At 46.0% G+C, this 209,768-nt stretch carries 138 protein-coding genes, 2 tRNA genes, 15 pseudogenes and 1 riboswitch; of the genes and pseudogenes, 100 read left to right on the forward strand and 55 right to left on the reverse strand.

All coding sequences use genetic code 11. The annotated features are described in order from the left end of the window. The first annotated feature begins 40 nt into the window (after window positions 1–40). The 4 genes from JSQ80_RS25480 to JSQ80_RS25495 all read left to right on the forward strand — a co-directional run bounded on the left by JSQ80_RS25480 (window position 41) and on the right by JSQ80_RS25495 (window position 4,402). Window positions 41–715: a hypothetical protein gene (locus tag JSQ80_RS25480; RefSeq protein ID WP_206097292.1), complete on the forward strand. Its 675-nt coding sequence runs from the start codon at window positions 41–43 to the stop codon at window positions 713–715. A gap of 424 nt (window positions 716–1,139) precedes the next feature. After that, window positions 1,140–2,315 carry a DUF1963 domain-containing protein gene (locus JSQ80_RS25485; RefSeq protein WP_336245822.1) on the forward strand — a complete coding sequence of 392 codons (1,176 nt, stop codon included), beginning with the start codon at window positions 1,140–1,142 and terminating at the stop codon, window positions 2,313–2,315. Window positions 2,316–2,664: 349 nt separating this feature from the next. Further along, on the forward strand, window positions 2,665–3,057 hold the full coding sequence (locus tag JSQ80_RS25490; protein ID WP_206097294.1) for a type 2 periplasmic-binding domain-containing protein: 393 nt from the start codon (window positions 2,665–2,667) through the stop codon (window positions 3,055–3,057). Window positions 3,058–3,313: 256 nt separating this feature from the next. Beyond that, on the forward strand, window positions 3,314–4,402 hold the full coding sequence (locus JSQ80_RS25495) for a hypothetical protein (RefSeq protein ID WP_206097296.1): 1,089 nt from the start codon (window positions 3,314–3,316) through the stop codon (window positions 4,400–4,402). Between the two features lie 129 nt (window positions 4,403–4,531). Here the strand turns inward: JSQ80_RS25495 and JSQ80_RS25500 are convergent. From JSQ80_RS25500 to tnpB, 4 genes and pseudogenes are all read right to left on the reverse strand, one after another. Further along, window positions 4,532–4,613 (reverse strand) — tRNA-Leu (locus JSQ80_RS25500). 8 nt (window positions 4,614–4,621) lie between these two features. Further along, window positions 4,622–4,697, reverse strand: a tRNA-His gene (locus JSQ80_RS25505). 83 nt (window positions 4,698–4,780) lie between these two features. Beyond that, a pseudogene (gene tnpC, locus JSQ80_RS25510) lies at window positions 4,781–6,260 on the reverse strand (IS66 family transposase). Window positions 6,261–6,288: 28 nt separating this feature from the next. Further along, complete coding sequence (tnpB, locus tag JSQ80_RS30110) at window positions 6,289–6,447, reverse strand: IS66 family insertion sequence element accessory protein TnpB (protein ID WP_206097751.1); 159 nt, start codon at window positions 6,445–6,447, stop codon at window positions 6,289–6,291. A gap of 57 nt (window positions 6,448–6,504) precedes the next feature. Between tnpB and JSQ80_RS25520 the strand changes: the two genes are divergently transcribed. Next, window positions 6,505–7,578 (forward strand): DUF6138 family protein, encoded by a 1,074-nt coding sequence (locus JSQ80_RS25520; protein ID WP_240463811.1) that lies wholly within the window; start codon window positions 6,505–6,507, stop codon window positions 7,576–7,578. A gap of 592 nt (window positions 7,579–8,170) precedes the next feature. On the opposite strand, the gene JSQ80_RS25525 is transcribed toward JSQ80_RS25520, so the two are convergent. The 3 genes from JSQ80_RS25525 to JSQ80_RS25535 form a co-directional block, all read right to left on the reverse strand. Beyond that, the gene (locus JSQ80_RS25525; protein WP_206097297.1) at window positions 8,171–9,553 is read right to left on the reverse strand and encodes an SMI1/KNR4 family protein; all 1,383 of its coding nucleotides are present in this window, start codon (window positions 9,551–9,553) and stop codon (window positions 8,171–8,173) included. Window positions 9,554–9,674: 121 nt separating this feature from the next. Continuing rightward, window positions 9,675–9,995 (reverse strand): hypothetical protein, encoded by a 321-nt coding sequence (locus tag JSQ80_RS25530; protein WP_206097298.1) that lies wholly within the window; start codon window positions 9,993–9,995, stop codon window positions 9,675–9,677. Between the two features lie 305 nt (window positions 9,996–10,300). Next, window positions 10,301–10,855 (reverse strand): SMI1/KNR4 family protein, encoded by a 555-nt coding sequence (locus JSQ80_RS25535; RefSeq protein WP_206097299.1) that lies wholly within the window; start codon window positions 10,853–10,855, stop codon window positions 10,301–10,303. A 230-nt stretch (window positions 10,856–11,085) separates the two neighbouring features. Here JSQ80_RS25535 and JSQ80_RS25540 point away from each other — a divergent pair, with 230 nt between their 5' ends. The 13 genes and pseudogenes from JSQ80_RS25540 to JSQ80_RS25595 form a co-directional block, all read left to right on the forward strand. After that, window positions 11,086–11,715: an RraA family protein gene (locus tag JSQ80_RS25540; RefSeq protein WP_206097300.1), complete on the forward strand. Its 630-nt coding sequence runs from the start codon at window positions 11,086–11,088 to the stop codon at window positions 11,713–11,715. Window positions 11,716–12,003: 288 nt separating this feature from the next. After that, window positions 12,004–12,567: an RNA polymerase sigma factor gene (locus tag JSQ80_RS25545; RefSeq protein ID WP_206097752.1), complete on the forward strand. Its 564-nt coding sequence runs from the start codon at window positions 12,004–12,006 to the stop codon at window positions 12,565–12,567. Then, window positions 12,533–13,825, forward strand: coding sequence for a DUF4179 domain-containing protein (locus tag JSQ80_RS25550; RefSeq protein ID WP_206097301.1), 1,293 nt, complete (start codon window positions 12,533–12,535; stop codon window positions 13,823–13,825). The genes JSQ80_RS25545 and JSQ80_RS25550 overlap by 35 nt, the downstream gene beginning before the upstream one ends. A gap of 50 nt (window positions 13,826–13,875) precedes the next feature. Further along, window positions 13,876–13,992, forward strand: a pseudogene (locus tag JSQ80_RS25555) (class A beta-lactamase); the annotation flags it as partial. 384 nt (window positions 13,993–14,376) lie between these two features. Further along, window positions 14,377–14,562 (forward strand): annotated as a pseudogene (locus tag JSQ80_RS25560) (DHHW family protein); the annotation flags it as partial. Between the two features lie 607 nt (window positions 14,563–15,169). Beyond that, a complete protein-coding gene (locus JSQ80_RS25565; RefSeq protein WP_206097303.1) occupies window positions 15,170–16,279 on the forward strand; it encodes a saccharopine dehydrogenase NADP-binding domain-containing protein in 1,110 nt (369 codons plus the stop codon). Further along, window positions 16,276–17,703 (forward strand): MFS transporter, encoded by a 1,428-nt coding sequence (locus JSQ80_RS25570; RefSeq protein ID WP_206097304.1) that lies wholly within the window; start codon window positions 16,276–16,278, stop codon window positions 17,701–17,703. The genes JSQ80_RS25565 and JSQ80_RS25570 overlap by 4 nt, the downstream gene beginning before the upstream one ends. A gap of 464 nt (window positions 17,704–18,167) precedes the next feature. Next, window positions 18,168–18,287: pseudogene (locus JSQ80_RS30115) on the forward strand (IS66 family insertion sequence element accessory protein TnpA); the annotation flags it as partial. 31 nt (window positions 18,288–18,318) lie between these two features. After that, window positions 18,319–18,615 carry an IS66 family transposase gene (locus JSQ80_RS29315; RefSeq protein WP_240463813.1) on the forward strand — a complete coding sequence of 99 codons (297 nt, stop codon included), beginning with the start codon at window positions 18,319–18,321 and terminating at the stop codon, window positions 18,613–18,615. A gap of 70 nt (window positions 18,616–18,685) precedes the next feature. After that, a complete protein-coding gene (locus JSQ80_RS25580; RefSeq protein ID WP_206097305.1) occupies window positions 18,686–19,111 on the forward strand; it encodes a DUF2935 domain-containing protein in 426 nt (141 codons plus the stop codon). A 538-nt stretch (window positions 19,112–19,649) separates the two neighbouring features. Next, window positions 19,650–20,579: a class A beta-lactamase gene (bla, locus tag JSQ80_RS25585; protein WP_206097753.1), complete on the forward strand. Its 930-nt coding sequence runs from the start codon at window positions 19,650–19,652 to the stop codon at window positions 20,577–20,579. A 216-nt stretch (window positions 20,580–20,795) separates the two neighbouring features. Next, window positions 20,796–21,842, forward strand: coding sequence for a carboxylesterase family protein (locus JSQ80_RS25590; protein ID WP_206097306.1), 1,047 nt, complete (start codon window positions 20,796–20,798; stop codon window positions 21,840–21,842). Window positions 21,843–22,056: 214 nt separating this feature from the next. Beyond that, window positions 22,057–22,596 (forward strand): annotated as a pseudogene (locus JSQ80_RS25595) (ArsR/SmtB family transcription factor); the annotation flags it as partial. A gap of 294 nt (window positions 22,597–22,890) precedes the next feature. Here JSQ80_RS25595 and JSQ80_RS25600 read toward each other — a convergent pair. Beyond that, the gene (locus JSQ80_RS25600) at window positions 22,891–23,469 is read right to left on the reverse strand and encodes a cupin domain-containing protein (protein WP_206097754.1); all 579 of its coding nucleotides are present in this window, start codon (window positions 23,467–23,469) and stop codon (window positions 22,891–22,893) included. Between the two features lie 362 nt (window positions 23,470–23,831). Here JSQ80_RS25600 and JSQ80_RS25605 point away from each other — a divergent pair, with 362 nt between their 5' ends. The 13 genes and pseudogenes from JSQ80_RS25605 (at window position 23,832) to JSQ80_RS25665 (ending at window position 38,435) form a co-directional block, all read left to right on the forward strand. Continuing rightward, complete coding sequence (locus JSQ80_RS25605; protein ID WP_206097308.1) at window positions 23,832–24,845, forward strand: thiamine pyrophosphate-dependent dehydrogenase E1 component subunit alpha; 1,014 nt, start codon at window positions 23,832–23,834, stop codon at window positions 24,843–24,845. Window positions 24,846–24,857: 12 nt separating this feature from the next. After that, window positions 24,858–25,841 carry an alpha-ketoacid dehydrogenase subunit beta gene (locus JSQ80_RS25610; protein ID WP_206097309.1) on the forward strand — a complete coding sequence of 328 codons (984 nt, stop codon included), beginning with the start codon at window positions 24,858–24,860 and terminating at the stop codon, window positions 25,839–25,841. 18 nt (window positions 25,842–25,859) lie between these two features. After that, entirely contained in the window at window positions 25,860–27,011 is a 1,152-nt protein-coding gene (locus tag JSQ80_RS25615; RefSeq protein WP_206097310.1) for a dihydrolipoamide acetyltransferase family protein, read from the forward strand. A gap of 20 nt (window positions 27,012–27,031) precedes the next feature. Then, entirely contained in the window at window positions 27,032–28,171 is a 1,140-nt protein-coding gene (locus tag JSQ80_RS25620) for an acyl-CoA dehydrogenase (protein ID WP_206097311.1), read from the forward strand. Window positions 28,172–28,185: 14 nt separating this feature from the next. Beyond that, entirely contained in the window at window positions 28,186–29,532 is a 1,347-nt protein-coding gene (locus JSQ80_RS25625; protein ID WP_206097312.1) for an acetyl-CoA carboxylase biotin carboxylase subunit, read from the forward strand. 58 nt (window positions 29,533–29,590) lie between these two features. Next, window positions 29,591–29,803 carry an acetyl-CoA carboxylase biotin carboxyl carrier protein subunit gene (locus tag JSQ80_RS25630; protein ID WP_206097313.1) on the forward strand — a complete coding sequence of 71 codons (213 nt, stop codon included), beginning with the start codon at window positions 29,591–29,593 and terminating at the stop codon, window positions 29,801–29,803. Window positions 29,804–29,825: 22 nt separating this feature from the next. Further along, the gene (locus tag JSQ80_RS25635; RefSeq protein ID WP_206097314.1) at window positions 29,826–30,728 is read left to right on the forward strand and encodes a hydroxymethylglutaryl-CoA lyase; all 903 of its coding nucleotides are present in this window, start codon (window positions 29,826–29,828) and stop codon (window positions 30,726–30,728) included. Window positions 30,729–30,765: 37 nt separating this feature from the next. Then, entirely contained in the window at window positions 30,766–31,548 is a 783-nt protein-coding gene (locus JSQ80_RS25640) for an enoyl-CoA hydratase (protein ID WP_206097315.1), read from the forward strand. A gap of 31 nt (window positions 31,549–31,579) precedes the next feature. Continuing rightward, window positions 31,580–33,118 carry an acyl-CoA carboxylase subunit beta gene (locus JSQ80_RS25645; protein ID WP_206097316.1) on the forward strand — a complete coding sequence of 513 codons (1,539 nt, stop codon included), beginning with the start codon at window positions 31,580–31,582 and terminating at the stop codon, window positions 33,116–33,118. 145 nt (window positions 33,119–33,263) lie between these two features. Then, window positions 33,264–34,148, forward strand: a complete 885-nt coding sequence (locus JSQ80_RS25650; RefSeq protein ID WP_206097317.1) for a LysR family transcriptional regulator — start codon at window positions 33,264–33,266, stop codon at window positions 34,146–34,148. A gap of 571 nt (window positions 34,149–34,719) precedes the next feature. Continuing rightward, entirely contained in the window at window positions 34,720–36,222 is a 1,503-nt protein-coding gene (locus JSQ80_RS25655; RefSeq protein WP_206097318.1) for a thiol-activated cytolysin family protein, read from the forward strand. 1,095 nt (window positions 36,223–37,317) lie between these two features. Further along, a pseudogene (locus JSQ80_RS25660) lies at window positions 37,318–37,847 on the forward strand (ATP-binding cassette domain-containing protein); the annotation flags it as partial. A gap of 61 nt (window positions 37,848–37,908) precedes the next feature. After that, window positions 37,909–38,435: pseudogene (locus tag JSQ80_RS25665) on the forward strand (YdeI/OmpD-associated family protein). A 316-nt stretch (window positions 38,436–38,751) separates the two neighbouring features. Here the strand turns inward: JSQ80_RS25665 and JSQ80_RS29320 are convergent. After that, entirely contained in the window at window positions 38,752–43,011 is a 4,260-nt protein-coding gene (locus JSQ80_RS29320; RefSeq protein ID WP_240463814.1) for a hypothetical protein, read from the reverse strand. A gap of 638 nt (window positions 43,012–43,649) precedes the next feature. On the opposite strand from JSQ80_RS29320, the gene JSQ80_RS25680 reads away from it, so the two are divergent. Both JSQ80_RS25680 and JSQ80_RS25685 read left to right on the forward strand, forming a co-directional pair. Beyond that, window positions 43,650–43,883, forward strand: coding sequence for a hypothetical protein (locus JSQ80_RS25680; RefSeq protein WP_206097319.1), 234 nt, complete (start codon window positions 43,650–43,652; stop codon window positions 43,881–43,883). Window positions 43,884–43,915: 32 nt separating this feature from the next. Beyond that, entirely contained in the window at window positions 43,916–44,128 is a 213-nt protein-coding gene (locus JSQ80_RS25685; protein ID WP_206097320.1) for a glycosyltransferase family 2 protein, read from the forward strand. A gap of 170 nt (window positions 44,129–44,298) precedes the next feature. Here JSQ80_RS25685 and JSQ80_RS25690 read toward each other — a convergent pair whose 3' ends face one another. From JSQ80_RS25690 to JSQ80_RS25705, 4 genes are all read right to left on the reverse strand, one after another. Further along, window positions 44,299–45,039 carry a class I SAM-dependent methyltransferase gene (locus tag JSQ80_RS25690; RefSeq protein ID WP_206097321.1) on the reverse strand — a complete coding sequence of 247 codons (741 nt, stop codon included), beginning with the start codon at window positions 45,037–45,039 and terminating at the stop codon, window positions 44,299–44,301. A 27-nt stretch (window positions 45,040–45,066) separates the two neighbouring features. Then, window positions 45,067–45,699: an acetyltransferase gene (locus tag JSQ80_RS25695; RefSeq protein ID WP_206097322.1), complete on the reverse strand. Its 633-nt coding sequence runs from the start codon at window positions 45,697–45,699 to the stop codon at window positions 45,067–45,069. Next, window positions 45,696–46,835 carry a DegT/DnrJ/EryC1/StrS family aminotransferase gene (locus tag JSQ80_RS25700; RefSeq protein ID WP_206097323.1) on the reverse strand — a complete coding sequence of 380 codons (1,140 nt, stop codon included), beginning with the start codon at window positions 46,833–46,835 and terminating at the stop codon, window positions 45,696–45,698. The genes JSQ80_RS25695 and JSQ80_RS25700 overlap by 4 nt, the downstream gene beginning before the upstream one ends. 112 nt (window positions 46,836–46,947) lie before the next feature. Next, window positions 46,948–47,814, reverse strand: a complete 867-nt coding sequence (locus JSQ80_RS25705) for a glycosyltransferase family 2 protein (RefSeq protein WP_206097324.1) — start codon at window positions 47,812–47,814, stop codon at window positions 46,948–46,950. Window positions 47,815–48,033: 219 nt separating this feature from the next. On the opposite strand from JSQ80_RS25705, the gene JSQ80_RS25710 reads away from it, so the two are divergent. The 4 genes from JSQ80_RS25710 to ppsA all read left to right on the forward strand — a co-directional run bounded on the left by JSQ80_RS25710 (window position 48,034) and on the right by ppsA (window position 55,700). Continuing rightward, the gene (locus JSQ80_RS25710) at window positions 48,034–49,563 is read left to right on the forward strand and encodes a glycosyltransferase (RefSeq protein WP_206097325.1); all 1,530 of its coding nucleotides are present in this window, start codon (window positions 48,034–48,036) and stop codon (window positions 49,561–49,563) included. Window positions 49,564–50,316: 753 nt separating this feature from the next. Then, complete coding sequence (locus JSQ80_RS25715) at window positions 50,317–51,801, forward strand: Lsa family ABC-F type ribosomal protection protein (protein ID WP_206097326.1); 1,485 nt, start codon at window positions 50,317–50,319, stop codon at window positions 51,799–51,801. 251 nt (window positions 51,802–52,052) lie between these two features. Next, window positions 52,053–53,099, forward strand: coding sequence for a Cfr family 23S rRNA (adenine(2503)-C(8))-methyltransferase (locus JSQ80_RS25720; protein ID WP_206097327.1), 1,047 nt, complete (start codon window positions 52,053–52,055; stop codon window positions 53,097–53,099). Window positions 53,100–53,111: 12 nt separating this feature from the next. Further along, the gene (ppsA, locus tag JSQ80_RS25725; RefSeq protein ID WP_206097328.1) at window positions 53,112–55,700 is read left to right on the forward strand and encodes a phosphoenolpyruvate synthase; all 2,589 of its coding nucleotides are present in this window, start codon (window positions 53,112–53,114) and stop codon (window positions 55,698–55,700) included. 54 nt (window positions 55,701–55,754) lie between these two features. Here the strand turns inward: ppsA and JSQ80_RS25730 are convergent, their stop codons facing one another. Then, a complete protein-coding gene (locus JSQ80_RS25730) occupies window positions 55,755–58,001 on the reverse strand; it encodes a M56 family metallopeptidase (RefSeq protein WP_206097329.1) in 2,247 nt (748 codons plus the stop codon). A 49-nt stretch (window positions 58,002–58,050) separates the two neighbouring features. Next, window positions 58,051–58,434, reverse strand: a complete 384-nt coding sequence (locus JSQ80_RS25735; protein ID WP_206097330.1) for a BlaI/MecI/CopY family transcriptional regulator — start codon at window positions 58,432–58,434, stop codon at window positions 58,051–58,053. A gap of 850 nt (window positions 58,435–59,284) precedes the next feature. Here JSQ80_RS25735 and JSQ80_RS25740 point away from each other — a divergent pair. The 6 genes from JSQ80_RS25740 to JSQ80_RS30120 all read left to right on the forward strand — a co-directional run bounded on the left by JSQ80_RS25740 (window position 59,285) and on the right by JSQ80_RS30120 (window position 64,048). Beyond that, complete coding sequence (locus tag JSQ80_RS25740; RefSeq protein WP_206097331.1) at window positions 59,285–60,061, forward strand: NUDIX domain-containing protein; 777 nt, start codon at window positions 59,285–59,287, stop codon at window positions 60,059–60,061. 64 nt (window positions 60,062–60,125) lie between these two features. Continuing rightward, window positions 60,126–60,776 (forward strand): cysteine hydrolase family protein, encoded by a 651-nt coding sequence (locus JSQ80_RS25745; RefSeq protein WP_240463815.1) that lies wholly within the window; start codon window positions 60,126–60,128, stop codon window positions 60,774–60,776. Then, a complete protein-coding gene (locus JSQ80_RS25750; protein WP_206097332.1) occupies window positions 60,769–62,256 on the forward strand; it encodes a nicotinate phosphoribosyltransferase in 1,488 nt (495 codons plus the stop codon). Before JSQ80_RS25745 ends, JSQ80_RS25750 begins: the two co-directional genes overlap by 8 nt. Before the next feature lie 16 nt (window positions 62,257–62,272). After that, window positions 62,273–62,887 carry a nicotinate (nicotinamide) nucleotide adenylyltransferase gene (nadD, locus tag JSQ80_RS25755; RefSeq protein ID WP_206097333.1) on the forward strand — a complete coding sequence of 205 codons (615 nt, stop codon included), beginning with the start codon at window positions 62,273–62,275 and terminating at the stop codon, window positions 62,885–62,887. Between the two features lie 18 nt (window positions 62,888–62,905). After that, window positions 62,906–63,724 carry an ammonia-dependent NAD(+) synthetase gene (nadE, locus tag JSQ80_RS25760; protein WP_206097334.1) on the forward strand — a complete coding sequence of 273 codons (819 nt, stop codon included), beginning with the start codon at window positions 62,906–62,908 and terminating at the stop codon, window positions 63,722–63,724. Between the two features lie 174 nt (window positions 63,725–63,898). Then, entirely contained in the window at window positions 63,899–64,048 is a 150-nt protein-coding gene (locus JSQ80_RS30120; protein WP_206097335.1) for a DUF4177 domain-containing protein, read from the forward strand. A gap of 80 nt (window positions 64,049–64,128) precedes the next feature. On the opposite strand, the gene JSQ80_RS25770 is transcribed toward JSQ80_RS30120, so the two are convergent. After that, a complete protein-coding gene (locus JSQ80_RS25770) occupies window positions 64,129–65,139 on the reverse strand; it encodes an aldo/keto reductase (protein ID WP_206097336.1) in 1,011 nt (336 codons plus the stop codon). A 285-nt stretch (window positions 65,140–65,424) separates the two neighbouring features. Between JSQ80_RS25770 and JSQ80_RS25775 the strand changes: the two genes are divergently transcribed. Next, window positions 65,425–66,390, forward strand: a complete 966-nt coding sequence (locus JSQ80_RS25775) for a bile acid:sodium symporter (protein ID WP_206097337.1) — start codon at window positions 65,425–65,427, stop codon at window positions 66,388–66,390. Between the two features lie 318 nt (window positions 66,391–66,708). Further along, entirely contained in the window at window positions 66,709–67,170 is a 462-nt protein-coding gene (locus JSQ80_RS25780; protein ID WP_206097338.1) for a hypothetical protein, read from the forward strand. 256 nt (window positions 67,171–67,426) lie between these two features. On the opposite strand, the gene JSQ80_RS25785 is transcribed toward JSQ80_RS25780, so the two are convergent. Further along, the gene (locus JSQ80_RS25785; RefSeq protein WP_206097339.1) at window positions 67,427–67,708 is read right to left on the reverse strand and encodes a hypothetical protein; all 282 of its coding nucleotides are present in this window, start codon (window positions 67,706–67,708) and stop codon (window positions 67,427–67,429) included. 171 nt (window positions 67,709–67,879) lie between these two features. Here JSQ80_RS25785 and JSQ80_RS25790 point away from each other — a divergent pair, with 171 nt between their 5' ends. From JSQ80_RS25790 to JSQ80_RS25865, 16 genes and pseudogenes are all read left to right on the forward strand, one after another. After that, complete coding sequence (locus tag JSQ80_RS25790) at window positions 67,880–68,557, forward strand: response regulator transcription factor (RefSeq protein WP_206097340.1); 678 nt, start codon at window positions 67,880–67,882, stop codon at window positions 68,555–68,557. Beyond that, window positions 68,554–70,356, forward strand: a complete 1,803-nt coding sequence (locus JSQ80_RS25795) for a sensor histidine kinase (RefSeq protein WP_206097341.1) — start codon at window positions 68,554–68,556, stop codon at window positions 70,354–70,356. Before JSQ80_RS25790 ends, JSQ80_RS25795 begins: the two co-directional genes overlap by 4 nt. Window positions 70,357–70,551: 195 nt before the next feature. Then, on the forward strand, window positions 70,552–71,253 hold the full coding sequence (locus JSQ80_RS25800) for a GDSL-type esterase/lipase family protein (protein ID WP_206097342.1): 702 nt from the start codon (window positions 70,552–70,554) through the stop codon (window positions 71,251–71,253). Window positions 71,254–71,283: 30 nt separating this feature from the next. Next, window positions 71,284–72,690 (forward strand): MBOAT family O-acyltransferase, encoded by a 1,407-nt coding sequence (locus JSQ80_RS25805; RefSeq protein WP_206097343.1) that lies wholly within the window; start codon window positions 71,284–71,286, stop codon window positions 72,688–72,690. A gap of 37 nt (window positions 72,691–72,727) precedes the next feature. After that, window positions 72,728–73,876 carry a DHHW family protein gene (locus JSQ80_RS25810; RefSeq protein ID WP_206097344.1) on the forward strand — a complete coding sequence of 383 codons (1,149 nt, stop codon included), beginning with the start codon at window positions 72,728–72,730 and terminating at the stop codon, window positions 73,874–73,876. A 21-nt stretch (window positions 73,877–73,897) separates the two neighbouring features. Then, window positions 73,898–74,392, forward strand: coding sequence for a DUF4358 domain-containing protein (locus tag JSQ80_RS25815; protein WP_206097345.1), 495 nt, complete (start codon window positions 73,898–73,900; stop codon window positions 74,390–74,392). Window positions 74,393–75,277: 885 nt separating this feature from the next. Then, window positions 75,278–77,245: an ABC transporter substrate-binding protein gene (locus JSQ80_RS25820; protein WP_206097346.1), complete on the forward strand. Its 1,968-nt coding sequence runs from the start codon at window positions 75,278–75,280 to the stop codon at window positions 77,243–77,245. Between the two features lie 108 nt (window positions 77,246–77,353). Next, the gene (locus JSQ80_RS25825; protein ID WP_206097347.1) at window positions 77,354–78,367 is read left to right on the forward strand and encodes a FecCD family ABC transporter permease; all 1,014 of its coding nucleotides are present in this window, start codon (window positions 77,354–77,356) and stop codon (window positions 78,365–78,367) included. Then, a complete protein-coding gene (locus JSQ80_RS25830) occupies window positions 78,360–79,358 on the forward strand; it encodes a FecCD family ABC transporter permease (RefSeq protein ID WP_206097348.1) in 999 nt (332 codons plus the stop codon). Before JSQ80_RS25825 ends, JSQ80_RS25830 begins: the two co-directional genes overlap by 8 nt. Window positions 79,359–79,399: 41 nt before the next feature. After that, a pseudogene (locus tag JSQ80_RS25835) lies at window positions 79,400–80,304 on the forward strand (NAD(P)/FAD-dependent oxidoreductase). Window positions 80,305–80,752: 448 nt separating this feature from the next. Next, window positions 80,753–81,709: an ABC transporter substrate-binding protein gene (locus JSQ80_RS25840; protein WP_206097349.1), complete on the forward strand. Its 957-nt coding sequence runs from the start codon at window positions 80,753–80,755 to the stop codon at window positions 81,707–81,709. A gap of 153 nt (window positions 81,710–81,862) precedes the next feature. Next, complete coding sequence (locus tag JSQ80_RS25845) at window positions 81,863–83,530, forward strand: helix-turn-helix domain-containing protein (protein WP_206097350.1); 1,668 nt, start codon at window positions 81,863–81,865, stop codon at window positions 83,528–83,530. Between the two features lie 235 nt (window positions 83,531–83,765). Continuing rightward, window positions 83,766–84,827: an NAD(P)/FAD-dependent oxidoreductase gene (locus JSQ80_RS25850; RefSeq protein WP_206097351.1), complete on the forward strand. Its 1,062-nt coding sequence runs from the start codon at window positions 83,766–83,768 to the stop codon at window positions 84,825–84,827. 15 nt (window positions 84,828–84,842) lie between these two features. After that, a riboswitch (cyclic di-GMP riboswitch) is annotated at window positions 84,843–84,928 on the forward strand. Between the two features lie 510 nt (window positions 84,929–85,438). After that, complete coding sequence (locus JSQ80_RS25855) at window positions 85,439–85,897, forward strand: cupin domain-containing protein (protein WP_206097352.1); 459 nt, start codon at window positions 85,439–85,441, stop codon at window positions 85,895–85,897. Window positions 85,898–85,933: 36 nt separating this feature from the next. Beyond that, window positions 85,934–86,071, forward strand: coding sequence for a hypothetical protein (locus JSQ80_RS25860; RefSeq protein ID WP_206097353.1), 138 nt, complete (start codon window positions 85,934–85,936; stop codon window positions 86,069–86,071). A gap of 387 nt (window positions 86,072–86,458) precedes the next feature. Further along, a complete protein-coding gene (locus JSQ80_RS25865) occupies window positions 86,459–87,496 on the forward strand; it encodes a recombinase family protein (protein ID WP_240463816.1) in 1,038 nt (345 codons plus the stop codon). A gap of 121 nt (window positions 87,497–87,617) precedes the next feature. Here JSQ80_RS25865 and JSQ80_RS25870 read toward each other — a convergent pair whose 3' ends face one another. Then, the gene (locus JSQ80_RS25870) at window positions 87,618–88,430 is read right to left on the reverse strand and encodes a class I SAM-dependent methyltransferase (RefSeq protein WP_206097354.1); all 813 of its coding nucleotides are present in this window, start codon (window positions 88,428–88,430) and stop codon (window positions 87,618–87,620) included. 317 nt (window positions 88,431–88,747) lie between these two features. Between JSQ80_RS25870 and JSQ80_RS25875 the strand changes: the two genes are divergently transcribed. From JSQ80_RS25875 to JSQ80_RS25920, 11 genes and pseudogenes are all read left to right on the forward strand, one after another. Beyond that, on the forward strand, window positions 88,748–89,749 hold the full coding sequence (locus tag JSQ80_RS25875; protein WP_206097355.1) for a hypothetical protein: 1,002 nt from the start codon (window positions 88,748–88,750) through the stop codon (window positions 89,747–89,749). Between the two features lie 440 nt (window positions 89,750–90,189). Next, complete coding sequence (locus JSQ80_RS25880) at window positions 90,190–90,609, forward strand: hypothetical protein (protein WP_206097356.1); 420 nt, start codon at window positions 90,190–90,192, stop codon at window positions 90,607–90,609. A gap of 742 nt (window positions 90,610–91,351) precedes the next feature. Further along, on the forward strand, window positions 91,352–91,615 hold the full coding sequence (locus JSQ80_RS29870; protein ID WP_336245824.1) for a helix-turn-helix domain-containing protein: 264 nt from the start codon (window positions 91,352–91,354) through the stop codon (window positions 91,613–91,615). An 18-nt stretch (window positions 91,616–91,633) separates the two neighbouring features. Next, on the forward strand, window positions 91,634–91,978 hold the full coding sequence (locus tag JSQ80_RS25890; protein WP_206097357.1) for an IS3 family transposase: 345 nt from the start codon (window positions 91,634–91,636) through the stop codon (window positions 91,976–91,978). A 55-nt stretch (window positions 91,979–92,033) separates the two neighbouring features. Next, window positions 92,034–92,168: pseudogene (locus JSQ80_RS30125) on the forward strand (IS3 family transposase); the annotation flags it as partial. A gap of 116 nt (window positions 92,169–92,284) precedes the next feature. After that, a complete protein-coding gene (locus JSQ80_RS30130; protein ID WP_418888911.1) occupies window positions 92,285–92,467 on the forward strand; it encodes an IS3 family transposase in 183 nt (60 codons plus the stop codon). A gap of 795 nt (window positions 92,468–93,262) precedes the next feature. Beyond that, window positions 93,263–93,364 (forward strand): annotated as a pseudogene (locus tag JSQ80_RS29325) (CsoR family transcriptional regulator); the annotation flags it as partial. Window positions 93,365–93,449: 85 nt separating this feature from the next. Next, on the forward strand, window positions 93,450–94,862 hold the full coding sequence (locus JSQ80_RS25905) for an NAD(P)-binding domain-containing protein (RefSeq protein ID WP_206097359.1): 1,413 nt from the start codon (window positions 93,450–93,452) through the stop codon (window positions 94,860–94,862). A gap of 34 nt (window positions 94,863–94,896) precedes the next feature. After that, window positions 94,897–95,826 (forward strand): DMT family transporter, encoded by a 930-nt coding sequence (locus tag JSQ80_RS25910; protein WP_206097360.1) that lies wholly within the window; start codon window positions 94,897–94,899, stop codon window positions 95,824–95,826. 93 nt (window positions 95,827–95,919) lie between these two features. Further along, window positions 95,920–96,414, forward strand: a complete 495-nt coding sequence (locus JSQ80_RS25915) for a hypothetical protein (protein WP_206097361.1) — start codon at window positions 95,920–95,922, stop codon at window positions 96,412–96,414. A 112-nt stretch (window positions 96,415–96,526) separates the two neighbouring features. Further along, window positions 96,527–97,745 (forward strand): annotated as a pseudogene (locus JSQ80_RS25920) (IS256 family transposase). A 233-nt stretch (window positions 97,746–97,978) separates the two neighbouring features. On the opposite strand, the gene JSQ80_RS25925 reads toward JSQ80_RS25920, so the two are convergent. From JSQ80_RS25925 to JSQ80_RS29880, 5 genes are all read right to left on the reverse strand, one after another. After that, a complete protein-coding gene (locus tag JSQ80_RS25925) occupies window positions 97,979–98,950 on the reverse strand; it encodes a hypothetical protein (RefSeq protein WP_206097362.1) in 972 nt (323 codons plus the stop codon). A gap of 247 nt (window positions 98,951–99,197) precedes the next feature. Beyond that, on the reverse strand, window positions 99,198–100,298 hold the full coding sequence (locus tag JSQ80_RS25930) for a hypothetical protein (RefSeq protein WP_206097363.1): 1,101 nt from the start codon (window positions 100,296–100,298) through the stop codon (window positions 99,198–99,200). A 117-nt stretch (window positions 100,299–100,415) separates the two neighbouring features. Then, on the reverse strand, window positions 100,416–101,597 hold the full coding sequence (locus tag JSQ80_RS25935) for an extracellular solute-binding protein (protein ID WP_206097364.1): 1,182 nt from the start codon (window positions 101,595–101,597) through the stop codon (window positions 100,416–100,418). Window positions 101,598–101,670: 73 nt separating this feature from the next. Further along, the gene (locus JSQ80_RS29875; RefSeq protein ID WP_336245825.1) at window positions 101,671–102,063 is read right to left on the reverse strand and encodes a hypothetical protein; all 393 of its coding nucleotides are present in this window, start codon (window positions 102,061–102,063) and stop codon (window positions 101,671–101,673) included. An 87-nt stretch (window positions 102,064–102,150) separates the two neighbouring features. After that, the gene (locus tag JSQ80_RS29880; protein ID WP_336245826.1) at window positions 102,151–102,618 is read right to left on the reverse strand and encodes a hypothetical protein; all 468 of its coding nucleotides are present in this window, start codon (window positions 102,616–102,618) and stop codon (window positions 102,151–102,153) included. A 298-nt stretch (window positions 102,619–102,916) separates the two neighbouring features. Here JSQ80_RS29880 and JSQ80_RS25945 point away from each other — a divergent pair. From JSQ80_RS25945 to JSQ80_RS25955, 3 genes and pseudogenes are all read left to right on the forward strand, one after another. After that, window positions 102,917–104,383, forward strand: a pseudogene (locus JSQ80_RS25945) (IS1182 family transposase); the annotation flags it as partial. Between the two features lie 501 nt (window positions 104,384–104,884). Then, window positions 104,885–105,361 carry a hypothetical protein gene (locus tag JSQ80_RS25950; protein ID WP_240463817.1) on the forward strand — a complete coding sequence of 159 codons (477 nt, stop codon included), beginning with the start codon at window positions 104,885–104,887 and terminating at the stop codon, window positions 105,359–105,361. Between the two features lie 257 nt (window positions 105,362–105,618). After that, window positions 105,619–106,839 (forward strand): IS256 family transposase, encoded by a 1,221-nt coding sequence (locus tag JSQ80_RS25955; protein WP_206097366.1) that lies wholly within the window; start codon window positions 105,619–105,621, stop codon window positions 106,837–106,839. Window positions 106,840–106,967: 128 nt separating this feature from the next. Here JSQ80_RS25955 and polYB read toward each other — a convergent pair. Beyond that, window positions 106,968–107,093: pseudogene (gene polYB / locus JSQ80_RS30135) on the reverse strand (DNA polymerase IV); the annotation flags it as partial. A 399-nt stretch (window positions 107,094–107,492) separates the two neighbouring features. Beyond that, window positions 107,493–108,368 (reverse strand): MFS transporter, encoded by an 876-nt coding sequence (locus tag JSQ80_RS25960; RefSeq protein ID WP_206097367.1) that lies wholly within the window; start codon window positions 108,366–108,368, stop codon window positions 107,493–107,495. A 231-nt stretch (window positions 108,369–108,599) separates the two neighbouring features. Here JSQ80_RS25960 and JSQ80_RS25965 point away from each other — a divergent pair, with 231 nt between their 5' ends. Then, the gene (locus JSQ80_RS25965) at window positions 108,600–109,406 is read left to right on the forward strand and encodes an ABC transporter substrate-binding protein (RefSeq protein ID WP_206097368.1); all 807 of its coding nucleotides are present in this window, start codon (window positions 108,600–108,602) and stop codon (window positions 109,404–109,406) included. Between the two features lie 78 nt (window positions 109,407–109,484). Here JSQ80_RS25965 and JSQ80_RS25970 read toward each other — a convergent pair. Next, window positions 109,485–110,707 (reverse strand): annotated as a pseudogene (locus JSQ80_RS25970) (APC family permease). Between the two features lie 764 nt (window positions 110,708–111,471). On the opposite strand from JSQ80_RS25970, the gene JSQ80_RS25980 reads away from it, so the two are divergent. From JSQ80_RS25980 to JSQ80_RS26050, 15 genes are all read left to right on the forward strand, one after another. Then, a complete protein-coding gene (locus tag JSQ80_RS25980) occupies window positions 111,472–112,404 on the forward strand; it encodes an ABC transporter ATP-binding protein (RefSeq protein WP_240463818.1) in 933 nt (310 codons plus the stop codon). Window positions 112,405–112,424: 20 nt separating this feature from the next. Further along, window positions 112,425–113,573 carry an ABC transporter permease gene (locus JSQ80_RS25985; RefSeq protein WP_206097371.1) on the forward strand — a complete coding sequence of 383 codons (1,149 nt, stop codon included), beginning with the start codon at window positions 112,425–112,427 and terminating at the stop codon, window positions 113,571–113,573. Continuing rightward, complete coding sequence (locus JSQ80_RS25990; RefSeq protein WP_206097372.1) at window positions 113,570–114,700, forward strand: ABC transporter permease; 1,131 nt, start codon at window positions 113,570–113,572, stop codon at window positions 114,698–114,700. The genes JSQ80_RS25985 and JSQ80_RS25990 overlap by 4 nt, the downstream gene beginning before the upstream one ends. A 108-nt stretch (window positions 114,701–114,808) precedes the next feature. Beyond that, window positions 114,809–115,876 carry an ACP S-malonyltransferase gene (locus JSQ80_RS25995; RefSeq protein WP_206097373.1) on the forward strand — a complete coding sequence of 356 codons (1,068 nt, stop codon included), beginning with the start codon at window positions 114,809–114,811 and terminating at the stop codon, window positions 115,874–115,876. A 16-nt stretch (window positions 115,877–115,892) separates the two neighbouring features. Continuing rightward, window positions 115,893–117,785: a type I polyketide synthase gene (locus tag JSQ80_RS26000; RefSeq protein ID WP_206097374.1), complete on the forward strand. Its 1,893-nt coding sequence runs from the start codon at window positions 115,893–115,895 to the stop codon at window positions 117,783–117,785. Between the two features lie 31 nt (window positions 117,786–117,816). Continuing rightward, window positions 117,817–119,067 carry an ACP S-malonyltransferase gene (gene fabD, locus JSQ80_RS26005; protein ID WP_206097375.1) on the forward strand — a complete coding sequence of 417 codons (1,251 nt, stop codon included), beginning with the start codon at window positions 117,817–117,819 and terminating at the stop codon, window positions 119,065–119,067. A 14-nt stretch (window positions 119,068–119,081) separates the two neighbouring features. After that, window positions 119,082–123,752 (forward strand): SDR family NAD(P)-dependent oxidoreductase, encoded by a 4,671-nt coding sequence (locus JSQ80_RS26010; RefSeq protein ID WP_206097376.1) that lies wholly within the window; start codon window positions 119,082–119,084, stop codon window positions 123,750–123,752. Window positions 123,753–123,769: 17 nt separating this feature from the next. Continuing rightward, the gene (locus JSQ80_RS26015) at window positions 123,770–128,659 is read left to right on the forward strand and encodes an SDR family NAD(P)-dependent oxidoreductase (RefSeq protein ID WP_206097377.1); all 4,890 of its coding nucleotides are present in this window, start codon (window positions 123,770–123,772) and stop codon (window positions 128,657–128,659) included. A gap of 48 nt (window positions 128,660–128,707) precedes the next feature. Next, on the forward strand, window positions 128,708–129,442 hold the full coding sequence (locus JSQ80_RS26020) for a thioesterase II family protein (protein ID WP_206097378.1): 735 nt from the start codon (window positions 128,708–128,710) through the stop codon (window positions 129,440–129,442). 61 nt (window positions 129,443–129,503) lie between these two features. Then, window positions 129,504–129,728 carry a hypothetical protein gene (locus JSQ80_RS26025; RefSeq protein ID WP_206097379.1) on the forward strand — a complete coding sequence of 75 codons (225 nt, stop codon included), beginning with the start codon at window positions 129,504–129,506 and terminating at the stop codon, window positions 129,726–129,728. Window positions 129,729–129,748: 20 nt separating this feature from the next. Next, the gene (locus tag JSQ80_RS26030) at window positions 129,749–145,834 is read left to right on the forward strand and encodes a non-ribosomal peptide synthetase (protein ID WP_206097380.1); all 16,086 of its coding nucleotides are present in this window, start codon (window positions 129,749–129,751) and stop codon (window positions 145,832–145,834) included. A gap of 26 nt (window positions 145,835–145,860) precedes the next feature. Next, complete coding sequence (locus tag JSQ80_RS26035; protein WP_206097381.1) at window positions 145,861–158,562, forward strand: non-ribosomal peptide synthetase; 12,702 nt, start codon at window positions 145,861–145,863, stop codon at window positions 158,560–158,562. A gap of 102 nt (window positions 158,563–158,664) precedes the next feature. Further along, window positions 158,665–159,963: an MFS transporter gene (locus tag JSQ80_RS26040; protein ID WP_206097382.1), complete on the forward strand. Its 1,299-nt coding sequence runs from the start codon at window positions 158,665–158,667 to the stop codon at window positions 159,961–159,963. 191 nt (window positions 159,964–160,154) lie between these two features. Then, window positions 160,155–160,931, forward strand: coding sequence for an antiterminator LoaP (gene loaP, locus JSQ80_RS26045; protein WP_206097383.1), 777 nt, complete (start codon window positions 160,155–160,157; stop codon window positions 160,929–160,931). A gap of 2 nt (window positions 160,932–160,933) precedes the next feature. Beyond that, window positions 160,934–161,494, forward strand: a complete 561-nt coding sequence (locus JSQ80_RS26050; protein WP_206097384.1) for a 4'-phosphopantetheinyl transferase family protein — start codon at window positions 160,934–160,936, stop codon at window positions 161,492–161,494. An 843-nt stretch (window positions 161,495–162,337) separates the two neighbouring features. Here the strand turns inward: JSQ80_RS26050 and JSQ80_RS26055 are convergent. Next, entirely contained in the window at window positions 162,338–164,053 is a 1,716-nt protein-coding gene (locus JSQ80_RS26055) for a methyl-accepting chemotaxis protein (protein ID WP_206097385.1), read from the reverse strand. A 306-nt stretch (window positions 164,054–164,359) separates the two neighbouring features. Here JSQ80_RS26055 and JSQ80_RS26060 point away from each other — a divergent pair, with 306 nt between their 5' ends. From JSQ80_RS26060 to JSQ80_RS26070, 3 genes are all read left to right on the forward strand, one after another. Next, complete coding sequence (locus tag JSQ80_RS26060; RefSeq protein ID WP_206097386.1) at window positions 164,360–164,824, forward strand: hypothetical protein; 465 nt, start codon at window positions 164,360–164,362, stop codon at window positions 164,822–164,824. Between the two features lie 51 nt (window positions 164,825–164,875). Continuing rightward, window positions 164,876–165,292, forward strand: coding sequence for a hypothetical protein (locus tag JSQ80_RS26065; RefSeq protein WP_206097387.1), 417 nt, complete (start codon window positions 164,876–164,878; stop codon window positions 165,290–165,292). Between the two features lie 122 nt (window positions 165,293–165,414). Next, entirely contained in the window at window positions 165,415–166,989 is a 1,575-nt protein-coding gene (locus JSQ80_RS26070) for a gluzincin family metallopeptidase (protein ID WP_206097388.1), read from the forward strand. Between the two features lie 66 nt (window positions 166,990–167,055). On the opposite strand, the gene JSQ80_RS26075 is transcribed toward JSQ80_RS26070, so the two are convergent. From JSQ80_RS26075 to JSQ80_RS26085, 3 genes are all read right to left on the reverse strand, one after another. Beyond that, a complete protein-coding gene (locus JSQ80_RS26075) occupies window positions 167,056–169,614 on the reverse strand; it encodes a DUF4179 domain-containing protein (protein ID WP_240463819.1) in 2,559 nt (852 codons plus the stop codon). Then, window positions 169,611–170,138, reverse strand: a complete 528-nt coding sequence (locus JSQ80_RS26080; RefSeq protein ID WP_206097389.1) for an RNA polymerase sigma factor — start codon at window positions 170,136–170,138, stop codon at window positions 169,611–169,613. Before JSQ80_RS26080 ends, JSQ80_RS26075 begins: the two co-directional genes overlap by 4 nt. A gap of 90 nt (window positions 170,139–170,228) precedes the next feature. After that, window positions 170,229–170,711, reverse strand: a complete 483-nt coding sequence (locus tag JSQ80_RS26085) for a hypothetical protein (RefSeq protein ID WP_206097390.1) — start codon at window positions 170,709–170,711, stop codon at window positions 170,229–170,231. Between the two features lie 533 nt (window positions 170,712–171,244). Between JSQ80_RS26085 and JSQ80_RS26090 the strand changes: the two genes are divergently transcribed. Then, window positions 171,245–172,111 carry a YitT family protein gene (locus JSQ80_RS26090; RefSeq protein WP_206097391.1) on the forward strand — a complete coding sequence of 289 codons (867 nt, stop codon included), beginning with the start codon at window positions 171,245–171,247 and terminating at the stop codon, window positions 172,109–172,111. A gap of 46 nt (window positions 172,112–172,157) precedes the next feature. Here JSQ80_RS26090 and JSQ80_RS26095 read toward each other — a convergent pair whose 3' ends face one another. The 4 genes from JSQ80_RS26095 to JSQ80_RS26110 all read right to left on the reverse strand — a co-directional run bounded on the left by JSQ80_RS26095 (window position 172,158) and on the right by JSQ80_RS26110 (window position 177,296). Further along, on the reverse strand, window positions 172,158–173,399 hold the full coding sequence (locus JSQ80_RS26095) for an MFS transporter (RefSeq protein WP_206097392.1): 1,242 nt from the start codon (window positions 173,397–173,399) through the stop codon (window positions 172,158–172,160). Window positions 173,400–173,703: 304 nt separating this feature from the next. Continuing rightward, window positions 173,704–175,332, reverse strand: coding sequence for a DUF4179 domain-containing protein (locus JSQ80_RS26100; RefSeq protein WP_206097393.1), 1,629 nt, complete (start codon window positions 175,330–175,332; stop codon window positions 173,704–173,706). Further along, window positions 175,329–175,874 carry a sigma-70 family RNA polymerase sigma factor gene (locus JSQ80_RS26105; protein ID WP_206097394.1) on the reverse strand — a complete coding sequence of 182 codons (546 nt, stop codon included), beginning with the start codon at window positions 175,872–175,874 and terminating at the stop codon, window positions 175,329–175,331. The genes JSQ80_RS26100 and JSQ80_RS26105 overlap by 4 nt, the downstream gene beginning before the upstream one ends. A 219-nt stretch (window positions 175,875–176,093) precedes the next feature. Beyond that, on the reverse strand, window positions 176,094–177,296 hold the full coding sequence (locus tag JSQ80_RS26110) for an outer membrane protein assembly factor BamB family protein (RefSeq protein ID WP_206097395.1): 1,203 nt from the start codon (window positions 177,294–177,296) through the stop codon (window positions 176,094–176,096). 228 nt (window positions 177,297–177,524) lie between these two features. On the opposite strand from JSQ80_RS26110, the gene JSQ80_RS26115 reads away from it, so the two are divergent. After that, on the forward strand, window positions 177,525–178,343 hold the full coding sequence (locus JSQ80_RS26115; RefSeq protein WP_206097758.1) for an undecaprenyl-diphosphate phosphatase: 819 nt from the start codon (window positions 177,525–177,527) through the stop codon (window positions 178,341–178,343). A 53-nt stretch (window positions 178,344–178,396) separates the two neighbouring features. Here JSQ80_RS26115 and JSQ80_RS26120 read toward each other — a convergent pair whose 3' ends face one another. The 12 genes from JSQ80_RS26120 to JSQ80_RS26175 form a co-directional block, all read right to left on the reverse strand. Beyond that, window positions 178,397–179,092, reverse strand: a complete 696-nt coding sequence (locus tag JSQ80_RS26120; protein ID WP_206097396.1) for a VOC family protein — start codon at window positions 179,090–179,092, stop codon at window positions 178,397–178,399. A gap of 256 nt (window positions 179,093–179,348) precedes the next feature. Then, complete coding sequence (locus JSQ80_RS26125; protein WP_206097397.1) at window positions 179,349–179,975, reverse strand: FMN-dependent NADH-azoreductase; 627 nt, start codon at window positions 179,973–179,975, stop codon at window positions 179,349–179,351. A 196-nt stretch (window positions 179,976–180,171) separates the two neighbouring features. Further along, window positions 180,172–180,819 carry a response regulator gene (locus JSQ80_RS26130; RefSeq protein ID WP_206097398.1) on the reverse strand — a complete coding sequence of 216 codons (648 nt, stop codon included), beginning with the start codon at window positions 180,817–180,819 and terminating at the stop codon, window positions 180,172–180,174. Continuing rightward, window positions 180,794–182,353 carry a GAF domain-containing sensor histidine kinase gene (locus JSQ80_RS26135; RefSeq protein WP_206097399.1) on the reverse strand — a complete coding sequence of 520 codons (1,560 nt, stop codon included), beginning with the start codon at window positions 182,351–182,353 and terminating at the stop codon, window positions 180,794–180,796. Before JSQ80_RS26135 ends, JSQ80_RS26130 begins: the two co-directional genes overlap by 26 nt. A 110-nt stretch (window positions 182,354–182,463) precedes the next feature. After that, window positions 182,464–182,739: a barstar family protein gene (locus tag JSQ80_RS26140; protein ID WP_206097400.1), complete on the reverse strand. Its 276-nt coding sequence runs from the start codon at window positions 182,737–182,739 to the stop codon at window positions 182,464–182,466. A gap of 29 nt (window positions 182,740–182,768) precedes the next feature. After that, window positions 182,769–183,191: a ribonuclease domain-containing protein gene (locus JSQ80_RS26145; RefSeq protein ID WP_411829145.1), complete on the reverse strand. Its 423-nt coding sequence runs from the start codon at window positions 183,189–183,191 to the stop codon at window positions 182,769–182,771. A 125-nt stretch (window positions 183,192–183,316) separates the two neighbouring features. Then, window positions 183,317–185,080 carry an ABC transporter substrate-binding protein gene (locus tag JSQ80_RS26150; RefSeq protein WP_206097401.1) on the reverse strand — a complete coding sequence of 588 codons (1,764 nt, stop codon included), beginning with the start codon at window positions 185,078–185,080 and terminating at the stop codon, window positions 183,317–183,319. Between the two features lie 599 nt (window positions 185,081–185,679). Then, window positions 185,680–186,633: a magnesium/cobalt transporter CorA gene (gene corA, locus JSQ80_RS26155; protein ID WP_206097760.1), complete on the reverse strand. Its 954-nt coding sequence runs from the start codon at window positions 186,631–186,633 to the stop codon at window positions 185,680–185,682. A 102-nt stretch (window positions 186,634–186,735) separates the two neighbouring features. Continuing rightward, on the reverse strand, window positions 186,736–187,116 hold the full coding sequence (locus tag JSQ80_RS26160; RefSeq protein WP_206097402.1) for a YmaF family protein: 381 nt from the start codon (window positions 187,114–187,116) through the stop codon (window positions 186,736–186,738). Window positions 187,117–187,177: 61 nt separating this feature from the next. Beyond that, complete coding sequence (locus tag JSQ80_RS26165) at window positions 187,178–188,767, reverse strand: alkaline phosphatase family protein (protein WP_206097403.1); 1,590 nt, start codon at window positions 188,765–188,767, stop codon at window positions 187,178–187,180. 15 nt (window positions 188,768–188,782) lie between these two features. Beyond that, window positions 188,783–189,790: a stage V sporulation protein AD gene (spoVAD, locus tag JSQ80_RS26170; protein WP_206097404.1), complete on the reverse strand. Its 1,008-nt coding sequence runs from the start codon at window positions 189,788–189,790 to the stop codon at window positions 188,783–188,785. A gap of 60 nt (window positions 189,791–189,850) precedes the next feature. Next, the gene (locus JSQ80_RS26175) at window positions 189,851–190,714 is read right to left on the reverse strand and encodes a DUF421 domain-containing protein (RefSeq protein WP_206097405.1); all 864 of its coding nucleotides are present in this window, start codon (window positions 190,712–190,714) and stop codon (window positions 189,851–189,853) included. A gap of 159 nt (window positions 190,715–190,873) precedes the next feature. Between JSQ80_RS26175 and JSQ80_RS26180 the strand changes: the two genes are divergently transcribed. Further along, window positions 190,874–191,080, forward strand: coding sequence for a DUF1657 domain-containing protein (locus JSQ80_RS26180; RefSeq protein WP_206097406.1), 207 nt, complete (start codon window positions 190,874–190,876; stop codon window positions 191,078–191,080). Between the two features lie 233 nt (window positions 191,081–191,313). Beyond that, window positions 191,314–191,415, forward strand: coding sequence for a dihydroorotate dehydrogenase (locus tag JSQ80_RS26185; RefSeq protein WP_206097407.1), 102 nt, complete (start codon window positions 191,314–191,316; stop codon window positions 191,413–191,415). 76 nt (window positions 191,416–191,491) lie between these two features. Here the strand turns inward: JSQ80_RS26185 and JSQ80_RS26190 are convergent, their stop codons facing one another. The 8 genes and pseudogenes from JSQ80_RS26190 to JSQ80_RS26220 form a co-directional block, all read right to left on the reverse strand. Then, window positions 191,492–192,298, reverse strand: coding sequence for a M15 family metallopeptidase (locus JSQ80_RS26190; RefSeq protein ID WP_206097408.1), 807 nt, complete (start codon window positions 192,296–192,298; stop codon window positions 191,492–191,494). A 266-nt stretch (window positions 192,299–192,564) separates the two neighbouring features. Then, entirely contained in the window at window positions 192,565–193,173 is a 609-nt protein-coding gene (locus JSQ80_RS26195; protein WP_206097409.1) for a 50S ribosomal protein L25, read from the reverse strand. A gap of 221 nt (window positions 193,174–193,394) precedes the next feature. After that, complete coding sequence (locus JSQ80_RS26200; protein ID WP_206097410.1) at window positions 193,395–193,712, reverse strand: Ig-like domain-containing protein; 318 nt, start codon at window positions 193,710–193,712, stop codon at window positions 193,395–193,397. Beyond that, window positions 193,615–194,994 carry a family 10 glycosylhydrolase gene (locus JSQ80_RS26205; protein WP_336245827.1) on the reverse strand — a complete coding sequence of 460 codons (1,380 nt, stop codon included), beginning with the start codon at window positions 194,992–194,994 and terminating at the stop codon, window positions 193,615–193,617. Before JSQ80_RS26205 ends, JSQ80_RS26200 begins: the two co-directional genes overlap by 98 nt. Before the next feature lie 215 nt (window positions 194,995–195,209). Then, on the reverse strand, window positions 195,210–195,464 hold the full coding sequence (locus tag JSQ80_RS29330; RefSeq protein WP_240463820.1) for a hypothetical protein: 255 nt from the start codon (window positions 195,462–195,464) through the stop codon (window positions 195,210–195,212). Between the two features lie 636 nt (window positions 195,465–196,100). Then, window positions 196,101–196,328 (reverse strand): hypothetical protein, encoded by a 228-nt coding sequence (locus JSQ80_RS26210; RefSeq protein ID WP_206097411.1) that lies wholly within the window; start codon window positions 196,326–196,328, stop codon window positions 196,101–196,103. Then, a complete protein-coding gene (locus JSQ80_RS26215; RefSeq protein WP_206097412.1) occupies window positions 196,322–196,657 on the reverse strand; it encodes a YbjQ family protein in 336 nt (111 codons plus the stop codon). The genes JSQ80_RS26210 and JSQ80_RS26215 overlap by 7 nt, the downstream gene beginning before the upstream one ends. Window positions 196,658–196,779: 122 nt before the next feature. Further along, window positions 196,780–198,250 (reverse strand): annotated as a pseudogene (locus tag JSQ80_RS26220) (aminotransferase-like domain-containing protein). 159 nt (window positions 198,251–198,409) lie between these two features. On the opposite strand from JSQ80_RS26220, the gene JSQ80_RS26225 reads away from it, so the two are divergent. Together JSQ80_RS26225 and JSQ80_RS26230 are read left to right on the forward strand one after the other, a co-directional pair. Further along, the gene (locus JSQ80_RS26225; RefSeq protein ID WP_206097413.1) at window positions 198,410–199,027 is read left to right on the forward strand and encodes a LysE/ArgO family amino acid transporter; all 618 of its coding nucleotides are present in this window, start codon (window positions 198,410–198,412) and stop codon (window positions 199,025–199,027) included. Window positions 199,028–199,356: 329 nt separating this feature from the next. Next, window positions 199,357–201,645, forward strand: coding sequence for a peptidase G2 autoproteolytic cleavage domain-containing protein (locus JSQ80_RS26230; protein WP_206097414.1), 2,289 nt, complete (start codon window positions 199,357–199,359; stop codon window positions 201,643–201,645). A 337-nt stretch (window positions 201,646–201,982) separates the two neighbouring features. On the opposite strand, the gene JSQ80_RS26235 is transcribed toward JSQ80_RS26230, so the two are convergent. Beyond that, window positions 201,983–209,768, reverse strand: a 7,786-nt coding sequence (locus JSQ80_RS26235) for a non-ribosomal peptide synthetase (RefSeq protein ID WP_206097415.1), incomplete at its 5' end; no start/stop codon positions are given.

Consider the following 209,768-nt stretch of genomic DNA (forward strand, 5'->3'; position numbering starts at 1 on the left):
ACACATAAAACAACTCCAATGCGACAAGGAGAGGGTACATATGGATAAGCAGTCGTACGCAAGATATTTACTCCATCTTATGGATGAAGAAGTAGAGTCCAATGAAGAAGTCATTGAAGAAGATGCGCTATATGGATATTTTCAAATGTATATGCCTAGCGGAGAAGGGGTGGAGGCTACCTTTGAGCCGCTTAAAGATGGAGACGCCTATTTGCAGCGGGTTAAACGGATCTATGAAATGCTGGATCCAGAGGATTTTGGCGGAGAAACGGTGCCAGGCTATTTCAACGGCAAAGCTGATGAAGTGCCTCAAGATGTGCTGAAAGGGCATGGCGAACAGCTTATTAAAGGGCTGAAGGAATTGCTGGACGAGTTTGCTGAATGGGATGGTGCAACGGAAGCGGCGGCATACCTGTCCGGAATCGAAGAAGTTCAACTCCTTCCGCATGGGAAGATAGACACCATCCGGCAATCATACGATCCCGATGTTTATGAGGCGCTGTTCGAAGTTGTGAGTGAGCACAAGGATTACGATGAACCGATTGAGATGCTGGATGAGGCCTATTACTCGATCGCCTGCGATTATTGGATCTCTTATTATTTGCAGTGGCACCGCTACGGATTTAAGGGCGACCCGCTTGCACCGTATTTCGAGCTGTATAGGCTCGGGTATTCGGCGATCTTCTCAGAGCGTAAGCTGTATATCGGCTCCTGACTAATAGAGTTGAAAGAGGCGAGGTTACTTTAATAACAGCGAATGAGATCTTATCTATCATCCGTACTGACAGCTTCTTTGAAAATGTCTTCCATAAAGAAGTGGACTGGGACGAAGAATTAGAAGCTAGGGACTCAGCTGCATTTGACACGGCATGGAATTCTAGCTACGAAACTTTAAATGATATAGACTCCTCTGAAAGTAAGTTGATCAGAGATATTAGGGAATTTGCATTCAAGCAAACGTTTCGGATAACGCAAAATCCAGAGCTGGCGGGTTATACGTCTGACGACTTTGGTCTCATTTCCAAGGCGTTCGAAAGCAAGCTTGATCATGAATTTATCAATAACCTATGGGAGTCCTATCTTAAAGGGAAATTTCCAAAATGAATCTATAAAACGTACAACATATAGGGGGAATAGCTGTGACGGAACGTATTCCATGCAAGACGGAAGGCTGCAGCGCGACGATCCTGCCGACCACGGCGGCCAAAACAGGCGGGACCTGCATGCCCTGCCATCAGGAGCAGGAACGGCAAAAACGGCAAGCGTATATTGAGCAGCACCGCAGAACGGTGAATTTGTACGAAGGCTTGACGGATCCGGTGGACATTCTGAAGGTCATGCATGCACCAAGGAAGTATGACCCGCTGATTCAGTATGTTCCTTACCCGTTAAGCAGAGAGCAGGTATACGTCTCCTTAACGGCTGAAGAGGCGGGAAGAATGCTGAAGTATGCGTTGGAGCTGCTCGCTGCGGGCGATGAGAGCGAAGCCGACCATATCTTATTGTCGCTAGTGTGTTACTGGAACGACAATATCGCAGAAGCCCTGCCTGAGCTTATAGAACGCGGCATGTACCATTCCTCCATCCTATTCAAGGATGCGTCACCCGACATTCGGGACCGCCTGCTGCAGCAGGTGGAATGGGACGATGATAACCGCAATCATCTCCTGCTGATATTGAGCTGGATTGGTGATTCTGTGGTTGTGGGCCAGTTTCGGGAATGGCGGTTGCATCCACCGAAGTGGGCGGGACAGTTGTTCGTAGGCCCTGAAGTATATGCCCTAGAGGGGGGCTGGGAGCTTACATCGAACGGGGAAAAACGTAAATTGATCCATGACTTAAGCTATGCGATTAGGCCAACAGGTGAACAGCAAAATGGTGCAGTAGAAGCGTCCGCTGCCCATTTCCTGAAAACGAACGACTCCAATTGCCCATGGTGCGAGGGGAAGCTGACTGTCCTGATGGAAGCGGACACTTCTCATCCATCCTTGGCGTATCTTAATCTGCCGATGGAACGCCTGCAAGTGCTGACCTGCGAGCGCTGCGGAAGCTACAGCACGATATACATGGAACTTGACCATCAAGGCGTGCCTGCCTGGAGCCAATTTAACCATAAACCCGATTATTTGCCTAGTTCGGATTACGAGGACATCAGTGTCGAGACCGTGCCCAGATTGACGCTGTCATCCAAGCCGCACTCTCCGTATTATGCTGCAGAGTGGGCCTTGACTCAGCAGGATTCACAGATCGGGGGTCACCCAAGCTGGGTGCAGGATGCCGATTATCCGCTTTGTCCTTGCTGTGCATCATTATGACGGATTTGACTTGCTATGCACAGGTGGGATTGGATTGACGCTTACTCAGCATGAGAGTGGAAGGGAAACTTTATGTCTTTTATTTTTGTTCGATTCAGGCGTTTGTTCAGTTGAGTATGATTGAGTAAAGCACCAACAGTCGCTAGACCAGCGTGTGAAGTTAGAATAAGTTCCTTAGAACGAATAAATTGGATTTTCATATTCGCACCTCAAAGGTGAAGTTTATATTTAGATACATTCCCATACTTTTCTGCACCATTTGAGCGTTATCCTTCTTATATCTATTGTTTTCAAAGAACTACTTTCACGGATTCAGGCTCTATATACATCAGCTCAGGAGACATTATCAGTGAAGTCTGATGATAATCCGTTCTCGGATCATAAGGAGCTCGATTGGAAGGTTCTCGACTACATGATTAGCTCTGAGATGGCCAAGATGAATGCACAGAGCTTCGTTTCTGTCGCGTCACTCCCTATCCGTAATGCAGATATCAACAAGGTTGGGGAATGGGGTGCGGAGCCGTTTAAGATGTTAAAGCCAGCAATGAATGCGGGTTGGTCGTTTAGTACTGTGTACAGAGCAAAGTTGTCAGAGAATATGAAAGAGGAAAGCAGCAATGCAATGATCAATGCGGTGAAGGAGATCGTGAGGGACAAGAAGTCAGTGGAGGAAGTACTCGCTTCCATGCAAAAGGAATTGCAGGAGAAATTAAATGCAGAGCGGGGGAAGAAAATTAAGTAAATATTCATAATTATAATGAAATAAAAAGAGTTATCGAATTGCATGGTGCAATTCGATAACTCTTTTTGTGTCCGGACAGAGAAGGGCGATGTAACAACCAATATCAGTTCCCATCTGGCATTACTGCATGGGTTGTTCGCATTTTGATTCTGATTTTATTCTTAAATCTTATTCATTGAGTGTTAAGTTGAGTATTAGGTATTCAATGGTAGTATAAAAAGAGGGTTCAAATATAAAACAATTAGGAGGATTTATCATGAATTTGAAAAAAGCAATCGTCGCAACACTGGTCGTATCCAGCATGCTGACTACATTGGCAGGCCCGATTCCTGCGGGGGCCCAGGCGGCGCATGAACAGAAACAATCGGATCGCTGGACGATTCAAGTCGATCCGAAGTTTACTGGAAAGCTGAACCAAGCGGTAAAATTATTTGCCGGAAAAGATGTTGAATTGCAGAAGGTGGGCAAGCTTGACTTTAATAATAAGGATTTGGCTCGTCTGGCAGAAGTTCGATCGGTAGATGGAAAATATTTTGTACAATTTTTCTATGATATTGGAATGATCTTGGTGGTAGGCGGCCAAACCGCCACGATCGACCAAATCAGCAAGCAGGATCAAGAAGAAGTCTTAAAGTGGTTGAAAGTAATAGATGCGAAGTATGCAAAGTATGCAAAGAAGACGTACGCCTTTGAACAAGAAGTTGGGGTGAGTAGCTTATTCTCTCGTAATGAAAAAATAAGTAAGGAGAAAAGGTACGAATTGAAAGGAAAAGATTTCTCCACTTCCTCAATCGATTTTGATGATGATGGTCATATGATAATTCATTATCTCCGTATTGATTTTGATAAGAAAGAGCTTGATCCGAAATTGCTGCCAACAGTTATAGATGCTGCTAAGACGGCGTTTCAACATAAATTTGAAATGACAAGTGCTCAGCTTGTAGTTGATGTATTCCCAATAACGGGTCAGGGGAAAAATAAAGCAGATGCAGCGTGGGTATTTCATGACGGCAAAGTTACGGTTTATGCAGATCCCAATACAGGAAAAATAAAAGGCATGTACAATGAGCTTGGAATAAGAGTACGAGATAATAAGGGGATTTCAGAAAAAGAGGCGAAAGAAGCGGTTGCCCCGTTAGCGAAGACATTATTTAATATCGACATGAATGGACATAGCGTGAAATGGGATGGACACGCAAAGGATTATTATTTCACCAGCAAAAATGGCACGAATGTGAGAGCAGCGCTGGATGCTAATAAAAAGGTTGTATACATACGCGCCGGGAAAGCTGCTGCTCCTACGTTCAAAGGTTATGTAGCAGATATGGAAGTTGAAGCCCAATAAACTTCTACCAATTCCCCCTTTAACGGGAAGATAGATTTGGGAACAAAGAAAATGACAGCTCAAGTCCAATCAGATAAAAAAGAGTTATCGAATCGCTTAACGCAATTTTGATAACTCTTTTTAGTCGTATACCGATGACCGGATCCGAACCGGCAAGCCTCTCGGCACCGCATTTTGAGTGCGGCGTGTCTGCCAATTCCACCACATCGGCAAATGATATGGGGCGAACGATGGGAATCGAACCCACGAATGTCGGAGCCACAATCCGATGCGTTAACCACTTCGCCACGACCGCCATATTGATTGCTCAACAGAATCGTGAACGTCAAATAGGCCCACCTAGCGATCAGATTAGGGCCAGTGTATGATCAATGTAGATTAGTTCATGCGGCAGAAGTCCGGCAACTGCGGCGACCACGGCATAAAAGACTCTAACGCCTGTGGCTCTTGCAGATTGGCAAGCTGCGGCAACTGCTCGAACAAGTGCGTGAGATACCGAAACGGATGCAGCCCATTTTCCTTGGCCGTCTCAATCACACTGTAGATCGCTGCGCTGGCCTTGGCTCCGCGCGGAGTATGGGCAAAGAGCCAGTTTTTGCGTCCGATCACAAACGGCTTGATTGAACGTTCCCCCCGATTGTTGTCCAGCTCTAGCCGACCGTCCTTCATAAACGCCGTCAGCTTGTCCCACTGGTTCAGGCTGTAGCCAATCGCTTGACCCAGCAAGTTCTTGGGCATCGTCCGGGATTTCTGCTGGCGCAGCCAGGCATAGTAGGCATCCAGCACCGCGGCTTTGTTCCTCGCGTGCGGCGAGCCGCTCCTCGGTCGTCGCTTCTTTGAGTTCCCGTTCGATGGCAAACAGTTGGTTGCACCAGGCAAGGCCTTGCGCCGCGCATGCGCCCAGCAGCCCGCCAGTGTCACCTCTTTGCCTTGAACCCCGCCAAAAAGTCCCGCGGATGCTCCCCGCCTCTCGTGCGCTGGTAGTCGTACAACACCACGGAGGGTGCACCTCGCCCCGTGCGGTATAGCCACATGTACGAATCCGACTGCGCCGCTTTTCCCGGTTCCTTTAACACCTGCAGCGTGGTCTCGTCCGCATGCAGCACATCCTGCTTCAGCAGATGGCGCTTCATTTCCACCACAACGGGCAGCAGCCAGCGCTCCGCACCGTAGATCATCCAGTTCGCCATCGTTTGCCGGGACAAGGGATAACCTAAACGGGTCCATTCCTGTTCCTGTCGGTAGAGCGGCTAGCTGCTCACGTATTTTTGGCACATCACATGCGCCATCGCCGATGGCGAGGCCAGGCTGCCCGGATAGACGGGCCGAGGCATTGGAGCCGTTACAATCGGCGTATGTAGTTCATGGCGCTCACAGTGCCGGCAGGCATACACCTGCCGCACATGCTGCACCACCTTGACCTGAGGCGGCACCACCGCTATCTCGCGACGGGTCTGCGTGGTCATCTCGTGCAGCGATCCACCGCAGCAGGCGCAGATTTGCTCGCCTTCGGCAAGGGTATACGTCACCGTTTCCAGCGGCAGTTTGGAGAGATCTGCTTCACCTTTGCCACTCGATTTGCGGCGCTCGTAAGTAATCTGTTCCTTCTCCGGGCTCTGCGTTAGGCACTGCCAGCACTTCAGCCTCATTAAACAGATTCAGTTCCAATTGATCCGGATGCGTCTTCTCGCTGGAAGCCCCGAAGCGTTTCTGCTGTGCAAGCCGGAACTGTTCCTCGTACCATTTGAGTTTGGCCGACAGTTCGGTATTTAAGTTGTTCCAGCTTGGCATTTTGCTGCTGGAGTTGTTCCAGGGTGAGGGATTCCGATTCTTTTTTCATGAAAGAGAGATTCGTCAGGAGGGCCGAAAAATCCTGCTGCCCATGTTTAGATCGCCACTTCCGGCGAGACCTGAGCATGCGCCTGGCGCTGGGTGAGCGACAGGCCGTCGAGCAGCCAGCGCAGCTCACGCTGCGTCAGACATATTGGAGCCGTGCCGCCATCGGGCCACTGAAACGAGCCGCGCTCGAGCAGGTGGGATTGGATTGACGCTTACGGTCAATCCTGATCTAATGAAGCAGAAATGTAGAAGAGATCGATCCTTTGATCCGTCGCCTCTCCGATAAGCTGAATACGAACCAAGAGCGCAAAACCTATTGGATCGGTCGATATACTTCGGCCTTCAAACGTTGGGCGCAGGATCGATTTTTACCGCAGCATTTTAACCAAACCGGTTATTATGGAAACGAATGGGTGTTGAAGGAGGAAGCGATTCATTCTTCCGCAGATGCTGGAGAAATGGATTTCTTCCTTTATGCAGCCGTACAGATTGGCTTCACCGAGCCGGATACTCGGTTGAAGTACCTGGAACTTGCGGTGCAATTGGGTTCAAAGCGAGCAGCGGATTATTTGAAAATAGGCAGCGGAAAATTTGCGAGTACCTATCGGGGAGAGAGAGTAGAGGCCCGCAACAATGATGTGACGCAGACGATCGACATCCGGATTCTTTCTGAAGAGGAGGCGGCTTATGGAGAAGCGCTCGATTATATCATCGATCTGTTGCGTCAAGGCTTCCCCAAAGGCTACAATTTAAAGCTGAAAAGCAGTCAAAAGCATGTGCTTCCGTTTAAAAAGCTGGCGAAGTCCAAGCTGCATCGTTTTTTTGCCAATGCACTCAGCTATCCGGCGTTGTACCCAAAGGTTGCAGAATATGCGGATACGGCAATGGAGGAGTTCGAGTGGTACAGCGATGTGGAGCCGAGCGAGAAATCGGCTATGCCGGGCACTTATGCCGTACTAGGACTCGGCTTATACAGCGAGGATTATTTTCCCTTGGTATGCCGTTATATGGGCCTGGTGGATACAGAGCACCAAATGGTGCAGGACGGATATCCGCAGGCATTTATCGAGGCGCATGGCGTAAAAGCAGAGCATATGCCGGTGATCGTATCCATTTTGCTGGCAGGCATTGACGAAGGGACAAAGGTAAAAAATCTGACCATCGACCGCCCTGAGCTTGCCGAGGCGCTTATCGAGGCGTTGAAAGACAAAGAGAGTTATCAATGTGAGATGGTAGTGTGCCGAGCCTTTGGAAGCTTGAAGAAGCTGGAGGGAGCGGCACGAAAAGCAGATTCGCCGCTAAAAGAAAGACTGGAGCAACTGCTGGCGCTCTGTTAAGCTTTTGAAAATACCAAAGTTGGACTGATAATATTATCGCTTTTGTGCAAATAAAATTCTGTTCTGATTTATAAAGGCTTAAACATAAAGGGGGTAAACAAATTGGATAAGACTAATGTCTGCGACATATGGTTCGATTTTGCTATGGCCTTTGTGGAGAAAAATATGCCTGCATCGAACATTTGTCAGAAGACAACCGCCTTACACAGCTCTGGGATATTCCAATGTTTCTTACTGAGGAAGAGATAGAAAGGCTGGATAAGCTGGATGAGAAATTTTGGGAAGACCAGGATCATATCGCGGAAATTGCACATCGGTACTACGTGGAGCAGTTGGGAATACACACTCCGTAAAAGAGTGACGTGGTGACAAGATCGACTGCGTAGTAACCATACAATGCATCGAAATGGCGGGATACATGAGAACGCAGCTTTGAGATTTCCCAGTATCCCTCAACCGGATTAACCGAGAATAGAAGAGAAGATTTAGAATGCCGCTGTAAAGCGGCTTTTCCATTGCTAAAAAGAAGAAGAGCCCGCGTCCGTCGAACGTGGGCTCTTGTTATTGCTTGCATGATGCCTAGTCGGCCTTTTTAGGCTTCTCGCAGCTGCTGAACCAATTCCTCAGCGGACTGATCCGTAAACCGAAGGCGCCCATTATCCTGTACGATCCGTCCTTCCTGTATGCGGCGGTCCAGCCATTCGGTTATCCATCCCGGGGCGTAGCCGCCTTGACCGAATTCTCCGCCGAAGGCGATCATTTTATCATAAATAGCCAAGTATTGTTCACGACTTGTATCCGGGTAAGACTTTGTATATAGCCAAAACTGCACATCATACATCAGATATGACAATTCATCCGCATGAAAGGAAAAATGGCCCTTCTCTTCGACAATCCGTGTACAGATTCGGCGGATTTTCTGCTCTATCTGTTCCACTTCGATTATTCTAGCGCAAAGCTCCTCCAGCAAAAGAGAAAATTTGCCGTGGGCTACCTTGTTCAGATCGGCTTCCTTGTCTTCCTCGGAGGTATCATATTCCTCCTCGCTCACTAAGCCGCTAATAAATGCTTCGAAATTTTCGGCAAGGAACGTAATTTCATAATCGTCCTCCTGATCGACGTGAATCACTTCGGGTTCACCGTCTCTTCCGCATGCTCGGTAGTCTAACATTACGACATCATGGCCTGCTGAAGGACAATCGCAGATCACGACGCCAATGTCAGGGTATCCCCAATCCTCAATCATGAACTTACTGCCGAGATCCCCGCAGAGCGAATAGCTTTTGTCACGGCCGATACCCAGAATTCCCGTAATAGCTATATGATCCTCAGCCCAAGAAGTGACGTCCTCTGTTGGAAAGCAGGTGTTCTTCGGAATTCCGCCATTGCGATGCTTCATCAGTGCGATATAAGAGGAGGGGAGCTTGTATCCCAGTTCTTCCTCGATCGAGGCGATCAGTTCATCCGTAGGCGGCTCAGATTGATAGGACTTTCTCGCATACTCGCTGTCGTCCCAAAAATCAACTAGCGAAAAGTTCGAAAAAGGAACCTCCGCTGCCGATCCGCGAGACTCCAAGGCTGCTTTCCTTTTGGCAGCGATCCGACGCTCTTGTCTTTGCTGCTTTTCCGCTTTTTGTAAGCTCCATCTTAACAATAATTCAGTATTCTGTTCACCGGTTTCTAATGTATCAGAGGTGCTTAATGCTTGAGCCGCATCCTCATATCTTTTTAAATGATATAGAGCAAAACCTACCCGATAATGCCACAGTGGATCACGTTGGCCCGCTTCAGCAATTTTTTCAAATTGGTTGAGTGCTTCTTCATAAAGCCCCAAGTTGTTATAGGCTCTAGCCAGTCGACTGACCGCATCATAGTCCCGTTCCTCCTCGGGAATGGCTAACAGCGAGTCCACGATTCGCTGATGCTCGTCTTCTTCATGCCATTGGTTCAATTGTTCGATAAGCGCTTGATTCATTGCATCCTCCAATATTCTATTTTTTATAAAATTAACTTCGTCTTACATCGACGTCAGCCACGCGACGCTGCCGCCTGCGCTCGTCAATATGGCCCCGGCCGCAACTATCCATTTATGCTTCTTATCTAATCCCAGCTCCCCAAAGCACCAGATTCTTAGCTTGAGTCATGTAGGCATCGGTTGAATTTGGACGAGAGAAAGCCAATGTTCCTCCGGTTCGTACGTTCCCATATGTAATCACCATATACATAATCAAAGTTAGCAATGTAAAAAAGACCGTAAGTGTAAATTTGATCGTGTCGAGCGTAAACCATTTTTTCAAGGACTTGGATTGAGGCAATCCGACCAGGAAAAAGACAAAGCCTACAAAAACGGCGCCACCCACAAACACGCATTGGATGGCATTTACGGTGGCTCCCGCCATCAAAAGCAAAAATATCATTACTTCCTCCAAGAGTTTGGATTAATAGATTTCGACCCATCTAACGATTAGAGTTCACTACGGATAACGATATCGGTGTATCGACATCAATTCGAAGAGGCTTATACCCCGACACAGTATATAAAGCATGGTATCTTCTACCTTTATAAATAGTAACATCAATAAATGGCTGTGTACATTTATAGGAGAACGATCAGGTGGGAATGAATCATACTGGATTAAGCTAAATTCGAAGAATTCCACGACCTTTCCATATGTTACAATTAACACCAAATCGGATGGTCATACTGCATTCCTTGCCTTCTTTACCCGTAAAGTAAATCTTCCGCCGAGATTGTTCCCGTACATAGCTCTATGAACGTTGCAGCAACTTGTGCGCTGTCCTCATAACCTAGATTTCCCGAGTGAGACACGAGAATGGGATATTCATCTTCTTCCGAGCTACTGCGCATATCCCAAGCATAATGATGACCGCAGCCATCCATAGCAAAGGGTACCGCCCCCGGCATATATTCGGGAAATTCATAGGCCAGCAGCATGGCTCTTAACTCATCAGCGCTGAAAAATTGAAAATACCGATCACCATTTCCGAATTCACCGCCATTGGAATAACGAAGTAAATCAAGATAAGCTGCGGGGAGACGCTTGTTCGGAATGGACCATTTTGCCGGATCAAACGGCTGGTATAGCCTATGTAAAGGATTTGTTTCAGGGAAGGGGTTGCGCTGCCTTCCCCGTATTTCCGCAATTTCCTCCTCGGATAAAGGTTTGTTCCAATGATTCACAACCTGTTCCAACTCTCGTTCCCTTACTCCGGAATGCTTTCGATAGCACACTTCGAATACGGATTCCCAGTTCATCCCGTCATACCTCCTTTTGTCATCTACCGAATGATTACGTATTAGTATAAGATTAATGTAATTCATGCCTTTTGTGCAAATATAGCCAGTTCTGATCTGGGCAGGTTTCAACATAAAGTGTCATGGTGGACAAAATCGAAGCTTAGGAGCATTCAACATTGAAACAGTAGATGATTTTATTTACAATATATGTATAAGGCTTTCATCATTCATATATAGGGGTGTTATGTATGACAAAAGTGGAAGTAAGTTTTAAACATTTACCAACCACAGCGATTTCAGATGCAACGGGAGGACATACGAATTTACGCAGTGATATTAAGCCGCTGGCAGATCATTTTAAAATTGCCGGACGTGCGGTAACGGTGCGTTTGCCAGATGGAGAAAATCGTGCGGTACTAGAAGCGATTCGAGCTGCTAATGAAGGCGATATTTTAGTCATTGATGCGAAGGGGAATACAAATCGTGCGGTTGCAGGAGACTTTATTCTTTCGTTAGCAAAAGGTATAGGTGTACAAGGCTTGGTCGTGGATGGCGTCATTCGCGATATTGCGGGTATTAGAGAGCTGGATTTCCCCGTGTTTTCTCTTGGAACAACCGTAGCAGCCGGCAATAAAAACGGTGGCGGGAAAGTAAATGTACCTATTGCCATTGGCGGCGTTACTGTTCATCCGGGTGATTATGTTATCGGAGATGTGGATGGTGTAGTTGTCGTACCACAGGAGGATGCAGAACGTATTGCGGCGGCGGCTGAGACGAAACTTGCAAAGGATGAACGGCGAGTACAAGAAGCACATGCAAATGGGAAAGAATCCATTATCGCTTATTTAGATAAAGTGTTAACAAGGTCTGAATTATAAGGAAGTGATTTCACCCGACTCCAATGACTAAGATTCCGACTCAAAATGAAATTCTTTTATACTTCATGCATCTAAAGCCGCATTTCATGCGGTTTTTTTGTTTTTGTCATCCAATCTATCGTTGCTTAGATAGGTGGCTTTGTGAACAAAGGAAGGAATTCCATTATGAAAATCGAGGCAGGCAGAGTTAGAATAGATGACACAGTTATGAATCGAATGAAAATTTTTTTGTACAAAATGAACTTTTATAACCTCTGCGATCTCTTATCTATGAAAAGGGGAGTGAACATGAGAGTAAGCCATCTTGTCAAACAAGCCAAAAAAGGCAACAAGGAAGCACTATTACAACTAATCATGGCCGATAAGGACGCTTATTATCGTCTTGCCTATACATATATGGGCAATGAGCATGATGCGATGGATGCAATGGAAGACATGATTGTTGCACTTTATGAAAAGATTGATCAATTGCAAAACGGCGAAGCATTCTACAGCTGGAGCAAAACCATTCTCGTCAATCGGTGCAAAACATTGCTTCGCAAAAAGGAGCGGTTTCTTCCGCTGGAAGACGAGCGAGCACCATCACTTGCTGCATTAACCGACGATAATCCATATCGCGATACAGAGTCCAAGATGCACATGCAGGTGCTGCTATCTCATCTGAATGCACAACAGCGGGAAGCGATCGAGCTTCGTTATGTTCATGATCTTTCGTATCAGACGATAGCGGACATGACCGGCGCGCCGCTTGGAACCATCAAATCAAGAATCTCGCAAGGCATACAAAAAATGAAAGTCATGATCGGAGGTGATCGTTATGACAACGATCGAGGAGAAGTTACAGGTGCATAAAGAAACCTTGAATAAGTTACAGGCTCCGTCAGACCTTGAGGGCAGACTTCGAGATGCACTTCACAATGTTCCCGCTAAAAAAAGAAACCGGAATAAAGCCCGGGCATGGGTTGCGTCAGCTGCCGCAGCGCTCATTCTCATGGTTGGAATATATGAGTATCCGGCCTTAGCTTATTACGGAAGCAAGTTGTTTAATAGCGTCAGCTTGAACTCTCTCAGCTTTGCTGAAGTGATGAAGCATGGAGTCGGACAAAGGGTAAACAAAAGCACAACGCTTAAGGACGGCACTGTCCTTACCATTAATGGCGTGATTGCGGACGATAATGTTTTTCGCATGTATTACACGATTGATCGACCTTCGGGCACCGAGTATACTAACCATGATTTTGTACGTTATAGCTTTGATCGAGTGCAAGGGTTCTTGACCGATTCCGCTGCACTAGGAGGAGGCGGCGGTCCCGGCAAAAACAAGAGCCAGTTCGTGGGAGACACTGAATTCGAGCCAGTTAGTCCATTTTCTCGAACATTAACCCTTACATTCAATGAGTGGCTCGATAATGGGGAGAAGATATCTTATCCACTCTCCTTCGAGTTTGAAGCGAACAAAGCGATGAAGAGTATCATTAAAGAGGATCTTTCCGAATCAATTGCTGTCGATAAAGGCACGATTCATTATGACTACATTACGGCTTCGCCAACTTCAACCATCGTGAAGGGGCATTATGAATTAGAGGAATACCCTAGATTTTCAGGCGAAACCAAGCTTTATGTGAATGGAACAGAAGTTGGATTGACTAGAGCAGGGGGACGTAATCCAGACTTTCAACTGAAATTTGATCCGTTCCCTACAGACAATATTCAATCCATTGAGCTTGAACTCGTAAATTTTGAAGGATATCACAACATACAAGAACCCATCTCGCTTGCGTCACCATCCGATCGATCCATTAAAGTGGGTGATGAAAAGCTATGGATTCGAAGCGTTACCAAAACTGCTACAGGCTATGATATCGTCATTGCCAGAAAACAGTTTACTTTCTTGGAAACGGACAATTTATCCATACAAGCTGGCGGTAACGTAATCCCTGTATCATCGATTTCCAAAGAACGACAGTGGGATTTGAAGAATGGCAACATTATGTGGGAGCAGACGTATTCGTTTAACACAACAGACAAGCCGGAATTCCTACTCGTGGATGGATACCAATATATTAAAACCTACAATAAGAAAATATCGATTCACGTAGATAAAAAATAAAATCATGCGTTTGTGATAGCAGCTCATAGGGAGTTCGCTCAACTTGAACAGCTCGACTAGGCCTCTATGCGATCGATACGGGTGCAAACCAGACAGTAGCTTATCGTACTGATGAAAGGTTTGCCTATGCATCGACCTACAAAGCTCTGGCTGCAGGAGCTATGCTGCCTATAATAATGAACTGATTGTACATGCTGCTCAGGTTACCATGAATGCTCTCAAGTGATCATACCTTAGTTTTCTCATTCCCTTCTCCAGGTTATCTAGAGGATAAGTCAACAACGTGGCGCTGCAAACCGTTTAATCCTATACCCATTCTGATTCGTTATATCTGAGCAGTTCTTGCCAACATCAAGAACTACTCTTTTTTTATTTCGAATTCACCTCATCTGCACTTTATCTGCATCTTTCTGCATTAAACTATCCCATGTTATGAAAGGTATGGGCATCGAACACATCATTTGACAGAAGTGATTCACAGGAGAGGAAGATTATCATGATGAAAACATGGAAGACCATGCAGGACAATGACGCCCGGACAGCATTGAACCGTCGATTATGTCGAGGAGCGGGAAACCTCTCATTCTATGTATGCGATGAACAATCTGAAGAAAAAGGACAAGTACGCCACATTTTTCAACGGCAATCACTCCCTCATCAAGATTCATACAGCCCATCAAGAAGGGAAGAAGCTGCTTGTGGTCATGGATTCCTATGCGAACAGCTTCATTCCTTTTAACGAACGATAAAAGAATAACGGAGAAGGGGAAACAGTATCTATGAAAAGTAGTGATCAAATCGTTAATGTCAGACGGTGGGTAGTATTGCTCACGCTCGTCTTTGCCATAAGAATAAGCCGAAGAAGCTGTACGGCATTTGGCACCGAACAAGTTGAGGACACCAAAACATTGTAGATCGAATGAAAGCCTTTCAGCGACCCGTCAAAAATAATGTGGTTATATGTACATTCAGAGGGTGTCATAATTGAGTTCAAGCAGGAAACGAAACTTAATTGCAGATGCTCGCTCAGCTCCCATCGGCGGGCAACTTCAGTCCCTGGCTTGAGAAATCGGTTTTGCGGACAGATAAAGCGATGCTGCCAATTCCTTGGTCGGCACGCCTTCCGATCTCTGCTCTGGCAGTCCGGAGTCATGCCAAGGTCAACAGGCGAATGGTTGTCGCAGAGATACACCTTAACAAATTCATTAATGCAACTAATATTTAATGATATAAATCAAATAAATCATGCTGCAATCCCTGAAATATGGGATGGTAAAATTAACTCGATCCTGTATAATTGAGAATGTTTCTTAATTACTAAATTTTACAGGATATGGTGAAGAGATGCATACAAAAGAGGATATTGTTGTCATCGGGGGCTACGGCTATGTAGGGAGGACCATTTGCGCGAGACTGGCAGAGCGTTACCCTGGCAAGGTGTATGCAGCCGGACGAAGCCGCGAACGGGCAGAACGATTCTGCCATTCCACCGGAGGAAAACTCAGGCCGCTGGAGATCGATATCCGGAAGCCGATACCTTCTGCCATGCTTAACAGCGTGAAGCTCGTTATCATGTGTCTGGATCAGACCGATACGGGCTTTGTCCGCGAGTGCTTCCGCGCTGGCACGCACTATATCGATGTGTCGGCGAACGGCTCCTTTCTCCGCCAAGTGGAGCAATGCCGGGAGGAGGCGGCGGCTCACGGGGCGACCGCGTTGTTGAGCGTGGGGTTGGCTCCCGGCCTGACCAATCTTCTGGCGCTGGAGGCACATCGGCTGTTGGGCGAGACGGATCAGATTGATTTCGTGATAATGCTTGGGCTCGGTGATGCCCATGGGGAGGCGGCTATCGAATGGACGGCAGACAATGTGGGCGCCCGCTTCGACATCACGCAGAACGGGAGGCAAGTGGAGGCGCTGAGCTTCACGGACGGCAAAACGTTCGATTTCGGCGCTGACATCGGCAACCACCTGGCCTACCGCTTCCTGTTCTCCGACCAGCAGACCCTTTCGCGAACATTGGACGTTCCTTCCGTCGCGACGCGCTTGTGCCTTGATTCCCCGCTGGTCACCGGACTGCTGGCCGGAGCCCGAAGGACGGGGGCCGTCCGGCTGCTCCAAGCGGGCTGGCTGCTCAAGCGGATATTCCGCAGCCTCGGGGCGCTTCACTTCGGCGGGGACCAGTTCGCTGTCAAGGCGGAAGCTAGGGGAAGAAGCAAAGAGGGGAAGCCTGCCTTGGCGGAATGCTTCCTCCAGGGCAGGGATCACTCCGCCGTGACGGCACAAGTCGCGGCTGCGGCCGCCGCGATGTTGATTGATTCGTCCAGTCCGGCCGGAGTCTATCATCTTGAGCAGTTGACCGATGTGGCAACCATGCTGAAGGAACTGGGGCCGGACATCATGTTCGATACCCAGCAATCCACTCTTCCGCTGGAGGGGAGGGAAGTTTGTTGAGCGCTTCCGCACACGACAAGACCGGAACAGCTGACAACCAACGGGCATGGATGATGACGGCTATTTGCCTCAGCGCTTTCTTGTCTCACTTTACCGCCGGAGTGGTGAACGTTTCACTTCCCCGGTTCATCACCGTGTTCCAGTCGGATATCGGGACAGTGCAATGGATGACGACGGGGTATCTGCTCGCCATTACGTCGCTTCTTCCCTTGATGGGCAAGTTAGGCGATCGCTGGGGGCATCGCCGCATCCATAACTGTGGTATTGCCCTGTTCACGATTAGCTCTGTCCTGGTCGCGCTCTCGCCGAATCTCACTGTCCTCCTCTTGATGCGGATTGTGCAAGCGGCAAGCGCGGCGATGTTCCAGGCGACGAATATGGCGATCATCACGTTTCATATGCCGAGCGCGCACAGAGGGCGGGCTCTCGGGTTCGTGAGCACCGCCGTTGCCCTCGGCGGCATGGCGGGACCGGTTGCCGGCAGCTTTACCGCGGCCTGGCTGAGCTGGCAGTGGGCGTTCCTGATTCATGTGCCCGTGGCGGTTGTGGCAACCGGGCTGGCGGTGCGCTTTATCCCTGCTGATCAGAAGGAGGAGACGAGGAAAGCCTCATTGGACGTGGTCGGAGCCATCCTGTTCATGGGCAGCATCGGCACAGGAATCTACGCCATTGTGAACGGAGGCGCCTTAGGGTGGGGCTCCCCGAGTATGTTTCTACTGTACGTTGTCTTGCTAATCGTCTGGCCGTTGAGCTGGCTGTGGCAGTCCCGGCAGGAGGAGCCTTTTCTGCCGCTCGCGGCATTCCGTATTACGGCCGTGGCCTGCGGCCTGATGATCAGCTGCGCATCGTTCCTGATGGCCAATATCGCTTTGGTTCTCATGCCGTTCTATATCTCCGAGACCACTGCGGTATCCGCGGCGGATACAGGCTATGTCATGCTGGCGTATCCGCTCCTCTTGGCCGTGATCGGTCCCGTCGCGGGGCATTTATCGGATCATATAGGCTCACGGCGCTTGATGTGTCTTGGGCTGTGCGCCATGGCAGGCGGGTTCATGCTGTTCTCCGGGGCATTCGGCGGGCTGCCGCTGTGGGCAATCATTTGCACGCTGGCGTTGATCGGTTCGGGGATGGGTTTGATAGCCTCGCCGAATAACAGCTTTATTATGAGCTATGCTGTGAAGGAAGACGCAGGCTCGATCGGGAGCATGATTGCATTGACGCGTAACGTGGGCTTGGTGCTCGGCGCCGCGCTGGGATTAGGGCTTATGGACGACGGCGATCCCGCCAAGCCGTTGGAGGCGTATCTGCACATCTTTGGTTTCGGCGCCTGGATCGGCGCTGCCAGCCTGCTTCCGCTCGGATACAGCTGGTACGCAGGGAGAAGGATGATGAAGCGACCACGTGGCATCAGTACAGATAAATGACGGCAGGCCCCTGTCCTGCGCCGATTTGAAGAACGCTATCATTCTGTGGGAGCAGACGTATTCGTTTAACACCACGGACAAACCGGAATTCCTACTGCTGGACGGATTCGAATATATTAAAACCTACAATAAGAAAATATCGATTCCTGTAGATATCAAAAAATAAAACCATGCGCTTGTGAGAGCAGCTCATCGCCTTATGTCACACAACACAAAAAAGAGCGGTTCTCAGGCTCAGGATGAACTGTAACACCCGGAAGATAGACACTTCTGAAAAAAGAGTGGCTGTTCTCCGGGTTTTTGTGTTGTAAGCGTCAAACTCACCCCACCTTCAATAACCCCTGGCGTCCGTGAGAAAATGAAGGCAACCACATCAACAGGAGGTTGCCTTCATGAATACCAGGGAACAACTGCGACTTGATTGGGTTGCACGAATCGCCGACTTCAGAGCTAGCGGTCTTACTATGTCAGCTTGGTGCAAAACGAATCAGTGCACGATAGACCAATTGAAATATTGGCTGTATAAAGCAAAAGGCAAGTCGGCATCATCCGCGTCTACATCCCCTGCACGTTGGGTCCCCCTTACCGTGGACGACCAATCAACGGATTTACATCATGCGTCGTCTCTGGTTGTTCGCGTTGGAACTTCATGCAGGCTTGGACCCGAAATTGCTTCGCGAAGCTGTGCAGGCCTTGGAACGCTACCGCCAACGCAAGACAAAACGCAAACTACGGCCCAGCAAGGGCTTCAGTTCTGCAACCAGCAATAGAACGGGATCTGAAGGACGTATCGCCCGGATAGAGCACAGCCGCCCCATTTTGGACGCTTATTTGGCATGGCTGCGTCAGCAGCGATCCCGCATAGCACCAAAGAGCCAGCTTGGAGAAACCATCACCTGCAGCCTGCTGTAATCCAAGTCATAACCCTCGCCTTTTCCCCATATTGTGAGAAGAGAGCATTCTAAAATAGGGGGGGATGGGTATGCAATTTTATTATGGTCAGCAAATGCCACTGCGGGTTTTGGATGAAGCGGAATTTTGGAAAATGCAAGAGAGCGAGCACACTGTTGTCATTCGAGAGGCTCTTAAAAATTTGGAGGACCAATATGTGGAGGCGCTAAAACTATGGGAACAAGCCCTGACGGGAACTCATCAAAAAATCGTGAGTTACGTAGAATCGGTGATTCGCAGTCAATATGTCCCTGCCCAGCTTCATCAACAGGTGATCCACCTTGTGACATACTGCCTAGATGAAAGCATGAAATTTATTGAACTATGCCGTCAGATTAAAACTCATAGTTCAGCTGCTAAGAATAATCCGATAGCCCAAACTATACTCGATCATATCATTAGGGAATCAGAATACTTTATCGGCATTGCGCGAGTCATTCTATACGGCAACCCTTAGGGTTAAAGACTACTGACTCAAAAGGTAAGCGGGGGAGCTTTTGCCTCCGTTTTAATGTGTACCCATTGTCAGAAATCAAAAACTGAACAGTTACCTACTTAAGTAAGACAATTCAGTTTTTTACATAAAATCTATTAAACCATACCTGTAGTCGAAGCATCCCGTTTGAGCAGATGCCGCAGCTTCCCGATTTATCGGTCACGAGGTGCTCGGTAAATTGGCCCCTTGGTCGCCATCTTTACCAATCTACTGTTACATAAGATGCCCTCGTCCCCACAAGGTGAGGGCAATTTGGCATCCCTCGCTTTTACATACTCTTCATATGTAATACGCTTATGATCTCATAGCCCCTGTTTTAGTAATGATAACTAACCTTAGAAGAAGGGAGGGGTTAGAGCTATGTTCTGTTGATAGGTGGATTTCGTTTTGTCGGTTAACAAGAATATTGAGACAATCCATGCCGCATTTAGCGGTAAACTTATTACCGGATATATGTCTCCAATTTAACTTTTATTTTAAGTATGAAAATAGAAAAGGAATGATCATTTTGAAAAATATCAGGATACTAAAAATAGGGATGTGTGTCGGGATACTCAGTTTAAGTCTTGCAAATGTAAACCTCTTTAAAGGTGAATCATTCCAGGTAGAAGCGAAAGAAAAAACAGAGCAACTCAAACATACAAATCATGCAGCTCATAGAAAGTTCGCTCAACTTGAGAAAAAGTTTGATGCTCGACTGGGCGTCTATGCGATCGATACCGGTACAAACCAGACCGTAACTTATCGACCTAATGAAAGGTTTGCTTATGCATCTACCTACAAAGCTCTGGCTGCAGGAGCTATGCTACAGAAAAACTCAATTGATCAACTTGACGAAGTTATCACTTATACAAAAGATGATCTAGTTGAATATTCACCTATTACAGAAAAACATGTAGCTACCGGGATGACACTTGGAGAAATTGCAGAGGCTGCTGTTCGTTACAGTGATAATACTGCAGGGAACCTTTTATTTAAAGAGCTAGATGGACCTAAAGGATTTGAAAAAGCGCTCAGACAAATTGGTGATCGGGTTACTAAGGCAGATCGTTTTGAAACAGAGTTAAATGAAGCGATTCCTGGTGACATTCGTGATACAAGTACAGCCAAAGCACTTGCTACCGATCTTAAGGCTTTCACAATCGGAAATGCACTCCCAGTTGATAAACGTAAAATTCTTACGGATTGGATGCGTGGAAATGCTACAGGAGACAAGCTCATCCGCGCTGGAGTACCAACAGACTGGGAAGTCGGTGATAAATCAGGAGCCGGCAGCTACGGAACACGAAATGATATAGCTATCGTTTGGCCACCAAATAGAGCACCCACTATCATCGTAATTCTGTCCAGCCGAGATAAGAAAGATGCTACCTATAATAATGAACTGATTGCAGAGGCTGCTAAGGTTACCATGAATGCTCTCAAGTGATAATACCTTAGTTTTCTCATTCCCTTATTCAATGTGATCTAGAGGATAAAATGAAAATCCGATCCTTTTTAGTATGAAAAGGAGGAGTAAAAACTAAATATAGAACAAAAGTGCCTGTATCTGTGGGCTCTTTTGTGTAAGTGAAATGAAACATTCATTCATGATTTGATTTGTCATTTCATGAACGGGATAACGACAAGGTAGGAGGAAATTGTAATGGAATATAATCGTCCGATTGTCATCTGTGAACAAGGCAAGTTAGTTGGAACTCAGGAAAAACAGGCCTTGGCATTTTATAATGTCCCTTATGGAGCCGATAAAGGAAGATTTATGCCAGTTGGAGAACCCGTTACCTGGAGCGGAACAAGGGAGGCGACAACACCAGGACCTGTATTCCCTCAATTGCCAAGCCGACTTTCGACAGTTCTTGGGACGAAGAAAGAAGAACTGAATCAAAAGGAAGATGCCTTCAGTTTAAATATATGGACAAAAGACACGAATAAAAAACGACCTGTTCTGTTCTGGATCCATGGGGGAGGGTGGTTGACAGGCGGGGGTTCCTTGCCATGGTATAACGGAAGCGACCTGGTTACCAACGAAGACGGAGACGTGGTCGTAGTTACAGTCAACTACCGATTAGGAGCTTTAGGAAATCTATTTTTGCCAGGCATATCTGAGGGGAACCTTGCATTAAAGGATTTGATTGCTGCCTTGCATTGGGTAAAGAAAAACATTGAAGCTTTCGGCGGGGATCCTGACCTAATCACGGTAGCCGGGCAATCAGCCGGTGCATGGTATTCTGTCGCATTAATGGCTTGTGAAGAAGTACAATGCATGTTTAACCGTACAGCATTATTCAGTTTTCCTGCCTGTACGAAAGCTCTAAATGAAAGTGCTTCACTGGAATTATCTAATTTACTATTAGAAAGATTAGGAATTGATGAACGTAATAAGGAAAAGATTTTGGATGTGCCTATTGAACAAATACTATCTTCGCAGACAGAAGTTACAAGGGAATTAGCTTGCCATTGTATTGATTTGCCGTTTGTATTCGGAAATTTCGAAAAGTGGGATAATGCCCCAATGCTTGAGGATATTCATTTGGAAGAAGCGCAAAATTTATCAGACCAAGTTCAAGGTTATTTCCTCAGATTTATAAAGAATGGTTCACCTAATCATGAGAATAGTTTAGATTGGCTCGTATTTGAAAGAAATCACAGAAATGTTCTTCTCTTTGATAAGAAGATAGAGCTAAAATCATGAATTTGAGTTTAAAAGGAGGGAAATGATATCTCTCCTTTTTTTGTTTTTGCAATGACCCACGTAAAGATCTAGGTGCAGATCCCAATGAGGATGAAGCGCTACTCAAGATCGAAGAATTCTATAACTCGATTGCTTCAAGAAAATATTGACAACAGATGTAAGTCGGTTTAATACCTATTCAATAAATCAATTGAATTGTAGAGGTGTTTAAGACGTGAATTTTGAACGTAAATGGAAAGATCAACTTTACCAAGAGTTTGCTCGTATTGGTAAGTGTCTTTCAAGCCCCAAGCGACTGGAACTCATTGACTTACTGACCCAAGGTCCTAAATCCGTTGAGCAACTTTCTAAAATTACAGGTATGAGTGTTGCTAATGTATCACAGCATTTGCAAACACTTTATGATTCGAGATTGGTTCGATTCACCAAGAAGGGGAATTATGTCATTTATGAAATTGCACAATTATCCATCGCTGAATTTATGGTTTCGCTGCATCGGCTAAGTGAGAAGCAATTATTTGAAATTCAACAATTAAAGGCTGAAGTCTTACAGCATCATGACAGCTTGGAACCTATCTCTTTGGAGCAACTTGTTGTCCGAATGAATAGAGGAGATGTTTTGTTACTGGATGTAAGGCCAGCGGAAGAGTATGAACTTGCTCATATTCCTGGTGCAATATCAATTCCGATTGAGGAACTCGAGCAGCATATATCATCCTTACCAACGGATAAAGGAATTGTTGCTTATTGTCGCGACCTGTTATGAGGTGAAAAGTGCAGGTCGGGTTTCAATGACCCCGCTAAAGCAACGGGAACCGAAGAAGAGATTATGACCGAGTTCCGACAAGTTCGTGATGACATTAAGGCTCGCCTTGAACGGTTTCTGAAGGACGCAAAGTCTGATGTAACTGTGGACGATTAACTCGACGAGCCGAATAATAAGTTTCGTTGAGCAGACTGCTCGTAATCAGGCAGTGGCAGATTAGGTACTCGAAAGACCTAGACTGCCACTGCTCTAATTTTGCTATCGTTGCCGTAACAAGTGTCTTTACTCAGAAGCCATCGCAATTGCTTTCGTCTCATGAACTGTCCCGTATGGATGCTCAGGTGGCGCATAGATCACGTAAATCTTCAGTGGTTTGTTACCTGTATTTATAAGATTATGCCACTTCCCCGCAGGTATCATAATCGCATAGTCCTCATAAGCATTTACTTGAAAATCCAATCTATCTTTAGAATCACCCATCTGAACAAGTCCTTGGCCTTCTTCAATTCGGATAAATTGATCAGTGTTCGGATGAACTTCCAAACCGACGTCATCCCCAACATTGATGCTCATTACGGTCACTTGCAAATGTTTTCCCGTCCATAATGCGGTTCGGAACGTATTGTTTTCCTCCGTAACCTCCTCAATATCGACTACATAAGGTTGAGATCCGTAATCCCTTAATCTACCCTCATTCAAAGAACTAAATCGTGGAGCATGATTATTTTCAACAGGATAAGCAGGTAGAAATCCATTTTGAACAAATGGATAATATTCTTGATCATTTCTTGACATTGAGTGATAAACCGGGGGATTCACACCAGTGTAATATGGATATAAATACATGGGATATGCGTGCATTGGAATTGAGCAGTATGTTTTAGGTATATAATGCACCTATGTCATTCCCTTCATAGTTTTATAACAGCATCATATGCCTATGGATCAAAAATGTTCTTTCGAATTACATGTATGCTTCCTATTACTTAATATAATTGCGGAATACTTTAGGCACGCAGATGGAGCGTATCTCCCGGACGACCACGCCTCAAGTTGGTACAAGGGCGATAAGCCAACAAACAAATAAACAAATAAACAAATAAACTGGCTATATTTTTTTTGCATCGTTTCTATGCGCAATATATATTTCATGATTGGAATGACGGTATGTAAAATAAAGGGAGCCGCAGTATGCAGCGGCACAATTGTCGGAGGGATACGATATGAATAAAACCGGAAATGGTCAAGTCAAGAACCGGCACCAAGCACTAGGTTTATCGGATCAGCAGGTTCTTGAAATGTATCAGCATATGGTTTTGGCGCGAAAAGTAGATGAACGGATGTGGATTCTAAATCGTGCGGGAAAGATCCCTTTTCTCGTTTCTTGCCAAGGTCATGAAGCAGCGCAGGTAGGAGCGGCTTATGCGTTGGATCGAACGAAAGATTTTATGTGTCCGTATTATCGGGACATGGGTATGGCCATTGTTTTCGGGATGACGGCAAAGGAATTGATGCTTTCCGCTTTTGCCAGGGCGGGAGATCCAAACAGTGGCGGACGCCAAATGCCAGGGCATTACGGGAGTAAAAGACTGAATATTCTTTCGGGGTCCAGTGTCGTATCGAGTCAGGTGCCGCATGCTGTTGGAATCGCTTTATCTGGAAGAATGCAGGAGGAAAAGCTTGTCGTGTTAACGGCCTTCGGGGACGGGGGCAGCAATCAAGGGGAGTTTCACGAAGCGGCGAACTTTGCGGGGGTGCACAAGCTTCCTGTCATTTTCTTCTGCGAGAATAACAAGTATGCCATTTCTGTCCCGTTTTCAAAGCAGGCGGCTTGTGAAAGTATCGCGGATCGAGCAAAAGGTTATGGGTTTCCTGGCATCAGTGTGAATGGCAATGATCCCTTAGAAGTATATAAGGTCACGAAAGAGGCGGCCGATCGAGCAAGAAGAGGAGAAGGGCCAACGCTTATCGAGGCGGTCGTCTATCGTTTAGTCCCTCATTCAAGCGACGACGATGATCGAACCTACCGTTCCCGTGAAGAAGTGGAAGAAGCCAGGAAGAAGGATCCGCTAGTATCCTTCAGCAATTATCTTAAAGATTTGGGGATATTAGATGAACCGAAAGAGAAGGAAATCCATGACCGGATGCTCATGGACGTCGATGAGGCCACGGAATATGCGGAGAATGCCCCGGATTCGGCTCCGCAAGATGCCCTTAAGCACGTGTATGCAGAATAGGGGGAGTGAGAAATGGCCGTAATTTCTTATATTGATGCAGTGACCCAAGCTCTTCGGGAGGAAATGCAGCGAGATAAAAGGGTATTTGTACTAGGAGAAGACGTCGGGGTGCGCGGGGGTGTGTTTCGGGTTACACAGGGATTCTATGAGGAGTTTGGGGAACAACGGGTTATAGATACGCCACTATCCGAAGCGGCCATTGCAGGTGTATCAGTTGGGGCAGCCGCTTATGGATTTAGGCCTGTAGCAGAAATTCAGTTTGCCGAGTATATCATGCCTGCCGTAAACCAAATTGTGAATGAAGCAGCCAAAATGAGGTACCGCTCGAACGGAGATTGGAACTGTCCCTTGGTCATTCGTGCTCCTTATGGAGGAGGAGTTCGGGGCGCCCTCTATCATTCGCAATGCGTCGAAGCCATGTTTTGCAACATACCCGGTTTAAAAGTGGTCACGCCTTCCACTCCTTATGATGCCAAAGGACTGCTAAAAGCAGCCATCCGCGATGAAGATCCAGTTCTTTTCTTTGAACATAAGCGATGTTACCGATCGATTAAAGGAGAGGTGCCGGACTCGGATTACATTGTTTCCATCGGGAAGTCAGATATTAAGCGGGAAGGAGAAGACTTCACGGTTATTTCTTACGGACTTAGCTTGCATTTTGCGTTGGAAGCGGCAGAAAAACTGTCCCAAGAAGGATACAGCGCTCACATTCTGGATTTGCGTACCCTCTATCCTATGGATAAGGAATCTATTGTAGAGGCTGCTCGTAAAACCGGTAAAGTGCTAATTATTCATGAAGACAACAAAGAGGGAGGCGTTGGGGCTGAAGTGGCAGCTGTGCTCGCAGAGGAATGCCTGTTTGAATTGGATGCTCCGATCAAACGCCTATGTGGTCCGGACGTTCCCGCTATGCCTTATAGTTCGCCAATGGAGAAATTCTTCATGCTCAATCCGGATAAAGTATATCAGGCCATGAAAGAATTGGCGCAATTATGATCCGTTCGGGAGGAGAATATGGCTGAGAAAATCGTAATGCCCCAGTTAGGAGAAAGTGTAACGGAAGGAACCATCTCCAAGTGGCTCGTCAATATCGGGGATAAAGTCAAAAAGTATGATCCCGTATGCGAAGTGATTACAGATAAAGTAACTGCGGAGGTTCCTTCTGCTTTTAGCGGCACGATAGCCGAAATTGTCGTTGAAGAAGGCGAAACGGTAGCGGTAGGAGCTTTGCTCTGCCGTATTGAGGCGGAAGATCAAGCGCTCGCGCCGGTTGAATCCAAAACGTCAGCCGCCGCCCCATATCAGGAAGCCGATGCTGCGACAACGCAAGCAGCCATGAACCAACGCTATTCGCCGGCCGTGCTTAAGCTGGCGCAAGAAAACAACCTGGATCTTTCCCGTATCGAAGGCTCAGGCGTTGGCGGACGCGTCACCAAAAAAGACATCTTGAAGATTTTGCAAGGAAACGACGAGACGATCCCGGTTACCGCCATCCGCAAAACGATTGCCACACGAATGCTAAAAAGCAAGCAGGAGATCCCCCACGCCTGGCTTATGGTTGAATGCGATGTCACCGAACTGGTACGTTATCGCGACCGGATAAAAGAGGAGTTTAAGGAAAAAGAAGGAATCCATTTAACTTATTTGCCGTTCTTTATCAAGTCGGTTGCAGAAGCCTTGAAGGAATTCCCGATCTTAAATTCGCAGTGGGGAGATGATCGCATTATCGTCAAGAAAGCGGTTCATATCTCGATTGCTGTTGCCACCGATCAAGCGTTATTCGTTCCTGTCATTAAGGACGCCGACCAACAAAGCATTTCAGGTCTTGCCAAAGCAGTGGATGAATTGGTCACGAAGACGAGGGAGGGCAGGTTAACGGCAGAGGATACCACTGGCGGAACTTTTACCGTTAATAACACAGGCACTTTCGGTTCCGTTCTGTCAGCCCCAATCATCAATCATCCGCAAGCGGCCATTTTGAGTGTTGAAGCCATCGTAAAACGTCCGATCGTCATCGATAACATGATTACTGTCCGCGATATGATGAACATCTGTCTTTCCCTGGATCACCGGGTGTTGGACGGTCTGATATGCGGCCGCTTCTTGAAGAGAGTCAAGCAAAAGATTGAAGGTTACGGCACGGATACCGGCACCGGACTCGATTAAAGGAAAGGGGCGATGAAATCATGCATTTTGATTTAACCGAGGAACAAGCGTTGATAAAGAAGACGATGCGTGATTTTGCGGAAGGCGAGGTTGCTCCGGGCGCAGATGAACGGGATCGCACAAAGGAATTTCCGGAGGCTGTTTTCGATAAATTAACGAAGCTGGGAGTCATGGGTCTGCCTTTTCCCGAAAAGTACGGCGGCGGGGGAGCAGATACCATAAGCTTTGCTATTGCTGTAGAAGAATTAAGTCGGGTATGCGCATCCACAGGCATTACCTATTCTGCCCATATTTCGTTAGGCGGGGCCCCCATCCATTTATTTGGAACGCACGAGCAAAAGGAAAAATACTTAACCCCCCTTTGCACAGGAGAATACTTGGGGGCATTTGGACTGACGGAACCGAATGCGGGTTCCGATGCGGGCGGAACCCGAACGACAGCGAAGCTGCATAAGGATCAGTGGATCATTTCCGGTTCCAAATGCTTTATTACCAATGCAAGCTATGCCAAAAGCCTGGCGCTCACGGCCGTAACGGATCGCTCCAAAGGGACGGATGGAATCAGCGCGTTTATCGTGCCTACCGATGCGCCAGGATTTACGGTCATTAACAATTATGAAAAGATGGGTCTTCATGCATCGAATACAACGGAGTTGGTGTTGGAAAATGTAACCGTTCCCAGAGAAAATCTCCTGGGGAAAGAAGGACATGGATACAAGCAATTTTTAGCTACGCTTGACGGAGGGAGAATCGGGATCGGGGCAATGGCGGTCGGGATCGCGCAAGGGGCTTACGAAAAATCGCTCCAATATGCCAAAGTAAGAAAACAATTTGGCCACAGCTTATCTTCCTTTCAAGCCATCCAGTTTAAACTGGCCGACATGGCCATGAATATTGAACTCGCCCGCAACATGGTGTATAAAGCGGCATGGCTTAAAGATCAAGGAAGACGATTTAAGAAGGAAGCGGCGATGGCCAAATTATTTGCTTCGGAAATCTGTATGAAGGCTTGCGATCAGGCCGTTCAGATCCATGGCGGGTATGGTTATATGAAGGAATACCAGGTGGAGCGGTTCTTCCGGGACGCCAAGCTGTTAGAGATCGGGGAAGGAACTTCGGAAGTGCAACGAATGGTAATTGCACGCCAGATCGGTTGTTAAAGGGGATTGGTGCTATGTTCAAAAAGATTCTAATCGCCAACCGGGGCGAAATTGCGGCTCGAGTGATCCGTACTTGCAAATCGCTGGGCATTGCCACCGTCAGCATATACTCGAAAGTGGATAAGGAAGCCCCTCATGTCAAAATGGCGGATGAGGCCTACGAGGTCGGAAATCCCAGAGTAACAGATAGCTATTTAAAAATCGAGAAAGTTTTAGAAATCGCCCGTCTTGCAAAAGCGGATGCTATTCACCCCGGATACGGCCTTCTCTCGGAAAATGCCGAATTTGCCCGCCGCTGTGAGGAGGCCGGTATCGTATTCATCGGTCCATCTGCGGATGTCATCTCCCGCATGGGCAGTAAAATTGAATCCCGAAACATCATGGAACAGGCAGGTGTGCCTGTAGTCCCCGGCATTTCCTATCCGTTAGCGGATGCTGAAGAAGCAGCACAGGTAGCCAGTCGTATCGGCTATCCGGTTATGCTGAAAGCTTCGGCCGGCGGCGGGGGGATCGGCATGCAGATCGTTTATAACGAATCGGAAATGAAGCAAGCATTTGAAGGGAACCAGAAACGTGCCTCTAATTTCTTCGGAGATGGGGCCATGTATATAGAGAAGGTCGTAGAAAATCCCCGGCACATCGAAATTCAGATTTTGGCCGATTCCCATGGGAATACAGTCCACTTAGGGGAACGGGAATGTTCCATTCAACGCCGTCATCAAAAAGTAGTGGAGGAAGCCCCTTCTTCCTATTTGGATGAACTCACGAGAAGCAAAATGGGAGAAGCGGCGGTAAGGGCGGCTCAATCCATCGGATACCGCAATGCAGGAACCATCGAGTTTTTAGTGGACGGGAAGAAAAATTTCTATTTTCTTGAAATGAATACTCGTCTGCAGGTGGAGCATACGATTACAGAAGAGATTACCGGCTTGGACTTGGTGGCAGAGCAATTGCGAATTGCGGCCGGACATTCCTTGAATTTTGGTCAATCCGATGTGAAACGCGACGGTCATGCGATTGAAGTGCGGATTTATGCGGAAGATCCGAAGACGTTCTTTCCATCTCCGGGAGTGATTACGAAGTTTGCTATACCTGAAGGAGACGGAATCCGCCATGAGTTGGCTGTACATGATGGTTCCATGGTCACTCCTTTCTATGATCCGATGATTGCTAAGCTCATAGTCAAAGGGAAGGATCGCGACGAGGCGATTGGCCGGATTCAAGAGGCGCTGGCCCAATACCAAGTTCAGGGAATCAAAACAAACATCCCGATGCTACAAGAAGTAATCGCGCATCCCGCCTTCCGTTCAGGCGATACGACAACGGGTTTCGTTGCTAAGTATTTACTAGAGAAGACATGACATTATGGAGCCTCGGCGAGTTTCCGGAAGGCTTTTCGTAGAAAAGGAGGTTATTCAGATGAGCAAAATAGTGGCGGTTATGGCGGGGAATGTGTATAAAATTCTTGTCAAGCCTGGGGATCAAGTCGAAGCAGGACAAAATGTGGCCGTGTTGGAATCGATGAAAATGGAGATCACGATTTCGGTTGGTTCCGGCGGGACGGTAAAAGAAGTAATCGTGAGCGAAGGCGACTTTGTTGATGAAGGAGATCCATTGATCGAGCTGGATTAAACGTATGCTGGGGGTTGGGGAGATGAACTGGCCGGCGAGTGTGACGATCAAAGAGGTTGGTCCGAGGGATGGATTACAGAATGAGAAGGTCTTTGTTTCAACAGAGGATAAAATAGCTTGGATCAACCAATTGTCCGGCACCGGAATCAAATCCATTGAAATCACTTCGTTTGTGAATCCCAAGTGGATCCCGGCGCTGGCAGATGCCGCTGAAGTTGCGAAAGGAATTGAACGGATGCCTGGCATCGTTTATTCAGCTCTCGTTCCGAATCGTCAAGGTCTGGAGCGAGCGCTGGAAGTCGATGTGGATGAAGCAGCCGTCTTTATGTCGGCCAGCGAAACCCATAATCAAAGGAATATAAACAAGTCTATTCGCGTTACCTTTCCCATTCTAAGAGAAGTGGCGCAAGAAGCGCTTTCAGCAGGAAAGTCAGTCCGCGGTTATGTGTCAACCGCCTTCGGTTGTCCCTACGAAGGTCCTGTTTCCATCGACGAGGTGATCCGGGTATCGGACACGTTGTTCGAAATGGGGATTGGCGAGTTATCTCTCGGGGATACGATTGGCATTGCCAATCCGAAGCAGGTGCAAGGTGTATTGGATATTCTTTTAAAGCGTTTTGATGCCAAAAAACTGGCCCTGCACTTTCACGATACGCGCGGAACGGCTCTGGCTAATATTCTGGTGTCCATGGACATGGGGATCACGACATTCGATGCCTCCGTCGGCGGTTTAGGCGGATGCCCGTATGCACCTGGGGCCTCGGGCAATGTGGCTTCGGAAGATTTGCTTTACATGCTGGATGCGATGGGGATTCAAACGGGGGTAAATCAGGAAAAGCTGCTCTCCGCAGCCCGTTTTATACAGGAAAAGATAGGAAGAGATTTACCAAGCCGTAATCTTCAGGCCGGCAGCTCGAACGGATAGGCAGGCTCATCATTCGGTTCAGGGAAGGAGGGGGATCATGGAAAAAGCCGTATTGGTCTCCAACATTGGAAATGGAATTGTGCTCATGACTTTAAACCGGCCGGAAGCCGCCAATGCGCTATCGATAAAGATGCTCGAACAATTGCGGGATGCGGCTGCGACATGTAAATTTGACCGGTCTGTTCGCTGTATCGTGGTCACAGGGGCTGGAGAGAAAGCCTTTTGCGCAGGTGCCGATTTAAAAGAGCGCGCAGGAATGGACATGAACCGGGTGCGCAGGACGGTTTCTTTGATTCGCGAGAGCATCAATGATGTAGAAGCCTTGCCCCAGCCGGTCATTGCCGCCGTGAACGGAGCCGCTTTGGGCGGGGGAACGGAATTGGCGTTGGCATGTGACATTCGGATCGCTTCCGAAACGGCAACATTCGCCCTTACGGAGACTTCGCTTGGGATTATTCCTGGCGCAGGCGGAACGCAGCGGTTGCCGAGGCTGATCGGGAAGGGGCGCGCCAAAGAGCTCATTTTCACGGCAAGAAAAATCGATGCCAAAGAGGCAAGGGACATGGGGGTGGTACAGTATGTGACACCGCCTGAATCCCTTCTCGATAAAGCACTAGAAATAGCGGGCCAAATTGTTCGAAATGCTCCTATCGCCGTGGCGCAGGCCAAGTTCGCAATCGATAAGGGATGTGATGCGGATCTGAGCACCGGGCTTGCGATTGAGCAACATGCCTATGAAGTAACGATTCCGACAAAGGATCGCTCGGAAGGACTGCAGGCGTTCAAAGATAAGCGTCCCCCCATATTTAAGGGCGAGTAACAAGCATTTTGGAGATAAGGAGGAATAGGGGATGTCCATGGAAATAAATCCGGAGGTGCTGCAGGAACGTAGTTCACGGATCCTCCAAGGGGGGGCGCGGGCTTATCATCAAAAGAATGCGGAGCGAGGAAAACGTTTTGTTCGCGACCGTTTGAAGCTATTGTTTGATCCGGGTTTCGAGCTGGAGGATGCGTTATTTGCCAACTGTGTGGCAGAAGACCTTCCGGCGGATGGCGTGGTTACGGCGATTGGAAAGATTAACGGGAGAACCGTGTGTGTGATGGCCAATGATTCCACCGTAAAAGCCGGTTCTTGGGGAGCGCGTACGGTAGAGAAGATCATTCGAATACAAGAGACGGCCGACAAAATGAGAGTGCCGTTGATTTACCTCGTGGATTCAGCAGGTGCTCGCATTACGGACCAGGTCGAGATGTTCCCCGGCAGGCGCGGGGCTGGCCGTATTTTTTACAATCAGGTCAAATTGTCGGGTAAAATTCCTCAAATCTGTCTGCTCTTTGGTCCTTCGGCTGCAGGCGGAGCATACATTCCGGCATTTTGCGATATCGTGATTATGGTGGATGGAAATGCATCCATGTATCTCGGTTCCCCGAGGATGGCGGAGATGGTTATCGGAGAAAAGGTTACGTTAGAAGAAATGGGTGGCGCGCGCATGCATTGCTCGGTATCCGGATGCGGTGATGTGCTGGCCAACAACGAAGAAGAAGCCATTTCGACGGCACGACGATATCTCTCCTATTTTCCCGCCAATTTCTCCGAAAAACCGCCGGTCGTGGAAGCGGCGGCACCACAATGCTTTGAGAAATCATTAGAAGAGCTCATCCCGTCCAATCAGAATGCCCCGTTTAATATGTATGGCCTGATTGACCGGATTATTGACGAGGGGTCATTCTTTGAGATTAAGAAGCTGTTTGCCGGCGAACTGATTACGGGATTGGCCCGAATGAACGGAAAACCGGTTGGGATCATTGCCAATCAGCCGCGGGTGAAAGGAGGCGTGCTGTTTCAAGATTCGGCGGATAAGGCAGCCAGATTTATTACCCTTTGCGACGCGTTTCATATCCCGCTTCTGTTTCTCGCCGACGTTCCCGGTTTTATGATCGGCACCAAGGTGGAGCGGGCAGGAATTATCCGCCATGGCGCGAAAATGATTTCTGCCATGTCCGAAGCGAGCGTGCCTAAAGTCTCGGTGATCGTCCGTAAAGCATACGGAGCAGGCCTCTATGCGATGGCTGGTCCTGCGTTTGAACCGGATTGCTGTCTCGCATTGCCCACGGCTCAAATTGCGGTGATGGGACCGGAAGCTGCGGTCAACGCCGTCTATGCCAATAAAATTGCGGGGCTGCCTGAAAACGAGCGGGCCTCTTTTATCGAACAAAAGCGGGAGAAATATAAGCAGGATATTGATATTTACCGGCTAGCCTCCGAAATGATTATTGACGGGATTATTCCGGCCGATTCGTTGCGTGACGAGTTAGTGAATCGATTCGAGGCTTATTCATCAAAGGTTGTCGTCTTCTCTGAGCGGAAGCACCCGGTATATCCGGTTTAATTCGCTGGCATTCCGAACAGCACCAAGCGTTTAGCGGCGCGCCGGTGCTGTTTTTTGCGTGAACGGCATATCATAATCTTGAGCGAGAGGATGTATGGTTTGGATACCGCTTTGCCTATAGGGGAAGGAGGCAGATCCGGATCAGATGGATATTAGACAGCTTCATTATTTTACAGAAGTAGCCAAGCATAAAAATTTTACAAAAGCTTCGCAGGTCCTGTTTGTTTCTCAGCCATCCATAAGCAAGATGATCAAAAGCCTCGAAGACGAATTGGGAGTTACTTTGCTTGACCGTTCCGAGAGGGAGATTGTGCTCACGGATACAGGAAAGCTGGTTAACGAGAAGGCTTTAAAAATTTTGCAGCTGCTAGAGGAGTTATCTTCTTCTGTTAATGAGCTGGTTCAAGTGCAAAGAGGAAAGGTGAAGATGGGAATCATGCCTACAATCGGCGCATTGCTATTCCCGAAAATAATTGCCGGCTTCAAGAAGAGATATCCCAGGATTGAGATTCACATGGTAGAATACAGCGCGAAACAGGTAGAGACTCAGATGGAGCAAGGAAATATCGATTTTGGGGTCACGGTGTTGCCGGTGAACACTCGGCTGTATGGAACGGTTTCATTGTTATCTGAAGAGCTGGTTGTCATTGTAAGCAGTCACCACTGGCTTGCCGGAAGAAAATCCGCCAGTTTAGATGAATTAAAGAATGAGCCGTTTATTCTGTTCACCAAGGAATTCGCCCTTCATGACGTAGTGTGGCAAGCATGCTTGCGGGCCGGGTTCGAACCCGAGGTAGCTCATATGACCTCCCTGTGGGATTTCTGCTGCGAGATGGTGGCGTCTCAATTAGGAATTTCATTGATCCCCAGATCGATGGCGAACCGTTTGCATCATCTTGCCGTTCATGCCGTTTCGATTTCCCATCCGGAGATTGCTTGGGAGTTGGCGCTTATTTATCCCCGGGATAAATACCTTTCTTATGCATCCCGGGAGTTGATTGCCTATATTCAGGCCAATCCGCCGAATTAATCGGGATTATGAACAGCGGCTGGTTCATCATGAATGAGAATCGTTGGAATCCCTTGGAATCCCTTGGAATCATTGGAATCCTTGGCATATGGAACTGGTGGGCACCGGGATGGCTGAAGAGCGATGGATTTCGAAATGATGGAAATATACACGCTCTCCTAATGCGATGCATAGGAGAGTTTTTTATTTGCAGCGACGGGAGGATTCGCATTGCTTTCAGCATCGGTGGGGAAGAGGCCGGCTCGCCAATTGGACATTATGATTTCTTGGGGAAGGTATCCCGAATTACGTCCGGCTCGGATGGATTACCACGTAAATTTCCATATGTCATATTTAAAAATGGAAATACGAAATCCATTCAGTCCCAGTATTTTTGGAAATATCGTGTTTTATATACGATTTCAGAATTATTCAGCAAGCCCAAGAATAGGCGTTTATTACGCAAGATGCTTGAATTAGACTCATTATAACTTGTGTTATAAAAGTTACGGAGCTTTGTAATTTTTCTATAGATATCATAATTTTATGCCAAAATACCGATACAGTTTTTACATCAAAGGAGGAGATCTCTATGAAGAATCCACAACATGGTAAAGGAATAAAAGTGCTCGTAAGTCTATTAATTGGTTTACATGTGTTTACTTATTCGAGTATTTCATTCGCTGCAACAAACGAACCCAATGATATTGATAGCGGGATCGCAGGCCTAAATTATAATCGTAATGAAGTTTTGGCCGTAAAAGGTGATCAAATCAGTAGTTTTGTTCCCAAAGAAGGCATCCAGTCCAATGATAAATTTATCGTGGTTGAACGGGATAAAAAATCACTCACAACCTCACCCGTAGATATTTCAATTATTGATTCGATCACGAATCGTACTTATCCAGGCGCAATACAGCTTGCAAACCAGGATTTTGCGGATAATCAGCCTAGTCTGGTTATGGCCGCGAGAAAACCATTAGATATTAGCATTGATCTGCCTGGGTTGAAGAATGAAAATACAATTTCCGTCCAAAATCCAACTTATGGCAGTGTTTCTAGTGCCGTTGATCAACTCGTGTCGACTTGGATTGAGAAGTATTCCGGCACGCATACACTGCCTGCGAGATTACAGTACGCAGAATCCATGGTTTACAGCCAAAATCAAATTGCCAGTGCACTGAATGTGAATTCTAAAGTGCTTAACGGTACGCTCGGAATCGACTTTAACGCGGTCGCAAGCGGCGAGAAAAAAGTGATGGTTGCCGCTTATAAGCAAATCTTTTATACCGTAAGCGCAGCGCTTCCTAACAATCCATCGGACTTGTTTGATGACAGTGTGACGTTTGCTGAATTAGTCCGTAAAGGGGTAAGTAATGAGTCTCCGCCACTGATGGTATCTAACGTAGCTTATGGCAGAACCATTTACGTGAAATTGGAGACGACCTCAAAGAGCAGCGATGTACAAACGGCATTTAAATTATTGCTCAATAATCCTAGCATACAAGCTAGCGGACAGTATAAAGATATTTATGAAAACAGTTCGTTTACTGCTGTTGTATTAGGCGGCGATGCACAAACACATAACCAGGTCGTCTCAAAAGACTTCGATGTCATTCAAAATGTAATCAAGGACAATGCACAATATAGCAGCAAGAATCCAGCTTACCCTATTTCATATACCAGTGTCTTCTTGAAAGACAATTCCATAGCTGCGGTTCACAACAATACAGACTATATCGAGACGAAAACGACAGAATATACGAAAGGTAAAATAACGCTTGATCATAGTGGTGCATATGTAGCTCAGTTTGAAGTGTCTTGGGACGAGTATACATTTGATGAAAATGGACAAGAAATCATTACTCATAAAACTTGGGAAGGTAATTGGCAAGATAAAACAGCGCATTTCTCGACAGAGATTCCACTTCCGCCTAATGCCAAGAACATCAAAATTTTTGCAAGAGAATGTACAGGTCTTGCCTGGGAATGGTGGAGAACAATTATAAATGAACCTAACGTCCCGTTAACCAGCAATATAAAAGTTTCGATTTGGGGAACAACGTTAAACCCGTCAGCAGACATTAGTCACTAGTCATTTCTGAAAGGGGCTGTCCCAAAAGCAACTACCTGTGAGATAACCGTTAGATTTGAAAAAAGGTCGAGTTAGGGGCTACATTTGCTCCCGAACTCGACCTTTTTGCTTCATCGTTGCCCACTTGAGCAAATTGTGGGTGGTACTTCCATCTTACTAAAGAACGGTTTCTTATGGAATTTTCTATTGGGAAAAGGTTGAGGAAAAAAATATTAAGTATTTTGTCCGGCAATGTGTAGGATTCCCGTGGGAAAATCACTTGGCATTAGCGCTGATAAGAAAACTGGATCTCTTATGTTGATATTCAAAAGGGAATTCTTAGGAGGACCGAATGGCTTCAAGAGCTTTACGAAGAGTACCGAGAAAAAGTTGGTACTATGTCAAAGGTTGTAGGGAGAATATGTACCATTGACTCCGTATGTCCGACTAAAATGGCTTGTGCCGGATGTGGAGCAAAAGTGCCTCGGCCGGATCCGTATCTCCTCAAATAAATGAATTGAAGTGGCTTCAAACATCATATGACAATAAAAAGAAACGATCATTCGGAAAACTATTGATGCTCTCATAAAAGAGGGTAAACCTGAACGGTTTCAGACAAATCTAAAGAAATAGACCCAGAAGGATTGGGAATTCATCAAAATACGATTCGAAAAAATAAAGAAATTCATGATTATTTTAATAGTAACAGTACATCCAAGGTGAAAGCATTAAACCAAAATCATATCATAACAGAAAGAATGAAGAAGATTTGAATTAGTAAAGGGAAAATCCGCAGAAGAATCGCGGATTTTCCCTTTTGTACAGTGATAGAAATGTAGTCCTCATGATTTGTGGTCTCTAATAAAAGTGAATCATTGAGGTGTCTTCATTATCGAATAAAACGATCCAATGCTTTTTTTTTAGTCAAAGGAGCTCCTCCCAGTACACAACAAATATCAAATATCATATTGAAATATGCTCCCCCCAGGGAGATTGATACGACACCAAATGGTGACCTATAATCAAAGCGTCACTAAATGGTGTCCAATTAGGAGTTAGTCATTTGGAAAGTTTGGAACCTGAATAAGTTTCACTTATGGGGGACGCTAACGGGCAAAGGCCTATGCATCAGCCAGCAAAGTGAAACCAGGTCTGTTCAGCTTTAATTCCAAAGGTGCCTGCGAGAACTGCCAAGGCCTTGGCGTCGTTTATACCGACTTGGCATTTTTGGAGAGCGTCAAAACACCTTGCGAAGTTTGCGGCGGCAAACGTTTCAAGAAGAGGTGCTGGCCTACAAACTGGGCGATAAATCGATCGCCGATGTGCGGTGATGACCGTTGAACAAGCTCTCTCTTTCTTTGACATCAAAGAAGTTGTGCGCAAGCTGCAGGCCATGAGTGACGTGGGTCTGGATTATCTTATACTCGGCCAGCCGCTCAGCACACTGTCGGGCGGTGAGTGCCAACGCATCAAGCTGGCCAGCGAATTGCATAAAAAGGGAAGTATTTACGTCATGGACGAGCCCACGACCGGACTGCACATGTCGGATATCGCCCATCTGCTGGCTATCATGAATCGTCTTGTAGATGCCGGAAAATACAGTCATTGTGATCGAACATAACCTGGATGTCATCAGAAACGCCGAGTAGGAAGCACGATCAATCTTGACTGTCAGCTGATCGAAAAAATGAAGAGGGGTGTTCCTTGATGACAAAGAGTAGAATGAATCCTAAGGTTGATGAATATTTACGTAAAGCCAAAAAGTGGAGGGAAGAATATGAGAAGTTGAGAAATATCGTACTTGAATGTGAGCTGGATTTAAAGACTATTGTGCGCTTTTGTTTCACAAAGATGCCTTGTTAAAGGATCCCCATGGGATTCTAATCCAACAAACGGAGAATGTACAGGCGGCGCGCCAGATTCGGTTCACCAATCTTCAAGAAATCGTTGAAATGGAAACCATCTTGAAAGCCTATATTTATGAAGCCATTGAAGTTGAAAAAGCCGGTTTGGAAGTGAATTTTAAGAAGACGACAGAATTAAACATTCCGGAAGAATTTCAAAATAAACTCGATGAAATCCCTGCCTTGAAAACGGCTTTTGAAGCCTTGACGCCCGGACGGCAAAGAGCATACATTCTTTATTTTTCTGAACCCAAACAATCCAAAACTCGAGAGTCAAGAGTTGAAAAATGTATGCAGCAAATTCTCAATGGAAAGGGATTAAGGGATTAAATGATTAGTATATTCGATGAGAAAATAGATTAATCAAACATAACATTGAGGGCGGATGCCATATGTTGATCAATTTGTGTCCAGACTAACAATGTAAATGATAAGCTCTAGGGACTTAAAACACATCGACAACTTGAGGCGATGTGTTTCTTTTGTTATCGCGGCAATTGAAGATCAGGAAAGTACAACATGGTTGAAGTAATTCGCAATTCATTTTTTTACAATCATGCAAAGGCAAATTCTCTTTTCCGAAACGCTTGGTGATGAAGGTATAGGATTGAATACGATGTATCCCTCGCTTTTTTACAGTTTCCAGCTATAGGTAAAAAAAGCTGCCGAGAGAAGCCCTCGGCAGCCAGTTTATATTGGCGGAACTTATCTGTTGTAAATAAAGATCATTACGGCCCGGGTACGTCAGTTTCGCCTTAAAGCAGCCCTTATGGTCCTTGAGGTCCTTGAGGCCCTTGAGTACCTTGAGGTCCTTGCTGACCTTGAGGCCCTTGTGGTCCTTCAGGTCCTTGCTGACCTTGAGGCCCTTGAGGTCCTTGCTGACCTTGAGTACCTTGAGCTCCTTGGTCGCCTTGAGGTCCTTGGTCACCCTGAGGTCCCTGGTCACCTTGAGGTCCTTGAGCGCCAGTTGCCCCTTGAGGCCCTTGGTCACCCTGAGGTCCTTGAGCGCCAGTCGCCCCTTGAGGTCCCTGATCGCCTTGAGGTCCTTGGTCACCCTGAGGTCCTTGAGCGCCAGTTGCCCCTTGAGCTCCTTGGTCGCCTTGAGGTCCTTGGTCACCCTGAGGCCCTTGAGCGCCAGTTGCCCCTTGAGCTCCTTGGTCGCCTTGAGGTCCTTGGTCACCCTGAGGCCCTTGAGCGCCAGTCGCCCCTTGAGCTCCTTGGTCGCCTTGAGGCCCTTGGTCACCCTGAGGTCCTTGAGCGCCAGTCGCCCCTTGAGCTCCCTGATCGCCTTGAGGTCCTTGGTCACCCTGAGGCCCTTGAGCGCCAGTTGCCCCTTGAGCTCCTTGGTCGCCTTGAGGTCCTTGGTCACCCTGAGGCCCTTGAGCGCCAGTCGCCCCTTGAGGTCCCTGATCGCCTTGAGGTCCTTGGTCACCCTGAGGTCCTTGAGCGCCAGTTGCCCCTTGAGCTCCTTGGTCGCCTTGAGCTCCTTGGTCACCCTGAGGTCCTTGAGCGCCAGTCGCCCCTTGAGCTCCCTGATCGCCTTGAGGTCCTTGGTCACCTTGAGGCCCTTGAGCGCCAGTCGCCCCTTGAGCTCCTTGGTCGCCTTGAGGTCCTTGGTCACCCTGAGGCCCTTGAGCGCCAGTCGCCCCTTGAGCTCCTTGGTCGCCTTGAGGCCCTTGGTCACCCTGAGGCCCTTGAGCTCCTTGGTCGCCTTGAGGCCCTTGGTCACCCTGAGGCCCTTGAGCGCCAGTTGCCCCTTGAGCTCCTTGGTCGCCTTGTGGCCCTTGGTCACCCTGAGGTCCTTGAGCGCCAGTTGCCCCTTGAGCTCCCTGATCGCCTTGAGGTCCTTGGTCACCCTGAGGCCCTTGAGCTCCTTGGTCGCCTTGTGGCCCTTGGTCACCCTGAGGTCCTTGAGCGCCAGTTGCCCCTTGAGCTCCTTGGTCGCCTTGTGGCCCTTGGTCACCCTGAGGTCCTTGAGCGCCAGTCGCCCCTTGAGCTCCTTGGTCGCCTTGTGGCCCTTGGTCACCCTGAGGCCCTTGAGCTCCTTGGTCGCCTTGAGGTCCTTGGTCACCCTGAGGCCCTTGAGCGCCAGTCGCCCCTTGAGCTCCTTGGTCGCCTTGAGGTCCTTGGTCACCCTGAGGCCCTTGAGCGCCAGTCGCCCCTTGAGCTCCTTGGTCGCCTTGTGGCCCTTGGTCGCCTTGTGGCCCTTGAGCGCCAGTCGCCCCTTGAGCTCCTTGGTCGCCTTGTGGCCCTTGGTCGCCCTGAGGCCCTTGAGCGCCAGTCGCCCCTTGAGCTCCTTGGTCGCCTTGTGGCCCTTGAGCGCCAGTCGCCCCTTGAGCTCCTTGGTCGCCTTGTGGCCCTTGGTCACCCTGAGGCCCTTGAGCGCCAGTTGCCCCTTGAGCTCCTTGGTCGCCTTGAGGTCCTTGGTCACCCTGAGGTCCTTGAGCGCCAGTCGCCCCTTGAGCTCCCTGATCGCCTTGAGGTCCTTGGTCACCTTGAGGCCCTTGAGCGCCAGTCGCCCCTTGAGCTCCTTGGTCGCCTTGAGGTCCTTGGTCACCCTGAGGCCCTTGAGCGCCAGTCGCCCCTTGAGCTCCTTGGTCGCCTTGTGGCCCTTGGTCACCCTGAGGCCCTTGAGCTCCTTGATCGCCTTGAGGCCCTTGGTCACCCTGAGGCCCTTGAGCGCCAGTTGCCCCTTGAGCTCCTTGGTCGCCTTGTGGCCCTTGGTCACCCTGAGGTCCTTGAGCGCCAGTTGCCCCTTGAGCTCCTTGGTCGCCTTGTGGCCCTTGGTCACCCTGAGGTCCTTGAGCGCCAGTCGCCCCTTGAGCTCCTTGGTCGCCTTGAGGTCCTTGATCACCCTGAGGTCCTTGGTCGCCTTGAGATCCCTGGTTACCTTGAGGTCCTTGATCACCTTGAGGTCCTTGGTCGCCTTGAGGTCCTTGATCACCCTGAGGTCCTTGGTCGCCTTGAGATCCCTGGTTACCTTGAGGTCCTTGATCACCTTGAGGTCCTTGGTCGCCTTGTGGCCCTTGGTCGCCTTGTGGCCCTTGGTCACCCTGAGGCCCTTGTTCGCCCTGAGGTCCTTGGTCGCCTTGAGGCCCTTGGTCACCCTGAGGCCCTTGAGCGCCAGTTGCCCCTTGAGCTCCTTGGTCGCCTTGTGGCCCTTGGTCACCCTGAGGTCCTTGAGCGCCAGTTGCCCCTTGAGCTCCTTGGTCGCCTTGTGGCCCTTGGTCACCCTGAGGTCCTTGAGCGCCAGTCGCCCCTTGAGCTCCTTGGTCGCCTTGAGGTCCTTGATCACCCTGAGGTCCTTGGTCGCCTTGAGATCCCTGGTTACCTTGAGGTCCTTGATCACCTTGAGGTCCTTGGTCGCCTTGTGGCCCTTGGTCGCCTTGTGGCCCTTGGTCACCCTGAGGCCCTTGTTCGCCCTGAGGTCCTTGGTCGCCTTGAGGTCCTTGATCACCTTGAGGTCCTTGGTCGCCTTGTGGCCCTTGGTCGCCTTGTGGCCCTTGGTCACCCTGAGGCCCTTGTTCGCCCTGAGGTCCTTGGTCGCCTTGAGGTCCTTGATCGCCTTGAGGTCCCTGGTCACCTTGAGGTCCTTGATCACCCTGAGGTCCTTGGTCGCCTTGAGATCCCTGGTCACCTTGAGGTCCTTGATCACCTTGAGGTCCTTGGTCGCCTTGTGGCCCTTGTTCGCCTTGTGGCCCTTGGTCACCCTGAGGCCCTTGTTCGCCCTGAGGTCCTTGTTCGCCTTGAGGTCCTTGGTCGCCTTGAGGTCCTTGGTCACCTTGAGGTCCTTGATCGCCTTGTGGCCCTTGGTCGCCTTGAGGTCCTTGATCACCTTGAGGTCCTTGGTCGCCTTGTGGCCCTTGTTCGCCCTGAGGTCCTTGAGGTCCTTGGTCGCCTTGAGGTCCTTGGTCACCTTGAGGTCCTTGGTCACCTTGAGGTCCTTGATCGCCTTGAGGCCCTTGTTCGCCCTGAGGTCCTTGATCACCTTGAGGTCCTTGGTCACCTTGAGGTCCCTGAGGTCCTTGGTCGCCTTGTGGCCCTTGTTCGCCCTGAGGTCCTTGAGGTCCTTGGTCGCCTTGTGGCCCTTGTTCGCCCTGAGGTCCTTGAGGTCCTTGGTCGCCTTGTGGCCCTTGTTCGCCCTGAGGTCCTTGAGGTCCTTGGTCGCCTTGTGGCCCTTGTTCGCCCTGAGGTCCTTGAGGTCCTTGGTCGCCTTGTGGCCCTTGTTCGCCCTGAGGTCCTTGAGGTCCTTGGTCGCCTTGTGGCCCTTGTTCGCCCTGAGGTCCTTGAGGTCCTTGGTCGCCTTGAACGCCTTGAGTACCTTGAGGTCCTTGAGCACCTTGAGGTCCTTGAGTGCCTTGAGGTCCTTGAGGTCCTTGAGTGCCTTGAGGCCCTTGAACGCCTTGAACGCCCCGAGGTCCTTGAGTGCCTTGAGGTCCTTGGAAGCCTTGAACGCCGCGCTGTCCTTGAGGTCCTTGAGGTCCTTGAGCGCCTTGAGCGCCCCGAGGTCCTTGAGTGCCTTGAGGTCCTTGGAAGCCTTGAACGCCGCGCTGTCCTTGAGGTCCTTGAGGTCCTTGAGCGCCTTGAGCGCCCCGAGGTCCTTGAGTGCCTTGAGGTCCTTGGAAGCCTTGAACGCCGCGCTGTCCTTGAGGTCCTTGAGGTCCTTGAGCGCCTTGAGCGCCCCGAGGTCCTTGAGTGCCTTGAGGTCCTTGAGCGCCCCGAGGTCCTTGAGTGCCTTGAGGTCCTTGGAAGCCTTGAACGCCGCGCTGTCCTTGAGGTCCTTGAGGTCCTTGGAAGCCCTGAACGCCCTGTCCTTGAGGCCCTTGAGGTCCTTGAGGTCCTTGAGCGCCTTGAGGTCCTTGAGCGCCTTGAGGTCCTTGAGGTCCTGTCGGCCCAACTGCTCCATCTGTCCGTGCAGCCTCCAAATGAGTATAAATGGGATCGGCTACTACTCCAAGCACTCCGGCGTTGGGTACAAGAAGTACCCTCATACTGTCACCCGGAGCGAAATTCATTTGAGCGGTAAAGTTTACTGTGAAACCCACACCAGGTGGATTCGTATTTTGGATGAATATCTTTCCTGAATTGTTGGGTCCTTCCAATATAAGTGCAATGAATTCCACTAGAGGGTCCGCCAGAAGCAAAAGGCTGACGCTTATCGTATACACGCCACCCTCGCTCGCGACGAAGGTAGAAGCCGCTGGGTTGTACTCGCCGTTCAAATCATACTCAACGGTTTGAAAGAATACATTGAACGGTCCTGGTTGTGTAATAATTTGATCTGCGCTCGCACGAGCTCTAAATGCGGATTCGGTCAACTGGATGTCACCTCCGTATACTGATGTAGCTCCACTCCCAAAAAACTTAAGATAGTGAAGCCTTTAATATAGTATGTGGTAATGCGCAGCGAGCCTCGGCCTTTGAAGAGGTGAAATCGTATATTTGTGAAATGGCCGTAAAAGCTTCATTTGCCGGGTAACTTGTTTTTAACGAGAAAAGTATGCCGGCACGAAGGGAGCAGCTTTGGGGAAGCGCTCGGTCACAATGTCTGCAAAAGCATCTGCACCAAAGAAGCCCGGGGAGGAAATCGTGCTGTTCCTCGACGGAGACATGGTCATTTCGACGGGGGAGCTGATTCCGTTCATCCAGTCAGTTGAGCAAGGGGTGGACGTTGCCTTGAACCGACATTCCGGAGTAACAAACCGCAAGGATGTGGCGGGAAGCGACTCGCTATTCCCGACACCATTCGTACCGAGCTTGTTGGATTTTACTTTCTGATTAAGCGCGAGCTGATAGAGTCGATCTGGTCTATGGACGAACCGTTTACGCCAGGCCATTTTGAGGATGACAATTACTGCTACTGGGCCAGATTGGCCGGATTTCAGTTAAAAATCGGGGGAGACACGTTCGCATACCATACGGCAGCGCCAGCTTTGGCAAGGAAAGCGAGGAACAGGGGAAGATGCCGATCCGCCGATATCATTCACGCGCATCAGGGGCATCCGCACGGCGATATGGTTTAACGGCGATTCCCCCGATCAAGGCTTCGATGCCGGCTACGGGAAGAGGCTGTTGTCACCATCACTTGGCTTCCCGTAAGCAACCAAGACTTCGCCCGTTCACCCGCAAAAAAAGCCGTCTCCCAAGCGGAAGCCGGCTCTTTGCTTTTAATCGCAATTGGGTGACAGTCGATTCATGGTGCAGGAACAGTCTGCTTGGTCCCGATATACAGCGTATCTTTCTCGGACAAACCGTACAGGTTTGCTTCCTCGATACCGTATTTTTCCGCCAAATTAAATAAAACGACATGAAACCCGGCCGCTTCCAATCGGCCAACGAATCCTTTCCGATTATAAATGCGTACATGATCGTCTTGGCCGAAGTGTTCTTTTCTTGCCTGCGGCGAGGTCACCGCCGGGTCCTCTAAAATCTCCTCGAAGTTTAAAGCGATCGGCACTTGCAGAATGCTCCAGCCGTTCGGTTTCAATACGCGGCAGATTTCTCCCATCGCTTTGTGATCTTCGGTAACATGTTCCAGTACATGGCTGCAAATAACAGCATCGAATGTTTCGTCAGCGTAAGGCATAGCCGTTAAGTCCACCCGTTCCATTTCCGAATCCTGAGGCATTAAATCGCCGCATATATAGGAAATGTTCGGATATCCTTTTAACCATTCTCTTAAATTTTTCTCGGGTGCAATGTGCAGTAATTTTTGCGGCCTTACGAGCAAATCCGTTTCCCTTTCAATATAGAATTTATACAACCTTTCCCTGTCGAAAGAGGAGCACACGGGACACATGGCGGTCAGCTTGTTCCACATTTCATATTGGCACTTGGGAAAATCGTAAATATCCGGCCACGGGCGAAAACGTACAATCGTATTATTGCAATAAGGACAATAGTAAGGACCTTGGTGTTTGAGATGGTCAACCAAATGCTTTTTCTCCTTTCCTATTTCTTATCAAAGCCGTTTTTTGATGACGGCTGGAACCCCCGCAGCCATAGTAAAGTCAGGGATATCGCCTTTGACAAAGGCTCCGCCACCAATCATAGACCAGCAGCCGATGCGGCATTTCTCCCGAACCGAGGAGCCGATGCCGATGTAGGCTCCTTCGCCTACGGCCACATTGCCCGCCAGATTCACACCCGGGGCGATAGTGACATAATCGTCAATGACCGTATCATGACTGATGTTGGCGCTTCGATTGATGATCACATGGCATCCGATCCGGATATTATCGGTAAGGATGGCCCCTTCGCAGATCATGCTGCCTTGCCCCACGATATTTCTCCTCGACAAACGGACACGGGGATGGATCAGCGGGTCTGCGATGCGGAATCCCGACCGGATGGTATCGTAAGCGAACCGCTTCTTTAATGCCGGGGCTCCGACCCCGGCACAAACAATCTCGATCTCATGCCGCAGCGCTTCGATATCGTCAAGCGTTCCCAATACGGGAACTCCATTTACCAGTTGGCCCTTCATTTCAGGCCGTTCGTCCAGGAACCCCAGCACCTGCACTCCCATCTCTTCGCAAAGCCAGTTGACCTCGCGGGCGTGTCCGCCCGATCCCCAGATGATGATCTTTCTCATGTGGCATTCCCCTCGGTAATGCTTCCAAGCACCTTCACAATTCGCCCAACGGTGGCCTCATCCATTTCCTCCCAGAGCGGCAGACTGATAATACGGTCCGCAATCCGTTCCGTCACGTGGAGATCGGAATGGGGGTAGCTTTGAAACTGCTTCTGCTGATGGCATGCCGGGGAGAAGTAAGTCCGGGCTTCAATCGAATGGGAGGCTAACCGCCGGATGACTTCCCGGTTATCGGAAGGGTCCGGGCTCAGCATAGAGAAAAATTGCAGGGGCACCCGGCCTTGCATCTTTTGGACAGACCATCCCCGCTGCATTAAATCCTGCTGCTGCAGTTCACGGCGATAATAGCCAATGATCGTTTTTCTTCTCTCCTGTACTGCCTGGAACCCTTCAAGAGTGGCCAAGGCGATAGCGGCGGTATATTCCGATATTTTGCTGTTTAAGCCTAACATTACGGATTCCCTGGAGCTGGAGAAGCCGAAGTTGCCGGCCCGGCGGATTCGCTGAATGAGATCCTGGTCCGCGCTATACACCAGCCCGCCTTCTCCGACGCCAAACGTTTTGGTCGCGTGAAAGCTGAACACCACGGCTCCACCGAAGCCTTTGCCGAATTGTGTGGCATCCTCCGCAACGGTGGTTCCAAAGCTGGCAGCCGCATCGATGACGACCGGAATTCCTTCCTGCAGCAGTTTATCGTATATGGATAATTCGATAGCCGAACCGAAAGTGGCGTAAGGAACGACGACCGCGATCTGCTCGCCCAGCCGCTCGACCGTTTCCTCCAATTGCGCTCTGTTCATTTGCCAATCGTCCGGTTCAATATCCAGGAAATATGGTTCAAGTCCGCACCACTCGGCGGCAAGAGGGGTCGCTGCAAAAGTAAAGCTAGGCATCACCGCATATTTGCCCCGGGGCCGCTTGCTTTGCGAAATCGCCAGCATCAGCCCGAGAGTAGCGTTATGCACCGTCACGGCTGCGCCGATGCCGCCGAACATTTGGGCAATCACGCGCGTTTCAAACAGATGATTTAAGGGTCCGTAATTGGAGTAAATCCGGCTTGCTTCTATTTTTTCAAAATTAGAAAGCAACCGCTCCTTTTTGACTAAATTCGGTCGCAAGAACGGAATTTCATACATGAGGCAACCCCTTCTCACTGGAATCTATTTCGATTCAATGTGTACACCTTAGAGTATGAACCCCATGAACGGGGGGAACGGCGAATACCTGGCTCTCCGATTTTCGCGGGCCTCATTCTATCGTATTCAAGATCGTATCGATCCGCTGAATGTCTGCTGCAAATTGCGGATATCCCTGCACGCGTATGCGGTAAGCAAGAAGGGCGGTTTTGTACAACTCCTCCGTTTCCAGAAACCCCTCCTCTCTGGAGGCGATTGTTATATCGAGCCATTCGCTGAACGCTTTAAAGCCAAGCACGCTGTTGTTTTGGCTGGCATGTAATCGAAAATAGCTGAGCGCTTCCGGAATATAAACCGCTTTTCCTTTGGACAAGAGAGATAACCAGGCAGCCATATCGTTGATCAGCGAGTATTGCTTCCTGCGGTATACTCCGAACGGTTCGGTAAGGTCTGCTTTTTTAAACAATACGGTCGTCGGTTCGCCGATCACATTTAAGCAACGGGTTAATGCGATGTTCCCCAGCGTTTTTCCATCCATCACTCTTGTCTCTTCGTAGAGTCTGACCGTTGCGGCGATAGGCGCAAGAAAGCTCCCCGATTCATTAATGGTTTGCCGGTAGGACGTGACTAGCGTGATGTTTTCGAATTCGTTAAAAAAGTAAAGCATTTTGGAGATCTTTTCTTTATGAAATACGTCGTCATCCATCAAGTAATTGATATATTCCCCCGAGGCCAGGTCGAAGCATTTGTGCCAGTTTTCAAGAAAAAGGTTTTTCTCGTTTTTATGGTATTTAATCTGGGGATAAGACGGCAGATAAGCTGCTTCCAGCATTTGTTGCACTTCGTTATTGGAGCTGTCGTCGCAAATGACGATTTCGATATTCGGGTAGGTTTGTTCAAGTACGCTGTCGATGGCGATTTTTAACGTATGGGGCCGGTTATAAGCGGGAATCACGACACTAACTAACGGATGTTCCAAGATAACTCCACCTTTCATAAAAATGAGTTGTGTCCCTCATTGTACGATAGGATTGTTACCTCTCAGACTATGCGGTCTCAAGCGAATTGTGCGTTCATATAAGGCTTTTGGGTGGACAAATAGGAGAGCAGCGGAATACACTGCTTATGTGAAAGAAAAGAATGGATCGACACTTGGGCTCCAGCTTGTGTTCGACATTTGAGAAAGGGGAATCAACTCTTGTCATCGGACTTCATTCCTTTATTGACGGTTCATCTGTTTTTGACAGACAAGATTTCGAAGGATAAATTGAAAGAACCGATCTTGGGGTTGGAAGAAAACCACATCACCGTGAAAATGTATGGGCCTGATGATCCATTAGTCGATGCCGGCCCCCGGAAGCCTCGTGTCTATGTGTCCATAGGAGATGAATGGAAATCTTTTACAACTCTAAATTCGCTGCCTATTCAGGAAAAAAAACGTTGGTTGCACTTCCATTCGCCGGATGAACTCGAATCGTATAAATTGTTTTATTGCTGGATCAGAGCGACGGATCCTCTCCCTGAAAACAAAGCCGTTCCTCCTACCCGTTTTTCTTCCGATACGCCTCTGATATCCGTGTTCACGGCCAGCTACAGGTCAAAAGAAAGAATTCAACGTCCTTATCGATCGCTATTAAATCAAACTTACCCGAACTGGGAATGGGTCATTGTGGACGATTCCGGAGATAACGAGGAGACTTACAAGAATGACTTGCTTCCTCTGAAAGACCCTCGCGTGCGCAGATATCGCCCGGATTCCCGCAATGGCTATATTGGGGCGCTCAAAAGGTATGCCGCAGGCCTTTGTACAGGGGAAATCTTAGTAGAGGTGGATCATGACGACGACCTGATGCCCGATTGCCTGGAGAAGATCGTTCGAACATTTCAGCAAAATCCCGAATGCGGCTTTGTTTACGGGGATTGCACCGAGGTGTACGCAGAGAACCTTCATGCGCATTGGTACGGCTGGGATTGCGGTTTTGGATACAGCGTATTTTATCGGGTGTGGCTGCGTGAAATGAACCGCTGGCAAAATGCGCACAAACATACGACGATCAACGGCAATACCGTACGCCACTTGGTAGGGCTGCCGAATCATCCCCGCGCATGGTCTCGGGATTGTTATCATCTGGTCGGGGGTCATCGCGATGAGTTGCTGGTGGCCGACGATTACGACATGCTGATTCGGACGTTTCTTTGTTCCAAGTTCGCGGCCATTCCCGATTTACTCTATATCCAATATCGGAACGAAAGAGGAAACAACACCACTTTTCTAAGAAATAAGCAGATTCAGATCTTGGTCAGAGAACTGGAACGGGTTTACCACGATAGAATTCATTCGAGGCTGACCGAGCTGGAGCTGCCGGAGCATCTGCCGTACAACCGTATATGGGAGACCTCCGTACACGATCCCGCCCGCAAAACGGCTCATGTCATTCATGAAGACACTTCCCGAGTTTCGATATTGTTCCCGATTCCTTACTCTCATCCGGAAACGGAGCATACTCAATTAAGAAAGACCTTCCAAAGGGGGATGGAGTCGGGCTTTAAGAACACCGAGGTTATCGTTGTGGGCCGTATCCCCAAAGAAGTGGAGTTTTTCGCTTCCCAAGCGCCTGCAGGGGCGATCCGCTGGTGGCCGATGGAGGAGAACGATTCATTGGAGACTTGTATGCAGTATGCGAAGTATTGTGCATCCTGTAAAGAGAAAGTGGTTGTTATGCCTTAAAAGGCCGGGCAGCATAAAGCGGAAAGGGGAGGGGCGGTTAACGCCAGACAGAAGGGATCGAGCGAGCTGAAGGCATAAAGTTTGGCCGACCGAGATAGGAGATCGACGACAAGTTTTGAAATGCGTATCATGCCAGCGGAACCTCGCTACGGTACCTAGGAAGTACACCCCTTAGAATGGACACTGGATAAAACCCCTGGTTAATCCGATGATTTCTAAGGGGGTGCATTTTTATGCGAGAAAAGGACAGAAGTATCCACATGTAGGTGGAGGCTATTGAAATATGAAATGATTACATAGGTTTTGAGCTGAACAAACAGGCAAGTTAGTTCAATAAGAACCCGACGCAACTGCAGGATTTCCTTAGGATGCATAGGATCGCTAGGGGACTATGCAGTGAGGAGTTCGGCTCGAACTATGGTTTTTGTTGTTACCATAATCGAACTGAAGCAGATGAAGGTTGCCATTGCTTATTGCAATGAAATATCTGGTATGTTAATATTGCGCTAACACTTACGATTGGAGTTGAAGAGGATAATGTAGAATTTCTTGCTTACGTTTAAAGAATAAAACAAGTTCTATTTGTTCTGTTTTGTTCTTTATTGGCAAGAAAGTTACCTTATTCTTTTCACTCAAAGAATATATCCTTATCTGACTCTGCGTAGGGTTAGATTTGTTTTATTTTTTTGAGCTGTAAGAAAGGTCAACTTTCTTGCAGCTCTTTTTTATTTGTGAACCAAGGAGGTTTCTGGAATGTCATTGATCAAGGTAACGAACCTGACTTTTGCCTATGACGGCAGCTACGACAATATTTTTGAGCATGTAAGTTTACAAATCGATACCAACTGGAAATTGGGCTTTACGGGGAGAAACGGCAGGGGAAAGACTACGTTTCTCAACCTGCTGCTCGGCAAGTATGAATACAGCGGAACGATTTCCTCTAACGTCAGCTTCGAGTATTTCCCGTTCCACGTCGAACACAAGGAAAAATATACATTTGATGTGGTAGCCGACATCTATCCGGACTATGAGCACTGGCAGCTCATGCGCGAGTTTTCGCTGCTGAAGTTGTCAGAGGATGTGTTGTACCGACCGTTCGATTCGTTGTCCAACGGAGAACAGACGAAGGTAATGCTCGCAGTCCTGTTCCTGAAGGAGAACAGCTTTTTGCTTATCGACGAGCCGACGAATCATCTCGATCTGCATGCTCGAAAGCTGGTAAGTGATTATTTGAACGGCAAGAGCGGGTTTATATTGGTGTCACATGATCGGGCGTTTCTCGACAATTGTGTGGATCACATTATTTCGATCAATAAGACCAATATCGAAATCCAAAACGGAACTTTTTCAGACTGGTGGGAGAATAAACAAAGACAGGATAATTTCGAACTGGCCGAGAACGAGAAGCTGAGGAAGGACATTAAGAGGCTGTCTGATGCGGCCAAGCGAACGAGCAACTGGTCGCACGAAGTAGAAAAAACGAAAAACGGCACCCGCAACTCCGGCTCCAAGGTCGACAAAGGATACATCGGCCACAAGGCCGCCAAAATGATGAAGCGCTCCAAATCGATTGAGCAAAGACAGCACTCCGCAATCGAGGAAAGATCGCAGCTTCTGAGAAACGTCGACAGCTCGGAAAGCCTGAAAATATCGCAGATGACTTATCATAAACACCAATTGGTAGAGCTTGACCGCGTTTCGATTCATTATGGTGAAAAGAACGTGTGCGGCGACATCAGCTTTACTATCGAGCAAGGGGATCGCATCGTGCTCTCCGGTCCAAACGGCTCTGGCAAATCTAGTTTACTCAAACTGATTTGCGGCGAGGAGATTCCTTATTCCGGCGCGTTTCGAAAAGGGAGTCAGTTGAAAATTTCCTACGTTTCACAAGATACCTCGCAGTTGCAGGGCAATTTGTCGGAATTCGCCAGATCCTGTGAGATTGACGAAAGCTTGTTCAAAGCGATTTTGAGAAAACTCGATTTTTCGCGCTTGCAATTCGAAAAGGACATCGCTTCTTATAGCGGCGGTCAGAAGAAGAAGGTTCTGATAGCGAAAAGCCTCTGCGAACGCGCTCATTTGCATGTTTGGGACGAACCGCTTAATTTTATCGACGTCATTTCCAGGATGCAAATCGAAGAACTGCTGCTGGAGCATTCACCAACTATCCTTTTTGTGGAGCACGACAGCGAGTTTTGCAAACATATCGCAACTAAAATTGTGGAACTGAACGTTTAACACACACTAGGAGGATGAAAACGATGATTATTGAGGTTGAGGTTGTAGATGATTTTGTGAACCGGTTCCTATCGATTGACCCGGTTCACAAAAAAATGAATCTGTTGCCGGAGGTATACCAATCTATCGACAGATGCACGTAGCGATTATGTCGCAAACGTATCGTGTTTTTTCCTGCGTAGTTGGTTAATGCATGCAAGCGCTGGATGACGGTTGCTTTTTTGCATCTTCTCCGGCGGTAAGGAGAGCACATGAAACCAACCTCGAAATATGAAACGATTGGGCAGATCTTGTCCGACTTCAAGCAGCCTGCTTACCGGTATGGGCAAATTATAGATGCTATTTTCAAACAAAAAATCGCTGAATACGAACGGCTCACCATAGTTCCTACATTTTTGCGAGAAGAGTTGGCCCGGACGCTTGGTCCGTACGTCTCCAGCGTTATTCCGCTAAAGGAACTCGCATCGCAGCAGGTCAGCAAGGTGCTGTTTGCCATCGGTGGTGGCGAACGTGTGGAGGCCGTAAGACTTTCCTATAAACGGGGATGGAAATCGTATTGTATTTCCACGCAGTGCGGCTGCAGGTTCGGATGCCGCTTTTGCGCCACGGGTACCATCGGCCTGAAACGAAATCTGACCGCCGACGAAATTACCGACCAATTGCTTCACTTTCACTTGAACGGCCACACCTTGGACAGCGTGTCCTTCATGGGCATGGGGGAGGCGCTCGCCAACCCGCACCTTTTCGATGCGCTGGCGATTTTGACCAACCCGAATCTCTTCGGTTTAGGACATCGAAGAATTACGATTTCCACCATTGGCTTGTTGCCAGGAATCGATAGGTTGACGCGGGAGTTTCCACAGGTCAATCTAACCTTCTCGATGCATTCGCCGTTCGACGAGCAACGGAACGAACTGATGCCGATCAATAAGCGGTTTCCGCTCCGCGACGTACTGAATACATTGGATCGTCATATCCGACATACGGGAAGAAAGGTGTATATCGCGTATATTCTTCTTCGAGGGTTCAACGACTCGGCGGAGCATGCGAAAGCGGTTGCTGCACTGTTGAGGGGAAGGGGAGCTTGGGAACATCTCTATCACGTGAACCTCATTCCCTACAATTCAACAGAAGTGACGCCTCAGAGCTACTTGCCATCTGACCCCGATAGGATCAAAAATTTCGTTCGGATATTGAAAAAATATGGTGTGAACGTTACGGTCCGAACTCAATTCGGATCGGACATTAATGCGGCCTGTGGTCAGTTATACCGAGCTGATTCTAAAATGAATGGATAGGGGAGATATGGAATGAATACTTTCGTTCTCGATTTTCAGGAAATGAAAAATACACAGCTATTGCTCGTTGGCGGAAAAGGGTTGAATGTAGGGGAATTATCAAAAATGGAAGGAATCCAAGTACCAGAAGGCTTTTGTGTGACAACAGTGGGATATAAAAAAGCAATCGAGCAAAACGAAACGTATCATGCTTTACTCAATCGACTGACGACGCTACATGTAGAAGATCGAGATCAAATTGGTGAAATCAGCAGGAAGATTCGAGAAATCATTTTGGAAGCAGAAATTCCTTCTGATGTTGTGGAAGCAGTAACTCAATATCTCTCCCAGTTTGGCGAGGAACATGCTTATGCCGTGCGTTCTAGTGCGACTGCTGAAGATTTGCCATATGCCTCGTTTGCTGGCCAACAAGACACTTATTTAAATATTATCGGCAAAGAAGCCATCCTGCAGCATATCAGCAAATGTTGGGCGTCTCTATTTACGGATCGTGCAGTCATTTACCGCATGCAAAATGGATTCGACCACAGTCACGTTTATTTAGCCGTTATTGTTCAAAGGATGGTGTTCCCACAAGCTTCGGGAATTTTATTTACCGCTGATCCGATTACTTCCAACCGAAAGGTAATATCGATCGATGCCAGTTTTGGACTTGGAGAAGCGCTGGTCTCTGGTCTGGTCTCTGCCGATTGTTATCAAGTACAGGAAGGGAAAATCGTCGATAAGAGGATCGCGACCAAAAAATTGGCGGTGTATGGACGAAAAGAAGGCGGAACAGAAACACAACAAATTGCTCCTGAGCAGCAAAAGACTCAAACCCTGACTGAGCAACAAATTTTGCAACTAGCACGCATCGGAAGGCATATCGAAGCCTATTTTGGTTGCCCGCAAGATATCGAATGGTGTCTGGTTGATGATACCTTTTACATTGTCCAGAGTCGGCCAATCACGACGTTATATCCGATTCCGGAAGCGAATGATCAGGAAAATCGCGTTTATGTATCTGTCGGTCACCAACAAATGATGACCGATCCTATGAAACCGCTGGGATTGTCTTTTTTCCAGTTAACAACTACAGCACCCATGAGTAAAGCTGGTGGCAGGTTGTTTGTTGATGTGCCACCTATGCTCGCTAGCAGAGACCATGTATTACATTACTTGGGAAAATCCGATCCGCTTATCAAAGATGCACTGATGACCGTTCTAGAGCGGGATTATATAAAGATGCTGCCAGAAGATAACACAGCGCCAAATCCGTATAAAAGCAACGCAGATAAAATGCGTGAAATTGAAAACAATCCGTCAATCGTTCCTGATTCGATTAAGCGCAATCAAGAATCGCTCGAAGCGTTAAAACAAAATATCCGAACGAAATCAGGATCGGATTTGTTGGATTTTATTTGCGAAGATCTCCAGCAATTAAAGAAGATTGTATTTGATGCGCAAATTATAGATGTAATTCTGGTTGCAATGGATGCTGCAGCATGGATCAATGACAACATGAACGAGTGGTTAGTTGAAAAGCACGCAGCAGATACACTTTCTCAATCTGTACCGGGCAATATTACTTCGGAAATGGGTCTGGCGCTATTGGATGTTGCAGATGTGATCCGTCCTTATCCAGAAGTCATAGATTATTTAGAACATGTAAAAGAGGATCATTTCTTGGATGAACTGCTTAAGTTAGAAGGCGGTCAGGAAACCCGAGACGCTATCGATGCTTATCTCGCCAAATACGGAATGCGCTGTGCCGGAGAAATCGATATAACTAGAACGCGTTGGAGTGAGAAACCAACTACGCTTGTCCCCTTGATTCTCGGCAACATCAAAAACTTTGAGCCTCATGCGAGCAAGCAGAAGTTTGAGCAAGGGCAGCAAGAAGCTTTGAAAAAAGAACAAGAGTTATTAGAACGATTAAAGCAATTGCCGGATAGCGAACAAAAAGCCAAAGAAACAAAACGAATGATCGACCTCATCCGGAATTTCAGCGGGTTTCGAGAATATCCCAAGTACAGCATGATTAATCGCTACTTCGTGTATAAGCAGGCTTTACTGAAAGAAGCTGAACAACTCGTACAATCGGGCATCATTCATGAAAAGGAAGATATCTTCTATCTCGCTCTTGAAGAACTTCACGAAGTCGTACGCACCAATAAACTGGACTACCAAATCATTATCAAACGAAAAGACGAGTACAACCATTATGAAAAACTAACCCCACCACGTGTTATCACGTCGGATGGCGAAATCATTGTAGGGAAGTACAAACGAGATAATCTCCCCGCGAATGCTATTGTAGGTCTGCCTGTTTCTTCAGGTGTTATAGAGGGGCGAGCACGTGTCATCTTGAACATGGAAGATGCTGATCTAGAAGATGGAGATATCTTAGTCACTGCCTTTACGGATCCTAGCTGGACACCATTGTTTCTATCCATCAAAGGCCTAGTCACCGAAGTTGGCGGACTGATGACCCATGGAGCCGTTATTGCACGGGAATATGGCTTGCCTGCAGTTGTAGGAGTGGAGAATGCCACTAAAGTGATAACAGATGGGCAACGAATTCGCGTACATGGAACAGAAGGGTATATTGAAATATTGTAATGGCTGAATAAAACACCCCCCATTGATTTGGGGGGTGAACGTTATCTCCCAGCCTCATCGAGACGCGAGTATGAAAGCTTTAAGCAGTTCTTCCTGTCTTTCTCTCGTTAATTCATTATCGTCTAAGTAGGCAGTATAATAAATGTCATGCTGCTTCCACATGTAATAGGTTTCGGAGATGATATTCCCGTTGTTGTAGTAGGGGCCTCCATAGACATGATTGTCGTCCTTGTAGGCGGAAATACCGATGCCGTCCATGTCCAGTTCCCTAATCAAAGTCAACTGTGAACCATTCATTAATGGTAACTTGCTTTGATAAACCGCGAAATTACTTTCTTGGGAGTCGTCTGCTGGACGGTAAATATTCCAAACTGTATCCACGGTAGGTCTGAAGGAGTAGCCAGTATTTTGATCTCCTGCCTGGAGCATTCGTGAATTTGTAAGCTTCAGTTTGTTATTCGAGAGAGTAAGCGGGAATTTCACTTTAAAGCCCAGAAGTTTTTCCGCCACCTGCAAATCCATCTCCTCATAAATCGGGAATGAACTTCCCTCTCCGTCGTAACTGACATGTTGAATGTGCTGCGGATATGTAAAAGATTTCAAAATTTTCTCCAGTTCGTCTTGCGAAATCGTTCTCAGATTCCGAGAAATACCTTCTTTCACAGTATGATCTTCGCTATAGAATTGAATGGCATAGTATATTCCTTCATCACGCCAGAAGAACGTTTTTTCGATTTCCGGCTCATGATGCTCGTATTTCTGTACGGTCGTTACTAATATACCGTTGATATCCGCATATGTAACTTCTTCTTGTATATAGGTTTGAGGTAGAGCTTTACCCCATGATGGTCCCGGGACTTTTTTCGTTCGTCCTCCCTCCAATAATTGAGAGAGTGTCCCCGTCATTATATTTCCTGTAGAGGCGATCACTTCGAATTGTGTATCATTAACTTTGCCGTAATTTGAACTAAAGTTTATGGTGACCTTATCATCCTTCCGGCTTTCATGTTTTTCGTTAACGTCTATACTACTCAATTGATACCCCTCAGGAAGATAATCAGGGACTTTATATGGGAAACCGACAAAATCATTTGCTCTTTCCAAATTGTTGAACCATTTAACCCAATACATCGGGCCCTGAATCTTAAATGGGGAAGGGGAGCTCTCCTGTTTAGAGCCTGATTCGGCGCCATTCGCGTGCTCAGAAGAATTCGTAAGCATAACGGCGCCTAAGCCAAGAAGCAGGATAATAGTCGCAGCGGACAGTTTATACGTACCTTTTCTAAATTTAGATATCATCGTAATTCTCCGTTTCATTTCCCTATTGTTTTCAAAAAAATTCGAAAGATTGACCTGAGGGGAAGAGGTTCGGGTAAATAATCGCGACAGCATAAGAAGTGTCATCCCGTATGATGAGGATTCATGCTCATCCAGCATCTCAAGTACACCCGCGTCGCATGCGACTTCCCGGTCGGCTTTTATTTTTTTCATGGACAGCCATACAAATGGATTGAACCAGTGGAGCACTGCAGCCAGTGTCCATAAGAAATTGAACCATAAGTCAGCTCGTTTATAATGGGTCAGTTCGTGCAGAATGATGTGCATTAGCTGACGGGAATCGGCAATCGTTACAATATCCGCCGGCAAATAAATTCTCGGCTTCGTCAATCCATAGATGCATGGGCTGTGGAGGCGAGTGGTCTCATAGATAGGAATCGTTTTCGTAATTCCTAGTTTCTTCTTGCAATCCTCCAGAATAGAGAGCACCTCGTGATTCTCTAATTTGCATGAAACTCCAACTCTTTTGTTGAATCTTAGGACAACAAACAGATAATACGTACTCAAGGATAGAATTCCTGCAATCCATACAATTGAACCGAACGTGAGCATCTTGTTGGGGTGATCCCGTTCTTCATAGGTATAGGGTTGAAGGGGCGGATTCACGATTGAACTTGATCCTTCCGTCTGCTTTGGTATTGGTGCAGGATTAACTTTTGTTGTTGTTTCGCTATTCTTTACTGTCAGCGATGGTTCCATTTTGTTTTCTGAAGGAATAGGCTGCTCTGCAGTCCATGTAGCCCAATTGATGTCATGCGGTACTAAATTAAACAGGCTGACAGGACTTTGTGGAGCTATAGGAACAAGCAGCTTGATTAACACAAGAATCCACAGCACATGAAAAATACGCGGGCCTAGACGGTTAAATAATAGCTTCCGAGTCAAGAGCAGCGGCAAGATGATGACAGTGGACGCTAGGGATGCGGTCAACACAAGATAAAACAAGGTTTCGATCAGTTTCATACATTCGTTCTCCTTCTTTTAACCTCATGGCAGAAGCTAATTGCCAAATCTATTTGCCGGCGCCTTTCTTTTTCTCCAATAGCTGCTGGAGCTGATCAATTTGGCTATCCGAGAGTTTTTCCTCTTCCAGAAATTTGGTGAACAGCATGCCAATAGCCCCGTTATAAACCCGATCCAGGAACGAGCGGTTCGCTGCTTTGAGATATTCGTCGTAGGTAACCAGTGGGTAATATAAGTAGTTCCTGCCGCTCTTTTCAAAACGGATCGCCTTCTTTTTGTGGAGCCTATTCAGGAATGTTTTGATGGTCTGATCTGACCATTCCATCTGATCCTTCAACTGGGAGATGATCTCGATCGATGTTAAAGGCTCCTTCTGCCATAGCAGCTTCATCACTTCACTTTCGGCCTCGGTAATGTGAGGGAGATTGTTCAATATCTTCACTCTCTTTTCTAACGATATTGTTTACAACTGTAAACTGTAATGTTCAGTTTACGCATGTAAACAAAAAAAATCAAGAGAGGCATGCTCTTGTTTCAAGGAATAACTATGGTGCATACTTCTCCAATCTTACAAAACAGTAAGAGAGAAGATGAAAATAGTTAGATTAAAGTCATTTATTACCATGAAAATCATGTCTATAATGCTGAGATAGATCATTTATAAAGGATCAGTCACATGAAGATAGGGAGAGAATCCGATGAGATTTTGGGAAATAGTTTGATCGTTATTAATTTCTGTCTTCTGGGATGGACTCTATTCACCGGACGGAAGACAAAGCGTTGGCGAGCAAAAAGGCTGGAAGCATTAAAACGGAAATAATCTGCAATTGTCGGTGTATTACTGCTCATTTTAGCCGTTACGAATCCTAAAAAAGGTGATTTTGCTAATTATGTGAGTAAGAAAGCAGACACAAATCATTCACTTTGTAGCATCTGTTGCTTTTAAGCTTATGGGAATGGAAAGAGATAATTTTATTTTATTTTCTAAGTTCTCATTTTATAACACAAATGGAGAGAAAGTTGTTGTGTTTGGTTTATTGAATAGTGTCTTTTTTAAATTGTAAGAAATGGTTGAATAATACAATAACAGTGTCGGAACATGATATTAGCTTTATCTGAAAGAAGCCTCCCCCAATAGGAGGCTCTTTTTTTTCGCAAAATTTAGAGTTAGAATAAAAGTCTTTAAAGACATGGAATATATAGGTTGACAAAAGATTGAGTTACCCTTATTATACAATTAACACATTGGTAATTGTTAAAAGAGAGAAAAGGTTGTGCTTACCGTGTCAAACAAAGAGGCCTTAGAACAATATGATGTCCAACAATATCGAACGCCAGATGGATATACATCAGATATTGCTGTTTTTACGATATTACCTGTTACTATCGAAGAATTCAAACCGCCAGAGATGGATCTCAAGATTATGCTCATCCAGCGGAGTAAGCTGAACAGCGAAGGAAAGCCAAATATCGAAGCAGGGAAGTGGGCATTGCCTGGTGGCTTCGTCAATCCAAATGAGACTGCCTATGAAAGTGCAAAACGGGAGTTGCAAGAAGAAACAGGTGTAGAGGACATTCACCTTGAACATTTCGGTGTATACGATAAACCAGGACGTGATCCGCGGGGCTGGATGATTACAAATGCACACTTTGCGATTGTTCCAGAGCACAAATTGTCGCAAAGACAGGCAAACGATGATGCCTCAGATGTTCAATTGTTCTCGATAAAAGAGGTTATGAATCTCGATCTTGCTTTTGATCACGCTCAAATCATTGCTGATGCGATTCATGTGATTCGTCAGAAGCTACTTGAAACGACTGTCGCCAAGGAATTTCTGCCCGAAGAATTCACGTACTCGGAACTGCAAGCCGTTCTCCTTACGGTCACTGATGATTCCGCGATTGCGTTGGAATCGGCATTTGCAAGAAAGATCAAATCTTTGCCCTTCATCCAAGAGGTTGCAGGGAAGAAGACAACCCGAACATCGAAACGACCGACACAGTTGTACCGATTCGTCGAAATGGATCTGAACAAATCCATTTACCATACCAGAATGTGATGGATGATAGCTGATTACAATAAGATGGTGACTAAAGTAAATAGCATTTCTAAGTCGATGTGCGATGGTTGAGGTGTTATTCTGTACTTTATGTCACTACTCTTTTTTACCTTATACAATTAACAATTTTACAATAGTTAAATTAAAGGGGGCACTTATTAATATTGACTATACAAAGGACTTTGTTGCTGCGGATGGGGCATTAACTTGTGGAGCACCAGGGCAAGCGATTGACAGACGAATTACTCAAATAACGAGAGAGTTTATTCAAAGCGGTGATTTCGTTGTATTCGCAATTGACATTCATAAGGAGAATGATGCATTCCATCCGGAAACGAAGCTGTTCCTGCCGCACAACATTGAGGGAACCGAAGGTCGGAAGCTCTTTGGTCAATTGGAGAATTTGTATCAAGCAAATAAAGACGCAAATAATGTCTATTGGATGGACAAAACTAGATACAGTGCATTTGCAGGAACGAACTTAGAACTGCAACTTCGAGCAAGAGGAATCATTGAACTTCATCTTGTAGGCGTTTGTACGGACATTTGCGTACTCCACACCGCAGTAGATGCTTACAATAAAGGCTTCGATATTGTCGTTCATGAGGATGCCGTTGCAAGTTTTGATGCCGAAGGTCATGTATGGGCACTCAGACATTTCAAAGGATCGCTCGGAGCTGCAGTAGTCAAAAAGGAGGAAAACGAAGATGAATAAGATTGAGCTTCCGGTATTCAATCATTGTGATGACAGTCTCGCGCTGCATACCGATAAATATCAAATTAACATGGCGCAAGTCTACTGGCAAAATGGCATGCATGAACGAAAGGCAATTTTTGAAGTGTACTTCCGCAAGCTTCCATTCCAGAACGGATATGCGATTTTTGCAGGCTTAGAACGAGTCATCCGATATTTGAATGATTTCCGTTTTACTGAGAGTGATTTGAGTTATCTTCATGAAGAAGGATACAGTGAAGAATATCTGGACTACCTTCGGACCATTCGTTTCACAGGAACCGTTCGTTCGATGAAAGAAGGGGAACTGGTTTTTGCAAATGAACCGATTATGCGGATTGAAGCACCTCTGGCCGAAGCACAGTTAATTGAAACTGCGATACTTAATATCGTTAACTACCAAACCCTTATTGCAACAAAGGCATCTCGCATTAAGCAAGTTGCTGTTGATGATCATTGCATGGAGTTCGGAACTCGAAGAGCACAAGAACTGGATGCCGCGATTTGGGGTACGAGAGCTGCATACCTTGCGGGGTTCGAAGCAACGTCGAATGTAAGGGCAGGGAAGTTATTTGGCATCCCGGTCTCGGGCACACACGCTCATGCAATGGTGCAAGCATATCGTGATGAATACAAGGCATTTAAAGCCTATGCAGAAACACATAAAGACTGTGTATTCCTTGTTGACACCTATGACACACTGAGATTAGGTGTCCCTACGGCAATTAATGTGGCAAAGGAATTCGGTGATCATATCAACTTTAAGGGTATTCGACTTGATAGTGGAGACTTAGCGTACTTATCGAAAGAAGCTCGTAAAATGCTTGATGAAGCTGGTTTCCCAAATGCCAAAATCTTTGCCTCAAACGATCTCGATGAACAAACCATCATGAACCTGAAAACACAGGGAGCTAGAATAGATGTGTGGGGCATTGGCACCAAGCTGATTACAGCGTATGATCAACCCGCTTTGGGTGCTGTATACAAGCTGATTTCAATTGAAGACGAAAACGGAGATATGGTCGATACGATCAAAATCAGCTCGAATCCTGAGAAGATTACGACCCCAGGACGACGCAAACGTGTATTCCGCATCGTCAACAAGGTGAATGGGAAATCGGAAGGCGACTACATTGCACTGGAACATGAAGAACCGCAGCATGAACAACGCTTGCACATGTTTCATCCCGTTCATACGTATATCGCAAAATTCATAACGGGATTTGAAGCGAGAGAACTTCATCATACCATCTTTGAAAATGGCAACTTGGTGTACGATGTACCTACGCTTAAAGAAATTAGGGAGTTTGTAAAAGAAAATCTCGATGTATTATGGGATGAATATAAACGCACTCTCAATCCAGCAGAATACCCTGTTAACCTTAGTCAAGAATGCTGGAATAACAAGATGCGATTGATTGAAGAAGTTCGAAATAAAGTTCAAGCGGCTCTCGAAGCATAGAAGGAGGCTGGATGAGATGGCGAAAATCGGGATTTATGGATCATCCTTTGATCCGATCACGAATGTCCATCTTTGGACAGCAAGCACCGTAGCGCATCGTTGCAAGCTGGACAAGGTGATTTTCCTGCCTTGTTCTAGTAAGCGGCAAGATAAACAAATGAATGTTTCGGATGAACATCGTATCAACATGGTTCGGATTGCGATTGAGGGCAATGACAAATTTGAAGTTGATGAGTTTGAAATGAATCAACCTGGTTGGGAAATCGCCACGTACAAAACAATGAAGCATTTTCGTGAGAAATTTCCGAATGACGAAGTGTATTTCATCATGGGTGCTGATCTGCTCGTCGATATCGGTGAAGGGAAATGGAAGCGGGCAGAGGAACTAATTCGTGAGAATAAGTTCATTGTCATGGCAAGAGACGGCATCAATATGCTGTCGGCCATTAGCAGATCTCCAATTCTTCGGAATGCAGATGATGGCCACACGTTTCATTTGATCGACAAGGGGCTGGCAATGGAGATTAGCTCTAGTTATATCCGAGACGAATTCAAAATGGGCGGAGAGCCGCGCTACTTGGTTCCTGATCAGGTTTACGACTACATTCAAATCAATCACCTATACAAATAGTGAAAGGGGAAGCGGGAAATGAATAAGCAAACAGATATCATGAACGCACTGCATGTAAAACGCACGATTGTACCTGCGGAAGAAATTCGAAATCGGGTGAATTTCCTTAAAGAGTATTGCCGTACAACGGGAGCGAAAGGATTTGTGTTAGGAATCAGCGGGGGGCAGGATTCGACACTTGCAGGACGATTATCCCAATTGGCGGTTGAAGAGCTTCGTGCAGAAGGCTATGAAGCCAAGTTCATTGCAATCCGTCTGCCTTATAGGACACAAAAAGATGAGGACGATGCAAGGCTTGCTCTGCAATTCATTAATCCTGACGATGCGCTTACGTTTAATATAGAGGCTCCTGTAGATGTATTTGCAGAAGCTTATGAGGGTGCTGACGGAAAGGCCCTTTCGGATTACCACAAAGGGAACGTGAAGGCAAGAATGCGTATGATTGCTCAGTATGCTGTGGCAGGCGAGCATCAATGCCTTGTTGTTGGAACCGATCATGCCGCAGAAGCAATCACTGGCTTCTACACCAAGTTTGGTGATGGCGGAGCTGATATTCTCCCGCTAGCTGGACTTACGAAAGGTCAAGGGCGTGAACTCTTGATCGAGCTGCATGCACAAGAACGCCTATATCTGAAGACGCCAACAGCAGATCTTCTCGACAACAAGCCGCAACAATCTGATGAAGCTGAGCTTGGTTTGGAATATGCGGTGCTTGATGAATATCTAATCGGCAACGAAGTTGCTCCAGAAGCGAAGGTGAATATTGAAACCCATTACGCGGCGACACAACATAAACGGGAACTGCCAGTAACACCATTCGACCAATGGTGGAAGTAAGGAAACAGACAAACATATTGATAGTAGGAGCCGCGTACACCGCGGTTTTCCTGCAGCGATGTAAAAAAATGAAAGTACTAGACTGAAAAATAAAGTGTTAGACTGAGTATATAAAGTAGTAGACTCACGAGGAGGATACATACATGTATACGTATCATTTTGAGAAAGTTAAGATTGGGATTTCGCAAAAAAACGCAGAAACTAAGGTGCAAGAGATCATCTTACGAACATGCTAAGGATGGCTGGCGCTTAGTTCAAGTTATCCCACCCTATCATGGGGCGTTTACTCCGAGTTTTGAAATCATCTTTGAGAAAAAAGAATAGTAGCTACGAAGAAAATATCGCTGTGGGCGTGATAAAGGAGTGTCTCAACATTCCAATTTCGACATTGAGACACTCCTTTTTTATTTCACGTTGATTGGTAGTGGTGCATCAGGTGCTACCAGTTTTTGTTCGCGCACTTCTTCCCAGAACGCTGCCGGGATTATAGTGTTCAATGCAGCTTTGTCTTCCGCAATTCGCTCAGGGCGGCTAGCACCAGGAATGACAGCAGCAACTGCCGGATTAGCTAGAGAAAATTGTAAAGCAGCAGCCTTGATGCTGATTTGATATCGATCTGCAATGCTTTTGAGTTTCTCAACTTTTGCAATAATTTCTGGTGACGCTTTTTGATATTCGAAGTTAGTGCCTCCAGCCAAAACACCTGAGCTATATGGACCACCAACGACAATATCCATATTATTTTTTATAGCTGAATGCATTACCCGTTGTAGCGCGCGCTCGTGGTCTAATAATGTGTACCGACCAGCTAACAAGGATACATCTGGCTTAACTTCTTCCAATTCCAGCATGAGTTCAATTGGTTCTACTCGGTTTACTCCGAGTCCCCAACCTTTAATGACTCCTTCATCACGTAAACGTGAAAGCGCGCGGAATGCCCCTGTTCGGGCAGTTTCAAATTGTGAAATCCAATTGTCGCCATAAAAGTCTTGCGCAACGTCATGAATGTATACAAAATCGATACGATCTGTTTGTAGACGTTTCAAGCTATCCTCAATTGAGCGAAGAGTTGCATCTGCGCTATAGTCATTGATGACTTTATTTTTACGGCCGAATTCGAAAAGACCGCCTTTTTCACCCAAATCACGTGTAGATGGATCTTCTAATTCATCCGAAATAATTCGACCTACTTTTGTACTCAACACATACTCATCACGATTTCTTTTCGACAGTGCTTCACCAAGACGCATCTCCGCCAAGCCAGACCCATAAAGAGGGGCTGTGTCAAAGTAACGAATGCCACTCTCCCAAGCCGCATCTACAGTTGCAATTGCTTCCTCTTCCGGGATATCACGGTACATATTACCTAGCGGTGCAGTACCAAAACCTAGTTTACCTTGCAGTATATTTCCCATTGAATAAACCCTCCTAAGATTTGTTCTGCATCTATTTGAAAAGCTGATGAATCAGTATGAAACGATACTGACAAGATTGATTATTGATCATTCAGACTAAAAAGAGAAGTACGTACTTATTAGTAACGTAGGGACTAAAAAGTACCCTATGCAACTGCGTATTACATGATCAACCTCTTAAATAAAACTTTTACTTACCGTGTGCATCATATAGCAGGCAATGATAAGAAGAACGAAATCAAAAATCGTTGTGATATAATTCGAATAAAAAAGGAGAATATGTAGGTGGTTTCAAGGGAAAGTTTAGAAAAGAACCAAATCGGCGTATATGCAGTGACATTAGTTGTAGGAGGGGTAGTGGGCTTGGTAAGTCCACGCTTAGGAGGCTTACTAGAACCCTTGGTTTCATTTGCAATTGCAATCCTTTTATTCAGCATGTTTTGTCAAATTCCATTTCTGAAATTAAGGGAAGCACTCACAAATAAACGCTTCATAGGAGCCTTGCTGCTTGTGAATTTTATCTTAATTCCATTGCTTGTACTCCTATTAATTCAGATTTTTCCTCAGCCTGGACCCGTTCTGATTGGAGTTTGCTTGGTACTTCTAACACCGTGTATCGATTATGTCATTGTTTTTACTCAATTGGGCAAAGGAAATGAAAAGCTAATTCTCGCGTCTACTCCAATTCTCTTTGTTGTCCAAATGATCATGCTACCTATTTATCTGTGGCTATTCATTGGTGGTGAGGCATCTGAGATCGTAAAAATTGGCCCATTCGTTGAAGCTTTTGTTTATTTGATTATTGTCCCTTTATTCTTTGCATTAATCATTCAATATGTAACTAGAAGACATACACGCGGCATGCAAACACTGGACTTTACAGCATGGCTGCCTGTCCCGCTTATGGCACTTGTGCTCTTTATGGTGATTGGCTCTCAAATTGACAGGGTGGTAAAGGATTTTCATGTCATTATTGCTGTGATACCCATTTATGTATTATTCCATATCGTTTCTCCGGTCATTTCCCGAATCATATCGACTGTTTTTCGTATAGGCCCATCAGAGGGAAGAGCACTTATTTTCAGTGCTGGAACTCGCAATTCGCTTGTTGTACTTCCACTTGCTCTTACTTTACCGGGGGAGATGGCTACAATAGCAGCGTCTGTGATCGTAACCCAAACCATTATTGAACTGATAGCAGAGCTTATATATATAAATGTAGTGCCTAATTTTATTTACCGAGATGCATAAAACACAGAGGCAGCCGGCAAGCAACGATCGGCTGCCTTTTTCGTCTAAACATCCTTATTATGATGAAGTCCGAATCGCTTTCGTGGCTTATTTTTCGTCCGCTTTTTCAAAATATACGATTCCACTTTGCTAGCTAACAAACACATCTTATATTTCAATATTTCGTCAATATAATGGAATTTTCTACACTAATTTTCATTTCATAATTCATAAAATAGTGCATTAGAATCTAATTTGGTTAAATATGGGATGATATAATTGTTTTAAATGATGGGTAATTATTCCATCATACATTCTCATTCCAGGAGGGTTTGCCAATTGTTTAAGAAATCATTAATGCTCACTTCAATGGCCGCTGTTTTATTTTGTAGTGCAATACTCCCGGCGACACAAGCATTTGCTGCTGCAAAACCTGCACCTGTAACATCAGTAACCGTTAAAGTTACGGATGGACAAGTTGAAGCTTCCGGAAAGTTGGGTGTGCTGGTTAAAGGTGCTCTCGGTGAAATTAAGGGATCCGTTACAACCGGTGGTGAGGTACTCTACTATGTTGCAAAATGGCTTAATAAAGATACGGCGAAATATTTTGTAAACAACACCAGCAAAATCATTAATGGTATTGATAATGCAATAGCCGAAATCGATAATGCAACAGACTATGCTACTGGAACGATAAGAACTATCGTTCTTGATGGCCTTCGCAGTGCAGGTGTTCCTGATTCATACGGTGTACCAATTGCTGAAGCAATTGCTGCGACAGTTGACTGGCTTCTGCTGTAATTAAATTCGAAATATAGGGGGAGGGATCTTCAGTATTCCTCCCTTTCTATTTATGCACTTAAGGTGAATGGAACAATGGAACAACGACTTGCGGAATGAATAGAACTAGTTAGGCATCAAAGCAATCAAATTCTTGAGTTACATTTCGATTGGGATTGGTTGTGAAGATTTACTATAAATGGTGATTCAAAACCAATCTCCTGCCCGGTTTTTACAAACCGTATGGGAGATTGGTTTTGATGATATAAGAAGCTGCTTATACTTTACTCTTTGCGACTTCTTGATATAATGCCTCCAAATGCTGCTGAACGTCTCGAAGTTCATCTTTTCCCCTTAATGTAATATCGTATAGGGAAGCTGTTATAGTTAAATAGCCTTCGTTCGTCAGATGATCCAGCTCTTGTTTTACTTGTTGTGGGCTAAATTGATAGCCGTGGCTGTTCATTTCAGGTTGGATCTCCTCAGGTGTAAGTGCATGTTGATTCGCATGATACAACAGGTGTATTCGTGCAAATGCGTTTTCGAAATCTGAATACATGGTGAAAAATCCTCTTTTCATAAATGGTATTCAATCACTGTTATAATTGTTTTTTTGTTCCTGCATTATGCATTCCCCCGACGAATCGGTTGAAAAATATACTTGATCATGGTTAAACTTCTTGTATGATCAGCTAGCATTCACTTTACAACAATCAACGAGGTATAAAACATGACAAAAACCATTCTAATCGTCGAAGACGAGCATATATTGCGGGAAATTATGAAAGACTATTTTAGCAACGAAGGATATAACGTTCTAGAAGCAGGGGATGGCAAAGCAGCATTACAAATATTTCAGGAAAATAACGTGGATCTGCTTATTCTTGATATTATGCTGCCAGAATTAGATGGTTGGTCCGTATGTCGTCGGATTCGAAAAATTTCAAATGTCCCTATTATTATGCTGACCGCTCGCGTAGATGAGGACGATACACTGCTCGGGTTTGAACTGGGTACAGACGACTACGTTACCAAGCCTTACAGCCCTCCAATCTTACTCGCACGAGCGAAGCGATTGCTAGAAAACAGACAAATGCAAGAAATGGACAACGAAATGATCACTAGCAGCGGCATTTCAGTCTATATGCAGTCTCGTACGGTTACAGTAGATGGAGTTAGCTGCAGCTTGACTCATACTGAATTTGAAATACTTGCGTACTTAATGAAGCACAAAGGGATTATTAGCACGCGCGAACAATTGATAACGAGAATATGGGGTTATGACTATGAAGGCGATGAACGGACGGTCAACAGTCATATACGGAATTTGCGTCAAAAACTAGGGGACAAATCTGAGTGCATCGCTACGGTTGTTCGATCTGGCTATAAATTTGAGGAGATAACATGAAAAAAGGGATCGTTTTCAAATTATTTGTGTTAACAACCGCATTATGTTTACTTATCCTCGCCATCATTTATTTTGGACAGACCGTATTTTTCAAGAAATATTATGTCCATCAAAAGGTAGAGAATGTGAAAGCAAGCCTTGAAGCATTCGCTCAAAACTATGCTAACCCAGACAATCACACGGTAGAGATACAGCGGCTGGAACAGGAATTTTATCGAGAGCATAATACATGGGTAACTGTACTGGATCAACTCGGCAATATAAAAGAAAGCAATGATGACTCGATCGAAGTTGAAATAAATGGCGTTCGTGGTGGGGATTTCGCTGCCAAAACCATCACAATCCCTTTATATAGCTTTAATGATTTTCAGGGAATCCGACAAGGACATGAATTTCTACGAAAAGGGACCGACGCCGTAATTCAAGTCCTTAGAAAAGGGATAGAAGTTATTCCTTATCGAATGAGCATATATAACTTCGCACTTACGTGGGAGAATAATCAAATTGCAAACAAAGAACATGAGCTCTTTCCAAATGGAAATGAGGAAGATTGGAATAATGAGAAATTCCCTAGTCTTTACTTAACCGGAACCATAACGAAAACGACACTTCCTGCAAAAAATGAACCTATACGATTTATTTATTCGAACCACCTGTTCTTAGACCGAATCAGAGCATTTCAAGCGGAATTGCTATTGAAGAATGCAGAGGAGGCAGCAGCTACATTAGAAGGTACGTACGAAGAGAATGATATCAAATATAAACAGTTTGTTATGCCTATAAAAGACAAAGAGGGGAGGGACGCATATCTATTTGCAATGACCTCCCTGCAGCCAGTTGATGAAGCCGTACAGATGATCCAGGATTATTATCTTTATCTCATTGTATTCGTTCTGGTGCTTATATTGCTGGCCTCGTTCTATTATTCTAAAGGTATCGCCAGACCTTTATTGCGAATCAATCAAATGACCAAGAAAATAACGGAGCTGGATTTCTCTGAAAAACTTCCGATTACGTCAAAAGATGAAATCGGAGATCTCTCCGGCAATATTAATGAGCTATCGGACAAGTTACATTCCTATATCCAGAAGCTTCAACATGACATTGAAAAAGAAAAGCAGTTGGAGCATACGCGTAAGGAATTTATTTCTGGTGTATCTCATGAATTGAAAACCCCTCTGAGTGTCATCCAGAGTTGCCTGTCGATATTGAAGGATGGAGTAGCGAACCACAAGAAGGATTATTACTTTGCCGCGATGGAGAGTGAAGTGAAGAGAATGGATCTTCTTATCGTGGACATGTTGAAATTAGCTAAATATGAATCAGGTACCTATAAAATACAACTAGACACATTCCGTATCGATACAGTCATTGATGAATCATGTAAGAAGCTCTCTGCAGAAATCGTAAAAAAGCAATTGAGTTTACAACTATCTCTTGCTCCGATCGAAGTCGTGGCCAATCAGCTCCTCATCGGTCAAGTCATCGTCAACTTTATCAATAATGCGATACGCTACACACCAGAGGGGCATTCCATTCATATTTCCATGACTGAGGAACAGGAATCGGTGAAGGTATGTATTGAAAATACAGGTGTCCATATACCGTCAGAGAAAATCGAGAAAATATGGGATCGCTTTTATCGGGGAGAAGCTTCCCGTCATCGTTCTACTGGAGGAACTGGCCTGGGACTAGCCATTTCCAAAAAAATATTGGAATTGCATGAGGTTAATTACGGTGCACGCAATACAACAGATGGTGTTCTGTTCTTTTTCTACCTCAAGAAAAGCAACTTTTAAATAAGCCAAACCAATTCAAATTCGTTATCTAAGAGCAGTTCTTGCTGAAATCAAGAACGTGCTCTTATTTTATTTCATATCAATCTCTTCTGCACTTTATCTGCATCTCTCCACATTAAACTATCCATTGTTATGAGGTAAGACACACATACATCAATGGACAAAAAAGTGAGTCACAGGAGAGGAAGATTAATTATGTTAAACACATGGAAAACAATACTGCTGGCAGGGATGCTTGTTATTTCCCTAACAGCTTGTGTACATCCAAATGGGGGAGGATCTTCGCCGGCAGGTGATACAGAGAAGTCAATGAACAAAGACGAAAAAACGCTAAAAGAATCCTCAACATCAATGAATGAAAATGATGAATTGAAATCGTTGTTCAAAAAAAGTGTATTCTTTGGCGATTCCATTACAGAAGGATTTATTTTTCATGATGTTTTGGACATCAGGAATGTATTTGGAGAGGCCGGTAAAACAGCCTTTTTCGCGGTAAAAGACAATGACGCGGCCAAACTGGTCGAGAGAAATCCTGAGCATCTATTTATCGCACTCGGTTCAGATGACATCCTTTGGCCAACAGATAATCCGTTACAATTTGCGATTCAACAATACGGAAAACTTCTCGACCAGATCAAAGAGAAGCTCCCTTCAACCAAAATAACGATATTGTCAGTGACCCCGGTAACAGAGAAAGCATTAAAAGAAGAGCCGCGGTACTCCAATATTGCCGCTTACAATCAAATGTTGAAAGAACTGGCCGGCAAAAAACAAGTAAAGTATGTCGATGTGTCTTCTATTGCTGAGCAGAATCCAGCCCTCTATGAGGAGGATGGCATTCATTTCAAAGCTGAATTTTACCCGCTTCTGCTCGATTTTCTGAAAGGCGAACTGTAATACGCTTCTCATGAAGGAGGTCGACGAGCGTTGGTATTTAGCAGTCTGATTTTTTTGTACCTGTTTTTGCCGATAACCCTTCTCATCTATTTTATAGCGCCGAATCAGCTGCGAAATGTAATTTTGATTGTAGCAAGCTTAGTGTTCTATGCATGGGGAGAACCTGTATACATCTCTCTCATGATCTTTTCAACTGTAATCGATTATGGGTATGGGTTGCTTATTGATAAATATCGGTATCGAAAAAGTACAGCTAGAGCATTGTTGGTCTGTTCCCTTGTCGGAAATCTTGGGATTCTCGGTTTCTTTAAATATTACGGATTTCTGGTCGAGAACCTCACTTCTCTGTTCGGCATGCATGTAGAAGTGACGACACTCCCGCTCCCTGTCGGCATTTCCTTTTACACATTCCAGACCATGTCATATATTATCGACGTGTATCGAGATAAGGTTCCCGTTCAGAAAAATCTCATCGCTTTCGGTACCTATGTGACGATGTTTCCGCAGCTTGTTGCAGGGCCTATCGTTGCATACGGCGATGTTGCGAAGCAACTTACACTGCGAAAGATTACTTTATCGCGATTTGGGGAAGGCACACAATTGTTCGTTAGAGGCCTTGCAAAAAAGGTGCTGCTTGCGAATCATATCGGCATGCTCTGGTCAAGCATCAAAGCAACACCTGCGTCTGACTTAACCGTAGCATCTTCTTGGATCGGCATTCTTGCCTTTACCTTGCAAATTTACTTCGACTTCAGCGGATATTCAGATATGGCGCGCGGCCTTGGCAAAATGTTCGGCTTCGATCTTACAAAGAATTTCAATTATCCGTATATTTCAGCCAGCGTGTCAGAGTTTTGGCGTAGATGGCACATATCACTAGGCTCTTGGTTCCGGGAGTATGTATACATTCCTCTAGGCGGGAACAGGGGAGGGATCATGAAGCAGCTTCGCAATTTGTTTATTGTGTGGTTCCTGACCGGATTGTGGCATGGTGCAAGCTGGAATTTCATCATATGGGGTCTTTATTTCGGATGTTTTATTGCGATTGAGAAGCTGATCCTGCACAAATGGCTGCAGCATTTACCTCGCGTAATGGGGAATTTATATACACTTCTCATTGTTATGGTTGGATGGGTATTCTTTGATCTCGATCGTCTATCTGCAGCTATATCATATGTAGAGACTATGTTTGGCTTGAGCACACACCATTTTGCTGATAACAACACTTATTATTACTTGTCGACGAATCTCGTTATATTACTGCTTGCGGTGATAGCTGCTACGCCGTTGCCGAAGATGACGATTTCAGCCCTGAAGAGAAGATACCCATTAGTCAGCGTAATTTTATCGCCAATCCTTTATGTTCTATTCCTGCTGCTTTCTACAGCTTATTTGGTCAATGACACGTATAATCCCTTCTTGTACTTTAGATTTTAAAATGGTACATCACATCTTGGTAAGGAGGTGATTTCACTTGAAGCGTTATGACAAGTTGACACAGTCCATTATGGCTGTATTATTTCTTTCACTAATCAGCCTTGTTCTCATACTCAACCTGATCTTGCCGAAGCGGGAATTCTCAGAGTCAGAAAATCGGAAGCTGGAGCAGTTACCGGAGTTTTCATTTCACAGCTTTATTTCGGGAAGGTTCACATCCAATTTTGAGAAGTTTATGACGGATCAATTCGTAGCAAGAGATGTATGGGTTGGTGTAAAGTCAAATGCGGATCAAGCGATAGGTAAAAAAGAAAGTAACGGTGTGTACCTTGGTAAAGACGGCTATTTAATTCAGAAATTCGCTGAAATAAATAAAGGAGAGCTCGAAGAGAAAATTCAATCGATCAATGCTTTTCATTCTGCGACTCCTGAGCTTAATAAGTATGTAATCCTTGCTCCGACCGCTGTTAGTGTGCTTCAAAGCAAGCTCCCTAAATACGTATCTGAGAATCGTGAGCTGGACGCTCTTCATACCGTAAAAACATCTTTGAATCTAGGGATTCGCTATGTTGCTGTATACCCAGTGCTATCTTTGCATCAGAATGAACAGATCTACTATAAAACCGATCATCATTGGACAAGTAAGGGGGCTTTTTACGCGTATCAGCAGCTAAGCAGACAGATGGGATTCAAGCCGATGAAGGAAGAGGAATTCGATATACGTACCGTCACGAACGATTTCTATGGCTCCTTATATTCGAAGAGCGGTTTTAGGAATTTGCCTCCGGACAGCATAGAATTGTATGTACCTAAGAATGAAGGGAAGGTTACCGTCGATTATGTCGAAGAGCGACAGTCCACTAATTCTATGTATGTGATGGACAATGTGAAGAAAAAAGATAAGTACACCGTATTTTTTAACGGCAATCATTCTCTTATTAAGATTAAAACAAATCAGCAAGAAGGGAAGAAGCTGCTGGTGGTCAAGGATTCCTATGCAAACAGCTTCGTGCCTTTTTTAACATCGCATTTCAGTGAAATTTATATGGTTGACCTTCGATATTATGAAGGAAATGTTGCTGCGCTTGCGAAACAGCATCAAATCCATGACATGTTAATTCTTTATAACATGAATACATTCATCGAAGATCCATCCATCAATTATTTAGCGAACGAAGAAGGGTAAAGGAGGAGCGGGATCATACCCATGAACATTTATCATCATATCGCCAGAAATAAACGCTACTTCGCATTACTCCTATTCATCTTTGCAATTAGCGTATTAGCGGGATGTGCTTCAGAGCAGTCAGACATCAACGTGTCTGCTGCCAAGATAGAGGATCAGATGAAACAATCGGTCAAGTTGGATAAACTGAAAAAAGGGGACGCGCATAAGCTGAAGAAGCTGTACGACCTTGGTACGGAACAAGTAGAGGACTTCCTGCTATATACTGCTTCCTCTAACGTCAGAGCGGATGAAATCGTTGTCATTAAAGTGAAAGACGAAAGTCAGATAGACAGTGTCAAGGCAAGTATTTCAAAAAGAGTAGACGCTCAAGCAGTCAAATTCAAGGATTATCGCCCTGATGAATATGCTCTACTTGAAAAACACGTACTAAAGGTGAAATCTCACTACATTCTGTTTGCGGTCTCAGCTGATGCTGAACAGATTGAAAAAGCATTTGACACGGCATTACAGTAAACCAATATCGTAGTACAATACAGTTCGACCCGCATAAAGTCTTTGCGGGTCTTTTGTTATAGGTGCAAAGGATTTCATAAAACGATGGTGAATACGGGAGGGGGGATTGATATTCCGATCATAACGGAGGAGTCAGAAAAATTCATCGTCTAATACCAGAAAAAGAAACGGTATTAAGAATCAGATTATCGCGAAGTTAGCCTAGGGTGTGAGTAGCCAGACATGTAGAATCATATGAACCACATGTTAGCGGTTTACGAGAAGCCGATATTGAGGATAAACAAAATCTTGCACTTCCTGCAAGGAATGGTAGAATCGCCTTATGTGAGGAGTCCTGAATGCGCTTTCCAGTTCAAATAAAGCAGGAGGTTTCGTTGTGAACAAGGCTTCCTACATAGTTTCGGCATCTGAAAAGTAATACAAAATACTTAAAATTATCTTTAAAAATTTGATATGAACGATCCGACAACTTACTAGAACTCCATTGTGAAGGGCTTGTAGTTACATGACCGGCGTTTAGAGTTGCGGCGAATGCAGTGAAATTGGTAGAGTAGCTTTTGCTCTCATTGTCGGTTGACAAGAATATAGAGACATTGAAAGCCGCTTAAATTGCGGCTTTTTTGTTTTAAGTATATAGGTTCTTGTCCTAACTCAATGACAAGAACCTATATACTTCTCCGAAAATGACAAGAACATGGATACTTGACCGATTAGATAACTATTTAATCATTTTTGATGGTTGAGTGGAAGGACTCGCTTCACTGTGGTTCCTCATTTGTTCATTGAACTAACGGGAAAATAGTTATGCAATTATCGTTGCAAATGATAATCAATATCATATATGATGGAGTCAACATGGAGTGAAAGAGAAGGGGAGAGCAAGAGGTGAAATTGAATGATCAAGCTTTGCTATGGAATCAGGCATTCATCAAAATCATAGATGTACGGCATACAAGAATGGAGCAAGGCGAGGAGCTGCATGCGTACAGAATGCCCTCAAGCGCCTTCTTATATGTGACTAAAGGCAGCGCACAGCTCCAGCTGGACGGCATCGCACACCACGTCAGCCGGTTTTCCTTGATCCATGGGGGCAAGGGCTTCTACCTTGATATTACAGCGGAAGAGCTGCTGGACTATTATATGATTTTGTATAAAGCGGTGTTGGCGCTACCAGCCCGTCAAGAAACGGTCAAGCTGATGGAGCAGCACAATCCGTTTCAAATGCAATATGTGTTCAAGCCTCATTACCCAATCTCCGTCTTCCATCATGTCACCTCCATGAGCAAGGAGTGGCATCGTTCGGATCTAATAGAGAAACTTCAAGTTAAAGCGATTTTTTATCAAATGGTCTATGAAATACTAGAGCAGATGGAACGACAGAATGTCATAGCCGTCAAGCCTGACCTGGTGGCCCAAGCGGTACGTTATATTCATGAGCGCTATCGGGAGCCGATTACGCTGGAGACGCTGCTTGAACACCTTGATTGCAGCTCCAGACGGCTGCTGCGCACCTTTAAGAAGCAAGTCAGAACGAGTCCGATCGACTATTTGATTCAATTACGGATGAGTAAGGCGAAACATTTGCTTCTGTCCACAGATTTCACCTTAAAGGAAATTGCAGAGAGCGTAGGCTATTCCGACAGCTATTATTTCAGCCGTATCTTCAAGAAATACGAAGGTGCTTCTCCAACTAGCTTTAAAGAAGCTGTGTTGCAGCAGGAGCAGCGTCGAAATAATCCATCCGTCGTGTTCAGATCTCCCATTGTTGCTAGAAGGCAGCAGCGTTATATTGGTAATGGGTTTGAGAATCGTTATCAACATAAGAGAGAAGGGGTATTACCGATGTATCGTAAGTCGAAAACAGCAATGGCAGCAACCTTATTATTTTGTTTCGCCCTCTGGTTGAGCGCATGCGCAACAGGAGGAACGAACGCCACATCGGCAGACAGCAGCTCGCCCAGCAGCAATGTAGCAGCTACCGCAAGTCCGGCGCCGGATGCAGGCAATGACACAAGAGTGATTAAGCATGCGATGGGGGAAGAAACGCTTACCGGCACCCCTAAACGTATTGTTATATTGACCAATGAAGGAACGGAGGCGCTGTTGGCAGTTGGCATTAAACCAGTCGGAGCCGTTCAGTCTTGGATAGGCGATCCTTGGTACGATCATATCAAACAAGAGATGGAAGGGGTCACCGTTGTCGGAGACGAGCTTCAGCCGAATCTTGAAATGATCGCGAGCCTCAAGCCGGATCTGATTATCGGCAATAAGGTCAGACAGGAGAAAATTTACGACCAATTAAAGCAAATTGCTCCGACGATATTCTCAGATGATCTGGCGGGAGATTGGAAAATTAATTTCAAGCTCTACTCCGAAGCTTTAAACAAGAAGGAAGAAGGAGAGCAAAAGATGGCGGCCTTCGACAAACGTGTCGCAGAAGTCAAGGCAAAGCTTGGCAGCAAAGCGGAAACGAAAGTATCGGTGGCCCGCTTCTCTGCCAAACAAGTTCGTATCTATCAGAAGCAAACGTTCTCCGGTGTGCTCTTGAGCCAATTAGGCATTGCCCGGCCAGAATCGCAGGATAAAGATTCCTTTATAGAAGTCATGTCCAAAGAGAAGATACCTAGCATGGACGGCGATGTGCTCTTCTACTTCGTATCGGAGGCTCCGGGCAAGAACGATGCGGCGAAGGTTGTAGAGGAATGGAAAAAAGATCCGCTGTTCCAGAACTTGAGTGTTACCAAGAACAACAAAATTATTCAAGTCGATGAAGCCATATGGAACTCGGCAGGCGGATATGAAGCGGCCAATCTGCTGCTGGACGAACTTGTTAAGTACTTTGATGTAAAATAATAAAGGCGTATCGAATCGACAAGCTGACGCTGTATTCGCGTCAGCTTGTTGACGATTCTGGCAGTTTAGTTGTTAGTGCTGCCAATGAAAAGGAGGCTCGGTGCAAGCATGAATGGTTCTTCCCTAACGCGAAGCAGCAAGCGAAAGCTCGCCGGCCTAGCTGTCAGCGCGATCCTGCTGCTGATTAGTATGTTGTGCAGTGTATTGTACGGTCTTCATTACTTTGAGTTGAAAGACCTGTGGCAGGCTTACACTCAATTCGACGGTTCCAACGAGCATCTTATTCTGACGACGGCTCGCGTTCCCAGAACCTTGGTTGCGGCACTGGTAGGGGCAAGCTTAGCCGTAGCCGGGGCGATTATGCAGGTTCTGACAAGAAATCCGCTGGCTTCGCCCTCCGTCTTCGGCGTAAATGCGGGCGCAGTGCTATTTATTGTCATCGGGCTGCTCGCATTCGGCTCCTCGTTGACGATGAGCGGCATGGTCTGGTTAGCTTTCGCAGGCGCGGTCGCAACATCGGTGGCCGTCTATACGTTAGGCTTGCAAGGAGGTGGGTTCGAGCCGGTAAAGCTAACCTTGGCCGGCGCTTGTATGGCAGCTTTCACTTCCTCTATTACATCCGGCATTATTCTTATTGATAAGCAGTCACTCGAATCTGCCCTATTCTGGATGATCGGTTCCGTGGAAGGAAGAAATCTGGAGCATTTGCTGATGGTACTGCCTTATATGGTAACAGGGTTAGCGATCTCATTACTATTGGCGAGCTCGTTAAATATTATGGCGCTTGGAGACGATAGCGCGAGAAACTTGGGACAGCGGTTGACGCTGGTGCGCGTGCTGTCGGCTGCGGCAATCGTACTACTCGCTGGGAGCTCGGTAGCAGCAGCTGGTCCGATCGCTTTCGTCGGGCTTATCGTCCCTCACTTGTGCAGATACATCATTGGACATGATTTCAAGTGGCTGCTTCCTTATACCGCACTAGTCGGCGCGATCCTTCTGGTGACTGCGGATTTAGCATCGCGCTTTATTCTGGAATCCAAAGAAGTTCCGGTTGGCGTCGCAACGGCGATTATCGGAGTTCCCTTTCTGATCCATGTGGCCAGGAGGAAACAGCATGCTTAATCCGCGTACAGCGAAACATACGTTCATGTTTATAGCTTTCACTTTTATCGTTGCCGCCTTGTCGCTTCTTAGTTTATCGGTTGGGGGGGTTGGCGTTCCTTTGAAAGAGGTGCTTGCTTCTCTTGCTGGGCGAAATGCGGAAGCCAGCAACTTGATCATTATGCAGTTCCGTATGCCTCGAATAGCAGCCGCTATTCTCATTGGCGCAGCATTGGCAGCAGCCGGCGCGCTATTGCAAGGCGTCATTCGCAATCCGCTCGCTTCGCCCGATCTGCTGGGTGTAACCGGAGGAGCGTCGGTAGCTGTGGTTGCCTTCATGACTTTCGTGACCGGCTACAGCATCCATTGGGTACCGTTCATTGCCATCGGCGGCGCGTTGGTTGCAACTAGCATCAATTATGTATTTGCTTGGAAAAAAGGCGTGTCGCCGTTCCGGCTGGTGCTGATCGGCATTGGCATTTCTACCGCAATGGGGGCGCTCACCACGTTCCTGCTTATTAGCGGGCCGGCGTATTTGGCCGCTCAAGTGCTGAATTGGATGACGGGAAGCATCTACGGTACCAATTGGAGTTATATCGAAATGCTCTGGCCATGGGTAGCGGTATTCATTCCTTTGTCGCTGCTGCTTGCGAAGGAATTAAATGTGCAATCCTTGGGCGAGGATGTCGCTCGCGGGCTTGGAAGCAGGCTTCAGCTAAGCCGGATGATTCTCTTATTTTATAGCGTTGCGCTTGCCGGCGCTGCGGTTGGCGTAGCCGGGACGATATCGTTCATCGGATTGATGGCACCGCATATCGCCAGGAGGCTTGTCGGAAATTCTTACAAGATGATCATCCCGGTATCCGCGTTTATAGGTGCGATCATTCTACTGCTGGCGGATTTGGCGGGAAGAATGCTTTTTCAGCCGCTGGATATTCCGGCAGGCGTATTCACAGCAGGCATTGGAGCTCCTTTCTTCATGTATTTGCTATTTAAACGCAAGAAGACTTAGATCGCCTTTCACGGGAGATCGGGAACAGGGGGAGGGAAAGAATGGCACTGAAATTGGAGCTTTATGACGTAACCATAATCGGTGGAGAGCCGGCGGGTCTGTATGTTGCCTTTTACAGCGGAATGCGCGACATGAAGACTACGCTGATCGAGGCGAGAGAGGAACTTGGGGGAAGGACGTTGACGTATCCGGAGAAGATCGTCTGGGATGTCGGCGGCATGGCCCCGTTCGCGCCGCGCAGCTGACAAAGCTCATGATCCAGCAAGCTCAAACCTTTGATCCGACCATTGTGCTGGGTCAACAAATTACCGGGCTGGAGAGAATGGCTGATGGCACGATGCGCATAACGTCTGCGACCGTAGAGCAGCATTGGAGCCGGACGCTGATCTGGGCCGTAGGCCATGGCGCGCTGAAGCTTGCTAAGCTTAACCTGCCCGGAGCGGAGCGAAAAGGCAAATCTCCATTATACCGTTACGGAATTGGCAAGCTTTCGCGGTAAAAGAGTGCTAATCTCCGGAGGCGGGGATTCAGCTGTCGATTGGGCTAATGAACTAGTGGAAATCGCTTCATCGGTTACGCTCGTGCATCGCCGGGACCGCTTCGGCGGTCTGGAGCGGAATGTGAGGCGGATGAAGGCATCGGACGTTCAAGTTCTTACGCCATTGCCATATACGGGGATGGCAAGCGCCTTGATGCTGTTTCGATCGCGCCATTAAATGCGGACGAGAAGATGGCAACCAATCTTCCGGGTGTGTTCGTGGCTGGAGATACGGCAAATTACGGCAGCAAGCTGTATCTTATTGCCGGAGCTTTCACGGACGCGGCTTTAGCCGTGAATAGCGCCAAGCTGTATATCGAGCCGGATGCGCCAACAAGAGCGCAGGTTTCCTCGCATAACAGCAAGTTTGATGAGAAGAACAGGACGTTCGAACTTGTAGAGGATTGAAGCTGTGGGAATGGCTTACGCTTAAGAACCAAAATAATATATATATGTCGGGGGACAAGAACATCGTCCCATTCAAAGTCGCTAGTTTAGTGGCTTTTTTTGTTTTAAGGGTACAAGTTCTTAGATATGGGACGTGTTATTTCGGATAGCGGAATGAATGTACTTTTGATGTCATAAATGTGCTCAGTTTCACGAAATAAATACCTTTAGTTTCAAATTATGAAAACAAAAAAAGTTCACAAAGTCCAAAAATTTATACCGGTTTTATACACTCTACTCTATTATCAAATGGATCTCTAAATTCAAACCTTTCATATCCTGGCTATTTACATTTATCCAAATAAATCGTTGCGTTTTTTTCATTGTTCCCCCTTTTCACACAAGCTATAATAACACAGAGAATGATAATCATTTTCAATTGTATGTGAGAAGGAAAGGGGCAACAAGTGTGAAGAGACATCGTGGAAAGCGAATTATGCTATGGGGAGGGATTTTCCTCCTGTTGTTAATATTATCGGCATGCAGCAATTCTGGAGGCAACGCATCTGATGTACAGGTAGGGGAAAGTGAGAAAACAATTCAATATACAACGATTACAGGTGAACAGATTGAAATACCTGCACATCCAAAACGGGTCGTTTATATTGGTCCGACGCTTGGCGATTTCTTGGTGATGGATATTCCAATCGTTGGTAGTAATCTTATCCATACTAATCATAGTTACTATGAAGGTAAAACGGAAGGAATAGTTGATGTTGGACATCCAGGTGACTTAGAGGTGATTCTAACTTTGAAACCGGATCTGATTATTAATAGTTATTACAATGCGGATGCAGAGCAAAATGAGGCATTGTCGAAAATTGCTCCTACTATCCCCTTCAACCCAGCTCTTCCTTACGCAGAACGTGTAAAGGAGATGGGAAATATCTTTGGCCAACAGGAAAAGGCAGCTCAATGGATTGCTAAGTTTGAAACACAGTCGAAAGAAATGTTTGATAAGCTTCAATTAGCAGAAGGGGAGACAGCAACAGTTTTCTACCAGTTAGGTAAAACGCTTTATGTTATGGGCAATCGTTCACTTGGTGCCATTATTTATGGAGAGAACGGCTTTGCCATCCCACCAGCTGTAAAGAAGAATATTATCGATGAAAAAGGGGTGTCATTCGTTACGGTTTCAGAAGAGCTGCTTCCAGAGTATGCTGGTGATCATTTGTTTGTACTTGTACAAAATAATGATGAAAGTCAAACAGAAGCTGATCTAATGCTACAAAGCCCACTCTGGAAGACTCTGCCTGCAGTTCAAAAGGGGAATGTTTACATTGTTTCTGCTGAATGGAATACAGATAGCTTGTTAGCTTTGGAGCAATTGTTTAAAGAGCTACCACAATGGATGCAACGGCCGTAAGAAATTGTATCTGCCCACTCAGTTCTTTAAACCGTTATTTTCCTAAAAAAGTGCCTACTCGAACTATTAAAGCTGAGCTATAGTTGAGAGCATGTCATTATATGTTATAGTAATGATAATGAGAATCATTTTTAATTAGTTGGAGAGTTGCTTATGAATCTAGCATCCTTGTATATGAAGCTACAACACTATGATAGGTTTCAAGTTGAACAGATGATGCCAGCGAGTAGCCATAATGAAGGAATAAATGACAATGAAACGAATTCATGCATATTATTGATAGCACTCAGTCATGGTATACGGTTATATGTAGACAAAATTGCAATCGATCTGCGACAAGGGAGCTGCATTCTAGTTTTACCTGTACAACACTACACTGTGGAATCAAGTAACGGAGAGGCACAGCTTGCGCGCTTTATCTTTGAAACCTTTGAAGTAGAAGGAATGACTTTGAATCCGGTTGCTCATCCACCCTTGCTTTGTGGTTATCCTTATAGTCTGTTATTTTCTCAAGTCAAGCAAGTATTAGGGAATGAAGCATGGATGAGGAATCGATTTTGCTCCTCTCTATCCACATCAGAAATGGCTATGATGCAAGGCAGACTTCAGCTAATTCTAGGGTTGATGGCCCAGTTAGATCAGCAAGCTTCCCATTTGCAGAGCGAAGAAAAGATAAAAATGATTCAACATACTGTACATTATATGGAACAGCATTATGATGAGGACTTGACAGTAGAACAACTAGCTAACATGGCCGGAATGGTCAGATGGCAATATAGTCAACAGTTTAAAACATTGACCGGCAAAAAGCCAACTGATTATTTGGTCCATTTACGTATAAACCAGGCAAAAGAACTTCTGTATAATTCCACCGAGCCATTGAGCAAAATATCTCGACAAATTGGGTTTAGGGATGAATACTATTTCAGTCGGTGCTTTCATAAATTAACTGGAAACACTCCGCGTGAATATGCAAGTATCCATCTTCATACTCAGCAAAAGACAGTTATCGATTCACTTGGCAGAAAGGTTCATGTTCCTAATGATGCAACACGTATTGTGACTGATGGCAAATATACACTTGGAGAATTACTAGTTCTAGGCATATCTCCTATAGGAGCTGCCATCTCTACCATGAAAGATAACGTGATTTATCACAATAAGTTGCGAAATATTCATAATATCGGGTATTGGGCAGATCCGGATAAAATAGCACAACTGCAGCCGGAGTTATTATTGCTTAGCTATTTTCATCCTGAACAAGATTTACAGAAACTAGATGCGATCGCTCCTACTGTTTTACTGAACAGTAAGTTTAGACTATTTGAGCGGTTACGGTATATCGCTAAACTATTTGAACGTAGTAAAGCGGCGGAGAAGTGGATTACTAAATATGAGGACAAAGTAAGACTGGTGCGTAGGCAATTAGCACATGCTTATGTTGCTGGGGAGACGGCTACTGTTTATCTCAAGTTAGGGGCAAAACTTTATATTATGGGCCAAAATGGGTTAGCAGCCACCTTGTATGAATCACTTGGCTTTCGACCCTCTGCTAGAGTGATGAACCTAATCGAGCAAAGGAAAGAATGGATAGAAATTCAGCAGCAACAATTGAATCACTATGTTGGAGAGCGCAATTTCATCTTGGCTTCTCCCCTTGAATTGCAAACAGTTGCTCACTGTCCACAGATCGCGGCTATAGCCGAGTTAACTCCCGATAAGATTCATTATATGGATGCTACATGGAATTATGAAGATCCCATCACACGTGGACGGTTGTTAGAGATGCTACCGTATATTTTTAAGAGGAAAACTATGTGATTAGGTTTAGTATCAAAAAAGGTACACACCAGTGTACCGTAGCTTAGACCTGCTAACTGAGATGCGAATCGTTAATCAATTGAACTTTGGGAACGGCATTGCGCTCTTCAATATCGCTTGATCTGCACGGTTTGCAGAAAAGTGGAGGAAATTAAGGACGCGATTGTGTAAGAAATAGTGTTCTCAGAGATTAAGGTATTTGGAATGATGAAAGATCCATACAGGAGGTAGCGGCATGACACAGGCGTTGGAGCTTTATGATATTACGATCATTGGCGGGGGACCCGCCGGGTTGTATGCGGCTTTTTACAGCGGCATGCGCGATTTGAAAACGAAGCTGATCGAAGCGAAGGAGGAACTGGGTGGACGGCTGTTGATTTACCCGGAGAAAATGATTTGGGATGTCGGCGGAGTTACGCCAATCCGTTGCGAGCACCTCATCCAGCAAATGATCCAGCAGGCTCATACGTTTGATCCGACCATCGTATTGGGGCAACAGATTAGCGGACTGGAGCGGCTCGCGGATGGGACAATGCTTCTGACCGCCGTAACGGGGGAGCAGCACCATACACGTACGCTCGTTTTGGCGCTGGGATATGGCGTGCTGAAGATGGCGAAGCTGGACATCGAAGGCGCTGAGCGTTATGAAGTGACGAATTTGCACTATACCGTACAGGAGCTCGAAGGCTTTCACGGCAAGCGGGTGCTCATCTCCGGTGGCGGTGATTCGGCAGTTGACTGGGCCAACGCACTGGAGCCGATTGCCGCAAGTGTCACTGTCGTGCACCGCCGTGAACGCTTCGGCGGACATGAGAAGAATGTGAAACGGATGAAGGAATCATCTGTCGATGTTCGTACGCCGTATGCGGTGGATCGGCTTCATGGCAACGTTAGCGGTGACGCCATTGAAGCGGTATCGATTGCACGGGTGAATGCAGAGGGCTTTTTAATGGAAGAAACGGAACAATTAGTGATAGATGCCGTGATCGTCAATCACGGGCTTCGCGGTGACTTCGGTTCGCTTGTCGATTGGGGTATGGATATGGGGCAATGGAATATTAATGTGAACGAGAAACTCGCAACCAATTTGCCTGGTATTTTTGTGGCCGGGGATACGGCGAACTACCCATCTAAAGTGCATCTGATCGCCGGGGCTTTTACCGATGCAGTGTTGGCAGTCAATAGCGCCAAGCTGTATTTGGAACCAGCGGCAACAAAGATGGCCTATGTTTCTTCGCATAATGCCAAGTTCAAGGAAAGGAATAAAGCACTTGGCATGGCGGAGGAAGATGCGTAGAATGTTTCTATTAAAACAGGAAAATGGCAAACCAGATCGAAAGACTGGGACGCAAAGCCACGGGTCTTCTGCACGAGTGCAATGACCGACGGGTTATGCTATAAAGGTACAAGTTCGTATCCCAAAAGGATTCAACGTTGAAGAATGTTCACAAAAAGTTTAGGTTTATCTATTGTAAATAGCTATATAGAGGATAAACTAAAAGGGAGCATGCAATTTGAATCTACAGCGTGTGGAACAACAGTTTCATTCACGTTTAAAATGTAATAGAGGACTACAAAGGCGTAGTCTTACTAAAGCAAAGAGGCTTAAGGTTATAGCATTCCTACTTGATAGGAAGCGGTATAACTTTAGGCCTCTTTGTGTTTATTCTCTGGTATGGGAGATGAGGAAATGGCAGAAGAATTGTTAAGTGTAGGAATGTCATCGTTTTCCGTTCCGCGTATTGTGATTACGGAGAAAGAAGACCGTAGTGAAATTTGTTTCACACCTCCTTTTAGCCGAGAACAGAATCGATGTTCAAAAGTGTATCACAGCTGTAATGGTTGCTATGCTCATTGCAAGTAAAATGGTTCCAAAAAACTGCACCTAAGAAGTAGAGGAGGGTACCCATGAGTATCGATAAAAAGATGATTGAAGAGATGGTTCGTAAAATCATCATGGAAAAAGTAGGGGCTGATGCTATTGAACAGAACGTTCATAGAGGTCCTGGAGGGATTACTTCTGTTAAAGTGCCAAATATGAAAGTAACAGAAGAGGATCGTCTCGATACAGGCAACCCTAATGATATCGTCTATTGTAAAGATCTTTTTTCGCTAAAGGAAAGTCCAAGACTTGGCTGCGGTATCATGGAGATGAAAGAAACAACCTTTGACTGGACACTTAACTATGATGAAATTGATTATGTGATTGAGGGACATCTGGATGTTATCATTGATGGTACAAAGATGTCAGCTGATCCAGGAGAAGTGATCCTGATTCCAAAAGGAAGTAAGATTCAATTTTCTGTGCCAGAATATGCACGATTTATCTATGTAACATATCCGGCTAACTGGGCAGAACAAGCGTAACATTCTAATTTCTATTCGCCGGAGGAAAAGCGGTTTATGTCGGAGCATACGTATGAAGGGGAACTGACGAACCCGCTGAGTTTGATTCGGTATACGTATGTGCAGAATAATCCGGTATTCTGTTTTTTACGAGGTGAATTTGAAAACATGGGAATCAGCAATAAATCGGCGTGAAAGGCCCCCTTCAAGGATCTAAAGGAAGGGGGCCTTTCCCACTCAGCGTTCAAATATAGCTTCAATTTCTGCAATAAATTATTGATCTGAACTATTAATATGGTAACTTTCTTGATATGAATCTCGTAGATAGGAGTCAACAGCATTTTCAATGTCAGTTGTATTGATATAAAAATCTGTTGGTGTGTGCAATAACCGTTGAAACCTCTCTTCTAGCGAAGATAGTTTTTCTTGAACTTCCTCTTCAATATCGCTAATAATCTTTTTCTCTAAATCGGATACTACCGTGCAGTCCCTCGCTACGCTATTTCATGGAAAGAACAGGAATTTTGTTCAAACATCCAGTATACTGAAATCAGCCGATCTGTTGCTGGGAAAGGATGGAGGATGAAGAAACAGCAGCGAACACGAACCGCAATATATTGTCGTCTCAGTCGGGACGATGAGCAGAGCGGTGAAAGCATGAGCATTGAAAATCAAAAGATTTTGCTTCAGCGTTATGCCAAGGAACATAATTTTGAAGTAGCGGACATTTATATTGATGATGGCTGGAGTGGCACGAACTTTGACCGTCCTGACTTTCAGAGAATGAAACGAGATATTGAGAACGGCAGCATAGATATTGTGCTGGTGAAGGACTTGAGCCGCTTGGGGCGTAATCAGATTGAAACCAGCTTGTGCATTCAGGTGTTTTTTCCTGAATATCAGGTGCGTTTCATTGCTGTCAGTGAAAACATTGACACCGCCAAAGGTGAAGACGATTTCATGGAGTTACGCAACCTGTTCAATGAATGGTTTGTCCGCGATACAAGTCGGAAGGTCAAGAGTGGCTACCGCCAGCGAGCATTGAACGGCGACTATACCGGAGCCTTTGCTCCCTACGGTTATCGTAAGGATGAGCAGAACAAGCATAAGCTTGTTCCGGATGAAAATACCGCCGCGATTGTGCAGCGAATTTTCCGATTAGCGTTGGAGGGTCACAGCCCCTATAAAATTGGCAGGCTGCTACGTGAAGAGCGCATTTTAACCCCACGCGCTTACCTAGCCGAACAGCATCAGCGTTACTTGAAGGTCGTCAATACCAAGCATCCCTATGATTGGGGCGCGACGACAGTCAAGGTCATTCTCCAGAACAAGGTGCATCTAGGGCATATGGTGAGCCACAAGACAACCAAGCCTTCTTTTAAGCGAAAAGGAATGGTTGCTGTGCCAGAGGATGAATGGATTGAGGTTCCGAACACGCATGAGCCGCTAATTGACGAGGAAACCTTTGCTTTAGCGCAGAAGGTAATTCGAGTAAAGAAGCGCCCAACAAAGGAAGGCGAGCACCAAATCTTTGCGGGACTGCTGAAATGCTCGACCTGTGGACAAGGGCTGTCCTTTGCTCGTGGTGGCAGTAGTAAAACTGTAGAACTAGTTCTTTAAATGTAATTAAACAGACTTATGTCGTTTTATGTGAGACACAAGTCTGCTTAATTAATGACCACGCCGAAACAACTATGCTTGAATAAAGGTCATAGGCTGGTGGGGCGTTAAGCTATCGATATTATAGTTTTCTTGCTTTGACTACAAAAGTTACAGGAAGCATCTTTGCTTTTTTTGCAAAATCGCTGTTATCGTCCCGCGATTGCATAATTTCATCATCAGATTGCTCAATCATTTGCTCAATTACAAATCCCGCTTTTGCCAACGCATTCACATAGGTTGATAGTTTACGGTCCGATAATGTCAGCGTACCTTCATCAAGGGATACCGAATACCACGATTCATCGAAATAACATTTTTTAAAAGAAAGCATATTATTTTCTGCAACAACACATTTATGGATAGGGTGAGACCAACTAAAAATAAATACGCCATCTTTTTTAAGATAAGAAGCGATACGGCAAAAAGTGCTCTCAAGGTCGGTGGTCCAGCCTATGGCATAAATCGAATACACAAAGTCAAAATAATCCATTGGTATGCCGCATTCTTCTTCCATGGGAGAGCAGATAAATTTTGCTGAAAGGCCGCATGCCGCCAAATGTTGCTTTGCCTTTTCGATTTGTTTTTCTGATATATCCACAGCCCATAGTTCAGATGCTTGGCGTTCCCCCAGATATTGCAAGGATTGACCGTTTCCACAGCCTATCTCCAGCATCTTTTTCCCTGAGACATCGCCCAAAAGCTGCAATTTTTCTTCTGAGACAAATGCTCCATAAAAAGGAAGCACAATTGCTCCCAAGAAGTCATTTCCTTTTGTATCCCAATAGAAGCTATTTGTTCGATACACCGAATTTTTGTCCATATCGATCGAGATAGCGCTGCCAACCTCGCCAGCGCCTATAATGTTAGTTCGATACACCGAATTCTTGTCCATGCCGACGCCCTCCCCAAATATAAATAATATGAGCCTAAACGTATATCCCGACTTGCGCGTTATCCCAATAACACATATCGAATACGAACACTTTGCGCTATTGAGCCCAAAACAATGTAACATTTATCAATAAACAAATACAGTTAAAATCATCCATCCAGCGTCTATATGCCATATAGCGAAGAAATGAAGATAAGGACATTTCGTTTTTTTATTGTTTCTTAAGATTATATTCATAGAAAGGTAAGTTAAATATTGGATATTACATGTTAGTATAAAAAAGAATGTTCATACAATGACACAAAGGAGACAATAATATGAATCTAAAAAAAGCTATTTTAGCGACTATGATCGTATCTAGTATGGTTATAACCTTGGCAGGCCCGATTCCTGCAGGAGCTGAGGCAGCGCAAGAGGTGCAGAAAGAACAGCTATTGGTCAAGAAAATTAAAATCGACAAAACGATGGCTGCCAAGCTGCAAAAAGCTGTAAAAGAATTTGCGGGGACAGAGGTTAAGCTGAATCTGCAGGATGCTTCCCAACACATAAGCGGTCTAGTGGAGGTTAAGTCGGCAGATGGAAAATACGGCATTGACTATCAACAAAAAACAGGAGAAATCATTACTATTACCGGCAACCAATCCATCGATAAAGTCAGTACGGAGGATCAGAACGAAGTTCTGAACGTGTTAAAAGGGTTGGATGCGAAGAAAAAGTATACATTTGATAAAGAAGTTCATGTCAGTCAGTACAATAATAATAAAGGAAAAAAGACGCCTTTCTACACATATGTGTTAAGAGGGGAAGGATTCACTGCCTATTTATGGAAGAATAATCCGAATCATTCGACAAAGACTCGTGTAGAGGCCCAAATCGAAATGGCCAAGGACGATCTTGATCCAAAGCTTCTGGAAAAGGCAACCAAAGCAGTGGAAACGGCATTAGGCCGTGATTTTGACGTAACGAAAGCGCTGCTTAGGGGTGACACTAAAAAAAATCAATGGCAGCTCCGAAGCGATGATGTTATGCTGGCTTTGGATGCAAAGACAGGGAGAACAGAATATGTCTATGATTTGTCGCGAGAACGGGTGATGTCGAACAAAGATATCACGGAAAAAGAAGTGAAAGAAATCGTTGCACCGATTGCGAAACAATTGTTCAATATGGACATCCAGGGACTTGAAGTGAAATGGGACAGCTTCGGAGATTTCTGCTTCAAGCAAAAAGAAGATACGAAAATGACAGTGGCGCTGGATGCCGATAAAAACATAGTATACATGTTTCCCGGAATTAGAATGAATCTAGCGAATGTGAAGTGATAGATAACTAATTTTCGCATGATCAACACTGGGAATACAAGAAAGACTTTGGCACGACCATAATTGAAGTTGACAAGGAAGAGCCTGAACCGAATTTGCTGAAAACGGCAGAAGAAGCGGTAAAAACGGAATGCCCAAAATCATCCACTGGCTTGATCAGTCGGTGGATGTGTTAAACGACACAAAAGTACCCTTTTGCTTGGCGGAAACTCGCCTCCAAGAATGGCGGTATAAATTCATTAATATTGTTCACTATCACAAAGTCTTTGTAATGTAGCTGTAATAGGAGAAAACAAGAATAATCGAAAGAGTTCGACCTGTTACGGTTTGGGATAACTACACATTAGATATTGAGCTAAAGAACATTAGTAGTGAAGAAAGGATAGCGAAACTGTCGAAATCCAAATTAACAAAAAACAGAGAATGATGACTGGGACTCTATGTTCCACAAAGACACTATTTTAGAGCCATCGCAACAGGTGGATTTACAAGATATTAAGGTAGTCAATCTTATCATGTCTTCCAACAATGGAAAGCAGCGATTTATCGTGGATCTCACCAAATCCTTGTCTATAGAGAGCTATGTCCATATCGGACTTGATGTAGTCAGTGAAATGAATCAAAAGATAACAGAGGATGCAGGCAAATTCCATATTAAATTTGATAGCTATCGGAAGAATAAGATATTCTTCTTTGATTTGGTATTACCGCAGCATCTGAAAGAAATATACGGGGACGAAAAATTGGATACTGATTTACTAAAAGAACGAATGATACAAGATATAAATGAGGAAATAGGAGCCAATCTAGAACTACCTGATTCTATTGGTGTGCTTCTGATGCATGCTTTCTATGGATAATCAGGAGAAGGACTACAATGAAAACGAATAACCCGAAGTAGATTTGTCCATTTTGCCTGAGGTCGTACCTACTGAGTTTTTTTGTTTCCTCCCGAAGGAATGATCAGCATTTTTATTTTTAGTACGGCCAACAATGACTTCGTATCCCTTGGTTCATGCATTGCTCCAGAAAAGGGAACGGCGACCTCCGGATCGATTTTTTACATAAGCCCCAGAGAATAACACTTGGCCTTTTTGTGCCAGTGATCGACACTTCGGAAGTAGAAAGAAAGCATAGTCATAAAATGGACTTGCCTTTTCCCTTGTAATCTAATCACTAAAACTATATATCGATGATTCGCTTCAACACGATAACTATATATTGTTGGGTCAAGTCGAGAGAGTTACACATACTCAGACATCGGTATCCTCCTGAAAGGGGGTGAAGCCCATAAAGATAGAGACGATATTGACGTTGGTGTTGAACGTGGTTCGTTTTGTGTTTGATGTTTACAAATACATCAGGAAGTAGGATCGCTGTCCCTGACAAGAACGCCGATCCTACTTCCTGATGTATTGAAATGGAGAAAGCCCTCGTCTGTAGTACGAATAACTCACTCCGAAAAAGCCATTTGCAGTTGCTGAAGTGCACCCCTTAGAATAGACATTGGAAAAACCCCTGGTTAATCCGATGAATTCTAAGGGGTACATTTTTTATGGCGATTAAAGGGAAGAATTCAAGACGTATTCTGAAGACCTAAAGATGGAAGCTATTCGACTTCATCTAGAGGAGAAATGGACATATCGGCAGATAAACGAGCACTTGGGGATACATGATAAGGATCGGATGAATCGTTGGATGCGAAAATATCCAGATCAAGGCGAGTTCGGACTATTGGATCAACGGGGACGGAGAACGGAATATTTGAATCAAGATCGATATGTGCGGAAGTTGAAGCGAGAGAACACGATGCTAAAAAAGTGTTTAGAAATCTGGATACGGGAGGTACGAGACAAAAGTATTTAACGATTCAGGAGGTTGCCAGTGAGTTCACAGTCAGTGAACTATGCAAGGTCTTCGGTGTTTCCAGAAGCGGCTATCGGCTATTATGCTTACCTCAAAAGCAAAATGGCAGATCGAGACAAGGAGATTAAGCAATTAATTCAAGCGGTCTACACAAAGTATGAAGGAAGATATGGATATCGACAGATCCAACTCTTTCTCCTGCAAGATCATGGAGTTTGGGTGAATCATAAGAAGGTATTGCGAATCATGCAGGCAATGAATTTACGCTCTCCCATCCGCCGTAAACACCGTTGCAACTACACTTCCTCCACAGGAGGGCGTGTCACGGAAAATCTGTTAAAGCGTCAATTCTGCCGCCGATAAACCAAACAAGAAGTGGGTTACGGATGTCACCCAATATCGTGTCGGGGAAACTTGGTTATACCTTTCAGTCATCAAAGATCTTTTCAGTAACGAAATAGTGACCTACCACATGAGTTTACGTAACGATAACGAGTTAGTTCTCCAGACGTTCAGAAATGCCTTTAAAAAGTCAAAAGACGTGTCTGGATGATCGTTCACAGCGACCAAGGATTCCAGTACACGTCTTACGCTTACCACGACATGCTGCCAAAGGTTGGCGCCCAAATCAGCATGTCTCGTAGAGGCAACTGTCATGACAACGCCTCAATGGAGAGTTTCTTCTCATATTTCAAAGGACTCTACCCTTATGATATACGAAGTTTGGTTGAGGCACAAAGTAGAATTGAAGAATATATTCATTTTTACAACAACAGAAGACCGCAACGAAAACTAAAGAAGCTGACGCCGGTTGAGTACCGACGCCAGCTTGCGGCTTGTTTTGTTTTATAGGACCAAGTTCTTGTCCCGAGCTGAGGACAAGAACTTGGTCCTATTGCCGAGTTGATGAATGTCTAATCAAGAGCCTTATGCCGAGGCAAGCGATGCGGCATATACGCCTATCGATCCGCGGCCTCCAGAGAAGCGCGAGCATTACATGCTCCACCGTCAATAGTGGAGCATGGTTTGTGCTGAACCAAGCGCGGTACCATAAGGAGCTGTAGCAGCCGGCCCAGGTGCAGTGTGTTCGCCATCTGCAGCGAGGGCTGCAAGCGCATGTTAACGACTGGGCTGAAGGTGCCGCAGAGAGGCGGGACCTCACGCTATTGTAACTGCTTCTTGATCCCGCTTAACTTTTCGGTTTGGCTGCTTCGGATCGTGCCACAGGTGAAGTTGCAGGGTTACTGGATTGAGCTTGGGGAGATCTAGGGCATACTCGCAGATGCCTAAGGAATCCGCGCCTGTAGAGTCGGCGCCGGCTGGCGCGTAAGCTCCCAGCCTTCGCGGAGCGCGTGGGCGGGAGGATGCTAAAGACGGGCACAAACATGCTGGTGCCGAACAAAACAAGTGGAGCGATACGTTGCTGTAACTGGTGAATCCGGCAGGCGGGCGCTATTTGATTCCAACCAAAGAAGTTCCTTCGTTTAATGGAGAGCCTTAAAAAAATTATTAAAATTTTTATAATAACCCTTTACATACTATAGAGGGGTAGGGTATATTGATTGTAAAATTAAGGAGGTGAGGCAATGTGATGATTTCAGAAAGTTTTAATGAAAATTGTTGTAATCACATCAATGCTGCTCATAAGACGGTGCAAGAAAAAGCCACCATTCAGATAAAGTAAAGAATAACTTAACAACAAGATTAAATCGAATCGAAGGAAATTCGAGGAATAAAGGATTAATTGAATAAGATGTGTTCTAGATAAAATTAAAGATAACTTAACGATTAGTTCAGAAGATAATAAGCCATATATTGAAAGGAATGAAAAATTATGAGTTTAGAAGCTTTAAATGAACAAGTAAAAAGGGATCTTTCTTATCTTGCATTTGGGGGAGAGGACTGGGTATGCCGGGCCCACCATCCTGAGGGGCATGTCTACGATGCCGTGATTATAGGAGGGGGCCAGTGTGGCTTAGGTGTGGCCTTTGGGCTTTTGCGTGAAAGAATATCTAATATCCTTGTCATCGACGAAAACGTTGAAGGATATGAAGGGCCATGGGTAACTTACGCTCGTATGATGACATTGCGTACGGCTAAACATTTGATATCCATTGATCTTGGAGTTCCTTCTCTGACATTTCGCTCCTGGTGGGAAGCGCAATTTGGACCACAAAGTTGGGAGGACATCGATAAGATTCCACGGAACGATTGGATGAACTATTTACGTTGGTATCGAAAGGTTCTTAACTTACCTGTTGTTAATGAGGTAAAGGTGAAGCTTATTGAGCCTACAGGGGAAAATGTTTATCGACTGCATATGGAAGGAGCGGGAGCATCTTCTCAACCATTGCTGGCCCGCAAGGTTATCTTAGCTACTGGTATTCAAGGCGGAGGGGAATGGCACGTACCATCTATGATTTCCGAAACATTACCTCGTCACCTCTATGCACACACCTCAGAAGACATTGACTTTAAGGCCCTAAAAGGCAAGAAGGTGGCCATTTTAGGCGGTGGGGCCTCAGCTTTTGACAATGCCAATTTTGCATTATCTGAAGGCGTGGGGTCGGCTCATGTGTTTGTTCGCCGCACGGAGATGCCGCGCATTAACCCACTTCGACAAATGAGGGTATCAGGTCTAATTGAACGTTTTCATGTTTTATCTGATGCTGATAAATATTCCGTTATAGCCCATTACTTTAAGCATCAACCTCCTACAAATGACACATTTGAACGTGCAGCTTCACATCCAGGCTTTACATTACACTTAGGTGCACCATGGCTTAGCGTACAGCATGAAGCAGAGAAGGCTGTTGTCACTACTCCACAAGGTAATTTCACTTTTGACTTTCTAATCATTTCCACTGGTCTTGTGACTGATCATTCTTTACGTCCAGAGCTAAAGCTTTTCGAACACCATATTGCACGTTGGGGCGACTATTATCATGCACCTTCTGAGATCGCCAACCATAGGCTTGATGCGTATCCTTACCTTGACTCTGGCTTTACTTTCACATGCCGGGACAAAAAGGATACAAAGCTTCTTCATGGGCTTTTTGTTTTTAACTATTCAGCTATAGTTAGCTGTGGTATCTCAGCCTCTTCGCTCCCTGGAATGAGATATGGGATACCTAGACTCGTTTCAGCTGTAGCAGACCAACTGTTCTCTGATAATCGGAAGGAGATTCTGAAAAACTTCTATTCTTATGATGAAGCTGAATTCGTTGGAGAATGGACAAAGACTTAGTTTCCTATTCAACTATTGAAGGGAGGATAGGCAATTGGGGAAGGTCTTTACAAAATCGAAATGTGCCTTACTATTATTAGTCTTGATTTGGGGTGGAAGTTGGCCAATCTATAAAATGGCTGTGCCTTATACGCCCCCGTTATTATTTGCAGGTATGCGTACCGTAATTGGGGGCCTTATCCTTGCAGCTCTTATATATAAAATGAGGAACAGGATCAACTGGCGTGAAAATTGGTCGAAATATTGTATTTCAGCATTCTTTAATACGATTCTCTTTTTTGGGTTACAGACAGTAGGGCTTAGTTATTTGCCAGGAGGATTGTTTTCCGTGCTTGTCTATTTTCAGCCCGTTCTACTTGGATTGTTTGCTTGGATTTCGCTTGGAGAGTACATGTCGCTGTTTAAAATTATGGGTATGATTATCGGATTTATTGGAATTGTAGTTGTCAGTGTGGACGGATTAACCGTTCATGTATCGAGCATTGGTATTGTCTTAGGGTTGCTTGTGGCATTTAGCTGGGCACTTGGTGTGGTTTATGTGAAGAAGGTGAGCAGCGAAGTAGATGCTTTCTGGATGGTGTCTTTGCAGTTTATCATTGGTGGAGTTATTCTAATAGGTACTGGAACCATTGTTGAAAGCTGGTCAGCAATTGAATGGAATGGTAAGTACCTTCTTGGACTCGGATACGGCTCCACTTTCGGCATTCCACTGGCCTATATCATTTACTACAAACTTATTCATGCTGGAGAGGCAAGCAAAGTCGGGACATTCACGTTTCTTGTACCGATCATTGCCGTAATCATCAGTACGGTGTTTTTAGATGAACCGGTAACTTACCGCCTTGTCGTAGGGCTGTTATTAGTAGGTGTAAGTATTTATTTCGTGAATTATCGCGGGAAAAAGGTGAATGCTTCATTATTCAATAGAGCGCAGGAAAAATTTAATACGAAAGATGTCGGATGAAGCCTACCACCAAAGGACATTTTTGTGTGAGTGTGACTGTGGCAGTAATGTTACGGTACGTATGCCTCATTTAAGAAATGGGCATACAACATCTTGCGGATGCTATCAATTCTAGGTGAAATTTTTGGGAAACTAGAAGTCATAGAAAAGACTAGTCATAAATCGCCAAATCCAAAGGATCGTAAAGTACGATGGAAATGTAGATGCGAATGCGGAAATACATGTATAGTTTCTTCTCAAAACCTTCTATCAGGAAGGACAATATCTTGTGGTTGCATACTCAATGAATCAATTAAGTATGCTAAAAGCATTCTTCACGATGAATATACTGTTGATGGTGTTGTTGTTCCTAATCTCACTCGCAAGCGACGTTCCGATTATAAGACTGGGCATAAAGGCGTGACCGTAAGTTATAACAAAAATGGGGTTGCCTCATACAAGGCTATGCTTGGATTCAAAGGGACTAATCATTATCTAGGGCGACATAGTACCTTTGAAGACGCAGTGAGAGCACGTCAAAAAGCAGAGGAGCAATATTTTAAACCATTTGTAGATAAGCTTAATGACGCACAGCATGAAATAAAGTGAATAGGGAGAGTGTATTACATGCGAAAAATTGTATGGACAGAGTCTGTAAAATAGATTGTGTAAACTCCAAAACCTACTAAAATGGAAGTAGAAGAAAGGTTGTGGAGAACACATGGGACTGTGGACGAAAGAGCAACTGCGAGCATTTATCAAAGAGAATAATCTGGTCACCGCTCAGGATGCGCAAAATGCCCTGAAAGACCTCTTTGCCGAAACGATCCAGGAAATGCTGGAGGCTGAGATGGACACGCATCTGGGATACGAAAAGCATCAGACCAAGAATAAGGCAACGACAAATAGCCGGAATGGAAAAAGCCGTAAAACCATCACGAGCGAATACGGTGAGCAGGAAATCACCGTTCCACGCGATCGTCATAGCGATTTCGATCCGCTCGTTGTCAAGAAGCACCAATCCAACGTGACGGGGATTGAAGACCAGATTATTGCGCTCTACGCCAAAGGAGTAAGTACGCGAGATATCCAAGACCACCTAAACAACCTGTACGGAATCGACGTCTCACCGACGCTCATTTCCAACGTGACTAACAAAATCATGCCACTCATTAAGGAGTGGCAGAATCGGCCGCTTCAGAGTGTATGCCGTTGTCTTTCTTGATGCCATTCACTTTAAGGTGAAGCAAGAAGGCGCTATTGTCAACAAGGCTGCGTACATGGTCATCGGCATCGATCTTGACGGTAACAAGGACGTGCTGGGCATGTGGATCGGCGAGAATGAGTCCGCCAAGTTTTGGCTCAGCGTACTCAATGAGTTGAAGAATCGTGGTGTACAAGACATTCTGATCACCTGTGTGGACAACCTGACCGGCTTCTCTCAGGCCATCACGGCTTGCTATCCACAGACCGAAATTCAGAAGTGCATCATCCACCAAATCCGTAATTCCACGCGCTACGTTTCCTATAAAGACCTCAAGAAGGTAACGGCGGATCTTAAACCGATTTACAAGGCCACAACGGAAGAAGCTGCTCTTGTTGAGCTCGATCGCTTCGAAGAAATCTGGGGAACAAAGTATCCACTCATCGTTCGTTCCTGGCGTAACAATTGGGCGGAGTTAGCAACCTTCTTCAAGTATCCTGCGGAAATTCGAAAGCTTATCTATACCACGAATATGATCGAAAGCTATCATCGTCAGCTGCGCAAAGTAACAAAGGGCAAGAGTATTTTTCCGTCGGACGAAGCTTTGCTCAAAATGCTCTATCTCTCGACGATGGATGTTGTTCGCAAATGGACGGGGCGTGTACAGAATTGGGGGCAAATGCTGCTCCAGTTCTCTGTATTCTTTCCAGATCGGGTCGGTCAACATTTACGCTAAGGAGTTAATCCCCCTCCGAAGGGGAGTTTCTTATAAATGAGTTTACACATATTTCTTGACAGACCCTATGGACAGGAGATTTAGATGTGCTTTGAACTAAAATATTGCCGAACTGGCAAGCTTATGCTTCAAAACAACAGCGGCAACATTATGCTTCAAACTTCAGCACTACATATTTATCTTCAAAAGAAGTCACTAAATAGAGACTACTGCAAAACGAATACAGTTAACGTCTATTTGCTCGATCTGATGTACACGGGTTTCTTATCAGCATCCAACGCTGCTTGCAATACCGTCTCTTTGCCTTTAACAAAATAATAATCTTTAAAAAGGTTGTCCCACTTCACTTCACATCCCGAAATATCGATATTGAATAATTCCTTGGCAAGCGGAGCGACCACTTCCTTTGCATCTTTTTCCGTAACCTCTTGGTTGGTCGTTACCTTTTTTCTTGTATTATAAAATACGTTCAAGACCTTTCCCTTTTTTGCTTCCATCTGAAGTGAAACATCGTTATCCTTAAGTGATAACGTTTGAACTTTGTCACCTTTAGAATAAAGTTGAGCTTCTGTGATTTCAAAATCATGATCAAATGCCGTTTTCATCGCTTTTGCTGCCGTTTCCAGCGACTTTGAATCGAGCTCTTCCTTGGCAAGCTTTATTAAAACTCTACTCTCAAATTCCGCCTTACCCGATGCTTCCCAATGTGCCTCAAAATCCTTCCCTGTCAACCAATACGAAAAATAATCATCTTTTAGTTTTTCATTTTTACCATCATAAAGGCGACTCAGAACCACTTCTTTATCAAGGACGTATGTTTTCTTCGCGTATGCACTTTTCAGTGCTTTCAGGATCTTCTCCTGATCCTGTTTGCTGATTTTATCGATTGGGATCGTTCCGTTGATCTGCCTTACTTCTCCTTTTTTATAATCGAAGTAGACGACATATTTTCCATCAATCGATGTAACCTTTGCATCTGTAGCAAATGTAGTCTCGGCAGCCTCCTGCAACTTTATCTCTTTCTCCGCGAATTGCTTTACCGCTTTTTGCAGCTTGGCCGCCAGCTTCTGGTCGATCTGAACCTTCTTATTATCCGTTTGCTTCTGCGCTTGTGCAGCCTCGGCTCCTGCAGCAATCGGGCCTGCCACGGCAACTAACATACTGGGTACGATCATAGACGCTAGAATTGCTTTTTTTAAATTCATACTAACCCCTCCTACATATTCTCATTGCGTACCACTGTTGTATCGCCTACAATATATAACAGTTTCAACCCGCTCATTTGTGACATCATATCTCTAACACTCTGAATTCATTATCATATACGCCATGAGATTGGTGATACGGATCAACATTTTTAGACAAATACACAAAAAAATCCACCGACATATGGAAGCCAGTGGATTATTCGATACTGAGTCAAAATATAATTAAATGGTTCATTTGCAACGTTTATTTAGATTTCACTTCCATATCTGCTACATAACCGTCGAACTGCGCATCAGCAGCTTTCCCGGCGCATATGTATACAATCTTTTTATTCGCATCGAGCGCTGCTCTCACATTCATGCCATTTTTGCTGGTGAAATAATAATCCTTCCTGTGTTCATCCCATTTTACGCTATGTCCATTCATGTCGATATTAAATAATTTCTTCGCTAACGGGGCAACCGCTTCTTTCGCCTCTTTTTCTGAAATTCCCTTATGATCTCGTACTCTTATTCCAAGCTCATTGTACATGCCTTTTATTTCTCCTGTATTGGGATCCGCATAAACCGTAACTTTGCCGTCATGAAATACCCACGCTGCCTCTGCTTTATTTTTCCCATGAGCCGTTATTGGGAATACATTAACTGCAAGCTGAGCACTTGTCATTTCAAATTTATGTTGAAACGCCGTCTTAGCAGCAGCTATAACTGTTGGCAGCAATTTCGGATCAAGCTCTTTCTTATCAAAATCAATACGGAGATAATGAATTATCATATGACCATCATCATCAAAATCGATTGAGGAAGTGGAGAAATCTTTTCCTTTCAATTCGTACCGTTTCTCCTTAGATAGCTTTACTCTGTCAAGAGGATTATATGCTCTAACGTTTAGTTTACGCACCCAAACTTCTTGTTCAAAGGCGTACTTCTTCTTTGCATACTTTGCATATTTCGCATCTATTACTTTCAACCACTTTAAGACTTCTTCTTGATGCTGCTTGCTGATTTGGTCGATCGTGGTTTGGCCGCCTACCAACAAGATAATTTCCTTATCCTTAAGACTGTCAAATTGTACACAATATTTTCCATCTACCGATCGAACTTCTGCCAGACCCTTATTATAAATTAATTCACGCTTGCCCACCTTCTGCAATTCAACATCTTTCCCGGCAAATAATTTTATCGCTTGATTCAGCTTTTCAGCAAGCTTCGGATCTATTTGAATCGTCCGGTGATCCGATTGTTTCTGTTCTTGCGCCTTGGCCCCCGCAGGAATCGGGCCTGCCAATGTAGTCAGCATGCTGGATACGACCAGTGTTGCGACGATTGCTTTTTTCAAATTCATGATAAATCCTCCTATGTAATTACTTGAATATAAAATCGATTAGATATTTTAGCGTAGGAATTGGTAAATAACCACATAACATTCCATTAACATCAATTAAGAACACGTTACTATTCCTTAAGGCTTCTTACCTGACGCTGCTCGCGCTTTTATAAGCAACTCTTGCGCCTTGGCCTCCAATACGGCAGCCGCTTCATCCACTGACTTCTTGTTATCGACAACGGCTTGCAGCTCTTCCCGCAGCGGCTCATCGAACAGCGTGAAGAACTTGAATGGAACACGACCGCTCTGCCGTATGGAGTCAGCCTGCTTGATCTTCAGCATATAGAACGCTTCCATGCTCTTGCCCTTGAATTCCTTCACATATCCGGTACGCGAAGGCAAAGTGCCGTCCATCGTTTTCGAACGGGCATGAGCCATTTCCGGGCCGCACACGAACTTGACGAATTCCCAGGCAGCTCGCTTATTAGACGAGTCGGCGGCAATCGCAAAGAGAGAGTCAAGGTACACGCCTGTAGATTCATCCGCAGGATCAATCGGTACCGTGACAGCTTCCCACTCTACCGGCGCCTTATCCGTGTTAAATCCGACTTCTCCCGCATGGGGGACACCTTTGAACGTCATCGCGGCCACGCCGTCGTCGAAGAGGTTTTGCGACGAATCGAGTTGAGCTACGGGGTCGAAATATACCACATTGTTGCGTACTGCATCCGTAGCCAGACTCATCGCCTCTTTCCAGCCTTTGGAATTAATGAGTACCTTCTCTCCCTTCGGATCGAACAGCTGCAATCCGTAGGTCTTGGCGATATCGTACATCAAGTCGCCAACACCTCTCAAGTCATCAAGAAAAACGCCGCGCACCGGACGATCGCCGTGTTTGATATTGGAAAATCTTTCACCTAGCTCGAAAACCTCCCGCCAGGTCATCTTGTTCGTTGGCGGATCGATCTGATTCTCCCGGAACAATGCGGTGTTATAGCGCAAAGCCTTAATGTAGACTGCAGGAGTCAGCCCATATAGCTTGCCGTCGCCTAAATTTTTGATCACATCGATCAGTCCCGGCATGAACCCTTCGATATCATAGTTGTTCTGCCGAATCGCTTCCTCTATGCCGTACAGCTTCCCATTGGCGGCGAATTGCTCAAAATTTTGCTGATCCAGCAATAGCACATCTGCTCCAGAGCGCTCCAACAACTTCCTTACTTCTGAATCATATTCATCTGGTATAATCATTTTCCCGAGATTTTTCAGTACCTGAATTATAGGGATGACTTCAACTTCAATTTGCGGGTAGTTCATCTTAAAATATTTTCCATAATCCAGGTCAAATGCTCCCTTTTTATTCAGCGCAGTTTGCAATGAACCCTAACATCTAATTCCCCACCATTAACCCTGAGCCACTCAATATGATGTACACGGGTTTCTTATCAGCATCCAATGCTGCTTTCAATACCGTCTCTTTGCCTTTAACAAAATAATAATCTTTAAATAGGTTGTCCCACTTCACTTCACATCCCGAAATATCGATATTGAATAATTCCTTGGCAAGCGGAGCGACCACTTCCTTTGCATCTTTTTCCGTAACCTCTTGGTTGGTCGTTACCTTTTTTCTTGTAATATGACTTACGTTCAAGACCTTTCCCTTTTTTGCTTCCATATGAAGTGAAACATCGTTATCCCTAAGTGCTAACATTTGAACTTTGTCACCGTCAGAATGAAGTTGAGCTTCTGTGATTTCAAAATCATGATCAAATGCCGTTTTCATCGCTTTTGCTGCCGTTTCCAGCGACTTTGAATCGAGCTGTTCCTTGGCAAGCTTTATTAAAACTCTACTCTCAAATTCCGCCTTACCTCATGCTCTCCAATGTGCCTCAAAATCCTTCCCTGTCAACCGATACGAAAAATAATCATCTTTTAATTTTTCATTTTTACCATCATAAAGGCGACTCAGAACCACTTCTTTATCAAGGACGTATGTTTTCTTCGCGTATGCACTTTTCAGTGCTTTCAGGATCTTCTCCTGATCCTGTTTGCTGATTTTATCGATTGGGATCGTTCCGTTGATCTGCCATACTTCTCCTTTTTTATAATCGAAGACAACGACATACTTTCCATCTACCGATTTAACCTGCGTCTCTGTATTAAATGTAGACTCGGCAGTATCCTGCAACTTTACCTCTTTCCTCGCAAATTGCTTTACCGCTTTTTGCAGCTTGGCGGCCAACTTCTGGTCGATTTGAACCTTCTTGTTATCTGTTTGCTTCCGCTCTTGCGCAGCCTCGGCTCCTGCAGGAATCGGGCCTGCCTCGGCAACTAACATACTCGATACGATCATAGACGCTAGAATTGCTTTTTAATGTTTATTTTATTTCCTCCTATAATGGAACACCTGATAGCTATAATGCTAATGAATGGAATAGAACTTAACCACGAAACTTTATATGAATAAAAATTAAGAAAATATTAATGTTTGGATAGAATTATCGGAGCACATAAAAAAAGCACCCTTTCGGAGATCCCTGCAAAACGAATACAGTTTATGTAAAAAGCAACCCAGTACCGCGTCGGTACTGGGTTTGTTGTATACTGGGAGAAAAGGGAAAGCGAGATGAGAGGATTTGCTACAGCCAGCCAAACAATTAACCGCATCGTTTCATGCGGAGTTATATAAACTTGTACCATAAAACCACCTGCTTCAAAAAATACATACCACTGTAGATTTTGGATTTATTCATGAACTAGTAGAGCATTCTTACTGTAAGTATTATGGGAGACCGGCAAACGAACCGGAATTACTTTTTCGTTTGTTGTTCTTACAGATCCTGTACAATCTCTCGGATGAGCGAATCATACAGGAAGCTCAAGTAAATCTGGCATACAAATGGTTTATTGGGATCAATCGAGAAGACCCGCTTCCAGATGCGTTCACAGTTGTCACGGTTCCGAAATCACCGCTTGGGAGCCAATCAAGTTGAAGATGTGCTGAAACATGTGGTTGGCCAGTGCATGGAACAGGGATTGGTGAAAAGCAAATCCATCATTATGGACGCAACACACACGCAGGCAGGCAGCCAAAAGCAACGACCGCTCGACGTATTGCGTGGTGCAGCCAAGCGACTGTTTCGAGTTGTCACCAAACATCATCTCAAGCTAGAGAAGAAACTCCCTAAGCTACCATCCGTCAAAAGTGAGCAAGCGGATGCCGAGCAATTCATGCTGGCCTACTTGGCGCAGCTTGGCCAGACGGTAGAGGAGCTCTTGCCGGATCATGAAGGTGCGGTGAGCGATAAACTTGGCATCGCTAAGCAGATTGTCGAGGACGATCCTACTCTCATATAAGGGGATTCTCTCAGCCATCGACCCAGATGCGCGCTTCGGCTGGAAGAGCAGTTCCAAATCGTTTTTGGGTACAAAGAACATATTGCAATGACGGAAGAAGAAATCATTACCGCCCTAGAGGTGACACCGGGAAGCACCGACGACGCTAAGCAATTGGTGGCGTTGCTCGAACAGACAACAGCAAATGGCATAAACGTAAGCGAAATCATTGCGGATACCGCATATTCCGGTAAACTAATTTAGCGAGAATGAAAAAGGAAAACATATCGCCTGTTGTTCCACTGAACCCCATCGTTCACGAGGGAGGCCAGCGTCAGGGAGGATTACAACAAGGACGCCGATTTCGTCGTCTGTCCGGCTGGCGAGCGAAGTAAGCGAAAAGCGATTCAAGGTAGACCAGTGGAGACAGTCGCTCTCTCGTGTATTACTTTGACGTCGAGAAGTGCAAGACGTGTCCGATGCGTGAAGGATGTTACAAGCCAGGCGCCAAGAGCAAAACCTACTCGATTCGAATCATCGCCGAACATTTCAAGGAACAGATCGAGTTCGAATTAAGCGATGCGTTCAAGGAACGAATCAAGCGTAGACCAATCATTGAACATAAAAATGCAGAAATGAAAAGATTCCACGGTATGGACACGGCTAAATATCGAGGTCTCTTTCGTATGCGAATACAAGCCTACCTCACCGCGTTCGTTGTAAATGCAAAGCGGATGGTAAAGCTAATAGAGCAAAAGCAGCCTACTCCTAAGGTGAGGATAGACTGCTTTTTTCTCTCATGGGACTCTTTTTTTCATTTTTTGGCTTTCACCTCGATAATATTGAGGCTTTTGCAGGGATCTCTAAATAGCGGCTTCTTTTTTTATCTCCACGGGTGAATGCGTTAAATATTGATTTTATCTAAAAATAAACTTTGTAACAAATTAATAAATTTTGTAACTAGACAGACTTTGTATTTAATTAACAAAGTACATGTTTCAGGCACTAGTTTTTGCACATAAAATATGCAGTCAAAAAACACGTTAATATTGATGAACTTTTAGAATGTCGTAAGAAAGGGTGTGTTTATGGTTGTCGTTTGGTATTACCCATTAAACGCACTTCCTCCTTCTTTAATCCCACCAAAGGGTTGTAAGAGTATTTTTCCTATAATACCTTCGAGAATTCTTATAGGAGTCACCGGAGCCACTGGCACTACAGGAGCTACTGGATCAACTGGAGCCACAGGTGTTACTGGAGTAACCGGAGTGACTGGAGCCACTGGAGCAACTGGCACAACTGGAGTTACTGGAGTTACTGGAGCCACTGGAGTGACTGGAGTCACCGGTGCAACAGGTATTTTTCAACAGTTTCAAGTATCTGAGAATAATCCAAACACCTCTGGTAGTTCAGCAATTGCAATAAGCAGTGTGGCAACAACCTTAAAAACAATAACGATGACAGGAGTACCTACAGGAAGCCGTATTTGGCTAACAGGAATTGTTGGCTGGCAAGATACCGCAGGTAATTCTATTCTCCAATTGCAAATTCTGCGTGGTGCAATCGTTATTTTCAGCATTAACGAACATGGTATTGGAAATCGCTTTGGTTCAACAAGTATTAACCACGTTGATCTTACTCCTGGTACTGGTAGCGTCGTATATTCATTATCAGCATTAACTACAGTTGGTACAGCTAGCGCAGTTGGAGCGATTACTCTGACAGGTGCGATAATACAACCTTAATAAATTTGAATAGTTTAGATGGAGTAAAGAAAATGTTATATTAAATTCAAGGATTACAATTAATAATGATCAATAAAAACATAAAAATAGTGATTAAGAAGCAGATAAAATAAGTTTGGTATAGAAGTACAGATTCAATACATCATCTTTTGTTACAAAAAAGTGCCTGTGATCCATATTGGCAGAGTCTGTAAAATAGATTGTGTAAACTCCAAAACCTACTAAAATGGAAGTAGAAGAAAGGTTGTGGAGAACACATGGGACTGTGGACGAAAGAGCAACTGCGAGCATTTATCAAAGAGAATAATCTGGTCACCGCTCAGGATGCGCAAAATGCCCTGAAAGACCTCTTTGCCGAAACAATCCAGGAAATGCTGGAGGCTAAGATGGACACGCATCTGGGATACGAAAAGCATCAGACCAAGAATAAGGCAACGACAAATAGCCGGAATGGCAAAAGCCGTAAAACCATCACGAGCGAATACGGTGAGCAGGAAATCACCGTTCCACGCGATCGTCATAGCGATTTCGATCCGCTCGTTGTCAAGAAGCACCAATCCAACGTGACGGGGATTGAAGAACAGATTATTGCGCTCTACGCCAAAGGAGTAAGTACGCGAGATATCCAAAACCACCTAAACAACCTGTACGGAATCGACGTCTCACCGACGCTCATTTCCAACGTGACTAACAAAATCATGCCACTCATTAAGGAGTGGCAGAATCGGCCGCTTCAGAGCGTGTATGCCGTTGTCTTTCTTGATGCCATTCACTTTAAGGTGAAGCAAGATGGCGCTATTGTCAACAAGGCTGCGTACATGGTCATCGGCATCGATCTTGACGGTAACAAGGACGTGCTGGGCATGTGGATCGGCGAGAATGAGTCCGCCAAGTTTTGGCTCAGCGTACTCAATGAGTTGAAGAATCGTGGTGTACAAGATATTCTGATCACCTGTGTGGACAACCTGACCGGCTTCTCTCAGGCCATCACGGCTTGCTATCCACAGACCGAAATTCAGAAGTGCATCATCCACCAAATCCGTAATTCCACGCGCTACGTTTCCTATAAAGACCTCAAGAAGGTAACGGCGGATCTTAAACCGATCTACAAGGCCACAACGGAAGAAGCTGCTCTTGTTGAGCTCGATCGCTTCGAAGAAATCTGGGGAACAAAGTATCCACTCATCGTTCGTTCCTGGCGTAATAATTGGGCGGAGTTAGCAACCTTCTTCAAGTATCCTCCGGAAATTCGAAAGCTTATCTATACCACGAATATGATCGAAAGCTATCATCGTCAGCTGCGCAAAGTAACAAAGGGCAAGAGTATTTTTCCGTCGGACGAAGCCTTGCTCAAAATGCTCTATCTCTCGACGATGGATGTTGTTCGCAAATGGACGGGGCGTGTACAGAATTGGGGGCAAATGCTGCTCCAGTTCTCTGTATTCTTTCCAGATCGGGTCGGTCAACATTTACGCTAAAGAGTTAACCCCCCCTCCGAAGGGGAGTTTCTTATAAATAAGTTTACACATATTTCTTGACAGACCCTCGAAACCCAAACCGCCGCAACAGTAATGTACGGTATACTCCGGGCTCCATGGTTTCAGAACCGGGGCTTTACCGATGCCCCGGTACCAATTTCGAGCGGACAAGCTGCCAGAATAATTCCCGACCGGCGGGCAGGATCTCCTGATACAACTAAAGGTTTATCCTTGTATTCGGGATGGGCAGCCTTCTAGACAGTCAGCAAGCCACTTAGAGTGTCGGAAAAAAAGCAACCTGAATACGGCAAGAGCATGCTTTAAACGAACTTAGAGATCTTTTGTCAAAAGGTATTGAAGAGATATCAACTGCTGATAAAACGACTACATGGAGCAGTTTGCCGGTGGCAGCTGCTCCATGTATTTGTTGATGCATTTATGCGTGGTGACGGAAAAAAATTACCACCGCCTGCAACCATTTCTTAATCTACTAGTAGTAAGTTTAAGCGCGTAATAAGCGACTGTTCAACTAACCTTTAAATTCACTAAAGATTGTTAGCCGCGCGAACATTACGAGATAATAGGCATCGGAATGATAGATATGAGACGACGAGTAGTATAGAGACGATTATAAATAATACAGCGCCACTTGTCTAGATGAATACGATACCGCCTAAATAAGGTCCAATGGAACGAGATATATCCCAATGTGTTCCATGAATTGAGAAATATAGCCCTCGATCCGTAACTGGTGCAATACCAGCGACGTACTGATGAAGCCTGGAAAGTCCTAAGCTTTCTCCGATTGTCATCGTCAATTGAGCCACCAGTAAAGGCCACAACACGGAGGCGAACCCGTATAAAAGTGATGTCATGGTATAACAGAGACAAGTGATTAACATGATGGTTATGAGCAACATATGCTCCGTTTTTTTGATAAGCCAGACTTGCAGTCCAACAGATAGGCAAGCTTTTACGGTAGCCAGAATAGCGATCACAGACAAGTGATCGGTAAAGATAGCTTGAGCATGTATACGAAAAGTTGTTTCTGTCTGTGCATAAAAGAAACTGATTGGTAATGTACACAGCATAAGAAGTATTACGTGTTGGTGAAGGAATACGAACTGTTTTGTTCGTCTGAATACAGATCGTGACTTATCTATAGAACGATCGGTCTGAGAATCTTGAACAACGACCGTTGCCAAAGGTTCATTCAGGTGATTTAGCGGTGCAGTCTCATGGGTGGTCTTCCAAAATACAAGCAAGTAGATGAGGAGCGAACATGCTTGCAAACCGAATACGAGAGCGGGCTCTAAGACAAATACCAGCAAACCGAGTACAGGACCAAGTCCTTGCCCGATATACCCCAAGGTGTTTAATACACCATATACTTCCGCACGCTTCTCATCCGGGACGATATCGGCAATCTGAGCCCGTTCTGCCGGAATGTAGAAGGACTGGCCAATTCCATTCAGGATATATAAAAATGCGAATAACCAAACTGAATCAGCAAGCATAAATCCGGTCATCGCTCCTATTGTAAGAATAAGGAAAACATGATGATGGGCTTTCTCCCGTAACGATCCGTAATACTGCCGCCTGCGATCGTAACTACAATCTCTGCTAAAGGTTGCAATCCGACGATAATCAAAGGCAACAGAACGGAACCGTCCAACTTCTCGTATAAGTACAAGAGTAGAAAGGGCGCTAGATGGGTTCCCGGCATAGGAAGAGGGAATCGCTCTCAGCTATTTTTTCTAGTGGAATTGGGAAATATCTATCAAAAGATTGCAAAAGAACTTGTCTACCAAGGAAAAATTAAAGAAGCACTAGCGCTTCATCATACCTATAAAAAAACGCTTCCTCTTGCCCATGAACAGTTCCAAAATTGGTTTGACACACAGTACTGGTTTGATCGGTTTGTTTGTAGTCCACATTTGTCCATTATGCAAGAACAAGCTGCTAGACGATCCCAGATGAATGGCAGAAATAATTTAATTGGGACAGGCCCATTCCGTTTAGTCCGAAATGATGAATCGATGGTTGTGCTGGAGGCTTTTTCATCCTATTTTCGTGAGCGAGCTTTGCTTGATAGAGTCGAGATTTGGATCGTACCAACTTACGAAGACACGATAGATAGCCAGGAGAGCACCTACGATCTGCAAAGTGTCCCATCCGTAGATCAAGATGCGTCATGTCAGGTAGGAATAGAAGGGGACAGGCGAACTGCACGTATGGAGTGTAATATTACTTTTCTCAGCTTTCAGCAGATGAGTGAAGGTGTTCTATCCTCTCCGTATTTCAGACAAGCTCTTTCTCTGATTCTTGATGCCAAGCATTTGATTTTAGAGGTAGGGGGAGAACGTGCAGAGACCACCGATCGTTTCTTCTCACGTGAACTCCTTGGGATGGATGGGAGCGAAGTGGGTCGTATAATGGGCGGTAACGTCGGTGCCGTAATGGACGGTAACGTCGGTGCCGTAATGGACGGCGATTTGGATGCATTTATCGATGGATATTTGCGTAGTCTTATTCTAGCAATAACGATTAATGGATTGAATAGGTAATGTGATGAATTGTAAAAGAACATATGAGGAGCGGGGACCTAGTTTTCCCGTTCCTTTATTATGTAAAATATATTGTCTCTAGAAGTTGCGTCCTATCCTTTCTTGGAGCGGAAGCGGAATAATGACCTTGTCCGAGGGATCGGAATCATCCATTGCAAGAGAAGGCGCAGGCTTACGAAAACCTTTGGTCAAAAACAGCAGTATGACAAAGCCGAGACTGTTCCATACGGCTCCCAGAACTAAAGCGATATGACTGATGTTGTACCACATAAGCGCAATGAAGAGAATACCGAGCAACGGCAGAAGGACATATTGAAGGATTCCTTTAACGGAATGGTTCCTTTGCTTGAAATAGTAATGTCTTATTACACATAAATTTACAAATGTAAATGCAATGTATGCCCCGAAGCTGATGATCGAGGCCACTTGATCCAGTGTCAAGAACAGTGAGAGCAGACCCGCGAACACTCCGGTAAACACAATATTGAAGACAGGGATACCCGTTGTCGGATGCAGATAACCGAAAACCTTGTTCGGCAGCACCCGGTCTCTCCCCATCGCAAATAGCAAGCGTGATATGCCCATTTGGGCGGAGACACCGCCGACTAAACAGCTGGCAATGACGACGCCAAGAAAGAACGAAGAGAACAACATTCCGCCAATCGTTTGGGCAATCTCGAAGGCTACTCCGTCAGGACTGGAGAATATGGTAACGTCCGGAAATACCGTTTGCATAAAGTAAGTGAGTATCACGTACATAATTCCGATGAAAAGCGCCAAGGACAGCATGACTTTTGGAATGGTTTTCGTCGGGTTATGCGTCTCCTCAGCAAGTGTGCTTACGGCATCAAAACCGATGAAGGTGTAAGCCACAATGACAGCTCCGGACAGTAGCGATGGAGCATTAAGCGATGAGGAGTAAAAAGAATGCAAGGAAATTAGCTGCTCCTGTCCTTGAACGCTCTGATAATGAATCAACAATATAACGAACAGCACTATAGTAATGAGCTGAATGATGATCAGCAGAGTCGTAAAAGAAACGGCAATTTTCACATTAAATAAATTCGAGATAGTTATGATCGTCATAATGGTAACAACCCATATCCATAACGGTACAGAAGGAAATAAAGGTACTGATAAATGGTGACGGACAGTACGTATGTAAGGGGAAGAAATAAATAATCAATTAAAGCGCCCCATCCGACCAAAAATCCTATATTCGAATGAAACGTTTGCTGAACATAGGTGTAGGCTGAACCTGCCTTAGGATACACTTTGCTCATCTTGGCATAGCTTAGCACCGTGAATAAAATGGCTACTGTAGCAAATGCATATGCCGCCGGAACATGGCCATTGGTAATTTGGGAAGCTATTCCAAAAACAAAAAAAAGCGGAAGTAGGTACCAGTAATCCGATTCCTAGTATAAATACACTAAAGAAATTCAATGTTCGTTTTAATTCCCCATTGCTGGAAGTCATCCTGTTTCCTCCTTTTAGGAAAGGTTTTTAAAATTAATTACATTACCATCAAGAATATCTATCAGTCACTAAAAAAACTGTAACATACTATATTTACAGTTTCAAACTATATTCTGACAAGTATTGACAAATCTTCTGACAAGTATTGACAAAGTTTATGAACAGGAGTATCATTTGATAGTGTTAATTTGTCGCTTTATAACATATTAACCCTATCAATGGTATTGATGAAGATGAATATAACAAAACCTGACTGGCAATAATCGATGTTTCGGCACGTTATTGGTCATAAGGAGACATAACAAGTAGCTTGAGTAGTGCGGTGAAAAATATGGCTGGACGAGAGGGCGAAGCTATGTTTTTTTTGAAAAATGTCGAAAATTATACATGAGTAATTAGGCACAAATAAATAAGAGTAAGCGACCTATATGTAAATGGATATATAGGTCGCTTTTTTGTAGATTGAGTTACACAATGTGGAGCTTGATCAAGTAGATCATTATTGATGGAATTTATTCGAATCTTCTATCATTTACTATTAATGTGGGGGTAGAACATGACGACCTGTATTATGGAGGATGTGCGTATGATAATCGAAGTTTCAGACGTGGTCAAAAAATACAATAATATCGATGTGTTGAAAGGGGTTAATCTGAGCATACGTGAAGGTGAGATATTTGGGTTGCTAGGACCTAATGGGGCTGGGAAGTCTACGTTGATGAATACGATATTAGGACTTTTACGTTTTAACAGTGGCTCAGTGAAGATACTCGGCAAAGACTTTTCAACACATGCAACAGAAATTAAACGTAAAATTGGTTACGTTCCTCAGGAAGTTGCTGTATTTGAAACGTTAAATGCGATAGATAATGTCACTTATTGGGGCAGATTGTATGGTCTGCGAGGAAATGAGTTAGCACAAATGGTTAAGAAGGCACTGGAGTTTACTGGTCTGTGGGACAGAAGGAAATCGAAAGTGAGCACCTTTTCAGGCGGCATGAAGCGAAGGCTCAATATTGCTTGTGCGATTGTGCATAAACCGCGTATTCTATTTATGGACGAACCGACGGTTGGGGTTGATCCGCAATCACGCAATCATATCTTGGAATCTATCCGTATAATGAACAAAGAAGGCACGACGGTCATTTATACGACTCACTATATGGAAGAAATCGAAGCAATCTGTGACCGCGTTGCTATCATGGATTTTGGTCAGTTAATTGCACTTGGGACAATTGACGAATTAATCGCAGACCATATCCACGAACAGTGCCTAAGATTGGAATTCACTGCTAATACAGCGGAATCTGTCAAAGTAATCGAGTCCTTTGATGGAGTTTTGTCCTTTAGTGTTAACGAAGAGATATTAGAAATTAAACTAGACAAAGATGACAGTTGTATTCCTCTTATATTGGAACAATTAATCAAGCAACACTTTAATATAAAATATATGGCAGTAGAAAAACCGAATTTGGAAACTGTTTTCCTCCAATTAACAGGTAAAAAGTTGCGTGATTAAATCGGAAAAGAGGATATGCAATGAATATTTTGTTCCAGATGTTCTATGCGGTTAAACGGATGATCATGAATCCAAAAGCAATTTTGATTAATTTGCTTACTTATGCTATCATTATCCTCATTTTGGGTTCGGTATTCGGTAGTACATATGATATACAAAAGTCATTGGGTAAGGTCACAATAGCTTATGCAAACCTTGATTCAGGCAGGTATGGCGCTATTTTTGATGCTGTTTTACATTCAAATGATGTTACTCAGCTTGCGGAACTAAAGCCGGTTACGTCATTAGATGATGGCAAAGTTCTTATGAATAAGGATGAAGCAGATGCCATTATTTATATTCCTGATAATTTCTCTGACGATAGAGACCTCCCCCATGTCGTCAATGTCTATTTGTCAACAGATTACGGTGTACCTACGATGGTTGTTAAGAACATTGTTAGTAGTCTAACCAATTTGATGAATACGTCTAGCGTTATTTACAACATAACAGGACAAACAGAAGTCGATGCGATGGGTTCCGAACCGCAGAAGAATAATGAAGAGAATGTCAAAGAACAATCCTTAACAAGTTCAAGTTTGCAAGCGACGACTGCGATGGGGTATTACAGCATAGCGATGATACTGATGCTATTATTATACGGGCAAGAATACGGTATTTTTATGGCGTCTGAAGACTATTTGGGCACTTTAGGTAATCGAATGCGCTTGTCTGCTGTGAAACCGTATGTACAATATATTGGCAAAGCACTTGGTTTGTCATTGGTGACATTTTTCCAAGGGGTCATCTTACTCTTGTTTACAAAGTACGTATATGGTGTGGATTGGGGAAACCATATTATAGTTGTACTTCTTACTTTGTTTATATTATCCATACTCGTTACACTACTTGGGTTGATGCTGGTTATTATTACACGTGACATTCAAAAAGCACAATCATTATCCAATTTTATAACGCTGGGTGGGACTTTCATCGTTGGCGGTTTTGTAATCGTGGACTTTGGATCAGTTGCCTATCTATCACCAAGCTATTACGCCAAGACTGCTCTTTTCAATGTCGTATATGGGAATCAAGTGGAACAGGCACTTATTAATATTGGATTAATGATATTAATTTGTGTCGTATTTGTGCTTGTAAGCCTGGCTGCTTCGAGGAGGACGGTAGAATGACAATATTTCTTAATTGTATTAGACGTGTTTTCCAGAAGGGTTGGAGTTTGTTGTTTATTTTTGTTATACCGATTTTATTGACTGTTTTTTTGATTGTGGCGACATCTCAGGAAGTTCAATATAAAGTTGGGATAATAGATGAAGACAATACCTTGTTCACTCAAGATTTTATAGAACAATTGAAGGGGCAGTACGAGATTATCAATCTGACGAGCAATGATGATGTCAAAAGCATGGTTATTAATTCAGAACTAGATGGTGGGTTGCTTTTTCAGCAGGGATTCACCGAAAGCTTGTTGAATGGTGAGGACGTCTCTGTATTAATCTATGACTTAGCAGGTACTGACATCTTTGGTCCTGTAAAAGTGTATGTGTCAAGCTATGTATCTTCTGCAAAACAAATTGCAAGAGCGTCTGGAGGTGATGAGAAGATTTTTTACCAAGGCATGGACGACTACAAGAACAGCGCGTTTAACGTTACATATGAAAGTGCGCTTAAGTATGCAGGTTCAGAACGAGACGTCAGCAATGCGGTAAAATCATTAGGATTTATTGCTTCTGGTATGATATTTCTCATGACATTCTCCACCAGTTTAATCTTGCAAGATAAATTATCAGGTGTGTATGATCGTATTGCAGTTACGCCCGTATCAAGATTTAGTTATCTCATACAAAACATGCTGGCATGTTTTGTGATCGCTGCTATTCAATCCGTATTGTTACTGAGCATTATATCTAGCATAGTAGATTTTCCATTTGGGCAGACCTCTGAGCAGAAACAAGAAGTGTTGCTCGTGTGCTTGGCTTTCTCCCTTGTTTGTGTCGCTCTAGGTGTAGCAATCAGTAGATTCTCGAACACCCGCCTAATGGCTGGTTCGCTCTCGACTTTCATTTACTTTCCTATGCTAATGCTGGGGGGTTGTTTTTGGCCGAGGGAGATTATGCCTAAATTTGCGCAGCAGATCGGAGATTTTTTTCCGACGACATGGTTTTTGCAAGCAGGTAGAGATGTTATAGCCGGGAAAGGTATTGCTGCTTCTTCACAGCAACTGATATATATGCTTAGCTTTGCAGCTCTGCTTATATTTGTTTCCTTTATCGTAAGGAATGAAAAGGTAAGGACGTGATATGAACATAGAAACAATTGTGGTAGATCAAAAAAGTAAATGGTATGCAAAGACAGGTCGTAATCTATTGGATTACGACCTGTCTTAACATCCAAGGAGGGCGCGTTTATGCACAACATAGCGATCTTACTGCCAGGCATAGGATCACAATATTTAAAAATGGGGAAATCCATGTATGACAACTATGCATCAGCAAAAAGGGTTTATGATATTGCTGACGAGTGTCTAGGTTACCATCTGCGGGAACGAATTATGTACGGTGATATTACGGAATTCAATGATAAAACATTTGTGCCGGCAGCTATTTTGACAACGAGCATTGCGTTTTTTACTGTATTTCAAGACGTATTTAATAGTAAGGCGAAGTATTATGCAGGTCACAATATAGGAGAACTGTCGGCATTAGTTTGTTCAGGGGCAGTTGATTTTTCAGATGCACTTCATTTTATTGTAGAACATAGTCAAATTACGCTGTCCCAAAACGATGCATCAAATAAGGAAGAACTATCGTTTCGGTTACAGGAACTTATTGCAAAGCTGCCATTAAAACGGCATGTTAAAAACGTTGTCACCGCTGTGGATGGAAAAATATATACAGACAGTGAAGATGTTGTGAGGTTAATGTTGCAACCTTATACCCAGACCCGATGGAAAGATACGATTCGATATATGACGGACCAAGGTATCTATCGTTACATTGAAATAGGTCCTTCCAACATGTTGCGTCCTCAGGTATTAGATGTTGAGCCTGCAGCACGTGTTCTTACCATGGATTATGAAGGCGACCCTTATTATTCGACAGAACTGTTTAAGAAAAGAAAGTTATTTAATAGGACGTATTTGTTGTCAAGGATGTTAGGAGTTGCAGTTAGTGTACCAAACCATAATTTTGACGATATGGATTATCTTCAAAATGTCATTACGCCATTCAATCAGTTGAAAGACATCTATGAAAAGTACTCGTCTTCCAATGAACAACCTTCCGACTCAGATATGGCAGATGCAAGCCGCTATTTTATGCAAATTATGCATGGAAAAAAGACTGATGCAAATGAGGTAAACCTAAGACTATCCGATCTTCAGGAAGAAACTCTCATTGAAGATGTTGATATGTTCATTGATTTGAATAAGACCACGTTAGTAACAAAGGGCACACCGGTTAGTGGTATGTCTTAAGGAAGGAGTGAACAATATGATAACAACTAAAAAGACGATTGCAATGGACCTCGTTATCTCCATGTTCAAAGACGGAAGAATAGATAAAGCAGAAGCGGGTCAATTATTAAAGGGACTGAATTCGCAAAAGACACCGGTTGCCATAGTTGGGATGAGTTGGAAATCTCCTTTGTCGGATAATTATAATGACATATGGGATGTAATATCGAACAAGCGCACGTTAATACAGGCATGTCCAAAGGATAGAATAACACGTGCCGCACAATTATTGGGTGGATTAGATACAGATGAGCGTAATTATCATTATGGTGCCATCTTATCAGATATCGATCAGTTTGATTATGAATTATTTGGTATATCGCATGAAGATGCATCATTAATGGAACCTAGCCATAGAATCATGCTTCAAGTTGCTTACCGGGCACTTGAAGATGCGGGGTATCTTAGCACAGACCGCAGAAATGAGATTACAGGTGTGTATATCGCCGCTAATTTTACTGCTAACCAAATAACTAATTATCTTAAGTATATCGATAATATTAACATGAAATCGTATATGTTGAATTGGACAAGCTTTCTTGCAACACGCCTTTCAAATCAATTTGATTTACGAGGGCCTTCAACGGTGATTGAGAATAGCTGTGTTAGTGGTGCATTAGCGCTTTATGAGGCTTGTAATTTGCTTGAAACGGGTAAAATTACGTCAGCACTTGTCGGGGGAATCAATATTTCGCATTTGCTTGATAAAAGAACAGTATTGAATGAAGTTTTTCATCATGCGCCAGATATTGCGAGTAAAGGCTATGATGATGAGCCTGGAGGTAACTATGTAGGAGAAGGAGCAATCGCCTTGTTTTTAAAGCCGCTTGATAAGGCTGTGGCGGATCAAGACCGGATACATGGGATTATCAGGGGGATACATACAAATAACAGTGGTGGGGTGACCGTTGACTTTCTGCAAACAAGTTCGGAAATGATTACCCAAGTCGTACAGGGAGCGCTTATCGATGCGAATCTACGACCGGAAGATATTACGTATGTTGACGGTGAAGGGTATTGTGAAAGAATTGAACAAGCGATAGAAGTTAAAGGATTGATTAATGGCTTTCAAACACAGAAAAAACAATATTGTGCACTTGGCCTATCGAGTGTGAATGTAGGCTATTCAGAAGCAATGCTAGGCTTGAGTAATGCTGTGTGTTGTTTGCTTGCCTTAAAGAATAAGCAGATACCGCCTATCTATAAATTTGATACTCCTTCCTCCTATTTGGATCTTATTAATTCGCCATTTTATATAAACGACAAATTAAAAGACTGGAAAGTTGAGGAAGGGAAAAAACGTATCGCTGCATCGTTTTCTTGTGGATATGGCGGGGGGAATGCACTTACCATATTTGAAGAGTATATTCCTGATGAACAGAATTTCCAGCCATGGATTAAAGACCACTATTTATTTTGCATTTCGGGGCACACGCTTGTTTCTCTGCAACAGACAATCAGCAAATTTACGGAATTTGTAAAGCAATATAAGGATATGGAGTCGGCTAACGTGCTTAATTTTTCCTATACGATTCTAGCACGTCGCCAGCATTATAGTCCGTATCGCCTAGCGATTGTTTACCGTACATTTGATGAGCTCTATGAAACTTTAAGTCAATGGATCGTCGATAACAGATCGAGCCGTGATATTTACTATGAAAAGAAAAGCAGAAAGAGCGTTGCAGAAAATCGTGATGTAGAGCAAGGTATGCTATCTTCTCTTGCTAGGTATGATATGCGTGAAATAGCTGAGTACTATGTGAACGGTTATACCATTGATTTTAATAGGTTGTTTCATGACGAACAACCCAGATTGATTGATGTTCCAGGTTACTGTTTTACACAATCTAAATGTTGGATAGGAGGGTAGATTAGGGCGTTGATGAACGGTCTAATCAACTATGATGATGAGAAAAGCATTCTATTTTCCAGGACAAGGTTCACAGTATGTTGGGATGGGGAAAACACTATGTGAGAATTCTAAAATCGCTTCAGATGTATTTGCGGAAGCAAGTGATGCATTGTCACTTGATCTAAAGAAGTTGTGTTTTGAAGGTGATCAAGCGAATTTAACATTAACACATAATGCCCAGCCTGCGATTTTAACAACAAGTGTAGCCATGTTTCGTGTACTGATGGATAGGCACATGATTAAACCCGACTTAATGGCTGGACATAGTTTAGGTGAGATTACTGCACTCACTTGCGCAGGTGCCATTGATTTTGCTGATGCTGTAAAAATTGTGCGTAAACGGGGAGAGCTGATGCAAGAAGCGATTGCACCGGAAGCAGGTTGCATGGTGTCTGTGTTGATGCGTGATGTGGAGAAACTTGAGCATATTTGTCATTTGGTTACTCAATCAAACGAAGTGGTAAGTATCTCAAATTATAATTCACGTACGCAAACCGTTATTTCTGGACATCGTACATCTGTTGATCAGGTTGTAAATGTACTGAATGAAGAGGGGATAAAATCTGTTTATCTCAATGTAAGCGCTCCATTTCATTGTAGTATTATGCAACCTGTCGCCACGCTCTTTGAAGAAGAACTTAATAAATACCGGTTTAATAATTTTACGATACCTGTGCTTTCTAACGTAACAGCTAAGCCTTACCTTGGCAGTGAGGATATCATTCCTAATCTTACAGCGCAAATTTACACACCTGTTCGCTGGGTAGACTGCATGCTCTATGCGAAAAAATATATGATCAAGTATGGCGTGGAAGTAGGTCCGGGACACGTACTTAAAAAATTGATGAATAACATTTTCGGTGACACGCCTGTATTTGCCTATGACCATATTGAGGATATCGAAAAACTTGAAAAACACATTCAGGATAGTGCTATTCCGTTTTTGTCCAGAAGTTTAGGTATTTTTGCGGCTACCCGTAATAACAATTGGGATAGTGAACAATACCAACGAGGAGTTATTGAACCTTATAACAAGTTAAGTGCACTTCAGAGCGAGATTGAGAAGGAAGGAAGAGCTGCTACTGAAGAGGAGATGCAACAAGCTATTACGATGCTGCTAATGATGTTCAAAACGAAACAAACAAGCCGGGAAGAACAGATCGCAAGATTAAAAGAGTTATTCAGAGATTCCAATACAGAAACCATGTTCGAGCATTTTGATTACAATGCAATTACATAGAAGGGGGCTATCCAGTGGATTTGAATATGATTAAGCAAATACCGTATTCGCCATCCGATTCCGATTGTCATGAACCTTCTGTCCAGGATATAGCGATCATTGGTTTACATGCACAGGTTGGAAAAGCCAACAATGTTAAAGAGTTTTGGGATTATATCCGTAATGGAATGGATTTGATTACTGATTTTCCGCAACAACGATATGAGGATGCGGTTCGATCATATCAGTACATGCACCAGAAGGAAATACCTGAAGATTTAGGACAATCTGCTTATATGGATCGAATCGATTTATTCGATCCAAGTGTATTTAATATCTCACCTCGGGAAGCTGAATTCATGGATCCAGCGCAACGTATGTTTTTGGAGTCGGCTTGGACAGCGCTTGAGGATGCCGGCTATGGTGGCGGTTGTTTAAAAGGAAGTCCGACAGGTGTGTTTGTAGGCTATACAAGTCCGCCTGATTCCTACCGTTCGTTGCTGAAAGAGAGTGATGCGCATACGTACGGGATTTCAGTTTCTGGAAATGTGGATGCCATTATCGCAAGTAGAATTAGCTACATATTAAATCTAAAAGGACCGGCAATTAATATTGATACGACTTGCTCATCCTCTTTGGTAGCTGTGCATACGGCTTGTGAGCACATTAAAAATGGTAGCATTACAATGGCGATTGCGGGTTCTGTTCGCTTCAGAATAACACCCGCACCACAAGTGATTGAGAACAAGATGGGAATTGAGTCTTCTTCTTCGAGAACGAAGACGTTTAACTATGATGCAGACGGTACAGGCACAGGAGAAGGTGTTGTATGTTTTATCCTGAAGTCGTTACGCGATGCAGTCCGCGACCGCGATAATATTTATGCGGTTATTAAAGGGGGAAGTGTCAACCAAGATGGAGCTTCGGTTGGCATTACTGCACCAAATGCTGAGGCTCAAGAATCTGTCATAAGAGGGGCATGGAAAGACGCTCGAATCAACCCTGAGACGATATCTTATATTGAAGCGCATGGTACAGCAACAAAACTTGGTGACCCTGTGGAAATTAACGGTATAGAACGTGCGTTCAGCCGAGTGACGGACAAGAAACAATTCTGTGCAATCGGATCTGTAAAGAGTAACGTGGGTCACCTTGATAGTGCAGCAGGAGCGGTAGGGCTACTTAAAGCAGTTTTAATGCTAGAGCATAAGCAATTACCTCCAACGCTTCACTTCACAGCACCTAACCAAAAGATTAATTTTTCATCATCACCTGTTTATGTGAATGATAAGTTATGTAATTGGGAGCCGACGCATTATCCGAGACGATGTGGTGTTAGTTCCTTCGGCATGAGCGGAACAAACTGCCATCTCATCTTAGAAGAAGCCCCCCAAGTAGACAGTGCAGTACATAGTCCAAAACAGTCTCGGATAATTACGATTTCAGCCAAAAATGAACAGACCGTTCGCCGTTACATTGAGCTGTATAAGCAATACTTAACGCAAATGCCAAACTGCAATCTTGATGATTTATGCTATACCGCCAATGTCGGGAGAGTTCATTTTGAATGTCGTTTTGCGATGATTCTTCATACTCCGGAAGATCTTTTAGCGATTAATTTTACAAAAAATCTTAGCGATAACAGTTATGTCTATGGCGAACATAAAATAACGGATTCCAATATTACGGATGGATATATTGACCGCAATACGGTGCAAATACTTTCGCAAAAAGCTGCTGAAATAACGCAGCAAATTATCCATGAGTCGGACGGAGAGCAATATAAGGACTTATTAAATGCATTAATTGCACTATATGTCCAAGGCGCGACTATTGACTGGAAACAATTATATGGCAGAAAAGAACGACGTAAGTTGAGCATCCCTACTTATCCGTTCGATCACAAAAGATATTGGGTTTCGTTACCGTCTAGACAGGAAAAACAATTATTTGAATCTCGCAAAGAGAATCTTCATCCATTAGTTCATACATGTGTGTTAGATACCCATCGTATGCAAGTATATATGACAAAGATGAATGTTGAACAATGTTGGGAATTAAAATGTCATATGATAAATGGTGTTCATGTTTTACCAGGCACTGTTTTTTTTGAAATGGCAGTATTCGTAAGTACTCGGTATTTAAAACATGCTCAATTTGATATTGAGAATCTATTATATTGTGTTCCGTTTGCTTGTGGCAGGCATGAAACTCGTACGATTCATACCGTCATAAGGGAGGATCGTGATGTCATTACGGTGAATTGCTTTAGTAAAAACGATCAGGAAAGTGAATGGATCCATCATTTAGAAGTGTCTGTGCGCGCAAGAAAACATGCAGCCCCTAAAAATATGTCAATCGATATCCCTTCGATTATGGCTCGTTGTGAGGTACTGGATAAGCATACATCATTGGTACCTAAAACAATTGTAGAAATTAAGGGGAATAAGTGGAACAATCTAGCGGCACTTTATAAAAATGATACAGAACTTTTACTTTATTTCTCAGTTGATAAAGCCTTACTAACAGAATTGGATCAATATATACTGTTACCGTCTTTACTTGATCCGGCGATTAATTCTGGCAATTTGATTATTAACGATGTCTTTTTGCCGTTCTCCTGTGAACAAGCGCGCTTCTATCAACCTCTTCCGCCTAGAATGTATAGCTATATTAAGCTAAAAGAGCAAGATCGTGTAACGGAGGAGTTTGCGGCTTTTGACGTCACGCTACTGGACGAGGATGGTCGTATCATTGGGGAACTGAACAATTATGTTATTAAAAAAATCCATGATGAGGAGAACTTTATGAAGTCATCCCAACATCAGTATAGAACGACACACTGGATTGCTTGCCCTGACCCCTTTGATAAAGCGGTGAGTGTTGTGAAGGAAGACGATTGCATTCTCATAATGTATCGTCGTGAGCAACTCAATTCGTTTTTGATGTTGCAGATGCGACAGTACTTTGGAGAGCGGATGATAGCAGTAGAGTTAGGAGAGGCATGTGATTTTGATACCATTCTATCTTCATTGGCGAAGGAGAATATTAAGTATATTGTTCATATTGCTTCGCTTATGCATGAAGAGATACAAACAGTCTCACAGCTTATAACAGAGATGGAGTTGCTCTTCAAAAGCACATTTAATTTGGTAAAGGAATTACTTAACCAAGATGTTCGTCATTCAATAAACTTGGTTATATTCACCTCAAATGCAACGAAAGTAACCGGTGAGGAAGAATGGATTCAACCGTTGAGCTACGGATTGAGTGGTATGGTCAATTCGATTGGCAGAGAGTATGCGAACATTAAGACACGCGTAATAGATATTGATAACGATACATCAGCAGACGTTCTGATCGAAGACATGCTCAGCAATGAATCGTTGCATGCTGTGTCCTATCGAAGAAATATTAAATATATGCAACAACTTCACAATGTCACACAAGGAACAACCCTTGATGATGAACAAATGACGTTAATCGATAACGGGGTTTATATCATCACAGGTGGGTTAGGTGGCATGGGGTTAGCCATTGCCCAGCACTTATTCAGCCTTAACCCTACTATTCATGTCGTATTACTTAACAGAACTTATTCAAGAGATACGTTTTCGCATCTATCGGATCCTACTGATCCAATTCTGCGCAAGAAACTGGAGCAGGTGCAAAGCCTTTGGGCTCAAGGGTATTCATTGGATATTATGCAGGTCGATATTGCTAACTATGTACAAATGGATGATACATTACAGCAATTACGAGATACACATGGAGCGATCTGCGGGGTGATACATGCTGCGGGTATTGCTGGAGATGGGTTCATTATGAATAAGACATGGAAAACGTATGAATCGGTCTTAAGACCGAAAATTGCCGGAACCTGGATATTGCATGAACTGACGCGCGAGGATCCGTTAAGCTTTTTTGTGATGTGTTCTTCTTATGCCTCCATATTTGGTGCAGCAGGACAAAGCGATTATGTCGCTGCGAATGCGTTTCTGGATAGTTTTTCATATTACCGCCGTGCATTAGGGTTGCCTAGTTTGACTATTAATTGGACAGGGTGGCGTGAATCAGGGATGGCGGTAGCGAGTGGTATACGCGAAGAAGGGGTGTATGTGCGATTCCTTAATGATGAAGAAGGAGCCACCGCGTTCTGGCATGCTCTAAAAACAAAGCTGCCTCAGGTGCTGATCGGAGATATTGATTATAAAGCATTACAAATGGAACACGACAAACCCATCATCAGTGTGTTTGCGAATAGTAGCAATTATAAAGGTAACGATCAGAGTCATCGGAGTAAGGGAACTGACCCCGAGGATAAAGAGATCGTTGTGATCGGGAAGAGTATGAGCGATATTACTGACATTGAAAGAAATGTAATCTACGCTTGGTCGCAAACTCTCGGTACAGATCAAGTAGATATCCATGCTAAATTTTTTGAATCGGGTGGCAATTCATTGCTTGCTGCATATCTCCAAAAAGAACTGGATAAGTTCTACCCCGGTATCATCGTGATTACGGATATGTTTGTGTATTCTACAGTAGTAGAAATCGCGCAATATATAGAGAAAAAGACAATGAAGAGCGACAAGATAACGATTAAGGAAGAAAGCGGTAATAACATAGAGGATATGTTAGACCAATTTGTTGCAGGTGATATGAATATGGAGCAGGTACTAGCGTTGCTGAATAAGCGCAATTAATAAGGAGGGATTTAGGTATGAACACTGTAAAGAAATTTATTTTAGAACAACTCAGCATGAAGCATATTTCCCAAACAGAAGCAGTAAATTTGTTAGCGGAGCTTCAACAAAATGAAAAAGACGAATTAAATGAAATAGCAGTGATTGGTGTTGCAAACAGGTTGCCTATGTCAAAAAATTCAGCGGAGTACTGGGATAATTTGGTGAATGGTAGGTTGTGCTTTGTACCGAAACCTGAAGATAAACTTGTTTATGACGAGATGATCTTAAAGAATATTGATTTTAGCAAGTATATCGGCTATACACCTTCGCCAGAAAATTATGACAAACTTGAACAGTTTCAAGGTGGTTATATTACGGATTGGGATAAATTTGATGCCGCCTTTTTCGGGATTCCTCCACGGGAAGCGCGCTATATCGAACCTGAGCAAAGGGTATTCATGGAAGCTGCAGTGACAGCAATCGAAGATGCCGGTTATAGCATTCCGGCGATAACTAATTCGAAAATGGGTGTATTTGTCGGAAAAGATCAAACAAACTCTATCCACTATAAATACCTGACCGAAGATGATCAGATGAAACTAAGTGGATTTTGGAGTGGTATTTTAGCAAGCCGTATTAGCTATACGTTTAACTTAAAAGGGCCAGCCTTCGTCCTTGATACTGCCTGCTCTTCAGGGCTTGTTGCGATACATGAAGCGTGTAGTGCGCTTCGCAATCAAGAGTGTGATATGGCACTCGCGGGTGGGATTAACCTCGGCATCGCTGGTCAAAATATGCAAGATATTGATAACAAGCAAACATCGGATGAGGATATGAATATTATGGACTCCGTCCAATCCACGGATTATCGCGTCCGCACCTTTGATAAGAAGTGTAGTGGTACGGTGTTTTCTGAAGGTGTAGTTGTATTTTTATTGAAGCCACTAAAGAATGCGATAAAAGATGGCGATCACATTTACGGTGTGATAAAGGGGAGCTCAGTAAACAATGATGGGGCTTCAAACGGTATCACTGCTCCGAATCCACTTGCTCAGGAAGAAGTCATCATTGATGCGTGGAAAAGAGCTAACGTTTCACCTGAATCTATCAGTTACGTCGAGACACATGGTACTGGAACGTTGCTCGGTGACCCGATTGAAGTTACTGGCTTATCTAATGCTTTTTCAAGATTTACGGATAAAAAGCAATTTTGTGGAATTGGTTCTGTGAAAACAAACATTGGGCATTCGGTCGGTGCTGCCGGCCCAGCAAATCTATTAAAAGTTCTTTTATCTATGAAACACCGGATGTTACCACCGAGTCTTCATTTTGAGGAGACGAATCCATACATTAATTTTATCAATTCACCTTTATATGTAGTCGACAAATGCATGAATTGGGATAGCGGGGAAATGCCGCTGCGAGCAGGAATAAGTGCGTTTGGTTTTAGTGGAACCAATTGCCACCTTATCGTAGAAGAATATAAGGAGCCGGATTTGTTACCAGATCCGACTTCAAATAATGTACTTTCTCTATCGGCAAAAACGGAAACCGCTTTAAAAAGCTTAATTCATAACTATGAACAATTTCTTGAGAATGAACAAAATATACCGATCGGTAACCTATGCTATACGGCGAACACGGGCCGGGGGCATTATACGTATCGAATCGCTATTGTATTCAATACCCTCAAAGACTTAAGAGAAAAGCTTGCTATTCTGAACAAAAATGATTTAAAAAATATGGTTAATCATGGCATTTACTATGGAAAAAATCATGTTGTATCGGATAAGCGGCAAAGTATAAATGAAGGCGATATTTCAGCTAGTGAGTTAAATCGCATAACACAAGAAGCGCAAGAACTTGTTTTAACAGGGAGTGATGTGATTGAAAATGTATCACAACTCTCCAAGCTTTGTGAACTTTATGTAAAAGGAGCCACAGTTGATTGGAAGCATTTGTATCAAAATGGCGCATATAAGCGCGTTTCTTTACCAACATATCCATTTGATAGAACGCATTATTGGGCTGAACCGGCTACGGTGACGCAATCAATCCTTAGGAAACCGGATACTAAGATATTACATCCGCTTGTTCATCATTGTATTGTTGATTCAATGAAGCAAAGTGTGTATCTCATTAATCCCGAACTATCAAAAGAATGGGTTATTACCGACCATAAGCTTATGGGCACCGGTCTGCTGGTCGGAACGGCATTTCTTGAAATGATTAAAGAGGCTTGCCAGCATTGTTTTAACAATGCAAATATTGTGATTCAGGATCTCGTTTTTATGGCTCCGTTGCTAGCTTATGAAGGGGATAGGGATATCCATATTGTTATTACTCACAATGACGTGAATGCAGAATTTTCGTTTGTATCCAGGCAAGAGGAATCGACTGGGGACGTGTGGATAGAACATTGCAAAGGGACGGTTTGTATGCATGATGATACGCCGCCTAAACAGTTATCATTTTCAGAAATAGAATCAGATCCCGCTTATAAAAAGCTTAGTGTTAAACAAACGTCGGAAGAAAAAGAAGTGTTTTACAGTAATTGGGGTAGTGATAATTATTTTGGCGAGCGTTGGAATTCCATATTAAACTTCTTTACCAAAGCAAATGGTGATCGGGATGAAGTTATAACCGAGTTACAAATTTCAGACAAGTTTTTGTCTGATTTAGACCATTTTTCTTTCCATCCGGCATTAGTTGACGATGCAATTAATGTACCTGTTATCCGAATTTATTCGGGTGGGCTTAAATTATTGCCTTTATCGTATAAAAACTTGAAATTTTATCGCCGGGTTCCGAATCATTTTTACAGTAAGATTGCTTTGACGAAGGATACTAATACGGAAGTGTTTACGTTCCGCGCTTCACTCGTGGATATGTCTGGAAATCTAATCGCAGAGGCGGAAGAAGTCACGCTGAGGCAGATTAGCAAAATGAATGAGTTTAATAGGAATGTCTTTTATGGTATGGACTGGATGCTGCAGTCGGCAACGATACAAAAAACTCAGAATGTGCAAGGTAATATATTAGTTTTTTGTGACCAGGGTGAATATTATGCTCGTGCACTTGCAGAACGAATCCAGCCTCAAGACAGTCGGTTGTTTTTTGTCTCAATTGGCAAAGAATTTAGCCAAATTGATGAAACCCATTTTACTGTTGGTGAAGATGAGGAAGATTATGACAAACTACTTGCTGCGATTGGTGTGAATCTTTGTTCCGTATATCACTTCAGTACCGTTGACTTTACACGAACGGATGTTTCGGCGGAGCGATATGGAGAAGAATTACATCAAGGTCTCTATAGTGTGGTTTATTTGACCAGAGCGTTACTTAGAACGATCCGTGATTCTGTTGACTTTGTGTTGTTGACTGACTATGCACATGAAGTAACAGGAGAAGAAGCTTGTGTCAAGCCTGCACACGCAGCCTTTCTGGCAGTAACCAAGTCGACTGCGGCAGAATATCCTAATCTTCGCTATCGTTGTATCGACATAGATGAGGCAACAGATATGGAGACTGTACTAGATGAGGTGTTGACGGACAATCCAACCTTCCGCGTCGCATATCGAAACAATCAACGATTCACGGAGGCACTTACTGTGATCGAACAGAAACAAGAATCGATAAAGGAGTTGGAGATTAAGCAGACAGGCGTCTATTTCATTACAGGAGGTACCGGTGGATTAGGGTTGCAAATGGCAATAGATTTAGGGAATAAGGGAGCACAAACAATCTGCCTTCTAGCTCGTAAAGCATTGCCTGATCGGTCAACGTGGCAAACCTTACTGTCGGATGGGGATCGTAAACTTAAAACCCTTATTGAATCGATCTTATATCTTGAAAACCTAGGATGTACCATTTTGCTTCGCTATGCGGACGTTAGTGACATGGCCCGAATGGAAAGCACTCTATCAGAGCTAAAAGCCGCATATGGCCCTATTAATGGCATTATTCACTGCGCTGGTATGGCAGGAGATGGATTCCTGTTTAACAAAAATATGAATACATTTCGTGATGTCATAAGACCAAAAATTGATGGTACGGTAGTATTGGATGCTCTGACGAAAGGAGAGACGCTTGATTTCTTTATCCTGTTTTCTTCGATGACGTCTTTATTAGGAGGACCGGGGCAAAGTGATTATACCGCAGCGAACGCATTCCTTGATGCATATGCGACGTACCTTCGGAAAAAAGGCATACCTGCGCTAACTGTGAATTGGCCAGGATGGAGTGAAGTGGGTATGGCAGTCGATTATCAGGTTGCTGATGCCGTTACCTTATTCCGTTCACTGGAGACAGAAGCAGCTATTCAGGCGTTAAATGAGATCATAAAGTACGACTTGAGTAATGTTATACCAGGGCAAATCAATTATGATGTTCTGCAACAAATAGGGGAGAATAATCTTCCATTTAAACTGTCGGCATGGTTGAAGAAAAACCTTGATCGTCATATCAGTCGTCACACTACAAAGAAAAAACAAGTAGCAAAACAGACGATTACACCAGAGGATGTACACATTATTGGTAAAAATGATAATTATACGACTACAGAGAATGAAGTGGCGTTCCGCTATGCTATCGTGTTGGATCTAAGGGAGATTGATATCTATGAGAGTTTTAATTCTCTCGGAGGGGATTCCATTCATGCGATGGAGCTTTTAAAGGAAATAAATGCGGTATATCCTAGAACGATTGATATTACGGATATCTTTACGCACTCTTCCGTAGAAGAATTAGCAGGGCTCATTGATAAGAAGCGCGGTATCGGCAAAGATCAAACCGATGACAAGGCGTTTATTGTACCGAATTATGAATTGTCAGATGACGATATTATGTCAATGTTAGACAATGTGGAACAAGGCAATGTATCCTCTTTCGATGAAGCGATAAAAGTAATTAAAAGTGACAAATAAATGATACATGATTGTATCATTGTCGAATTGAAGAAAGGGGTTATTGATATGGGGAATGAGATTAAACTATTTTGCATTCCTTTTTCAGGGGGATCCGCCGAAGTATATCGCAAATGGAGCAAATCGTTACATAGTGATATACAATTATCCCCTGTGGAATTGCCGGGTCGCGGCAAGAGAATCTTTGAGCCACTTCTGGACGACATAGATACCATTGTTGAAGATATCACAGGTACGATAGCAAGCAATGTTGCTTCGAACGATGATTATGCGATATATGGACATAGTTTAGGTTCACTACTTGCGTTTGAAACGTATTACAAATTAATCGAGAACGGTGTTCATAAGCCGCAGCATATTTTTTTTAGCGGACGTAATGCACCGCAAAATAAGCATAGCCGAACTTCAATTCATCGATTGCCAGACGAGCAATTTTTGCATGCGGTTATGAATTATGGGGGCAATACGCATGAAATAATTGAAAATCAAGAGTTGCTTGATTTATTCTTACCGATATTGCGCGCTGATTTTAAGATATCAGAAACATATTGTCACCAAGAGAAAACAGATAAGATCGCTTGTGATATTACAATCATTAATGGCCGCAATGACCACAGTGCTAGCATGTATGACATGTCCGATTGGAGCTATTATGCAGGTGGGGCAGCGACTTTTCATACGGTAGATGGTGGACACTTTTTTATTACAGAGAATTATGAACCCGTTGTGGATATTATCAAGCAAACATTGACAATATCGGATGAAATTATAGAAAGGCAATGATTGCTCGTTTTATTGTGAACTAATCTTCATTTATCTTAATTAGAAAAGAGGTTTTAAATCAATGAACAGCAATATAATTTGGGGGATCGTATTATTAGCGCTGAGTGTGTTTCTTAAGCCGATAATGGCGATTGTGGGGCTGAATGAAAGGTTATTCGGATTGCACTTGCAAGGTGAAACTTTGTTTTCATTGAGTCCATTAGTAGTTCGGATTATTCTGGCAATTATTGGGATTATCATGCTGATCATCGGCGGTATGCAAGCTGCAAAGCAGAAGAATAAATAGTTGAAAGGATATAGACCATTATGAGAAAATTCGTTCCAAACAAGAAACATGAAGAAGATATTATATGGCTAGAAAAACAAGATCAACAAAAAGGGCTGTCTTACTGGTCAGATGTATTAGCAGAATATGAAGAAGTTGCCGAGATTAAACCGATATATAAACCGCAAGAGAGTGAACAGCAAGTAGAGCGCTTGGCGATTACATTATCTCCTGAAGATGCATTGCAGTTGAGGGAACTGATAGCTGCCCATCAATTGACGGTGAGTCATGTGGTGGAAACGGCCTGGGGAGTTGTTTTACAAGCATACAGCGGTCTGAAAGATGTGGTGTTCGGGAAAGTAATGTCCGGGCGTCAAGCCGATGTGCGCGGAAGAGAGGGCATCGGCGGTCTGTTTATTAATACGATCCCGGTGCGTGTAGCGAGCAAAGAAGATATGAGTATATTGGATCTGATCAAAGAAATGCAGCAGCAAGGGACTGAAAGTGAGCAATATGCCTATTGTTCGCTCGCTGAGATTCAAGCGCAGACAGAGCAGAAGCAGAACTTAATCCAAGTGCTCTATATGTTTGAAAACGATTATGTGGATGAGAACAAGCTAACAGATTTTATGTACGAAATTGAGTATGGCTTGGACCAAACCAAGTACAACTTGATGTTATGCGCATACGAATATGAAGGGAAGATAGTATGTGAAATAATATACAATCCGAACGTGTATGCACGTGAGGAAATAGCGCAAATTGTTGTACGGCTAGAACATGTGGTACAAGTTATCGTAGCAAACCCTGAAGGGAAGTTATCTGAGCTTGAAACAATAACAGAGGAAGAACAAGCACAGATACTAGGTTCATTTAATGATACAGGCTTACCGTATGCAAAGGATAAAACGATTCCAGCATTATGGGAAGAGCAGGTTGCAAACACACCGGATGCAATCGCCCTCGTATATGAAGACAACCATGTGACGTATGACGCATTAAACAAAAAAATCAACCAAGTGGCATGGGCGCTTCGCAGACTGCACATCGAACCTGATGACCGGGTGGTTATTGTAGCAGAGCGAAGTGTGGAGATGATTGCCGGGATGTATGGCATCATCAAGGCAGGCGCTGCATATGTGCCGGTCGATCCTACGTTTCCAGCAGAGCGAATCCAGTTCATCCTAGCTGACTGTAAACCAAAGGCAGTGCTTGTGTATAAAGCTACGATTGAAACGGATCTGCCAACGATTAATCTTGCTGATGATAAGCTCTGGGAAGGGATGAGCGATAATCCCGAGCAAATCAATGGCCCTAATGATTTGGCTTATATAATCTATACATCCGGGACTACGGGGCAACCGAAGGGCGTAATGTTAGAGCATTGCGGTGTTGTGTCCTTACGGCATCATCTACTGAAGCAATATAACGTTACTAGTCAAGATAATGTGCTTCAATTTGCCAACTATGTCTTTGACGGTTCTGTATGGGAGATGACGTTATCCCTATTGTTAGGGGCGACGCTAACATTGGTGTCAAAATCCATTATAGCGGATGTAACACGTTTTAATTCTTTTATGCAAGAAAGCAGGATTACGATAGCTGCACTGCCGCCACAATACTATCTTCAGACGGCGTTTACTGGAGTTAGATGGTTAATAACGGCTGGAGCCGCAACAAATGAGTCGGTTATTGAACAAACACGGAATAGTGACACCCGATATTGTAACGGTTATGGTCCTACGGAATGTACGGTACAGGCTACGTATTGGGAATATGATGGGATAAGCGACGTGCCAAGCAACATCCCGATTGGTAAACCGATTGCAAATAATCATGTATATATACTAGACGGGGACAAATTATGCGGGATTGGTGTGCCTGGGGAGTTGTGCGTGGCAGGCGTCGGCGTTGCAAGGGGCTACCTCAACAAGCCGGAACTGACCAGTAAAAAATTCGTAGCGAACCCCTTTGTACCAGGGGAGCGGATGTACCGGACGGGGGACTTAGCTAAATGGCTACCGGATGGGAATATTGCTTATTTGGGTCGTATTGACGATCAAGTGAAGATCAGGGGGTTCCGGATCGAGCCGGGAGAAGTGGAAAATGCGCTGCGGCAGCTAGAAGGGATCCAAGATGCGGCGGTCATCGTACGGGAAACCCATGACGGAGAGAAAGCGCTATCTGCCTACCTAGTTTCGAAAGATCGAGTTCAGCTGCAAGCAGTGAGGCAGGACTTAGAGGAAATACTACCGGCTTATATGATGCCAGCGTATATGATGCAGATTGATCAACTGCCGGTGACGCGCAACGGTAAGCTGGATAAACGGGCACTACCGGAGATCGTAGCGGTAAGCGAAAGGGAATACACCGCTCCGAAAAACGAACTTGAAACGCAACTGTGCAATATCCTTAGTGAGGTACTGGGCGTGGAGCGGGTCGGCACACAGGACAGCTTCTTTGAGCTGGGCGGGGACTCGATCAAAGCGATACGGATCGTGTCGAAGCTAAGAAGTGCAGGATATCAAATCGCTATCAAAGATATTATGCAAAAGTATACCGTTGAGGCGATCAGTTATGCGGCACAAAAGTCTGTCTTAGAGGAACAGTACGAGCAAGATGAAGTAAGTGGCCTCGTACCGCTGACACCGATCGTCAGAGAGTTTGCGTCCTGGAATCTTCCTATGCCACACCACTTCAATCAGGACATGCTGATGGAGATTGATCTAGAAGATGAGAAACAGCTTCGGGAAGTACTTGATGCCCTTATAGCGCATCATGATATCCTGAGATCCGTCTACCGGGAAGGTCAGCTAGAGATTGTAAAGGTGAGTGACAGCAAAGCGTATGATCTAAAGGTGTATGACTTTAGCGAAGAACCAGCAGCAGCAGAACTCATGGGAGCGGCATGTACGGAACTGCACAGCAGTATCAACTTAGAAGAAGGGCCGCTGGTGAAGGCAGCGATGTTCCGGACGGGTGAAGGGAACCTGCTGTTTGTAGGGATCCATCATATTGTGGTGGACGGCGTATCGTGGCGTATCCTGCAAGAAGATATCAGCACAGCCATCCAGCAAGTAAAAGAAGGGACGCAAATCCGATTCCCGGCAAAGACGGCGTCGTATAAGGCATGGGCAGAAGCACTGGCAGAATATAAGGGCAGCCCTCTATTGCAAAAAGAACGGGCGTACTGGGAACGAGTAGCCACGCAGATGGAGTCCGGGAAACTTGGCATGGACGAACAGACGGGAGAAAGCGGGTATGGCAACTACACGATACATTTAAATGAAGAAGAAACCACACAGCTTATTCATCAGGCAGGTCGGGCGTATAATACCGAAATCAGTGACTTGCTTATCAGCGCCTTGGGGATGACTGTGAAGAAATTGACAGGGGCTAGAGATGTAACGATAGGTATGGAAGGTCACGGAAGGGAACCGATTCATAAGCAGATCGATATCGACCGGACGGTCGGGTGGTTTACAAGTGTGTATCCGGTGGTGGTATCGTGCCATGATGAGATAGCAAAAAGTATCATTACGACAAAAGAGATATTGCGAAAAATCCCGAACCGAGGTCTTGGGTATGGGCTATTGCAGGAAGAATTGCCGGTTCGTCCGCTTGACGTTTTGTTTAACTATATGGGACAAATGGACGCTGAGGCAAAGGGGAAGAAATTACACTTTTTTAGTTCAGGTAAAGGCTTAGCGGATGAGAATAAAATGTTGTCGGAATTGTTTATAAACGGTTTGATAAGTGAAAGAAGATTAACATTTACTTTCCGTTACAATAGAGGTCTTTTTTCAAGCAGTACGATACAAAGATTCGCTGAGATATATAAAGCGTGTACTCAGTCTATGATTGCACATTGTATGCAGCAAGAAGAATCGGTTCGGACACCGTCTGACTATTCTGCAATTTCGATTACGGATGAAGATTTAAGTGTCCTGCATCGATTTTATCCAGGGAAAAATGAAATACAGGATATATTTGATTTATTGCCGCTACAGGAAGGTATTTTGTATCATGACCTGAAAAGTAGTGGTTCTGAATATTTAACCCAGTTTGTTTATCAGGTTAATCAACATATAAATACTAATTTCATGAGCAGTGCGTTTCAATGTTTGCTTAAAAAGCATGATGTGTTGAGAACGGCGATGGTGTATGAAGGGTTAAAACATCCGAAACAGATCATTTTGTCACATCGCTCACTTGATTGGGAGGAAATTGATTTAACAGCATACGATGAGAAAGAGCAACTAGCTAGACTAAATGAACTGATAGAGATGGATGTCAAGCGGGGATTTGATCTGCAGCTTAATGCGCTATTTCGCATAAAAATTATTAAACTATCCACTAATTGCACGCAATTGATTTGGAGCTTTCATCATATTATTGCAGATGGATGGTGTACTGAATTATTATGTAACGATTTAAAAAATTACTATAACTTGCTTCAAGATGGTTATAGTATACACGATGTAGAACAAGTTATTGAACAAGAGAAGTGCCAGGTTGCGACGTATGGTGATTATATTCAGTGGTTTCAGAATCAGGATGAGGAGCTTGCGCTTACGTATTGGTTCGAACGACTTCGTGATTATGACTTAACATACAAATACCGTCCGTATTTCGAGCCACCATATTCCAGCTCCAACTTGGCTCAAGTGAAAAAGAAGCTGGATGTTGAATTAACAAGCAGTTTGTTACTTTTAGCACAAGCGCATCAGATAACAATAAATACAATCACTGAAGCAGCTTGGGGAATCGTATTACAACAGATTAACTTTACAAATGATATCGTGTTCGGCAAAGTAATTTCGGGAAGGCATGCCGAAGTAAGAGGGATTGAAAGCATAGTAGGTCTTTTTATTAACACGATACCAGTAAGGGTAAGCGCAGACGAGAATACAACGATTGTAGCACTTTTGCAGGAATTACAAGATCAAGGTATTGAAAGTACGATGCACGCTCACTGTTCACTGGTTAAAATTCAAGAACAGACCGCCCAAAAATCAGATTTGATTTCATCGCTTTTTGTTTTTGAGAATCATTTGGCACAAGAACAGCAAAGTGAACATACAGATGGTTTGCAATTAGCGCTTGTTTCTTCGAGAGATGAAACAAATTATCCGCTTAATCTATTGGCTGCTGTAGAGGACGAGGCATTACGATTTACAGTTCTTTATAATCCAAACAAGCATGCTTTAGAAGAAGTAGAGATGATGCTCAGCATGTTAAACAATGTATTATGTGCATTTGCTGAGTATCCTGAGAAGAAGATTTTCGATGTTGAATTAATTCGCAAGGAAGAGAAGGCACGAATACTAGGTGAATTCAATAATACGGCAAGCACATATCCGAAACATAAATCTATTCCAGACTTATTTGAAGAACAGGTTCAACTTACGCCCGATCAAATTTGTGTGGTATGCGATAAGGAACAATTAAGCTATCAACAATTAGACAAGGCCGCGCAAGGTATTGCCACCGAATTGCGAAAAAGGGGGGTATCATCAGGTCAATTAATTGGCATCGTGTGTGAGAAAAGCGTGCACATGATTGTAGGGCTACTGGGGATACTCAAAGCAGGATGTGGCTATGTACCAATTAATACGGATGAACCGGATAACCGCCTGCGCTTTATTTTGGAAGATTGCGGTTTGAATATCGTACTGTGCGGTGATGTAAAAGGGGATATGATTAATGTCCTTCAAGAGCACTGCACCGTCATAGATCTAAATGGAAGTTATGCAGCTATGACAGAGCGTGCCTTAATATCGGCAGATGATATTGCATATGTCATGTATACATCCGGTACGACAGGATATCCGAAAGGTGTTTGTGTTACACATCAAAATGCCGTACGGCTTGTGAAGCAAACGAACTATGTTGATTTAAATGGGGCGCACATTTTGTTAACTGGTGCACTCTCCTTCGATGCGTCGACATTTGAAATATGGGGCGCACTTCTCAATGGCGGGAAATTGGTGTTAGCCGATACGCAGAGCATAACAGACGGGAACATGTTAGGAATGTTGATACACGAGCACCAGATTACGATGATGTGGATGACTGCGCAGCTTTTCAATTATATGGTAGACACTAGATGCGAAGTTTTTCAACCATTACAGTATTTATTGGTTGGAGGAGAGAGGTTATCGGCGAAACATATCAAAGCAGTAAGGGAAAAGCATCCGCAACTCAGAGTGATTAATGGGTATGGTCCAACAGAAAATACGACCTTTTCTGTTACGTATGCAATAGAGACGGATTACTTCAATATCCCTATCGGGAAGCCAATCAGCAATAGTACAGCGTATATTTTGGATAGAAAAATGCAGCTATGTGGAATTGGTGTTCCAGGGGAACTTGTTGTAGGCGGCGACGGCGTAGCGAAAGGATATATGAACCAACCAAAACTTACTGTGGAGAAGTTTATTGAGAATCCGCTTATTCCTGATGAGCGGCTGTACCGTACCGGAGATATTGCGATGTGGTTGCCGGATGGGGATATTGCGTATATTGGACGTATTGATGACCAAGTGAAAATTCGAGGGTACAGGATTGAAGTGGGCGAGGTAGAGCATGCTCTTCGAAGATTAGAAGGTATCCAAGATGCGATCGTCATCGCCCGCGAACAAGATAGAAGAGAAAAGGAACTGTACGCATACCTGGTATCTAGCACTGAGATTCAGATGCATAAAGTGCGGAATTCCCTTGGTGAGACACTTCCTGCCTATATGGTGCCGCAGCATATGATACAGATTGAGAAAGTTCCTATGACACGAAACGGAAAGGTAGATAAGCGAGCGCTTTCTGAAATACAGATCGTGCATGAGCAGCAATACACGGCTGCGGCGACTGAATTGGAAGTCATTCTTTGCAATATATTCGGTGATGTACTTTCTGTTGACCGTGTTGGTATTTATGATGATTTCTTTGCGTTAGGTGGTCACTCATTACATGCTGTACGCGTTATCAATCAGATTGAAGCGATGATTGGAATACGTTTACCGATAACAACACTGTTTGAGAATCCGCATATTAAAGCGCTCAGTCAGCACCTTGAACGAATCAGTGCAGGACATACTTCGCAGAATACGTTATATACAAAGGCTGTGTTTGAACCCATACCACATGCTATGCAGAAAGAAACATATCGGATGTCTTCAGCTCAAAAGCGTCTTTATGCGATTCAAGAGATGGATCAGAATAGTACGGCTTATAATATGACGTTATTGCGTCGAATGGATGCAGACCTTGATCGTGAACGACTTCAGCTAGCACTGAAGCAACTCATACAACGGCATGAAAGCTTACGAACAAGCTTTCATATGGAGAACGGAGAAGCAATACAGCGTATTCATGACCATGTGCCGTTTACGCTTCTGATTACTGAAGAAGAAGATGATAATACAGGGTTTGTGCGTGCATTTGATTTGTCTCAAGCGCCATTAATACGTGTTAAAGTAATTAATCAAAAAGAAGGTGGTTATCTCCTAGCCTTCGATATGCACCATATCATTTCTGATGGGACATCGATTAATATTCTAATGCAGGATTTGTCCAAGCTATATAATGGCGAACCCCTTGAGACAATGCCGATTCAATATAAAGATTATAGCGAATGGTTGCAGACTCAAGACATGACGGAACATGAGACGTATTGGTTGAACTCGTTGCAAGGTGAAATACCAGTACTGGATTTACCAACAGACTTTACACGTCCGCAAGTACAACAGTATACAGGGAAAGCAGTCGTGAGTCATGTAGAGTTACGGGAAGCTGTAACAGCATTGTGCCGGATATCGGGTGCAACCGAGTATATGATACTACTGAGCACATGGATGATTTTGTTGAGTAAATATAGCCGTCAGGATGATATTATCGTAGGTTGCCCTGTTAATGGACGTTTACATTATGATACAGAGCCAATAATCGGTATGTTCGTGAATACGATTGCATTACGTGGAAGACCATCAGGAAAGAAGAATTTCGTAGATTTCCTGTCGGAGATGAAAGAAGTATGTCTAAAAGGGATAGAGCATCAAGCATATCCGCTCGAAGATCTGGTTGATATTATGGGCTTGCATCGGGATATGTCCCGGAATCCGCTTTTTGATGTGTTGTTTGTGTTTCAGAATAATGAAGAAGCAGATTTTGATTTTTATGGCATAAACAGTATGAATGTTCATGATGAATATAGTTTACAGCACAGTTCGGCTAAATTTGATTTAACATTAGAAGTGACGCCAATGGCAAGTGGCTACCACATTGAAGTACGCTATGCAACAAGCCTATACCAAGAAGAAAGCGTACGCCGAATGGTGAAACATTATGAAACGTTGTTGGCAGCAGTTACGCAATCCCCTAAGCTTGAAATATGTCAACTGCCAATGATGACGCAAGCAGAAAGGGAGCACATTTTAACCTCATTTAACGCTACGTCCTGTGTTTATGATGTGACGACACCAATTCATGAACAATTTGAGCAGATTGTACAGGCTATGCCGGGGAAAACGGCTCTACGCTTTCGAGATCAAGCTCTGACATACGCACAGTTAAATATGAGGGCAAATCAGCTTGCGAGAATACTGCTACTTCATGGTACGCGCCGCGGAGATTTTGTAGGTATTTTACTCGGTCGCAGTATAGAAATGATGGTTGGAATACTCGCAACGTTAAAGGTAGGCGCGGCTTATGTGCCAATAGATCCGACATATCCTGTGGAGCGGATTCAGTATATGGTGGAAGATAGCTGGTTATCGGCAGTATTGACTCAGAGGCAATACGATGACACGATCGAGCTACCTTCCAATGTAAGACGCATTCATGTGGATCAAGAATGGTGTGATGAATCTAGTCATAATCTGCATACGATTGTAGACGCAACCGATATCGCTTACATCATCTATACTTCAGGCTCTACAGGCAAACCAAAAGGGGTAATGGTGGAACATCGCTCGATTAGTAACTTGATTGCAGGTCTAGATCAGTTACAAAACTTGGATTCGACGAAGACAATGTTATGTGTATCGAATATTGCGTTCGACGGCACAGTCTATGAGTCACTATTTGCCTTGCTCAAAGGAATGCAGATTGTAATTGCCGATGAGGAAGCACAACACGATCCAAAGTTACTCTTGCAATTGATTGAGCAATATGACGTGAACATCATGAAGGGTACACCGACGCGGATGAAGATGCTTATGGATGAAGTTCGGGATGTTCATCCATTACATTGTTTGGAAGTAATCGTTGTCGGCGGAGAGCCATTAACGGATGATTTGGCCACTGCTTTGCTTGAAAAATGGGATATTCGTTTGTTCAATCTGTATGGTCCGACGGAAGCAACGGTAGACGCAACAGGGATTGAAATTCATGTACATGACAAAGTTACGATTGGAAAACCAATTGCCAATGTACAAGTATTTATATTAGATTCTTACGGATCTCCGCTTCCAATCGGTGTGGCAGGTGAGCTTTGTATCAGTGGACCGGGTGTTGCCAGGGGATATCTTAATCGGAGTGATCTTACCGCAGAGAAATTCGTTGACAACCCATTTTTGCAAGGTGAGCGGATGTATTGCACGGGAGACCTTGCCCGCTGGCTACCAGACGGTAATATTGAATATATTGGCCGCATCGATGATCAAGTAAAGGTTAGAGGATACCGCATCGAACTGGGCGAAATTGAGCATGTCCTGCGAAAACAACCTGACGTGCTGAATGCTGTTGTGATGGTTAGAGAAGATGCGGCAGGGGATGATTATTTATGCGCTTATGTGGTGCCAAATGATCAAGTGACATTGGATACTGAAGCAATTAGAGAAGATATTCGCCAGGTTTTACCTGATTATATGATCCCAGCATACATCGTTCCACTGGTGCAGTTTCCTATTACGAGCAATGGGAAACTAGACCGCCGCAGCCTGCCTGAGCCAGATCGCAAGGGGAGGGGCAATAAGTATGTTGCTCCGAGAGATCAAACTGAATCGGTGCTTGTGAATATTTTCCGAGAGGTACTTGGTGTTGAACGTATTAGTATAAAAGATAGTTTCTTCGAACTTGGCGGAGACTCCATAAAAGCTATCCGGATTGTATCGAAGATGAGAAGCGCCGGTTATCTTATTTCGGTACCGGATATTTTAAGTCAATACACAGTTGAAAAGATTGCATACAAAGTAGGCAGGGAATCAGAGATCCAGTATGATCAGGGTGAAGTTACGGGTCAGGTCATGAATACACCGATCATGCATGATTTTTGTGCAAGAAATTACTCTAATCCTAACTATCATAATCAAGATGCTCTTTTGACGGTTAGAACGGATAACGAAACGCACATTCATGAAGCATTGCAAGCTGTTGCTGTTCACCATGATATATTACGGGCAATTTACCGGGATGGTAGTCTGACAATTTTAAGTAGTACGGATAGTAAACTTTATGAGTTACAAGTGTTTGAGGTTCATGCGGATCTTAATGGTTCGGCGTGGATCGAAAGCGCTTCCACTAGAATTCATCAAAGCATGGATATTAACAAAGGCCCTTTGATGAAAGCGGCACTCTTCAAAACCGAGTCTGCCAACTATCTTTTCTTGTGTATTCATCATCTTGTCATTGACGCAGTATCATGGCAAATTTTGCTTGAAGACTTAGAGACTGCTCTCTTGCAGCTTAAAGACGGAAAGGAAATAAAGTTACCATCAAAAACACTTGCTTTTAAAGACTGGGCGGAATCATTAGAAGAATATAGAAGCACAAACGAGATTACTACCCAAGCGAATTATTGGAATACAATCATCGCAGCCATGCAGGAAGAGAAACTGCTTATAGACGACGATCCTCATGATCATGGGTATGAGGATGTGACAATAACGTTCCGTAAGGATAAGACAGAACAGCTTATAAGGCAAGCAGGAAAAGCGTTTGGTACCGAAATCAATGATTTGCTTATAAGTGCAATCGGCGTTGCAACACATGCGCTGACGAAACAATCAAAAGTGTCGGTTTGCCTGGAAGGACATGGAAGAGAAGCGATACACAAGAAAGTGGATATCGATCGTACTATAGGATGGTTTACGGTAAAGTTCCCAATTCGTGTTTCGTGTCATGATGATTTACGGAAGAGTATTATTGATACAAAAGAAATGTTACGGAAAGTACCTTTACGTGGGTTGGGATTTGGCTTATTACAAGGTGATTATTTGGCGATTGAGTCCGATATTTACTTCAATTATTTAGGGCAGTTGGATACAGAATCGAATGTTACCCTGTTTACGAACAACAAGAGTATAGCGAATTCGAATGGTACCGAAGGCGCAATTGATATGAACGGGTATATTGTACAGAATATGCTACATTTTATAATCCGCTATGACCGCAGTAAATATAATAGGAACACCGTAGAGCGTTTTGCAGCATTATATAAGGAAAAACTTGGCGATATTATCACATATTGCTGTGTACAAGACAAACCGGTGAAGACGGCTTCTGATTATTCATGCGATGACTTGACGAGTGATGAATTAGGACTGATCCGGGAGTTCATTGCTGATAAAGAGGATATTGATGATATTTATACGCTAACTCCGATGCAGGAAGGAATCTTATACCATTATTTACTGAATCGGCAATCAACCAGCTATGTTACACAAATGGTGTATCACTATAACGGTAATCAAAGTGAACATACGTTTGGGGTAGCGCTGAAACTGCTAACGAAACGACATGATGTACTGCGAACTGCAATTGTATATGACCATGGCGCTAAATCTAGACAACTTCTTTTGCGAAGTCGTGAAATCGAATATGCAGTTGTGGACTGGTCGGACAAGGATCGTGCAGAACAAGCTTCTCATATTTCTACATGGGTTGATTCTGACCTGAAGCGGGGTTTTGATCTACAGCAAGAAGCATTGTTGCGGGTTACCAATATCATGTTAAGTAGAACAGAAGGGAAATTAATTTGGAGTTCTCACCACATCATCTCGGATGGATGGTCAGACAACGTTATATTTAATGACTTTATACAAATATGCGAAAAGCTACAACAAGGCTTGTCTGTTGTGGAGCTTGAGCAAGGGTTAGAGGAAGAGAAGGAAAAGAGCTTACATTTCAAGGACTTCGTTAACTGGTTGGAAAAACAAGATGAAGAAAGGAGCTTGCTATACTGGAGAGAGCTCCTACTAGACTATGAAGAGTCTGCTGACATTAAGCCGCTCCGTCAACCTGAAGAAACATCTAGCGAGATGAAGCGAATTAATCATAAACTTCCTGTTGATGTAACAAGACAACTTCTTAATACGGCTGCAACGTACAATATTACGCTGAATACTATGATAGAGACGGCTTTAGGTATCGTATTACAGGAATTGTGCGGCATAAAGGATGTTGTCTTTGGCAAGGTGGTCTCCGGAAGAAATGCTGATGTAAGAGGGATAGAGCATATTGCCGGAATATTTGTTAACACCATTCCAATTCGTATTTGTTGTGATGATGGAATGCACATATGCGATATTTGGAGAAAAACGCAAGAACAAGCGATACTAAGTGATCAGCATGGACATTGTTCTTTTGCCAAAGTACAACGACTGACCAAACAGAACACCGATTTAGTTAAAGTTTTGTTTACATTTGATAACGATGATACATGGGATGAAGTACGACAAAGTGAAACTTCAGCTTTTCAGTTTACCGTAGAGGGTGGACGGGAGCAAACCAATTATACGACTACGTTTAAAGCGTATCTTGATACCAGTCAGCTACATGTCGATGCATTGTATGATCCTAGAAAGCTGGCAGCAGAAGACGTTGTCAATATTATGTCAAAGATACAAAGTGTATCATTGTCATGTGCAGCAAACCCAGAAATGAAGTTATCTGAACTCGAGACGACAACAGAGGAAGAAAAAGAGCAGATACTAGGTGCGTTTCAAACTAAGCCAACCCAATATCCGCACGAGGAATCGATCAAAAGCTTATTTGAGGCGCAGGTGAAGAAAACACCGGATCGGATAGCGGTATCTTGCGGGACGGAGCAACTGACGTATGCGGAGTTGAATGCGAAGGCGAACATCGTTGCCAATCGGCTGCTTGCTACTAAAGCCGAGCACGAAACAGGCAAAGGCGAAACGATGGTAGCGTTGCTGTTAGAACGCAATATTGATATGGTCATCGGGATACTCGGAGTAGTGAAGGCCGGATATGTCTATGTGCCAATCGATCCAGAGGCACTACAAGACCGTATCCAGTATACACTGTCGGATAGTGGTGCAAGCTTGCTTCTTGTCAATCAAGGAAAAGAACATACAGTTTCATTTCAGCAAGGAGGAATATATGCGATAGAGCATCTGTATGCGAATATACCAGGTATATCGGATGTACCACACAGAACAGAGCTGGAAGCCAATCCGGATGTATCCATCGCACCGCAAGATGCTCTATATATCATATATACGTCAGGCACGACAGGTGAACCAAAGGGAACGATAATCGAACATGAATGTGTCGTCCGGTTGATGAAAAACGATGACATGCCGTTTGATTTCCATGAAGAGGATGTATGGAGCCTGTTTGCAGCCTACAACTTTGACGTATCGGTATGGGAAATGTATGGAGCGCTATTATACGGAGGTCACCTTGTCGTCGTACCTAACGACGCCAAAAAGGACAGCTACGCCTTTTTAGATATACTACGTGAAAAAAGGGTAACGGTACTAAACCAAGTGCCATCCTCTTTTTATAATCTGATGCAAGTTGAGCTAGCAGAAGCAGGGGAGAGACTGTGCGTCAAACATCTAATCTTTGCCGGAGAGGCGCTGCAGGTAGGGAAATTAAAGGCATGGCATGCGAAGTATCCGGAGATGAACATCGTGAATATGTACGGGATAACAGAGACGACTGTCCATGTAACGTACAAAGCGATCACGGCAGAAGATATTGCGCTAGATGTAAACGACGTCGGAAAGGCGCTCCCTACACTGAAGATCTATATGCTAGATGGGGACAAGCTATGCGGGATTGGTGTGCCCGGGGAACTGTGCGTGGCAGGCGTCGGCGTCGCAAGAGGCTACCTCAACAAACCGGAACTAACGAATAAAAAATTCGTAGAGAACCCTTTTGTACCAGGGGAGCGGATGTACCGGTCGGGGGACTTAGCCAAATGGTTGCCGGACGGGAACATAGCCTATTTGGGCCGTATTGATGACCAAGTGAAGATCAGGGGGTTCCGGATCGAGCTGGGAGAAGTAGAAAATGCGCTGCGGCAACTGGCAGGAATCCAAGATGCGGCGGTCATCGTACGGGAAACCCATGACGGAGAGAAAGCGCTGTTTGCCTACCTCATATCGAAAGATCAAGTCCAACTGCAAGCGGTGAGACAGGACTTGGAGGAAGTGCTGCCGGCTTATATGGTGCCCGCGTATATGATGCAGATTGATCAACTGCCGGTGACGCGCAACGGCAAGCTGGATAAACGGGCGCTGCCGGAGATCGTGGCAGTAAGCGAGAAGGAATACACGGCTCCGAAAAACGAACTTGAAGCGCAACTATGTAATATCTTTAGTGAAGTACTGGGCGTAGAGCGAGTCGGCACGCAGGACAGCTTCTTTGAACTAGGCGGGGACTCGATCAAAGCGATACGGATCGTGTCGAAGCTAAGAAGTGCAGGATATCAAATCGCCATCAAAGATATTATGCAAAAGTATACCGTTGAGGCGATTAGTTATGCGGCACAAAAGTCTGCCCTAGAGGAACAGTACGAGCAAGCTGAAGTAAGTGGCCTCGTACCGCTGACACCGATCGTCAGAGAGTTTGCGTCCTGGAATCTTCCTAAGCCACACCACTTCAATCAGGACATGCTGATGGAGATTGATCTGGAAGATGAGAAGCAGCTTCGGGAAGTGCTGGATGCCCTTATAGCGCATCATGATATGTTGCGGTCTATCTACCGGGAAGGTCAGCTAGAGATTGTAAAGGTGAGTGCCAGCAAAGCGTATGAGCTAAAGGTGTATGACTTTAGCGAAGAACCAGCAGCAGCAGCACTCATGGAAGCGGCATGTACGGAACTGCACAGCAGTATCAACTTAGAAGAAGGGCCGCTGGTGAAGGCAGCGATGTTCCGGACGGGTGAAGGGAACCTGCTGTTTGTAGGGATCCATCATCTTGTGGTGGACGGCGTATCGTGGCGTATCCTGCAAGAAGATATTGGAACAGCTATCCAGCAAGTAAAAGAAGGAACCAAGATCCGATTCCCGGCAAAGACAGCGTCATATAAGGCATGGGCGGAGGCGTTGGTAGAATATAAGGACAGCCACCTCTTGCAGAAAGAACGGGCGTACTGGGAACGAGTAGCAGCGCAGATGGCGGCAGGCGAACTCTGGATGGACGAACAGACAGGAGAATGCGGGTATGGCAGTTGCACGATACATTTAAATAAGGAAGAAACCGCACAGCTTATCCACCAGGCAAGTCGGGCGTATAATACCGAGATCAATGACTTGCTTATTAGCGCCCTAGGAATGACCGTGAAGAAACTGACAGGGGCAAGAGATGTAACGATAGGTATGGAAGGACACGGAAGAGAACCGATTCATAAGCGGATCGATATCGACCGGACGGTCGGATGGTTTACAAGTATATATCCAGTGGTGGTTCCGTGTCATGAGGATATAGCAGAAAGTATCATTACAACCAAAGAGATGCTACGTAAAGTCCCGAACCGAGGCCTTGGATATGGTCTATTACAGGATGAATTGCCAGTCCGGCCGCTTGAAGTCATGTTTAACTACATGGGACAAATGGACGCTGAGGCGAAGGGGAGAAAACTACACTTTTTTAGTTCGGGTAAGGGATCAGCGGATGAAAATATTGTATACCGTAAAGTCAATATTAACGGAAGCTTGCTAAAAGAACAGTTGCATTTCAGTATTGTCTATGACAAGAGCAAGTTGTCTGCTGAGAAGATAAAACTATTTATTGAAACATTCCATGATTGTTTAATGGCTACGATTCAATTTTGTGCATCACAGGAGGAGGTTGCCATCACGATCTCGGATACGGATGCCACTGATTTGGTTGTAGACGATCTCCAGGTGATAAATGAGCTATTCGATCTAGAATAAATCTACTATAAGGTGGAGGAGCAGACATGAGCTCGAAAATGGTTTTAGGTTCCAAAATTGAGAATATTTATTCTCTTACCCCAGTACAAGAAGGAATGCTGTTTCATAAGCTGATGAATGGTGATTCTACCGCTTATGTCGTTCAGCATCGTTTTGAACTGAATGGTCTGATTAATGAACAAAAGGTAAAAGAGGCAATACAACTTGTAACGATGAAGCATGACGTTTTAAGAACTTCCATCGTATTTGAGAAATTGACTGTGCCAAGACAAATTATACTCAAGAACCGGGCAATAGAATATGAACGGATAGATTTATCGGATATTGCGGCATATGATCGAAACAATAAAATGGATATGATTGCGCAACTTGATGTGGAGCGCGGGTTTGATCTACAACGCGATTCTTTATTAAGGGTCAAGCTCGTTCATTTTGGAGCAAACCAATATAAGATGTTATGGACTTTTCATCACATCATTATTGATGGTTGGAGTTTATCTATTTTGTTCAGTGATTTCAAAACGTATTATGACATGCTTGAACATGGAAAGAGCTTGCAATCTATCATGTCGATAGTGGAAACTGACAAGAAGAGAATCGAAAAATATGGAGATTATGTAAAGTGGCTGGAGCAGCAAAATGCTAATGAAGGCATTGCGTATTGGGAAGAATTATTATCTGACTATGATGGAGCAGCGGACATAAAGTCAACGGAGCAAACGCCATTAGCGGTGGAAACCGTTTCTTTGAGTGAAATGAAATTATCTAAAGAACAGACGGCAAGTTTGCAAAATCTCGCTGCCACCCATCATATTACGATGAATACGATTGTGGAAACAGCCTGGGGAATTGTACTGCAATTGTATACAGGTGCCAAAGATGTTGTTTATGGCAAGGTAATTTCAGGCAGGCATGTTCCAATTAGAGGAATTGAAAAGATTGTGGGTCCATTTATCGTGACGATTCCCGCAAGAATCAGGTATAAAGAAGATGATATAGTTGTAGAAGTTTTGCACAGCACGCAGCTACAAGGAACGAAAAGTACAGCTTATTCTTATTGTCCCTTACAGCAAATTATGAGTTTAACGAAGCAAAAATCAGAGTTGATCAAGTATTTATATGCCTTTGAAAATTATGAGCTTGATGAGACTTTATTGACACAGCACAGTGAGGGACTTGGGTTAAATATAGAAACTTATCGGGAGCAAACTAATTATGATTTAGTCTTAATCGCAAATTATGAACACGGGTATTTGCGTTTTCAGATGCAGTATGCGTCAAATCGCTATGGATCAAAGGAAATAGAAGCAATGTTATTGCGCTTACAAGTTGTCTTACTCTCTTTCGCCAACAACCCAGAAATGAAGTTGTCTGAACTTGAGACGATAACAGAGGAAGAGAAAGAACAGATACTAGGTGCATTTAATGATACGAGCTTAGCGTATGCAAAGGATAAAACGATTCCAGCATTATGGGAAGAGCAGGTTGCTCACACCCCGGATGCCATCGCCGTTGTATATGAAGACAACGATGTGACGTATGACGCATTAAACCAAAAAATCAACCAAGTGGCATGGGCGCTTCGCAGACTGCACATTAAACCGGATGACCGCGTGGTTATCGTAGCAGAGCGAAGTGTGGAGATGATTGCCGGGATGTATGGCATCATCAAGGCAGGTGGCGCGTATGTGCCAGTCGATCCTACCATCCCAGCGGAGCGTATGCAGTTTATCCTAAATGACTGCAAACCAAAGGCAGTGCTTGTGTATAAAGCTACGATTGAAACGGATCTGCCGACGATTAATCTGGCGGACGATAAGCTCTGGGAAGGGCAAAGCGACAATCCGGAGCAAGTCAATCGCCCCGATGATTTGGCTTATATTATCTATACCTCCGGAACGACGGGGCAGCCCAAAGGGGTAATGTTAGCGCACAGCGGCGTAGTTGCGATGCGGAGTTACCTGCAGGAGAAGTATGAAGTGACGCAGCAAGATAACGTGCTTCAGTTTGCCAACTATATATTTGACGCCTCCGTATGGGAGATGACACTGTCGCTTTTGCTGGGTGCAAAGCTAACCCTTGTGTCCCAAGCGGTTCTATCGGATGTGAGCAGCTTTAACGCTTTTATCAAGAAAAACAGAATCACGTTGACGTTGCTGCCGCCGCAATACTATCTGCAGACGGATATAAGCGGACTACGGGTACTGACGACTGGGGGATCGGCAGCAAACGCGGAGATGATCGAAAAGGCAGGAAGCGGTACACGATATATCAATGCCTATGGCCCGACGGAAAGCACAGTATTGGCAACGGGATGGGAATACGATGGAGAGAGTGACATTCCCAATCCTGTACCGATTGGGAAACCAACGAGCAATACGCAAATCTATATTATGGATGGCATGAAGCTATGCGGGATAGGTGTACCCGGGGAGTTATGTATTGCAGGCAGCGGTGTGGCAAAAGGGTACTTGAACCTTCCGGCACTAACCGCAGAGAAGTTTATTGAGAATCCATACGGGGAAGGAAAACTGTACCGGTCGGGAGACTTAGCCAAATGGTTGCCGGACGGGAACATAGCCTATTTGGGCCGTATTGATGACCAAGTGAAGATCAGGGGGTTCCGGATCGAGCCGGGAGAAGTGGAAAATGCGCTGCGGCAACTGGAAGGAATCCAAGATGCGGCGGTCATCGTGCGGGAAACCCATGACGGAGAGAAAGCGCTGTTTGCCTACCTCATATCGAAAGATCAAGTCCAGCTGCAAGCGGTGAGACGAGACTTGGAAGAAGTGCTGCCGGCCTATATGGTGCCCGCATATATGATGCAGATAGATCAACTGCCGATGACGCGCAACGGCAAGCTGGATAAACGGGCGCTGCCGGAGATCGTGGCAGTAAGCGAGAAGGAATACACGGCTCCGAAAAACGAACTTGAAGCGCAACTATGCCATATCTTTAGTGAAGTACTGGGCGTAGAGCGAGTCGGCACGCAGGACAGCTTCTTTGAGCTGGGCGGGGACTCGATCAAAGCGATACGGATCGTGTCGAAGCTAAGAAGTGCAGGATATCAAATCGCCATCAAAGATATTATGCAAAAGTATACCGTTGAGGCGATTAGCTATGCGGCACAAAAGTCTGCCCTAGAGGAACAGTACGAGCAAGCTGAAGTAAGTGGCCTCGTACCGCTGACACCGATCGTCAGAGAGTTTGCGTCCTGGAATCTTCCTAAGCCACACCACTTCAATCAGGACATGCTGATGGAGATTGATCTGGAAGATGAGAAGCAGCTTCGGGAAGTGCTTGATGCCCTTATAGCGCATCATGATATGTTGCGGTCTATCTACCGGGAAGGTCAGCTAGAGATTGTAAAGGTGAGTGCCAGCAAAGCGTATGAGCTAAAGGTGTATGACTTTAGCGAAGAACCAGCAGCAGCTGAACTGATGGAAGCGGCATGTACGGAACTGCACAGCAGTATCAACTTAGAAGAAGGGCCGCTGGTGAAGGCAGCGATGTTCCGGACGGGTGAAGGGAATCTGCTGTTTCTAGGGATCCATCATCTTGTTGTGGACGGCGTATCGTGGCGTATCCTGCAAGAAGATATCGGCACAGCCATCCGGCAAGTAAAAGAAGGGACCAAGATCCGATTCCCGGCAAAGACAGCGTCATATAAGGCATGGGCGGAGGCGTTGGTGGAATATAAGGACAGCCACCTCTTGCAGAAAGAACGGGTGTACTGGGAACAAGTAGTCACGCAGATGGCGGCAGGCGAACTCAGGATGGACGAACAGACAGGAGAAAGCGGTTATGACAGTTGCACGATACATTTAAATAAGGAAGAAACCGAGCAGCTGATCCACCAGGCAGGTCGGGCCTATCATACCGAGATCAATGACTTGCTTATTAGCGCCCTGGGAATGGCCGTGAAGCAACTAACAGGGGCAAGAGATGTAACGATAGGCATGGAAGGACACGGAAGAGAACCGATTCATAAGCGGATCGATATCGACCGGACAGTCGGCTGGTTTACAAGTATATATCCGGTGGTGGTCCCGTGTCATGAGGATATAGCAGAAAGTATCATTACAACCAAAGAGACGCTACGTCAAATCCCGAACCGAGGCCTTGGATATGGTCTATTACAGGATGAATTGCCAGTCCGGCCGCTTGAAGTCATGTTTAACTACATGGGACAAATGGACGCTGAAGCGAAGGGGAAAAAACTACACTTCTTTAGTTCGGGCAAGGGATCAGCCGCTGAAAATACCGTCTTTCGCAAGATGATCGTCAACGGGGGCATCATGGATGGAAAGCTACAGCTGACGATCGGGTACAACTGCTCCTATCTATCCCGTGGGAGGATGCAATCCTTTAGTGAACGATACCGGGCAGCGTTACTTGCGATAAAAGACCACTGTATCGCGATAAAAGAAACGGTTCAGACACCGTCTGATTACCGGGCAGCGCATTTAACCCGAACAGATTTATCGGTCATTCAACAAGCAGTCGGTGGTTCATCTCAGGTCGAGCGAATATACGGACTCACTTCCCTGCAGAAAGGAATGCTATACCATAGCATCGCCGAACCTGAATCGACAGCCTATAGAAATCAGAATATTTTTATAGGGCAAGGCTATGCCGATGAGTACATGGTGAAGCAGGCACTCAAACTTCTTGCGATACGACACGAAGTGCTGCGTACGGCGATTATTCATAAAGATATATCGATACCAAAACAAGTCGTGATCCGAGAGAGGGAAGTGGAATACGAAAGAACGGACCTCACGGGAGTAGAAGCAAGCGTACAGGCAGAAATGGTGGAAGCGATCGTACACGATCAAATCCAGCGAGGCTTTGACCTCGCACAAGACTCGTTATTGCGTGTACACCACGTCGTCCTGTCAAAAGACTGTTATCAATTGATCTGGAATTTCCATCACATTATTATGGATGGTTGGAGTCTATCGGCGGTATACGGGGAGTTCAATCGACTCTATCAAGCGCTGCAACAAGGGGCTTTGCCATCTGATCTAAAGAAGCAGGTAATCAAGGACAAGCAGGATCGGGCCTCCTACGAAGATTATATCGTATGGCTAGAAAAACAGGATCAAGAAAAAGGGCTGTCTTACTGGTCAGACGTATTAGCAGGGTATGAAGAAGTCGCGGAGATTAAACCCGTGTATACACCGCAAGCGAGCGAACAGCAAGTGGAGCGCCTAGCGATTACCTTAACACCTGAGGACAGATTGCGGATAAAAGAACTGACATCCGCCCATCACATGACGGTGAGTAATGTCGTGGAAACGGCCTGGGGAGTTGTCTTGCAAGCATACAGCGGACAAAAAGATGTGGTATTCGGGAAAGTAACATCTGGACGGCAAAGCGATGTGCGGGGAATAGAAGATATCGTCGGTCTGTTTATTAATACGATCCCTGTGCGTGTAGCGAGCAAAGAAGGCATGAGTGTCATGAGTCTGCTCAAAGACATGCAGCAGCAAGGGTCGGAAAGTGAACAATATGGCTATTGTTCGCTTGCAGAGATTCAAGCACAGACGGAGCAGAAACAGCACTTGATTCAAGTGCTCTATGCGTTTGAAAACTATTATGTAGATGAGGATAAGCTAACAGATTTCACGCATAAGATCGTATCTGGCCGCGATCAAAACCAGTACAACTTGACGTTATGCGCATACGAGTCGGGGGAGAAAATAGTCTGTGAAATGCTTTACAATCCGAATGTGTATGCGAATGAGGAAATTGCACAAATGCTTGCGAGGTTAGAACATGTGCTACATGCCTTAGCCGTAAATCCAGAAATGAAGGTATCTGAACTCGAGACGACAACAGAAGAAGAAAAAGAGCAGATACTAGGTGCGTTTCAAACTAAGCCAACCCAATATCCGCACGAGGAATCGATCAAAAGCTTATTTGAGGCGCAGGTGAAGAAAACACCGGATCGGATAGCGGTATCTTGCGGGACGGAGCAACTGACGTATGCGGAGTTGAATGCGAAGGCGAACATCGTTGCCAATCGGCTGCTTGCTACTAAAGCCGAGCACGAAACAGGCAAAGGCGAAACGATGGTAGCGTTGCTGTTAGAACGCAATATTGATATGGTCATCGGGATACTCGGAGTAGTGAAGGCCGGATATGTCTATGTGCCAATCGATCCAGAGGCACTACAAGACCGTATCCAGTATACACTGTCGGATAGTGGTGCAAGCTTGCTTCTTGTCAATCAAGGAAAAGAACATACAGTTTCATTTCAGCAAGGAGGAATATATGCGATAGAGCATCTGTATGCGAATATACCAGGTATATCGGATGTACCACACAGAACAGAGCTGGAAGCCAATCCGGATGTATCCATCGCACCGCAAGATGCTCTATATATCATATATACGTCAGGCACGACAGGTGAACCAAAGGGAACGATAATCGAACATGAATGTGTCGTCCGGTTGATGAAAAACGATGACATGCCGTTTGATTTCCATGAAGAGGATGTATGGAGCCTGTTTGCAGCCTACAACTTTGACGTATCGGTATGGGAAATGTATGGAGCGCTATTATACGGAGGTCACCTTGTCGTCGTACCTAACGACGCCAAAAAGGACAGCTACGCCTTTTTAGATATACTACGTGAAAAAAGGGTAACGGTACTAAACCAAGTGCCATCCTCTTTTTATAATCTGATGCAAGTTGAGCTAGCAGAAGCAGGGGAGAGACTGTGCGTCAAACATCTAATCTTTGCCGGAGAGGCGCTGCAGGTAGGGAAATTAAAGGCATGGCATGCGAAGTATCCGGAGATGAACATCGTGAATATGTACGGGATAACAGAGACGACTGTCCATGTAACGTACAAAGCGATCACGGCAGAAGATATTGCGCTAGATGTAAACGACGTCGGAAAGGCACTCCCTACACTGAAGATCTATATGCTAGATGGGGACAAGCTATGCGGGATTGGTGTGCCCGGGGAATTGTGTGTGGCAGGCGTCGGCGTCGCAAGAGGCTACCTCAACAAACCGGAACTAACGAATAAAAAATTCGTAGCGAACCCTTTTGTACCAGGGGAGCGGATGTACCGGTCGGGGGACTTAGCCAAATGGTTGCCGGACGGGAACATAGCCTATTTGGGCCGTATTGATGACCAAGTGAAGATCAGGGGGTTCCGGATCGAGCTGGGAGAAGTAGAAAATGCGCTGCGGCAACTGGCAGGAATCCAAGATGCGGCGGTCATCGTACGGGAAACCCATGACGGAGAGAAAGCGCTGTTTGCCTACCTCATATCGAAAGATCAAGTCCAACTGCAAGCGGTGAGACAGGACTTGGAGGAAGTGCTGCCGGCTTATATGGTGCCCGCGTATATGATGCAGATTGATCAACTGCCGGTGACGCGCAACGGCAAGCTGGATAAACGGGCGCTGCCGGAGATCGTGGCAGTAAGCGAGAAGGAATACACGGCTCCGAAAAACGAACTTGAAGCGCAACTATGTAATATCTTTAGTGAAGTACTGGGCGTTGAGCGAGTCGGCACGCAGGACAGCTTCTTTGAACTGGGCGGGGACTCGATCAAAGCGATACGGATCGTGTCGAAGCTAAGAAGTGCAGGATATCAAATCGCCATCAAAGATATTATGCAAAAGTATACCGTTGAGGCGATTAGCTATGCGGCACAAAAGTCTGCCCTAGAGGAACAGTACGAGCAAGCTGAAGTAAGTGGCCTCGTACCGCTGACACCGATCGTCAGAGAGTTTGCGTCCTGGAATCTTCCTAAGCCACACCACTTCAATCAGGACATGCTGATGGAGATTGATCTGGAAGATGAGAAGCAGCTTCGGGAAGTGCTGGATGCCCTTATAGCGCATCATGATATGTTGCGGTCTATCTACCGGGAAGGTCAGCTAGAGATTGTAAAGGTGAGTGCCAGCAAAGCGTATGAGCTAAAGGTGTATGACTTTAGCGAAGAACAAGCAGCAGCACTCATGGAAGCGGCATGTACGGAACTGCACAGCAGTATCAACTTAGAAGAAGGGCCGCTGGTGAAGGCAGCGATGTTCCGGACGGGTGAAGGGAATTTGCTATTTCTAGGGATCCATCATCTTGTGGTGGACGGCGTATCGTGGCGTATCCTGCAGGAAGATATCGGCACAGCCATCCAGCAAGTAAAAGAAGGGGCCAAGATCCGATTCCCGGCAAAGACAGCGTCATATAAGGCATGGGCGGAGGCGTTGGCAGAATATAAGGACAGCCACCTCTTGCAGAAAGAACGGGCGTACTGGGAACAAGTAGCCACGCAGATGGAGTCCGGGGAACTTGGAATGGACGAACAGACGGGAGAAAGCGGTTATGACAGTTGCACGATACATTTAAATGAAAAAGAAACCGAGCAGCTGATCCACCAGGCAGGTCGGGCCTATCATACCGAGATCAATGACTTGCTTATTAGCGCCTTGGGAATGGCCGTGAAGCAACTAACAGGGGCAAGAGATGTAACGATAGGCATGGAAGGACACGGAAGAGAACCGATTCATAAGCGGATCGATATCGACCGGACGGTCGGATGGTTTACAAGTATATATCCAGTGCTGGTCCCGTGTCATGAGGATATAGCAGAAAGTATCATTACAACCAAAGAGACGCTACGTCAAATCCCGAACCGAGGCCTTGGATATGGTCTATTACAGGATGAATTGCCAGTCCGGCCGCTTGAAGTCATGTTTAACTACATGGGACAAATGGACGCTGAAGCGAAGGGGAAAAAACTACACTTCTTTAGTTCGGGCAAGGGATCAGCCGCTGAAAATACCGTCTTTCGCAAGATGATCGTCAACGGGGGCATCATGGATGGAAAGCTGCAGTTGGTGATCGGATACAACCGCTCCTATCTATCCCGTGAGAGGATGCAATCCTTTAGGGAACGATACCTGGCAGCGTTACTTGCGATAAAAGACCACTGTATCGCGATAAAAGAAACGGTGCAGACACCGTCTGACTACCGGGCAGCGCATTTAACCCGAACGGATTTATCGGTCATTCAACAAGCAGTCGGTGGTTCATCTCAGGTCGAGCGAATATACGGACTCACTTCCCTGCAGAAAGGGATGCTATACCATAGCATCGCCGAACCCGAATCGACAGCCTATAGAAATCAGAATATTTTTATAGGGCAAGGCTATGCCGATGAGTACATGGTGAAGCAGGCACTCAAACTTCTTGCGATACGACACGAAGTGCTGCGTACGGCGATTATTCATAAAGATATATCGATGCCCAAACAAGTCGTGATCCGAGAGAGGGAAGTGGAATACGAAAGAACAGACCTCACGGGAGTAGAAGCAACAGTGCAGGCAGAAATGGTGGAAGCGATCGCACACGATCAAATCCAGCGAGGCTTTGACCTCGCACAAGACTCGTTATTGCGTGTACACCACGTCGTCCTGTCAAAAGACTGTTATCAATTGATCTGGAATTTCCATCACATTATTATGGATGGTTGGTGTCTATCGGCGGTATACGGGGAGTTCAATCGACTATATCAAGCGCTGCAAAAAGGGGCTTTGCCATCTGATCTAAAGAAGCAGGTAATCAAGGACAAGCAGGATCGGGCCTCCTACGAAGATTATATCGTATGGCTGGAAAAACAGGATCAAGAAAAAGGGCTGTCTTACTGGTCAGACGTATTAGCAGGGTATGAAGAAGTCGCGGAGATTAAACCCGTGTATACACCGCAAGCGAGCGAACAGCAAGTGGAGCGCCTAGCGATTACCTTGACACCTGAGGACAGATTGCGGATAAAAGAACTGACATCCGCCCATCACATGACGGTGAGTAATGTCGTAGAAACGGCCTGGGGAGTTGTCTTGCAAGCATACAGCGGACAAAAAGATGTGGTATTCGGGAAAGTAACATCCGGACGGCAAAGCGATGTGCGGGGAATAGAAGATATCGTCGGTCTGTTTATTAATACGATCCCTGTGCGTGTAGCGAGCAAAGAAGGCATGAGTGTCATGAGTCTGTTCAAAGACATGCAGCAGCAAGGGTCGGAAAGTGAACAATATGCTTATTGTTCGCTTGCAGAGATTCAAGCGCAGACGGAGCAGAAACAGCACTTGATTCAAGTGCTCTATGCGTTTGAAAACTATTATGTGGATGAGGATAAGCTAACCGATTTCACGTACGAGATTACGTCATCCCGCGACCAACCTCCATACAACTTGACGTTATGCGCATACGAGTCGGGGGAGAAAATAGTCTGTGAAATGCTTTACAATCCGAATGTGTATGCGAATGAGGACATTGTACAAATGCTTACGCGGCTAGAACATGTGCTACATGCCCTAGCAGTAAACCCAGAAATGAAGTTGTCTGAACTTGAGACCATAACAGGGGAAGAGAAAGAACAGATACTAGGTGCATTTAATGATACGAGCTTAGCGTATGCAAAGGATAAAACGATTCCAGCATTATGGGAAGAGCAGGTTGCTCACACCCCGGATGCAATCGCCGTTGTATATGAAGATAACCATGTGACGTATGACGCATTAAACCAAAAAATCAACCAAGTGGCATGGGCGCTTCGCAGACTGCACATTAAACCGGATGACCGCGTGGTTATCGTAGCAGAGCGAAGTGTGGAGATGATTGCCGGGATGTATGGCATCATCAAGGCAGGTGGCGCGTATGTGCCAGTCGATCCTACCATCCCAGCAGAGCGTATGCAGTTTATCCTAAATGACTGCAAACCAAAGGCAGTGCTAGTGTATAAAGCTACGATTGAAACGGATCTGCCGACGATTAATCTGGCGGACGATAAGCTCTGGGAAGGGCAAAGCGACAATCCGGAGCCAGTCAATCGCCCCGATGATTTGGCTTATATTATCTATACCTCCGGAACGACGGGGCAGCCCAAAGGGGTAATGTTAGCGCACAGCGGCGTAGTTGCGATGCGGAGTTACCTGCAGGAGAAGTATGAAGTGACGCAGCAAGATAACGTGCTTCAGTTTGCCAACTATATATTTGACGCCTCCGTATGGGAGATGACACTGTCGCTTTTGCTGGGTGCAAAGCTGACCCTCGTGTCCCAAGCGGTTCTATCGGATGTGAGCAGCTTTAACGCTTTTATCAAGAAAAACGGAATCACGTTGACGTTGCTGCCGCCGCAATACTATCTACAGACGGATATAAGCGGACTACGGGTACTGACGACAGGGGGATCGGCAGCAAACGCGGAGATGATCGAAAAGGCAGGGAGCGGTACACGATATATCAATGCCTATGGCCCGACGGAAAGCACAGTATTGGCAACGGGATGGGAATACGATGGAGAGAGTGACATTCCCTATCCTGTACCGATTGGGAAACCAACGAGCAATACGCAAATCTATATTATGGATGGCATGAAGCTATGCGGGATAGGTGTACCCGGGGAGTTATGTATTGCAGGCAGCGGTGTGGCAAAGGGGTACTTGAACCTTCCGGCACTAACCGCAGAGAAGTTTATTGAGAATCCATACGGGGAAGGAAAACTGTACCGGTCGGGAGACTTAGCCAAATGGTTGCCGGACGGGAACATAGCCTATTTAGGCCGTATTGATGATCAAGTGAAGATCAGGGGGTTCCGGATAGAGCCAGGAGAAGTGGAAAATGCGCTGCGGCAGCTGGCAGGGATCCAAGATGCGGTTGTGGTTGCAACTAATAATCATGAAATCCAATCGTTATGTGGGTATATAGTATCTCATACAGTGGTTGATCCATTTGAGATTAAACAAAACTTAAAGAAGTTCCTTCCATCGTACATGATTCCATCGTTTATTGTGCAATTGGAGCAAATTCCTGTCACAAGCTCAGGGAAAGTGGATAAACATCGGTTGCCTTCGCCAAACGTGCGTGCCCTTGTGGAACACGATACATTTGTTGCCGCGCAAAACGATAGGGAGAAGGAACTTGTAACCATTTGGCGTGACATTCTTGTGAGTGAGCAAATCGGCATTTATGATAATTTCTTTGAACTAGGCGGAAATTCATTATTAATCATGAGTATGTTGGCTCGAATTGAAGAAAGGTACCCAGGGATTGTAAAAGTGGGCGATATATTCGCAAATCCTACTATCGCCCAGCTGGCAACGTTCATAGATGTAAGCAGTCAAACAGCATTGAGATGTGCACAAGTTCCGTTCCCAGATTCGTATCTGTTAGGTAGTAGGAACAAGGTATTCGTATTCCATTTCGAAGATAACAGTGATTTATTTCATGTACTGAAGGAAATGCAATCAGAGAGCGAGACAGCACTGGAGTCGTGGCTATTGTTTCTGTACACATATAGTGTTATCGAGGCGACAGGTCAGCAGGAGCTGTCGGTTTGCTATGGGGCGAATAATACTTTTTCATCGTTCGAGATCTGTAATCACGACGACTTGAATGTATTGTTGGAGAACGTAAATAGCAAGAAACAAGCAGCTCCAAAATGTACACAAGCAAAATTTATTATTGATTACAAGCAAAATGGGTTATTTCCGATGTTTTTATATCAGTTCACAGGAAATAAAGGCTATACGGAATACTGTGATTTCTCATTCTCTTTTACTATGAATGAAGAAGCTGTTTATTTCGAGGCAAAGATTTTAAATCGCACCCTCAATTCGGATTATATTCAATCGTTGTTTTTAAGATGGATTCAGATTGTCCAGCATGTCAGTTTGAAAGATAAAGATAATAGCAAAGTATGATGGGAAGAATATAACTCGATTAACTAACGATCATTCAGTCACGCTCAACTCAGTATGTGAGTTGAGCGTTTTATGAAATCGCAGATGGAGGTGTATCGTTACTTGGACAATAACAGTATGTTATTCAATCGGAACTTCAATCTTATCGTTATTGGCCAAATTGTTTCTGTTCTTGGTTCTGCAGTATTACGCTTTGCCTTGGATTTGTATGTGCTTGACGTTACAGGGCGGGCCGATGTGTTCGCATTAGTGTTAGCATTATCAGCAATTCCAGGAATCGTGTTAACACCGATTGGCGGGGCAATAGCCGATCGGTTCAACCGCCGTAATTTGATGATTATTCTCGATGCTTGCGCAGGAATTGTCGTATTATCACTAGTGTTGACAATGATAGCAGGTGGTATCTCAATATTGGTTATAGGAATAACATTGGGCTTACTGGCCATTATGTCCAGTATATACCAACCTACAGTGCAGTCAATTGTACCTGTTCTTGTAAGTGATCAACAATTGGCTAGTGCGAATGGTGTGGTAGCTAGCATAGGTGCACTAGCTGGCATGCTTGGTCCTGTCCTGGGCGGATTGTTATATGCAGCACTTGGGATTAACACACTTTTGGTGGCGAGTTGTACAGCTTTCTTCCTGTCTTCGGTAATGGAAATGTTCATTCATATACCATATGAAAAGAGGGATTGGGGCGGAAGATTTGTGTCAGTGATTGCTCGTGATATGAAGGATGGTGTTCGTTATATCTTATATCAGAAACCGTTTATTTTTCGTTTAGTTGTATTAGCTGCCTTGGTCAATTTGTTTTTTTCACCGATGTTTTTCGTCGGTGTTCCGTATATGCTTCGGATAACGATGCACAGTAGCGACACAATGTATGGTTTGGGTATGGGAATTATTGAACTGAGTGTAATTGTTGGTGCATTAGCAACTGGGATTGTTTCATACAAGTTAACATTGTCACGCATGCATTGGCTGATGTTTATTGCGGCGATGCTCACAGTCGTTATGGCAGTGGCAGTCATGCCATCATTATATGAGTTTGGATTTGCTACATCATTTACATTGTTAATAAGTAGCGCTGGTCTAATCGTGATTGTGGCAACACTTATGAATGTATTTATAATCACGCTTGTGCAGAAGCATTCTCCAAAAGAAATACTCGGAAAAGTAATGGCGATTGTAATGTCTGCCGCATCATGCGTTATGCCAATTGGGCAAGCTATATATGGTGTAGTATTTGAGAATTTCAACGCAAACGTATATGTACCCGTGTTATGCGCCTTCATGTTCATGATTCTTATAGCAATAGCAAGTAAACTAACATTTAGAAAAGTATCGTTAAGTGAAGATATACTAAACATTGATAAGGAAAAAATATCATATCCAGGATGAGTTAATGCTGGTGGTAATAGTTCTTGTTTGCACAGTGTCGCAGCTTGGTCTTCATTGTGTATGATGTAGGCATTAATTGTTCGTCTATGCTGAAAAATTCTTCAGAGAATTGTTAGAAAATATTGACAATACATGGGAACTGGATTACTATAAAAAGTGTGATATTCGACACTATTCGGTATATTAACTATATGTATAAATACTTGGAATCTAAACATATTACAATAACTGAACTGACAATAATAGATGTTTCGGCACGCTATTGGACATTAAGGGACATAGCTGGTAGCTTAGGTAGTGCAGTATATAGTGTATATCTGGACGGAATGGGCGAAGCTATGTCTTTATTTGTGACGTGTTGTTTCTATCGGATTGGAGCTACCATGAGTTATTATGTTTTCTTTGTCGAGACAGGAAAAGAAGAACGGATTGGACAATATATCAAAAGGTACCTTCCTGACATCCATTACTTGATTCCTAGGCGCTACATAACAGAGAAAAAAGCAGGGAAAATACATGTGGTCTTCAAATTAATGTTTCCCGGATACATATTCATAGAATGCGAAGAAAATTTAGAGTTTAGCACATATTATACAATTAAGAAAATACCACATGTTTTTCGAATGCTAAGTTATAGTATAGCTACTCAGACTAAGGTTGTTGGTAAATTAAAGGGATATAATCGTGATTATTACAACTCTATCATTACTGCTGACGAACAACTTCAAAGTGAGTTCTTCTTAAAGGTTGCTGATGATGAGATGAATAATATATTAGAATTGTTGGATGACGATCAAATAATCAATCAGTCGGTTCTTACTACAATTAATGGAGAAGTGTGTGCTTTATCAGGTCCTTTGGTAGGATTGGAGCACATTATTATGAAAGTTGATAAGCGGAAAAGAAAGGCAAAAATAAAACTCTATCTGTTTGGTGAAGAAAGATATATATATGTTGATACCAAATAAGCATGGTTGAAATTTATGCAGTGAATATAAATGATCCAATTGAAAATTTATTGTACAACCGACTGTATTCATGTATATCTGATGAAAAACATGAGAGATTAATAAAATTTCAAAAGGTTGAAGACGCTAAGAGAACATTGTATGGTGATTTATTGGTAAGATATCTAGCTTGTACTAAACTAAATTTAGCGAATGAGAAATTGCGATTTGCTCGTAATGAATTTTGGAAGCCATATTTACAGAATAATATAATGTTTAAATTTAATATTTCCCATTCTGGGGCTTGGGTAGTTTGTGCAATTGCTGATACGGAAGTCGGTATTGATGTTGAAGAGATAAAACCTATCGATTTTTCTGTGTCACAATGCTTCTTTTCCAAAAGAGAGCATCAACAGCTGATGATGCAACGAGAAGAATTGAGGTTAGCCTATTTCTATAATTTATGGACAATGAAAGAAAGTTATATCAAATGCATAGGGAAGGGATTGTCCATTCCTTTAAACTCTTTTACCGTCTGTGTTGAGCGACAATGTGTTATTGCTTCTACTGATTATCCATATTGAAACAAATGTACACTCTCAAGATAAGTGACAAAACAGAGATACCAAAAAAAGAGGTGGGAAATGACGGGAAAGCCTGATTTCATGCGGGTTTAGACGGGACAGGGAATAAAAAACGGATATCAAAACTTCTGGCAATAAAACGTGCAGCTATTTTGGATAAAAAAGTTTAATGAAAAGCTCCGATCCCTTGATTTAATTGCGAAATGAAGTTAGCGATCCAAATGATTGGATGGAGGCATATTTAAGTAATTGGATTAAGTTCTTAACAGAGAAATCTCACGAAAAAAACCCTTGATAGACAAGAGTTAATAAAACAGTTAATCAAACTAATTATATATATGTACAAAATACGGGTTTTGTGAAACAGTATAGTCGGAAACAAGCGGAATTGATTAGATCCGCACTTGCATCATCATATTATTTAATTCGCCAATGCTTTTACTGATTGATTGTTTTTTTGAATTTTCCGTTTATCCTTCTTTGTTTTTGTTTTCTGTTACGTTGTTTGTTAGTTGCGTTTTGTTTGTTACACATGTCGATTGTCCAATTGTTTGGTGCTTATTAAAAGTTCATTTCCAGGCATATCATGTCGATACGGCTCGCATTCGGATTTTTTTAATTTGCAACATCACTCATATCGAATTACTTAGCGTCAATTTCCCACTTGAATTCGTGCTCAGATATCATTTATCATTCAAAATGTGAATTTTTTCTCATTGTCTACAGTTATACGACTTTCTTAGATATTCATCTTTGGCTTCCGAAAAAATAAAAAACAGCCGGCTGTCATTGATAGCAGCCGGCTGTTCCACTCTTGGACCGAAAATGAGTTCTTATGTTTGATTATAGTTTGAAGCGATTTACTATCACTTGCAGCTCCTCTGCCAATCCCTTCAATTGATCGATGGATGAGGTAATCGTTTCGATCGAAGCAAATTGTTCTTCCGATGCAGCCACCACCGTTTGCACCGTGAGTGATGTCTCGGCGGCAATCTTCGCCATCTCATCCACGGAGGCCGAGACTTCTTCAGTACCCGCCGACATTTGTTCCGTAGCCGCTGATGCTTCCTGCACTTGACCGGTGACTTGCTGGACAAGCGCCATAATGTGCTCGAACATTTGGCCGGCTTTTTCCACGACCTCCATCCCGGATGCCACATCTTGACGGACGTACGCCATGGAACTTACGGTCGCCTGTGTGCTTTGCTGAATTTCTCCGATTAATTCGGCGATCTTTTGGGCGGAATCACCGGATTGTTCGGCCAGCTTGCGCACCTCGCCAGCTACGACGGCAAACCCTCTGCCGCTTTCACCTGCTCTTGCCGCTTCAATTGAAGCATTTAACGCAAGCAGATTCGTCTGCCCCGCAATATTGGTGATTACGTCGATTATTTTCTCGATTTGAGCTGAACGCTCATTCAATTGATGAACGGCCGTTTCGGTCGTCTCCACCGATTGGCTAATCGATTTCATCTGTGCCATGGCATCGACCAAGGTTGAGTTGCCTTGCTCGGCTTGAATGGCAGAATGAGAGGAAAGATCCGCAACGCTGGTTGTATTGTCAACGATCGATTGAATGCCCCGCGCAAACTCTTCCAGGGCAATCGCGTTCTCTTCGGATGCGCTTTGCTGCAGCTTCGATCCAGTCGCAACTTGCTCCATGGACGCGGCAATTTGTTCGGTCGCTTGCGCCGTCTCGTTCGCATTATCGGCCACCAGACGGGAATTATGAAGCAGCACTTCCGCCCGTTCATGTACGGTTCTCATAATCGAGGACAGCCCGTCCATCATCTTGTTGAAGTCTTTCATTAATACGCCAATTTCGTCCTTCGAGTTGTAAGTGCCGCGAACGGTAAGATCGCCCTGTTCCGCCTTCTTCATCAATCCTTGCATTTGTCTAAGCGGCTTCACGATGATGTTGATGATAAAATATCCGACAATCGCACAAAGAAGAAGCGATACGATGCCAATAATTACGCTTGTCATCGTCGAGGTTTGCGTTATTCGTGTCGCCTCATTCACTTCCTGCTCCGCCAAATCCTCATTCCACTTCACGAGCTCGGTCAACACGTTTTGCACTTTAAGTCGAACATCCCTAACGTTCTCGACATAATAAGCATACGCTTCCGTATTTTTGTTCGCTACCGCAAGTTCTATCGCTTTGATATTGTTCTCACGATATGGCTTCAGCAATTTATCGTAATCCGTAATCAGTTTCTGTTCCTTTTCTGTCTTCAAAATCGATTTATAGTCTTTTAGCAACTTATCATTTTCTTGCTTTAAACTATCGATTCTCTCTAGCAGTTCACTGTTGCGGCTATCATCACTGCTCGCCATCAACTCGAACACCATGGAGTCAACCGTACGGTTATTTACCATGACTTGCTTCAGCCACATAATCGATTTCAGATTATGTCCGTAAATAGTGTCGTTCTTGTGGTTAATTTCATTCATTGCCCAGTATGAAGTGAACGTGCTCAACATTAACAGAACAATGCCCACCCCAACCAGAATAAAGATTTTAATAGAAGTATTTAAGTCTCTAAATCTAAATTTCATAATTTACGCTCCTCTCTTTATATAAGCTTATTCATTATCGACAAAATCAGACATATTTTTTATAGCTTAATGGTGTTAAATAGTGACTATTTCTTAAATTTTCTGAAAACCTTTGCAAAATTTCATTATTATTCAGCCCAATGGACTGCCATGACCCTATTGATGCGAAGCTCCAAATCCGAAAATTCCCATAACGCTTTTTGTCAGACTTTTGTTTCATTTGGAATCAATATAGTAAAGGCTGGCTGCCACCATACTTTCTCAGCTTTGAAAGGATATTCATTACACATCGAAAGGGTTGATTATATGACGATATATCAAGGAAATGGCGCTTATTGTTATGCAAACTCAGCTTCCATGCTGCTGTCAACGATAGGGGAACATGTTTCCCCTTCATTGATTGAAGTTATTACGGGCTTTGCATTGGGGGCTTCTTTTTCACAAAATGGCATGATCTTTTTCGATAATTGCGCCAGCAGCCCAGATCAAGGCATTAATCGCGCGTTTGAGATATTAGGCTTTCATGTTAATGAAAAGGTATGCAGGGAGGAGGAACAAGTCCCATTGGAAGAATTAAGGAAAGATCTCTCCAAATCCCCCGTCATGTTAGGGCCTTTGGATATGGGCTATTTGACTTATCTTCCGAATCATCAATTTCTTGGTGGATGCGATCATTATGTTTTTGCACTAAAAATGAATGAAACAGAGGTAATTCTGCATGATCCGGCTGGTTATCCTTTTGTGAGGTTAACGTTTGCGCAGTTGAAATAGGCATGGAAAGCTGAAAAAATCACATGCAGCCAGGGTTCTTATCGTTGTTGGGTGTCTCCGGAACGCATATCGAATCCATCTCAAGTTGACATCTACGATAAAGCCATTCAATTATTCAGATCTAGCTACAGCGATCAACATAACTTTGCCCTGCAAGAACAGCTGTTAGTGGGCAAAAACGCGCTTCGCTTCAAGGCTGAACAAATCAGAAACGAAAGTTTTGTCGATGGAGAAATTGGACATTTCATTCATTTTGCATTTCCGCTCGGAGCGCGGCGGGCACTGGATTTTTCAATGTTTTTCAGCGGCCGTCACGAACGGCTGACAGAATTAAAAGAAACACAGGCTCGCTTGTTTGGTACATGTCAAACGTTATCCATGTTAAAAAAGTGGGATGAAGTTGCTGTAACGCTTGAGTTGCTTGCAGATGTAGAAGAAGAAATCGAGTCAACCATTTTATCTTTGTAACAAGCTCGATTTTATAGGCCAAGTCATGTCTTCATATGACTACTTCCAATATTTCTGTTATGGTATATATAGGAATGTTCACCATTAGACGCAGCAAATCTATTTAACAAGGAGACGACATAATGGATGTGGCGGCCTTTTTGCAACAGCAGAACGAAAATATGCAAAAGCTATCTGGAGAGATAGCTCACGCGGGATGGATGGCAACCTCCACCGGAGAAAACGAATGGAACGATCGGCTTGAAGCGGCGCAGCTTGCATGGAAACACTATCTTTCCAATCCGGATCGGTTTGGATACGTGAAGAAATATAAAGGAGATAAACGGCTGGACCCGCTCCAGCAGCGCCAGTTTACTGATTTGTATAATATGATGGCGGGCTATCAATTGGACCCGGAGCTGGCGGCTCGTTCGACCCGAATGACAAAGGAGCTTGTGCAAATATTCAATACGTATCGTCCAACTATGGACGGCACCGCGGTAACGAACAACGACATCCGGACAATCTTGGAGACGAGCGGCGACCAAGAGGAGCGCAAGCGGGCCTGGTTGGCCAGCAAGCAGATCGGAAAACGGGTCGAGACTGGCGTGCTGCAATTAATACAGCAACGCAATGAAGAGGCGCGTGCGCTAGGTTACGATAATTATTATCACATGAGCTATGAATTGCAGGAGTTGGATTTGGACGATACGTTCTCCATCTTTCACGACTTGCTCGCCCGCAGCGAAGAGCCCTATCGGCTCGTCAAGGAGGAGATTGACGAAGATATCGCCCGCCGGTTCAGCATAGGTACGGAACATATCCAGCCTTGGCATTATACGGACTCCTTCTTCCAGAGCGCACCTTCGGTAGGCGACTGGAATTTGAACGCTTATTTGCAAGGCCGGAGCATGGAGCAAATAACGAAAGATACATTCCGGAGCATGGGACTCGATATCACTGACGTCATGAGCAACAGCGATTTATATCCGCGCGAGAACAAATATCCTTACGGTTATTGCACGGCTATGGGACGGGAAGGCAAGCCGCGCGTGATGATGAGCATCGATGTGAATGAGTTCTGGATGAGCGTCATGCTGCATGAGTTCGGGCATGCGGCCTATGAGAAGTATATCGACTCGGCGCTCCCGTTTCTCCTCCGCCGGCCTGCCCATACGTTGACGACGGAAGCTATCGCGATGCTGTTCGGAAGAATGACGATGCATCCGGATTGGATCGAGCGCTTCGTGCAGTCCGGCAGTGCTGCGCTTAGCCCGCATCTATCCTCGTTGCAGGAGACGATGCGCCGCCAGATGCTGGTGAGCATGCGCTGGTACCTAACCTTTACGATGTTTGAACGCGAGCTGTATGAGCGCCCGCTGCAGCATGTCAACGAACGCTGGTGGCAGCTGGCGGGACAAATCCAGCATTTGAATGCGCCCGAGCATACCCGCTATCCGGATTGGGCGGCGAAAATGCATTTCGCGCTTGCGCCCGTCAGCTATCAAAATTATATTTTGGGTGAATTAACGGCGTCCCAGCTGCTCCATTATATAAAAACCAACATCTCGCAAAATATGTTCACACACCAAGCAGGCGATTATTTAAAGGAACATTTTTTCGCCAGCGGCGCGACATGGAGATGGGATGAAAAGCTCGTGAAAGCGACAGGCGAATCTTTGCAGCCCCGCTACTTCGTCGAACAATTCATCGGCTAAGCAAAAGAGAGACCCTGACTGCCATGTGCAGTCGGGTCTCTCTATACGAATCGTGTATTGCTTTACTTATTCAATGGCTCCGTTCTCCGTCAATATCTCCAAGTCATAAAATTTAAAGTGACGGTTCATGGAAGTTTTTATCGCCGGGCCGTCTTCCTTCGTAAAGGTGTAGTAACTGGTTCCCTTCTCCCGCTCCACTTTGTAACCGTTCAGATCAATGTCGAACAGCTTCTGCACGTATGGAGCGGCAGCCTCAAGAACCTGCTCGTCGGTGAATTTGCGGAAGATGTCTTCCGTAGCATCCGTACCTGCCTCCAAATCTTCCGAAGTATAGACGGATATAAGCCGCCCCGTTTGGAATCCAACTTCAATCCTCAAATCATCCTTTTGGTCCTCGAAGACATATATATTTATAGGTTGCCCTTGTCGGGAATACAGGTGATGTGAAGCTTTGACAAGCGGCACATGCTTGCCCTTCAGATCCCGGACAGCTTGCTCTGCTACCGCCAACGCTTTGGCATCCACTTGATCCATTGGCACAGTGATAAACATGCTCTCAATCCGATTATTTTCCAATGTCATGGTCATGTCGCCTTCCAGCGATGTGCGGATGATCCGTTCATTCGCGGACTTGGTCCGGGTGAGCTTCTTCATTTCCGCTGCCAGTTGACTGCCGTTCATGCGGGTTGCCGTTTCTATAATGTGTTTCAAGTCAGAAGGAAGCTCGCCGTAGGACATGGACACATGCACATTGGCGGTCCCTTTATTCAGATCTAGAGCTACCCGGCTCTTGTGGTCCTTGCTGTATACGGTGACGTTATGATAAGCGGCTCCCTTGTATTCTTCAACACCGTACAATTCGATGTCATGCCCGGCTGCTTCTCTCATCTCACGCCGCGCTTGTTCGACGACTGAAACGTCCAAATCGGCCACTGTCTTCGCATATTTCGGTTCCAGCAATGTTCCTTCCTGTCCATCACCCGCTCCAGTCGGCGGTATTGTGAACTCTATCTTCTGATTGATCGTGACCGGATCCATAAAACGCCGAATCGAGATCTCGTACTCCTCCAGTTTAGGTGCAATAATTGCAATATCATAAACAGGCTTCTTTTCGTTCGCATTCCATCGGACGTAATTGTCGACTATCATTCCGAACTCCGGACTCCACGTCAGACCGCCAACAACTTGGTATTGTTCGTACAGCTGCTCTCCGGTCAATGGGATGGCCTTCGTCTCCGGTGTATGGATATCCAAGCCGTACTGCTTCCATGTTTCCGAACTATCTGTCTCCTGGAGCTTCAAATAGTATGGTTCGTACGTCAGAAAGGCAGTATCCCATGGATTGTGACCTGTCTCGTCCGCTTGCACCTTAAGATGCATAACCTTTTTATTGTCATATTCAGCGCTCTGTATCGTAATATCCTTCCCTCGATAACTCACCTTTTTCGGAAACCTTTCGTCCAGACGGATATGGAATGTGTCTTCCACCTTCATTTGGGTCATCCAGATCTTCTTTATCTCCAGCGTCATCTTCGTCGGCTTCTCGTTGAAATAGACGGAAGGAACGAATTCCAAGCTGCTGCGGCTGAGACCGTTCATAACCTCCCGGAAGCTGCCGGATTGGCGAATCGGATATACCTTGCCCGTCTCATCCGACAGAATGAGGCTCTCGCGAATGGTTTTGTCCCAATCATTACGAGGATGCAGGCTGATTTTTCCGCCCCCTTCGATTCGCGTGCCGATCTCGAATATCATCCGGGTCGGGGATATCTGAATGTTCTGCAAGACAAACTGCTGCATGGCTGAATCGAATGGTTCCCAGTCACGGTTCAGAGTTATAACGCGGGTAGGCTTGACGTTTTCCGCACCGAACGGAACTTCGATATAGTCAGTTTCCGAATCAATGACCTTGAATTCTTCGTTCCGCCTCACTTTGGTCAGGCGGATCTTCAACGGCTTCCGATTATGAGACTGCTTCAGTTCCTCTGCGTACTCCCGGTTGAGAAGCAGATCGTAAGTCCATCTGACGACGCCATCCACCCTCTGCTCGTTTCGCTTTTGAATCTCATCATTGGTATCTATAGGATAACGAGTCATGCTACTCGTGCCGTCATGGGTTTGATGCGTTTCCAACTCAGGCAAAGTCGCGACATAGTCTTCCAGCTCGTTCGCCATGCGGCCGTTCCGCTGCGCTTCGGCGATATCCTCTCCCTTAATGGTAATGTCCACGTGCAGACGATCGTCTTCCAAAAACAGATTGTCCACGCTGACTTCGCGGTTTCCCCACGTTGTCTTGTAGGACGGAGTCGAAATATAGCCGTGCTCCTTGGCATTCCGTATTCCGATGTATTCTCCGGCACCCTCCAGCCACTTTATGGCCGCTTCCAGCCCCGGAATCTGTTTTGCATACACGGCGAAGGATGGAACGAACATGACCGAGCCGGAAAATAGCAAGATGCCGGCGGCGGCCGTTCCCAAGCTGCGGCGCATGACCTTGCCTTTGCGGCGACGGCGCACGGTGGAATCAATCCGCTTCGCGATGCGTTGGGACAAGCCTTCCGGCACAGGAACTTCAGGCAACTTTTCGAACAAGCGCTCGATTTCGTCATCTTGATAATCCATCATACTCTCGCCTCCTTCGGTTCCGCATACATCTGCTGCTTGAACAGCTTGATTGTGCTATATATTTTCGTCTTGACCGTCCCGACAGGCAGCTCGGTCATCTCCGCTATTTCTTCGAGCGTGTATCCCTGGATATATTTCAATTGGATGAGCATGCGCGTCATCGGCGGCAGTTCGTCGATGAGCGCATTCAGATCCAGCATCTCGTCCGTCAGCGGCTGCTCCGCGATTCCCATAATGTCTTCATCTTCCGTATAGACGATCGATTTCATTTTGCGGATATGGGTTTTGCACTGATTGATTACGATTCGTGTAAACCAGGTATTGAATTTATCGGGGTCCTTCAAATTTTTTATGTTGATAAGCGCCTTTTCTACGGCATCGCACACTGCGTCCATGCTGGCGGCTTCGTCATGCAAATAACTGTACGCGATACGGTACGATCGTTCCTGGATGTGCTGCACCGCCAGCGCGAAGCTGTCCGTGTCCCCCTGCTGCGCCCGAACGATCAGCGTCTTCTGATCCATGTCGTCTCCTCCTTTTAGTCATCCCTTAGATGCACGGAGGATTAAAAAAGTTTTATGGGATTAAGAAATATTTTCGAACTCGATAAACGGTCAATTCATGCCGCCATTGGCAGGGGTAATTCCCATCATGCTCAGTTTTTTGTTCAGGCTCACTTCCACTTCTACTGTCGGTTGCCCCTTCTTGGTAAAAAGGGCCAGCGCATCCAAAGCTTGCTTCTGCATAGCGGCATTCAATTCCTCGAACGACATTTCAAGAGAAGCACTCGATACTTTGCCCGTCTTTTCCTCGATGACGACTTGGCCCTTCTCTTTCCCTTCTTTGAGATAAATGAACCATGTACCTTTATATTCCGATACGCTGCCCAATTCAATATCCTTGCCTACCAACTGGCGCATCGTTATCTGCGCTGTCTTGAGCAAATTGGCATCCAGATCGTCGATCGTCTTCTCCTTCTGCTCCTTCGTTTCTTTGCTCGCCGGCGCCGCCTCCGCCACCGTCCATACCGGTCCCATTGACGCAAACATCATGCTGGATACGGCCAACGCCGCGATCCTCTTTTTGTACGATTTCATGTTATATTCCTCCTGTATCTGAATTGGTTTCGCTTTTTAGATGCAAGAGGATCGGGTTTAGTTTCAATCGTTCAATAACATCTGCCAGTATTAACCCCCTGTCCTGACCTTTCAAATACAAGCTCGCCGTCAAGAGGGGATTCAAAACATCCTTTCACCCGCTCTCCCCCTGCTTCAGAAAAACCGAGTCTGTTCCAAGAAAATCTGAAGCGTTGGGAGAGTGAACAAAAAGGGTAAATCATGGATGCCACTCTAGCCAGGATCGCCGAAAGCCCACGAACAAAATCATGGGCTTCTTCTTTGCCGAATGCTGCAGCCTTAGTTATCATGTTCAGAAGAGAATGGAGCATAACGCCGCACATACGATATTAATGGAAAGCGGCATCGCTGTAAACAAGAGATGAAAGAAGGTTCACTTTTAGATGGATATCCAGAAATGACTGTTTGTACTGCACATAGGGAAATGCTATTATAGAACTAATTTTTACGAAAGTGAGCATCATACATACTAAATAAAGAAGGGATTTTATCGTATGGCCAGAGCACACAAGAAGTTAACTATCCTAGATTACTTGAAGAGGGTTATATTCATTACCGCAGGCGCCGTATTAATGGGGGTCGCGCTTGAATTGTTCCTCGTGCCGAACAACGTCATCGACGGCGGGATTACAGGTGTATCCATCGTTGTCGCCAAAGTAACGAATTTACCGCTTGGGTTATTTATCTTCATCATCAACCTCCCTTTCCTCATTGTCGGGTACAAGCAGATCGGCAAGACCTTCGCCTTTTCCACCTTATATGGTATTGCGGTCATGTCGGGAACAACCTTGTGGCTGCATCATGCCGAAGCATTTACAAATGAGAAAATATTGGCTGTCCTGTTCGGCGGTTTAATCCTTGGTCTTGGCGTCGGTCTGGTGCTGCGCTTCGGCGGCTCGCTTGACGGAACTGAGATTGTAGCCATTCTCGTCTCGAAGAAGACACGGGTGCCCGTCGGGCAAATTATTTTGTTCATCAACGTCTTTATCTTCATCATCGCAGGGTTCGTGTTCGGTTGGGATTCGGCGATGTACTCCATATTCACGTTCTACATTGCCTCCAAGGTCATGGACGTTGTCGTTGAGGGCTTGAATGAATCCAAATCGGTTACGATTATATCTTCCGAATACGAAGAAGTATCGCAAGCGATTCTGGATCGCCTGGGACGCAGCACGACGTTCCTCTACGGAAGAGGCGGTTACAGTAAGGAAGAAACGCAGATCATATACTGTGTCGTCACGCGTCTGGAGTTAGCCAAGCTGAAGGCGGTTGTGCAAGAGATTGATGAGAAGGCGTTCATCGCGATTGAGAGTGTATCCGACGTGCTTGGAGGCAACTTCCAGAAGAATAGCATACATTAATGAAAGAAGAGGCGGGCGCTCGCGATGTGCGCCTGCCTCTTTTCGTTTACTTCTTCCGCAGCACCCGGGCGAACACGGCCATAATCGGCGACAGCAGCACAGCCGCGACCACGAGCGAAGCCCGGACGGAGATGCGGCTGCCCACCCAGCCGACCAACGGGCCGCCTGCGGCTTGGCCGAGCGCGTCCGATTGACTAATCATCGACAAGACGGTGGCGCGGGATTTGTTCTCGATGTTCATGTTCAGCCACGTATTGTATATCGGTTCTTTGAGCGTGCGAATCACACCGATCGCAAGCAGCGATCCAAGCGCCCAGGCGAAGCTCGGCGAGAACGCGAACGACAGGATGGCAGCGATATGTGCCGCAGTGAGCACGAACATGCCGTAGAAGACCGAATGCTCGTTGCTCATATCCAGCCGCTTCTCCGTGATACGTATGGCCAACATGCCGGTGAGCGTCGTCAGGACGGAGATGAGGCCGAACCAGATTGCCATGGAAGACAGCACGCCATGCGGGAATCCGATATCGGTAATGAGATGGGCCTCCCACAGCCGGTCATAACCTTCGGACGCCGCGCCGCTGAACAGCGTGACGGCAACGATCATCAGCAGCACCGGATGGCGGCGCACCACCTTCGCGCCCGTCACCCAAGTCGTCTTCATCTCACGCCAGTGCGAGGACTGCGCAGACCGCTCAGGACGAACAAACTTCGTCTCCTTCATGAAGAACATCAAAAAGACGCCAAGTCCCAAATAGTATAGACCCGCGGCCACAAACGGGAGATTGGGCGCCACCGTAGACAGCCCTACACTTAGCAGGATGCCAAGCAAGGTCGCAATCAACGATACCCGCTTCGCCCGCATGAACAAATGCCCAACGTTCTCCTCACCGACTTCATCGACGATCCAGGCCATATCGGCCCCGCTGATGAAGGTCCAGCCGAAGCCGCTTATAAATTCCGCAACCAAAATCCACATAAATACCGAAATGAACGGGGTCAGCGATCCGATCCATTGCACGCTTCCTTCCAACACAAATCCGGCACCAAGCACGAACATCCCGATAATGACCGATAACCGCCGGCTGTACGTATCGGCGACGACGCCTGTGACGCCTTCGAAGATGAGTGCGCTACACTCCATTACCGTTCCCATCATGACGAGCTGGAACGGGGTCAGCCCAAGCTCCGCGATTAAATAAACTCCATAGGTCGTAGACATTGTGGAGATGGCAAGGGCCGTCATAAACATCATAATGATATACACTTGTGACGCGCGAAAATTCATCTAAATCAGTTCCACCTTCCCGGCAGACGGCACGTCACATGAGGAAAACGCAGTTTCCTTAGGGCCTGGATGCGCGCATACGCGCGTGCCGTACTGCCGTTTGTTTATTTTTATTCTCCGTTCGTTGATTTAAGATTGCGTTGTAGCTTTGCCGCATAATCTGAACACCTCCAAAATTAAGTAATTCCATTATACCGATGCAGCCATCCAAAAAGATACAGTGAATCTTGTCCGCACCTGAATGGTAATACCAAAAACACCGGCAGTAGCGTACTGCCGGTGCGTCAATTACAGAATGTTGAATTTACTGGCCCTTATCATGTTTGGTTACACGTTGTGAAGGTGGAACTTCAATCGGGAACGACCACGCGTCGCCCTCGTAGTAATACCGTGTCGTAATGACAGGAGCGAGAAGCTGCAACTCCTCGTTCTCCCACTTCTCTTCATAGCCTTTTATTTTTAGCTCATACTTCAGTGGAATCTTGCCCGTATTTCTTACCGCTTCTCTAATTTCGTACTCGTTGGTCTTCGTCCCGACGGAAATAAAGTTCGCTTTCAATTCCGAGCCTTGCGCGAGAACCCAATGGGCAACGCGATAGAGCGGAGCCGGCATTACTCCTTCGATAACCATGACGGCGTTGGTTTGGCTTGGATTGCGCAGATCCGGTTCCAGCTTGAACGAGCTCAACATGAATTCCGTTCCGCCCGCCTTCAGCTTGACAGGCCCCTTGCGTACGTCGGCCGGACGGAACTTCAACGACAGATCCGACAGCTCGTTATGCTCCTCGTAATCAAGGCGGAACGTCAGCTTTTGACCTTGCGGCCAACGGCCGAGCAGCGCGCTTGACGTGCTTGTATCGTTGACGACCGCCCCCGACTCGTCCACAAGCTGCCACATGAAGGTGCGTTGGTTCAATTCGTACATGTTGCGCTCATCCTTCTTCAGCTCGTTCCAAAACGGCGGCTTCACCCGGTATTTTCGCTGTTCCGCTTCCTCTGTCAATTGGTGGGACAGCCCTAGTTGCGTCTTTGTCGGCGTTAACACCAAATTGCGCACATTGATGTTCAAGCCTTGCGGAGTCATAAAGGAGCGGTCGATTGGAATCCGGATCGTCGCTTCGCTGCTTTTCTCGAACGAGAACGGGACGCTTATGCGCCAATGCCCTTCTACCTTCGGGTTCGGCTCCTTATCCACACCTTCGATGAAGGGAACCCCTTCTCTCCATCCGCCTACTTCGCGGATATCCATATGGAGGGTCAGTTGTTTATGTTCCAGTCCGTACGGCAGCTTAAAATTGAGATAGGAAATGGTCGTATTCGACATGCCGCCACCGATCGAGTCAACTTCATATTCATTACCGTTCTCATCCGTCACGTATAACCGATTGCGCTTGCCATCTATCTGGAGCATAGGTTCGTACACCGTGCCGTCCCTCATAATTTGATAGGCAGCGTATACGCGCGGCGAATCGGGAAGAATTTCGTGAATGGACAAGGTGATTCCTTGATCGGTGTCGCTGCCCTCCACCCGTTCCGAGAACCCCATCTCTGCCGCATGATCCACATTTACATAATATCCATACCCGAACAGCGACTTCAACATTTCCGCGAATGTCGGCGAAGCCGCCGCGCCGACGGTGACGGTGAATGCTACGCCGGCCGCAATCAGCCCGACGCGCTTCTGTCTCCTTCTCCGGCGTTGTGACGCATCTTCCAAGGCGAGAATCTCTTGCATGACGTTATCCGTGAACCCTTCAGATACCGCGGGTTCCGGCATGTCTTGCCCGATGGCCCACTCATTCGCCACATCATCCGACTCCAATAACGCGGCGCATGACAAGCATGAGTCGGCGTGCTGCTCCACAGCGCCCAGCTCCCTCTTCGTAAGCGGGCGTTCCTCATCCATCAGCCGATGAAAGTCCGTGCAATTCAAGCGAATCCCCCCTCTTGAACGAGCATGTCTCTCATTTTCTTTTTCGCCCGGTGCAGATGTACCTGTACCGTCGTCACCGGCACGCTCAACGCGTCAGCGATTTCCTTGTAGCTCATGTCCATATTGTAACGCATGAATAGCACGGTCCGATATGGAGCCGTCAAGCGATTCATCGCCTCATTCACTTGCTGTCTCTTCTCTTCCTGCAGCACAATATCCTCCGGCGTCGGCTCTGCGGCTACGAGCGTCTCCTGAAGCTCCGTCCACTGCCTGTTCTTCTGTCCGCGCCATTGCGACACGCTCAGATTGACGGCAATCCGGTAGAGCCAAGCCGGGAATGGCCTCGACGGATCGTACTTCTTCAGGTGCTTATAGGCGTTGACGAACGCAGTCTGAGCGACATCTTCCGCATCGGCCTGCGAGTTGCCCATGCCGACCAGCAGCGCACATAGCTTTCCTTTATATTTGTTTACAAGGTGGGCGTAACTGTGCGTATGTCCGGCCAATACCTGTGACACCCACTCCTGATCTTCGTTAACCACCCGCATCCTCCATCTCTGTCTATAGTGCGAATTTTCCTATCAATCGTTCGCTGCAAATCCAAGTTCACTACTCATACGAATGGAAGGCCGATTTTCTTACAGCATAGATGCAAATCTATTTTCTAAAAAAGAAATGCTGGCGAGTCAAAAGACTTCACCAGCATCTCATAGAAACGAGTTATCCTCAAGAACGGCGCAATCTGCGCCTTGTCACGGGATTCAAGGTTGATGCAATTTCGTGAAAAACAACTTATTGCTGTTGCGATCCACGCCCAACGCCGCATAGCCATTGTCTGACGTTTGCTTCGCCACAATTCCGCTTCTGCTTACCTGCACGCCGTCCTTATCCCCGGCAAGCAATTGATGCCATATCGTCTGTCCGCTGCCGTTTATTTTTGCCACATACTCATCTGCACTACTAAAGCCTCCATTGATCCTTTTATAATTCGCATACCCGGATACCATGTAATTGCCGTCATCCGTTGCCCGAATGCTCTTGAGGCCGCTTTGCGACCATTCGCTGGGCAATGTTTGCTCCCATTCCACGCTTCCGTCACCATCCAGCTTCAGCAAGTATCCGGTCGATCTTGACGCATAGTCAATCGTTGCATCGGAACCGGTGATGATTACCCCGCCATCCGGTGTCTCGACAGCGTCCGTTGCATAGGTATTGTTTCCGGTCTCGTGCTTCACTTCCCAGACGGCGTTTCCTTCCGCATCGATTTTGGAAGCATATAAATCGTAGTTATCCAAAATATCCGATACGCTCGTCCATAACCCTAGCAGCACGACTCCACCGTCAGCCGTTCCGATCAGATTCGCAACGCTATTCCGATTGGGCCCCGCAATCGTCTTCTCCCATTGCAATCCCCCATCCCTGTCCAGCTTGGCGACATACAAATCCTCTTTGCCATCGGGCATCGTGATGGTCGCCCCAAGGATATACCCGTCAGTACTCGTTTCCGCAAAATAGGCAGGGGTGTACTTGGTCGTGTGGTTCAGTGACTGCTCCCAAATAATCTCCCCTGTTTCATCCATCTTGGACACCTTAATGTTCTTATCGGTCCCAGAAATGGAGGAAATGAGATATCCGCCGTCCTGCGTCTGTTTTAGCCCTTCAATATACCTGTTTTCAGGAAGTGAAATTCTCGTGCTCAGCTCGCCGCTTTCACCCAAATGAACAAGCTCGGTCTGCGAAGTTCCCGCTGAACGCTTGGTGAATATTATCCCGCCGTCCTGCGCGTCTTGAAACGTTTTCGTTTCATGCCCATACATATCGTAGGTTTTCTCCAACTGTACCAGAGGCGCCGCTTCCGCATTCACCGAGTGGCCCCACAACAGGGAACCTGCGCACAGCAAGGCCAATATAGCCGTACCCGGCTTTTTTAGAACCTGATCGCGTCTCGTTATCCTCTCCATCATCCAATCCCTCCCATACCATTAATGAAAGCACCTAATTATATACATATATTTATAGATTATGTATATAGTAGCGGAGTAGCAAATTCAGAGGAAACAGGATAAGTGGAAATGGGCTGTTGGACCAACGACTACCATCTCAGTCCAAAAAACTATATAATACAAATGTTATATCTCTAAGTCAGAAGGACAGGCTGGAAATGGGAGAGTGAAATTTTGAATTGGTGGGAAATGTTTGTCGGCTTTATATTGGGAATTGTAGAAGGCTTGACTGAATTTGCTCCGGTCTCTTCGACTGGACACATGATCTTAGTGGATGATTTTTTGCTGCATTCCAAGGAACTATTCACTCCTTCGATTGCGAACACCTTTAAGGTTGTCATCCAATTGGGCTCCATTCTGGCGGTCGTCGTCGTGTTCTGGGATCGCTTCATGCATCTCTTGGGCTTGAAGAAAGCCCCGGTAAGCCCAGAACTTGGCAGAGGACGCCGGCTGAAGCTGACGCAGGTTATCGTCGGCTTGATTCCTGCCGCGGTGCTAGGTCTCCTCTTCGAGGACTATATCGATGAATATCTGTTCTCGACCCAGACGGTGCTCATCGGTCTGGTGCTCGGAGCCCTTTTGATGTTCGCAGCGGATTGGTTCCGTCCGAGCAAGCCAGCCGCGAAGACGGTCGACCAGATCACGTACAAGCAGGCATTAGGCATCGGTCTGTTTCAATGCTTGGGCCTGTGGCCGGGATTTTCCCGCTCCGGCTCTACTATTTCGGGCGGCGTCCTGTTAGGCATGAGCCACCGGGCGGCATCCGACTTCACCTTCATTATGGCCGTGCCGGTCATGGCGGGCGCGAGCGGCTTGTCGCTGCTAAAGCATTGGAAGGATTTCACCGTTGATGCCCTGCCGTTTTTCATCATCGGATTCATCAGCGCCTTCATCTTCGCATTAATCTCGATCCGCTTCTTCCTGAAGCTGATTAACAAGGTGAAGCTGGTTCCATTCGCGGTGTACCGCCTCGTGTTGGCCGCTGTCATCTATTTCGTGTTTTTGTAATCATACAGACAGCCTTTGATCCCGAGGATCAAAGGCTGTTTTTTTCGCTTCCATTATACTGTCTGTCTAAGAATGCGGTACGGATAGCGAAGAAGTTGGGCATCATCATTGACAGAATCGCGCAGAACAATGTCCACTGGATGAATCGCTGCATACTTGTCGGTGCCGAACCATTGCCGCTGCGTCGAACATAGAATCAGCAGCCCTTCCTCATTGCCCAGCGGCGCAAAGAGCGGATATGCCGCTATGTACACGTCAGCCCCATATCGCTCCTTCAGGGCCGCTGCCGCTGTCGGCACATCCTCAACCGGCAAGCCGATCTCGCTGATGCATTCAATGTCCGGCACACCGAACGAAGCGGACTTGCCCGCTTCCCTGCCTTGACCATCATGCCGCGCAATGAATTCGATAAGGTTGCCCGCCGGGTCGAATAGGTACACGGCATGCGCATTCCAGTGCGATAAATGCTGAATATCTTCCCCCTCTATACGGTTGATAGCCGCCCCTTTCCTTTTCAGCCAATCGACGCATTGCCCGATTTTATTCTCGGTTATGTTGAATGCGAAATGATAAAAAGGGCGTCCCGCCTCAGCCTCCTTGCCGCGCATGAAGGTAAGCCGTGAAGCGCCTGCTTGAAACGTGATGCTCTCCTCTTGTTCATGCATAATCGGAAGTTCCAGCACTTGGGAATAGAATCTCTTCATTTCCTGCAAGCCGCTCGTCTGCAGCCGGATTTCTTGGATTTTCATGCCGATTGCCTCCTCTTCCTTATATACTTGATGGCAAGGAGCACCAACCGTTATCGGATGGCGCTCCTTATTCCTTGCTCTCATTATAAATGGCGCTGATGAATATATAGCATATCGATCTCTGCCGAAGCCAGGATTGGACTGCGTGACAACATGTCATTGTACTTCCAAAGCCAAATCCATGCTCTCGGGTTAGGATCGGCCATCATTATTTTCAATATTGATTGTTCTCCCTTCCATGCGTCCTCCCCGATCTCTAAAAGTTAATGGCTGCTCTCGCTGCCGACTCGATGCCCATTTCAATGATGCGCTGCTGCTGCTCAGGATATTGATTATGACCTTCGACAATTACGCTGACGATATCATCGATGCCGAACAGCTTCAAATTATGCTTCATGAAGCGCACCGCCATCTCCGCTTCGACAGCCGGACCGCTGGAATACACGCCTCCCCGCGCATGAAGCAAGGCGACCTTCTTGCTATTCATGAGCCCGATCGCTCCGTCCGGTGTGTAGCGGTAGGTCTTTCCGGGCTGATTCAAATAATCCATATACGTATGCAACACGGCCGGAACCGTTGTATTCCACATAGGGAAGGCAAAGACGGCCTTATCCGCCGCGACGAATTGGTTCAGGTACCGCATGATCAGGTTGGTGTATTTTTGTTCCGGCGGCGAGAGCTCCACATCCTTCCGGAGCTTGTACATGCCGTTCATCATGTCATTGTCATAGTAAGGCAAATCCTCGGCATATAAATCCAGTTCAGTAATGCGATCAGACGGGTGTGATTTCTGGTAATTTTCCAAAAACGCATGATACAGTTTTACGCTGACGGACTGATTAACGGAACGGCAATTAGCTTTCACAAACAGTACTTGATTCATTTGGCTTTCTCCTTTACATTCCTTTTCCGGAACCTATGTGTTCGCTCATGATACTGGCTGGAAAATCTCCGGGTTGTTCTGCAACTTCAGGATAGCAGTTCTCGGAGCGTGCTGGCGTCGGCGAACGGATGGACATTTGCATACTAAAAAAGCCCGATCTTCGATCGGACTTTCTACGACTTTAGATGTACGTCGGCTATTCAACCATGCCTTTCCTCACTGCAAAAATCGCCGCTTGCGTGCGGGCAGTCATCCCCAGCTTCCCGAGCAGATTACTCACATGCGTCTTCACGGTCTTCTCGGTAATGTGAAAATCAGAAGCAATTTCCTTGTTGCTCTTGCCCAGAGCAATGAACCGGAGCACTTCCTTCTCCCGTTGCGTCAGCGACTCCAGCTGAGGTTCGCCGTCCACAGGGCTCTGGCCGCTGGCCAGATGCGACATCAACTGCTCGGTCACGCTCGGATGAAGCTGAACCTGGCCTTGATGCACGCCGACAATGGCATGCGCGAGCTCATCCGGCATAATATCCTTCATTAAATACCCGTTGGCTCCGGCTTGAATGGCCGGAACGACATGATCTTTATCGAAATAAGACGTCAATACGAGCACTTTTGTGTCCGGAAGATGCTGCCGGATGTGCCGTGTCGCTTCGATTCCATTCATTTGAGGCAGCATCAAATCCATAACGACGACATCCGGCTTCCACGTTTCCGCCATTCGGATTGCATCAATCCCGTTCAGCGCTTCACCGATCACCTCGATATCCGGCTGCATCTTTAAGAAAAAGCGGAGCCCGCGCAGCACCACCGCATGATCATCAACGAGCAATACCCATGCCTGCAATGCCTACCCCGGTGCTCTGCCTGAGCTTGGACGCTGAAACACCATTCCCCTCATCCGTAATTTCTAGCGCAACCTGCCCGTCTTCCCAATATAATCGCAGATGAGCCGTGTTCGTCCTCGCATGCTTGCGCACATTATTAAGCGCTTCTTGCCCGATGCGAAACAGCGTCTCTTCCATGCAACGGGGCAATTCCAACATGCTCTCGGAACGAGCGGTCACCACCAAGCCCTGCGTCTTGCCGTACCGGATTAACCCGGTAAGAAGCCCCTCCTCCAACCCGGCGGGACGCAGCTGCCAGATGAGCGATCGCATCTCGCACACCGCATCCTTCGTCAGTACTTGCATTTCCGTCAGAGCGGACATGACAGACTCCTCCTGGAAGCCGGGCGAGGAGGCTGGAACCGACAGCAAGCTCTCCATCCCACGGGCCGTCAATTGCAAGGCGAACAGCTTCTGGGATACCGAATCGTGCAAATCCCGGGCCAATCGGTTGCGTTCCTGCCACATGAGCAAATGGAGCTGCTGTTCATGATACTGCGCAGTCTCATAGGCGCGTGACATATGCTCGGCCACGAACTCAAGCATTTCCATCATCACGGCATCGAAATGCTTCTGCTCCGCGCTGCCCGCGTAGAGGACGCCAATCGGTTTATCCCGCAGCAGGATGGGGACGGCCGCTTGCGAAGCCATATACCGGTAAGAACGGCGTCGCTCATCAGGCCGATCATCATCCTCATTCCAGACATGAGGCTTCCTCTCTGTGTACGCCGCCCAGATTGGACCCAATTCTGTTGAGCGGGAACGCTTGGCCCGCGACACCTTGCCAAGCTCCAGCTTGATGTGCCGGGACAGCTTGCCGTTCTCCGCAATATATACGGCAGCAGCCGCACACCCTAAGTGCTCTCCAACGGCGCGAGCGGCGATTTCCGGAATCTGCTTCACATCGACCACGCCGCCCAGACATCGCGTCAAATCGCTCAACCGATTCAACATCTCGGCCCGCTTCAGGCGGGATTGGTAGAGCAAAGTCCGTTCAATTGCGGTTCCGATCTGGTAGGCGACCGACTGCAGCAGCATCAGTTCTGTGTCATGGAACCGTTCCTTGCCGGGCGCAGCCACATTCAGAATTCCGTATAGCCGTTCTCCTGCGTGAAGCGGGATGGTGGCATGATGCGTAATGCCTTCGGTATCGCCCCACCGAAATTTCACGGCGTCTTCCAACCGTTTGCAATTGAGCGTATTGTCCGGTTGGAGAATCTTTCCCTTCCGGTACCGCTCAATGCACCAGCATGAACCGTGCTTCATGTGATGCTTGCCCGCCGCGTTCAGCGCCGGCGGAAGCTGGTAATCAGCCGCCAGCGCATAATCCGGCTCCTCTTCAACGAGAAAAATCCATCCGGCTTTGAGCCCCGTAATGTCCACCAACGTGCGCAGCACATTATTCAACAACGCCGTAAGGTCAGTCGAACGGTTAATCGTTTCGGCGATCATCTTGAAGGCATGGAGTTCATCAACGGCAATCTCGTTGCCCATATTCGCTCCCTCCGTTTGCAGTCTCTTTTATTTATAATCATTATAAACAAAAAACAGGATATTCGCTCGTCGATTTCGATGAACAAATATCCCGCTTCACGGCAAACCGCCTATTGTTTTACGATTAGATGAAACTCTGCCAATTCTTCCTCGGCTTCCCGGAACAGCTCAACCAGTTGGTGGCTATAGTCACCCAGATGGCGCTCGCTCTGTTCAAAATGTGTCCATTGAATCGTAAGCGGAAGCTCAACCCATCCGGTCAGGCAGTCCCATAACGCATCAAGATTGCGGCCATAATAATCCGGAAGCGCCAGCTTCTCCTTCAATTCGTCGTGAAGTTGATCGCGGGTCGCATAATGTTGGCCATCCAAAATAATGGTGCGCATTCTCCATCCCCCTCTCCGCTCCTCTTCATTTAATTCATCGGTTCAAACGTCTCATAATGATTTTCCGTCTTATATATGAGACCGTCATTGGAGTATAATAAGCGATCCTTGCCCCGAAAGCCCGACTCATAGTTGATGTCCGCTTCGTGCCATACCCGGCCTTGCTTCTTCGGCAGCTTCCCTTCCCGATTGCGGAACACATCGCCGCCAATGCTCTTGCCTGGAGCCACCTCATGTAAATTTCCTTTTTTCGCTTGCCACCCGAGCGCTTCCGCTTCCTTCTTCGTAATGAAATTGGACGGCAGCGCCTGATGGGCCTTGATATAGTCCGCTACCTCCTGAAAGCCAGTTAATGGCTTCGTATCCGAATCCGATACAGGCGTAACGGAAGGACTACAGCCAGCCAGCACGAATAATGTCAGCAGCAGACACAAGGACTTCATCCACTTCAAGTCGGTATCCCCCTATCTCTGACGATATCACCGTATTATCTTACCATGTTTCCGCTCGCACATCACGATCGCAAAAAAAGAGAACGCTCCGATTAAGCCGAATGCGTTCTCTTCCATTTGTAAGGCTATTGAATTTGAATCTTCGCAAGATCATAAGTAAAGTTGCGGTATGGCGACATGTCAAAGCCTTGAATGCGCGCGTTCGTGCCGAACATATCCCGGCGTTGATACATGAAAATGTAAGGCAAGTCTTCATTCAGTTCTTGATACAGCTCTTTGAAGATCGGTTTGCGTTTCTCGACGTCAATTTCCTTGCCTGCTTTCGTAAACAATTCGTCGACTTTCGGGTTGGAATAACCGACGTCGTTCTGCGAGCCGCCCGTCTTGAACACGTTCTCGCCGGATTGCGGATCCGGCGTCAATTGCCACGCCATGAACAGCATGTCGAAATCGCCTTTTTTCCGCTTTTCGACGACGGCATTGAAGTCCATCATTTCAGCGTTGAACTCGATGCCGAGTTCTTTGTAATTGGCTTGCGCGACCGGAATGATGGCGTCATTGACCGGATTTGGCGTCGTCGCCGTGAAGTTGATTTTGAATTTCTTGCCGTCCTTCTCGCGAAGTCCGTCCGCTCCGACCTTCCAGCCGGCTTCATCCAGCAATTGCTTTGCTTTATCAAGGTCAAAGTTATAATGAGTCACTTCATCTGTATAAGACCAAGATACTTTAGACTGCGGTACATCGATGACTTCCGCATAGCCTTGGTATATGGCGTCAACGATTTCTTGACGGTTCAAGCCGTATGCCAACGCTTGACGGACTCGCTTATCTTTAAACTCATCACGGTTATGGTTAAACGTAATGTATCCATATCCGTTAGTCGGGAACAGCGTAACATCGAGGAAGCCCATTTCTTTCAATTGTTCCACCTGATCTTTGTTTACGCTAATATTGTCCATGTCCGTCTCGCCCGTTTGCAGCAGTTGGACGTTCGTTTCTTCCGTCGTAAATTTGTAAATCATATTTTCGATCTTTGGCTTGCCTTCGAAATACAGCTCATTCGCTGCGAACACCGCTTCCTGTCCGGCTACGAACTTAACCAGCTTGTAAGGGCCGGAACCGAGCGGCGAAGTGAACAGATCTCTCATATAACCGAGGCTGCCTTGCTTATAATCTTTGCCGTAATATGCTTTTGGCATGACCCCTACGCCTCCGATGGTGGAAAATGCCAATGCGCTGATTTCGGTTGTCGTTATTTCAATCGTTTTCGGGTCGATAACTTTGATGCCTTCAATTGAGGTTGCTTTGCCGTCCTTATATTCCTGACCGCCTTTGATGCGGGCATGGGCAATTACGTCGGAAGGACCGTCGTAGGATTTGTCGTGCAGCAGCGTGATGGAGAAGGCCACGTCTTCAGCGGTTAACGGCGTGCCGTCGCTGAACTTGACCCCGTCTTTCAGCTTGAATGTATATGTCAGCTTGTCTTCCGAAACTTCGTAGCTTTCCGCCAAATCTTCGGAATACGTGCCGTCCTGGTTTATTTTGAGCAAGGAATTAAATACTGCGGAGGTCATATAATTGTCATACACGTTCTCGGCAAAAATTGGATTTATGATGCCGGAAGGAGCAAGCATCCCGACGATAATCGTATCTTTTCGGTTTTTTGCGGCTTCTGGGGATTTGCCCGGGTCCGAAGCTTTGATAACGCCTTCAGAGATAATTTCGCTATCCGCGCCTTGGTCCTTGTCGTTGCCTTCTCCCTTCGGCTGTTCAGCCGCTTGATCATTCGGCTTGTCGCCGGATCCCGCATTGCTTCCGCCGCCGCAAGCGGACAGCACTAAGGTCAATGACAGAAGCAAGCACATGATGGTACTGAATTTCTTCTTCACTAGATTCTCCCCCTACTTAAGAAAAATGTTCTTTGCTTATGTTAAATAAATTGTGCACATAGGATAGGTAGGTATTGCACATATCATAACGTTCATAACATAGATGCAGTGCATATTAATAGAACATTGGTCAAGCGAATCTTCGAGAAATCATTACCAAAAAGAAGGTACCCATATTTAGGCGCTCAATAATTATCCATAATACTACTTTAAAATTTTTCATTTGTAAATCCCTATATTTATTCTAAAATAATGAATTTTATGCACACCACTCCTCTGTAATAACCACACTTTTTATGCATTATATGGTTATCTATTCACAAGAATGCCACAATTTTGCCGCCGTCTTCATTACGTGCAACACAAATTCGAAAAGCCCAGCCAAATCGGCTGAGCACATTGTATTGCAGCGGGCTTATTGAATTGTGCGTCCGGCAAACCGCAAGCCCCCTGCTCGTGCCGTCACTTTATCGAACCGTACTTCTTCCTTAGGGTTTGCGATTTATGAATCATGCCTTCAACCCCATAATTATGCATCTTTTTATTAATCCCATTTATATTTAATGATGTAAAATAAATAGGAAAACTCACTTGAGCGGCTACACCTTGAACCACCCTTTTCTCCGAAACCACAAGTACATTCCCACGCCGACAAGCATCATCACTGCAAGCACAATAAAATATCCGTAAGGTGAATTTAGCTCTGGCATGAATTCAAAGTTCATCCCGTATACGCCCGCGATAAATGTCAAAGGAATGAAAATGGAAGAGATAATCGTGAGCGTCATCATGATGCTATTCATTCGGTTCGAGTTAAACGAAATGTAGCTGTCACGTATATCAGCCGTCATGTCCCGGTTGGATTCGATTAATTCAGACAGACGGAGCAAATGGTCATGAATGTCGATAAAATAGACATGGTGCTCTTTGAACGCGGCCAGACGCTCGGAGTTCAAAATACGATACAGCAAATCCCGCATGGAATTTACCGTCCGGCGCAGCTTCAATAGATCTCCGCGGATGTCAAACAGCTCGTCCATCAAGCGGTTCCCGTTCGCTTTCTTCAGATTGTCGTCCAACTTATCGACAGCTTCTTCGATCAGATATACGGCAGGGAAAAATTGATCCACCAATTTATCCATCACGAGATAGGCAATATAGACAGGCCCTTTTGCCCATAGCGCTTCATTGACCGATACTTTTTCCCACACCTCTTCAAGCTCCTCGCATTCCTGCAGGTGGAAGGAAACCACATAGTTGTTTCCGACAAATAAATCAACTTCTTCCGCATCCAAGGTCCGTTGGTTCAAAGCATGGAGCACAAAAAAATTGTATTCTCCGTAATAATCCATCTTCGGACGCTGCAGAAAGTGAAAGCAATCTTCAATCGCCAAAGGATGAAAATGAAAATGACGGGCTAATAAGACAGCTTCTTCCTGGCTTGGACTGTCGAAATCAACCCAATACCATTCAATATCCGGATTGTTCAATCGTTCGAGCGGCAGATTATGCAGCAGCGCGGCGTCCTTCGTAAGCGCGAGTGTACGAATCAATGCAGTCCATTCCTCTCTGTTCGCTACTTGATGAATCCATTGTACACCTGCGCGCGAAAATGAAAAAGGCAGGATGACTCCTGCCCGGACAATCCGATTCATTTACTCTTCATTGCCGGTGCGCCCGCTGTACGCATGTCTATGCGGAATCATGCCGTTAACCGTCGTTACACCCTCGAACAGATGATAGTGTCCTCCGCTTGGAAGCGGAATGGCTGGACCGGTCACTCCCTGAATGACATGAGTATGGCCATCATCGAACGATGTGACGGTGTAGTATTCATGCATATGGGGAACTCCGCTCGGCGCAGGCGCTGTCGTACCGGCATATTGGTGACGATGGCCGACATCGATGGACGTCTGCCCCGCAAACTTGTGAGTATGGACAGGTCTGCCGTTCCATGTCGTGATATACAAGCCGTGTGAATGCCGGCCGTTCCCATCTTCCGAATGGATAACGAACCCGGTAACCGGTATTTCCATCACGTTACACATCCTTCTCCTCAGATCTGTAACGTATTGTATGTGCGATTGTCAAAAAGGGTTAACGGCCCAGTTCACCCATAATCCAGCGCTTTATATCGGTGAGCCGGAAGATGTCCGGACGGGATTCCGCTCCGCTGATGATGAGCGGAACGTGCGAATCCTGCTTATGGAGCGAACCGTGACCGGCGCCGCCGAGATGGGTCGGCGAGCTCTCCCCGACGAATTCGCTGCCCGGCGCTGCCGTGACAATGACAAAATTGCCTTTATGAGAAGCGAGCGCACTATGAAGCCGCATGAGCCCGTCTGGATAATCGCCGTACTCTAGCCTATTATCCGATTTCCGCATTGACAGGCCGAGAAGTCCCATATCACCGCGTATGTTCCATGTTTGCCCGTACCTGTCACGAACGTTTCCTTTCGGCCGATAAGTCAGTTCGTGTTTGTTTCGTCCAGATCGAACGTGAATGTCCTCTCCTTCCCGCCATGCTATCACATCAATCCGTTTCTCTTGCTGCAAGCGGCGGACGGCTTCCGCATGCGAAACCTTCGCATCGTTGATATAGACATAAGCCATCCGTTCGTTGACGGCGAGAACGAGCTGATCCTGCTTCGTAACGGGCTTGCTTAACGCAGCGATGCGATATGGATTCAGCACCTGCCTCAAATCGATGACAGAGCGCTCGCGTTCCCGTTCGATATAGGTCTGGCCGCTGTCTCCGGCTATGAGCCACACGTTGTCTTTCATGGCGGCATCCCAAGAACCGAACGCTTGAAAGACGCGCTGCAGCAGCCGATCCGCCTGTTCAATGCCACGTGTCTCCGCCGGCCCTTTTTTATGGACGTCACGATCATTGCTCGGAAAATAAACGAGGGAGAACGGCGGCAGCCGATTTTGCTCAATCAAATAGATGAGCTCGTCAGCCGAAAATTCATCGTTCAAACCGTAGCTTTGCCATGCATGAGTATTCCGGACGTCGTCCGGCTTAAGTCTGGACAGAGCGCCCAGGGAGAAATACTTCGGCGCAAGCGTCTTCAGGTCGCGCGGCAATGTGGTGGTGTCCGCGATTGCGGCCGGCACCTTCAAACGATGATCCGTCGTTCCGCGATATACCATCCCGTTGATGGACGCCGTCTCTATTCCTTTGTCAGCCAATTCTTCATGTATGGTTTTCACTTGCTTATTCAGATGTTCATTGTTCAAACGGTACAGGCTGTTCATGAATACGTCGCCCACACCAAGCTTCAACGTCTCCCACATCGCGGTTCCATAGCTGATTAACCGGCCTTCTTCCGCGTTATACCAGACGAGCCCCGGAATTCGATGCCGATCCGGCCCCGTTCCAGTCAGCACCGTGCTGTCAATCGTTACGGACATCGTCGGGAACGAGCTGACCACGTCGGGCTTGTAATGCCCTCGCTCCTTCAGGAACTTCAATGCCGGAGCTTGCCCGTTCCGTATCGCTTCATGCAGCGGTTTATCCATAACCGAATCGAGGATGACGAGAATGACGCGTTTCGATGGCGATGCAGGCTGAACCCGCTTGATGCGGGGCTGCGCGCCTTTCTTCCCCTCCCCTTGCTGGCAGGCGGAAGGCACAATGCTTACGAACAACAGCAGCACGATCAACAACCAGCGCCCCCGTTTCATCGTATTCCCTCCTTTCTAATCCATCTCAATCGAGACGGCGTGCGCGATGCAAGGAATGCTTTCCCCTTGCTGGTAGGAGAGCGGCGACAACAAGGCTCCCGTCGCCACGATCAACACCCGCTTGAGCTCTCCCTTGTTCATCCGTTTCAGTATGTGGCCGTATGTTACGACGGCCGAGCATCCGCATCCGCTCCCGCCGGCCTGCACGGCCTGCTTCTCGATATCGAACACCATCAGCCCGCAATCGTTGAATGCCGTATTATCCATATAAATTTTGGCTTTCTTCAGCAGATCTTTCGCGATCGGGTGACCGACGGACGCCAAATCACCAGTGACGATCAGGTCGTAATCCTCGGGCTTTCGCCCCATATCATGAAAATGGGTGCGAATCGTATCCGCAGCAGCCGGCGCCATCGCTCCCCCCATATTAAACGGATCCTTCATGCCCATATCCATTACTTTGCCTATCGTCGCCGAGGTCACTCTTGGCCCCGTTCCCCTGCTTGAGATAACCGCCGCTCCCGCTCCGGTCACCGTAAACTGTGCGGTCGGCGGCTTCTGCGATCCATATTCGGTAGGGTAACGGAACTGTTTCTCAACCGTGCAGTTGTGGCTGCAGGTGGCTGCCAGCGCATAATCCGCATTGCCCGAGTCGATGAGAAGCGACGCAAGCGCCAGCGACTCCATCGATGTGGAGCACGCCCCGAACACCCCGATATAAGGCACACTGAGCGAACGGGCGGCAAAGCTATTGCTGATAATCTGATTGAGCAAATCACCGCCGATGAAATAATCAATATGATTGGCGGTCAGGTTCGCTTTCGTGATGGCCATGTGCGTCGCTTGTTCCAATAGCTTCCGTTCCGCCTTTTCCCACGTTTGCTCCTGCAAATCAAGCTGTTCGTGTATCAGATCGAAATCAGTCGCGATCGGCCCCTGCCCCTCTTCCGGGCCGACGATAGCCGATGTTCCGATAATGACGGGCGGATGTTGAAACTTCCATGTTTGCTGTCCTTTAAGCATGCCAGCACCCCTTCATGCAATTTATTCGCGGTATTTGGTGTTGATCATTTCATCTCTCTGTTATCGAATCAAGTAAGGTCTAAGATCTGCAATGATAGTTTGCAGCGTTTTTGAACATTCTTCATACATCGATTTTGCCTCTTTATTTTGAGTCGACAGACTGAATAATTCCAAATCAGCCTCGCATTTCTTCAGCTTGGCTAACGCTTCGGCCTCTGTTTGCGGCATCGTCACCTTGATTTGATCGTTCATCAGGTCTACATACAGCTTCCCGTAACTGTCGATTTGCCCTAAATAGACGTCCTTCGTATCCGTGACGCCCAGCTTGGCCAGCTCTTCTTCCAGCCAAGTCTCGTCCCTTCCCAGCGCAATTAACGGCTGCTCTAATACCTGCCCGTCCATAATGAGCGCCAGAGGCTCTTTTTCCGGCGCGACCTTGACGCCAAGATGACTTGGCGTTAGCGGCGTATGTTCCAGCTTCGGCATCACGTTCACTTCGCCGCTCGTTTCCATGATGGCGAACTCGACGTCAGCCGCTCGGAATACGTTTTTCTTGCGCAGCAATTCGAGCAGCTCGTCGGCCGTAATACGCTCTTTTTTCAGATTATCCTCTAAAATTTTTCCATCTTTGATGAGTATGGTCGACTTTCCGTCAATAATGGTTCTCATCGTCTTGCTCTTAAGCTGCAGAAATTCGATGCCCAGCGACACGGCGACCCACACTACCAAAGATACCAACCCCAAATACCAGTTCGCTTCTAAATCCAACGAAACATAAGCGGCCAGACTCCCGATCGTGATCCCCGTTATGTATTCGAATACCGATAACTGAGAGACCTGTCTCTTCCCAAGAAGCTTGGTCAATACAAATAGCGTAACTACGGCGACCAGCGTTCTTAATGTAATTTCTAGCCATTGCGGCATGAGTGTCATCCCCTTTGAACGAATGAGATTGCTACAAGTAGTTATTTGTAGAACAGCCGAATTTTATGTTGCCCACGGATGCAACGTAACCACAGCGTATGTTTCAGGAAAGTTCAGGACAAATTATGATTGTGATTTAATGATGAAGGTGGTGAAACCATGACAGTAGGATCTCAAGTGAAAACCTGTTTGGCGTCGTTGAAAGGCGTGCAAGCCGATCTTGAGCAATTTGCGTTGGGCACGCAAAATCAGGAAGCTAAAAATATGTATACAAACGCCGCTCAACAAACACAGCAAATTGTTCAACAGGTAGAAGGACGAGTTCAACAATTGGAAGCAGAAGAACCTCAATATAAGGGATTTTAGATCTTCACAAAACCCCTCTGACTAGAATGGGCAGGCCTTTTAGAATCATAGGCCTGCCCATTCGGCTGTCATCAGAAAGCTTACCTTCGTAAATTTATCGAAGTGAAATGAATTCATCGTCAGGTTATAGTTTTTTGCTCTTAAAACCCCGCAAGTGTCCAATCAAGGTTGATGTCACGTACATACAAATATACAGTAATTCAATTTCTCCAGATGAAAGGAGTTATGATCAGATGTCCGAAGTTAGAGGCGGTTATGGCGGTTTCACAAGTACAGGTGTCATTCTTGTACTCTTCATCTTGTTGGTCATCATCAGCCGTTCCATACTGTACTAGGGGTTCGGCCAGTAAAGCTCGAGCCGCTATGGCCATGCTTGTCATAGCCATAGCCGGCTCTCTCCACACTCTTTACTTATTTGAGCTGTGACACATTCCGCTCTTTGCCGCTTAGAACGGGTGTGGTTTCATATACATATTCCTCCAGCGTCAACTTGCGTTCCGCCATCTCCGCCGCTCTCTTCACGCCAACATACCGTAAATGCCAAGGTTCGTATTGATAACCGGTTATCGCTTCCTTGCCTTTTGGATAACGCAGGATAAAACCATACTCCGGCGCATGCCGTGCGATCCATTCTGCTTCGGCGGATCCGGCAAAGCAGTCCTGCACCGCGCACTTTCCGTCGCTGCCTGATACGTCGATCGCAAGCCCCGTCTTATGTTCGCTGTGACCGGGCTCGGCGCTGTAGGACATCGCTTGCTCTTTGCCGTGTTTTTTTACATATTGGCGATAAATCCACGTTTGCGCCGCATGGGAACGATAGGCCGATACGCCCGCCAAGTAGATACCGTCCTTCTCCGCTCCAGCGAACATTCGTTCCAATGCCCGCGCCGCTTCTCGACGCATAAGACGTTTTTCCGATTTCTCGCGGAAAATAAATCTCACCTTCGGGTCGACCAAATCATCCGGCTCATATTCATCCGGCAGCGCATGCTGTTTATTGACGAGTATGGCCATGCCATCATGACTGGCTGATATGAACTGCGGCGCTGACGATGTGCTTGAGGATCGAAATGATGTGACAGACGTTAGACTCGGTGAATCAGTTGAAGATGTGTGCTGAACAGGCGCTTTCCTAGCGAATCCGCAGCCAGCAATCATCATAATGACCAGCATGCAAAATATATAAAAGTTCCAATACCTATGCCCTGTACGAAACATGTGCCATCCCTCCTCATCCTAGTATGGAATATTCCGCCTTTTACCATGTATGCTCCGCTCGGGTCGCAGTCGGGGCGCATTTCGCCTCTTGTTCCAGTCTCCCCTCCCATCAGAAAATGTGTGCATATCGAGCACGCGAGTACAGTTTTGAATCTTAAAAATAAAGGCGCTGATGAGCGCTATTAAGTAACATAGAACGTGAGCCTTCAGCAAACCAAAAAAAGCCCGTTGAAAAAATCTCAACAGGCTTTCCATATTTACATGAATCAGGATGGTTGCTCCTCGACCGCATCCGCCGCATCCTCGTCCATATCAACACCGCGCGGAACGACGATGGATACAAGCAACTCATCCTTGTTCGAAACAAGCTGAATAGGATCGGGGAGAGCCACATCTTGCGCCAATAGCTTGTCCCCCACATTTAAATGTGAAATATCCACTTCAATGACCGGAGGCAAATCAGATGGAAGACCTTCGATCTCAAGTCCCGATTCCTGGATCTGTATAATTCCGCCTTTCTTCGTGCCCGCTGGAATTCCTAAATATTCTATCGGAACACGCACACGTATCGGCTTGTTATCCGAAACTTGTTGAAAGTCCACATGAATCCATGCCCCATTCTTCTGTTCCATTTCTTTGATTATGGCCTGAATGGGGTTCATGCCCTCAATCTTCAGGTGAAATGCTTCTGTTCTGCCTTTGCGCGCCAATTTGCCGATTTCCTTCGAATCGACATGTACCGGTATGCTGTCCATGTCCGAACCGTAGACGACTGCCGGAATACGTCCTTGTTGCCGCAAGCCCCGCAGGGACGAACGCTTGAAATCAGCTCTTCTCTCTGCTGTCAATTCATACATGCCATTCTGTGCGTTCATACGTAACAACCTCCCTATCGCAATCCTGTCATTCTACAACAATTCCCTGTCCTATATATTAAGGCATAAAGGTTAATACCCGTTTTAATTGTTATGTAAACAGTAAGCCAAGTGGCCCCGTACCATTGGATAACTTGAAAACAGCTGTATAGACACAACCCCAAGGAAAAAAGACGCCGACCATCATCAGGATGTCGGCGCCATTAATAGCATCAACAAAGTCAGTTTGACATAGACAAAGTAAGCTGCAGCGTCGCCGAAGTCCCCGCCTTCATCGGCTTCAGCTGTCCAATCTCAATGCGCTCCGGCTGCTCGGCTTTGGAAGCCACCTTAATACCAAGCGTCGCCTTCAGGAACGGACCGTAGCGGGCCGTAATGACCGCCTTACCTGCCTGCTTCGCGGTGACTGTTCCGCTGCCGTCCACCTGGGCGACCCGCTCGTTATCGGAGCCGAACGCCACTCCGGCCGCAAGCGGAATGCGATTGCCGCTGGAGTCGGTGCCGATGACTTGAAGGCTTTGACTTTGTCCTGACTTCATCTCCGCTGCTCCGCTCACATGAATGCTCACGATTGCCCGATTCAAATTGTTTTGCCTCCGGGATGCCAGGGTTGAAGTACAGCTTGCCGCCGTACCCGACAACCCAATCCGGATGCAGCCGTGCCGGATGATCCTCCACCAGCCGGTTCGGATCCGCCTTCATGCTGACGCGGTACGGATTGAACCAGGCGTGGAATTCCATGTTCCGCTTGTGCGCTTCTTCTATCATGAAGGCCAGCGGGTCATAACCCGGATCCTTCCCCTGCACACCGGTGAGCCACTCCGACCATGGTGCGTACTCGGATGGATAGAACGCGTCCGCGGTCGGCTTGATCTGCATGACAACGGCGTTCATGCCGCTTGCTTGCAAGCCGTTAATTAGGTTGACATAATATTTTTTCTGTTTACTAGAAGTGACGACGCCTTTCTTCGGCCAATCGATGTTCTCGACCGAAGCGATCCACGCCGCCCGCAATTGGCGTTTCGGTGCTTCAGTCTCCGCATTCACGACTAGCGTAACAGCGGCAGATTTTCCTTCGTATGTTGCCGTTATGACGCTCACCCCTACTTTCAATGCGGTAATGACACCGTGCGCATCAATAGCGGCCACCTGTCCATTACCGCTCTTAAAGGCTGCGCCTGCTGTCACTTCAATTGGTTCCGTCTGGTTATCATAGGTCGCCAATTCTTTGCCTTTAAGCGAGTGTCCCACCGTCATCGAATGCAGGCCGGCCAGTTCAATCCGCTGCAATTTTGGCACCCCGGGCTCGATGGTCAACTCATATGTTGACGATAAAGTGCCATATACGGCACGCACTACGGTCGTGCCTTGCTGATGTGCGGTAACCAGCCCGTTCGCATCTATGGAGGCCACGTTTGCCTGGCTGCTATCGTACGCCACGCCATCGAGCATTTGCACTGGTTGCGGCACTCCGTAAAAATGAGCAAATGCTTCCGTCTGATTCGTATCGCCGATAGATAGCTCCGGCAGGCCGAAGAAATCGAACCGATCGATAAGCGGCGCCTCATCACTCACAGCCAGCACATATTCGGCTGCAGGACCTTGACGATACTGAGAGGTAATGCGTGCTGTTCCTTCCTTGAGCGCCGTGACTGAACCATCCGGGTTCACCCGAGCGACAACGGGATTGCTGCTCGCAAGCTGCGCATCATTCGTCACATCGATAGGTTCCGTGCCGATATTATGCGTTGCCAGCACGTTGATGCGCTTCGTCTCGCCGATTTGCATCGGCGGCAATCCATTCAAGGTCAGCTCATACACATCTGTATCGCCGTAGAATGCACGCAGCTGTCGAAGTATAGTGCCCCGCCATTTTTGTTGCGGTCGCTTGTCTCAACGAGATAGATCTGATTCAACTTGAGAGGTGGGGCAAGATTGGACGGGATGCTAGCCGTCACATAGCGCCAGCCGTTCCAATTCAACCCGCCGCTGGCCGTTAAGTCAACCGTTGGCTTGGCGCCGCTCGCATCTTGGAGCTAAGCGCGCAGCCAATGGTTGTTGCCGTCCCCGTATACCCAGAGACCGATTGTCTTAGGGTAGCCCTCAATCGGCCTGCCGGCTGCGCCCACAGCATCCCTGAAATTCATATAAACGGCTGAAGTGCCTTCCGTACCCGTAAAGTCATACGACAGTTTTGCCGCGTGCAGCCCATGCCGTACCGACCGGCTGCGGGCGCGACGTTGTTTCCACTGCGACGGAGCCCGGCACCGATCGTACGGATGACAAGGCAATGTCCTGAATTTGCTCGAAATCTTCTAGTAATGCCGAGATTGAATCCGTTACGGATGGGGCATTGCTCCCGGTGCGGATATTGCTTCTGGTTGGGATATTGTTTCTGGAGCGGGTAAGGCTGCTCGTTCATGCAAGACAGAGCCGGCCTGCTGTTCTAGAAACAGCGTTATTGTCGTCTGAGGGGGGGCCAAAGCGAGTAGATGCGGAAGCGTTTGCAAAACTGCTGAATAAAAAGAGGACGGATAGCATAGAGACCATCATCTTGCGGGCGGTAGACCTTGTCGGAAACAATTACATCATTCCCTCCTTTTAATAGATGATTGAGCGAGTCATCCCGTGAGGTCTGAAATAATATTTCACTATTTTAACCAATCTAAGTGTATAATGTTTCATCCTTGCTGCACATAGCGAAAATGGATTCATTTTATTGATGCCTTCTAGGTCTTTGGGATGATTCTCGATCACGCGTGTAACCGTGCATGGCGGATACTGCCATCTTCGCAATATGCTTGAGATTGGCTGTCCGTTCACCTCCTTTCGTTTGAAATCTGCCATTGTTCAAAATAGCCTTTTCTCTCTGCTCTTCCGCTGAAAGCTGGCCTCTAGGCAAGGAAAGACATCGGCAAGCGATCATCTCATTTTCCTTGCTTATAAAATCGCTTTCCCGTGCCTGGATTATAATACACTGTAATCAAGTCCCCCGTTACCGGGTCGTATGACACTTCCTCCGTAGCCACAAATCCAACCGGAACCTCGGTGCCCTGCTTATCATGAAGACGCCGATCCTTCCATGCGGAAATAATGAACACGATGAGAAAAAGGACCAACTGGACGGCGGCATACCAGATAATAATCTTCAGCATCTTCCCACCCGCTCCTTCTGTATGACGACAGCCGTGCCGTAAGCGACGATTTCGCTAATGTTCCGCCCCACTTCACCGGAATCGAACCGCATCATAATAATCGCATTGGCCCCCATCGCCTGCGCATTGTTCACCATGCGATCCAGCGACTGCTTGCGCGCATCCTCCAGCATTTTCGTATACTGCTTAATCTCCCCTCCGACCAGTCCTTTCAGCATCGCGGCAATATCTTTGCCGATTCCGCGCGCTCGCACCGTCAGGCCGAAGACAGAGCCTTTCACTTCAATAACTTGATGATTAGGCACCTGTTCAGTCGTCACGATAATCATATGAGTAACCCCTCCACTTCATCGTCATTCTATGATTCTGAGTTATCCATAGTACGAATGAGAGAAGCGGATTGTTCAATAGAGTAAAAAAAGTTTGCCTTCCGTACAGTTGTCCGTGCTATTCAACGCAAATGATTGCCAAGCTGCCCAATAAGTGCAGCCAACTGCCGCACCGAGCTTTCCATCTCGCTAAAGGAAGCATAGGAATAGGACAATCGCAGCTGCTTCTTGGCTGAACGATCATAGATATAGCCCGGATTGATGAGTATGCCCCGCTTTAGAGCGCGTTCGAATAATGCGGCCATCGAAATCTCGACGTGCAGCGTTACCCATATATAGAATCCGCCCTTCGGCGTGTTCCAGGTTGCAAAATCAGACCAATGCGCGTCAAGCAGCCGCAGCATGCAATCACGCCGCTCCTTCAATTGCCTGCGAATGACTCGGCAATGCTCCGCATGCAATCCCGCCCCGAACCACTCCGCGGCAGCAGCCTGCGACAAGGAGCTGGAGCCGTAATCGGTCTGCATCTTAATGTCGGCCAATCGTTCGATGACCGGTTGCGGTCCGACCACCCATCCGATTCGTAAGCCGGGACTTACCACCTTGGACATTGTGCCCACGTACAATACTTGCCCATGCATATCCAGGGCACGCAGTGGCGGCGGCAAAGCTTCGTCGTCGAACCACAGCTCCTCATATGCGCCATCTTCAAGAATCGGCAAACCGATTCGGCGGCTCGTCTGCAGCAGCTCCCGTCTTCTGGCTTCTCCCATGATCGTCCCCGTCGGATTATGAAAGGTAGGTATCGTATACAGCAGCGAGGCATCATATTGCCGTTTGAAGCGCTCGACATGAGACACTTGCAGCCCGGACTCGTCCATCGGCAAGCCGATAAGCTTCATTCCAGCGGATTGAAAGGCGTGGATTGAGTATAAATAGGACGGCTTCTCGAGCAGCATCGCAGATCCTTTTTCCAACAGGCCAGCCGAGATAAGCTGAAAAGCCTGCAACGACCCGGACACAATTAAAATAGCGGACGGCGGCGCGGCAATGCCAATCGTTTTGAGATGAGCACTTACCTGTGAACGCAGCGCGTAGGAACCTAACGCTTCTTCATATCCGAGAGGCACGTGCTGCCGGGCCAGTTCGGCGAACAACTGTTGAAGCTGCCGTTGCGGGAGCAGCTCTGGAGACAATTCCCCCGTCCCGAGCCGAATTATCTCCGGATCGAATTCCATTCGGTTAATCGTCTGAATCGTCGGCAGATTCGGATAGTGAACGCCGTCCTCCACGTACGCATTCCAATTCGGCGGAGGCGGCGCTTCCTCTTGTCGTTCCGGCTGATGATGAATAATTGTCGTTCCGCCCCCGCTTTTCCCTGCGATATATCCTTGTGACGTCAGTTGTTCCAACGCCGTAACGAGCGTGCTTCGATTCACTTGGAAAGCAGCGGCCAAGTCGCGCTGAGAAGGCAGCTTCATGCCTACCGTCCATTCCCCGCCCGCTATCTTCCGCTTCATGAACTAACTCTTCAATCTGTCGGTATAACGGAATCGGCAAAGACGGATCCGGTCTCCAATCGATATCATCCATGCGACAACACTCTCCCGTACCATTTATCGTCTACCCATTATAATGTTTGGTTGGGCTGCTATACAACCAAATGGTTGGGGACAATCCACTTCAGATCAGATATTCTTGATGCTGAACAACGCGTTGATTCAGTACAGCATGGAGGAAAGAGGCGTTAGAATGGCAGAAGCTTTTGTGCACGGTGTATTGCTCGCCTTCGGCTTAATCCTGCCGTTAGGCGTTCAAAATGTGTTTATTTTCAACCAAGGAGCGATTCAGCCCCGCTTCATCCGGGTGATTCCAGTCATTATAACGGCTGCGCTCTGTGATACAATGCTCATTTCATTGGCGGTGGGCGGCGTGTCTCTGCTTATTTTGCAATGGATGTGGTTAAAAAGCCTGCTCTATGTCGCAGGGTTCTTTTTTCTGCTCTATATGGGATGGAGCTTGTGGAAAGCCGAGGTTTCGACGGATCACAGTGAACATGGGCAGCTATCCATTAAAAGGCAAGTTCTCTTCGCGCTGTCAGTATCGCTGTTGAATCCGCACGCCCTGATGGATACGATCGGCGTCATCGGCACGAATTCGCTTCAATATATCGGTACCGACAAGTGGGCCTTTATCGGGGCGACGATTGGCATATCGTGGTTGTGGTTTTTCGGCTTGGCCATTGCTGGCCGAATACTTCGGACGTTGGACAATTCCGGCAGGTTGATGCGCGGCTTGAACAAAATTTCGGCGCTGACGATATGGCTCATCGCCGTGTATATGGGCATGACGATGATCACGTCCTTATAGAGAATTGGAATTACTTAATGTAGTTAATCATTTATTTAACACTATTAATCATCTAGGAAGGACTGCACGATAACGCATTCGTTACCAGACAATTGAGCGAAGCTTATCGGATGCACAAAGGCGCGGAGGGTTTCGTCTCTTCCACTTTTTTGGGCATAAGAGACTGCGGGAACAAGCTGTTCGTTACATGGGATGCTTTGAATGTATTGGCAGGTACGGACGACCTGAATATTATATATTTGATTATTCGGTTCGCCGTTACTGCGAAATAGAATCTATCATATTGTATAGTAGATTTTATAAATTCATATATTGGGAGGTTCGCTCCTATGTCATGTAATCAACAGCCGCTTGGAGCCTGTTCTGATGCAAAAGGGTCCAATACAACGGCAAACGGATTTGCGTCCAATGCGGAAGGGGCAAGCACAACCGCCTTTGGAGACGCTTCTCATGCTGAAGGTTCAACAACGACAGCAAGTGGGTTCGTCTCCCATGCCGAAGGAGCTCAAACGACGGCAAGCGGAGACGCTTCTCACGCTGAGGGCTCAACAACGACAGCAAGCGGGTTCGTCTCCCATGCCGAAGGGGCACATACCGTTGCTGGCGGCGATGCGTCTCATGCTGAAGGTTCGATGACAACGGCACACGGGTTTGCAGCTCATGCGGAAGGATTTCAGACGAACGCGAGCGGCAATGCTTCTCACGCGGAAGGCTCGCAAACAAGGGCGGCAGGAGAAAATTCACACGTTGAAGGCTTTAAAACGCAGACCACTGTGAACGGCATGAATGCTCATGCCGAAGGTGAAGAAACGATTGCTAGAGGGAATGCCTCTCACGCCGAAGGCATTCAGACCGAAGCAAACGGTAAGGGAGCGCACGCGGAAGGAATATCATCCACTACCCTAGGCGTTGGTTCTCATGCCGAAGGCATTGAGACAGTAGCAGCTGGCCAAGGCGCTCATGCGGAAGGCGAACGAACAGCCGCAAACGCTACGGCCGCCCATGCGGAAGGCTATCATACAAGAGCATTCGGAGCGTTCGCCCATGCGGAAGGCGGGGAAACAACTGCATATGGAGTCTATTCCCACGCCGAAGGTTATCTTACGAGGGCCGAGGAGACAGGCATTAGCGCCCATGCGGAAGGAGAAAGAACGATTGCCAGCGGAAGGTCTTCGCATGCCGAAGGCAACCAGACGGAAGCAAGCGGCGATTATTCCCATGCGGAAGGGGAATTTACTTCCGCGAGGGGGCAAAGTTCTCATGCCGAAGGATCAGGTACAACGGCAGAGGGAGAAAGCACACATGTCGAGGGACGTGGTTCCTTTGCGAGTGGGCTTGCCGCTCATGCCGAAGGATATACATGTTTCGCTAAAGGATCTGGTTCTCATGCCGAGGGATTTAGCACAGTAGCTGAGGGATCAGCTACTCATACGGAAGGACAAAATACCCGTACATTCGGTTCTGGCTGTCATGCGGAAGGTTTCGGAACTCTGGCTAGCGGGGAAGCTTGTCATGCCGAGGGCATTCAGACCGAAGCATATTGGCAAGCGAGCCATGCCGAAGGAATAGGCACTGCAGCGAGCGGCTACGGCTCCCATTCAGAAGGTTATTACACAAGGGCAAACTTTACGGCCGACCATGCCGAAGGTTATTACACAAAAGCTTATGGAGGAGCGTCCCATGCCGAAGGAGGCAGAACATTAGCAGACGGAGCCTACTCTCATGCCGAGGGATATCAATCTCAAACAACGGAGACAGGGATAAATGCTCATGCGGAAGGTGAAGAGACCATCGCCAGCGGGACAAATACCCATGTCGAGGGATACAAATCCGAGGCAAGCGGACTTGATGCTCACGCTCAGAATACGAGTACGGTAGCAAGCGGAGCTTCCTCTCATGCGGAAGGCAACAGCACCACCACCAACGAATTTGCGAGAGCTCATATCATGGGGATAAATGGTGCCGCAAACGAAGAAAATGCCTGGTTTCTGGCCAACGGAGCAGTTCCATACGACCCGAATGGCATCGTGGCGAAAATAGCCGGCGATGGCAGCGCCCGCTTTGACAACAGCGTTACCGGCTCCTTCTTCAGCCCGATTGCCGGAGCCTCCAATTATGCCGAAATGTTCGAGACTACAGATGGACAGACCATTGATGCAGGATATTTTGTAACTCTCGACGGTGATAAAATCCGGAAGGCTAATGCCAATGATGATTATATCTTGGGAATTACAAGCTCCAACTATGGAATATTGGGAGATGCCGCAGATCCAAGCTGCAGCAAATTCCTCTATGACGAGTGGAATCGAATTCAATATCATGATGTTGTCATTCCTGCCATTACGAGGGACGAACGCATCATCGAACCGGAACGAACCGAATCAAGACCGAGATTGAATCCGGATTGGGCACCAGACCAGAAATGCGCATCCCGCCTCGATAAGCCCGAGTGGGCACCCGTCGGTCTGAACGGGAAACTGCTTGTCCGCGATGACGGCGCCTGCCAAGTTAACGGCTATTGCCAGCCTGACGATGAAGGAATTGCCACCGCTGCCGAGCAGGGGTACCGGGTTATGAAGCGGACGGGACCGAATCAGATTCTAGTCTTGTTCAGATAGATTATCGGGAATCATTTTTTTAGCGTAAGACCTACAACCACTACGTGAATATGTTAAGAGAAAAAAGGCCTTGATCCTACATTCGATAGAATCAAGGCTTTCCCACAACAAAACCGTCCATGAGCACGGCAGGGCCATAAGTATAGGAAAACGTTTTATATAGAAGAGTCATTCTCGATACCGCCTCGAGAGCGCTATGCTTTTTAACGATTCGTTCCGTACGCTCATAGCCACATCGTGTTGACGCTTTTCTAGCGAATGTTTGTTTTTGTCTACACCAAATGGCGCCAAAAGTGAACAATCAGCTCGGTGCCATTTGGTGATGTTTCATTTTCCGCTAAAAACTATATACCGGATGGGTTGTTTCGAATATTTTTTTTATGATGCGTTGAATGACCTTCGCGTTTTCCTCGACAAAACCGGGTACAAGCACCTCCATATGTTGGCCGTGCAGCTCATACTCGACATAACATTTTGAGGTTGCCTGTTTCCATAATAGAACATCGTGATTTTCAGCTTCCCTGATTGGTGAACTGTCTGCAACCAAACCGTAGATGTTCGCTTGGACGACCCCTGTATTTACTAGTTCATTCCAATACATATGATAAGCACGCATTTTACTTCTTACTTTATCCCTTGTAACTGGTGCATTTAGAACTTGTTTAAAATGCTTAGGAACAACCTCCAATAATTGAGTGATATGATGGTCTATTTCCTCAGGCGATTCTTCTATCCGACTCGTTTGTTTCACCGAGTCTACCATAATGATATCCGATACTTCGTACCCTCTCTTTTCCATTGCTTTGGAAACTTCAAACGCCAGATTGCCTCCCGCAGAGTAACCCAAAAATACATAAGGCGCTTTCTCTTGAATACTTATAATAGAATCCACGTATTGATCCAGCATATCTGTGTGAGCATAGTTACCTTCTATAAATTCGATAGCGTAGACTACACAGTGGTCTTCAAGATGTTTGGCCATTTCGGAAAACGCAATGCCATATCCCAGCGCGGGAGGAAAGCAGAAAACATTCATCAATCCATTTTTGTTCAGTTTTATGATATTGCTTCCATTCTGTTGTTCAAACTTGTTAAACTTTCGTTGTAAAAGCTCAATAGCCATTTCTTCTATGGAAGGCATCTCAAATACGACACGAAGAGGAATATCCATCTCCATCTCTGCATGAATCTTCTGAGTCAATTGCAGCACTTTTAAAGAGTGCCCCCCATTGTCAAAGAAGTTGTCCTTCACGCCAATGCGCGGAAGTCCAAGCACCTCTTGCCAGATTTGCGCGAGCTGCGCTTCCACCGCTGTGCGCGGAGCCACATAGTCGACTCCAGTCTGCATGCTTCCTTCGGGAACCGGCAGCGCTTTGCGATCGATCTTGCCGTTTGGGGTCAGCGGCATTTGCTCCAGTTGCACAAAGCGGGAAGGCACCATGTAGCCCGGCAGTTCCTGCAACAGCGCTTCTCTCAGCTCACCTGCCGTCAGCTCTTTGTCCGCTACGATATACGCGCATAAATACTGCTGCCCGTCTCCATCCTCCCGTGCGATCGCGACCGCTTCCTGAACCGATACTACCTTCAGGAGCTGTGCTTCCACCTCGCCAAGCTCAATCCGGTAACCCCGAATCTTCACCTGATGGTCGATTCGGCCCAAATACTCGATATTGCCATCGGGCAGCCACTTGGCCAGATCACCGGTCCGGTACATCCGCGCGCCCGGTTCGAACGGGTTGTCCACGAACCTCTCTGCGGTCAGCTCCGGACGGTTGAGGTAACCGCGCGCCACACCCACGCCTGAAATGCATAGTTCCCCGGCTATGCCGACCGGCAGTAATCGATCGTTCGCATCCACGATATAAACCCGATGATTCGGGAGCGGACGACCGATAGGCACCAGCTTCCCGGCAGCAGCGACAGCAGATGCCGGCCATATCGTGGTTACAACCGAGTCTTCTGTCGGACCATAAGCGTTGAAATACAACACGCGGTCTTGCCACTGCTGAACCAAATCAATTGAGCTGGCGGAGCCCCCTGTGATCAATTTTTTCAAGCTCGGCAAGTTGCCCGGATGTAAGGCGGCCGCGTAGGTTGGCGGTATAATAGCGGCAGTTATGTGATGACGGCTCATATAGTCTTCAAATAACCGAGAATCCAAAATGGTCTCTTTCGCAGGAATATGCAAAGTCGCACCCGTAAATAACGCCTTGAACATCTCCCAGCACGACGCATCAAACGACAAGCTGGCAAATTGGACAACGTTGTCCTGTTCTCCGATGTGCAGCGTGTCCTCAAACAGGAGCTTCAGATTGCACAGGCCCCGATGCTCGACCATCACCCCTTTCGGTTTGCCCGTCGTTCCCGACGTATAGATCACGTAGGCCAGCTGATCCGGACCGGCACCCGGCTGCAAGTTCGATCCGTCTTCCCTGTACATTCGTTCGTCGTCCAGCATCAAGCGTTTACCGTCAAAGGATTCACACTTCTGCAAATGGCTCTGGGTCAGTACAAGCTTGGCTTCCGAATCCTCGAGCATGTAGGCAATCCGTTCCTCCGGATACTCCGGGTCCATCGGCACATAGGCGCCTCCGGCTTTCATAATCGCCAGGATGCCAACGATCATCTCCAGCGAACGCTCGGCCAAGATGCCGACCAGCTGATCCGGCTGCACCCCTTCGGCTCTTAACGTTCGCGCTAGCTGATTTGCTTTTGTGTTCAATTCGCGGTACGTCAGTTGGCTTCCCTCGTATACGACAGCCGCTCGCTCCGGCGTACGCTCCGCCTGTTCCTCAAACAACTGATGAATCGTCTTGTCCCGCGGATAGTCTGCAGCCGTATCATTGAAGGTCTCCAAAATCTGCGCTTTCTCATCTGGGCTAATGATCTCGATCACCGACAGTTTCCTGTGCGGGTCACTTATAATGGCGTCTATCACCTGCTTAAAGTGCGTGGCCATCCGCTCGATCGTTTCTTCCTGGAACAGTGAGCTTGCGTACTCGATGCTGCCTGCGATTCCTTCGGCTCCTTCTGTCAAGCTAAATGTCAGGTCAAACTTGGCTATGTTATGTTCGTTCGGGTAAAGCTTACATGTCAGCCCTTCGATGCTCACTTCTCTTTGCTCTATGTTTTGCAGAACAAACATCGTATCAAAGAGCGGATTGCGGCTCACATCTCTTGACACATCCAGCTTGCTGACCAATTCTTCAAACGGATAGTCTTGGTTTTCATAGGCGCTCAGCGTATTTTGTTTGACTTCCTGCACATACTCATGGAACGTCTTCTCCCCCGTCGGCGCATTGCGCATCGCCAGCGTGTTCACGAACATCCCCACAATCGGCTCCAGATCCGCATGCGCTCTTCCCGCAATGGGCGTTCCCACGATAATATCTTCCTGTCCGCTGTACTTGGACAGCAAGGTAGTATAGGCCGCAAGCAATACCATATACAGCGTCGTTCCGGTCTGCCTGGCAAGCTGCCCTAATTCCTCACTTCTCTGCTTGTCGATCACAAAGCGAAACGTATTTCCGGTAAAGCTTCTGACTCCCGGCCGGGCATAGTCCGCGGGCAGATCGAGGACCGGGATTTCTCCGCCGAACACATCCAGCCAATACGATTCCTGCTTGCTCATCCGTTCGCGCTGCATTTCTTCCTGCTGCCATGCCGCATAATCCTTGTACTGAATGCGAAGCGGCGGCAGCTCCGCTCCCTCGTACAACTGCGCAAACTCCCGCAGGAACAGGCCCATGGAAGCTCCGTCCGAGATGATATGGTGCATGTCAAAAAGCAACAAATGGCGATCCGGCTGCAGTTCGAGGAGTCTCACTCGCAAGAGCGGCGGCTGACGCAGATCAAACGGGCGCATGAACTCCCGAAGGTGAGCGTTCGCTTCCTCTTCATTCACCCGTACGTACTCCACCGCAAATTCCACGTCCCGGTGTACCCGCTGCACCGCTTCACCGCCGACCAGTTCAAAGCCGGTCCGCAACGTCTCGTGACGACGAATCAGTTGGCGAAACGCTTCCTCCAGCCGCTCCCGATCCAACGCTCCTTCCATCTCCAGGACGCCCGGCATATTGTAGCTGAGCTCTCCGCCTTCCAGCTGGCTCAAAATGTACAATCGTTTTTGCGCGGATGAGACGGGATAATAGGCGCTTTCCTCTATGATCGGTATGGACACATACGCGGCCTGGTGTTCCTTGCCCGTGATGACTTCCGCCATTTGCTCAATCGTCGGGTATTGGAAGACCTCCCTCAGGGGCATCTCAATCCCCATCTCTTTGTGCATCTTGGCCACCAAAGTCGTTGCCCGCAACGAATGTCCGCCGATGTCAAAGAAGTGGTCCTTTACGCCCATGCGCGGAAGTCCAAGCACCTCTTGCCAGATTTGCGCGAGCTGCGCTTCCAGCGCGGTGCGCGGAGCCACGTAGTCCGCTCCGGTCTGTATGCTTCCGTCTGGTGCCGGCAGGGCTTTACGGTCAATTTTTCCGTTTGGCGTCAACGGCATGTGCTCCAGCTGCACAAAGCGGGAAGGCACCATGTAGCCCGGCAGCTCCTGCAACAGCGCTTTTCTCAGCTCGCCTGCCGTCAGCTCTTTGTCCGCTACGATATACGCGCATAAATACTGCTGTCCGTCTCCGTCATCCCGGGCAATCGCGACCGCTTCCTGAACCGAAGCTGTCTTCAACAGCTGCGCCTCAACCTCGCCCAGCTCGATCCGATACCCCCGAATCTTCACCTGATGGTCGATTCGGCCCAAATACTCGATATTGCCATCCGGCAGCCACTTGGCCAGATCCCCCGTCCGGTACATCCGCGCGCCCGGTTCGAACGGGTTGTCCACGAACCTCTCCTCGGTCAGCTCTGGACGGTTCAAGTAACCGCGGGCCACACCCACACCTGAAATGCAAAATTCCCCGGCGATACCGACCGGCAGCAATTGATCGTTCGCATCCACAATATAAACCCGATGATTCGGGATCGGACGGCCGATAGGCACCAGCTTCCCGACCGGAGCAACAGCATTCCCGGCTGGAGCGGCCGTCGTTGCCTGCCATATTGTGGTCACAATCGAGTCTTCTGTCGGACCATAGGCGTTAACATACAGCACCCGGTCTTGCCACTGGTGAACCAAGTCCACGGAACTGGCGGAGCCCCCCGTGATCAGCTTTTTCAAGCTCGGCAAGTTGCCCGGAGTTAAGGCGGCCGCGTAGGTCGGCGGTAAAATAGCGGCCGTAATGCGATGACGGCTCATATAGCTTTCAAATAACCGAGGATCCAAAATCGTCTCTTTCGCCGGAATATACAACGTCGCGCCCGTAAAGAGCGCCTTGAAAATCTCCCAGCACGACGCATCAAAGGACAAGCTGGCGAATTGGACAACATTGTCCTGTGCTCCGATGTGCAGCGTCTCCTCAAACAGGCGCTTCAGATTGCACAGGCCCCGATGCTCAACCATCACCCCTTTCGGTTTGCCCGTCGTTCCCGACGTATAGATCACATAGGCCAGATGATCCGGCCCGGCAACCGGCTGCAAATTCGATCCGGCTTCACTGTACATTCGTTCGTCATCCAGCATCAACCGTTTTCCCTCAAACGATTCACCCTTCTGCAAATGGCTCTGTGTCAATAACAGCTTGGCTCCCGAATCCTCAAGCATGTAACCAATCCGTTCCTCTGGATATTCCGGGTCCATCGGCACATAGGCGCCTCCAGCTTTCATGATCGCCAAGAGGCCCACGATCATCTCCAGCGAACGCTCGACCAGGAGGCCGACGGGCTGATCCGGCCGTACCCCTTCGGCTCGCAACGTCCGTGCTAATCGATTCGCTTTTGCGTTCAATTCCCGGTACGTCAGGTGGCTTCCCTCATATACGACAGCCGCTTGATCCGGCGTACGCTCCGCCTGTTCCTCAACCAACTGAAGAATCGTCTTGTCTCGCGGATAGTCTGCCGCCGTATCGTTGAAGGTCTCCAGAATCTGCGCTTTCTCCTCCGGGCTGATGATCTCGATCGACGACAGCTTCCTGTGCGGGTCACTTAGAATGGCGTCTATCACCTGCTTGAAGTGCCCAGCCATCCGCTCGATCGTTTCCTCCTTGTACAGCGAACGCGCGTACTCGATGCTGCCTGCGATGCCTTCAGCTCCTTCTGTCAAGCTAAATGTCAGGTCAAACTTGGCGATGTCATGTTCGTTCGGGTAAAGCGTACAGGTCAGCCCTTCGATGCTCACTTCGCTTTGCTCTATGTTTTGCAGAACAAACATCGTATCAAAGAGCGGATTGCGGCTCATATCTCTTGACACATCCAGCTTGCTGACCAATTCTTCAAACGGATAGTCTTGATTCTCATAGGCTCTCAGCGTATTTTCTTTGACTTCCTGCATGTACTCCTGGAACGTCTTCTCCCCCGCCGGCGCATTGCGCATCGCCAGCGTGTTCACGAACATCCCCAGAAGCGGCTCCAGCTCCGCATGCGTTCTTCCCGCAATCGGCGTTCCCACGATTATATCTTCCTGTCCGCTGTACTTGGACAGCAAGGTGGTATAGGCCGCAAGCAAGACCATGTACAGCGTCGTTCCGGTTTGCAGGGCAAGCTGCCATAATTTTTCACTTCTCTGCTTGTCGATCACAAAGCGAAACGTATTTCCGGTAAAGCTTCTGACTCCCGGCCGGGCATAGTCCGCGGGCAGATCGAGGACCGGGATTTCTCCGCCGAACACATCCAGCCAATACGATTCCTGCTTGCTCATCCGTTCGCGCTGCATTTCTTCCTGCTGCCATGCCGCATAATCCTTGTACTGAATGCGAAGCGGCGGCAGCTCCGCTCCCTCGTACAACTGCGCAAACTCCCGCAGGAACAGGCCCATGGAAGCTCCGTCCGAGATGATATGGTGCATGTCAAAAAGCAACAAATGGCGATCCGGCTGCAGTTCGAGGAGTCTCACTCGCAAGAGCGGCGGCTGACGCAGATCAAACGGGCGCATGAACTCCCGAAGGTGAGCGTTCGCTTCCTCTTCATTCACCCGTACGTGCTCCACCGCAAATTCCACGTCCCGGTGTACCCGCTGCACCGCTTCACCGCCGACCAGTTCAAAGCCGGTCCGCAACGTCTCGTGACGACGAATCAGTTGGCGAAACGCTTCCTCCAGCCGCTCCCGATCCAACGCTCCTTCCATTTCCAGGACGCCCGGCATATTGTAGCTGAGCTCTCCGCCTTCCAGTTGGCTCAAAATGTACAATCGTTTTTGCGCGGATGAGACGGGATAATAGGCGCTTTCCTCTATGATCGGTATGGACACATACGCGGCCTGGTGTTCCTTGCCCGTGATCACTTCCGCCATTTGCTCAATCGTCGGGTATTGGAAGACCTCCCTCAGCGGCATCTCGATCCCCATCTCTTTGTGCAGCTTGGCCACCAAAGTCGTTGCCCGTAACGAATGTCCGCCGATCTCAAAGAAGTGGTCTTTCACGCTGACGCGCGGAAGTCCAAGCACCTCTTGCCAGATTTGCGCGAGCTGCGCTTCCAGCGCGGTGCGCGGAGCCACGTAGTCCGCTCCGGTTTGCATGCTTCCGTCTGGTGCCGGCAGGGCTTTACGGTCAATTTTTCCGTTTGGCGTCAACGGCATGTGCTCCAGCTGCACAAAGCGGGAAGGCACCATGTAGCCCGGCAACTCTTGAGATAACGCGCTTCTCAGCTCGCCTGACGTCAGCTCTTTGTCCGCTACGATATAGGCGCATAAATACGGCTGTCCGTCTCCGTCCTCCCGGGCAATCGCGACCGCTTCCTGAACCGAAGCTGTCTTCAACAGCTGCGCCTCAACCTCGCCCAGCTCGATCCGATACCCCCGAATCTTCACCTGATGGTCGATTCGGCCCAGATACTCGATATTGCCATCCGGCAGCCACTTGGCCAGATCCCCCGTCCGGTACATCCGCGCGCCCGGTTCGAACGGGTTGTCCACGAACCTCTCCTCGGTCAGCTCTGGACGGTTCAAGTAACCGCGGGCCACACCCACGCCTGAAATGCAAAATTCCCCGGCGATACCGACCGGCAGCAATTGATCGTTCGCATCCACAATATAAACCCGATGATTCGGGATCGGACGGCCGATAGGCACCAGC

This window comes from Paenibacillus apiarius (genome assembly GCF_017052585.1).
Taxonomy (GTDB): domain Bacteria; phylum Bacillota; class Bacilli; order Paenibacillales; family Paenibacillaceae; genus Paenibacillus_B; species Paenibacillus_B apiarius.

Bases quoted from the DNA above. Each gene is read 5' to 3' on its own strand.
- JSQ80_RS26230 (WP_206097414.1), top strand. From the start codon at position 199,357: ATGTCATGTAATCAACAGCCGCTTGGAGCCTGTTCTGATGCAAAAGGG.
- JSQ80_RS25550 (WP_206097301.1), top strand. From the start codon at position 12,533: ATGACAACGATCGAGGAGAAGTTACAGGTGCATAAAGAAACCTTGAAT.
- JSQ80_RS26070 (WP_206097388.1), top strand. From the start codon at position 165,415: ATGGATGTGGCGGCCTTTTTGCAACAGCAGAACGAAAATATGCAAAAG.
- JSQ80_RS26195 (WP_206097409.1), bottom strand. From the start codon at position 193,173: ATGAACGCACAGAATGGCATGTATGAATTGACAGCAGAGAGAAGAGCT.
- JSQ80_RS29880 (WP_336245826.1), bottom strand. From the start codon at position 102,618: ATGTTAGTTGCCGAGGCAGGCCCGATTCCTGCAGGAGCCGAGGCTGCG.
- JSQ80_RS26215 (WP_206097412.1), bottom strand. From the start codon at position 196,657: ATGATTATCGTGACGACTGAACAGGTGCCTAATCATCAAGTTATTGAA.
- JSQ80_RS26110 (WP_206097395.1), bottom strand. From the start codon at position 177,296: ATGATGGAGAGGATAACGAGACGCGATCAGGTTCTAAAAAAGCCGGGT.
- JSQ80_RS25875 (WP_206097355.1), top strand. From the start codon at position 88,748: ATGAATCTAAAAAAAGCTATTTTAGCGACTATGATCGTATCTAGTATG.
- JSQ80_RS26190 (WP_206097408.1), bottom strand. From the start codon at position 192,298: ATGTTTCGTACAGGGCATAGGTATTGGAACTTTTATATATTTTGCATG.
- JSQ80_RS25580 (WP_206097305.1), top strand. From the start codon at position 18,686: ATGCAATTTTATTATGGTCAGCAAATGCCACTGCGGGTTTTGGATGAA.
- JSQ80_RS25825 (WP_206097347.1), top strand. From the start codon at position 77,354: ATGAATGGTTCTTCCCTAACGCGAAGCAGCAAGCGAAAGCTCGCCGGC.
- JSQ80_RS26000 (WP_206097374.1), top strand. From the start codon at position 115,893: ATGATAACAACTAAAAAGACGATTGCAATGGACCTCGTTATCTCCATG.
- JSQ80_RS26125 (WP_206097397.1), bottom strand. From the start codon at position 179,975: ATGAATCAAGTACTGTTTGTGAAAGCTAATTGCCGTTCCGTTAATCAG.
- ppsA (WP_206097328.1), top strand. From the start codon at position 53,112: ATGAATACTTTCGTTCTCGATTTTCAGGAAATGAAAAATACACAGCTA.
- JSQ80_RS25630 (WP_206097313.1), top strand. From the start codon at position 29,591: ATGAGCAAAATAGTGGCGGTTATGGCGGGGAATGTGTATAAAATTCTT.
- JSQ80_RS25980 (WP_240463818.1), top strand. From the start codon at position 111,472: ATGATAATCGAAGTTTCAGACGTGGTCAAAAAATACAATAATATCGAT.
- JSQ80_RS25590 (WP_206097306.1), top strand. From the start codon at position 20,796: ATGGAATATAATCGTCCGATTGTCATCTGTGAACAAGGCAAGTTAGTT.
- JSQ80_RS25800 (WP_206097342.1), top strand. From the start codon at position 70,552: ATGTTAAACACATGGAAAACAATACTGCTGGCAGGGATGCTTGTTATT.
- JSQ80_RS25605 (WP_206097308.1), top strand. From the start codon at position 23,832: ATGAATAAAACCGGAAATGGTCAAGTCAAGAACCGGCACCAAGCACTA.
- JSQ80_RS25790 (WP_206097340.1), top strand. From the start codon at position 67,880: ATGACAAAAACCATTCTAATCGTCGAAGACGAGCATATATTGCGGGAA.
- JSQ80_RS26225 (WP_206097413.1), top strand. From the start codon at position 198,410: ATGGCAGAAGCTTTTGTGCACGGTGTATTGCTCGCCTTCGGCTTAATC.
- JSQ80_RS25635 (WP_206097314.1), top strand. From the start codon at position 29,826: ATGAACTGGCCGGCGAGTGTGACGATCAAAGAGGTTGGTCCGAGGGAT.
- JSQ80_RS25925 (WP_206097362.1), bottom strand. From the start codon at position 98,950: ATGAATTTAAAAAAAGCAATTCTAGCGTCTATGATCGTACCCAGTATG.
- JSQ80_RS25850 (WP_206097351.1), top strand. From the start codon at position 83,766: ATGACACAGGCGTTGGAGCTTTATGATATTACGATCATTGGCGGGGGA.
- JSQ80_RS25830 (WP_206097348.1), top strand. From the start codon at position 78,360: ATGCTTAATCCGCGTACAGCGAAACATACGTTCATGTTTATAGCTTTC.
- JSQ80_RS26160 (WP_206097402.1), bottom strand. From the start codon at position 187,116: ATGGAAATACCGGTTACCGGGTTCGTTATCCATTCGGAAGATGGGAAC.
- JSQ80_RS26210 (WP_206097411.1), bottom strand. From the start codon at position 196,328: ATGCTGAAGATTATTATCTGGTATGCCGCCGTCCAGTTGGTCCTTTTT.
- JSQ80_RS30130 (WP_418888911.1), top strand. From the start codon at position 92,285: ATGGAGAGTTTCTTCTCATATTTCAAAGGACTCTACCCTTATGATATA.
- JSQ80_RS25785 (WP_206097339.1), bottom strand. From the start codon at position 67,708: ATGTATTCAGATTTCGAAAACGCATTTGCACGAATACACCTGTTGTAT.
- JSQ80_RS25700 (WP_206097323.1), bottom strand. From the start codon at position 46,835: ATGTATGAAATTCCGTTCTTGCGACCGAATTTAGTCAAAAAGGAGCGG.
- JSQ80_RS26035 (WP_206097381.1), top strand. From the start codon at position 145,861: ATGAGCTCGAAAATGGTTTTAGGTTCCAAAATTGAGAATATTTATTCT.
- JSQ80_RS25480 (WP_206097292.1), top strand. From the start codon at position 41: ATGGATAAGCAGTCGTACGCAAGATATTTACTCCATCTTATGGATGAA.
- bla (WP_206097753.1), top strand. From the start codon at position 19,650: ATGATCATTTTGAAAAATATCAGGATACTAAAAATAGGGATGTGTGTC.
- nadD (WP_206097333.1), top strand. From the start codon at position 62,273: ATGGCGAAAATCGGGATTTATGGATCATCCTTTGATCCGATCACGAAT.
- JSQ80_RS29315 (WP_240463813.1), top strand. From the start codon at position 18,319: ATGCGTCGTCTCTGGTTGTTCGCGTTGGAACTTCATGCAGGCTTGGAC.
- JSQ80_RS25640 (WP_206097315.1), top strand. From the start codon at position 30,766: ATGGAAAAAGCCGTATTGGTCTCCAACATTGGAAATGGAATTGTGCTC.
- JSQ80_RS25865 (WP_240463816.1), top strand. From the start codon at position 86,459: ATGAAGAAACAGCAGCGAACACGAACCGCAATATATTGTCGTCTCAGT.
- JSQ80_RS25750 (WP_206097332.1), top strand. From the start codon at position 60,769: ATGAATAAGATTGAGCTTCCGGTATTCAATCATTGTGATGACAGTCTC.
- JSQ80_RS25935 (WP_206097364.1), bottom strand. From the start codon at position 101,597: ATGAACTACCCGCAAATTGAAGTTGAAGTCATCCCTATAATTCAGGTA.
- JSQ80_RS26140 (WP_206097400.1), bottom strand. From the start codon at position 182,739: ATGCGCACCATTATTTTGGATGGCCAACATTATGCGACCCGCGATCAA.
- JSQ80_RS26200 (WP_206097410.1), bottom strand. From the start codon at position 193,712: ATGAAGTCAGGACAAAGTCAAAGCCTTCAAGTCATCGGCACCGACTCC.
- JSQ80_RS25495 (WP_206097296.1), top strand. From the start codon at position 3,314: ATGAATTTGAAAAAAGCAATCGTCGCAACACTGGTCGTATCCAGCATG.
- JSQ80_RS25615 (WP_206097310.1), top strand. From the start codon at position 25,860: ATGGCTGAGAAAATCGTAATGCCCCAGTTAGGAGAAAGTGTAACGGAA.
- JSQ80_RS25815 (WP_206097345.1), top strand. From the start codon at position 73,898: ATGAACATTTATCATCATATCGCCAGAAATAAACGCTACTTCGCATTA.
- JSQ80_RS29875 (WP_336245825.1), bottom strand. From the start codon at position 102,063: ATGAAAACGGCATTTGATCATGATTTTGAAATCACAGAAGCTCAACTT.
- JSQ80_RS25625 (WP_206097312.1), top strand. From the start codon at position 28,186: ATGTTCAAAAAGATTCTAATCGCCAACCGGGGCGAAATTGCGGCTCGA.
- JSQ80_RS26185 (WP_206097407.1), top strand. From the start codon at position 191,314: ATGTCCGAAGTTAGAGGCGGTTATGGCGGTTTCACAAGTACAGGTGTC.
- JSQ80_RS25540 (WP_206097300.1), top strand. From the start codon at position 11,086: ATGACAAAAGTGGAAGTAAGTTTTAAACATTTACCAACCACAGCGATT.
- JSQ80_RS25545 (WP_206097752.1), top strand. From the start codon at position 12,004: ATGAGAGTAAGCCATCTTGTCAAACAAGCCAAAAAAGGCAACAAGGAA.
- JSQ80_RS25655 (WP_206097318.1), top strand. From the start codon at position 34,720: ATGAAGAATCCACAACATGGTAAAGGAATAAAAGTGCTCGTAAGTCTA.
- spoVAD (WP_206097404.1), bottom strand. From the start codon at position 189,790: ATGCTTAAAGGACAGCAAACATGGAAGTTTCAACATCCGCCCGTCATT.
- JSQ80_RS26135 (WP_206097399.1), bottom strand. From the start codon at position 182,353: ATGGGCAACGAGATTGCCGTTGATGAACTCCATGCCTTCAAGATGATC.
- JSQ80_RS25610 (WP_206097309.1), top strand. From the start codon at position 24,858: ATGGCCGTAATTTCTTATATTGATGCAGTGACCCAAGCTCTTCGGGAG.
- JSQ80_RS26165 (WP_206097403.1), bottom strand. From the start codon at position 188,767: ATGAAACGGGGGCGCTGGTTGTTGATCGTGCTGCTGTTGTTCGTAAGC.
- JSQ80_RS25620 (WP_206097311.1), top strand. From the start codon at position 27,032: ATGCATTTTGATTTAACCGAGGAACAAGCGTTGATAAAGAAGACGATG.
- JSQ80_RS25645 (WP_206097316.1), top strand. From the start codon at position 31,580: ATGTCCATGGAAATAAATCCGGAGGTGCTGCAGGAACGTAGTTCACGG.
- JSQ80_RS25720 (WP_206097327.1), top strand. From the start codon at position 52,053: ATGAAACCAACCTCGAAATATGAAACGATTGGGCAGATCTTGTCCGAC.
- JSQ80_RS25990 (WP_206097372.1), top strand. From the start codon at position 113,570: ATGACAATATTTCTTAATTGTATTAGACGTGTTTTCCAGAAGGGTTGG.
- JSQ80_RS26030 (WP_206097380.1), top strand. From the start codon at position 129,749: ATGAGAAAATTCGTTCCAAACAAGAAACATGAAGAAGATATTATATGG.
- JSQ80_RS25695 (WP_206097322.1), bottom strand. From the start codon at position 45,699: ATGAGAAAGATCATCATCTGGGGATCGGGCGGACACGCCCGCGAGGTC.
- JSQ80_RS25530 (WP_206097298.1), bottom strand. From the start codon at position 9,995: ATGATATTTTTGCTTTTGATGGCGGGAGCCACCGTAAATGCCATCCAA.
- JSQ80_RS26085 (WP_206097390.1), bottom strand. From the start codon at position 170,711: ATGAAATCGTACAAAAAGAGGATCGCGGCGTTGGCCGTATCCAGCATG.
- JSQ80_RS25600 (WP_206097754.1), bottom strand. From the start codon at position 23,469: ATGCACGCATATCCCATGTATTTATATCCATATTACACTGGTGTGAAT.
- JSQ80_RS25565 (WP_206097303.1), top strand. From the start codon at position 15,170: ATGCATACAAAAGAGGATATTGTTGTCATCGGGGGCTACGGCTATGTA.
- JSQ80_RS25680 (WP_206097319.1), top strand. From the start codon at position 43,650: ATGTCTGCAAAAGCATCTGCACCAAAGAAGCCCGGGGAGGAAATCGTG.
- JSQ80_RS26060 (WP_206097386.1), top strand. From the start codon at position 164,360: ATGACGATATATCAAGGAAATGGCGCTTATTGTTATGCAAACTCAGCT.
- JSQ80_RS26120 (WP_206097396.1), bottom strand. From the start codon at position 179,092: ATGAAAATCCAAGAAATCCGGCTGCAGACGAGCGGCTTGCAGGAAATG.
- JSQ80_RS26175 (WP_206097405.1), bottom strand. From the start codon at position 190,714: ATGCCGCAATGGCTAGAAATTACATTAAGAACGCTGGTCGCCGTAGTT.
- JSQ80_RS26025 (WP_206097379.1), top strand. From the start codon at position 129,504: ATGAACAGCAATATAATTTGGGGGATCGTATTATTAGCGCTGAGTGTG.
- JSQ80_RS25845 (WP_206097350.1), top strand. From the start codon at position 81,863: ATGAATCTAGCATCCTTGTATATGAAGCTACAACACTATGATAGGTTT.
- fabD (WP_206097375.1), top strand. From the start codon at position 117,817: ATGATGATGAGAAAAGCATTCTATTTTCCAGGACAAGGTTCACAGTAT.
- JSQ80_RS25770 (WP_206097336.1), bottom strand. From the start codon at position 65,139: ATGGGAAATATACTGCAAGGTAAACTAGGTTTTGGTACTGCACCGCTA.
- JSQ80_RS25930 (WP_206097363.1), bottom strand. From the start codon at position 100,298: ATGAATTTGAAAAAAGCAATCGTCGCAACACTGGTCGTATCCAGCATG.
- JSQ80_RS25860 (WP_206097353.1), top strand. From the start codon at position 85,934: ATGTCGGAGCATACGTATGAAGGGGAACTGACGAACCCGCTGAGTTTG.
- JSQ80_RS26115 (WP_206097758.1), top strand. From the start codon at position 177,525: ATGTTTGTCGGCTTTATATTGGGAATTGTAGAAGGCTTGACTGAATTT.
- JSQ80_RS25870 (WP_206097354.1), bottom strand. From the start codon at position 88,430: ATGGACAAGAATTCGGTGTATCGAACTAACATTATAGGCGCTGGCGAG.
- JSQ80_RS25955 (WP_206097366.1), top strand. From the start codon at position 105,619: ATGGGACTGTGGACGAAAGAGCAACTGCGAGCATTTATCAAAGAGAAT.
- JSQ80_RS26075 (WP_240463819.1), bottom strand. From the start codon at position 169,614: ATGATGGATTATCAAGATGACGAAATCGAGCGCTTGTTCGAAAAGTTG.
- JSQ80_RS26055 (WP_206097385.1), bottom strand. From the start codon at position 164,053: ATGAAATTTAGATTTAGAGACTTAAATACTTCTATTAAAATCTTTATT.
- JSQ80_RS25960 (WP_206097367.1), bottom strand. From the start codon at position 108,368: ATGACCGGATTTATGCTTGCTGATTCAGTTTGGTTATTCGCATTTTTA.
- JSQ80_RS25795 (WP_206097341.1), top strand. From the start codon at position 68,554: ATGAAAAAAGGGATCGTTTTCAAATTATTTGTGTTAACAACCGCATTA.
- JSQ80_RS25995 (WP_206097373.1), top strand. From the start codon at position 114,809: ATGCACAACATAGCGATCTTACTGCCAGGCATAGGATCACAATATTTA.
- JSQ80_RS26095 (WP_206097392.1), bottom strand. From the start codon at position 173,399: ATGAATTTTCGCGCGTCACAAGTGTATATCATTATGATGTTTATGACG.
- JSQ80_RS25685 (WP_206097320.1), top strand. From the start codon at position 43,916: ATGGACGAACCGTTTACGCCAGGCCATTTTGAGGATGACAATTACTGC.
- JSQ80_RS26080 (WP_206097389.1), bottom strand. From the start codon at position 170,138: ATGGATCAGAAGACGCTGATCGTTCGGGCGCAGCAGGGGGACACGGAC.
- JSQ80_RS25525 (WP_206097297.1), bottom strand. From the start codon at position 9,553: ATGAATCAAGCGCTTATCGAACAATTGAACCAATGGCATGAAGAAGAC.
- JSQ80_RS26090 (WP_206097391.1), top strand. From the start codon at position 171,245: ATGGCCAGAGCACACAAGAAGTTAACTATCCTAGATTACTTGAAGAGG.
- nadE (WP_206097334.1), top strand. From the start codon at position 62,906: ATGAATAAGCAAACAGATATCATGAACGCACTGCATGTAAAACGCACG.
- JSQ80_RS29320 (WP_240463814.1), bottom strand. From the start codon at position 43,011: ATGGAGCAGTTGGGCCGACAGGACCTCAAGGACCTCAAGGCGCTCAAG.
- JSQ80_RS29870 (WP_336245824.1), top strand. From the start codon at position 91,352: ATGGAAGCTATTCGACTTCATCTAGAGGAGAAATGGACATATCGGCAG.
- JSQ80_RS25745 (WP_240463815.1), top strand. From the start codon at position 60,126: ATGGTTGAGGTGTTATTCTGTACTTTATGTCACTACTCTTTTTTACCT.
- JSQ80_RS25880 (WP_206097356.1), top strand. From the start codon at position 90,190: ATGTTCCACAAAGACACTATTTTAGAGCCATCGCAACAGGTGGATTTA.
- JSQ80_RS25535 (WP_206097299.1), bottom strand. From the start codon at position 10,855: ATGAACTGGGAATCCGTATTCGAAGTGTGCTATCGAAAGCATTCCGGA.
- JSQ80_RS25855 (WP_206097352.1), top strand. From the start codon at position 85,439: ATGAGTATCGATAAAAAGATGATTGAAGAGATGGTTCGTAAAATCATC.
- JSQ80_RS25905 (WP_206097359.1), top strand. From the start codon at position 93,450: ATGAGTTTAGAAGCTTTAAATGAACAAGTAAAAAGGGATCTTTCTTAT.
- JSQ80_RS26020 (WP_206097378.1), top strand. From the start codon at position 128,708: ATGGGGAATGAGATTAAACTATTTTGCATTCCTTTTTCAGGGGGATCC.
- JSQ80_RS25730 (WP_206097329.1), bottom strand. From the start codon at position 58,001: ATGAAACTGATCGAAACCTTGTTTTATCTTGTGTTGACCGCATCCCTA.
- JSQ80_RS26050 (WP_206097384.1), top strand. From the start codon at position 160,934: ATGGTTGAAATTTATGCAGTGAATATAAATGATCCAATTGAAAATTTA.
- JSQ80_RS25985 (WP_206097371.1), top strand. From the start codon at position 112,425: ATGAATATTTTGTTCCAGATGTTCTATGCGGTTAAACGGATGATCATG.
- JSQ80_RS26015 (WP_206097377.1), top strand. From the start codon at position 123,770: ATGAACACTGTAAAGAAATTTATTTTAGAACAACTCAGCATGAAGCAT.
- JSQ80_RS26180 (WP_206097406.1), top strand. From the start codon at position 190,874: ATGACAGTAGGATCTCAAGTGAAAACCTGTTTGGCGTCGTTGAAAGGC.
- JSQ80_RS25715 (WP_206097326.1), top strand. From the start codon at position 50,317: ATGTCATTGATCAAGGTAACGAACCTGACTTTTGCCTATGACGGCAGC.
- loaP (WP_206097383.1), top strand. From the start codon at position 160,155: ATGTATAAATACTTGGAATCTAAACATATTACAATAACTGAACTGACA.
- JSQ80_RS25650 (WP_206097317.1), top strand. From the start codon at position 33,264: ATGGATATTAGACAGCTTCATTATTTTACAGAAGTAGCCAAGCATAAA.